This window comes from Bacillus sp. FSL L8-0193 (assembly GCF_037976065.1).
Classification (GTDB): domain Bacteria; phylum Bacillota; class Bacilli; order Bacillales; family Bacillaceae; genus Bacillus; species Bacillus paralicheniformis.
Genome location: NZ_CP150261.1, coordinates 3,925,738 through 4,156,423 on the forward strand (window position 1 = coordinate 3,925,738; position 230,686 = coordinate 4,156,423).

The window sequence follows — 230,686 nt, forward strand, 5'->3', positions numbered from 1 at the left end:
TCTTTTCCTTCTTCAATCATCTCTTCAGCCTTCAGAGAAATAACCTCGGCGCTGACTGACCCAGAAACCACTTCGGTAATTTCACGCAGACGGTCATGAAACGAAATGTTTTCTTTTGCTACTAAACTAGGATTTGTCGTAACTCCTGCAAGCACGCCGAGAGCGTGTGCCTCTTTGATTTCGTCTAAATTTGCAGTATCAATAAAAAACAGCATATTGATAAAACCTCCTGTCATGAAAATGTCTGAACTGTGGAACATGTTTGCGCTTTCCGGATGATATGGATAAAACCGCCTGTCGCTATCAGGCGGCTTTTTTGACTGAACGGGAAGCAAAAGAGCCTCATGCCGTCAAAGGCATGTGTTAACAGCACTTCCCTAAAACATCAGAAAAACATCCTGTTCCCCCGGCTTTGCGGGAAAACAGATGCTTTTCCAATCGTCATTATGCTTTGTTTGAAGAACCAAATTCACGCATTTTGCCGATCACTGTTTCTTTGATAGCTTCGCGTGCAGGTCCGAGGTATTTGCGCGGATCATACTCTTCAGGCTTCGCAGCAAGCGTTTCGCGAACAGCTTTCGCAGAAGCGATTTGGTTTTCAGTGTTGACGTTGATTTTTGCCGTACCTAAAGAAATAGCTTTCTTGATGTCGGCAGTCGGAATGCCTGTACCGCCGTGAAGTACGAGCGGAAGACCAGTTGTGTTTCCGATTTCTTCCATTTCTTTGAATCCAAGGTTTGGTTCGCCTTTGTAAGGGCCGTGAACAGAACCTAATGCAGGTGCAAGGCAGTCGATTCCTGTGCGCTCAACAAGTTCTTGACACTCTTTAGGGTCCGCGTAGATGACGCCTTCAGCAATTACGTCGTCTTCCTGTCCGCCTACAGTTCCAAGCTCAGCTTCAACTGATACACCGTGGAAATGAGCAAGCTCAACAACTTTTGAAGTCGTCGCAACGTTCTCCTCGAAAGGATGGTGGGAAGCGTCGATCATAACGGAAGTGAATCCCGCATGAATCGCTTTTGCACAAGATTCAAAGCTTGAGCCGTGGTCTAAATGAATCGCAACAGGTACTGTTACGTTGTATTCTTCCATCAGCGCTTTAACCATTGCCACAACGGTTTTAAATCCGCCCATATAGCGTCCTGCACCTTCTGATACACCGAGGATAACAGGAGATTTCTCTTCTTCAGCGGCTTGTAAAATCGCTTGAGTGAACTCAAGGTTATTTAAGTTAAATTGTCCGACAGCATATCCGTTTTCTTTTGCTTTATTCAACATTTCCGTCATTGATACTAAAGGCATGTCGAAAGTCCTCCTTATGTAGCCTGATTTGCTTTTGCGAAAAAAGCCTCCACACCTACCTAGCATGACCAGAAAAAACCGCCATATGTAAAATGTTTTGGTTTTTTAAAAACGTTAGATAGCTTTTCTCTACTTATATAGAATAACAATTAATCAACAAATCGGCAACATTGTGACTGTGACAACATCAAAAACTTTTCAGCTATCCGTTGGACTTTATAGGCAGATAGGTTTTAACGGCATCGCGAATTTCGTCGATGTCAAAAGGCTTCGCAAAGTGCGTCAGGGCTCCGAGCTCCTTCGATTCCTGGATCATGTCGAGCTCTCCGTAGGCCGTCATAATGATGACCCGGATCCCCTCGTCAATGACCTTCATCCTTTTCAAAATTTCAATTCCGTCCATGCCGGGGATTTTCATATCGAGCAAAACGAGGTCGGGGCGCTGGTTTTTCACAATGTCAAGCGCTTGAATCCCGTTCGCAGCCTGGAAGGTTTTGTATCCTTCTTTATTGAAAACTTCATTCAGCAGAACCCGAATCCCGTACTGGTCGTCTACGATTAAAATCTTCTCATTCATGATTTACACCTCTATATTTATAATTTTCGCCAAAATTAAGCAGTAGTTTATCTATTCTGTTTTGTTTTTCTCTTTTCCTTTAATTAAAATATTTAAGTTTGCGACATATTTAGAGGATTTTTCCCATTATTCTCTTTTGTTATATAATGATAGTCAGTAAAAAAGGAGGAGTCAGCTTGCTTAAAATTTTCACCACTCAATTGACGGGAATCTTCAACCGGATTCAAGAGGGCGAGGCCCAATCGATAGAGGACGGCGCCCGCTTGTTGGCTCAGGCGGTCATCAGTGATCATTCGGTTTATGTATACGGAAAAAATGAATTGGAAGGCATTTTGAAAGAAGCGATGTACAGTTCTGAACCGTTCCCCTCAGTCAAAGTGCTGCCGAAGAACGAAGAAAACTGGCCCGATTTTGAAATGACGGACAAAGTGCTGATGTTCTGCGCCGGTTCAGCGGATGACGAAGAGCTGAAAATGGCGGAAAAACTGTATGAAAGAGGAATCGGACTTGTTGTCGTCTCCCCTTCGGGAAAAGACGGCGCCCCGATCGCATCATTCGCCGATGTCCATATCGATTCAAAGCTGAGAATGCCGCTTCTTCCCGATGAAGACGGAACAAGGTTCGGATTTCCGTCCCTGATGGTCAGCCTCTACATTTATCATGCCCTATCCTTTACATTAAAGGAAATTCTTCAGGAATACCAATAAAACAGGGTTGCCTAAAGGAAATTAATGACGGTGGGGCCGGCCTTAATGAATATAGTACCAGTTCGGGCCGCCATTATCACCAGAAAAATCCAAAAAAGGCCTGCCGGCGTGATGTGCCGGCAGGCCTTTTTCTTTTTTACAGCTTTTCCGAAGTCTTCAGCGAAGCATGTACGAAGTCTCTGAACAGAGCCTGAGGTCTTGTCGGTCTTGACGTGAATTCAGGGTGGAACTGAGACGCGACAAACCATGGATGATCTTTAAGCTCGATAATCTCCACGAGACGGCCGTCAGGGCTTGTCCCGGAAAATACAAATCCGGCTTCTTCCATCTGCTGTCTGAATTCGTTGTTGAATTCATAGCGGTGGCGGTGGCGTTCATAGACCACTTCATTTTCATATGCCTGATACGCTTTCGACCCTTCTTGAAGCTTGCACGGATAAAGTCCGAGACGCAGTGTTCCGCCGAGGTCTTCAATGTCCTTTTGTTCAGGGAGAAGGTCGATAATCGGATACGGTGTGGAAGGATCGATTTCGGCTGAGTGCGCTCCTTCAAGACCGAGCACATTTCTTGCGTATTCAATCGATGCCACCTGCATTCCGAGGCAAATGCCGAAGAACGGAATCTTTTGTTCGCGGGCATATTTGACTGTCGTGATTTTCCCTTCAACACCGCGGTCTCCAAATCCGCCCGGCACAAGAATACCATCCGCATTCTGAACAAGATCGGCAACGTTGTCTTCCGTCACTTCTTCCGCATTGATCCATTTAACCTGAATGTCTGCGTCAAACGCATAACCCGCATGGCGAAGCGATTCCACAACTGAAATGTAGGCATCCGGGAGCTCGACGTATTTACCAACCAAAGCGATTGTCACCGTTTTGGACAGACTTTTTACCTTTTTGACAAGTTCTTTCCATTCTTCCATATCGGCTTCTCTGCAATCCAGCTTCAAGTGGCTGCAGACTAAGCTGTCCAGCCCTTGTTTTTGCAGGTCGAGAGGAATGGAGTAGAGCGTATCCGCATCGCCGGCCTCGATGACGGCTTTAGGATCGATGTCGCAGAACAGCGCGATTTTATCTTTCATGTCCTGAGAAATCGGCATTTCTGTTCTCACGACGATGACATTTGGCTGAATGCCGAGGCTGCGCAGTTCTTTTACGCTGTGCTGAGTCGGCTTTGTTTTCATTTCTCCCGCCGCTTTAAGATATGGAACTAGCGTACAGTGAATGTACATCACATTGTCGCGGCCGACATCGCTCTTGATCTGGCGGATCGCTTCAAGAAACGGCAGCGATTCGATATCACCGACGGTTCCGCCGATTTCGGTGATCACGACATCAGCGCCCGTTTCTTTTCCGGCGCGGAATACGCGGTCTTTAATTTCATTTGTGATATGAGGTATAACCTGTACGGTACCGCCTAAATAATCGCCTCTGCGCTCTTTTTTCAGCACCGTGGAATAGATTTTTCCTGTTGTCACGTTGCTGTATTTATTTAAATTGATGTCGATGAAGCGCTCATAGTGGCCGAGGTCAAGATCCGTTTCCGCACCGTCGTCGGTTACGAACACTTCACCGTGCTGATACGGGCTCATTGTCCCCGGGTCTACGTTGATATACGGGTCAAATTTTTGAATGGTGACATTCAAACCTCTGTTCTTCAGCAGGCGGCCGAGCGAAGACGCCGTAATTCCTTTTCCAAGCGAGGATACAACTCCTCCGGTTACAAAGATATATTTTGTCATTTCTGTACCCCTCTCTTCGATTAACGCTTATTCCTTAAAATGCTCTTTTTATGAAAAATCATTTAGATCTTTTCTAAATGATTTAAATGATAAGGAGGCGGAAAAACAAGAAAGCTCCCTTTCAATTTCTTGAAAGGGAGCTGATAGTCCGTATCACTCGAATCTCTTCGTTTTGAAGAGCCCAAAATACATACTACATAGTTCGCCTGTGAAAGTCAAGATCGATTTAAACATGAATTCCGTTCAGGCGGCAAAATTACTCCTCGTCTTCCTCTTCTTCAAAATCTTCATCATCATCGTCCAGGATCTCGTCTTCAAGATCATCCAGTTCATCATCGTCGGCTTCATCGATTTCTTCGAATTCATCGGCGGCAATGTCCAAGTCGTCTTCGACATCGTCAAGAAGAATATCATCCTCGTCGATTTCTTCGAATTCGTCAAGATCAAGATCTTCTTCAACCACTTTTTTCGCTTTTTTCTTTTTCGCTTTTACAGTCGGTTGTGTTTCTTCATCAAGCTGATCATACGGATACCAGCTGCGCAGGCCCCACGTTTGGTCTGACAGCGCCAAAAAGCGTCCGTCGATATTTAAATCTGTGTAGAACTGGGCGATGCGGTCTTCCAGCTCTTCTTTCCCCATTCCAAGCAAGGAAGCCACTTGATCTGTTAGCTCCTGGAATGTAATCGGTTTTTTGTGTTCCGAAAAAATTTCGTATGCGATTTCAACTAAAGCCATTTCCTTTAGCTGTTCCTCTGAGTATTGTTTCAAACTCATCGCCAGACACTCCCTTTCTATCTTCATGTATGTATCTACTATCTCTGTCATAGAAAATAAGCATGTAATCCCTGTCTTTACGACAAACCATACCTCTCATTATAAACAAAAGAAATCACTTTATGCCACCTTTATTCCCGTTAATTCAATAATTTTTACCTGTTGCATTGGAAATCGGCGGCAAGCGGGATTGAAACATAGAACAGCCGGGAGCGTCCGGCCCCTTGAAAACGAAAAAACTGCGTCGGCGGCCTGTCCGCCGGCAGCAGTCCAAACCGTGCCAGACGGCTGTTTTCCGCCATTATTTCATCAGCATTCTCGAAATGACGAGCTTCTGTATTTCCTGCGTTCCTTCATAGATTTGAGTGATTTTTGCATCGCGCATAAAGCGCTCGACCGGATAATCCTTTGTATAGCCGTATCCGCCGAATATTTGCACGGCCTCCGTCGTCACTTTCATAGCCGTATCCCCTGCATATAGCTTCGACATCGCGGAAGCTTTTCCATAAGGCAGCCCCTCTGATTCCAGCCATGCCGCCTGGTAGGTTAAAAGCCTTGAAGCTTCAATCTCCGTCGCCATATCAGCCAGTTTAAAAGCGATGCCCTGCTGCTCGGCGATCGGCCTGCCGAATTGCTTCCGCTCTTTCGCATACGCCTTCGCCGCCTCAAATGCACCCTGGGCAATCCCGACGGCTTGAGCGGCAATTCCGTTTCTTCCTCCATCAAGCGTCTGCATTGCGATTTTAAAGCCTTCACCTTCCCCGCCAAGGCGGTTTTTTAAAGGCACGCGGCAGTCCTGAAAGATAATTTCGGTTGTCGGCGATGAACGGATGCCCAGCTTCCTTTCTTTTTTTCCGACAGAAAAACCGGGAAAATCCTTTTCAACGATAAAAGCGGTTGTGCCTTTGTGCTTCTGTTCCGGCGCAAGGTTGGCAAACACGATGTAGATGTCTGCAATTCCGCCGTTTGTGATAAAGATCTTCGTTCCATTTAAAATATAATCATCACCATTTCTGACCGCGGTCGTTTTCATGCCGCCGGCATCAGAGCCTGAACCGGGCTCCGTCAATCCGTAGGCGCCTATCTTTTCACCGCGGGCCATCGGCTTTAAGTATTCCTGCTTCTGTTCTTCCGTTCCAAATGCATAAATCGGCCAGCCTGCAAGCGAAGTATGGGCTGACAAGGTGACGCCCGTTGAGGCGCAGACTTTCGAAAGCTCTTCTACTGCGATGACATAGGCGAGGTAGTCACTGCCGATCCCCCCGTATTCCTCAGGCCACGGTATTCCCGTCAACCCCAATTCCGCCATTTTGGAAAACAGTTCCATGTCAAACAGCTCTTCCTCATCCCGCTCCTTTGCAGTCGGCTCCACCTCTTGACGGGCAAAGTCGCGCACCATCTTTTGTATCATTTGGTGCTCTTCACTCAGCTTAAAGATCATTCTTTTCCCCCCTTATAAATGCTTACCGATGACGATCCGCTGGATCTCGCTTGTGCCCTCATAAATTTCACACACTTTCGCATCCCTGAAATATCGTTCAGCGCTGAAATCCTTTGTATATCCAAAATCTCCGAGCAGCTGCACGGCCTCTCCGGCGACATACATTGCCGTTTCCGAAGCGAACAGTTTGGCCATTGAAGCAGCCTTTCCCGTCTGGACGCCTTGTTGTTTCAGCGAAGCGGCCTGATAAACGAGAAGCCTGGCAGCCTCTGTCCTCGCCGCCATGTCGGCCAGCATAAAAGCAAGCCCTTGTCCGTTCTTATACAGCTCTCCGTCCGGATACCGTATTTTTAGAAATTCGATGGCTTCAGAAAGCGCTCCTTCGGCGATGCCCAGAGCCTGCGCCGCAATTCCGATCCGCCCGGTATCCAGATTGGAAAGGGCCATTTTGAATCCTTTACCTTCCTTCCCCAGCAGCTGCCGGGCGGGAATGACAGCGTTATCAAAATTTAAAGTGACCGTCAGCGAACCGTGAAGCCCCATTTTCTCTTCATTTTTCCCAATAAAAAAGCCCGGCGTGCCCTTCTCCACGATAAAAGCCGAAATGCCCTCCGTTCCCGCTTTCGGATCGGTTGAAGCAAAAACAAGATAAATGTCGGCGGCTCCGCCGTTTGTGATAAAAACTTTCGTACCGTTGAGCACATAGGTATCGCCGCGCTTTTCGGCCCTGGTTTTTAGACTGCCCGCATCGGAACCGGCACTCGGTTCGGTTAAACAAAAGGCTCCCAAGTACTGCCCTGCTGCCAGCTTTTTAACATAATGTTCTTTTTGCCGCTCATTTCCGTATAAAAGAATGGGAATGGTGACAATTGACGTGTGTACAGATAGAACCGCGCCAAGAACGGCGCTTTTCTTTGACAGCTCATGGATGATCATTATATAGGTGATAAAGTCATGACCGGCCCCGCTGTACTTAGCCGGAATCGGAAGCCCCATCCAGCCGCGCTCCGCCATTTTCTTCAAAAGAGAGGTTGGAAAACGCCCTTTCTCCATTTCAGGTACAAAAGGAGCGACCTCCTGTTTAACAAATTGCCTGACAATCTTCTGCATGCGGGTCTGCTCTTCTGTAAACTGAAAATTCAAGGTCACCCCTCCTTATGTCGGCTGCTTTTCGTACGTATAAAACCCTCTGCCCGTTTTCTTTCCGAGACGTCCTGCGCTGACATATTGTTTAAGGAGCGGACAAGGCCGGTATTTATCATCGCCAAAACCTTCATGCAACGTCTCCATAATATACAGACACGTATCCAGACCAATCAGGTCAGCGAGAGCCAGCGGGCCCATCGGATGGTTCATGCCAAGCTTCATGATTCCGTCTATGCTTTCTTTCTCGGCGACGCCTTCATAAAGCGCAAAAACCGCCTCGTTAATCATCGGCATTAAAATGCGGTTGGAGATAAATCCCGGAAAATCCCGCACCTCGATCGGAACCTTGTTCATCCGCTCCGCCGCAGCCACGACGGTTTCATATGTTTCGCCGCTCGTCTCAAGCCCCCTGATGACCTCGACAAGCTGCATGACCGGAACCGGGTTCATAAAATGCATGCCGATGACATTTTGAGGTTTTTTCGTGACGGAAGCGAGTTCCGTAATCGACAATGACGATGTATTTGATGCCAATAGGGCTGAGTCTTCGGTCACTTCATCAAGCCGTTTGAAAATCTCTTTTTTTACATCCATTTGCTCAACAGCCGCTTCAATGATGAGAAAAGCTTCCCGCGCATCGTCGAGCGAAGCCGAAGGAGAAAGACGCTGGTAGATTTGCTGTACGTCTCCATGCGGAAGCTTGCCTTTTTCCGCCTGTCTGACTAGCTGGCCGGAAATGCGCTTCATTCCCTTTTCAATTTGGTCAGGTGATACGTCGTACATGTAAACATTGTATCCGGCCTGGGCAGAGACCTGGGCGATCCCGGCCCCCATCTGGCCGGCTCCGATGACCATGATCGTGTCTTTTTTCATTTAAACTCCCCCTTTTTTATACCTCGATCATCACGGCGTCTCCCTGACCGCCGCCGCTGCAAATGGCAGCAATACCTGTACCGCCGCCGCGCCGTTTTAATTCGTACATAAGCGTCAAAATGATTCTTGCCCCGCTCGCGCCGATCGGATGACCTAGCGCGATGGCGCCGCCGTTGACATTGACCTTCTCCATGTCAAGGCCCACGATCTTTCCGCTTGCCAAAGCTACCGCGGCGAACGCTTCATTGATTTCAAACAGTTTGATATCAGAAAGCTCAGCTCCGGTTTTGTTAAGCAGTTCTCTGATGACAAGCCCTGGGGTTTTCGGGAAGTCTTTGGCTTCGACTGCAATGGATGTGTGCGCTTTAATGACGGCGGACACATTCACATTGAGTTCCTTTGCCCTGTCTTCATTCATCACGATAAGCGAGCATGCTCCGTCATTTACCCCCGGCGCGTTTCCCGCAGTAATTGTCCCGTCGTGGTCAAAAACCGGAGCAAGCTGTGACAGCCTTTCCAATGACGTATCGCGCCGCGGAGCTTCATCTTGATCAACCGTTAATTCGCCGCCCCGCTTCTGCGGTATACAAACAGGGACGATCTCTTCTCCGAGCGCACCTGAAGCTGCAGCCTGTACGGCCCGCATGTGGCTCCTGAGCGCCCATCGATCCTGTTCTTCTCTTGCAATCTCCAACTCTTTCGCAGCGGCATTTCCGTAGGAGCCCATATGAACACCCGTAAATGAGCATGTCAGCCCGTCTGTGATCATCAAATCTTTAACCGCTCCGTCTCCCATTCTCAGCCCCCATCTCGCTTTTTGAAGCAAATAAGGGGCATTTGACATCGATTCCATACCTCCTGCTGCAATGACCTCCGCATCACCGGCCCGGATGATCTGATCCGCCATTGTGACGCTTCTTAAACCTGAAGCGCACACTTTATTAATCGTTTCCGTTTTGACATCCCACGGCAGTCCCGCAAAACGCGCAGCCTGTCTCGACGGCAGCTGCCCCTGTCCGCCTTGAAGAACGGAACCCATAATGACTTCATCGACATCCTCAGGATGTACACCGGAACGTTTTAATGCTTCTTTTACGGCGATTCCGCCGAGCTCCGCTGCCGTCTTTGACTGAAGCGCGCCCCCGAGTTTTCCAAAAGGCGTGCGCGCGCCGCCTGCAATAACCGATCTCGCCACCTGACATCCTCTCCCCTTATCATGATTTGTGCATACCGAAGATAAAAGAAGGCGGAGATCCGGCTCACACCTTCTTTATTCAAAACCTGAAATCCGTCTATGAAGCATGTTCTTTTTGTTCTGAGCCGAATACGGCGCGTTCAAGCAGCTCCGCCACATCGTAGGTGCCGACCTGATCCTCCATTTCCTTGGCTTTTGTTCCGTCGCCTAGCATCGTCAAACAATACGGACAGCCCGAACTGATGACAGAAGGTGAAGCGCTGAGCGCCTGCTCCGTTCTGGCAACGTTGATCCTTGTGCCCGTCTCTTCCTCCATCCACATGAGACCGCCCCCCGCTCCGCAGCACATTCCGTTTTCACGGCTGCGTTCCATTTCCACTAAATGGATGCCCGGAATGGAGCGCAGAATATCGCGCGGCGGTTCGTAAACCTCATTGTAGCGGCCCAAATAGCATGAATCATGAAAGGTGACGGTTTCGCGAACCGGAAACTCAGGTTTCAGCCTTCCTTCTTCAATAAGGGCAGCGAGAATTTCTGTATGATGATACACCTCCGCTTTCAGACCAAAATCAGGATATTCATTTTTAAAAATATTGTATGCATGCGGATCGATGGTTACAATTTTTCGAACATCATTTTTTTCAAATTCTTCAATATTTTTTGCGGCAAGCTCCTGGAATAAAAACTCGTTGCCAAGCCGCCTCGGCGTATCGCCTGAATTTTTTTCTTTATTGCCTAAAATCGCGAACGTGACCCCGGCTTGATTGAGAAGGCGCGCGAAAGCCATGGCGATCTTCTGGCTTCTCCGGTCATACGATCCCATCGACCCGACCCAGAACAGGTATTCAAAGGCCTCGCCTTTTTTCTTCATTTCTTTCACTGTCGGCACCTTAACGTCGTCTCTCATGTCACGCCAGTTTTCGCGTTCTTTTCTGTTTAATCCCCAAGGGTTACCCTGTCTTTCAATGCTCGTCATGGCGCGCTGGGCATCTGCATCCATTTTTCCTTCTGTGAGCACGAGATAGCGGCGGAGATCGATGACCTTGTCGACGTGCTCATTCATGACCGGGCACTGATCTTCACAATTCCGGCACGTTGTGCATGCCCAAATTTCCTCTTCGGTGATGATGTCGCCGATTAAGCTCGGATTGTATAGCTCTGAAGCAGCCGCTTCTCTTGATCCTTCTCCTCCCGCCGCCATGGCCAGCTGGTTGCCTTTCGTATGCTGAAAGAGAGGCGCGGGAACCCAAGGCGTTTTCGATGTTACTGCTGCTCCCTTTTCTGTCAAATGGTCTCTGAGCCGCAAAATCAGATCCATCGGCGAAAGCATCTTGCCTGTTCCGGTAGCCGGGCACATATTGGTACAGCGCCCGCATTCAACGCACGCGTAAAGATCGATCAGCTGGGATTGCCTGAATTCCTCGATCCGTCCGACGCCGAACGTTTCTTTTGTTTCATCTTCAAAATCGATTTTTTGAAGCTTTCCCGGGTTTGTCAGCCGGCTGAAAAATACGTTTGCCGGTCCGGCAATTAAGTGGGCGTGCTTTGACTGCGGCACATAGACTAAAAATGTCAGTAAGATAAGAAGATGCGCCCACCATGCCGCATAGAACACTGCCGCTGAGGCGGTTTCTCCCATGAAGCCGAGGGCAAAAGCGATGCCTGATGCCATCGGTTCGTGCCATGATAATGAATGTTCATGCCAGATCATGTTCATACCGTTTCCGAGTAAAACGGTAAACATCAAGCCGCCGATCAGCATGAGCACGATCCCCGACTTCAAATTGCGCTTCAGTCTGACGAGTTTTTCAATATAGCGCCTGTGAAAGGCCCAGACCACCGCAATTAAAATCATCAACGTGACGATTTCCTGAAAAAACGTAAACGCCGGGTAGACGCTGCCAAGCGGAAGTCCTTGATCGGGAACGAGCCCTTTCAAAATAAAATCGATCGCTCCGAACTGAACGAGAATAAAGCCGTAAAAAAACATGACGTGGATAATGCCGCTTTTTTTATCTTTAAGCAGTTTCTTTTGGCCGAACACGTTCTCCCATATCTTTTGAAGGCGCTCCTTCGTCCGCTTATCAAAATCCTCTTTTTGTCCGAGCCTGATGTAACTGATTCTCGTTCGGATCAAGTAGACAAACAGATAAACGGCGTAAGCGGTTACACCTAAAAACGCAATGAAATTCAACCACAATAAGACATTCATCAGCTGCTCCCCCTTTCATTTCCCCAACCTTAAATCCCCTTGAACTACCTTTATCTTAAATAATGAATGAGTGTTCAGTCAATATGTTTTCATAAATGCAGGAAATTAGGGGGACACTATTCTTTACACGAAAAAAGGGAGTGTCTTCATTGGTGCCGCTTATGATTATGGTATGTTTTCTCATCCTGCTTCTTGCGCTCGATTTCCGTTTCGGCCGCAAAGCCTTTGAAAGGAAAGCCTACGAACCCGTTTTTTCAGAGAAGAAAAGCGATATTGAACTGATTCATAACGGAGAAGACTTGTGTGAGCGGCTGCTGGATGACATCCGCCAGGCCGAATCGTCGGTGCATGTCATGTTTTATATTGTGAAGAACGATGATATCAGCCTTGAATTTTTAAAAATGCTGAAGGATAAAGCGAAAGCCGGCGTATGCGTACGCTTGCTGATTGACCGGATCGGCGCGATGAAGGTAAAGAAAAAAACGCTGTCAGACTTGAAACAAAGCGGAGCGCACGTTTTTTTTGTCAACAATCCGGGCTTCCCTTATTTCTTTTATCGACTGAATGCAAGAAATCACCGGAAAATCGCCGTCATAGACGGAAAGATCGGCTATGTGGGCGGATTTAACATTGCGAAAGAATACCTTGGTAAAAAAGCGGAATTCGGCCCGTGGAAGGATTACCATTTGCGAATGACGGGGGAAGGTGTTGCCGACTTGCAGCACATTTTTTTATCAGACTTCAATAGAGAAGCGCCGCTATCACAGCCGGACAGCGGTATGTTCCCGCCGCTCCATCAAGGAGCTGTCACCCATTCGATACATGCGACAAAAGGGTTTTCTCTGGAAGGAAAATACATTTCATTTATTGATCAGGCAAAAGAAAGAATCATGATTTGCACGCCGTACTATATTCCGAGTCCGGCTTTGCAGCAAGCAGTTCTTTCAGCCAGGGAAAGAGGCGTGATCGTCTCGGTTCTCGTGCCGATGAAAGCCGACCATCCGCTTGTCAAAGAGGCCGCCTACACGAACTTTCCCGCACTTTTGGAGGCGGGTTGCTATATTTACCGGTACTACAGAGGCTTTTATCATGCAAAAGCATTGATCGTCGACGACCGGCATGTGATGATCGGAACATCAAATTTTGACAATCGAAGCCTGTTTCTCAATGATGAAGTGAATGTCGTCATCCATGATAAAGACTGGACAAAACAATTCTTTGACGTCGTCAAGGAAAGTATTGAACACGCCGAGCTTCTGACAAAGGAGCGGTATGCGAAGCGGCCGGTGATGCAGCGGCCCATCGAATGGCTGGCGAAATCGATTTCATATTTTTTATGAATCGTACGTTTATCCTGCATAACATGCGGGTAACATTTCACCAAAGTGATGATTACATACGGAGGGATATATGATGAACCAAGCAGAGTCGATTAAGCTCCGCGCACAATCGATGACATTAAAAAACTTGATTGAGCTGTACAGACTTTGCCGCTCAGCCAGACATCAGCTATATATATGCTCAAGAAAAACAATGTGCAAAATTAAAGATTTAATTGAACTGGAAATGTTCAGAATGGCCAATCGCGAAAATGAGTGCCTGATTGTCATCGAAGGGAAGATGGCGCAGGAGTTAGTAAGAAAAGCACAATCGATTCTTTCTGACGCTCAAGTTCAATAAGGGAAGGCGACGGACCTTCCTTGTGTGAGACGCCTCCTCACCAAATCAAGAAAAAATCCCCCGTTCAAAGGACGGGGGATTCGTTTTACATTTTTTCAGGAGCTGATACGCCGATCAGCTTGAGTGCATTATTTAATGTGATTTGTGTTGCCTTCATCAATGATAAACGCGCTCGGCTTTTTTCTTCATCTGCCGGATCGAGAACTTTCTCAGCATTGTAAAAACTGTGGAGCACAGATGCCAATTCAAAAATATAGTTTGTAATGCGGTGCGGAATCCGCTTCTCTGCGGCATCGGCGACAGCCTCAGGGAACGAGCCGATCACTTTAAGCAGATCATACTCTTTTTCAGAAGCGATTTTCGTCAGGTCAAGGTTCCCTTCAAATGAAATACCTTTTTCTTCGCCTTGTCGCAGCATGCTGCAAATTCTCGCATGAGCGTACTGCGCGTAGTAAACCGGGTTTTCATTCGATGTGGAGACAGCCAGGTCAAGATCAAAGTCCATGTGCGTATCGGCGCTGCGCATCGCAAAGAAGTAACGCACCGCGTCAAGGCCGACCTCATCAATGAGATCGCGCATTGTCACAGCTTTTCCGGTTCTTTTGCTCATCTTCATTTTTTCGCCGTTCTTGTAGAGATGGACGAGCTGGATGATCTCGACCTCAAGCGTTTCTTTGTCATAACCGAGCGCTTCAATGGCCGCTTTCATGCGCGGGATATAGCCGTGATGGTCCGCTCCCCATACGTTGATCAGCTTTTGGAAGCCGCGGTCAAGCTTGTCTTTGTGATAAGCGATGTCAGGCAGAAGATACGTGTAGGACCCGTCTTTTTTGATCAGGACGCGGTCTTTGTCATCGCCGAACGCCGTCGAGCGGAACCATGTCGCCCCGTCTTCTTCATAGATGTGCCCTTTTTCGCGAAGGGCTTCGAGCGCCTGATCGATCTTTCCGTTTTGGTAAAGCGATGTCTCTGAGTACCAGACATCAAATGGGACACGGAAATTCTCGAGGTCTTCACGAAGTTTGCCTAATTCGTACTTTAAGCCGTATTCACGGAAAAACGCGAGGCGTTCGCTCTCTTCTTCATGAACAAAACGGTCGCCGAATTCATCGGCGAGCTTTCGGCCGATTTCCTTAATGTCTTCGCCGTGATATCCGTCTTCAGGCATCGGCTTGTCTTTTCCAAGCGCCTGAAAGTAACGGGCCTCGACGGATAATGCGAGGTTGTTGATTTGATTGCCGGCATCGTTGATGTAATATTCGCGGCTCACTTCATACCCCGCTTTTTCAAGTACATTGCAGAGAGAATCTCCGACAGCGGCTCCGCGGGCATGTCCAAGATGCAGGTTGCCCGTCGGGTTTGCTGAGACGAATTCCACCTGAACGCGTTCTCCGCCTCCGATATTTGTTTCACCGTAGGCCTCTCCTGCTTCAAGCACAGCCGGAATGAGCTTCGTTAAATATTGATTGTTCATGTAGAAATTGATAAAACCCGGTCCTGCGATATCAAGTTTGTCGATCGACGCTTTTCCTTTATCAAAGGATGCGACGATTTCCTCGGCAATATTCCGCGGCGCTTTTTTGGCGATTCTCGCCAGCTGCATCGCCATGTTAGTGGAATAGTCTCCATGCGACTTGTCTTTCGGGACTTCCAATACGACTTCGGGAATCTCGCTTTCTGCGGCGAGGCCGGCTTTCATGACAGCTTCTTTAATTTCCTGCTTCAGCACATCTTTCATTTGTTCGACTATGTTCATGACTCGTGTCCTCCTCTATACGAAATCGACATCATATGTAAATGCTTTTGTTCATCGCTTACAATCATATCGTACTCAACGCTGATCTTTCCGTCTGGCGGCTGCCGGGTGACTGATACGGATTTTGTATCCACGCCAAGCTCGAGCCTGCCGAAAGGCATTTTATAATGAGTGACGGTGCGGCTGCCCGGCCTGAAACGCTGTTTCATTTCAATGGCGCCGGAACGCATCACCAGAACTTCGTTTTCGCTTGCTTTTACGATCGTCTTCACCTTTCCCGCATCATGCTCTTCATGATAAGAAAGATATATTTTATCTTTTTTCATATAATAAAACCCAGTTGTCCGGAACTCGATCGTTTCCGTGTCCGATCCTTCCCGGATAACAGATTTCACATGGATATTAACGGGTGTCTCCTGGTTCATTCCGACACTTCCTTTTTTGATCCGATTTGACTTGATTAGTATAATCATTCGGGAAAAAAAGTTCAACCGCTGCTCCTTTATACCATCTTAACAGAACGGACGGGAAGATAAACCATTTTCTAAGAAAAAAGCCGTCCCGAAAAAGGACAGCCTGTTTATTTCACCCAGCCGAGCAGCATTTCGCGAATCAGCTTGCTTGCCGTATTTGCGGTTTGTTCCGAATGGTCGTAGACCGGAGCGACCTCAACCAGGTCTCCTCCAACGACGTTGACGTCTGAGCGGGCGATTTCGTGAATCGAAGCGAGCAGCTCTTTTGATGTGATGCCTCCGGCGTCAACCGTACCGGTTCCCGGCGCATGAGCGGGATCTAAGACATCGATGTCAATCGTTACATAAACCGGACGCCCTGCGAGTTTCGGCAGGACGGATTTAAGCGGCTCAAGCACTTCAAATTTGGAAATGTGCATACCGTTTTCGTTTGCCCATTCAAACTCCTCTTTCATACCGGAGCGGATGCCGAATGAATAGACATTGCCGGGACCGATCAGTTCCGCTGCTTTGCGGATCGGCGTCGAATGCGAGAGTGGCTCTCCTTCATAGTCGACGCGGAGATCTGTGTGCGCATCCATATGGATGATGGCAAGATCGGGATATTTTTTATACATCGCTTTAATGACCGGCCATGAAACGAGGTGCTCTCCTCCCATTCCGAGCGGGAATTTTCCTTTTTCTAAAATGCTGTCAACATATTCTTCAATCATGTCGAGGCTCTTCTGCGGGTTCCCGAAAGGCAGCGGGATGTCGCCGGCATCAAAGAAATGAACCTCGTCAAGCTCCCTGTCCAAATAAGGGCTGTATTCTTCAAGCCCGATGGACACCTCGCGGATTCTCGCCGGACCGAAGCGCGATCCGGGACGGTAGCTGACCGTCCAATCCATCGGCATGCCGTAAAGGATGGCGTCCGCCTCTTCCCAATCGGGGCGGCTTGCGATAAACACCTTGCCGGAATATGCTTCATCAAATCTCATCTTCAAAAACCTCCCTGAAAAAAAGCGCAGAATACCATCCTGCGCCAAACTGTTTTATTTGATTAAATCGCTGACGAATTTCGGAAGGACGAATGCCGCTTTATGAATTTCTTTTGTATAGTATTTCGTCTCAATATCGAAGAAGCGACTGTCCTCCACTTCAAGAGGATCGTATTTTTTCGAACCGATCGTAAACGTCCACAATCCGCTTGGATATGTCGGAATGTTGGCCAAATACAGCTTTGTAATCGGAAAGATCTCTTTTACATCGCGCTGAACGTTAGTGATCAGTTCAGGTGTAAACCAAGGGTTGTCCGTCTGAGCAACAAAAATGCCGTCTTCCTTTAGCGCATTTGCTATGCCGGCGTAAAAGCCTTTTGTAAACAAGTTGACAGCCGGCCCTACAGGCTCGGTTGAATCGACCATGATGACATCGTACTCATTTTCAGATTCTGCAATGTGCATAAAGCCGTCATCGACCTTTACTTCGACGCGCGGATCGTCAAGTTTGCCTGCAATGGAAGGCAAAAATTTCTTAGAGTATTCGATCACCTTGCCGTCGATATCGACAAGCGTCGCTTTTTTGACGCTCGGATGCTTCAAAATTTCACGGATGACGCCGCCGTCTCCGCCGCCAACCACAAGTACATGCTCAGGGTTCGGATGCGTAAACAGGGGCACATGCGCCACCATTTCGTGGTAGACAAATTCATCTTTTTCAGATGTCATGACCATGCCGTCAAGAAACAGCATGTTGCCGAATTCTTCCGTCTCGGCCATTTCGAGCTTTTGAAAGTCCGTCTGCTCTGTATGTAAAGTCTTGTTGATTTTCATCGTAATGCCGAAGTTTTTCGTTTGCTTCTCTGTGTACCAAAGTCCGCTCAAAGCGTCATCTTCCTTTCGTGATAAGCTGTATTTCCATCTATTTTTCTCGCCTGCGGCGACGATTATTCTGCACTGAAGCATCGGCTTTTGCCTAAGGAAAAAGTATAGAGGAATTGCAGGTGATTGTAAAGACGGATCGATTCATTTTCAGGAGTCATTCCATTCCCGACGGCCGTTTTGGGCTGAGCTTGCCACAGATGTACATAAGCTTATTCTGCAGCGGCGACTGCCAAAACTGAGGATTCCTCCGGTTGCTCTGTTAATCGCCTCCTAGAGGGTCTGCGGTTTTTTCCTTCCCGCTTGTTTAAACCCTCCTCTTTTTCCTCATAATGATAAGAACATTTATTTATCCGGGAGGAGATTTGAACATGGACATGATGACGGACAAGCGGGTCCGTTTAACTATCAAGACGATACGCGCATTTTTGTTCATGGGAGCATTGATGCTGATCTTCCTTTCAATCGTTGTCATGACGGTGGTCCTGGCAGCCAAATGGCAAGGCGCTCCTTCGATTCAGGTGCCGAGGTCTACCGTGCTGTATGACGGAAGCGGAAAGCAGATGGGAGAGACGCATTACGGGCAAAAGCGGTACTGGGTTTCGCTGAAAAGCATCAATCCCGCCGTCATCGATGCCACACTTGCCGTTGAAGACCGGAACTTCTTCCGGCACCACGGCTTCGACTATATGAGGATGGGCGGCGCCCTCATCGCCGATCTAAAGGCGATGTCCAAAGTTCAGGGAGCCAGCACCATTACACAGCAATATGCGAGAAACCTCTACCTCGGCCACGATAAAACATGGAAAAGAAAGTGGAATGAAGCTTTTTATACGATACGGCTCGAACAAAACTACACAAAGAAAGATATTTTGGAAGGCTATTTAAATACGATTTATTACGGGCATGGAGCCTACGGAATCGAAGCTGCTTCCCGGATGTATTTTGGCAAACGGGCCAAGGATATCAATGCGGCGGAAGCTGCGATGCTTGCCGGCATTCCAAAGGGTCCTTCCGTTTATTCGCCTTTTGTTAATGAAAAAAAGGCGAAAGAACGCCAGGAAATGATCCTGACAATGATGGAGAAAGAAAACAAGCTGACGAAAAAGCAGGCGGCAGAACTGAAAAAACTGCCGCTCCGCTTTGAAAAACAGGATAAGCAAACAACCGCTAAAACCGCTCCGTACTTTTATGACGAAGCGGTTAAAGAAATCGCGCGCTTGCTGCATTTGACACCGGAGCAAGCAGAAACCGGCGGCTACAACGTATTCACCACGCTCAACCCGCGTCTCCAAAAAATTGCCGAGGACACGATCGAACGCACGATTGATTCGTCATCTGACATTCAGGCAGGGTTTACAGCGATCAATCCGTCCGACGGCAGCGTTCTTGCGCTTGTCGGAGGACGCGACTACGAAAAAAGCCCGTTTAACCGCGTAACCCAGGCTATGCGGCAGCCCGGCTCCACCATGAAGCCTTTCCTTTATTATTCGGCTGTTCAAAACGGTTTTACGCCGGCCACCCGGATGAGGAGCGCGGAAACGACATTTGAGCTCGGGCAAGGCAGCGCTTATTCGCCGAGCAACTATCACGGCTATTACGCAGACGGCCCGATCACTCTTCTTCAGGCCCTGGCTTTGTCCGATAACATTTACGCCGTGAAAACGCACCTTTTCCTCGGCATGGACAAACTGATTGATGCTGCAAAACAATTCGGCATCACGAGCCCGCTGCAAAAAGTGCCGTCGCTTGCGCTCGGAACATCCCCCGTGAAGCCGCTTGAAATGGTGAATGGATACGCCATGTTTGCCAATGGCGGAAAAAAAATCGAACCTTCCTTTATTACGAAAATTACCGATTCGAACGGGGAGATTCTTTACGAAAAGCCGAAGCGAAGCAAACAAATCCTTGACCCAAGAGCGGCTTTTATCACGGCCAACATGATGAGCGGAATGTTCGACAAATCACTCAACGGCTATACATCTGTTACCGGGCGGACGATCGCAGATCAGCTGACGCGCCCATACGCCGGAAAATCGGGAACGACCAGCACCGACAGCTGGATGATCGGCTTTTATCCCGGCCTTGCTTCAGGCGTGTGGACGGGATATGACAAAGAGCGGACAATCGATGCCGTCGCAGAGAAAAACTATGCCAAACAAATTTGGGCCAAATTTATGGAAAAAGCGCTTGAAAACGCGCCCGCCGCAACTTTAAAGCCGCCGGAAGGCGTGAAAGGGATGTATATTGACCCTGCTACAGGCTATGCGGCGGCGCCCAGCTGTCCGTCCAAATATTTCGCTTATTTTATCGAAGGTACTGAACCCGAGCAGGTTTGCTACGGAAAAGAAATCTATAAGGATCAAAAAGCCGGGCGCGAAAAACCCGCCGCTCCCCACAAGCGGAAAAAGTGGTGGGAAAAATGGTTTAAAAAAGAAGAATAAACTTTTTTGGGCGGGATAGACGAACCCCCCGGACTTCACGGCGGTCCGGGGGGTTTTTTTCCTATTGCTGAAGCAATCCCTTTTTCAGCTCGTCTGATGAACGGTCCCAAAGCCCTTGATCATGATTTTTCAGAAAATTGGCCAGAACGCGCTTGGAACTTTCATCCATGTGCTCGACGATAATCTTCCGCTTCATCGACTTATCCATTAAATTCACGTGCTCCGGAAGCGATTTGTAGCCGCGGCGGATGCTTCTGTCCACCGTCATTTCGCAAGCCGTCACCCCCGCATAATAAGGGCCTTCTTCCCTGCGGTCGATCGTAACCCACACCAGCCAGTAAGGTTTTCCGTTCGGCACCTCTTCCTTGTTCGGCAAAAATTTGATTCCTTTTTCAACCGTGCTGCGGGCGTGCATGGCGCCGATATCAACAAACGCTTCTTTCTCTTCGACATCGACAAAGACAGGCGAGATGTTGTCAAGGCTTAAAGCCCCTGCACCAAATCCCCCGTGTCCGTCCGTCGGATCGCTTTTAATAATATTGAATCCGATTGTTTTTTTCTTTTTTCCTTGTTCCATCAAAAATACCTCCTACATCAGCGGCCGGAAAACGCTGTTAAATATCGAGATGATATATTCCCGCCCTTCATTCAAAAACGGCCAGAATACATATTGGCCAAGCGGCGTAATGACGATGATCAGAAACACGATCGAGCCGTACGCTTCATATTTCGACAGCTTCGCCCGCACATCGGGGGCGACCACATCCTGTATAACCCGAAAACCGTCAAGGGGCGGGAACGGCATTAAATTAAACAGAAATAAAAGCAGATTGAGATTCACCCAAATCGTAAAAAATTGAAGCAAGCCGCTGTAAAAACTGGAAGGCAGCGTCCCGGACAGCTTCACGGACAAAAGCAGCAATATAAAACCGATGAAAGCAAGGATCAGGTTGCTGATCGGTCCTGCGATTGACACGAGAAATCCGGCCAGCCTCGGATTTTTAAAATAAAAGCGGTTAACGGGCACCGGCTTTGCCCATCCGAATCCCAAAATAAAGATCAAAATCGTTCCAAACGGATCAAGATGCTTGAGCGGGTTGAGCGTCAGCCTGCCCTGCCGTTTGGCCGTCTCATCACCGAATTTGTATGCCACATATGCATGGGCGACCTCATGCACAGTGAATGCGGCAGCAAGTGTCAAAACAACATACGGAATCATTTCCAGCGGATAAATAAGAAAACGGTCTAAAATGTGGCTTTCCCTCTTTCTCATATACAAAGATTTACTATCTCCAGTATACTATAAGAGCAGCTGATGCTAAAGTAAGCAGCCATTTTTTAAAAGGAGGAGGAGAACATATGCCGTACGTAACGGTTCAAATGCTGGAAGGCCGCACAGATGATCAAAAAAGAAATCTGGTGAAAAAAGTGACCGAAGCCGTCTCCGAAACAACAGGCGCACCTGCAGAAAAAATCGCGGTCATCATTGAGGAAATGAAAAAGGAAAACTACGGTGTCGCCGGCAAACGAATGAGCGATATGTAATAAAAACGGCGTCTGCCGCTTACATGCGGGACGCCGTTTTTATTATTTATACCAAGCTTTATTTCTTGTGATCTGGCTATTGTGAGCCGAATCCCAGACATCGACCGTGTAGGCGTAGTCGTAGTTCATAATGCAGCGGATTCCGCTTCCTTGCGCATCGTGGTTCAAGCCGAAGTTATGGGAAAATTCGTGGGTCGCCGCTTTTGCCGTGTTGGCCGTTCCCTGGTCGAGGTTTACGCTGAAGGCGCTGCCGTTCGGCTTGCTGTTGTATACGTATGCGATGCCGCCGGCGTCAAAATTGCTGTTCGCCGTAAATCCGACGACAAATTTATAGCTGCGCCCGCTGAAATTGCTCTGAAGGTTTGATAGAATTTGAGAGCTGTTGCTGCCTGAAGAAGTCCAAGGCGCCACGGCTTCGACAACAAAATCAATATCGTGGTCCCTGTTGAACATGACATCCGCCTGCTCAATAATTTGGACGATTCTCGTCTGCCAATCGCTGTATTTCGCGCGATACTGAGCGTCAGCCACGGCCAGGACGCTCACTTTCTGACTGCCCGTGCCTGCCTGGGTTGAAAATGTCCCTTTGCTCGTATTCTTTTTAAACGTTTTTGTTCCCGTCACATTTCCTTTCTCATCCAATATTTTCGTATTGACCGTTCTTTCTATTTGAACTTTTCCTTTCAAGTCTTTAAAGTCTTTCGCCTTAGGCAAAGAATCGATATGAGTTCCTTTTACTTCATGGCCGTGTTCATGATCGTGCCCGTCAACCTTGGCGGCGCCTGCCGTCAAACCGGGGATGAGACTGACGGAAAGTAATAGAGATAAGAATATAGAACGCTTTTTCACTGCTAATTCCCTCCTTTTTTTGAACGAAAGAAAGATTCTGCTAGTTATCTAAAAATTCCTTCAATTCATCCAAAAAGAGGAAATATTACACGCGTTCTGTTTACTGCTCCTTTCTATTTCCCCACAAAAATTCCAAAATGTTTACAATAAAACAAAACAAAAAACCTACCGTTTTCCGGCAGGCTTATGAACAAAGGTCTCTGAGTTTTTTTATGTAAGCGACGGCTTCATCGAATTCTTCGTCCGTATACCGCTGCTTGCTTTTTACGGTAAACACTTTTTCTCTGATCTCTTCCTGCTCCAGTCCTTCAAAATACAGAATCGTCGACACCAGTTCCAAAAAGCGCGATGACTGGCCGTTCACGTCGTCTATATAGGCTTTAATATCCCGCATATCCAGCTCACACTGGCTCAAAAACTGCGTTCCCGCTTCAGTGGGCGAATAGCGGTATTGATAATAGCCGCCTTTTTTTTCTTTGACTTCATGAAGAAATCCGAGATTGCAAAGTTCTTCGACTTGAAGCGTCAGCTCCTCTGAATAGGGCCCGTAAAAATGAAAATCATACTTTTCATAAAAGGGAAGCTCCAATTTCTTTGCGATATAAATGATTTTCTGCAGCTTTTTCCGCCCGACAATCTCCCCCGAATCCGAGAAGACCTTCATCAGCTTTGCATGTTCTTTTAACAAATCTCCGCCATCTCCTTCATCCTTTTCTTTCTATATCAGTCCGAGCAATTCTTTCATTCTTTTCGCATGACGGCCGTCAGGCAATCCTTCGATTAAATCGAGCGGGAAATACAGCTTATGGTCCGTTCTCCGCTTGCCTGATATCGCATCGACAATATCGGATTGCCGCGACAGCTCCTTAATCTGGCCGTTGTGCGTCAGCAATTGAATCGGGAGGCGCTCCTCTTCTTCCCCCGGTCTGTAGAAATCATAAGGAAGGTCTGAGGACGAATCCACCACAAGGTAATAATCGGGATCAATCCCTGATTCTTTAAACAAGGCGGTCAGTTCAAAGTAAGTCGCCATTTCCTCATTCGGATTGAATTCCGCATACTGGAACAGCCTGCGGTTGATAAACCGGCGGCATAAATCAGACAAAACCTCATCCTCTTCTTTTTCCCAGGCCTGAAAATAATAAAGAATGATTGCTTCATCAAGACTCAAATAATCTTCCAATGTGACATTGCCTTCAAAAATAGAATAAAAATGCACGGGCGCATACGTGAAAACATAGCCTTCCTCATGAAGCTGCTTTGCACGGTGAAGAATCTTCGTCAAAATCACTTCCGCGCTTCTTGTCACAGGATGGAAATAGACCTGCCAGTACATCTGGTACCGGCTCATAATATAATCCTCAACGGCATGCATTCCGCTTTGCTTAATCACGATTTGGTCTTCGCGCGGCCGCATCACGCGGAGGATCCGCTCCATATCGAAATGGCCGTAGCTGACGCCGGTATAATAGGCGTCTCTCTGAAGATAGTCCATGCGGTCAGCGTCAATCTGGCTTGAGATCAGGCTGACGACCTGCTTGTTTTGATAGGTTTTCGCGATGACCTCAGCGACATCCTTTGCAAACGTCGGGCTCACCTTGTTTAACACCTGGTTAACTTCTGTATCGCCTAAAATGATCGCTCTCGTAAAATCTTCATGATCAAGCCGGAAGACCTTTTCAAACGAATGGGAAAACGGGCCGTGCCCCAAATCGTGCAGCAATGCGGCGCAAAGGCACAGATCACGCTCGCTGTCATCCCATTCCTCCCTGCCTTTAAAAACGTCATCAACCATTCTTCTGACAATTTCATAGACGCCGAGAGAATGGTTGAAACGGCTGTGTTCGGCTCCGTGAAACGTCAAATAGGTCGTTCCAAGCTGTTTGATTCTGCGCAGTCTCTGAAATTCACGGGTTCCGATCAAGTCCCATATCAGCTTGTCCCGTACATGGACATAGCGGTGAACAGGGTCTTTAAACACTTTTTCTTCTGATAATTTTCCGTTTGGATACGCCATTTTTGTCCCTCTTTTTTTCAAACGTGAGGCAAACTGATCGCTGCCCATCCGTCTCTTTTTCTTCGGAGAACTAAATGTATATTGTAAGTATTGCCCGATCTGCTTGTTTTCTTTTAGGTCTGTTTCTATTATATCGAGTCTGCTTTTTTGAAAACATCCTTGAATTTACCCGGCTATTTGTTCCAGACTGCAAAAAAGCCGGCAAACAAGCAAAAACGCCTGACCCGTTAGGGAGGCGGTTATTTTTTGAGTTTCTTTTTCACTTTTTCGATCAGCTCGTCTTCATCAGGAGCTGACAGCGGACGATTATTGACAAACGCGAACGATTTTTTTCGTCCCGGCCCGCAGTAAGACTGGCAGCCGATTTCCACTTTTGCATCCGGATCGATTTCTTTCAGACGGGGCAAAAGCGTCTTTAAATTAGTGGCCTGACAATCGTCGCATACTCGAAATTCATTAGCCATTTCATACGCTTCCTTTCGTTTTGTTCATCTGTCTTTATGAAAGGCATTCAACCGTGCCGAACTTTGATAAAAAATGACACCATCCTTCATTTTACAAGGATTCTTTCATTCCTGCAAGGATCGCGCTAAAAAAATCAGTTCCTATTCTTTTAGCAAACTTGTATAAATATTTTCCAAAATGGACAATCTAATACCAATACTGACAATGGGAGTTGAGAAGTGATGAAACAAAGACAAGACGCTTGGTCTGAAGAGAATGATTTACTGCTTGCTGAAACGGTATTGCGGCATGTCAGAGAAGGCAGCACACAGCTGAACGCCTTCGAGGAAGTCGGAGACAGACTGAACAGGACATCAGCCGCCTGCGGTTTTAGATGGAACGCGGTTGTCCGCCACCAATACGAAAAAGCATTGCAACTGGCTAAAAAACAAAGGAAGCAAAGAATGCGCGCCCTTGGAAACGGCCAGCCGGCGAAAAAACGCTTATTATACAAGCCGCCTGTCGAAACAGAGGCTGAACCGCCTGCAGAAAGCGTCATTGAGCAGCAGAAAGCAACCGCCGATTCGAGCGAACAGCAGCCGATCGCCAGCGAGCATCTGCCTTATGTTGATGAGAGCTTTAAAGAAGAGTTAGCTAGTTTATCGCACCTTCTATCGCCAAACCAGCCGCAGGCAGGCCATTCAGCCGATTCATCGAAAGACATGACGATCGATGATGTGATCCGCTTCCTGCAAAACTACACAGGAAACGAAGCACAGACTGCCGCTTTAAAAATGGAAAATGACCGCTTAAAACAGGAAAATGAAGAGCTGACGAAAAAAGTTGAAAAGCTTGAAGCTGAAGTCAAAAAGCTGGAAAAAGACCAGTCGACCATCCAGGAAGACTACGAAACGCTCGTAAAAATTATGAACCGTGCAAGAAAACTAGTTTTATTCGAAGAAGACGAACACGCTGCGCCCGCCTTCAAAATGGACCGGAACGGCAATTTAGAAAAAATGGCTGAATAGCGCTTTCAGAGGGTGCGGCAAAGAGACAGAACTGAAAACGCATAAAAAATGCCGATACGCTGATACCCCTTTCTTGAAAAAAGGGGGTATTTTTTACCTCTGCGGCTTGCTTTCATATGACAAAAATTTCATAATAGGGATAGCAATTTATAAGGCGGGGTATTCGATGAAGTTTGTTTTATATGCGGTTCAGTTAGGCACGGCAGCCCTTTTGTTTTTGTTTTCTGCATTGGCAAGCTGGTATCAAGGCAGCGAGCTTTTAAAGGTGCCGTGGGAGTGGAAATATACAGCCAAGTTTACAAAACTGCTCTATGGAGAGGACTCCATAAAATACGCACACGATATTTCCCAGCTTGATTTTTTCGTCTACGCGGCCAAGCATACGCCGGCAACCGTAATTTTAATGGCTGTCAGTTTGGCGTATATCATCGCTTTGGCGGCTTATCTTCTCATCAAAACATATGTAAAACGAAAAAGCGCTTTGAGCGCAGCATAAAAAAACCGCTTCGGAAGCGGTGAAGTGTGACAAAATCCTGAAACGTTCAACCGTTTTAGGATTTTGCCGTCTATGAAGCATTTTCTCAATCCGCTAGAGGCAGCCGCGGTTTTTCGCCGCTTTAAGCATGCCTGGCAACGAATATAACGGGAGCGCAGAGGCTCTTCTTCTATCCAAAAACTTTTTCATTCCGCTCAATCATACGGACGAGGTTTTTTTCATAGGCTTCTTCTTCTGCGGGCGTGAGGGGGCCTTGATAAATCTCCCCGCCCAGCTCTTTCAGCTGTGTCAGAAGCAAGAGCATCAAGTCCTGCACCGAGATGTCTTCATTGAGAAGCTCAGAGAGCGAAGCCATCGTTTCCGGGCGAATATCGGGATAAATGGCTTTTGTTTTCCCGCGCATGTCTTTCAATGCGGTGTCGTAGAAACGTTTGATCAGCTCAGCGCGACCGCTTCCGCTTTGATCAGCGCATAAATAAATTTGAACAGCCACTCCGCCTCTCAGCCGCCTCTGGGAAATTCCCGCAAACTTCCTTCCCCCGATGCTCAAATCAAAGCTCCCCGGACAGTAAGAGCCTTTGATTTCATAGGCTTCGATTGCTGCGTCATAGGATGACAGCATTCGCTTAACGAGCTCAAACATCGCTTCATAGCCCCGGTCGATATCAATTCCGTTTTTCTTATCCTGAAAAATCAGCGAAACGTTTAAAACCCCGCTGTCCAAAACGACGGCCAGTCCGCCGGAATTGCGAACGATGACTTGATAGCCCGCTTCTTCAAGCAATGAAATCCCGTCTTGTAAATAAGGAAGCCTTGTATCCTGAATTCCGAGCACGATCGTGTCATGGTGCACCCAGGAACGCGCCGTCGCCGGAGACAACCCCTTTCCGACAGAAGCGCACAGCGTATCATCTATCGCAAATGATTGTTTTGCATCAAAATATGGGCCGAGGCTGGATTGGTCAATAATTCTCCATTTCGGCTGGATGAGTAGATCAATCGGTTGCTTTGCCATATATATTGTAAACCCTTTCGTTATGCATTTCAGCCAACATCCATTATACCATTTACGAAAACATGATGTGGGATTTTTTCTTATCTCCGGCGCATCTCCTTCATTCATGTGACGCTTAAAGACGGTTCTCCGAATTCGAGCGGCAGCCCGACGTAATTTTCGGCAAGACTTTGAGCGGCCGCTGTTGAGGTTGTGACATGGTCAAGCTCAGCCAATTGAATTTGGTAGTCAAATGGCGTGTAGCCGTGATGACGGTGCAGCAGGGATGTCATATACCAGGAAAAGCGCTCCGCTTTCCAGACGCGGCGGAGGCAAGCCTCAGAATAGCGGTCCAGCCGTTCGGTTTTGCCAGCTTCGTAATAGTCTTCGAGCGCCCACGCAAGCCGTTGGACATCCGCCATCGCAAGATTCAGGCCTTTCGCACCGGTCGGCGGTACAATATGCGCGGCATCCCCCGCTAAATACAGTCTGCCGTATTGCATCGGATCGCATATAAAGCTTCTCATCGAGACAATGTTCTTTTGAATCACAGGGCCTTCAGTCAGCTTCCATCCGTCATCGGCCGACAGCCTTAAATGAAGCTTCTCCCATATCCTTTCGTCCGGCCAGTTCCCGATTGAATCTGAAGGGCTGACTTGCAGGTAAAGCCGCTGGATTTCCGGAGTCCTCGTGCTGACGAGGGCAAACCCGTCCTCATGATGGGCATACACAAGTTCAGACGAGGACGGAGGGGCTTCAGCCAATATGCCGAGCCATCCGTATGGGTATACCTTTTCGTACTCTTTGCGGATCTCCCTCGGAATGCTTTGTCTGCTCGGCCCATGAAATCCGTCGCACCCCGCAATGAAATCGCAGGTCAGTTCTTCTGTATCGCCGTTTTCAGTCTGATAAGTGATGACGGGCGCTTCTGTATCAATATTTGACAGGCGGACGCCAGACACATTGAAAATGATGCGCCCTCCCGATTGCAGACGGACGTCGATTAAATCTTTGATCACTTCATGCTGGGGATAGATGGCAATGTACTTTCCTCCCGTCAGCTTGTGCATATCAATTCTGTGCCGCTTGCCGCCAAAGCGGATCTCAATCCCTTGATGAAACATGGCTGTTTTCATCATCCGTTCACCGGCGCCTGTTTCATTTAGCAAATCTACCGTCATCTGTTCAAGAACGCCTGCACGGATGGTTTCTTCAATCTCCTTTCGCGAGCGGGATTCGATCACGACCGCTTCGATTCCCCGGCGTTGGAGCAGGTTTGCGAGCATAAGCCCGGCAGGCCCCGCTCCGATAATTCCCACTTGTGTCCGCAAAATGGTTTCCTCCCTTTATCCATGTTTTGATGTGGCTTCTAACGTAAACTCGGCGCTTTCCGATTTAGAGACAAAATCAAATGAAGCATGCTTCTCTTGGACGAGCATGATGCCAAGCGCAGCAAAAACACTCGGGATCGCGAACACCATGAAAGCCTGCTTCGGCTCCATCCCGGCAGCAAGAATCAATGCAAACAGCGAAGGGGCAATGATCGCTCCGAGTCTGCCGACCCCGAGCGCCCAGCCGATTCCGGTCGCTCTGATTTCTTTCGGATAATATTCTGAAATATAAGGATTGGCGATATTTTGCGCTCCGACAGTGCATGCTCCGCCTAAAGCAATCAGCAAGTACAGAAGAACGGCGTTCATCGTCATTCCAAACGCTGCAAAACAAAAGGCCCCGATGACATACATCGCCGCAAGCACTTTTTTATGGCCGGCCTTATCTGCCAAATATCCGCCGAGTACCGCTCCTGCGGCTTGTCCGCTGCACAGCGCCAGATTAAATGACAAGCTTGACGACAGCCCGTAACCTGACTCCTGCATCATTTTCGGAAGCCATGTATTTAAGCCGTAGACCATGAGAAGGCAGCTGAAAACGGAAAGCCAGAATGCGAATGTGCTCGCTGCACGTTTTTGTTCGAACAGTTTTTTAACTGGAAAGCCCTTCTTTTCTTTCGCAATCACCGAAATTTGATAATTGTCGTCTTCCCTGTACCGTCCCGCCGGATGCACCTGATTGAGAATCTCAGCCAACGCTTTCGTCTTCTTCTTCAAAACGTAAAATGACAGAGATTCGGGGAACCGGCTGAAAAAAAACGGGAGCACAAAGAGCGGCACGGCTCCGATCAGATACAGCACTCTCCAGCTTGTCCCGGGCACGGCGAACATGCCGACGAGAGACGCCAGCACACCGCCTGCGGAATAGCCGCAATACATGGCGGCTACGATCACCGCTCTGTTTTTTTTCGGCGAATATTCGGTCATCAGCGAAATCGCATTTGGCATCAACCCGCCCATTCCAAGAGCAGCAAGAAACCGCATGATCGTAAACAAAAGCGGAGAATCGATCAGCCCGGCCAATGCCGTAAACAGGCTGAACAGAAAAATACAGAAGCCTAACACCTTTTTGCGGCCGTATTGATCTGCGAGCGGTGAAAAAATAAGTGCGCCGAGCATCATACCGATCAATGTATAGCTGCCGATCGCTCCGGCTTGAATGGCGGTCAGGCTCCATTCCTCCATCAGCCACGGCAAGCTGACGCCGTACATCGCAATATCATAACCGTCAAAGGCGATGGCGAAAAAACACCATAGGAAAACAGTCAGATGCACTTTGTTGAATTTGCTGGCCGCCATGATTTCTGCTGGATGAACTGAACGATTTTTCATGTTTCCCTCCACGATTCTAATCGTATTATGAAAACAGCTTAACGTACGGTGTCTTTTTCATTGAAAGCGTGCGTGCGAGCTTTTTGCCCCGCAGGTTCGAATGCCATGACGACATTGGAGCTCCCGGAAGACTGGCCGTATCCGTAAAACGTGCTTTTACATCCGTCTTCAAGCACGCCCAAAAGCATTGCAATGTGACGGCCGCCAGCTTCAAGTCCGGCATTTTTAGCATATTGAGGCAGCATCTGCTGAGCAGATATAAGATCGTTGTCTGTTAAATAGGTTAAAAATTGAGCATCGAGGGCCTGTTCGGCCAAAGTCGGCATGCATTCGGGCCCTCTCACCAAATGGTGGCTGAGTGCCCCGCTGCTGATGAACACGATTTTCTTTCTGCTTTCCTTCAGTACTCTTCCGGCAATCCGGCCCCACAAATACGTTTCTTCCAGGTTCGCCGCCAATGTAACCGATAAATCGATGACCGGAATATCCCCTTTTGGAACGAGATAGCGCAGCGGAACAACTGTCCCGTAGTCCCAGCAGTAGGCGGGATCGTTGATAGGAATGACGGAAAGCCCCTCTTTTGCGCCGGCTTCGGCCAACTGCAGCGCCAATTCCGTGTCCCCGGGGTAAGAATACGGAACATCGGAAATTAAATTCGGGCACTCCAAAGCTGTTAAAACGCCTTGATGATCGGGAGCCGCATCGATCAGATGATCGAAGCTTGACGTCCAGTGACAGGAAATCAAGACAACGGCATCAGGCTGAATTCTTTCGATGATCCCGGAGAGCCGCTTCATCCCTTTGACCAGCTCTTTTTGAAAGTCAGGGGTTTTATCTTCAAAGCACATCCTCGGTGTATGCGGAACAAGCGCCGCCAATTCGATTGACATGTAGATTCCTCCCGTCGCCTTCTTTAAGGTCTTAATTTTGAAACCGGTGTTCCGCCTATGCCCCAGTGGCTTTTAGGAATTTCGGTGACAAGAACACGGACGTTTTCCCTCGGAGCATCAAGGGTGGCGCTCAACGTTTCCGTCACTTTTTGAATGACTTCCTCGACCTTTTCAGGCGGCCGGCCTTCTAATAATTGAATATGAACGATCGGCATATGATCACCTCAGGTTATGATTGGACTGAAAATGATACATCTCCTAGTCCTTCTACTTGTGCTGAAACGCGGTCGCCCGGCTGCAGCATGACAGCTCCCGTTACACCGCCCGTTAAAATGATGCTTCCGGCCGCAAGCTTTTGTTTCTTCCTGGAGAGCATATTGGCGAGCATGGCCGCCGAATTTGCGGGATGTCCGACAACTGCTGCACCAGTGCCCTGCTCTTTGACCTCGCCGTTTATCACTAAAGAGACTTTTGCTTCATCAAGCTTGAAATGGTCCGGCATCTTCACTTTTTCACCTAACACCACCCTTGAAGATGACGCATTGTCCGCAATGACATCAGGCAGGGTAAATGAGAAGTTTTCATAACGGCTGTCAATCACTTCAAGAACGGGAATCAATTCAGCAACGGCTTCAAGGACCTTCTCCTTTGTAACACCCGGCCCTTCAATATCCTTTCCAAGCACAAAAGCAATCTCGGCTTCAACCTTCGGGTGAATCAGCTCGTTCATCCGGATGCTTCCGCCGTTTGGTACGATCATATCTTCAAAAATATAACCGTAGATCGGCTCCTCGACGTTCATCTGCTCCATTTTCGCCCGGCTTGTCAGGCCCATTTTCGGACCGATAATGCCGTTGCCATCCCATAATTTCAGTTGAATCAGTTCTTCTTGAATCGCATACGCCTCTTCGACGGTCAGCTCCGGGTAGTCCTTTGTGATTCTTTCAACCTCGCGCTTCTCTGTTTCAGCAAGATACAAGAGGCGCGCCGTATCCTTCAATGCTGTGGCATTCATCCGTTTTCCTCCTTTTACAGCTTGATGCAAATATTGGTTAATTCGCTGAAGAATTCGAGGCTGTGAATGCCTCCTTCTCGTCCGAGCCCGCTCTGTTTCATGCCGCCAAACGGTGTCCGAAGATCGCGGAGAAACCAGCTGTTGACCCATACCATGCCCGATTCGATTTGCCCGGCTACGCGGTGCGCCCGGCGGAGGTCGTTCGTCCATACGGTCGCGCTTAATCCGTAATGTGTATCATTAGCCTGTGCAATAACTTCCTCCTCTTCGTCGAACGGAATCACCGTCACGACCGGCCCGAAGATTTCTTCTTTGATGAGCCTGGAATTGCGGGAAAGTCCGGTGATAATCGTCGGTTCAAGAAAGCAGCCGGATTCCTGTCCTTCAGGGCGTTTTCCTCCGGTTAAAATAACGCCGCCTTCCCGTTTGGCCAATTCGATGTAGTTCATCACACGCTCGGTGTGTTCAGAAGAAATTAAGGCGCCGATATTCGTATCCGGATCAAAAGGATCGCCGACTTTGAGCTCTTTCGTTTTCTCAACGAACTTGTTCAGAAATTCGTCATACGCTTCCCGCTCGACATAGATGCGGGAGCCGCTCATACATACTTCGCCCTGGTTGACGAAACTCGATTTCAATGAGATGCTGACGGCTTCCTCCATGTCGGCATCGGCAAAAATAATATTCGGGTTCTTTCCTCCCAATTCAAAGGAAAGTTTCTTTAATGTTTTCGAAGCAGCTTCCATAATGATTTTGCCGGTTGTCGTTTCTCCCGTGAAAGATATCGCATCAACATCGAGATGCTCAGAAAGCGCAGCGCCGGCGGAATCAGGCCCAAACCCGTGGACGATGTTGACGACTCCGTCAGGCATTCCTGCATCATGGCAGATTTCCCCGAGGAGCGTGGCTGTCAGCGGCGTCAGTTCAGCCGGTTTGATGACGGCTGTATTTCCCGCCGCCAGACAAGGCGCCAATTTCCACGTCAGCAAAAGCAGCGGCAAGTTCCACGGATTGATCAGCCCGACGACGCCGACCGGACGGCGGATCGCATAATTGATTGCAAGATCGTCAGTTTGATAAGCTTCTGTTCCGGCTCCTCTCATAAAATCCGCAAAAAAATGAAAGTTGAAAGCAGCCCGCGGAATATCTAAATTACTTGAGAGCGAAAGCGGCTTCCCCGTATCCAATGTCTCGAGCCTTGCCAGTTCGTCTTTACGCTCAAGTATGATGTCGCCGACCTTTCTGATGATCCGAATCCTTTCGTCAGCGGTCATGTTTTTCCAGCGTCCGTTTAAAGCACGCCTTGCGGCCGCGACTGCAAGATCGACCTCTTTTTTGCCTCCTTCCGCAACGCTCCCGATGATTTCCTGTGTAGCCGGATTGATATTGTCAAACGTACTGCCGTTCTCTGAAGGAAAGTACCTGCCGTTTATGTAGTGCTGACAGTCAAAAGGTTTTACGAGTTTTGCCGATGGGGTCTGAACATTCATATTCTACAAACATCCTCCTTTTCAAATCCTTTCCATTAAGTTAAATGATTTTAAACGACAAGAAAACAGCAATGTTCCTCTATGCGGAACAACTCAGACATTTTTTCCGAAAATTTGATATTTTCCGCTTTTTTATTTTTAAAATCATGTTATATTATGGAATAAAAGGCAACGAAAACAAGGGAGAGAGTTGAGGAACCTATGACTGTTGAGACAAAGGACCACCAGCTGCTCGGTTCAGTAAAAAATGCACTTCGTCTGCTTCAATCGTTTACATTAGAGACACCGGAAAAGAAACTAACCGAACTCGCCTCATCGCTCGGCCTCGGAAAAAGCACAGTATCGCGCCTTTTGACTACATTGGAAAGCGAAGGGTTTGTCATGAAGGACCCGGAATCCAGAAGATACAAGCTCGGCTTATCGGTTCTGAAGTTAAACACCATTGTCAACTCCACTCTTGAAATCAACCGCGAATCCCAGCCGGTCCTCAAACGGCTGACAGAAGAGACCGGCGAAACGTCGCATATTGCGATGCGACGCGATCTAAGCGTCGTTTATCTCAATCGGACGGAATGCCCCCGCCCTGTCGAACTTCTCTCATATATCGGGCGGCAAAACCCGATGCATTGCACAAGCTCGGGCAAGGTGCTTCTCGCCTTTGACGAAGACGGCATATTGGATGAGTATGTGAAGGAAGGCTTGAAAAGCTGTACAAAACAAACGATTACAGACGAGGACAAATTGAGGGAGGCGTTGAAAACCGTTAAAGAAAACGGGTTTGACGTCAGTTGCGGGGAATTCATTGATGGTGTCACATCCATCTCAGCTCCCATCAGAAACCACGCGGGCCGAGTGTTGTACGCCGTCAGTGTCGTAGGTCCGGCAGAACGCATAAAGGCCCGGCAGGCGAAAATCGCATACCAAGTGAAAAAAGCGGCCCGGGATATTTCCGAAAGAATCGGGTACTGGAAACGAATATAAAAATTGGGGGAATCGGCTTTGTATGATCTTCACACGCACTTTATACCGCACGATGTGCTGCTTTGGCTGGACGACAATGAAAAGAAGGTCCACGCCGTCCGCAAAAAAAAGGATGGCCGCCAAGCGGAGTTTTTGACGGTCAATCACAAATGGGGCTTTGAATTAAAAGAGCTGTTCTACCAGGAAGCTTTATATTTGGAAGCCCAGCAGGAAGCCGGCGTCTCACACTCATTGGTATCGCCGGTTCCCCAGCTTTTCCTTTACGATCTCGCCGAAGAAATCACAGACGAATTGTCCTTTGTATACAACAAAGCGCTTGCCGGATGGGTTAAAAAACACGACGGCCGCCTTTCAGGCCTCGGCACCGTCCCGCTGAACAGCCCTTTAAAGGCGAGCGAGCGCCTGAATGAAGCGATGAACAACGGCCTTAAAGGAGCAATTATCGGCCCCGGCGCTTCGCAAATGCTTCTCTCAGACGAAGCATTTACACCGTTTTGGGAAACGGCTGACAGAAGAAAAGCGATTATCTTTATCCATCCGCTCCTTTCTGAAGATCCGCGGCTTCGCCGCAGGATGCTGCCAAATTTGATCGGCGTTCCGTGGGAAACGACAATTTGCGCCGCTGATCTTTTGTTAAGCGGGTTTACAGACCGTTTTCGCAATGTGAAAATTCTGCTGGCGCACGGCGGCGGCTTTTTGCCCTATCAGATCGGAAGACTGGACAAAGGATATGACAAATGGGCCGGCGTTTCTTCATCGCTTTCGGCGCCGCCGCGCGAATATTTGCGGAAGTTTTGGTTTGACAGCGTGCTGTGGGAGAAAGAAAGCGCGGCATATTTAAAGAAGCTCATCGGAGAAGACCGCCTTGTTCCGGGTTCCGATTTTCCTTTTGACCTTTGTCAGTGGCCGCCTCTCGATCCCGGTCGGAAAGGGGCGGAATCTCTGCTGAATGTAGCGATTGAAGCATAAAAAAAGGCGAACCTCTTCAGGTTCACCTTTTTCAAAAACAAATTACAGCGCTTGAACTGCCGTAATCAGCGCAAGATTATAAACGTCTTCAGCGTTGCATCCTCTGGAGAGGTCGTTTACAGGCATGTTCAGCCCTTGCAGAATCGGACCGACCGCTTCGAAGTTGCCGAGGCGCTGAGCGATTTTATAGCCGATGTTCCCCGCTTCAAGGCTTGGGAAAACAAATACGTTTGCATCACCTTTAATGACGGAGTCCGGCGCTTTTTTCTCGGCGACAGATGGAACGAATGCCGCATCAAATTGGAATTCGCCGTCCAGTGTAAGCTCAGGCGCTTTTTCTTTGGCGATCGCAACCGCATTGGCTACCTTTTCAGTTTCGTCTGATTTTGCAGAGCCTTTTGTTGAAAAGCTGAGCATGGCGACACGAGGGTCAATGTTGAACATTTTCGCTGTGTTCGCACTTTCGATTGCAATTTCCGCAAGGTCCTGACTGTCAGGCGCAATATTGATCGCACAGTCTGCAAATACATACTGCTCATCGCCGCGCGCCATGATAAACACGCCGGAAGTTTTCTTCACGCCTTCTTTTGTTTTAATAATTTGCAGCGCAGGGCGAACCGTATCCGCTGTTGAATGAGCCGCACCGCTGACAAGACCGTCGGCAAGCCCTTTATAAACAAGCATCGTTCCAAAATAGTTCTCATCTAAAAGGATTTGGCGGGCCTGTTCTTCCGTCGCTTTTCCTTTGCGGCGTTCAACGAAAGCCTGAACAAGGTCTTCCATTCCTTCGTATGTATGAGGATCGTATATGTCAACGCCATCCAGCGTCAAATTCAACCCGTTCGCTTTATCTTTGATTTCCTGCTCGTTTCCCACAAGGATCGGCTTTAATACGTTGTTTCCGGCCAAATCGTTGACAGCTTTGAGAATGCGCTCGTCCATACCTTCCGGAAATACGATTTTAACTCCTTTTCCTGCTACTTTTTCCTGCACTGTTGTAAATAGATCTGCCACTATATACCCTCCTTGAAAGTGTCACAAATACTTCATTTCTCTATTAAGCATACTCTTTTGTGATATAAATTCAATCCTTCTGTATTTTATTATAATGCTTTCACTTTTTAAACGCTTTTTTTAAATTAATTTAAGTGCGGCAGGGTTTAAACACTTCTATTAGTATATAACAGCCTTTCCCAGTTATACGACAGATCGTCACCTTTTGTTCAAATCTTCTAAACGGATAAAACGCGGCAAACTATGATATGATGAAGGCAAGTACATACAAATTGGGAGTGATTGCAAAATGAGCGAACAGCAAAAAACGAACGAAGCCGCCCAAACGCTTGACGGCTGGTATGCCCTTCACGATTTCCGGACAATGGACTGGTCCGCATGGAAAATGCTTTCAAGCGATGAGCGCCAGATCATTATCAGCGAATTTACAGGTCTTCTCGAAAAATGGGGAGCTGCTCAAAAAGAAGGAAACGGAAGCCACACGCTATACAGCATCGTCGGCCAAAAAGCGGACTTCATGCTGATGATTTTGCGTCCTACGATGGAGGAATTAAATCAAATTGAACTTGAGTTCAATAAATCCAAACTCGCTGAATACACGATACCTGCTTATTCATACGTATCCGTTGTCGAGCTGAGCAACTATATGGGAAGCGGCGAGGGAGACCCTTACGAAAATCCGCAAGTGCGTGCGCGCCTGTACCCTGAGCTCCCGAACGCCAAATATGTCTGCTTCTATCCGATGGATAAAAGAAGATCGGGCGATGACAACTGGTACATGCTGTCTATGGAAGAGAGAAGAAGCTTGATGCGCAGCCACGGGATGATCGGCCGCGGCTATGCGGGCAAAGTGAAACAGATTATTACCGGCTCAATCGGATTTGACGATTATGAGTGGGGTGTCACGCTCTTTTCAGATGATGTGCTCCAGTTCAAAAAGCTCGTCTATGAAATGCGCTTCGATGAAGTAAGCGCCCGGTACGGTGAATTCGGTTCATTCTTTGTCGGCAACCGCCTCGCAAATGAACAGCTGCCTGCATTTTTGCATGTGTAATGATAAAAAGCTCCAAAGACCTCGGTCTTTGGAGCTTTTTTGCCTATTACTTGCAGTTACACGGCTGTGTAGGCGGAGTCGCCCTTTTTTGCACCTCGATTGAAGATTCGGCATAGAAAGTCGATCCGAGCCCCAGCACTCTGTTCTCCGCCCGGAATGTATACTTTCCTGCGGCAGGCAGCGTTTTGTTTGCCAGCACAAGCTTAAACTCCGCAATACCCAACAGATCAATTGTAAGCGGCAGCCTTACCGTTTTTCCGTTATTCAAAATTTGCCCTGTAGTCAACGCTCTTCCGTTCACGGTATCTTTCGTTGTTGCGGAAAATCCCGACGGCAATGTAAATTCAACCGTTCCCAGCGCCAGGATTGAATTCGGACGATACGTCAGCTCAATATCCGAGAACGACCACTCCTGTTTGCTGGCACCTGTTATAGTCGCATACAAGGAAGCGTTCGCAGCCGGGCGGTAGACAGATTCAGTTTTGGTTGTTTGAGCGCTAGCCTGGAACGAAGGCAGAAAAATCGAAACCATCATCACGAGACTAACCGCCAAGATTGACAATTTAGAACGATACATTCTTTTCAACACAGCAATTCCCCCTAGTCATCATTTTTTTCATCATTCGTCATGACGAAAGCGTACAAGAAAGGCAACATCAAGCAACGCCTTCTTCCCAAAGCGCCGGCACTTTGGTGATTTCTATTAAAAACTACCATTTTTTCAACAGGTAGTAAATGTTTTCCATGTCATATTTTTAAAAGAAATGCAAAATAATAGAATTTAACCAGGCGTTGCTCCTCTTGATTTTCTTCGCTGTTCTTTAGTAAAGGACAAAAGACCCGTCCGCATTCCTTCTCTTCATTCTCCTGATTTTTGTTGACAAACGGTGTATCTGGCTGTACATTATTGACATTATTGAAACATGACCATCTGCGTTTAAATTTGAAATCACCTTGCTTTTTCTCCATTCATGTTTTGACTGAATGGATGAAGAAAGGAACGAAAAAATGCCTAAATTGGTTTCTTCAAATCTTGTAAAAGGTAAGATCATCAATATTAGTCCGCCGCAGACGCTGGCGCTCAGTTTCTTGATTATCATTGCCATCGGCGCCTGTTTATTGAAGCTGCCCGGCGCATCCACTACTTACATCTCATGGGTGGATGCTTTATTCACGGCCACCTCTGCAACTACGGTAACTGGGCTTGTTGTTGTCGATACAGGGGCAGATTTTACGGTTTTCGGACAAACAGTTATTATGTGCCTGATTCAAATCGGCGGACTCGGCTTAATGACGTTTGCCGTTCTCGTCATCATGATGATCGGCAAAAAAATCGGCCTGCAGCAGCGGATTCTCGTTCAAGAAGCATTTAACCAGACTTCTTTAGGCGGACTTGTCCGCCTGGTCAAGCATTTGTTTATTTTCACCATTGTCATAGAATTTGTCGCATTTTTGATCCTTTCGATCAGATGGGTTCCTGAATACGGTTTGCAAAAAGGCTTGTTTCATAGTTTGTTTAACACGATTTCAGCCTTTAACAATGCGGGGTTCTCCCTGTGGCCGGACAACTTGTCTCAATATGTGGGCGACCCGATTGTCAACATTGTCATCACAGGCCTTTTCATTACAGGGGGTATCGGCTTTACCGTTCTGCTGGATTTATGGACAAAGCGAAACTTCCGGACATTATCGCTGCATTCCAAGCTCATGATCGTTGGAACATTGATCATCAATACGACAGCCGCCTTGCTGATTTTTATTTTGGAATACTCGAATCCAGGTACGCTCGGCGGACTGCCTTTAGCCGACAAAATGTGGGGCGCTTACTTCCAGGGTGTGACACCGAGAACTGCCGGATTCAATACGCTTGATATCGCCCAGATGACAACGCCGTCCCTCCTGTTAACCATCGTTTTGATGTTTATCGGAGCCGGAAGCGCGTCAACAGGAAGTGGAATTAAACTGACAACGTTTATCGTGATGATCTTGGCGACGATCACCTTTTTAAGGGGAAAAAGCGAGACGGTTGTGTTCAAAAGGGCGATTAAAATGAAAACCATTTTAAGAGCTTTGGCCATCATTGTGATCAGTTTTTTATTCGTGCTTTTCGCATTATTTATATTGACGATCACAGAGAATGCTCCATTTTTGGAAATCGTCTTTGAAGTATTTTCCGCTTTTGGAACGGTCGGCCTGTCGATGGGACTGACACCTGATTTAACGACCGCAGGCAAAGCGGTTATCATGATGATGATGTTTATCGGCCGCGTCGGGCCTCTCACTATGGCGTTTACGCTGGCCAAGCCGAAGAAGGCGCCGATCCGCCATCCTGAAGATGAAGTGATCACAGGTTAATATGCAGAAAGACCGCTCTTTTCACGAGCGGTCTTTTTGTTTTTCTCTTTCCAACATGATGTGTCGTCATATTCCATCCCGCCCGTTCATACTGTAAAAGGGATGGGAAATATTGATCTATCATCTTGAGTCTTTTACAGCCGGATCGTCTTCATAGCAGCACTTTATCATTCCTCATGTATGGACGGTAGGCATGACTTTGACACAATGAAATGAGGAGGAACGAGATGAAATTTAAAAAAAATCAGATTCAGCCGCTTCAGGAGCTTGAAATGCCGGATTTCCGGCAGCAAATGGGGCCCAACCCTTATCCGCAGATGGGGCAGATGGGGCAAATGTACCAGCAGCATGGACAGCAGCCTTTCACCCAAACGGGGGGGCAGCAATCGTATCAGCAGCCCGGCCCACAGCTGTTCCAGCCGCAGCCGGCAGGAGTCCAGGTCCCTCCGATGCCTTCAGCACAGCAGACTTCACCGAGTATCCCCGGCATGCTGCCGCTTGAGCAATCCTACATTGAAAATATTTTGCGGCTCAATCGCGGAAAAGTGGCAACCGTATATATGACATTTGAAAACAATCCGGAATGGAATGCGAAAGTCTTTCGGGGAGAAATTGAAGCAGCCGGCCGCGACCACATTATTTTAAGCGACAGAAAAACAGGCACACGCTATTTGCTGCTGATGGTGTATCTTGACTATATTACGTTTGATGAGCCGATCACTTATGATTATCCGTATTCAATGGCCTCATATACCCCAAGATAAAGGTTCGGTTTCATTAAAACCGAACCCTTTTTTTATAGATATTAAGCAAAGTTTCTCACATCATTATTACGTTTGAATTTGTAAATAACGATGAGGAAAAAGACAGCAGCGAAAGCAAACAGGATCATGATATTCAAATACAGACCTTGAAGCTGCTGTCCCTCCTGCAATTTTGCCAGCGTATCCAGCACCCACCGCTGCGGAAGAAAGTCCGCGATACGCTGTGCGAAAGACGGCATGATTTCAATCGGCCAAAAACATCCGGACAGCATGATCGTCGGCATAAATATTAAATTTCGCAATACCCCGGATGACTTAGAGCTATTTGCAAAGACGACGGTGATCAGCGCCAGGCCGACCGCGCTTAGCGCAAAAATCAACAGCACCGCTGCCATCTCCCAAAATGAGATGCCAGTCTCCATCCGGAACACATATTTCACCATTATCAATGTTAAAAAGATTTGGCATGCGATGACAGACATACTGACGGCCACATTGGACATAACGTACTGTCTTGCCGTTATCGGTGTGGTCAAAAGCCTGAAATACGTTCTGTTCTCTTTTTCCTTCACTAACAGTTCGGTCAAGCTTCCCGCTGAAAAAAGCATCGCCATCAGAAGAAAACCGACCGTCCGCTCCGTCATGTTTCTATTTTTCGCCGTGTCTTCAACCGTATATGTTTTGACACCCGTTTCAGAACTCCGGTAATTTTTATACATTTCCTCAAAACGCTTTTCATTCCCCTGCGCCGATTTGCCGATTGCGGCGATATTATCAATGTAATGATAAACATACGATTTCACAAACCCGGTGATTTCAGCGCCTTTGACAGATGCAATGGCGATATGAGCCGGTTCTCCGCTCTGCACGCTTTGAGAAAAGCCTTGTTCAAACGTAATGACGCAATCAAGCTCCCCTGACGCAATTTGACTTTTCCCTTCTGCTTCACTGACCGCGCTGATGTTGACATTCTCGATCCCCTTCAAAAAATCCTTAGTATCTTCGGCGATTCGTCCGCCGTCATGATTGATAATTCCGACGCGCAAATCTGTCTTGTCCATGCTTCCCTCTGTTAAAAGCGATACGAATATGCCTAGCAAGGGCAGACATACGAACAGAAAGATATTGATTTTCTTTTTGAAGGTGACATTCAGTGTGTTTTTGACAAGCCATAGCATTTCTTTCATCTTACAGCCCCTCCCTTCTCTGCAATGAGACAACGGCAATCAGCAGAAATAACAGGGATAAACCGATGTTCAGCAAGATTACGGGCAGCCCCGCCGCTAGATCGTCCGCAAATATAATGTTCATAATAGCTTCGTTCGTCCATGTGAGCGGAGACAGGTCTTTGATCAAAGCTAAAACACCTTCCGCACCCTCGACAGGAAAATAAGCGCCTCCGAAAAATGCAACCAGCGGAATCAACACGTTAATGATCGCCACTGCCGCTTCCCCCGTTCTCGTCAAATAACTGACGCCAAGGCCGAGGCATACGGCAAACAATACGATGCTGAACAGCACGGCCGCCACAAGGGCGAGATGATCTCCCCAGTACGCTTTAAATACGTATTTGCTGAATATGACGACGGCAAAAATACATAATCCGTTTGTCACAAGATTGCCAATCAGCTTGCCGGCAAAAATCTCGCCTTTATGAACCGGCGCCGCGATCAGCCGGTCGGCTGTTTTTCCAAGCCGCTCTCCCCTTATTAAATAACTGGCGCTTAGTGCACTGTAAAGCGCGATCAGAGTGGTCATGGTAACCGCGTAATAATCCATGGAGTTGGGCTTTCTGTCTGAGCTGAGAGACGTCTCCTTGATATAATGGTCGCCAGGTGTGTCCCCGAGCACGGCACCCGCTTGCTCAGGAGCGGCTTTGATGATCTCTTGTGCGGCATTGTACCGGTTTGCAAACGCGGTCAGCATTCCTTGAATAATGCTGTTTTTCATACTGTTTTTATCCATTTGGTAAAGCTTGATGCCGCTGTTTTCGATCTCAAGGTAAGCATCGTAGTTCCCTTGTTTGATTTCTTGTTTTCCATCCGTATCAGACAATATTTTTTTAAAATGAACGCCGGATGTTTTCGCTTCTTTTGCGAATGTTTTAAAACCTTCCGAAAACGCTCCGTCAGCCTTGTCTTTATACAGAACATGAACCTCGCCGACCGCTGCTGTTTGCTGATCGAAAGCGTTCGTCAGCGCGGTGCCTAAAATCATAATCAGTACAATCGGAAATGCCAGCATAAAAAGGAATGTCCGCTTGTCCCGAAAAGCCGATACAATTTCTTTTTTCGCAATGATGAGTGTATTCAAACCATGGCCCCCTTTCTAATCGCGCAACTGTCTTCCGGTCAAGGTCAGGAACACGGTTTCCAAATTAGGCGCTTTTTCTTCCAATGAACGAATCTCGGCCCCGTTTTTCATCAGCTTCTCAATAATCTGGTTTAAATTATTGACACCTGCATCCGAGTTGATTTTGATCGTATTGTCTTCAAGAGCAGCCGCCTCCACGCCGCTGATCGTTTTCAGTTCGCCGATATCGACATTTTCCGCCGATTTAAGAACGACCTGAATATCTTTCGTGTTGGTAATGATCGATTTCAGCTGCTCCTTCGTTCCTTCGGCGATAATTTTTCCATGATCCACGATGGCGATCCGCGTACAGATCTCTTCAACTTCTTCCATATAATGGCTGGTGTAAATAATCGTGCAGCCCATCGCATTTAACTTTTTGACGGATTCCAAAATATAATTTCTCGAATGCGGATCAATCCCCACCGTTGGTTCATCCATGATGATCAACTTTGGCCTGTGGGCGATCGCGCAGGCGATATTGAGCCTTCTTTTCATTCCGCCTGAAAAATTTTTCGGGAAGCTTTTATGCTTATCGCTTAAACCGACGAACTGCAATGCTTCTTCCACCCGATTGCGCAATTGGGCCCCGCGGAGACCATAGAGTCCGGCGAAAAACTTCACATTTTCATATGCTGTTAAATCCTCGTAAATGGCCAGATCCTGCGGGACAATGCCGATATTCATCTTGGCGAATTTGCGGTGTTTCGCAATGTTTTTTCCGAGAATCAAAATCTCGCCTTCATTGCATCTCAGCAAACTCGATATCATGTGAATGGTCGTGCTCTTTCCGGCCCCGTTTGCGCCGAGCAATCCAAATATTTCGCCCTCTTCGATCGAGAGTGATATATTGTCGACGGCAACGAAGTCGCCAAATTTTTTTGTTAGATGATGGATTTCCAATACATTCATGTTCTCACCTCATTTTGATTTCATTATAAAAAAAAGATGAATGGTGCGGCAGTGCAGCATTTCATCTTTTTCACATGAGAAAATTCATATTCAATTCATGAAATCATTCATGCTTGGGCAGCAAGGTGGTGACAGAGAAGCCGTTCGAACCGTCAACAATCACCTTTCCGTTAACAGAAGCGGCCCGTTCCTCCATCCCGATGATCCCCATCCCTTTCTTGATTTTCTGCCGCCCTTTTCCATTGTCTTTCACTTCGGCTTTAATGAGTGTATTCAGCACATGAATATAGATGGATACATGTGTCGCTTCTGCATATTTCACCGAGTTTGTCAGTGCTTCGGTGATATTTTCAAACATAATCTTCCACTGAATTTGAGAAATAACATCCAAATCGCCTTTATGCAAAAATGAAATATTCATATGATACCGCGCCGAACATTCATCGATAAACAGCTTCAATCTATGGATACCCATCTGTTCTGAGGGCGGCTTGACGCTTTTTAACGTCAATCTGATATTTTCGATCCCGTCCTTGGAGATGTTAATCGCGTTTTGCAGGAGCTCGGAAGCTTTTTCCTTGTCTATGTCAAGGACGCGCTTCGCCGCTTCGAGCTGAATCAGCGCTCCTGTCATGGAATGGCCGATTTTATCGTGTATTTCCTGGGAAAGCCGGTTCCGCTCCTCAAGCTTATACGTATATTCGGATTGTCTGATGAACTCTTTGTTTTCCCGCAGCATGTTTGTTACCTTCTCCAGGTCTCTTCTCGTTTGATCGATATGATGTTCAAGCTTTTCAATCCGCGCTGCATCTTGGCTTGCCGCCCAGTACAGCAAAAATTGAAAAGCGGCTGTCAACGCGTAGACCGCTGAGATGCTTTCATTGATAAACAAAACCGGAACGATTGAAGCGGCAAGTACCATCCACTTCGGCAGCCCGAAATCAGCTGCTCCTTCATACAGGCTAAAAGGAAGAAATAAAATAAATAGGGGGTGCACCTCTGCATAAGAAAAAATTGAAATGATGACAGACATAACAATAAAAAGCTTTTTTATTTTTCCTTCAGGTAAAATTGCAATCCCGAGGTTGATACAGGCGTAAACAAGAATGCTGAACACAAGCCACGGCAGATTGTCAATTTCCGAAGAAACGCATTGATAGATGATAAATCCCAGCAAAATCAGTTTGCCGGTCATAATCCGCAATTCCATGGTGATCCCCCAGATTAAAAGTTAACTTTTCCAGTTAAATAATAAATTGCGATTTGCGTCCGGTGTTCAAGCCCTGTTTTCCCCAAAATCGAGGAAATATAATTGGCAATCGTACCTTCAGAAATAAACAGTTCTTTCGATATTTCTTTATTGGACAGCCCTCTGGCAATCAGGGCCATAATTCCGAGCTCGCGTTCGGTAAACAGGCTTTCGTCTATTTTGGATTCCGCTTCTTTATGCTCCGCCAAATTGGATTTAATCTTGTCGAGGATGATATCCTGCATGACAGTATGGCCGTTGTACACGCTTTTAATTGCGTCTCTAATTCGCTCAGGATCGGCATTTTTCAGCAAATATCCTTTTGCTCCGTTCCGTATGGCAGCGACGATGTATTCGTCATCATCAAACGTTGTTAAAATAAAAGGCTTGGCGCCCGTTTCTGAAATGAGCCGCGCAGCTTCCACTCCATCCATGTTGGGCATGCGGACATCAAGCAGTGCAATATCCACAGCTTGGCCGCGGCAAAATTCGACCGCTTGCAAGCCATCCTCCACCGTCGCCAGCACTTCAAATTCATCATAAGTGCTCAGTATGATTTTCATACCCTCTCTTATGAATGAATTGTCATCCGCAATGATCACTTTAATTTTCATCTTTGAACGGAGACCGGTCCTCCGCCATGCACATCCCTTCTGTCAAAATGCAAAAGCCGGGTCTTTCGCCCTGTTCATAACATTAAATTACCATGAATCAGCCCCTGTTAAAATAAAAAAAAGCCAATCCTTTCAGGAGATTGGCTTTTTAGTAAGCTACAAGTATTTAACAGCTGATACAACAACCATGATCCATGCGGCAATAAACGCCACGCCGCCCAGCGGAGTAATCGCACCGAGGACGCTGATTTGCGTAAGGCTGAGGACATATAAACTTCCTGAAAATAAAACGATTCCGGCAAACATCAGCCAACCTGCCGCAGTTACGCTTCCCGCATCTGTAAGCTTTGACGCGATGAGCGCGACGGCAATTAAACCGAGCGCATGATACATATGATACTGGACGCCGGTCTGCCAGATTTGCAAATATTTCTCGGGAATTTTCCCCTCAAGACCATGAGCTCCGAACGCCCCTAAAGCAACCGCAAGCATCGCATTGACAGCACCTAAAATTAAAAATAATTTCACGATCAAATCGCCCGCCTTTCTTTTATCATCATAGCGCACACGCCTTTAATTTCAACGTTTACACATCTCATGACACGATATTGTCAAATTTCTTTTTCCGTAGCTGCATCTGTTCCGCAGCAATCGCTACAATTGTTCCAAGGACAAGCCCATTGCTTAAAATGGAAACAAAAACAGGATGCATTCCTTCCAAAGCACTTTCAGGTACAAACATGACCCCCACGCCGGCAAGGAGCGCAATCCCGGTAACAAAACGGATGCGGCCTGCCTCGTCCTTTTCATAAGAATCGAATTCGGCAAATGCCAGGCCGACCATCGTTGAAAACACGACGAAGTTCACCGCAAAGCCGACCGGAGACGGCAGGCTGGCAAAAGTATTCATGACCAGCGGGAAAAAGCTGATGACGATCACGATCAAACTCCCGAGCAAAAACGGTTTTTTCGAAGACATTCTCGTCGTTTGAATAAACCCGGCCGCCCCGGATATCGGCACCGTGCCTACAGCTCCGAGCAATCCGCTCAGCAAATGGCTGACGGAGGCGATAAATCCGGCAGGACGTGCCCGCCTCCTCTCCTCCAGCTTCTCAAACTGTCTGACCGCTCCTTCAACCACCCGTATGCTGGCGAGCATATTGACGATTAACAATACTGTAATAAATAGCGAAGTAACGACTAATCCGCTGTCAAACAGCGGCATTCCGAACGGAAAAATATCCGGAAGGCGGAACAGCTGGTTCGCATGCTCAGGCGCCTTCGCCACGCCGAATACGGCAAATAAGACCCAGCCGCCGAAAAGCGCAATTAAAATTGAATATTGCTTGAGAACCGGAATGTTTGACCGGCTCATCAGAAACGTAGCCAGCATGACCACAACCGCCAGCAAAAACACGGGTATATCGACCTCGTTTTTCCGGTAGCCGATCCCCATGACACCTTTAACGATCGGATCGCTAAGCTGGATGACCAGCAGCAGTAAATAAATGCCCGTCACAACAGGAGTAAACATCACAGCCAGCTTATCAATAACTTTAAATAAACTAAAAATAAAGAAGAAAACCGCGCTTAGCAGCATCGCTCCCTGCAGCCCCTGAAGCGTTTCAATATGAGTCGCAAATACGGTCCCTGTAAGACCGGAATAAATCGTGTACACGCCCCACCAGAGGCCGGCCGGACTCTCATTAATCGGCAGGCGGTGTCCCAATAAACATTGGATAAAAGCCGTTGTGCCGAGCACGAAAAAAGTGCTTTGAACCAGCCCAGCGGTCTCTGCCTGGTTCAGCCCGAATGACTGCCCGATTGCAATGGGCACCACGATTGCGGCCGCAATAATAAATGCCGTCCATTGTAAAGCCCCAAAAAGCAGTTTCAAGTTGATCAACCTCTCTTTTTTAAAACAGCCGACGGCGCCTAGAAATCAAAAATAGAATCTCCGTTGCCGTCATCTTCGTGCTTTTGTTTCTCTTGTTTTTTGTACTGTTCAGCACCGGCGCTCCCCATCATTTTTTCTAGCATCAGCTGGTCGCTCGATGGTTTATTGGCCGTTTGAACATAGGGTGAAGACTGGACGGACGGCCGCTGCTGCGGTTCAACAATGACGTCGCAAAGGGAGCGGATAACCGCGATGTGCATTTTCAATTCATTTTCCTGGCTGCATTCCTTTGCTTTTTTCAATTCGTCCTCCATCTTCTGCAGCAAACTTGATATATGTATGTTCATCAAATCGATCCTCCAAACCGTTTTCAGTTTCCATTTCATTTTACCAAATTAACTTCTCCCGTGCCGAATGCACTTTGCAAATATCCATTGCGAAAAATTACCTCTCCTGCTGTGAAATATCACCTTTTGCACTTTTAAAAAAGATATCTGCAGGCAAACGCAGGTGGAAAACGCCGATTTTATTACGGCTAAAAGTTGACAGCTGAAAAGGCTGTCACACATAATGAAAAAAAACTTCACTCGAATTTCTAAAAGCGAAAGGAATCAGGGAATGGCAGAACGTACACCCTCCATCGAAACGACCGTTACCGAGCAAAAGCGATATTTTTTAAGCGGGGCAACACTCGCTGTTGAAAATCGTCTGGAACAGCTCAACATTCTTAAGAATGCTGTAAAAAAATATGAACGGGACATACTTGAAGCCCTTCAGAAAGACCTTAATAAATCAGAGCACGAAGCCTATATGACGGAAATCGGCATTGTACTGGAAGAAATCCGCTTCATCAGCAGACGATTAAAAAAATGGGCCAAGCCGAAAAAGGCCAAAACGGCCGTCTCGCACATCGGTTCAAAAAGCATCGTCATTGCGGAGCCTTATGGCACGGTCCTGATCATCGCGCCATGGAACTATCCGTTTCAGCTTGCCGTTTCGCCTCTGATCGGCGCACTTGCTGCGGGGAATACGGGCGTCATCAAACCGTCAGAGCTTGCTCCCGCCGTATCCAGCGTCATATCCAAGATGATTAAGGAAATCTTTCCGCCCGAATATGTGTCCGTTATTGAGGGCGGGGTGGAGACGAATCAAGAGCTTTTGCGGCAAAAATTTGACTATATCTTTTTTACAGGCAGTGTTCCCGTGGGCAAAGTCGTCATGGAAGCCGCAGCAAAACAGCTCATTCCAGTCACACTTGAGCTTGGCGGAAAAAGCCCCTGCATCGTGCACAAGGATGCTGATCTTAAGCTTGCAGCTCAAAGGATTGTTTTCGGAAAGCTGACAAACGCAGGACAGACGTGCATTGCGCCTGATTATCTGCTCGTACACAAAGATGTGAAAAGCGGGCTGTTGCACGCTCTGAAGCAATCGATCCAAACATTTTACGGAAAAGCGCCGGAAAGCCATCCGGCGTACGGAAAAATCATAAGCGAACGTCATTTCGAACGGTTACTCCGCTTTTTACACAACGAGAATATCGTAACAGGCGGAACGTATCAAAAAGACGCACTTAAAATTGCTCCGGCCATTATCGATGAACCCGACTGGGAATCGCCGATCATGCAGGAAGAGATTTTCGGGCCGCTCCTTCCTGTCATCGGCTATGAAACAATCGAAGACGTTATCCAAATGGTTCAAAGCCGCCCTAAACCGCTCGCGCTCTATTTGTTTACGAATGAAAAACCGGTACAGAAGCACATCCTCAGCCGGATTTCATTTGGCGGGGGATGCATCAATGACACGCTGATGCACACAGCCACACCTTACCTCCCCTTCGGCGGCGTAGGCGAAAGCGGAATCGGAAGTTACCATGGGTATCACAGCTTTAAGACGTTTTCCCACGAGAAAAGCGTTTTAAAACAGACAAACCTGTTTGACATTTCATTCCGTTACCCTTCATCAAAAAACGGGCTGCGAATCATCAAAAAACTTCTCAGGTAGATAGGAGCCAGACAAACGAAGAACCGCTTATTTTAGCGGTTCTCGCGATTTTAAAGATTCGGAAGGGACCAATCAATCGGCTCATCACCGATTTGTTCCAAATACTGATTGGCTCTTGAAAACGGTCTGCTCCCGAAAAACCCGTTTCTAGCCGAGAATGGGCTCGGATGCGGCGACTGGATAATGAAATGCTTGGATGTATCGATTCGCTCTTTTTTCATTTGGGCATGCCGGCCCCAGAGAATAAAAACGACCGGCTTATCTCTTTTGTTTAAAACATCTATGATACTGTCTGTCAGCTGTTCCCACCCTTTTCCTTTATGCGAATTTGCCTGGCCCCGTCTCACAGTCAAAACGGTGTTCAGCAGCAGAACGCCTTGCTTGGCCCAACTGACGAGAGAACCGTGATTAGGGATGTCGGCGCCAATGTCATTCTGCAATTCTATAAAGATATTTTTCAAAGAAGGCGGCGGATTGACACCGGGTTGTACGGAAAAGCTTAAGCCATGGGCCTGCCCCGGGCCATGATACGGATCCTGGCCGAGAATCACGACTTTAACATTTTCATAGGAAGTATAATGCAAAGCATTGTATATATCGTTCGGTTCAGGATATACGGTGTGCTCTGCATACTCCCTTTTCAGCATTTCCCTCAGTTCTTGATAGTAAGGCTTATTAAACTCGTCCTTCAGCTGCTGCCACCAGCTGTCATTCAAAATCTGTTTCAATGTTCAGGCCTCCTTAACTCAATTGTCTTGCAGCGGAAAGCCTGGATGCGACCGGTTTTCCGTCCCAGACGATTTCGCTTTCCGCTTCCCTTTTTTTCATAGCAGGTTCTTCGAGAAGTACGAAAAAGTTCTTTGTCGGCAGCTTGCCAAGCTGATGCTTTTCACTCAAGACATCCAAATAATACTGTCTCATTCCGCCAAGATCTCCGGATTGGTTGTCACCCTGATCTGAAAACGCATAGATGACGCTTGCAAAAGGAACCCTTTTCACGCGAAAGCGCTCAGCTGCTCTCAGGAAAAAGTCCCAATCCCAATAATTGTGGACAGCAGGATCAAAATAGCCGATCTCGTCATGAAGAGACCGTTTGTACATACTCCCTGAAGGAACATATGTAGAAAACTTCCTCATTTCATCCAAGTTAAAGGAATACGCAAAAAGATAACGGCTTGTCGGAATTCTTTTATCCTCTTTTTCTTCGAAAGACACAATCTCAGCATCCGAATAAACAAAATCGGCGGTCTCCAGCGCATTCAACATTCTTTCCATATGGCACGGAGTGAAAAAATCATCATCATCACACAGCATAATAACATCTCCGGAAGCTTCTTTCACCCCTATATTTCTCGCTTTTACATGCTTCACGTTTTCTTTCAGATGGATAACTCTGATCGGAAGGTCTGAATAAAGGCGCTCAACAAAGTCGACGCTCTCCCCGGCATCATTAACAATAATGACTTCAAACGGTGCAACAGACTGTTTTGTAATGGATTCAAGCAATTCGCACAAAGCGGTGACCCGGTTGTGCGTGACAACTACGATAGATATGTTCATATTTGTGATATACGCTCCTTCTTATTTCATTCTAAACATATTAAATCATAATGCGAATAATTTCACATGGATCAAAAGATGGTTTGGTTTTTTATGCCAATCCATTCACGAAATTTGGCAGAGGACCGCTGCACTATAAAGCGGCAGCCATTTCATTGTGATCTTGCGAAAAGCTGTCTATAATAAGTAATAAACCAACTTTGGATGGAATCTCTTATCGTGGAGGATTGACTGAACATGACAATGCACAAAGCACTGACAATCGCCGGCTCTGACTCAAGCGGAGGCGCCGGCATTCAGGCGGACTTAAAAACGTTCCAAGAAAAGAACGTCTATGGAATGACGGCCCTTACGGTTGTTGTCGCCATGGATCCTGAGAACAACTGGAATCACCAGGTATTCCCAGTTGATACAGAAGTCATCCGCGCCCAGCTGTCGACGATTGTGGACGGCATCGGGGTAGATGCGATGAAAACGGGCATGCTTCCGACCGTTGATATCATTGAATTGGCGGCAGACACAATCAAGAAGCACAGCATGAAAAATGTCGTCATTGATCCCGTTATGGTATGTAAAGGAGCAAATGAAGTGCTGTATCCCGAACACGCAAAGGCTTTAAGAGAGCTTTTGGCTCCGCTTGCCACGGTCATTACGCCAAACCTTTTTGAAGCCGGCCAGCTCAGCGGACTTGGAGAAATTAAAACGGTTGAGCAAATGAAGGAAGCGGCAAAAGTCATTCACGGCCTCGGCGCTGAACACGTCCTCATTACAGGAGGAGGCAAACTGAATCACGAAAAAGCGGTAGATGTATTATTTGACGGCCGGGATGCAGAAGTCATCGAAGGAGAAAGAATTGAAACTCCATACACGCATGGGGCGGGCTGCACCTATTCCGCAGCGATTACGGCTGAACTCGCCAAAGGTTCAAATGTAAAAGAAGCCATTTATTCTGCAAAAACATTTATTACGGAAGCCATCCGCGAATCATTCCGTTTGAATCAATACGTCGGGCCGACGAAGCACTCCGCTTTACGGCTCAGCGGCAAATAAAAGCCAGCCCCATTAAAAGGGGCTGGCTTTTATTTAGCTTTCGCGTTTGATCGTTCTTGCAGATGATCTTAAGAAAGTCTCGATCGATTCCACAAAAAGAGCATATTCTTTCATTTGTTCATAAGTGTCTTGAAGTTTCTTTTGTATTTCTTCATCATCCGGAATTGTTTTATCTTCAATACCGCCGATCAGCTTCTTCATCTGAAGGAGCAAACCATTGTATTCCTCTCTCGTATCCTCAATATGATCCGCTATTTTTTTCAAACGCACAGCTGTCAACTTCTGCTGGTTTTGATCCAAAAAAACAACCCCTTTTTCACTGCACTCTCTCTAAAAAAAGCATATCATAAAGGGATTGTACAGAAAATAGCAAACCGCACCCGCTCCCTTTATGCGACCGTCCAGGATGTTACATTCACTATGATTTCTTTTCTGGCACCGATCCAAACATCATTATTTCCCGGGTAAGGAAAATATCTTGCCGTAAAGACTTCCTCTCCCCCATTGACGAAGATTTCAATCGCAGACGCGTCTAAAAAGATGTTTAAATCGCGGAGCTCATGCAAACGACAATGTCTGGCTTCCGTTCTTTCATCAACATAGCTGTTTCTTTCCAAAGTTATGATGCCGTCAGCTTTATTGTAAATGAGTCGCGCGGCACCCCTGAAGGAAATCTCAAAGCTGTCTTCAATAAGTTGCGGGCTGATGAAAAGCTCGGTTTTGTCCGGTTGAACAATGTCCAGTTTTTCGGTGCCTTGATTAAGTGATATTGCTGCGCGTTTTTCGTTTTGGCGGAGCGTTCTAAGCTCCGCGACCGGTTTTTGAACGATTTTATCGTTTTGCAAATGCAGTTCCCTCGGCAATGTCATACAGTGCACCCATTGATGCTGAATCGTCGGCTGGCTCTGTTCATCCTGGTCTGGAACACCCATCCAGGCAACCAGTATCCTCCGGCCTGATTCGTCTTTTGTCGTCTGCGGCGCATAAAAATCAAAGCCGCGGTCAAGCTCTTCAAAGTCTCCGTGTGTAAAACCCGGTTTCTGCTCGTTCAATTCACCGACAAAATAACCTGACTGATAGACGTTTTGGTAGCGCATCTCTTTTGCTTCAAGGCCTTGCGGACAGACAATTAAGACGTCTTTGCCGTTTAGTTCGAACATGTCAGGGCATTCCCACATATAGCCGAATTCCCCGAGCTGATCTGTATTTGAACCTGTGATGTCGCCAAGGAACTGCCAGTCTTTCAAATTATCCGATTGAAACAGAACGGCTCTGCCCTCAAGTTTTTCAGTCTGGGCGCCGAGCACCATGTACCAGCTGCCACTCTTTTTCCATACTTTCGGATCGCGGAAATGAGCCGTGTATCCTTTCGGAAGCCTTGCAACAACCCCCTGTTTTTCAAACGAGATGCCGTCTTTCGAGACGGCGAGACATTGATAGGTCTCCCTATTTCCCTCGTCGTCTCTGACATTCCCCGTATAAAACAGGTGGAGCACATTATTTTCAGCGATCGCGCTTCCTGAATAACAGCCGTTTTTATCAAACCAGTCGCTCGGCGTGAGGGCGATCTCTTCATGCCGCCAGTTCACGAGATCTGTTGAAGAGTAGTGCCCCCACAGCTTTGCACCGTGCCCCGTTTTAAAAGGCATCCACTGATAAAAAAGATGGTAAACTCCCTTCCACTGAATGAACCCGTTCGGATCATTCAGCAGTCCGACAGGAGGCAAGATGTGATAATGCAGCCGATAGGGATCAAGGTTTACAATATCCCGGTATTCTTCAACCCGGTTTATTGCCTTTTGACGAAGCTCCTGATCTTGATTCATCGTTTTCCCCTCCTTCCGTCACTTTTTCTCGTCTTCATTAATTCCTAAGATAAAGGCTGTGATAAACGCGACAGACACAGAGATCGCCATTCCGATTAAATAATGGATCAGGTTGCCCATTCCAAGCGGGGCAACAATCGCAATCATCGGTATTCCCGTCAAACCGTAGGCGTTTGCCGCAACATTCATAAAGACAACGTATGCAGCACCGAGCGCTCCACCGGCCATTGCCGCGATAAACGGCTTGCGGTAACGGAGGTTAACACCGAAAATAACAGGTTCGGTAATGCCGAGAAAAGAAGAGAAAGCAGCAGGTAAAGCGATTTCTTTTGTTTTTGCGCGCTTTGCCAAAAAGAATACGGCAAGTCCGGCCCCGCCTTGGGCGACATTGGACATAGACCAGATCGGAAGCAGGTAGTTCCTGCCGATATCAGCGATAAGGCCGGCCTCAATCGCGTGGAAACTGTGGTGAACACCAGTTAAAACGATCAGCGAGTATGTTCCTCCGAAAATCAGTCCGGCAACAGGTCCGGCAAGATCATACACATAAGTTAAAACGTTCGTGATCCCTGTACCAAGCATTCTTCCTAAAGGACCGATTGCGATAAAGGCAATAAATCCCGTTGAAATAATCGTGACAAACGGTGTCACTAAAAGATCGATCGCGTTTGGAACAATTTTTCTTACGCCTTTTTCGATTTTACTCATCACATACACGGCAAGCAAAATTGGAACAACGGTTCCTTGATAGCCCAGCATCTCAATTTTGAGCCCGTAAAAGTTCATCACATCCGGAGATGCAGTTGCCAGTCCCCAAGGATTGAACAAGCTCGGGTGAATTAAAATACCTCCAAGTACAGCCCCCAGGTAAGGATTGCTGCCAAATTCTTTCGCAGCACTGACACCGATCAAGATCGGAAGGATAATAAATGCCGCGCTTGAGAACATATCAAGCATTTTATACAGCGCTGCATCAGGATCGACCCACTGAAATGCCTTCATCATCCCCAACAGCCCCATTAATAAACCGCTTGCAACAATGGCCGGGATGATGGGCACGAAAATATTTGACAGCGTTTTCGCGAATCGCGCTAAAGGATTCATTTTTCCCTTTGCGGCATCGCTGTGCTGAACCGTTTCCTTTTGGTCAAGATTCAGCTCTTTGGCAAACTGTTCATACACTTTATTAACAAGTCCTGTTCCAAAAATAATCTGGTATTGGCCAGAGCTCGAAAAGGCTCCTTTTACACCTTCCAGCTCTTCGACCTTTTCCTGGTCGATTTTCGCTTCGTCCTTGATCACCAAACGAAGCCTTGTCGCACAATGAGCTGCACTGATGACATTATCTTCTCCGCCAAGAAGCTGTATAAGACGTACGGCGATTTCTTTGTGATTCATGATGACTCCTCCTTTTTTTTAAAAAAAAGCAGAAAAGACCTAAAATTCACCAACGAATGACGGATAGATTCTCCCCATTCATCTAGCAAATTTTAGGTCTTGCCTGCTTTACCAGTCACAATCCCCGGTATTTATTTTTTAATACGCTTTCATTTTATTATGTGATAACGCTTTCGTCAACTACTTTTTTATTTTCTGTGAAAATCGACCTAAAAAAAGCCTGATCGCGCGTTATCAGGCGGTATTACCTATAGGAATCATTTAAACGCTGGACATGCAGCGTAATATATCCGACTTCCGATTCCGGAAGATGAAGATCATATTCAGTTTTCACGTAATCCGCCAGCCCTGCCGCACACTGGTAGCTTTCAGGATACTTTTTCCGGATGAAATAAAGCATGTCATCGTCCATGACATGAAACGCTTCATTTGATTCCAGCCTGTTGATGGCATACCTGAGATGCGTGACAAGACGCTGATATGAGATGCTGTTTTCGTCAATCTTCTGATTGAAACAGCATTCGATTTTTTCTATCAATTCTTTGATGATGTTCGTGTATTTAAGCGTCTTCTGCATGTTTTCCGCATCCATTTTTGCGGTATGAATATGCAGCGCAATATAACCCGCTTCATCATCAGGCAATTCGACTTTCAATTTTTCTTTGACCAAATCGATTGCCCAGAGTCCGATCTCATATTCTTTTTTATAAAGCGCTTTGATTTCATTTAATAATTTATTTTGAATGACGAATCCTTTGCGGACTCGCTCGATCGCAAATGACAAATGATCCACAAGGGCGATGTGGATATGATCGCTCAACGGTGCGGACAGCCGCCCTTCCGCATAGCTGATGATCTCTTCGGCAGCTTCAATATGTTCTTCCGGAAGTGTTTCGAGGATTTGTTTAAACTTTTCATTTTCTTCATGAATGGTAAAAATTTTTTCTACCTTGTTTCTTGGAATGGTATCGTTTTTGCCTTTTTGAAAAGCGATACCAGGCCCCATGACAATTTTTTCTTGACCATCCTCCTTTATGATTGCTGCATTGTTGTTCAATACTTTATAGATTTTCAAAGCCGTCACCCACTTCCCGTTATGAGTGGGATTTTACCTTGTTTAAGTTCCCGTGTAAAGAGTTGGTCCGGCTCTTACCCTCTTCACCGCTTTTTGGCAAACAGCCCGGTTGGGTTCTGTCGTAAAACTGCCGGGCATCGCTCTCTTACAGCCCGACATCCGCTCTGTTGATTCTTCTCTTTTTTCCGAAAAGCCGCCTGCCTGATAAGCATCGGCAGCCTGATATGTACCGCCGGCGAACGCCATCACCTTCATCTGAGTCTCTCTGACAGGCACCACCGCATTCAGCAGCACGGCCGTCCATAATTTTAAAAATGATATCAAACCTTTCATACCGATCCCCTCCAGTTTCGTTGTGATAAAACTAGCAACTCTATTAAACTTTCTTGCTCTATCTTATCCCAGCAAAATGAAAATGTTTGTCACAATGTGTGTGCAAAATGATTCTAGTTTTTAGAAGTTTTGTTGAAAACTGATGGAAACGCATGATTCAACGGAAACAAACCATGAATGTAACTTACTCACAGCTTATCCTAAGGATAAACACATATTACCCACAGGGTATATCCACATATCCACATATTTATTCAACATTTAGTATAAGAACGTATATTCCCTACAATATCTATACACAAGTTTATTCACTTATACACAGTAAATTGTGCATAAATCTAAAGACATCCACTCCAATACATTGAATCTTTGAAAATTATTTCTATATATAGAAGGATTTTTTTGAAACTGAGAGAATATTTTAAAAGTTCGAAACTCTAAGGATTACAAAGAAACCATTTATCCGTAAGGGGGAAAACAGATTGAGAAAAAGTATCATGCGCTATTTCGTCATGGCTTTTATTCTATTATTTTCGTTATCCACATTCCTCACCGGAGTGCAGGCAACATCCGTTCCCGATCAAAAGTCGCCTGAACTTGAGAAAGCTGAAATCTACGGTGATATTGATGTGACGTCTGATAAACAGACAACAGTTATTGTGGAGCTGAAAGAAAAGTCGCTTGCCGAAGCAAAAGCGGATGGGGAAAAGCAAACGAAAGCTTCTTTAAAAACCGCTCGCAGCAAAGCGAAAAACAGTGCGCTGAAAACACTCAAAAAAGCGAAAATAAACCGCGAATACGACCGTGTATTTTCGGGTTTTTCAATGAAACTGCCGGCCAGTGAAATTCCGAAGCTGCTCGCCGTCAAGGAAGTAAAAGCGGTTTATCCGAACGCAGCTTACAAACCTGACAGCATAAAAGGAAAAGACGTGACACTTGCAGCGGATGCCATTTATCCACAGATGGATAAAAGTGCACCGTACATCGGAGCAGATCAGGCATGGAAATCAGGCTATACCGGTAAAGGCATTAAGGTAGCTGTCATTGACACGGGTGTGGATTACACACATCCTGACTTAAAGAAAAATTTCGGCCCATATAAGGGGTATGACTTTGTGGATAATGACTATGATCCACAAGAAACACCGGCAGGCGACCCGCGCGGAGAAGCGACTGATCACGGCACCCATGTTGCGGGGACCATCGCCGCGAACGGTCAGATTAAAGGGGTGGCGCCTGAAGCAACGCTTCTTGCTTACCGTGTGCTCGGCCCCGGCGGCTCAGGAACAACCGAGAACGTGATTGCAGGCATTGAAAAAGCCGTCGCGGACGGAGCAAAAGTGATGAACCTCTCATTGGGCAATTCACTGAACAGCCCTGATTATGCAACAAGCATCGCACTGGACTGGGCGATGGCCGAAGGAGTTGTCGCCGTTACGTCAAACGGAAACAGCGGACCGGAAAACTGGACGGTCGGCTCGCCGGGAACTTCAAGGGATGCGATTTCCGTCGGCGCCTCGCAGCTTCCATATAATGAATATTCTGTGAGGCTTCCTTCGTATTCGTCAGCAAAAGTGATGGGATACCAGGAGGAAAAAGATCTTGAAGCTTTGAACGGTCAAGACGTGGAACTTGTTGAAGCTGGGATCGGACAAGCTGACGATTTCAAAGGCAAAGATGTGAAAGGAAAAGTAGCGGTTATCCAGAGAGGCGTCATTCCATTTGTGGATAAGGCCGAAAACGCCAAAAACGCCGGCGCTGTCGGAGCCGTGATTTACAATAATGTAACAGGGGAAATCGAGGCCAACGTTATGGGGATGGCCGTACCGACTGTCAAATTGTCGAAAGAAGAGGGCGAAAAGCTTGTTCAGCAGATCAAAGAAGGGGAACGCTCTGCTGTCTTTTCTTTCAAATTGGACAAAAAGCTCGGGGAAACGATTGCCTCCTTCTCGTCGCGCGGACCTGTCATGGATACATGGATGATTAAACCTGACGTTTCAGCGCCAGGCGTCAATATCGTCAGCACCATTCCGACCCACGATCCGAAAAACCCTCACGGTTACGGTTCAAAGCAGGGTACAAGCATGGCTTCCCCACATGTCGCGGGAACGGCAGCCCTATTAAAGCAGGCCAAACCGGATTGGACGCCAGAGCAAATCAAAGGCGTGCTGATGAATACGGCGGAAAAATTGACGGATGAAAACGGAAAGCCTCTCCCTCACAATACGCAAGGAGCGGGCAGCATCCGCATCATCGAGGCCCTTCATGCTTCATCAATTGTAACGCCGGGCAGCCACTCATACGGAACGTTCCTGAAAGACAAAGGAAAACAAACGAAAAAACAAGCGTTCACAATTGAAAACCTTTCTTCATTCAGAAAAGCCTATCAGCTCGAATACTCCTTTAAAGGAGCGGGCATCACGGTATCAGGAACGGAACGAGTCGTGGTACCGGCCCATCAAACAGGTAAAGCAACGGCAAAAGTAACCGTCAATTCCGCCAAAACGAAAGCAGGCACATATGAAGGCACGGTTTACGTCCGTGAAGGAGGCAGAAAAGTCGCCGAAATTCCGCTCCTGTTGATCGTCAAAGAGCCTGACTACCCGCGCGTCACATCCGTAACAGTTGAACCGGGGGCAAAGCAGGGTGCTTACACGATCGAAGCCTACCTGCCGGGCGGGGCTGAAGAGCTCGCATTTCTCGTCTATGATGAAAATCTGAACCTTCTCGGGCAGGCCGGCGTTTATAAAAACCAAGGCAAAGGCTATCAATCTTATCAATGGAACGGCAAAATCAATGACGCCGCAACCCTTAAGTCCGGAAAATACTATATGCTAGCCTATGCGTCCGCCAAAGGAAAATCAAGCTACATTCTGACGGAAGACCCTTTTATCGTCGAATAATGACAAGCCTTGTTGAGAACCACTCAACAAGGCTTTTATATGTTAAAATACGGATAATGCGTTCAGGAGAAGCTCTCCCTTCTCTTCAAAACGTGAAAAAAGCAATCGGAGGACATCGTATATATGCTTTCTTTTATCGTATTATTCGGCTTATCCTTCCTTATTGTCTGCTTTATATTTTTCACGATTTTGTACTTCGCCGTCAACCTGCAGAAGCGCGAGCCCAAGCCTTTTCAAAAAGCAACGGAGCAAACCGTCGATACCGTCATCCTCGTTCCGCTCAGCTGGCTGTTTACCGCTTTATACATATGCATTCTGTTTATTCTTTTCCCGATCCGCCATTTTCTCGATTTTTTTCAGCAAAAACGTTAAATTGACTGATGAAACGCTTCGGCCAGCAGCCGGTAAGATTCCAGCCTGTCTTGAAAATCGTGGGTGATCGTCACCGCCATGATTTCATCCGTTCCGTAAGCGCCGGCCAGTTCAAGCAGCTGTTCCTTCACCTGCCGCGGCGTCCCGATGACCATCCGTTTTCGATTGTCTTCCACTCTCTTTCTTTCATAAGGAGAATATTGATATGACAGCGCCGTTTCCAATGATGGAAAGCCTTCGGTCACTATCCCCTGTTCATTGGCTAATAAAGAGAAATCCAAGCTTTTTGCAAGGTTCTCCGCTTTCTCTTCTGTCTCAGCGCAAATCACAAATACAGCAATGATCACGTTTGGCTGTTCACCCAATACAGAAGGTTCGAACCTCTCTTTGTAAAGTCTGGCCGCCTCTTCTCCGCCTTCGCCGTTAATAAATTGGGCAAATGTATACGATGCCCCTGTTTGGGCGGCAAGCCTCGCGCTTTCCCCTGAGGAGCCGAGCAGCCAGACAGCGGGCGCTGCGGCCACGTTCGGCGATGCGATCAAGTTGGGAAAGCGGTGGTGTTCATCGGCTTGATCGTGTAAATATGTGACGAGATCCTGAATTTGTTCGGGATATTGGTCAGTCATCCGTCTACCTCCATTTTGAAGAGCCATGGAAGCGATCGGCATCCCTCCCGGAGCACGTCCGACACCGAGATCAATCCTTCCGGGCGCAAGTCCTTCCAAGACGCGGAAGTTTTCTGCCACCTTGTAGGCGCTGTAATGGGGAAGCATGACGCCGCCGGATCCTATACGGATCTTCTCTGTTTTAGCCGCAAGATAACCGATCAGAACCTCCGGACTTGATCCTGCCAAGTTTCTTGAAAAATGGTGCTCGGAAACCCAAAATCTCTTGTATCCGAGGCGCTCCGCCGCTTGCGCGAGCTCCACCGTATGCTGTAAAGCCTGTTCAGGTGTGCTTCCTTCAGAAACGGGAGTCTGATCAAGTATGCTTAATGACAACATCTTTTTCACCCCAAGTCTTCGTTTACTTTTCCTGCGCAAAAAGAAATAATAGTATCATGGATAAACCTAAAGGAGCTCCTAATACTGATGAATGAGACGAAGCAAAAAACGCACCCGCCAGTCGTAGAAGAACGCTTTGCAAAAGGCTGTTTATTCGGAATCCTTTTCAGTCTTCCCTTTTGGCTGATGTTTTATCTTTTTCTTCAATACATGCTGACAAGATAAGTCCCCTCCGAGTCGGAGGGGACGTTCCTTACCTTTTGTTCAAACCTTTTCCTTTAACGAATTCATTCATATACGCACGCGGTGGCTTTTTGAGGCTTCCGGTGATCTGGTCTGTCCATTTGTCAGACCGTTTGCCGTCTGTCCGCTTTTGATAATAGTTTGAAATCGTTTCGTCATATGCGGACATATGTTTTTTAAACTCGGCTTCGTCCGCTTGATAGGCATTTTCATGATAAATGTGATCAAGCGGCAGACGCGGCTTTTTATCCGACAGGTTGGCCGGATGGCCGACGACAAGCCCGAACAGCGGCAGAACGTATTCAGGTGTTTCCAGAAGCCCGGAGACTTCGTTCAAGTTATTGCGAATCCCACCGATATAGCAGATGCCGAGGCCCATTGATTCGGCCGCTATTGACATATTTTGAGCGGCAAGAGCTGCATCGATGACGCTGACCATAAAGGTCTCCGTCCCTTCAAGAGAAGCTGTGATATCTACACCCTTTTCCCGGGCCATTTTGTCATGCCGGTAAAGGTCTGCGCAAAATACAAACAGATGGCCGTTTTTTTCAACATATGGCTGATTTCCGGCCAATTCCGCAAGCTTGCGCTTCTTGTCCGGGTCGGTGACACCGATGATTGAATAAGCTTGAATATAGCTGGACGTCGATGCGCTTTGAGCGCTCTCCACAAGCAGGCGAATCTCTTCTTCGGTCAGGAGCTGATCTGTAAAAGACCTGATCGAACGGTGATTTAAAATTGTTTCAATCGTTTTATTCATCCTTTTACCTCCTCAACCTTTATCATATCCAATATCTGCTTTTCCCTAAAGCAAAACGGTTTGGCGGACTGCAGATGGATTCAATTTCATATGGTAAAATGATAGAATCGTCTTACAATTTTTGAAGCGGAAAGGGAGATGACGGTGAAGTCTGTAATTGAAGAATTAGATGCATTATATCCGGAAATGATCGAACTCAGGAGACATTTTCACCAATATCCGGAGCTTTCCCACCGCGAGGTCAATACACCGCGCACCATTGCAAATTACTTGGAAAACCTCGAGATTGACGTGAGAACAAATGTCGGCGGCCAAGGGGTCATCGGTCATATTAAAGGCGGCCGCCCCGGCAAGACGGTCGCCTTGAGAGCCGATTTCGACGCTCTGCCATTACAGGATCAAAAAAATGTTCCGTACCGGTCAACTGTCCCCGGCGTCATGCACGCTTGCGGACACGATGCTCACACGTCGGCTCTCCTCACAGCCGCAAAAGCCCTGGCAAAGCATCAAAAAGACTTGAAAGGAAATGTCGTGCTGATCCATCAATTCGGTGAAGAGGTCACACCAGGCGGCGCCAAACCGATGATTGAAGCCGGCTGTCTCGAAGGCGTGGATGCCATTTTCGGCACCCACATCTGGGCTCCGATGCCCGTCGGTCAAGTCGGTGTTACATCAGGCCCGATGATGGCAGCCGCTGATAAATTTAAAGTCACGATATCCGGGCGGGGCGGACACGGAGGCGCGCCTCACTTAACGACAGATGCTTTAATAACAGGAGCCTCAGTCGTCAACCATCTCCAGCAAATCGTCAGCCGCAGAATCGATCCGACGGAAGCAGCCGTCTTGTCGATCGGAACGTTTCATTCAGGCCAGGCGTTTAACGTCATCGCCGAAGAAGCGGTCATTGAAGGAACGGTCCGCACCTTTTCAAAGCATGTCCAAGAGACGATCATCGCCGAGATGGAACGCGTCATCAAGGGCGTCTGCGACAGCAACGGCGCTTCATTTTCACTCGATTATGAAAAAGGCTACCCGCCTGTCGTCAACCATGAAAAAGAAACGGACATCGTCCGCCAATGTGCCAATCGAATCGTCGGCCCTGAAGCCGTCATCGAACTCGAACCGAATATGATCGGCGAAGATTTCTCTTATTATCTAGAACATGTCCCTGGATCATTCTTTTTTACCGGCGCGGGCAATCCGCAGACTGGAGCCGTTTACCCGCACCATCACCCGCTGTTTGATATCGATGAAAAAGGCATGCTGAACGCTGCGAAAATTCTTGTGTCGGCAGCTCTCGCATTTTTAAACCAAGATTAAAGACAGCCTGATTCGGCTGTCTTTTTTACTTAAACATATACCCTTTATATTTTGTCAGCTGGCAGCTGGCATTATAAACGATCGCATAGCCGATCAAAGCAGACAACACAGAGCTCCCTCCGTAGCTGATGAACAGAAGGGGAACGCCCGTAACCGGCATCAGTCCGACGTTCATTCCGATATTTTGGAATGTATGGATGACGATCAGCGCCGTATACCCAACACAGAAAAATGATGCAAACTTATTATAAGGATGTATCTTATCGATCAGCACGACAAGCCGGTAAATGAAAAGGAAAAACAGGATGACGACAAAAGTACAGCCAATAAAACCGAAACTTTCCCCGATGACGGCAAAGATGAAATCGGTTTGGCCTTCAGGAACGTAGACTTTCAAATTGTTCATACCCGTTCCGAAGATTTCTCCAGAGCCGATCGCCGTAACGGCCTTTTCGGTCTGATACGTATCGTTCGCGTCCTGCTGGCTCGAATCGACCCATGTCATCACCCGGTTGATCTGATATTGCTGGATGTGCAGCGTATCCTTCGAAAACTCCGGAAAATTGATCACCAAAAACAGAACGAGCAGTACGAGGGTGATTCCTGACCCCGCCACAATCGAAATCAGCTTCCAGTTCACACCTGATAAAAACACCATAACGGCGACAAAGAACATGCAGATACCGGCCGTACCGGCGTCCTGCATTAAAATCAAACCGACCGGAACCGCAGATACCCCTGCGATTTTCAGCAAAAGGTGAACATCCTCCTGCATCGAGCGCGAGCCTTTCGGACTTGCTTTGGAAATCACCGAAGCCAGCATCATAATCAGGCCGATTTTCATAAATTCCGACGGCTGCAGCGTGACCGAACCAAATTGAAACCAGCTTTTCGCTCCTTTGATAATCGGTGCGATCGACGTTGGACTGAACTTTAACACGATCAATGACAAGATGCCGAATAGATATATGTATATGCTGAATTTTTCAAGCTGCTCCAGATCAAAATAGAGAAAGCCGACGATCACCGAAATGCCGAGCAGATAAAAGAACAATTGCTTTGCCGGATAGCCCTTCAGTGAAAAAGACGGCTCTGCAGCGTAAACAGCGATCACACTGATTAAAAAGAACATGGCTAATATAAAAATCAAATCTCCCTGATAATAGGGACTTGTCGTATTTTTCTTCTGACCCATTGTACCCCGCCTTATTTCTTCATCAAAAGCACTAACTTTCATTATAACATGAACAACCGTTCACATTGCGAAAAAGGGTGAATAAAATAACAGCCTGCATGCATCAGGCTGTTATTTGAACATATAGCTTTGATACTTTGTTAACTGGCAGCTTGAATTGTAGACAACCGCGAAGCCGATCAAGGTTGCTACGACTGAGCTTCCTCCATAGCTGACCAAAAGCAGCGGGACGCCGGTCACGGGCATAATGCCGATATTCATTCCGATATTTTGAAAGGTATGAATGACAATTAAAGCGGTAAAGCCCGCACAGAAAAATGAAGCAAACCTGCTGAACGGATGTATTCGGTCTATGAGCACGACAAGCCGGTAAATTAGGAAGAAAAACATAATGACAACAAACGTGCATCCGACAAACCCGAAGCTCTCGCCGATGACGGCAAAAATAAAGTCTGTTTGCGCCTCAGGTACATAGACTTGAAGATCGCTTACACCATTTCCAAATACTTTCCCCGAACCGATCGCCAGCTGCGCCCTTTCGACCTGCATTTTATCGTCGGCATTCTGTTCGCTCGGATTGACCCAGGTCATGACGCGGTTGATTTGGTATTGTTCAACCCCGAGTGCTCCCGCGACATCGGGAAATTTGATAATGACAAACAAAATCAAAACAATGACTGTAAGACCCGTTCCGAAGATGAGAGAAATCAATTTCCAGTTCACGCCCGACAGGAATACCATCACAAGAATGACAAACGCGACGATTCCGGCTGTACCCGTATCCTGTTCTAAAATCAAGCCGAACGGAACAATGATAATACCGGCGATTTTCAGCAGAAAGATGCAGTCTTCTTTCAACGTACGCTTGCCGACAGGCCCGTTTTTCGACATGAAGGAAGCCAAATACATGATCAGCCCGATTTTCATGAATTCCGACGGCTGCAGCGTAAACCCGGGAAGCATAAACCAGCTTTTGGCACCGTTGATAACCGGCGCAAACCTGTATGATCCGATATATGCCGGACTGAACTTTAACACGATCAGCATCAAAATCCCGAGCAGATAAAAATAAAAGCTGAGCTTTTCAAGCTGCTCCAAATCAAAATAAAGAAACACGATGATGATAAAGGCCCCCAGCAAATAGTAAAGGGACTGTTTCATCGCAAAGGGTTCATTATATTGATTAAACTGCTGAGCGGCGTACACAGCCACAACGCTTATGATAAAAAAGACAATATAGACAAAAATCAAATCCCCCTGATAAAAGGGATTTGTAATATTCTTTTTCTGACTCATTCGAAATCCCGCCCTTATAATATGACACGATGAAATAATCCAGGAAGACGGCATCCGCTTCCTCACAAATGATATGACGTACAAAAGAATAAAATGTTTCGATTTTATTGCGAACAAATTCCTATTCTATTTTAAAGGATTTTTCCAACTATTGTCGAATGTGATAAATTCATTGATTTTTGATTGATTTGTATTAAAATGAGTAATGTTGCATAAAATTAAACTTTTGCCTCCGGCAGAAGCGATACAGAATCACCAATTCATAAGGAGTTTTTCATTTGGATAAAGCACTTCAAAAGCGTAAACGGCTTGATCTCATAAAATTTTTGGTCCCTTCGCTTATCGGAATTATTCTGTTTATGATTCCCGTTAAAATCGAAGGAAATTTAACGATTCCAATTGCTGTCTTTTCAAATGCATTGCAGAAGCTGCTTCAGCAGCAATTGCCGTTAATCATGACGGTCATCGTAACCGCAACATTTATCTTAACCTTTATCACCAAAACCTTTCATCCGGCTTTCATTAAAAAAAGCGAGTTTTTCTATAACTTGCTGAATGTATCTTTATTTTGGTATATCGTCCGCCTGTTCGGCATGATTTTCGCAGTGATGGCATACTTTAAGATCGGCCCTGAAGCGGTATATGCCAAGAGTACAGGCGGAACATTATTATTCAGCTTGCTGCCCGTTCTCTTCTCCGTCTTTTTATTTGCAGGCCTGTTTCTGCCGTTTCTGTTGAACTTCGGCTTGCTTGAGCTGTGCGGCGCTTTGATGAAAAAGCTGATGAGACCTGTCTTTAAGCTGCCGGGACGGTCATCGATCGATTGTATGGCCTCATGGCTCGGCGACGGCACGATCGGCGTGCTCCTGACAAGCAAACAGTATGAAGAAGGGTTCTACACGAAGCGTGAGGCCGCCGTCATCGGCACGACTTTCTCAGTCGTCTCCATCACGTTTTGCCTCGTGATTATTTCACAGGTTGACCTTGCCCATATGTTCGTTCCGTTTTATTTGACGATATTGCTGGCGGGTGCCGCAGCCGCGGTGATCAGCCCGCGGATTCCGCCTTTATCAAGAAAGGCTGATACTTATATTACAGACCAAGCGGATCAGGATCAAGAGGAGATTCCCGAAGGATACACTCCATTCCAATGGGGACTCAGCCGGGCTGTCGCAAAAGCAAAACAAAATACAAGCGTCAAAGATTTCTTGCAGGACGGAGCCAAAAACGTGCTCGATATGTGGATGGGCGTCGCTCCCGTCGTCATGGCGCTCGGCACAGCCGCACTGATTGTCGCTGAATATACACCTGTTTTCAAATGGCTCGGGCTGCCGTTCATTCCCCTGCTCGAACTGCTCCAGGTTCCTGAAGCCGCCGAGGCCTCACAAACGCTTGTCGTCGGGTTCGCCGACATGTTCCTTCCGTCTGTGCTCGGAAGCGGGATTGAAAGTGAAATGACCAGGTTCATCATCGCCTGTTTATCGGTTACACAATTAATCTACATGTCGGAAGTCGGCGGTCTTTTGCTCGGTTCCAAAATTCCGGTGACATTCCTTGACCTCGTCTTGATTTTTCTCGTTCGGACGCTGATTACGCTGCCTGTCATCGTACTGTGCGCCCACTTTATTTTTTAGACAAATAAGAGGCTCTCGGCGCCAAATGCCGAGAGCCTTTTTTGTTTAGAAAAAGTCGTTGATCCAAGGGGGCTGCGGCCTTATCGTGCGGTCCAGCCTGTCACTTTCTCTTCGTTTCCGGAATCCTGCCGGTTTCGTATAGGGAACGCGCGGTCTTGGCTAACTTTTGCAGGATCAATTTCCTCCACGCATTTTCTCTCCTTCATCCTTTATGTCCTATTGAATCGCCGCGAAAATTGAGCCGATAGTTGGAGCGGAAAATGCTTTCCAGTATGTATCATTTTTCGAAGAACGTGGTATAATAAATGTAACAGAATGTTCACAAAATATTCTCCAATTAGACACAATTGTCGTTTCATTCCGCTTTTTTGGCAGCGCTATCATTATTGAAAGGGGCTGAAAACGCATGGATATGTTTTTCGCTTACTTGCTGATCGCAAGCGCCACTCCTTTATTTTTATGGCTGGACAACAAAAAGGTCGCAATTTCTTCTATTCCGCCAATCATTTTAATGTGGGTCTTCTTCTTTTTCTACATGACCAGCAGCCTTTCTCCTACAGGACACTCTCTCATGATCGTACTCTTTATTCTCAACGTTGTCATCGCCCATGTCGCCGCTTTCATCATTTACGGACTTCCATTGATTCGAAAGCACATGAGCCGATAAAAAAGTGCCGGTTGTTCCGCCGGCGCTTTTTTTGCTGTAAGAGACACCATTATAGATCAAAGTTAAATGCTGAATGGGAGTAATCTTTGATGAATGTTTGATACCGGCCGCTGAAATCAAGCAGGTTGTATATTTTTGATTTTTCCGCAAACCGCTTTTGGTTGTCTCTGGCCGGATAATAAACGGACATGCCGCTTCCTCTCGGGTGCTCAGGAGACTTGATGTTCATGATGACAGCCTTTTTGACGGATTTTACGACCTCTTTCGCTTCTTTCTCAGCTCCGATCTGCTGGCCGATCAAGCTTGACAGATCGGCCAAATCAACCATATCCGATTCATCTGCATAATCTTCGGCAGCGAGACGTGCGTAGTGAAGCAGGCGCTTTCCATCCGGCTCTTTCAATGCCCGGTTCATGCTTAAGCTCAACCTGTCGAGGGCATCGACAGCGTCTTTGACGCGGTTTAATTGAATTAAAGACTGCTGCAGGTCTTCTGTTTCACCGTTTTCTTTTGACTGCTGTATGTAGCCTGCCGCGATTTCCCTGCCAAGCTCTTTCGGATTGATTGAAGGGTCGTCTTGAACAGACTGCAGCGCATATTTGTAATCCCAGCCGTTTTGATTCGTATAGTCGACTGAAGCCAGCATGTACTTTCCATAATCCCTCAAGGCATATGCCGTTTCAATCCCGGCCATTTTACAGTTGTCAAAACCGATTAAATCAAACTTTTGCTTCGTATGTTCATAGGCCTTTTTGATTCCCGACTGGAGCTCGCTTATTTTCATTTTTTTATTGCCGAAGTTTTCGTCTCCCCCGTAGCCGTCAACGGAGCCAAGCCCATGCCCCCAGAAGATCAATACATATTTTTTAGCCGGGTATGTTTTGACTCCCCATGTGATAAAATCTGTGACGGAGCCGGGACTGTCCATATTTGTCTTCCCGATATTTTCGAGGGGCGCCAGCTTCTGATGTTCAACTTTCCACCTCTGATTCACCTTGTGACTGATCGACGGGTTCGCCCATTTTTTTGCTCCTCCTGTCTGAAGAACGACATTGACGTTTGAAGATGAACCCGCATCCATCATTTCCTGAATGTCATCGCTTGCCATATGAAAATCGCTTTCCATGTCAGAACCAATCATATATACAAGAATAGTGTAGTCGTCTTTTTCTTTTAATAGAGCGGCTGATGCCGGCTGAAAAAAGGCGACTGAAATAACGGAAACCACAATCCATTTGATCAAGTTCATCTTCTTATGCTCCTTATTTAAGATTCCGGGAAATAAATAAGAGAGTAGTAGCCGTCCTCGTCCGGCTGTTCATGTTCTAATGAATATCCAACGGATCGGAAGCACGCTAAGCACCTCTCGTTATCCTCTTCAATTCCGGCAAACCATTTGTTGATCCGGCTCATTTCCGGCAATGCCATCGTCCTTTTGATGAGCGCTTTTCCATATCCCTCTCCGCGCAAAAACGGATCGACTACAAGGGCAATGTTCCCGGTCAAGTCCTCCTCAACTTCAACCATGACAACGCCGACAGGCTTGCCGTCCTCTAAAGCCGCCCATACCCGGTAGTTTTCATTCCCGTCTGCAAAATTGAACCACTCGTCAAGCGGCATCATCCCTTCCAGCCGCCTTTTCACTTCTGCATCCTCAAACCAAGTCTGCAGCCATTCAATATTTTCTTTTCGAAACAGACGTAGTTCTTCTATATTGCTCATTGTTTTCTCCTTTACTGCGCGTATTTTTCAGCCTGCAGGCGATACAGCTCTGCATACTGGGCCTGATTTTTCATCAATTCTTGATGGGTGCCGGCCTCCGCTACCCTTCCTTTTTCTAAAAATACGATGTGATCGGCAAAACGGGCCGTGCTTAACCGGTGCGAGACAATAATGACTGTTTTGCCTTGCGTCAGCTTTTGCAGCTTATCAAATATCTCTTCCTCAATAAACACATCCAGCGCAGAGGAGGGTTCATCGAATATCAAAATGTCGGCAGACTCATCACGCATAAATGCGCGGGATATGGCGATCCGCTGCCATTCTCCCCCCGACAAATTCCTGCCGCCGAACAGTCTGCCAAGCTCTGTTTCATAACCGTCTTCAAGCTTATGTAAAAACTGATCCACTCCGCCGAAGGCCGAAGCACTTTTTATTTTAGCCAAGTCGGTGCAAGAAGAAATGTCGCCCAAGCCGATATTGTATTTCAATGTCATTTCGTACCGTAAAAAATCCTGAAACACAGCCGCGGCATTTGACCGGTAATGTTCAATATCATACTTATAAAGTGGTAAACCATTATAAGAGATCGTGCCTTGATTAGGATCAAAATAACGCAGGAGCAATTTAACGAGTGTGCTTTTGCCTGATCCATTTTCTCCCACGAGAACGGTCGTCTTATTCAATGGAATATCGAGCTTATGAATATCAAGAACCGTTTTGGTTCCATCATAAGAAAATTCCACTTGATCACATGTAAATCCTTTTTCCTTTTGAGCAGCTGGCGCGGTTTCCCCATTTTCCATGCCATTTTTGCTGTTTAAAAAAGAATGAACATTTCCGAGGTGCCTCGTTTCTCTTGCACCGATCGCAAACGCAGCGAACATTTCATTGATTCCTTCGTTGAACTGAACCGCGGCTCCGATAAACAGCATCACATCCCCGATGGACAACCGACCATAAAAAGCCTGGTGAACGATGTAAATCAGAACGGCACCTGCGGCCAAAGATTGTAATACCGACCAGAACAGCTGATACAGCGCCAGTTTTTTTTGATCGTTGGACAGCGTATGGAGGAGCTCCATCGAGGTGTTTTTATAAAAAGACTTAAAAAAAGGAACAAGATTGTATATCTTGACCTCTCCGGCTGTTTCAGACATGAGAGGGACACCTGCATAATATTCCGCGCGCCGTCTCAGTTCCTGAACCTCTTTCCGTCCTTCAAAGGTCGCGTTGTTTAATTTCGCCTCCCAGTACAGTTTAGGAACGGCCAATATGAGAAACAGCAGCGGCACCCACGGTGCAGACATGCCGATCAGTAAACTGCTGGCTGCAATCATCACCATTCCGCCGAAGGTTTGAGACACGATGGAAACCCACATCGTGACAAAATATTCATTATAGCGGATGATTTGTGTATTGGTATGAAAAGATGCGTCTTCAAAAGCCGCGATATCAGGAATGGAAATTGCCTTTTTCATGAGCATTTCATCAAGATAAGCTTCGAGCTTGGCGGTAAGGAGCCTTTTCTGCATTTCAGCCACAGGCTGAAGGGCATCTACGATCAGCGTAAAAGCAATGTATGCAAAGGCCGCCCAAACAAGCGCATTCCAAGAAGACAGCTCAAACGGCGCCCGTGCAATCTCATCGATCACCTCTGCGCTCAGCCAGACGAGGAGCGGCCCGAGCATAGCACCCAGCAAAGTGATCATAAACAGAACCGCCGACTTAAAAGGGTCGCAGCGCCAAAACAACATTAATCCGTAAAATATGATGGAAGCGGTTTGAGGCAGCTTTTTGAAAAAAGAATAAAACTTCAGCAATATACCTCGTCCCTCCCTTGAAACGATTTGGCCTGCATGCGGAACATTCTGCTGTATTCCCCGTTCTTGTCCATAAGTTCCTGATGGCTTCCCTCTTCCGCGATTCTTCCGTTTTTCAAAACCAGTATGCGGTCAGCCATTTTTACCGTACTGAACCGGTGGGAAATCATGATCACCGTTTTCCCCTCTGTGAAGCTGTGAAACTGCCGGAAAATATCATACTCAGCCCGAATATCCAAGGCTGCGGCAGGCTCGTCCAATATGACAAGTCCGGCATCTTTCATAAACGATCTGGCTAAAGCAATCCGCTGCCATTGGCCTCCAGAAAAATCGGTACCGCCCCATTCAGGGCCGATCATCGTTTCCAGCCCTTCAGGCAAATCCTCGATCATCGGTTCCAGCTTGGCAGCCCGGGCTGAGGCGCGAATTTTTTCCTCATCACCTAAAGCTTCCGTGCGGCCTATCGCGATATTGTGCCGGAATGACAATTCGTACTTGCCAAACTCCTGAAACACGACCGCCATCCTGTTTCTCAGCTCTTGAAGATCGACCTGGCGGATGTCTTTGCCGTTCACTTTAATCTCACCCTCATCATATTCATAAAAACGGCAGAGCAGTTTGATGAGCGTTGTTTTCCCCGATCCATTCGCCCCTACAATGGCAATTCTTTCGCCCGGTGATACTGAAAAGCTGATTCGATTCAGAACATCGCCTGTACGCATGTCATCTGATTCAGGCTGCTCGTCGTGTTCCCCCAGCTCTTCATCCCCAAGCTCATCGAACATATCCAAATCTTCCTCATCTGCATCCGCATCAGCTTCATTTACCTGGGTGCACGCAGCCGCTTCTCTGAAAGGATAGCGGAAGGTTACATTTTTGAATTCGACTGCCAGCGGTCCTTCTTCTTCGAGAGATTCGCCATTGGAAGGAAGCCTGATATCCTTTTCAGCGTTCATAAAAAGAAAAAAGTCTCTTCCCATTCTCCATATATCCAACGTGTCTGCACCTTCCTTGGCGATATCCCGGAGAGCCGTTGATAATTGAAACACAGCTCCCAAGTACAGCGATATATCCCCCACAGAAAAACTGCTTGAATGGGATTGGGACAGAATCCAAAAGTACCCCAAACCCGTTCCCGCCCCAGATAAGAAACCCGTTAAAACCGACCAGCGCGAGCTTCTGACTTGAATATTCCGCAGCACAGAATATAAGCCTTTAAAAGCAGATTGATATAAATTAAGAAAGAAAGACCCCAGGCCAAACAGGCGTACTTCTTTAGCGGATCGTCTTCCGAGCAGAATGTGGCGCGCATATGCGGCTCTCCTTCTGACAGGGGCGTAATCCTTGTGATATTCCCACTCCAATTCATTATAATGATTATGGACAAAAGCGAATGGAGCGGTAGACAAAATAAGGATGAGAGCAAGGACGGGCGACAGATAGGCGATGATCAAAACGACGCCCGCCAAAGACATAATGGCAGTCACCAAGTTGGAACTGATATTAATGAATTGGGAAGGAAGCCATGTCGAACGATCCCGCAGCGTTTCCAGCCGGTCCCTGTACTTTGGATCCTCAAAAAAACGCATCCCCGGAATGCGGTCAAAAGCGTCGATTAACAAACTGTTGACTGTGATCATCGATTTCTCAGAAAGCATGGCCTTTACCCATTTTTCCAATGATTTAACGACACTGATCATGACTAAGCTTCCCGCATAAATGACAGCCCATATTTCAGCATGGATGACGGCTTCCTGCTCGACAATGCCGTCGATCATTTGCTTTGAAGCGTACAATTGGATTAAAGGGGCTCCGGCTTCGATCAGCATGAAGGAAACCATGCAAATCATCAGCCATGGGCCGGATTTCCAGACCATTTTTCCAAGCAGGCCCGCCGTTTCCAGCGGCTCTTGGATATGCTTCATCTTCCACACATGCTTCACCTTCATTTTCTTTACCTATTGTGGTCATTGATACGAGTATATTTTGGCTTTCTCCGGCGTATTGACGGTTTCGATATCAGCCATGACCCTTGGTTTTCCCGGACGGCTCCGATCGAGAAGGTGCTCCTTTCCCTTGGATGCTTCCCTGAGCCATATTTCCAAGTCAATGACAGATCTCATGTACTGATAGCCCATGCCCAGATCATTATTTGGATCTTCAGAGCGGATAGCCATAGCCAGCAAGTGTTTCCACCATATATCGCGCTTAATGATACCGAGTTCTTCAACGAAGACGCGCTCCCCCGGTTCAAAAAGCTGAAGGACGTGTCTGCGGTCATTCATAAAGCTTTTCCTTGCCATATGGGCATATGTTGTTTTCGTTGATCTGTTATATACATAGGACGGCAGGATATCGGTGAAAGATTTGCGAAGAAGCATTTTAGAGCCAGCATAATGTTCTTCAAGCCCTTTTAAAACATCAAAATGCTGTTCAGGCGGTACGGAAAATGAAAATTCGATCAGCCGCCGATCCAAAAACGGATGGTACGTAGGCAATGTCACACCCACAGCATCCATGTACCTCGCTCTCGGCCACAAAAAGTCATAATGAAACCTCTTGCCCCACACTGAGAGCTCCCGGCTTTTTCGATAGCGAAGATGATCCTCCTTATTGATCTGGTGTTCTCTCTTTCGGTGTTCTTCAGTAAAATATTCAGGCAGCTCATATTCCGTATCTGACCACAGCAGGTCGTAATAGAGCTTTTCTCCGATATAAGGCATGAAAGGGGCGGTTCCGTATTGAAATCCGAGTTTCAGCATCTCTTTCACGCTGCCGCCTGACCATTCGCGAAGCAATTTGTAGATTTCAGAAAACCGTCTCTGCCGAAGCAAGGAATCGATCACTGACACTTCTCCGCTAAAAATGAAATCCCCGCCCTCACCTGTAAGAACAGACGAAGCACCATACTCCTCAGCGATCACTGTAAAAGTCTCATTAACCAGTGAATTGGCTCTCGGATCAGGACCGTCTACAAACCAAAGCGGATCACGCCCGATTTCCGCGTTAGGAATTTTGGCTGTAGCGTCTCCAAGAATGATCAGGCCGGGGATGTCCATATCTCGCATCATATTTTTCACAAGGTCCCTGTCATGGCTTAAAATCATGTCGGGATCGGCGAATGATATGTTGACGGCCAGCAGCTGTTCCTTGCATCCGCCTGCGATTGCGGCGGCGGTTACGGCAGCTGAATCCAGTCCGCCGCTTAATTCGACAATATGCTTTTGATCTTTTAAACGATCTGCTGTCACTTCCTGAAGAAGCTCCCGGAACCGCGGAACAGCATCTCCTGCAAGATCTTTTTCGTTTAACAGCTGCGGAAGTCCCCAATAGCTATGCACGTGAACCGCATGATCCCTGCCGAGAAAAGCGTAGGAGGCCGCAGGCACTTTGCGTATTCCTTTGAAAAACGTCCGATCTTCAAAGCCGTTTTCTCCCACAGCGAAGCCTGAAGTGGGAAACATTCTGCACACATCTTGATCGATGATAAAAGGAATATCATGAACAAGCAAAAGGATGCGCATGTCATTCGCTGCAAACCATTCTCCTTTCGGACTGACCCAGTAGTAAACTGGACGGGTTGCGTATGTATCTGTCGCTAAAACAAGGCTATGCAGACTGTCATCCCACCACATCATTGTAAACTCGCCATGCGAGTGAGACAGCATGGCAGCTTGATCCTGCTTTAAAGACGCGTACAGCTTGTCATATTGTTCAATCTTTCGGGTGCCATCCGATTTTGCGTTAAGACCGCCGCTGATCCAGCCGTCTAAGATGACGGGATGCAAAAGATTTATTTGAGTTGTAGGTCTAAAAGCTTCATCGTATCGGATATGCGCTTCAGCCATGTTGGCGATCCCGCGGCTGTAGCTGTGAATCCGTTCCGCACGTCCCCATTTCTTGACGGCGGAAACCCACTCATGCCATGCAACGGTGTTGTCTCCCTGCATTCCAAACCATACTTTCATACTAGAGATAACACCCACCTTTCAGCGTAAGCGCTCATCTTATACGTCTGTAAAACTTTTAAATCCTTATTTTTATGATTCGGATCGATCGATTTGCCGTTTTCCATTTGAACCCACGCATGAGAAAACAGCTTGTCATCAATTTTCTTGACCCCGATCATGAGATCAGCATCAAACCCATTGCTGAATAATATAGATTGAATCGTTAATGCAATAGAAACGCATGAAGTAACCAAATGGTCGTCTTCATCAAGCGAATATAAATATTCGCCGTTCTGGTGCAGTTCGTCTATATCAAGCAGCCCTGCACCTCTTTGCTGTGCGCTTGCATACAGCGGAAACAGATGGATCGCAATTTTTTCATAAGCTTCTTCAAAATCATGATTTAACAGCATCATACGTACAAAAGCATGAACGGTTGTAAAATATTCGTGATTTTTGACAAGCGCTCTTTTTTTCATCAGCTTTTATCCTCTATTTCAATCAGCTTATGATGTGTCAGTTCCTGTATCGCCTCATTTAATATCGCTGACAGTTCTTCCTCTGTCTGATCGAACGCCGATTGCCACTTGATCAGAATATCTTTTTTATCCTTTCGCTCATTTTCAATTTCGATCCACAGCTCTTTTAAAGCCCCTTCCAATCCGAAATACTGCCCATTGTCCAGGTTTAGGACGATGCATTCATTTTCCAACACGGTTGTCGCTGTCTCTTGATTTCGAATAATTTTCAAAGATTAGACCTCCCCGGTATGCATGATTTCAGAAAAATAAAGGAGAAGAGAGCCGGCAAGCTCTCTTTCAGCACTTTATGCATGATGTTCTTTCCACGCCCTTGGCGAATGCCGTTATCATTTCAGCTTTGGAGCGTTTTAAAAAGAGCCTGCAATGCGACGATACCCCTGAATTTACCAACTGACCACATGAATCAGATTATCACAGGACAATATCAAAAAAACCGCAAAAAACTACCGAAAACCGACATGAATAGCCAATGGCATCAATGGGCCATTATTACGGGATTTATTCGGAGGAAAAAGAAAAAGAGAGCCTATCGACTCTCTTTTGCAGGGAAAAGCAAATATATACTTTGTCTAAACTTTCTGCTTGATCAAATTAAGCATCGTTCCTTTTTTTACTGCGCAGTACCGTGACGTTACTTTGAGCTTTTTATAGATTTTGCTCAAGTGATACTCTACGTTGCGTGTCGACATTTGTAGGTCTGCTGCGATCTCTTTATTTGTTTTACCGCTGGCCACCTTCTGCAAAATATCCAGTTCTGTGTCTGTTAAATGCTCGTCCACCGCGAGATCGGAGTCGAGCCTCAGTTTTTGCAGCAAGCCGTCGGGAAATAACACAGCCCCTTTTAAACACAATAAAATACTCGAAGCAATCATGCTGTCTGTATACGATTTATCGATAAACCCTTTAACTCCGGCCTCAATCAGCTTATTAAAATATGAGTGAATTTCATCTCCCGAAAACATAATGATAATTTTGGATTGAGGTGCGGTTTCCAGCGTTTTAAGAGACAGTTCCAACCCGTTCATCCCCGGCATTTTTAAATCATAAAGAAAAACGTCTATATGTACCTCTTGATTTTTTAAGAGGTCGAGAGCTTCATTTCCTTCGTGGCAAACGATGACATCCATATTATATTTTTTTAAGATTTCCTTCATTCCGGATGTCAGAACCCTGTAGTCGTCTACTAACAACACGCGTATCATCAGTAACACTCTCCTTAAATCAGTTTCCTCCGAACAAATACCGCAATAAAAACCCTATGAATAGAATTGAAGGATGATGTCGGGTTTTAGTGCCTTTTTGTGGTTTTTACCACTTTATTCTATGATAGCATGAATATGTAATCAACTGAAAGTAATAAGGAGGTGACACAGATGCGCAAATTGGAAACTGCCCAAGTTAAAAACTATGGTACATTCCTGACTGTTACTCTTTCTAAAAAGAGCAAGCCGGGCGACGGCAAATTCGGCCGCGGCGTAAAACGCGGTTAAGAGTGTATGAGAAAGAGAGAGCCTGTGGCTCTCTCTTTTTCCGTTCAGCAACCAAAAAAGAGTGCGGATCGTTGAAATCCGCACTCTTTTGCCAATCAATTAATGTCCGCTGTGCTCAGAATGTTTTGCACCTGGAGTACCGCCCTCAGGGTTGTCTCCGTGATAGTTGTGAGCAGCGAAGATCCAGACAGAACCGGCAATAATCGCAACCGCAATAAATGCGGCAAACAGCGTATTCCCGACTTGGATTTTGCCGCTGTCACTTTCAGTCATATGCATAAACATTAAGAGCTGAAGTCCAGCTTGGATGATCGCAAAACCGAAAATAATCCACAGCTTTGCAGCCATGCTTAAGTCCGTATAGATCACCCACAAGGCCAATAAGGTCAGCACAATGGACAACACGAACCCGACAATATGCTTCCAAGGAAAGTGGCTGTGTTCAGCCGATTGTTTTGCTGCCATTATACATTCACCAACCCTATCAAATAGACGCCGGTAAAGATGAAAATCCATACCACGTCTAAGAAGTGCCAATACAAACTTGAGATAAACAGCTTAGCAGACGTTTGCGGGGTTAGGCCGCGCTTTTTCGTCTGAAGCAAAATGCCGATAATCCAGAAGATACCGATCGATACGTGCAGTCCGTGTGTTCCCAATAGAACAAAGAAAGATGACCAGTAAGCACTTGTCGATAAAGTGGCACCTTCGTGTACATAATGATTGAACTCATAAAGCTCATAGCTGACAAACCCAGCACCGAGCAACAGGGTAATGATCATCCAGATCATCACGCCTTTCAAACTGCCGCGGCGCATCTCATGCACTGCGATGCCGCATGTGAAACTGCTCGTTAACAGCAGGAACGTCATGATTAAAACGAGCTTTGCGTCGAACAGTTCTGCCGGCAGTACGCCCCCCGCTGTTCTGTTATGAAGAACAGCATAGGTCGCAAATAACGTAGAGAATAAAGCAATCTCCGCTCCAAGAAAAATCCAAAAGCCAAGGATATTCAACCTTCCGATTTCAGAACGGTATTCCATAGGAGCGTTAGAATTGCTGTGTTCTGCATGTTCCATCAATCCCGCCTCCTTTACTTGGCATTCTTTCGTTCAGTCTCTTTTATTTCCTCAACACTTACATAGTAGCCGTCGTCATATTCAAATGAACGAAGAATCATACAGAGGAATACACCGATCAGACCGACGATTCCCATCCAGAACCATTCAAAGACAAGCCCGAATCCAGCAAATCCGAAGCATAATGACATAAGAAACGGACGGCCTGAATTGCTCGGCATATGAATCTTTTTAAACTTGCTTTCAGGATGAATCTCGACATTGTCTTCCTTCATTTGCGCAAATGCGTCAGGTGATGTAACCTCAGGCAGAACCGCAAAGTTATAGTGCGGCGGGATCGCAGAAGATGTAGCCCACTCAAGCGTACGACCCATTCCCCAAGCATCTCCTGATTCTTCGCGTTTTGAATGACGGAAGCTGTAGAAAATGTTGTAGCAGAGAACGATGAATCCTGCGGCCATCAGCAATGCGCCGAATGTCGCAATCATGTTCAATGCAGTCCAGCCGTCTTCTGCTCCGTATGTGTAAATACGGCGAGGCATTCCTTGCAATCCAAGGAAATACATCGGGAAGAAACAGATGTTAAAGCCCGTCATGAACAGCCAGAAGAACCATTTTCCGATGCGTTCGTTCAGTTTGTGACCGAACATTTTCGGATACCAGAAGATCAATCCGGCGAAACATGCAAACACAGTACCCGCGATCAGCACATAGTGGAAGTGCGATACGAGGAAGTATGTGTTGTGATATTGATAATCCGCAGCTGCCATCGCAAGCATAACGCCCGTAACACCGCCGATGACGAAGTTCGGAATAAATGCAAGCGACCACAGCATCGGCGTTGTGATTTTGATTCTGCCTCGATGCAGCGTCAACAGCCAGTTAAAGATTTTAACTCCGGTCGGCACCGATATCGCCATCGTCGTAATCGAGAAGAACGAGTTGACCGCCGCACTGTTGCCCATTGTGAAAAAGTGGTGCAGCCAAACGACGAAGCTGAGAACCGAAATGGCAACAATTGAATAAACCATTGCTTTGTAGCCGAACAGCTGCTTTCTTGCGAATGTCGCAATGATTTCTGAAAAAATACCGAAAGCAGGCAAAATAACGATGTAAACCTCAGGATGTCCCCAAATCCAGAACAAGTTCGCCCACAGCATCGGCATACCGCCGTTCGCCAAGGTGAAAAAGGCTGTTCCGAACAAGCGGTCAAATGTCATCAGCGCCAAAGCCACTGTCAAGACAGGGAAGGCGAAAATGATAATCACACAAGTAATCAACGTTGTCCAAGTGAACATCGGCATCCGCCATAGGGTCATGCCTTTTGTACGCATTTTCAGGATGGTCACCATAAAGTTAATCCCGGTAAGAAGCGTACCGATACCCGCGATCTGAAGTCCGAGCAAGTAATAGTTTTGCCCAGGCCCAGGACTCAGCTCATTGCCTGCAAGCGGCATGTAAGCCGTCCATCCTGCATTCGGCGATCCGCCGATGACGAATGAAATATTAAACAGCATCGCTCCGACCATGAAGGTCCAGAAGCTCAAGTTGTTCAAATACGGGAATGCAACATCGCGCGCACCGATTTGGAGCGGTACGACGACGTTCATTAATCCAATAAGAAACGGCATCGCCATGAAAATGATCATGATCGTACCGTGTGTCGTAAACACTTCATTATAGTGGTTTGAATCTAAAAAGCTGTTATTAGGAAGCGTGAGCTGGGCACGCATCATTAACCCGTCGACGCCGCCGCGGAAGAACATAATGACTGCGGCAATGAGGTACATGATTCCTAAACGTTTATGATCGACGGTGGTAATCCATTCTCTCCAAAGCCATTTCCATTTTTTGAAGTATGTCAGCACAAATACGATTGCAATGGATGTAAGCAAAATGGAAATCTGTGCTCCAAGAATTAATGGGTCACCTGTAATTATGAATTCGTCCCATTTCAAATTCATGCAAGCTTCCTCCTTTCCTAGTGAGAATCTTGGTCTTCAGATTGTTTTTGATCTTTGTTTGTCTTCACGTTTTCAAACGGATCTGATTTTGAGTGCGGAGACAATGGTTTATAGCCCAATCTTTCGCGCGCTTTAATGGCGTATTCCGCATCATTTCCGTGGTTAACATACTTCAGGTGTGTCGATGAGAACGTCATTTCGTCCGCATGCTGAGGAAGCATCAGTTCATCGTACTGGTTTTTCGTCAGCTTAGGAGCTTCTTTCTGCGTTTTCTTCACCCAGTCGTTAAACTTGCTTTCAGATACCGCTTTGACATTAAACTGTTGTTCTGCAAAACCTTCACCTGTGAAGTTTGCATTTCGGCCTTTATAAGTACCCTCATGGTCTGCCTGCAAATATTGCTCCATTTCCATTCCGGACATGGCATATTTTTGCCCGCCAAGCTGCGGAATCCACAGTGACGCCATAGAATCGGCAGATGAGATTTTAAACAAGATCGGTCTGTCTGTCGGGATATTCAAATAGTTGACCGTTTCGATATCCTGTTCCGGGTAGCTGAATACCCATTTCCAATCGACAGATGTCGCATATACGACCAAAGGTTCCTTGTCCTTTGATGCTTTTGGAGCCTCTTCTAGAGAATAAATTGTTTGAACTGTCGGCACTGACAGCGCAATAACAATTAAAATCGGAACCACTGTCCAGACGATTTCTAAAAATGTATTGCCTTCTACTTCCGGGCTGTAAGGAGACTTTCTGTCTTTACGCTCACGGTATTTCACAATCATCACAGTAAAAAGGACAAATACGACCGCTACGATAAACAGCATAAATCCAATCGATAATAGAATAAGATCTCTTTGCTGCGAAGCAACCGGTCCTTTAGGATCCAATACCGCGATTTGACTGCAGCCGCCCAATAAAAAAATGGAGGAAAGTAGAGTCAGCATAATCAGTGGTTTAAATGCTCTGAACAAGAGGATCACCATCCTTCCTTAAATGATGTCTAAAATTTGGTCAGAATATCTAAGATAAAAGGATTCTGAAAAACTTTTTTCTTCTACCTTGCTATGCTATCAAAATCTTCACCAATTAGCCTTATTTTTTTCGATTGTTCACCTTTTTTTCACCCAAATGTCACAAAATCGTCAAAATTTGTTCATGATATTATGAATAATGAAGGAAATAGACTGGTAATTTTTTAGTTCTTTTTACACACATAGCAAGAGCTGACAAATCCCTCCGAAACAAAAAATCTGTCAAATTTAGGTTTACCACAATAAAAAACTTTGGTCAATCATTAATTTAACATTGTTAAATTTTTTCATAGTGAATCATTATCTTCCTCCATTCCTTTTCCCTGTTGACAGCACGCTTTAAACTTCAAAACATCAAAAAAGAGCTTCCTTCTGTAACTGAAAGCTCTTTTTCATCCTATTTAATAGGCGTCACCGCATTCTAGCTTTGATAGCCGTTCGGATGTGCTTTAAACCACTTCCACGCGCTGTCAATGATCGTTTCCAGCTCGGCGTATTTCGGCTGCCATCCCAGTTCTTTCACTGCTTTTTCAGAAGAGGCGATCAGCTGTGCCGGGTCTCCAGCACGCCGCTCTGCAACCTCCGCCGGTATCGGGCAGCCTGTCACTTTCCGGGCTGTTTCAACGACTTCTTTGACCGAAAAGCCCGTGCCGTTTCCGAGATTGTATACAGTGCTTTCTCCGCCCTTTCGAAGCCTTTCGACAGCGAGAATATGCGCGTCGACCAGATCCATTACATGGATGTAGTCTCTGATGCACGTACCATCTGCAGTCGGATAGTCGTCGCCGAAAATCATAATCTTGTCGCGTTTGCCAAGCGCGACTTGAAGAATGATCGGGATCAGGTGCGTCTCAGGCTGATGATCTTCGCCGACCAATCCGTCTACATGCGCACCGGCAACATTAAAGTAGCGAAGGACGACATGACGGATTCCATATGCTTTTTCAGACCACTTCAGCATTTTTTCAATCGCAAGCTTCGTTTCCCCGTACGGGTTTGTCGGATCTGTCGGATCTGTTTCCATTATCGGCACACGATCCGGTTCTCCGTATGTTGCAGCCGTTGATGAGAAGACAATTTGCTTTACATCGAACTCTTTCATGACCTTTAACAGGCAAACGGCTCCGTAAACATTGTTGTCATAATATTTGAGAGGATCTGTTACGCTTTCTCCAACCAAAGAATCGGCCGCGAAATGCATGACAGCCTCAATCTCGTTTTCCTGAAACACTTTTCTTAGGAATGCTTCATCGCGCAGATCTCCATTATAGAAAGAAGCTCCCTTTAAAGCCGCCTCTTGATGTCCAGTTTGCAGGTTATCAATAATCACGACTTCTTCATTGCGGCTTAACAGTTCCGCTACAGCATGGCTTCCAATATAGCCCGCCCCTCCGCATACTAATATTGCCAATTCATTTCTCTCCTTTCAGCGGCGTTATTCTTCCATTTTAAATCTATAAAACGCCTGTGAATCTCTTTTTTAATCCTAAGATGATATATTCCTTTTTCATTTTACCACCTTCAGCATTTCCCGGCTCGTATTTTCATCATTTCTTCAAATAAAAACTAGGGGCAAAACAAGTGGAAAGGTTTCTGTTCCATTAAATGCCTTACAAGGAATAGTTCGGTTTTTTATCCATTACAATGGTTTCATCCTGGTGAATTAAAGCGATTTTGAGGCAAAAGCTATACTTTTTTCTCTGCATTTGAAACCAATGTTCTTTTTTTCCACTTAATACTGGTCGATAATAGTATTTTCGTATTACCCTTCTTTAACCCATACAGCAACTAAGACGAAAGGACCCTCCCTACCCACCATGTCTTTATTCTAAATCATTCCTTGAAACCATTGATTTTCCAATACTTTGCATAATAATCTGCCAAAAATCTCTTTCTTATTTTTAGAATATTCAAAGGATATTCGGCTGCAATTGAGAAATTCTTAATAGGGAAAAATGATCATTTTTAATTGAATACTATCCAGTCAGTAATTGATTGTTTATTATTATAAGTAAGAATCTAAGATTTTTTGGTTTTTTTAGTCAGTTATTTAGGGAATAGGTAGGTTTATCAAAGATGACTTTGTGAATTTTTTATGAAATTTGTCATTGTTTTCACATGGCTGTTGTTTTATAACTTTTATTGCATCTCAAGGAAAAACCGTTTTTTTCTTTGAGGTGAACAACGTCTTATCATATTGGAGGAAGCTATGAATACTCAAACGAAACACAAGTTGGACAAAGATTGGGTGATTTTGATGAAGGAGGCGAAAAAACTTGGGCTGCAAATTGAAGATGTGAAAGAATTTCTTCACAGTCAGCCCGTCCAAAGCGATGCTGAAAAACCGATAAAGCAGTAAGCGTTTAGAAGCATCAGTTATCCAAAAAAACAGGCGGTTCTGTTGAATCTTGATCTATCAAGATGATCCAACCGGCTGTTTTAACGAGTGTTTTAATTGATAATGACGTATTTGAGCAGCAGGCCTGCTGCCTGTGTATAGATTCTGTCTGCTCCATAGAAACGCGCGTTTTAAGGAGCAGCCTTACCTTTGCCCTGTACATAGGTCGTTTCATTTTTCCAGCTTCACTCTCTTAAGGGGTACCAGACCGGATTGAATAAGGCGTTTTAGAGCCATTGCTAACCAACGCTGACGCCAGCAGTCCCATTCACTTTCTTCTGCATCGGTTTCGATTGCCTTTCTCCCGAAGGGGGGCGGAGCTTTTCGTCTTGATCCTTCTGATAATATCCTCATGCTTCCTTTCCATTCTCTCTTTTCTGTTAAGTTTGCCTATATAATCGATTTTTCCGATGGTAAATATCTAAAATATCAATTTTACTGATGATTGTTGTTATCTTAAACTGAATTCATGACCGATTCCAAAGGAGGATGAAACAATATGGGGATAGCAGCAATCTGCGGAAGCTCCCGTGAAAATGGAAATACGGAAGAACTGATGAATCGATTAGTAGACGGACTTGATGCCGATAAGATATTTCTGCGAAACTATCACATTCAGCCCGTATCGGACTACAGGCACAGCAATACAGCCCCTTTTTACCCTGATGATGACTACAGAGACCTGATCAGCCGGGTGCTGGAGAAGGATATCCTAGTTTTTGCCACTCCGATCTATTGGTACGGCATGTCGGGTCTGATGAAAAATTTTATTGACCGCTGGTCACAGACATTGATAGAGCATGGAAGATCTGCATTTAAACAGCAAATGGCGAAAAAAACGGTCTACGTGGTAGCTGTCGGAGACGATGATCCCCGCTTGAAAGGGCTGCCGCTCATTCAACAGTTTCACTACATATTTGATTTTATGAACATGACATTCGACGGCTATTTGCTCGGCAAAGGAAACAAGCCCGGAGGCGTGATAACAGACCGGGAAGCGATTGCGTCTGCAAATGAACTGAGAAGGAAGCTGACAGAGGCGGAAACGAGGCGGAAGGTATGACAAATGAGAAGAAAAAGGTGAACAAACGGTTTCTTTTATGGAAAAAACATTTATTCGAGATGATCAGGTCTTTCATCTTATATAAATAAAACGCTGTGTGAAAATTGAAGAATAAATCCGGAGCGTGTTACATACCTTTGTTGTATCTTTTCAGACAAACACAAGGAGGGGCAAAGAACAAATGAGAGAAGGCAAAATAGATTACAGCAAAGCTGCGGCATCTCCGGAGTTCCAGCGGTTGTTATCACGGAAACGGGCTTTTATTGTACCGATGACGATTTTCTTTCTGCTCTTTTATTTCCTGCTGCCGGTTATGACATCATACTTCACATTTTTGAATCAGCCGGCAGTCGGAGCCATCACATGGGCATGGGTTTTTGCGATAGCTCAGTTTGTTATGACATGGACGCTGTGCATTATGTATACAAAAAAAGCCGGTCAATTCGATCAAATTGCAAGCGATTTCAAAAAGAAGATTGGAGGCGTTGATTCATGAGTGCCACAGCCTTTATTCTGTTTCTTGCCATTGTTGCTCTCACGCTTGTCATTACGTATTTCGCGGCCAAACAGACAAAAACGGCCAATGAGTTTTACACGGCGGGAGGAGGGCTTACCGGCATTCAAAACGGACTGGCTATTGCGGGAGATTACATGTCAGCGGCTTCTTTCCTCGGCATTGCCGGGATGATCGCTTTGAACGGGTTTGACGGTTTTTTCTACAGCATCGGCTTCCTCGTCGCTTATTTAGTCGTGCTTTACATTGTGGCAGAGCCGCTCCGAAACCTCGGCAAATTTACAATGGCGGACATGATTGCCTCTCGTTTTAAACAAAAGAAAATTCGCGGTGTCGCCGCATTAAACACGATCACGATCTCCACCTTTTATATGATTGCACAGTTAGTCGGCGCCGGTGCGCTGATCAAGCTTCTGCTCGGCATCGATTATACGCTGGCCGTGTGCATTGTCGGGGTTTTGATGACCATCTACGTCGTATTCGGAGGAATGATCGCAACCAGCTGGGTCCAGATCATCAAGGCCGTTCTCTTGATGGCAGGGACGCTCATTATTTCAATCATCGTTTTTTCAAAATTCGGCTTCAGCCTGACGAACATGTTTGAACAAATGAAAACAGCTACTCCGCTTGGGGCTGATTTTTTGAACCCCGGCAATAAGTATAATGTTCCTCTTGAAACACTCTCACTCAATTTGGCACTCGTCCTCGGGACAGCCGGCCTGCCTCACATTCTCATCCGGTTTTATACAGTAAAAGATGCCAAAACGGCAAGGAAATCGGTAATCTCGGCTACATGGATTATCGGTATATTTTATATTATGACGGTCTTTCTCGGTTTTGGTGCTGCCGCGTTTGTCGGTTTTGAAAACATTTTAGCTGCCGATAAAGCGGGGAACATGGCTGCACCGCTGCTTGCTCAGGCGCTCGGCGGAGATTTTCTGTTCGCCTTCGTCTCAGCCATCGCGTTCGCAACGATTTTGGCGGTGGTCACAGGCCTTGTGCTGTCGGCGGCATCCGCTTTTGCGCATGATATATACAGCCAGATTATCAGAAAAGGCGCGGCTACGGAAAAAGAGCAAATGATCGCTGCAAGATGGGCTTCCATCGGCGTATCCGTCCTTTCGATTCTGCTTGCTGTCTTCGCCCAATCGCTGAATGTCGCGTTTCTTGTCTCGCTTGCATTTGCCGTGGCGGCAAGCGCCAATCTGCCGCTCATTATCTTCACCGTCTTCTGGAAAAGATTTAATGCGGCCGGCGCTTTGGCCGGCAGTCTGACCGGTCTTTTAAGCGCGCTGATTCTCGTCTCCATCAGCCCGAGTGTCTGGGACCCGGCCGGAAACGCTATCTTTGTTGGAGAACCGCTGATCCCGCTTTCCAACCCGGGTATCATCTCCATTCCGCTCGGCTTTCTAGGCGCTTATCTCGGGACGATTCTGTCTTCAAAAACCCCTGATCAAGAAGCATTTGCAGAAATTCAGGTCAAAGCACATACAGGCATTCACATGGATCAATCTTAAACTGGATGCACACCCGAAAAAAACTTATGAGCCGGCCGGCTCATAAGTTTTTTTATTCCCGAAAGCTCGCCAGCCGCTCGTTCAGCGCTTTCGTGTGCCGGTAGACATCTCTGTAAATTTGAAACAGAGCTTTGTATTGTCTGCTGTATTCACGGCGGGGTGAAAAGGTTTCTTTGATGAGAACGAATCGGTCTGCACAAGCTTCAAGCGACGGAAACCAGCCGCACCCGACGGCCGCGATCATGGCTGCTCCATATGCCGGCCCCTGTTCGCTTGTGAGTCTGATGATGTCGGCGTTGAAGATATCCGCCTGGATTTGCAGCCATTGATCGCTTTTGGCGCCTCCGCCGATTGAAATCACGCGGCTGATATCCTTTCCCGCGGCACGGAATTGTTCAATGCTCTCGTGTAGGGAGAATGTGATGCCTTCAATGACGGCTCTGACGAAGTCCGCCCGTGTATGTGCGCTGTCCATCCCGATGAAGCTGGCGCGAATATCTGCGTCGGCATGAGGGGTTCTCTCCCCTGACAAGTAAGGGGTAAACAGCAGCCCCCGGGCACCGGGACGGGAATGGTCAATATCGCTAATTAATTCGTCAAATGACGTTTGCCCGGCAAATACATCTTTAAACCAGCTGAAGCTGCGTCCTGCGGAAAGCGTCACTCCCATTGAATAAAACGCATTGGGGGCGGCGTGGTTCAGAAAATGAATATTGCCATCAAACGCTTGATCTCGGTTTGATTCATATGTGAGAACAACCCCTGAGGTGCCTATGCTGCAAAGGGCCGTTCCTTCTCTTAAAATACCGGCGCCGACCGCGCCGCATGCATTATCAGCGCCGCCGGCAAACACCTTGACTTCAGGAGCCAGACCGGTTTCGGCCGCGAATTCCGGACTGACGCCGCCGACACAGGCGCACGGCTCAATCAGATCCGGACATAAGGACTCCGGGATGCCGAGCTTGCTGCAGATTTCCCCGCTCCATGTCTGATGTTTCACATCGAGCAGGAGCGTTCCGGCCGCATCTGAATATTCGCTGTGCAGACGCCCCGTCATCGTGTACCTGACGTAGTCTTTCGGCAGCAAAAAAACGGCCGCCTTTTCAAAAAATTTTTTTTCATGTTCTTTCACCCATAAAAGCTTCGGAAGGGTAAAGCCTTCGAGCGCCGGGTTTTTCGCGATCTCGAGCAGGCGCTCCTTTCCGACTTTCTCGTTAATCAGACGGCATTGTTCGGTTGTCCGTGTATCGTTCCACAGGATCGCGTTTCGCAAAACCTCTCCTTTGCCGTTTAAAAGTACCAATCCATGCATCTGTCCGGAAAAGCTGATCCCTTTAATCTGAGATGCTTTTCCCGGGAAATGCATAACTAATTCCTTAATGGCTTCCTTCGTTTTTACCGCCCATTCTGCGGGATCCTGTTCAGAATAACCGGAATGGGGCTGAATGATGGAAAATGGTTTGGAGACCTCGCCGCACAGCTCTCCCCGCTGATTGACAAGGATGATTTTAACCGCGCTGGTGCCGAGGTCGACCCCGATCACGTATTCCACTAGCGTGTCTCCTTTTCTGCCGGCGCTTCGCGCAAAGCGTTCAATAAGTAACGGTTAACGGTCGCTTTCAGTCGTTCCTGGCGGCCTGACTGATTTTCAATTTGGTCGTGTTCAAGAGCGTATGCGGCAAGCTTATTCAGATCGGTGCGGCCTTCTTTGATCTCAAGCCCGATCCCTTTCGTATAGCTTTCATAACGCTCTTCAATGATCTGGTCGAGGGCTTTGTCTTCAAGCAGACGGGAAGCGACTTTCAAGCCGACTGCATACGTATCCATTCCTGCGATATGAGCGTGAAATAAGTCTTCATCCGCAAAAGACGGGCGCCTTACTTTAGCATCGAAGTTAATACCACCGGTTTTAAACCCGCCTGCTTTCAAAATTTCATACATCGCAAGTACTGCAGAATACAGATCGGTCGGGAACTCATCAGTATCCCAGCCCAGGAGCAAATCGCCCTGATTGGCGTCAATGGAACCCAGCACGTCGTGCAAGGCGGCCACCCGTAGTTCATGCTCAAATGTATGCCCGGCCAAGGTCGCATGGTTCGCCTCAAGATTGAGTTTAAAATGGTCTTTTAAACCGTAAGTTTCTAAAAAAGCGATCGTTGTGGCCGCATCAAAATCGTATTGGTGCTTCGTCGGCTCCTTCGGCTTCGGCTCGATCAAAAATTGGCCGTCAAAACCGATTTCGCGCGCATACTCAACCGCCATTCTATAAAATGAAGCCAAGTTTTCGAGTTCAAGCTTCATATTTGTATTCAGCAATGTTTCATAACCTTCTCTTCCGCCCCAGAACACATAGTTTTCCGCTCGAAGCTCCTTGGCGATATCCAGTCCTTTTTTCACTTTTGCGGCCGCATAGGCATAGACATCCGCATTGCAGGAAGTTGCGGCCCCGTGGACATACCTCGGATGGGTAAACATATTGGCTGTATTCCAAAGCAGCTGAACACGGCTAGTCTCCATCATTTCTTTAAGAAAAGACGACATTTGATCCAAATACGTAAATGTCTCACGCAACGTTGCTCCTTCATCAACGATATCAACGTCATGAAAGCAGAAATAGGGCACGCCGAGCTTTTCAAAGAATTCAAAAGCCGCTTCCGCCCGGGCTTTTGCTTTATCCAAAGGATGTGTCATCCGGTTCCACGGCCGGAACATCGTCCCGTCACCGAAAGGGTCTTTCCCGTCCGCATCAAAGGTATGCCAATACGCAACAGCGAAGCGAAGATGTTCCTTCATCGTTTTGCCGCCGACGTATTCATCAGGGTTGTAATATTTAAATGCGTAAGGATTTTCCGAATCGGCTCCTTCATACTCAATCACTCCGACATTTCTAAAAAACATTCCGATCTCCCCCTTCACTTTTCCTTGCAAAGCAAACGTTAAAAAATAAGTTTGTTTAACCATTAAACTAACTTCCTTGTATTTATTTTACAAGATGAATCAACCGCTTTCAATGGAAATGAAGGAAAAAATTGAGTTTTCTAAATTTGTTATACTATAATAAATTCACAGCTTCAAAACAATGGAGTGATTGACATTGAATACAGCGGATCAAGCCCTTGTAAAAAAAATGAACAAAGCTCTGATTCTTGATCAGATTATTGAGAACGCACCCATTTCAAGAGCAAAACTTTCGGAAATAACGGGATTAAATAAAGCGACCGTTTCCTCCCAAGTATCTTCCTTGCTTCAAAAGGACATCATTTATGAAACCGGCCCCGGCGAGTCAAGCGGCGGCAGGAGGCCCGTGATGCTGAAATTCAATCGAAAAGCCGGCTATGCGGTCGGTATAGATATCGGAACCAATTATCTGATTGTTGTGTTAACCGATCTTGAAGGGCATTTGATTGAACAATTCGAACGGACGCTGGATGAAGAAGACATTCAGGCGACAGAAGAGGCATTAATCGAATTGACAGGGCTAGCCGTTGACAAAATACCGCCTTCCCCATACGGATTGACCGGAATCGGCGTTTGCGTACCCGGCTTGGTAGACAACGAACGGCAGGTGGTGTTTACGCCAAATAAGCCAATCCATTTGATTCCGTTAAAGGAAAAACTGGAAGAAAGGTTCGGCGTTCCCATTTTAATTGAAAACGAAGCAAACGCCGGCGCCGTTGGCGAGAAGAAATACGGAGAAGCCGGACAGCTGGAGCATGCCGTGTTTGTCAGCATTAATACCGGGATTGGTTTAGGGATTTTAATGAATGGAAAACTGTTTAGAGGTGTGCAAGGTTTTTCCGGAGAAGCCGGGCACATGTCCATTCACTTTGACGGCCCATTGTGCCGGTGCGGGAATAGAGGCTGCTGGGAGCTTTACGCTTCGGAAAAAGCCGTCTTCTCTCACTATGGAGCGAATTCCGAAGCCCCGCTTTACGAAACCGTTAAAGAACTTGCAGACCGCAGTGATCCGGGGATGATGGAGACGTTTGAAAGATTCGGTTTTCATATCGGCATCGGACTTCTCAACATCTTGAAGACGTTGAATCCCGATACGATTATCTTGCGGAATACCATTGTAGAATCCTATCCGATCATCGTCGATGCGATTAAAAAAACGATTGCCTCAAGAAGTGCTGCAGAAGCCTTGTCTAATTATCATTTGAAAATCTCCTCGCTTGGCCGCACTGCCTCATCGCTCGGCATGTCCTCCCTTGTGATCGGGCATTTTCTGGAACGGTTTATGAACGAGAGATTTTAATTTTTATATCAAAAAGCGCATATTCCATTTAGGAATGCGCGCTTTGTTTAGCAGCTTGCACTTTCTTGCTGAACGCCTCGGCGGCCGCCTTTGGATCGGCAGCTTTGCTGATGGCGCTGATGACACTGATGCCGTCAGCGCCGGCCTCGATGACGGGGGCGCAGTTTTCGGCCGTGATCCCGCCGATTCCGACCACAGGTATGCCAATCCCCTGCCTGCGGAGCTCTTGAATGAGCGAGACACCCTGCACAGCTTTTGTATCCCGCTTTGTTGCAGTCGGGTAAACCGGCCCTGCACCGATATAATCCGCTCCATCCTTTTCCGCCTTTACGACTTCTTCAAGTGTATGCGCGGAAACGCCGAGGATTTTGTCCCCGATTCTCGCTCTGACGTCGGCGGCCTTATCATCATCCTGCCCGATATGCACACCATCGGCGTCAAGCGCAAGCGCGAGTTCTACATCATCGTTGATGATAAACGGAACATTGAACTGTTTGCAAAGAGCCTGCACCTGTCGAGCAAACGCCTTTTGATCTCCTGCTTTTAACGCGCCCTCGCCTTTTTCGCGGAATTGAAAAAGTGTCGCACCGCCTTTTAAGGCTTGTTCAATGACAGTTAAAGGATCGCCTGCAGTATTGTTTGAACCCATAATAAAATAGACTGACAACAGATCTTTTATCGTTTCTTTTGAGACTCGCGTCATCTTATTCCACCTCTCTGATCCTGCCGCGTTCTTTTATATCCATCGCTTCAACAGCGGCAAGCTGATTCAAAAACTCGATTTGAAAGCTTCCGGGCCCCAGGTTTTCCGCTTTCTCCGCGGCCAACTCGGCCGCCGTTCCATAAAAAGCGGCTGCAGATACAGCGGCATGGCAAACGTCTTTTTCAACGGCGCAAAACGCACCGATGACAGAGGTAAACAGACAGCCTGTCCCCGTCACTTTCGTTAACAGTTGATGTCCGTTGCCTACGGTATACGTTTTTGTTCCATCCGTTATGACATCTTCAGCTCCGGTTATGATGACGGCTGTATCCCATAATTTCGAGGCTTTTTTGGCGAGCTCTGTTCTGTCGCCGCTCCCTTCGCCTGCATCCACGCCTTTGATCAGCCAGTCCTCTCCAAGCGTGTTGGCAATTTCCGCGGCATTGCCTCTGACGGCGGAAACCTTCACTTCGCGCATAATCGCTTGAGCCGATTCTGTTCGAAACGGCGTTGCCCCAGCACCGACTGGGTCAAAAATAACCGGCACACCGTGTTCATTGGCGGACTTTCCTGCAATGATCATCGATTCAACAGATTCCCGGCTGAGCGTGCCGATGTTCAGCACAAGGGCTCCGGCGATCTTTGCCATGTCGGCGGCTTCTTCCCTCGCATACGCCATCACCGGCGATGCGCCGAGAGCCAGTAAACCGTTCGCCGTAAAATTGGTGACGACATTGTTTGTCATATTGTGTACGAGCGGTTTTTGCTTTCTGACTTTCTCAATTCCTCTTGCGGCATCTTCCAGATTCATTCGGCTGCATTCCCTTCTGTTTTTGAATTTTCGCTCCATATATACGATTTTGTATGATCAATCCACGCCCTCGCCGCGAACGACAGATAGCGGTCTTTTCTCCAAATGACGGCGACATGCCAAGGAATGGCCGGCCTCACCAGCGGAATGATTCTCACTCTTTCCGGGTCAAGATCCCGGCAGATTCTTTCGGGCAAAAGCCCGATTCCAAGGTTAGCGGAAACCATTTCGCTGATGAAATCCCATTGCGAGGTTTCATAAATGACATTCGGCTGAAATCCCGCCTTCAAGCAAGCCGTAATGATCCGTTCGTGAAGAACAAAGTCTTCCCTGAAAAAGATAAACGGTTCTTCGCTTAACTGCCGAAGCTCGATCTCGTCCGCATCAGCAAAACGATGAGACGGATGGACGATCAGCATCAAGTCTTCTTTTACGATTGTAAAGGAGTGAAAAATCTCCTCTTTTGCAGGCAGGACGACAACGCCGATATCAAGCGATCCGTCTTCCACTCCTTCCTGCACTTTCACAGAGCCGTGCTCAACAAGCTGAAAGGTGACGTTCGGATATTTGTCTCTGAAATCCCCTATCACTTTCGGAAAAAAGCCGGAGCCGATCATCGGCGGCAAACCGATCCGCACGTGCCCTTTTTTGACGTCCATCAAGTCATTCAGCTCTGAAGTTAAATTTTGAAACGACTTGGTGATTTCCTGGGCCTGCACATACATGCTTTGCCCCGCATCAGTCAGCTCGATCTGACGCCCCCGCCGGTAAAACAGCTCGATCCCGAGCTCTTCTTCAAGATTTTTAATCATTTTGGAAATTGTCGGCTGAGATATGTATAATGACTGAGCGGCTTTTGTGAAGCTTTTCAGACGGGCTACCTCCAAGAAATAGGTTAAGTGGCGTATGTCCATTTGTTTGACACCCTTTCAGAGTTCCTGCTTGTATTCATATTCTAAACCAATTTCATTGTTTTCTGCACCCCCGTGGAGCACCCTTCTACATCAACATAAAAAAACGCCGCCGGCATACAGCCGGCAGCGCCTATCTTCGGGCAATCGCTTCATCCTGTTCCTTCAGCGTGTCCACATTAGAGCGGGTGTCCTCAATGTTTTTACGAACAGCCTCTTTATACTGTTCGACCATATTGCAAATTTCGGCTTCGCGTTCAAGCCACTTTTTCGTAAAATCAAGGTTGTTCCGCCCGAGCGCTCCGGCTGACGGGCTTTTTAAAGACACGGCTTGAAGCGTGCTGCTTACTTGCTCCAGCTGCTTCATAACCGCTGCATGGTTAAGTTTAATCGTTTTGCTCATTTCAACCACCCTTTTAAACCGTTGATTGTGCTGTGCAGAGCGTCGACGGCCTCCTCTCCTTTTTCCATCAGAAAGTCCGCCCGGTCGGCCGACCAGCTTGCAGCTTGAACAGCCCCTTTTTCAGAATCTAAAGCAAATATCTTTAAATCAATTTTATGAATATACCGATCATATTCATCGGTGAAAATTCTGTACATTGCCGTGTGCGCTTCATCACGTGCTTCGTCAAAATCGGCTGCCCTGCTTCCGGTCCACGACTCATCAAGGTTCGGACGCAAAATCTGCCTGATTTCTTCGATTCCGAGGTTTTGTTCCCGCTCTACATCGCGCTTTGCCCGCTCCAGCCTTGCAATTTGTTCTTCCAGCTCTGCCGCCTTATGAGAGAGGACACCGTGTATTTTTTGCAGCGTGTCTGAGTAGTCCATTATTGTCACCTCTGAAATTGCAGTATGATTCGCATGGATTGTTTCCTTGTCAAATTATGATTCGGTTGGTTTTTCATAGATTCACATCTTTGACTGGACTTGCTCTCATTTCCAATATTTATAGTTTAAGTCGAAAATCACGGATGTTGAATAGGCTGTAAATACTGTTTTTAGGGATATATACACAGTTCATCATCTTCCTCACAGCGCATTTTAAGGACATATAACCCGTCTTTTTGAATCATCTGTACACCGCTTTCATCGCGGACAAGTCTAAAGGCACGGGAATACGGCAGTTTAATGGTCACAAAAAATCGCCAAATGATTCCGGACGACAATTTCTAATTTTAGTCAGGAAACTGTTTCTTTTGACCTGATTTGCGCTTTTAACTATAGACAAAATGAATAATATCTATTCTGTATATGTATTTTACCTATACTTAAAACTCATGTACACTCATGTTTAGAAAGGGGGATAATGACATGAAAACATTCATTAAAGGATTAGGTCAGGTCGCTCTTTTGTTTTTATTCGCGCGTTTCATGAATCTGATTGCCGAGGTTCTTCATATAAACATTCCCGGCAGCATTCTCGGGATTATCGTCATTTTTGCGCTTCTTCATTTCAAAATCATTAAGCTGGAATGGATTGAAATCGGCGCCTTGTGGCTGCTCGCGGAGCTGCTTTTGTTCTTTGTCCCTTCAGCCGTCGGGATTATGAACTACGGAGATATTCTGGCTGAATTCGGCACAAGCATTATACTCGTTGTCCTCATCAGTACATTCGTCGTCATGGTGTCGACCGGAATGCTGACTCAATTGATTGCCAAAAGAAAGGAAAGGAAAAAAACATGCTCATCGGATGCTTAAGCCTGATCGCAACAGTGTTAATTTATCTGGGCGCAAAAGCGGTGTATTCACGCCATCCAAAGGTATATGCGTCACCTTTATTGGTCACGCCGGTGATACTTGTCGGCCTGCTGCTTTTCATCAACGTGCCCTTTGAAGCGTACAATGCGGGCGGTCGCTTGTTGACAGACATGCTCCAGCCGGCAACCGTGGCTTTTGCGATTCCGCTGTACAAATACTTTCCAGTCTTGAAAAAATACGCGGTTGAGATCATTATCAACGTGACTGTAGGCTGCTGTATCGCGATCCTGTCAACAGCGTTTATCGCAAAACTTTTCAAGCTGAATGAAGACCTGATTGAGAGCCTCGTTCCCAGATCGGTCACAACGCCAATTGCAATGAGCGTTTCTGAAATGATCGGCGGAATGCCCGCGGTGACCGCTGTTTTTGTTATATTGACCGCCCTGTCCGGGTCAGTGATCGGACCGATGGTCATTCGCTACTTCCGGATTGATAATGAAATCGCAAGGGGCGTGCTGCTTGGCACAAGCGCCCACGGCGCAGGTACGTCAAAAGCATTTGAGCTCAGCTCCGTGTCCGGAACGATTTCAAGCGTATCGATGATCCTGGCTGCGATCATCACGCTTTGCGCAGCGCCGTTTCTCATTTCCCTTATTGCAGTGTCATAGTTGAAAAATAAAAAACCAAATTGGGGAAGTTTTTTCCGCCAATTTGGTTTTTTTCATTTAGACATCGAGCAGCACATCAGCAATACTATAAAAGAAATACACCAAAATCCCAACCGAAAAGTGTGAAATTTCCCCGATCCATCCGCCGCCATTTCCGAAAATATTCATCGCTTTTTTCTTTGGAAAATGTCCACAGAAATCCCGTGAAAGCCCCTGTGAGAAAAGCGGCCGTCAACAATACGTTGACAAAGACCATCACCCTATTCTCAACCTTTCAGCTGTTCAACCGCCGTCTCAAATTCCTTTTCAATCTCTGCGGACGGCTTCTTTGTCATCAGGCTGACGACGATGATCACGACTGTACAAACAATAAATCCGGGAATGATTTCATAAACCGGGTCAAAAGCTTTTACTTGCTCCCACACAATAACAGTCAACGCCCCGGACAGCATCCCTGAAAGCGCGCCCCACTTCGTCATTCGTTTCCAATACAGACTCAGCAGAACGACAGGACCAAAGGCCGCTCCGAAACCTGCCCACGCATAGCCGACAAGATTCAATATCGTTTCATTCGGATGAAGCGCCATCATGAGGGCGATCAGTGAAATCGCGAGGACAGACAGCCTTCCGACAAGAACAAGTTCTTTGTCAGAAGCTCCTTTCCGGACAAACGCTTTATAAAAATCCTCTGTCAGCGCGCTTGAGGTTACAAGAAGCTGTGAAGAAATCGTGCTCATGACAGCTGCTAAAATGGAAGCCAGCAAAAACCCCGTAATCATCGATGGGAACAAAAGGTCTGCCAACTTAATGAATATCGTCTCGGCATTCTTTAACGAAAGATGATTTGCGCTGAAATAGGCGATGCCGACGAGTCCTGTCAGCATCGCTCCGCAAATCGAAAAGATCATCCAGCCCATGCCGATTCTTCTGGCACTCTTCAACTCTTTCACGCTTGAAATCGCCATAAACCTGACAATAATATGAGGCTGTCCAAAGTAGCCGAGCCCCCACGCCAGTAAAGAAACAATACCGATTGCGGTTGTTCCTTGAAACGGACGGAGGAGGTCCGGGTTGACCGCGTTCACTTCCGAAAACGCCGGCGCAATTCCCCCCAATTGGACAAATACGACGATCGGCATTAAGATGAGCGCAATAAACATGATCGTCCCTTGAACAAAATCGGTCCAGCTGACAGCCAGAAAGCCCCCGAAGAGCGTATAAAGAATGACAACCCCGGCCGTCAGCCAGATGCCGATCCGATAATCAAGGTGGAATGCTGTTCTGAACAGCTCTCCGCCCGCCACCATTCCGGATGATGTATAAAAAGTGAAAAATACTAAAATAACGAAAGCCGACGTCACCCGTAACAGCCTTGAACCGTCTTTAAAACGGTTTTCGAAATAATCGGGTATGGTAATGCTGTTGCCGGCCGTTTCCGTATACGTTCTCAGCCTCGGCGCAACATACACCCAGTTCAAATACGCGCCGATTGTCAGACCGACAACGATCCAGCCGCTGCTCAATCCGTTCAGAAACATCGCACCAGGCAGCCCCATTAATAGCCAGCCGCTCATATCGGAAGCACCTGCGCTTAACGCGGTGACGGCGGGGCCCAGATTTCTTCCGCCAAGCATGTAGTCGGTCAAATTTGAAGTTCTTCGATATGCAAAATATCCGATAAAAAGCATTCCTGCCATATAAATACCTATCGATATTAAAATTCCGTAATCCATAACTTCCCCCTGCCTGAGTTTTTCGCGTAATATCAATATACATGAATAATTGATCGACAGGTATTGTTTTTATCGCAAAATTTTCCCCCGCCCTTAACATTAACGGCGGCGGATCCGCAAAAAGACAACTTTTAAATAATCGCCTTCAGGATAGCTTTTCACCGTTTTGAAATCTTCGGGAAGCGAATGCTCCTCAAGCACTGTAAAGCGCGTCCCCGTTTCTTTGCATGCCGCTTCGATAAAGCCTTTGAATTTTTTCATCCCAAAAGCGCTGCTGTTCGTCGAAGCGACGATCACACCTTGATCTTTAGTGATTCGAATCGCGTCTTTCAACAGATTTTTATAATCCTTTGCCGCGCTGAATGTATGCTTTTTTGTTCTCGCAAATGAAGGCGGATCAAGGATGACGAGGTCAAAGGCGAGTTCTTTTTTGGCCGCGTATTGAAAATATTTAAAAACGTCCATGACTTTAATATCATGAGCTTCATAATCCAGCCCGTTCACGCTGAATTGTTCGATCGTCCTGCTTAAACTGCGGTTTGCAACATCAACGCTCGTCGTTTTTTCAGCGCCTCCAAGCGCCGCCGCCACAGAAAATGCACCTGTATATGAGAAGGTGTTGAGCACGGTTTTTCCTTCCGCATACCGGTCCCTAACCGCCTTGCGGACATGGCGCTGATCGAGAAAAACGCCTGTCATCGCACCGTCATTGAGGTAAACGGCAAAATGTATGCCGTTCTCTTTCACAATGATCGGAAATTCCCCTCTCTCTCCTCTGACAAAGTCGTCATCTTCTACATACTGCCCGGCCGTATTAAACCGTTTTTTCTCATATACGGCTTTATAGTCTGTCAATTCATCGAGGGCTTCCATAATCGCTTCCTTAAACGTATAAATCCCTTTGCTGTACCATTGGAACAAATAGTAGCCGTCATAATAATCAATCGTAAAGCCGCCGATTCCGTCGCCTTCCCCGTTAAACAAACGAAAAGCGGTCGTATCCGGGTCTTGAAAAAGCGATTTTCTGGCCTGAAAGGCGTTCGCCAGCCTGCTTAAAAAGAATGATTGATCAATTGATTCCTCTTCGTTTCGGGTCAGAATCCAGCCGATCCCTTTGTTTTGCTCGCCATAGTAGCCCTTTCCCAAAAACGTGCCGTTTTCATCGGCAACCCTGATCAGCGAACCTTCTTTTATGCCGTTTTCTTGCGAAGAAACAGCTTCTTTTTCAATTAAGGGATAGCCCTTTTTCATTTTTGCAGCGAATGGATGTTTTATTTTTAATGTATGCATTTGATTTCAGTCCTTATTTTAAAGTCTTCTCTATCCTACCATAACGCCTGATCAATATTCTTATTCATCATGTAATCGAGATAATTGACAGATGATTCCGACCTTTCTAAAATGATGGAGAAACAAAAGGAGGAATGGCGTAATGGCGCGAATTGACTACGTAGGACTGATGGTGAAAAACATTGATGCTTCGATCGCATTCTACCAAAATGTGATCGGAATGACGCTGAAAGGCAGAATGACCCATACAAACGGCATCATGAAGCTGGCTTTTTTAGGCTTTGAGAACAGAGACGAGACAGAGCTTGAATTGATCGAGGGATATAACGACAGTCTTCCTCAGGAAGGAAAAGTACATCATTTTGCCGTCTCAACCGATGATATCGAGGCTGAATTCGCCCGCGTAAAAAGCGCCGGCATCAAGCTGATGGAAGACGAGATCACCGTATTGCCAAACGGCTTCCGCTATTTTTTCTTTTTGGGCCCGAAGGAGAAATAATTGAGTTTTTTCAAAGAACATAACCGGATGCGGCTTTTCGCCGTTTCCGGTCTTTATGAAACGCGGAAAGCCGGCGGCTGTTTTTCGATAAACCTTTTGATGTTTTGATATGTCACCTCTTCGATGCGCCTGATGCTCTCATACGTAGCGCCGCCGATATGCGCCGTGCATATGACATTGCCGAGACTAGTGATCCGGGCGGCCGGCGGTTCGGTTTCAAAGACGTCCAATGCTGCACCTCTGATCTGTTTTTGTTCAAGCGCTTGAATGAGCGCGCTTTCGTCTACCACTTCTCCGCGGGCAATGTTGACCAGGTACGCGGTTTTCTTCATTTTTGCCAGCTTTTCTTGATTGATCAAATGATAGGTGGCAGGTCTTAATGACGTGCTGATACATACAAAGTCAGATTTTTCCAGGATATCGTCAAGCTCTGCAAACCGTACATTCAGCCGTTTGGCTGCATTGTAGTCTTTGTATGTGCCGTACGCCAAAACGTTCATATGAAACCCGGAAGCCCGTCTTGCAACCTTTTTGCCAATTTCCCCAAAACCGATAAGCCCCAGCGTTTTTCCATCGAGCTCATAGCCCATCTCGGATTGCCACAAACCGGCTTTGACTGCGGCGTTTGACTGCGGGATCGAACGGGCGCCAGACAGCAGAAGGCCGAATGCCAAATCGGCGACTGCCGAGGCGTTTTGGCCGGGTGCATTCGTGACGAGGATTCCTTTTTCGCTTGCATATTCTACATCAATATTGTCGATTCCCGCACCGAATTTCATGATATATCTTAGTTCCGGGGCAGCGTCGATCAGCTCCCGGTCCACTTTTTCAACGCCGGCGATATAAATATGAACATCCTTGATATGAGTCAGTAAATCCTGTCTCGTCAACCGATTGGAATCCAAAAATGCAAATTCGGCGCCGAGCCGTTCGACCCTTTCCTTCAACAGCGGCGCTGCGCGGTAAAACAGTCCGTTAAGTGTCAACAGCACTTTAACCAAAAGCGCTCCTCCATTCGTAAAAAATTTTTGCAGCCAAGAAAAATGCTTGTTTCCGAAAGGAAACAAGCGAATATGGGGATACGTCAGGGTTTGTTGTCATTATATCGATTCATCCTGCGATTTAAAATGAGATTGGCATGTTAGCTGACATGGTTTTTAGACAATTTGGCCGGCTGGTTAAAGGCTGTGGACTGCAAATACTTAAAATATTGACGGGCGTACGGGTGTGAGGTGTTTGAATTCCAAGGCTTGTTTCCGCCGCAGAAATGAACGATTGCCGGGTTTGCCCTTGTTTCCATATAGCGCTTTTGATCGATGAGGGAAGCCGGTGTTTTTTCTTTTAAAATAATGTGTGTTTGGGCGTTCCATCTCGGATGAAGTTCGAGCCACTGATCATAAAGAATCGCATTCAGCGCGTCTTGGTCATGAAACACAAACATGTCTTCATCGTTGTTATTGATGAAGTCGATGACTTTTTTCGAAATGTTGTTTTTTCTCCAGGCTTCCATATCGATGATCATGATACCTGAGTTAAAATATTTTGCTTCGTCGCTGATGTTCATCTTTTTCAGCCGTTCATGCTGGCCTGCATCTTCTACTGCCGCTGCGAAATAAGGTGAAATGTCCTTGTCCCACAACTTCGATATATCCTCTAACACTAAGGCGTCGCAATCGACATAGATCATTCGTTTGACGGAATCGTCATCAATCAGATCGGGGATGGAAATCCGATAGTATGCCGCTTTTGTAATATGGCTGCTTTCGACCGCACGGTCATACTGGCTTTTTTCTACATTCAGAAATGTAATGGGGGCTCCGAATTGAAGGGTCGTCTCTTCCAGACGCTTTTTATTTTCCGGTTCAATCCCTCCGTCGATGACATACAGTTTCACATCGCGCGTCTGATCCATATTCGTCAGCAATGATGCGAACATCACGCTTAAATGCTGTGCGTAGTTATTGTCTGTACATGAAATAATATGCATGGTTCGGTCGCTTTTCATATGTCTTCCATCTCCTTTTCTTTTTTTGTTCTATTCCCTTTTTTTAAAAAATAAACACCGTCGATAGGCTGAAAAAAAAGGATCATGCAAGATCCTCTGATTGTATGGCGTCTATTTCACTATCTTTTGGCAAAAAGCTTCTTTGAATAAAAGTAAGGGTAGCCAATAATGATGATTGGAGCTGCTAATGTAAGGAGCATCCATGAGCCTGAGTGAATGTCTCTAATGACTCCAATAAATATACAAGTACCGATGAGAAAATATAATAAAGCACCTAAAAACCAATACATATTCATTCCCCTTTTTCTTTACACATGTTCTTGGATTGACTATTTTTGTTTCTATGTTTGTCTGTTTTTTCGTTCGTATTGCTTAATCGATCAGGGCACTGATTTTTTGACACTTTCTCAGTTCTGATTCCTTTTCTTTTTAATGATAAAATTGTGAGATCAATCGATTTCAATGTTGATCATTCCTTTAATAAATAGTGAGTTCCTCATGATTTTAAATGTAAATTTGAAAAGATAAAACGTACATAAAGGCAGAACGCTTATGTACGTTTGGGCAATGATCATATGTTTGGGAACATCTAATGGTTCACTGCACCTCGGTATTGTTGTGTTCTTTCTCTTCCTATAAAATGATTGGATAAATGTATGTTCACTTTCAATAAATTTCATGAATCTCTGTTCGGTTAAACTGTTAAAGGAAGTGGATGAGGTTTGAATCCTTTTAAAGAAAAGCATTACTCACATGATAGACGGGCATTAAATATGCTTGCGCTCAGAGTGCCGGGCCTGGCTTTTATTCTCATGATCTATGTAGCCTCTGTCGTGCTGCAATTTATTATTGGGAGCTGGTCCATTTTATTGCTTAACGTGTTTACAGTATTGACCGCCATTTTTGCTTTGCTGCATTGGCATTCATATCGCTGGGTTAAGAAAAGGGTCATTCTATATTTTGTGCTGCAAGGTTTGATCACTTTTACACTGGCTAATATCATGACTGGCTTCTTAGTGCTGGTCATCATCGGCCTTTATGCATTTTTGATGGGACAGATTGCAGGAATAGCAGACAGAAGAAGGACTTTCCTCATACTGTATTTACTGCTTCTGCTGTCAATCAATGCAACACATCAGATTCACAAAGGTGATTATTTGCATTTTCTTGTCATTGCCGTACCTATTATGATCGTGATTATTACTTATGCCGCTACATTATTTGCCCAAGTCGATGAAAAGATAAAAGCTCAGCTGACTCTTGAACGGCTGGAGCTGGCTCATCAGCAGGTCGAACAGCTGACGCTGCAAAACGAAAGGCAGCGTATGGCCCGGGACTTACACGATACGCTTGCTCAAGGGCTGGTCAGTTTAAATATGCAGCTCGATGCTATTCATGTTCATCTCGCCAAAGGCAACACAGAGAGAGCAATAGAAATCATTCAACAATCAATGAAAAGAGTGAGAGGTACATTGGCCGACGCGCGTTCAGCGATTGACGATCTGCGCAGCAAATCAGAGGAAATCGGTTTTCTAAAAGAAAGAATTACCTCACTAATGGATCATTTTCAAGAGTCGACAGGCATGGGTGGTTTTTTAGACTATCGATTACATCAGATATTAGACGTTCGTACAGCTGAAAACTGTTATTACATCATTGGAGAATGCATAACGAATGCAGCAAAGCACGCTGAAGCAGAAACGATATCGGTATCCATTTGGGATGATGATAAGGGGAGGCTCCATTTAACTGTCAAGGACAATGGCAAAGGATTTGATGTTGAAAAGAGCAAGAAAAAGAGAGGACATTACGGGCTTCTCGGCATAGAAGAACGCGTCAGAGCCATGAAAGGCCAATTTAATATAAAGAGTACAAAATCAAAAGGAACACAAATTGAGATCACAGTACCAATTCAGGGAGAGATGCAAGATGAATAAGGTTTTAATCGTTGATGACCATCTTGTCGTGAGGGAAGGTCTGAAGCTTTTAATTGAAACGAATGATCATTACACCATCATAGGAGAGGCCGAAAATGGCAAAGCGGCAGTCCGTCTTGCAGATGAATTAAAACCGGATATCATTCTCATGGATTTGTATATGCCGGAGATGAGCGGGTTAGAAGCCATTAAACAAATAAAAGAAAAACATGACATCCCTATCATTATTTTGACTACTTATAATGAAGATCACTTAATGATCGAAGGAATTGAATTAGGGGCGAAAGGATATCTATTGAAGGATACGAGTTCAGAAACCCTTTTTCATACAATGGATGCAGCAATAAGAGGAAACGTGCTGTTGCAGCCTGAAATCTTAAAACGTCTGCAAGAAATCCAATTGGAGCGGATGAAAAAACAGAGCAGTGATACGCAGCTGACAGAAAAGGAAGTCATTGTTCTAAAAGCAATTGCTAAAGGTCTTAAAAGCAAAGCGATCGCCTTTGATTTGGGCGTCTCTGAGAGAACAGTAAAGTCCAGGTTAACGTCCATTTACAATAAATTAGGCGCGAATTCAAGAACTGAAGCCGTAACGATTGCCATGCAAAGAGGCATTCTGACATTAGACAAATAACATCAAATTTGAAATTTGCCCAAACGTACATACCCGAATGTACGTTTTTTTTATTTCATTGTCCACTACAATGAGGAGGAATATGATCAAGCAATGTGTTGAAAGGAGATTATCATGTCAAAAATGTTATATAAATTAGGAGGATGGGTTGCTCGCCATCGCATAAAAGTTATATGCGCGTGGATCGTTGTGTTAGTTGCTTCGATAAGCCTTGCAACCACATTAAAACCAAATTTTTCTGAGGATATGTCCATACCTGACACACCTTCGGAAAAAGCGATGGATGTCATTCAAAAAGAATTTCCTCACGGCCCTGATAAAGGGAGCATACGGGTGATTTTCGGTGCTGAAGATGGAGAGAAACTTACTGCAGAGTCAGCCAAAAAAGCAATAGAAAATACGTTAAAGGAAATCGATAAAGATGGTTCTGTTGACTCGATTGCAAGTCCTTTTGTGACAGGAACAATCGCGAAAGACGGCACAGTTGCCTATGCTGATATCAAGTATAAATCATCAGCAGATGATATAAAGGATTACTCTATCAAACACTTAAAAGACAGTTTGAAAATCGCTGATGATGAGGGATTGCAAACTGAGCTAAGCGGAGATGTACCGGGAGCCGAGATGGAGATAGGCGGTGTCTCTGAAATTGTCGGCATTGTCTTGGCCTTTGTCGTTTTGGCCATTACATTCGGCTCTTTATTAATAGCAGGCTTACCGATTTTAACTGCACTGATTGGATTAGGTGTTAGTATTGGACTTGTTTTGATTGGAACACAAGTTTTCGATATTGCTTCCGTCAGTCTTTCATTAGCCGGAATGATTGGCCTTGCTGTTGGGATTGATTATGCTTTATTTATTTTTACGAAGCACCGCCAGTTTCTAGGCGAAGGCATACAAAAGAATGAATCAATTGCCAGAGCTACCGGAACAGCTGGGAGTGCAGTCGTTTTTGCCGGACTTACTGTTATTGTCGCACTTTGCGGATTGACGGTTGTTAACATTCCTTTTATGTCTGCAATGGGGCTGACAGCAGGGCTTAGTGTATTGTTAGCTGTTCTCGCCTCAATCACGCTTGTTCCTGCCGTCTTATCGATAGCGGGGAAACGGATGGTTCCGAAATCAAACAAGAAAAAAGATAAACAAAGCGCTGAAACAAATGTCTGGGGACGCTTTGTCACAAAAAACCCTATCATGCTAAGTGTATGCAGCATTCTCATTTTGCTCGTCATTAGTATTCCATCTATGCATTTGGAACTGTGCTTGCCTGATGCAGGGATGAAAGCGAAGGATAATCCGGAACGCCGGGCATATGACTTGCTTGCCGACGGTTTTGGAGAAGGATTTAATGGTCAATTAACAATCGTAGCGGATGCTACAAGTGTGACAGAAAATAAGGCGGAAGCCTTCACAGATGCAGTGAAAGAAATAAAGGAACTAGACCATGTAGCGAGTGTCACTCCTGCAATGCCTAATAAAGAAGGGAACTTTGCTATCATTACGGTCGTTCCTGAAACAGGTCCAAATGATGTGGCAACGAAGGATTTGGTAAAGGAAGTACGCAGCTTATCAGATAAAAACGGGGTAGATTTGCTCGTTACTGGATCGACTGCCGTGAATATTGACATTTCAGATCGCCTGAATGATGCGATACCGGTGTTTGCTGTGCTCATTGTAGGTTTTGCGTTTGTATTGCTGACAATCGTATTCCGTTCGCTGCTTGTGCCTCTTGTTGCTGTTGCTGGTTTCGTATTGACAATGACTGCCACTCTTGGGATCTGTGTATTTGTTTTACAAGACGGGAATCTCGTCGACTTTTTCAAAATACCAGAAAAAGGGCCGATACTCGCGTTCTTGCCGATTTTATCTATTGGAATTCTGTTTGGATTAGCCATGGATTATCAAGTATTCCTTGTCAGCAGAATGCGTGAAGAATATGTGAAAACAAAGAATCCAGTACAAGCGATTCAAGCCGGATTAAAACACAGCGGTCCTGTTGTCACCGCAGCCGGCCTGATCATGATCTTCGTTTTTGCAGGATTTATCTTTGCTGGAGAAGCTTCTATTAAAGCCAACGGGTTGGCTCTTTCCTTTGGTGTGCTCTTTGATGCCTTTATTGTACGAATGACACTGATTCCAAGTGTCATGAAACTGATGGGGAATGCAGCCTGGTACTTGCCAAAATGGCTGGACAAGATTATTCCGAATGTGGACATAGAAGGGCATCAACTCACGAAGGAAATACAGCCAGAAATAGATTATGAACAAAAGAAACAAATCAGTATGTAATAGAAAGCAGATCTTTTACGAGATCTGCTTTTTTCTTCATATTCCTGATCACGGTGTGAATGATTAGTTAAAAAGGAGACACTCATGGCGCATCACTCATTTTGATTTTTTAAAGTCTCTTGGCCAATGGAATACGGCCGAACCTATTCAGAAATACAGGAATCATGCAAGATCCTTTTTTTCTTTCACCTTCCTGGCGATCCAAAACGGCAGATAGAGAAGATAGAAGAAGACGATCGTGACCGCTTCCGCTGATAAAAGATACCATGGCCACGGCCCGAGCACGTCTAACAGCGAAGCTCCGCCGCCCGGCTTTTTCATCATGTACATATAGTTCGACTTCAGCAAACGGTTGATTAAAAAGATGAATGCCCCATAAATATTGACGAGAAGAAACGTGACCCAGAGAGAGCGCACGGTCGGCTTATACTTCTCGGCTGCAATCATCAGAAGGCAGGCCAGTACGACGATTCCGTGGGAAATGAAAAATTCAAAAAAGCGGAAATGAGGAAAGCCGTACCTTCCCAAGTCAGGCGTCAGAATCGCTTGCAAAGCGCTCCCCAAACCGGCAAAATAAAGAAATTTAAACAAGGTGAGATTTTTCGTCAATAACAGAATGATGACAAGATAAACCGAAAGGTCGCTGAGGTGAAGCGGCAAACAATAACGCGGCGTCCAGGAATTTACATAGATAAACCAGGAGTGGTAGCTGATTTCAGAAATCAATAAAACCGCCACAAACGCATAGCGAAGCATCCGGTTCCACCGCGGTTTTTGCAGCGTCTTGCGAAAGACGAACAAACAAACACCGAGCGCTGCAAGCACCAGCAAAGTCAGTATATGAGATGTTGAAAAAAATTGAAACGAGCCGAGCTGATAATCTTTTTGAAAATATGTTTTCATCTTAAGCACCTGTCATCAAAATATTTTAACGTTATTTTGTGACAAACCATGATCTATTATTCAAAAAGGCCGCCGAATGTCCGGCAGCCGGGTGTCACATAGAAATAGAATCGTTTTCTTTTACATTATCATTGACCTGAATCCGTTCAACCTTTCCGACAAGAAAGATGTAGGAAAGGGCTCCCAGAAGGGCAAGGGTGCCGATAAAGACGAGGGCGGGCGCAAAGCTTCCCCCGTTTGCGAGAAAGCCGATGACAATCGGAACGATAACGGAGGCGAGGCTGCCGACAAAATTAAATACTCCGCCGGTCAGTCCGATCAAATGCTTAGGCGCTAAAGACGATACAAGCACCCATGTAATGGAGGCCAGACCGTTTCCAAAAAAGGCAAGCGTCATAAATAAAATGATCAGTGATGTCTGATCGACATAATTGGCACCGATAATGGAAATAGACAGGATCAATCCGGTAATAATCGGTGTTTTGCGGGCAACCCCGGCCGATACGCCCCTTTTGATCAGAAAGTCGGACAGGAAGCCGGACAACAGAACACCGATGAACGCCGCAAGAAACGGAAGCGAGGCGAGAAAACCGGATTGGAGAAAATCAAGGCCTCTATATTTTACAAGGTATGTCGGAAACCATGTCAGAAAAAACCATAAAGTCGAATTAACGGCGAACTGTCCAATATATATACCCCACAGCTTGCGATGAGCGGTCACTTGTTTAAAATGCTTCCAATTAAATGCCGATTTTTCCTTTTCGGAAGTCCGGCCGCGGCGGACGATCCCCCCGCCTTTTTCTATATGATCAAGTTCAGCCTTGTTTACCTTTGGATGACGGTCGGGATCTCGGTAAAAAGTATACCAGATAAGGCCCCAGATGATGCCGATCACCCCAGTTACGATGAACAGGCCGCGCCAGCCGACGACATGCTGGATGGCGCTGAGCGCCGGCGTTAAAAACGCAAGGCCGGCAAATTGCCCCGACGTATAAAACGCAATGGCTGAAGCCCTTTCCTGTTCAGGGAACCATGAAGTCACCACCCGGTTATTGGTCGGAAAAGCCGGCGCTTCAAACGCCCCCGTCGCAAGACGCAACCCGAATAGAGAACCGAAGCCGCGGACAAACCCCTGAAGCAATGTTGCGAGCGACCAAGTAACCAAGGTAAAACCGTAGACAAGCCTCGGGCCAAACCGATCGACAAGCCCGCCTCCCGGTATTTGCAGGGCGCAGTATGCCCAGCCGAAAGCGGAAAAAATCAAACCCAGTTGAACGGCAGACAAGTTTAAATCGTCTCCAATTGCAGAAGCTGCGACTGAGATATTGCTTCGATCCATATAATTGATCACGACACATACAAAAATAAACAGCAGTACCCGCACTCTAACCTTTGTCGGCTTCTCTTTTACAGCAGCTTGTTTCATGACAGGCCCTCTCCTTTTATTTGTTTGTAATGACGGACATCTTTTGAAAACGGTATCATTTTTACCATTCAGCTATGCTTCCGTCCTTGTGCCGCCATACCGGATTGCGCCAGTTATGCCCGATATCAGCCATTTTCCGGACATGATCTTCATTGATGTCCACCCCAAGGCCCGGGCCATCCGGAATCCGGACATAGCCGTCTTCATAGAAAAACACCTTTTGATCCACGATATAATCAAGCAAATCCGTGCCTTTGTTGTAATGGATTCCTAAGCTTTGTTCCTGTATAAATGCATTGTGGCACGTTGCATCAACCTGAAGGCAGGCCGCCAGAGCGATCGGGCCCAGCGGACAGTGAGGAGCGGCGGCGACATCAAATGCTTCCGCCATCGACAGGATCTTTTTGCATTCGGTAATTCCGCCGGCGTGTGACAAGTCAGGCTGAATAATATCGACATAGCCGTCAGTCAGCAGATCTTTAAACTGCCACTTTGAAAACATTCGTTCTCCGGTCGCAATCGGAATTGAGACGAGGCTGGCGATATCGCGTAGCGCCTCGTTGTTTTCCGGCAGAACAGGCTCTTCTATAAACATCGGGCGAAACGGTTCAAGCTCTTTTGCCAAAATCTTCGCCATCGGCTTGTGCACCCTGCCGTGAAAGTCGATGCCGATTCCAATGTACGGGCCGACAGCTTCTCTGACGGCTGATATTCTTTCAATCACCTGATCGATTTTTTCATGTGAATCAATGTATTGCAGCTCTTCCGTGCCGTTCATTTTGACGGCTGTAAAGCCTTGGTCAACCACCTCCTTGGCAGCGAGGCCGACGTCTTGAGGCCTGTCTCCGCCAATCCAGGAATAGACCTTGATCGATTCCCTGCTCTTCCCTCCGAGCAGCTGATGCACGGGCGCATTGTAAAACTTGCCCTTAATGTCCCAAAGCGCTTGATCGATTCCTGCAATCGCGCTCATCAGAATGGGTCCGCCCCGATAAAATCCGCCTCTGTACATGACATTCCAGTGGTCTTCAATGTTCATCGGGTCTTTGCCGATTAAATATTCCATTAACTCGCCGACAGCCGCCTTAACTGTCGCCGCCTTTCCCTCGATTACCGGCTCTCCCCACCCTGTAATGCCTTCATCCGTTTCGATTTTTAAGAAAAGCCAGCGCGGTGGAATTTGGAAACACTCGAATCCCGTTATTTTCATCTCTGATCTCCCCTTTTACTGTTTTGCTGCTTCAACAAATTGCTTTGCTTTTTTGGACAGCTCTTCTAAAAACGCGTCATTCACATCTTGATGAGCCCTCACAAGTGAACCGCCGATTCCAGCACCGACCGCACCGGCCTGTAAAAACTCGTGAAGGTTTTCCAACCCTACCCCTCCCGTCGGAAGCAGCGGAATATGCGGAAGCGGTCCGTGGATATCTTTGATATAGCCAGGCCCCATCGTTCCGGGAAATACTTTGATGATGTCTCCACCGCTTTCATACGCCGTCAATATTTCCGTCGGGGTAAAGGCGCCCGGAATGCTGATCGCTCCATATCGCTTTGTCAGCTTGATCGTCTCTTCATGAACAGTTGGCGACAGGATAAACCGCGCGCCGGCTAAAAGCGCCGCTCTCGCAGATTCGGGATCAAGAACGGTTCCCGCTCCGATAAGCATTTCGTCTCCAACATCTTCTGAAACCGCTTCAATCGCTTTGATCGCTTGAGGGGAATTAAGCGTAATTTCCACAAGCCTGATGCCGCCCGCTTTTAAGGCGCCGGCAATGCTCACTGCCTCCTCCGGATTGTATCCGCGGATGATCGCAATCACTTTTTGTTCTTTGATTTGTGACAATACATGCATTTCTGCCACCCTTTCTTTACGGTTTTTTATCGGCTGACATCTTCTTCATCAGATTGTTCCATAAACGCAAACAGTGAATCGCTGTCAGGCAGCCCTTCAATATCACCGTTTACCGCAGCTACCATGGCGCCGACGGCACAGCCGCGTTTGACAGCTTCAGAAAGCGGAATATGATCAATCAAACCCGATAATACACCGGCTGCAAAGCCGTCTCCGGCACCCACAGGGTCCGCTGCAGTCTGAATCTGATAGCCTTCCGCATAGCCGTTTTCATTCCCGCTGGCATAATAGGCGCCTTTTGCACCAAGCTTGACGATGGCGGTTTCAGCCCCGAGCCCGCGGATGGCTTCCGCTATTTTTTTCTCATCAGTGGTGCCGAACAAAAAACGCCCTTCGCTCAAGCCCGGAAGCACGATATCAGACTGTTTGATCAAATCAAACATCGTCTGCCGCGCCCGCTCTCCGTCCCAGAGCTTTTTTCGAAAATTCGGATCAAATACAACGCATTTATTGTGCTTTTTGGCGAGCTCCACAGCATAAAACACTGCATCTGAAGCGCTTTCACTTAAAGCCGGGGTAATTCCCGTAATGTATAAAAACCCCGCTTTCTCAATGTATGGCTCATCAATATCGCTTTTTTTCAAAAAACTCGCCGCTGAAAGCTTCCTGTAATAGAAGACATTGACTTTAGCCGCGCTTTTCCTTTCTTTAAAAAACAAACCGGTCGGCGCCGCGTCATCGAGCTTCACCTGGCTGACATCGACTCCTTCTCCTCTGACAGCAGAAAGAATCATCGCCCCGAACTCGTCTTTTCCAAGCCGGGTAATCCAGCCGGCTTTTTTCCCGAGCTTCGAAAGCCCGATCAGCATGTTGGTTTCTGCGCCCGCTATTCTCACCTGATAGTTTCTTGCGTATCTGAGAGGGCCGTCTTCATTCGGAGTGAACAGCGCCATTGTCTCTCCTATGCTAATAACATCCATCAGAACTTTCCCCCTTTGCTAAAGCGGCTTTTTAAATCCGCCAATGCTTTCTGTAATTTTTCCGGCTGTGTGAAGCAGCTGCTCAACGATAAGCGCCTTTCTTGCGAGCATGCGCTCCTTTGGCCCGGCGGTGCTGATCGCCGCATTCATTACGCCATCCGGACCATAGACAGGAGCCGCCAGACAAAACAAACCTTCTTCATTTTCTTCATTGTCAACGGCATATCCCTGTTCCAAAAATGTCTGCAGCTGCTTTTCCAGCTCATCTCTGGCGGTGATGGTATGCCCGGTAAACCGGATAAATTCCATGCGGTCGAGCAGCCCTTCCCTTTTGTCCTCCGGCATGAATGCCAAAAATACCTTGCCAAGCCCGGTGCAATATAGCGGCTTGCGCGAACCGGGCTGTGCGGTTGTTCTGATTGACCTGTTGTTATCGATTTTTGCGATGTAGACGAGCTGATCATCGGATAGAACGGCCATAAACACCGTCTCCTGAACGCCGTCCATCAGCTGTTTTAAAAACGGAACACCTTGCGACGAAATGTCGATCGACTCCATGGCAGCGGTTCCAACTTGGATCAGTTTTGCCCCCAGCCTGTAACGCTTGATAGCATCCTGCTGAAGGTATCCTTCATCCAAAAGTGTAGCGGCCAAATTGAATGTACTGCTCTGCGGCAGCGACAATTCTTTGCTGATCTCCTTTACGGTTAATCCATCCGGATGATTTGACAGCAATTCAAATATACGTACAACACGTACCGCGGATTTTACTGACATGACACCCTCCAACATTCACATATGTGATTCAAAATCAGGATCCTGATAATTCGGACGTATTCTAAACAGAAAGAATGCTCACGTCAACTATCCTATTAAACAAAAAAACTTTTTTATCAAACTTCAAATTACTGGTCTATCGAATCATTTATCAGATGCATGCAGGATTCACCCGCTCAGCTGCGAATATCTCTTCTCAGGAAAACAAGACCATCAAGGAGGTTTATGTATGAAGAGAAAAATGATGATGATCGGATTGGCGCTATCCGTAATAGCAGGCGGCGTGTTCGCCGATGGAACGGGAAATGCTGTTCAAGCGGCGCCTCAGGAAACAGCCATCGCAAAAGATGTCGAAAAATTCAGCAAAAAATTCAACGAAAATCGCGCCTATCAAACGATTTACCATTTAAGCGAAACAATCGGACCGCGTGTGACAGGCACGGCGGAAGAAAAAAAGAGCGCCGCTTTCATCGCCTCACAGATGAAAAAATCAAATCTGAAAGTGACCACACAAACCTTCAGCATACCTGATCGGCTGGAAGGAACGCTTACCGTTCAGGGAAATAACGTGCCTTCGCGGCCTGCCGCCGGTTCCGCCCCGACAGCAGCAGAAGGCCTGGCAGCTCCTCTCTATGATGCCGGCCTCGGCCTGCCCGGCGACTTCACCGAGGAAGCGAGAGGCAAAATCGCCGTCATTTTAAGAGGCGAGCTGACATTCTATGAAAAAGCAAAAAACGCTGCTGACGCAGGCGCAAGCGGAGTGATCATTTATAATAACGTCGACGGTCTCGTCCCTCTGACTCCGAATCTCAGCGGTAATAAAGTCGATGTTCCGGTAGTCGGCGTCAAAAAGGAAGACGGAGAAAAGCTGCTTTCTGAACAAGAAGCGATCTTGAAGCTGAAGGCTCATAAAAATCAAACATCGCAAAACGTGATCGGCGTCCGCAAAGCAAAAGGTGTCAAAAATCCGGACATCGTGTATGTGACTTCGCATTATGACAGCGTCCCTTATGCTCCCGGAGCCAATGACAATGCCTCCGGCACTTCAGTCGTCCTTGAACTGGCCCGGATCATGAAGACGGTTCCAGCCGACAAAGAAATTCGCTTTATTACATTCGGTGCCGAAGAAATCGGTCTCCTCGGATCGCGCCATTATGTCAGCACCTTGTCAGAGCGGGAAGTCAAACAGAGCGTTGCCAACTTTAACTTAGATATGGTGGCGACAAGCTGGGAAAATGCTTCACAGCTGTACATCAATACACCCGACGGTTCGGCAAACCTCGTCTGGGAGCTAAGTAAAGCCGCTTCTTTAAGCCTTGGGAAAGACGTATTATTTTTACATCAAGGCGGTTCATCCGACCATGTCCCATTCCATGAAGCCGGCATCGACTCGGCCAACTTCATTTGGAGAGAGCCGGGAACAGGTGCATTGGAGCCTTGGTACCACACCCCTTACGACACGATTGAACACATCAGCAAAGACAGGCTGAAAACAGCCGGTCAAATCGCGGGAACAGCCGTGTATAACCTGAGCAAAAAAGAAAACAGAAAACCGTCTTACAGCTCAGTCGCCCAATAATATTAAAAAGGAGCAGATCGAATTGATCTGCTCTTTTTTTTATACCGCTTCTTTTCAATCCTTCATCAGCTTAATAAACCGGAAGCTCATCAAAACGCTGCCGATGGCAACCACAATCATGACCACCCCCAGATCCTGAAAATGACCCGCGGTTATTTCTTCTCCAAACAACAGACCCAGAATGACGGACGAAAAGATCGAGCCAAGATAGCGGCATGTTTGGAAGAGCCCCGAAGTGGTCCCGACGATGTCCGGCGGACTTGCCGTAAACATGGCAGCCTGCAGGGCGACATTGCCGAGTCCGTAGCTGACCCCCAGCAAAGAGAGGATAATGCCTTTCCACAACATCGGTGCATCGACAAAAAACAATGTAAGCAGGATGGCGCCGGCCGCCATTATGCAAGAACCAATGAAAACAGGCTGCGTTTCACCTGAACGGTCAATCCATCTCCCGACGAAAGGTGAAATCAATACGCTCGTCCCGGACATGAACAGCATCAAAAGACCGCTCGCTTGAACGGAAAGGTGCATTTCATCCTGAAAATAACTCGGAAGTCCAAAAAACAAACAGTAGTTAAAGATGTTCAGCATAATAAATTGAGCATAGACCGAAGTTAGCGTCCTGCGCGCGATCAACAGTCTGATATCAATAAACGGGCTGCTCACTCTCAGCTCCCACCAAACAAACATCAAAAGCAAGACAAGCCCGAACATCCCCTCGGCAAAACGGGGCTCGCCCGTGCTCAATGAGAGCAGGAATGCCAGCAGGAGAACGATTCCGCCCGCAAACAGAAGAATCCCGGTCAGATCAAGCCGCTTGATGACGGCGCGGACATTTAAGCCGGCTTTTTTCTCATCTTTCGGAAACATGTACATCCCCAGCAAAAAGCTGAACAAAATAAATGGAAAGTTCACAAGGAAAATGGCGGGCCATCCCCCGAGAACGATTAAAAATCCCCCCACAGTCGGTCCAAAAGCGGTCATAGCCGAAGAAAAAATGGACAGCACACTTAGTGCTGACGCCCGCTTTTCATGAATGTGGCTTCTGATCAGGCCCACTCCCGAAGGATAAATGGCGCCGCTCCCAATCGATTGAAACAAACGCATGATCAGCAAGACGGAAAAAGCCGGTGCGAGAGGAGCGCCGATTGCCGATACGGCAACGAGAACAAGCCCTGACAAAAACATCTTTTTCCGACCGATTAAATCGCCGATTTTTCCCGTGACAGGCTGCGCGACCGCACTGGCTAAATAAAAAGATGAAATCAGCCACGATACGGTTGCAAATGAAAGATGAAACTCATGCTGGATGCTGTGCAGCGCCAAAGAAATCATTGAAGAATTGAGCGGATTCAGCATCGTCCCTGATGCAACGGCTGTTAAAAACAGGGCGCGGTTCTTTTTCAATCCGGCCATTTACTTAGGGTAAAGCAGCCTTTCGCCAGCTCCGTCCGCTTTACCTTCCGCACCCGCATCACGGTCGAAAGCATTGCCGACGGTCCCGTATAAAGCAGCATCAAGCCGTTGCGACTCCCGGTTCATCATCGCTGCCGCTCCGTTTTGCAAACCGCATTCCGCAAGTTTTTCAATATCCGATTTCATTTTTAGACCTCCTCGTGCTCTTATCATTTTCTTGTTTTCTTTTTTCGATTCATGACAGTCATAACCTTTGATACAAAGGAGCGTTCTTCCTCTTTTCTTTTAGTTGAAAAACATATTTGACGAAGCTGGCATAGTGAAAAGTTCACAAAAGAAGAGCGCGAAGGCATCGCCGGGCCATGATTTCCAAAACAAAAAGCGGAAAGAAGTCGAGCGTCTTGCCGGAGATCAGGTGAAAGTGTGGATGAAGAGCGCGCTCGGCAAACTGCAGGGTGAATACCGGACGGACGTCTTGAAATTCTGGAATCGAAAAGCGGAAGGGAAATGGGATGAGATTTTCACCGAATCCGATATTACATATGAGGTTGATATTCAAGGATTGACAACTTCGGGTCAAGCGGCAGAAAAAAATAGCAGCCGGGCTAAAAAATGCCCGGCTGCTTTTTATTGATCCGCTTTTGTTCGAATATGAAGCATCTTTTCATCCAGATAGTTCGCGATGTCAGCCGCTTCTTTCAGCTCATCCGTGAGCTGGTTCGGCACTTCATTGTTCAATTTGTAGTAGATTTTATGTTCGAGGCTCGCCCAGAAATCCATCGCGATCGTCCTGATTTGAATCTCCACCTTGGCGTGCTCGACGCGGTTGGTCAAGTAAACAGGCACTTCTACAATCAGATGGAGGCTCCTGTATCCGTTCGGCTTCGGATTTTTAATGTAGTCTTTCATGTTTAAAATCTTGATGTCTTCGTGTTCCTTCAGCACTTCAACCATATTGTAAATATCGGATAAAAACGAGCAGACGATTCTGAGACCTGCGATATCATTGATGTGCTCCTTAGCGGCCTTTGTGGTAATATCGCAGCCCTTCCGCACAAGCTTGTTGATCAGGCTTTCAAAGCTTTTTACCCTTGATTTCGTATGCTCAATCGGGTTATGGCCATGGATTAAATTATATTCCTGGCTGATAATCGAAAATTTCGTATCCATTTGATCCAAGGCAAATTTATAGACAAGGAGTTCGTTCTTCCAGTCCTCCATCAGGTTTCTTAAATCTTCTATCTGGGCTTCAGGCAGTCCTATCATCTTATCTATCGCCATATCCATTATATTTTTCTCCTTATGACATCATATCGTTTTTTCAGTTAGTAGACGGGCACATCCACGGTAAAGTTTCGACTTAAATCGCAAGATCAAAAAGTGGTCTGGTTGATCATTTTCCACTTTTATAAATTTATTTCCCTTTCAAAAGTCATAAAACATTCATATTCTGTATTACCACTTTTCGGAGGTGAGAATATGTCATACTCTAATAGCTTCGCTTTGATCGTTGTATTATTTATTTTGCTGATCATTGTGGGTTCCGCTTTTGTAAAGTATTAATTCCTTCACGCACTTCCGACAAACTGCAGGTTCATATCGAAAAGCGCTCCGCTTTTCATATGAGCCTGTTTTTTTGTGATTTAAAAAGAAGTTATTTCCACAATAACAAAAAATGTTTATAATAGGATAGGCTCTGAGCTGACAACGCTCAGAAATAAAACTCTCCCACAAATGAAACTTTTATACAACATTTTCGTCTTATACTGTTGTTAAGGCAATTCAATAACGGAAAGGAAAAGATCAATGTTAAATAAGCTAAAAATGTTGTATGAAAAAACAACAATGAAGTGGCTGCTCAACACTTCCTATTACTTTCTTATTCTCGTACTGCTGTTTTTAATTTACGGATTCCACACAGCAAATACAGGTTCATATATTTATAATGACTTTTAATGGAGAAAAAAACAATGAAACTGATAGAAACTATTAAAAAATACGCGCAAACACAACCCGATACCCTTGCTTTTGTGAATGAAGAAGAAAAGCTGACATACGGAGAGCTTTGGTCACAATCTGAGCGCCTTGCCGCGCGGATTCAAAGCGAAGCATTAACAGAGGCTTCTCCGATCATTGTCTACGGACATATGAAACCGGTCATGGCGGTTTCTTTCCTGGCTTGCGTGAAAGCCGGCCATCCGTACATTCCAGTTGACGTATCGATTCCGGCAGACCGGATTCTGAAAATCATCAACAGCTCAAAAGCCGAGCTTATACTCAATAACTCAGGCACTTCGGTTGACACGGGAGATGCCCTCATTTCCGTTGTGGAACCGGGCGTTCTTGAAGGAGACGGGGTGCCGGAGACAGATCCCGGACGCTGGGTTCACGGTGAAGATACCTTTTACATTATCTACACATCCGGAAGCACGGGAAATCCAAAAGGCGTGCAAATCTCAGCCGCCAATCTTCAGAGCTTCACAGATTGGATCACGAATGACTTTCCGGTGGAAAGCGGCCAAGTGTTCTTAAATCAAGCCCCGTTTTCCTTTGATTTATCGGTGATGGACCTTTATCCGTGCCTGCAGTCCGGAGGCACATTATGGACGGTTACGAAAGATATGATTAACCGGCCGAAACTGTTGTTTGAAGCGCTGAAACAATCCAACGTCAACGTCTGGACATCAACGCCTTCATTCGCACAAATGTGCTTGATGGATCCGTCTTATTCTGAAGAGCTGCTTCCTGAACTGAGCTTGTTTATGTTCTGCGGAGAAACGCTTCCCGCGTCAGTCGCCAGACAACTTAAAGAGAGATTTCCGAAGGCTCGTGTTTTTAACACATACGGCCCGACCGAAGCGACTGTTGCCGTCACTTCCATCGAAGTAACAGACGACGTATTAAACAAGTATTCTTCTCTTCCCGTCGGTTCTGAAAAGCCGGAAACCGAGATCGTGATCATCGATGAAGACGGAAAAGCCGTCCAAGAAGGGGAAAAAGGCGAGATCATTATTACCGGAGCCAGCGTCAGCAAAGGCTATTTAGGCGAAAAAGCGCTGACGGAAAAAGCGTTTTTCTCTTACAACGGCGCCCCTGCTTATCGCACCGGTGACGCAGGGTACAAAGAAAACGGCCAGCTGTTCTTCCTCGGAAGACTCGATTTCCAAATCAAATTGCATGGCTACCGGATTGAGCTTGAAGAGATCGAATACCAAATCAATCAGTCCCGATACGTGCAGTCGGCGGTCGTTATTCCATACTACCGCGAGGAGAAAATCGAGTATCTGATCGCCATGATCGTGCCTGCCGAACACGATTTCGAAAAGGAATACCAGTTAACCAGCGCGATTAAGAAAGATTTGGGCAGCAAGCTGCCTGCATATATGATTCCGAGAAAATTCATGTATCAAAAAGAGATTCCGATGACAGCAAACGGTAAAATTGACCGCAAGAGATTAAAAGAAGAGGTAACCGTATGACACCCTATGGTTCATTTCTTTTCTTCATCATATTAGGAATTTTACTGGCGCCGACCATCATTCTCGGACTGAACGGAAAAAGCTTCCGCTTATATAACATGGCGGTTTCCGTTCTGGTTCTGGCGCTTATTTTTTCAAACAGCCTGCACGGGCTGATCATGCTGTGCCTGTTTACGCTTTGGCAGATGGTTCTGATCAAAGGCTATATCGCTTACCGTCTCAAAGCGAACAGCGGCATCGTATTTTGTCTCGCTGCAGCAGCTTCTATCCTGCCTCTGGCACTGTCAAAGCTGCTGCCGTTTTTCGCCGTTGACAACTGGGCAACATTTCTCGGTATCTCGTATTTAACTTTTAAAGGGGTTCAGCTCATCATTGAAACCCGCGACGGTCTCATTAAAAAGCAGCTCCCAATCAGCAGACTGCTTTACTTTATTCTCTTTTTCCCGACCATCTCGTCAGGTCCGATCGACAGGTACCGCCGTTTTGAAAAAGACGATCAGACGGTATGGACGAAGGAGCAATACGAAGAACTGCTTTACAAAGGAATCAATAAAATCTTTCTCGGCTTTTTATATAAATTCATTATCGGCTATTGTATTAATACGTATGTCATTATGAAACTGCCGTTTTTGACTTCCGGCAGCATCTCGCATGGCTTGGCATACATGTATGCGTACAGCCTTTATCTGTTTTTTGATTTTGCCGGCTACACTGCTTTTGCGGTCGGCGTCAGCTATATCATGGGAATCAAATCCCCTGAAAACTTTAATAAGCCGTTCATCAGCCGCAATATTAAAGATTTCTGGAACCGCTGGCATATGTCGCTTTCATTCTGGTTCAGAGACTACGTGTTCATGCGCTTTGTCCTTTGGATGACGAAGAAAAAATGGATCACAAACCGGATGGCTGTTTCCAATATCGGATATGTGCTGCTGTTCCTTCTGATGGGTGTCTGGCACGGCCTTGCCCCTCAGTACATCGTCTACGGGCTGTATCACGCGCTGCTCATGGTCGGCTTTAACTTCTTTGAAAAATGGAATAAGAAATACAAGTGGTGGCCGAACAATAAGTGGACGACAGCCGTCTCAGTCGTGGTGACCTTCCACTTCGTATGTTTTGGATTTTTAATTTTCTCAGGGAAACTAATACACTAAAAGGAGATTTTCATAATGGATTTTAATCAAGAAGTACTTTCAGTTTTAGCAGAGGTATGTCAGGACGATATCGTAAAGGAAAATCCGGATATTGATATTTTCGAAGAGGGAATCCTCGATTCCTTCGGCACGGTGGAATTGCTGCTTGCATTCGAAAGCCACTTTAACATCACAGTGCCGATTACAGAGTTTGACCGGGATGCATGGAACACGCCAAATCAAATCATAAAGCAGCTGAATGAGTTGAGATAATGAAAAAGCGTTTTTTATTCGGGCCAATCATCTTGGCATTTTTACTTTTTTTCACCGCGATCTTGATTCCAAATGCATGGCTGGCAAAACTGGTTCCTAAAGATCGTGTCGAAACTTCAGCTACAGAAATAAACCCGATGATGTTCCAGGGTATGTATCTTCAAGGCAAAGCGCTTGAAGATCCGAAATATCTGCCGATTTACGGATCATCGGAATTGTCCCGGTTAGATGCCTTTCATCCGTCTAACTATTTTAAAGTAAACAACCAAGGGTTCACGCCTTACCTGGTCGGGAAAGGCGGTTCACAGTCCTTGATTCATGCAATCAACTTTGCGGCGCAGTCTGGTCAATTAAAGGGCAAGAAAATCGTTTTCATTATTTCTCCGCAGTGGTTTCAAAAAGACGGCTCGGACGAATCCCACTTTGCGCCGAACTTCTCGGCTTTGCAGGCATACGATCTTGTGTTCAATCAAAATGTCGATCCCGAGCTGAAGAAAAAAATCATCAAACGCATGCTTAAATTTCATGCAGTTACAAACGACGCTCTGCTTTCAGCCCTTTTTAAAGCCGAGCTCGATCAGGACAAAGTGGCGCTGTCCCTTCTGACGCCGCCGGCAAAAGCTTACCGGAGCATTCTGGAGAAAAAGGACATCTACTATTCCATGGTTGAAGGAAACGGACCGAAGCGGACCATTTCCCAGGATGTAAAAAACAAATCGTGGGATGAATTAAAGCAGATGGCCGAAAAGGTCGGCGCCAAAGAATCCCGCAACAATGAGTTTAAAATTTCAAACGGCGTTTATAAGAAATTGAAGCCGAAGCTGAAAAAGCTTAAAGGCCACAATAAAAAGATGAACTATGCCGAGTCAGTCGAGTTCCACGATTTCCATCTCATGATGGATGTTCTGAAAGAATCCGGCGCAGAACCGCTGTTCATCTCGGTTCCGGTCCACGGCAAGTTTTACGACTATACCGGCTTCCCTAAAAAAGGCCGGACAGATTTCTATAAAAAGATTAAAAAAGAAATCGAACAAGAAGGCTTTCAAGTTGCTGATTTAACGAATCATGAATATGATCCATACTTCTTGAAAGATACGCTCCACCTTGGCTGGAAAGGCTGGGTTTACGTCGATCAGGAGATCGAATCCTTTTATAAAAAGTCATCATAAAAAAGGATTCCCCCATGGGGAGTCCTTTTTTTGTCCGATTTAAATTTTTAAAGTTTCCAAAAATTCTATTTTACAAATTTCTCTGAAATCTATTGCGATTATCAAGAGAAGGTTTAAAATAGAAGATAAATATTTTTTGGAAAAAGACTAGAAACGGCAGGGAGAATGAATATGACAAAACAAACGATCAGCGTACAACTCAGTACAGCAAAAAAGCAAAAGCCAGAGGCTGACCGGCTCGAATTCGGCCGGACCTTTACCGACCACATGTTTATCATGGACTATACGGCTGAAAACGGCTGGCACGATCCGAGAATCGTTCCTTATCAGCCGATTGAAATGGACCCGGCTGCAATGGTTTACCACTACGGGCAGTCCGTTTTTGAAGGGTTAAAAGCTTACTTATCAAGCGAAGGCAGCGTTCTTCTGTTCAGACCTGAAAAAAACGTCGAGAGGCTCAATAAATCCAACGACCGCCTCTGCATTCCGCGGGTTGACCCTGACACCGTTCTGGAAGGGCTGAAGCAGCTGGTTCAGATCGACAAAGAGTGGATTCCTCAAGCTGAGGGGACATCCCTTTATATCCGTCCGTTCATTATTTCAACGGAACCGTACCTCGGCGTCGCTCCGTCCAATATGTATAAAATGCTGATCATTTTATCGCCGGTTGGATCTTATTACAAAGAAGGCATCCGCCCTGTGAAAATTGCCGTTGAAAGCGAATTTGTCCGTGCTGTGGCAGGCGGTACAGGCAATGCGAAAACGGCCGGCAACTACGCGGCGAGCCTGAAGGCTCAGGAAGTGGCGGAAAGCAAAGGCTTCTCGCAAGTACTTTGGCTTGACGGAGTAGAAAAGAAATACATTGAAGAAGTAGGCAGCATGAACATCTTCTTCAAAATCAGCGGTGAAATTGTCACTCCGGCTCTAAACGGAAGTATTTTGGAAGGCATTACGAGAAATTCCGTCATTCATCTATTAAAACAATGGGGACTTTCCGTAACCGAAAGGAAAATTTCAGTTGATGAACTGGTTCAGGCTCACAAAGACGGTCTGCTTGAAGAAGCGTTCGGCACCGGAACCGCCGCTGTCATTTCCCCGGTCGGCGAGCTGATCTGGAAAAACGAAAGCCTTGTGATCAACAGCGGACAAACAGGCGAAATCGCCAAAAGGCTCTACCAAACGATCACCGGTATTCAAAAAGGCGCTTTGCCTGACACATTCGGCTGGACAGTTGAAGTTGATAAAGTCAGCCAATCCTGCTAAGCGGTTTAAGCTCTCTTTTGCAAAAAAGAGGGCTTGCACCCTTATCGCGAAATGTACCGGCGGCAGGCTCTGTTTCCACACCGCTCGCCCCTCTTTTTCATTCCGCCTAGTCAATCCCCCGCACAAAACGATTCCATTTTATATATTTTATGTTAAAATTATCAATAACTACACCGGAAAGGAGAGATTATCCGTTCTCATGTAACATGCAAATCAAGAAAGGACGCTGAACAATGGATCAAACAAAATTGAGCGTCTGGGAAAAGAATTACACGTTCCTTTTCATCTCCAGGCTAATCAAAATCTCGGCTGACTGTTTTGCCTTCAACTCTATTTTATGGTTCTTAATTTTTGACGGAAAAGGTGCAATCGGCACCTCCCTGCTTCTTGCCGTCACTTTCCTCCCCGAAGCCTTTTTGGCGCCAGTTACAGGGCCTTTAGTCAAAAGAAGCGCCCTGAAATTCTGGATGTATTTTTCGGATTTAACAAGAGCAGCCGTCGTCATTACAATACCGATTTGCTACTTAAACGGCTTTTCACCGATGTGGTTTGTTTTAGGGCTCATGATCATCCATTCGGCAACTGGTGCGACTTATAACCCGGCGTCGATTACGCTGATTCCGCAGATCGTGAACGAAAATCTCATCCAAAAAGCCAACGCGATTCTCCAGTCTTCTTCAGAAATCATCAGGCTGGGAGCCGTTACATTGTGCGGTGTGCTGCTGACTTTTATCGGTCCTGCAACGACTTTGGTCTTTTCATTTATCTTTTATATCATATCGGGCCTATTCGTGCTTTGCATCAAATACACCATCATCCGGAATCAATCACAATCTAAGTCTCTTGCTCAAAGAGGTACATATTTTGCGAGATTAAAAAGAGGATTTACATTGGTGAAAAACCACAAAATATTATATCCGCTGGCGATTTACTGCATCTTCATGAACCTGGCGGCTTCACCCTGGGAAGCCCTTTCTGCGGTATATGTTGCAGAGGATTTAAACGGAACGCCGTTCATCCACTCGCTGCTGAAGGCTACGACGGCAGGAGGAGCATTTTTACTTGGTTTTATCCTTGCAAAAGTAAAAATCAACAGGTACGGACTCCTTTTCATCACGGCAGGCATACTTGAAGGTGCGGCTTATTTTATCGCTGGACTGAATACTTTCCTGCCGCTCGTATTTCTCGCAGCCTTTGCATTCGGAGCAGCCATCAGTTCGATCAATGTCCCCGAATTCACGATTATCCAGACATCTGTCGAAGGGGATGACCAGCCTCAAGTGTTCGCAGTCATCCATATGATCACAAATCTATCGCTTCCTTTAGGAGCAATTGCCTGCGGATATGCCGCAAAAACGCTTGGCGCGGGAAGCGTGATCGCAATCGGCGGCTTCATCGAAATCATTGCGGGCATCGGCATCCTCATATTCACTCAGCTTGCCAAAGCCCGGCAGTCAGATCTGGTCAAAGAAAAAGAAGCAAGCGCAAATATGTAGGCATGAATGGGACGGCCGCTGTTTCGCCGGGCCATTCGGACACGGCGGCGCCTATATCTATTAAAAGGTTCCGGCTGACACACCGGAACCTCAATTTTATTCCTATGCTTCTACAGATCTAAAAAACTGCGGAAGATGCTCTTTATGCGCTTCAAGCATTTCGTCCAGTATTTGTTTCGCAATCTTGTCGGACGGAACGAGCGGGTTGATTGTCATGGCGACAAGCGCGGTGTTGTAATCACCTGTAACAGCCGCTTCAGCCGCAACCCGTTCGAATGATTTGATTTGCTGGACAAGGCCCCTCACGGTGACAGGCAAATCTCCGACCGCGATCGGTTTCGGCCCGTTTTTCGTCATGACACAGTTGACTTCCACTGCGGAGTCATCCGGAATGCTTGCGATCGCTCCGTTATTCATCGTGTTGACAGGCTGAATATCGTGCTTATCATTATAAATCGAGCTGATCAAGTTGCAGGCGGCATCACTATAATATGCGCCGCCGCGCTTTTCAAGCTGGGGCGGTTTGATCGCCAGCTCCGGATCTTTATACAGCTCAAACAATTCCTTTTCAACTTGCTGAACGACCTCTGCACGCGTCCCTTCCGTTTTTGAAGCCTCCAGTTCATGTTCAAGCATCTCCTGCGTTTTGTAGTAGTAGCGGTGGTAGCCGCACGGAATCAGGCCGAGACCCCGGATAAAGTCAGGTTCCCACGATTCTCCGGAGATGTTTTTCATCGTCATCGCATTTTCGGGATCTGCCATCGCTTCGATCACTTTGTCTTTGACGCTGACGCCGTCCAGAAAAACGTCGAGTCCGAACACCATATGATTTAATCCGGCAAATTGAATGTTTATGCGGCTTTCATCAACATCAAGCGCTTTTGCAACCCCCATCTTCATGCCGATCGGCACATTGCAGAGCCCGACGACTTTTTTCAAATTAGAGTAGCGGAGCAGTGCTTCAGTCACCATGCCTGCCGGGTTGGTAAAGTTGACAAGCCACGCGTCAGGGCACAGTTCTTCGATGTCTTTTGCAATCTCAAGGATGACCGGAATGGTGCGGAGCCCCTTGAAAAGACCGCCCGGTCCATTTGTTTCCTGTCCGATCACCCCGTATTTTAATGGAATTCGTTCATCTTTTGCCCTCGCTTCGAGCAAACCGACACGGAATTGCGTCGTGACAAAATCAGCGTCTTTTAAAGCCTCCCTGCGGTCGAGCGTCAGATGGACTTCGATCGGGACGCCCGCTTTTTCGACCATTCGCTTCGCCAGCGTGCCGACGATATTGAGTTTTTCTTCCCCTTCCGGTATATCGACGAGCCAGAGCTCGCTGACCGGAAGTTGGTCATGCCGTTTGATTAATCCCTCGACAAGCTCGGGCGTATAACTAGAACCTCCGCCAATTGTTACGATTTTCAATCCTTTTTTCATCAATTGACACCTCCGTGGACATTCATTTTTTCATACAGCTCGACAATCTCCGCGGCCAAATCTTTCATGGTCATCGCATTCATTAAATGATCTTGGGCATGAATCATGAGAAGTGAGGGTTCGGTTTTCGCCCCCTTCGCTTCATTTTGAATCAAAGCTGTCTGAAAATGATGCGCCTTGATCAGTTCTTCGTCAGCCGCCCGGATCTTTTCTTTTGCAGCGGCGAAATCTCCCTTTTTGGCTTCGGCTATCGCTTCCATGCAAAAGCTCCTGCCGTTTCCTCCGTGAAGGATAATTTGAAATATCGTTCGTTCCAATTCCTCGGACATCTTGGCACCCCTTTTCTATACACTGGCCTGTTGACCATCGCTTACGGCCGTTCCGGCCTCCAGTTCGCTCTCTTCTCTCAGCTTTTGTAGATCCCACATTCTAAAGAACGGATAGTATACGACAAACGAGATCAACAAATTAATCAACTGCATGACCGCTCCGGAAATTTTCCCTCCTGTTGCTAAATATCCGGAAAAGCCGGGCGGCATTGTCCACGGCACCGCAATCCCAGCCGGCTTTGCGACAAGACCTGTACTCATTCCAATATAGGTTGCCGTTAACATTAACAGCGGCGACACGATGAACGGAATCAGCAGCATCGGATTCATGACGATCGGCATGCCGAAAATAATCGGTTCGTTGATGTTAAAAATAGCGGGACCGATGGCTAATCTGCCGAGCTGTTTCATCTGTTTGCTTCGCGCTCTAACAAACATCGTAATGACCAAAGCCAAAGTGGCGCCGCTTCCGCCGATGTTAACCCAAATCTCAAAAAACTGTGTCGTAAATATGTTTGGGAGCGCTTCACCGGCTTGGAAAGCGAGGCGGTTTTCGTCCATCGCACCGTACCAGATCGGCGACATCACTCCGCCGACAATGTTTGCTCCGTGAAGGCCGCAGGACCACAGCAGCATTTTCACAGTTTCGGCTATAAGGCTTCCGCCGAGACTGCCTCCAAGGATGGATAGAGGTGTGCCTAAAAGTACGTTGACGACATTATGGAGGCTTCCAAACGGCGTCATCTCAATTAAAAGGCGCGCCCCCCAAATCGAGCCGATAACGGCGAATCCCGGAATCAGAGCGATAAATGATTTGCTGACAGCCGGCGGTACGCCGTCCGGCATTTTGACGACAATATCCTTTTGAACGACCCAGCGGTAAACCTCAGTCGAGAACATCGCGATCAGCATGCCGACAAACAGACCTTTGCTTCCCATTAATGAAATCGGGATGCCGCCCGACACTAAAATTTCCTCTGTTGCGCCTTCCGGTGTGAACGGAATCTGGTAGGGGGTCGCAAGCAGAAAAGCTGCTACGGCAATGGCACCTGATGACAGAGCATCAATGTCGTATTTTTCGGCCAGCCGGTAGGCGATGCCGAACGTTGCGATCAGCGCCATAATGTCAAAGCTGACATTAACCGGGTAGCTTAATTTATCAGCCCATTGCTCGCCGAAAATCCCCGCCATGAATTCCGGATATCCCGGAATCGGCAAATTGGCTAAGATGAGAAACAGCGATCCGATAATGATTAATGGCATGGTCAGAATAATACCGTCTCTGAGTGCCTGCAAATGGCGCTGGGCGGCAATTCTGCCGGCAACCGGCATGACCTTCTCCTCTAAAAACGCATTAAACTTATTCACTTGTGCCGCCTCCTTTAAGAGCCGGCAAGCTGTTCGGCGGATTTTAACACTTCTGCCCCATTACAAGTTCCGTAATGGACCGTATTGATGACATCGACGGGTACACCTTTCGATTCTCCTAATTTTTTTAATTGCGGGAGCATGTAACGGACTTGCGGGCCAAGAAGCAATACGTCGGCTTTATCGATATGATTCTGAACCTCTCCTCCGGAAACGGCCCAGATTTTATAGTCTTTGCCTTGTTCCTCTGCACTTTTTTCCATTTTCGTCACAAGCAGACTCGTTGACATTCCTGCAGCGCAAGCTAGTAAGATATTCATGTTCATATGTCCCCCTTTTACGTATCGTGTATGATCTCTTTTACAGTTCCATCATACAATGAAACCGTTTTCATATACACTTAATGATTTTCCTCAGTGAAGAGGAAAAAAGACAAGGGGACATCTTCATTTTGCATATCGATGAGCCGGCCTGCTTTTTTTGAAGACGGACATAAACTCCCCGTACGTTTTGCATTTCAGAAGCTCCCGAACAATGACCCTGTCATCTAAAACACGGCCCAAAAATTTGTACATCTCTTGCAAATTTGCTGTATTGTCCTTTTCCACGCAAAGAAGGCAAACGAATTGAACCCTCTTATTCTCCCAGACTATCGGTTTTTGCAGCGTACAAACCGCCCAAAAAGTCGAATCGGTTTTTGGTGCCATCGGATGCGGAATTGCAACCAGATTACCGAAGCAAGTGGGCGCAACGGCCTCCCGTTCAAAGACGGAGGCTTCAAGCCCAGCGTCTGCAAGCCCTGATTGCTTTACTTTTCCGCACAGAAAGCGGAGGACCTCCTCTCGGGAAGACAGACTTTCCTGCAAAAAGACGAGCTGTTTTTTCGTATAGGTCGAAGCGATTCCGTCATCTTCAGCAAGCACCTGTTCTATTTTCGTTAAATCTCCCCCTCCCAATATGGCGTTAACTTGAATCACCGGAATAGGAAGATCAGCGGACAGCGGTATGGTGCTGATGACAAAATCGAGTGCATGGAGAGACATTTGATTCAGCTTGTAGTAATCAACTGTTCCAAGGATTTCAAGCTTTGAACCGAATGTAGCCCGCAGTCTGTCTTGAAGCAGCATGGCGCTTCCGGCTCCTGACGCGCAGACAATCATGCAGCGTTTTGAGGGCCTGTTCATGTTTCGTCTTTCCATGGCTGCGCCGATATGCAGAGCGAGATAGCCGACCTCGCTTTCCTGAATGTCAAATCCCGTCTCTTTTTTGATGACTTCACCAGCTTGAATCCCGGCTTCAAATGCGAGGGGATAATTGGCTTTAATTGCGTCCAGCATCGGATTTCTGATATTCATGCCGTATCTGCAGCGATTCAGAGCCGGTTTTAGGTGAAGACCGAGACCGATTTTTAATTCTTTGTCATTCCCAATGCCAAGGGTAAATTTTTGATCGATGGCTTTCATGATCAATTTCGTCAGCCGGTCTGTCTCTTCATCCATCATATTTTCGATTGCATCGCTGCGAATGGAGGCCATAACCGTCCTTTTCGCGCCAAGCAGATGGATGGCGATGTAGGCCGTTTCTTTATCCGGAAATGCCACTTGCAGCTTTTGTTCAAGAGTGCGGACAATCTCCTTCGCCACTTCATATTCTTTATGATTCATAATCTCCTTTACATCTTTGGAATAAAGAGAAACATGTTTGCCGCTTCGAATACGTTTGCATGCAATGGCGACGTGGATGAGAAGGTTGTTTAGTCCGATATCTGAAAGAGAAATGTGATCTTCGCTTATTTTTTCTAAAATCGTCTGACGGATCATAGCCAGCTCTTCTTTTGGGAGGATAGATATCCGGGTGTTCATAATATCAATATCCGTTTCCCGCTTTGGAAAAAGGTGCTCTGCGATGCAGGATCGCAGCTTCATCTCATCTCCCTTCAGCTTAAAGCCGTAATTCGGTTTGATCTCCAGTTCGATGTCGTAAGGTTTAAGCCTTTTCTTCACATCTCTCATATCGTTTTGGACCGTCGATTTGCTGATAAACATCTCACCGGCTAAATCTTCAAGTTTGACATACTCCTCAGTTAAGAGAAGCCTTTTTAATAAATAGAGAATACGCTCATTCGGAAAAACGGGAGTAGAAAGCTCTTCATGAAATGTGTGCTGCAGAAGCTGGCGAAAGAGGCGGTCATTCTTGATGGAGAGCCGATAGCCTGCACCTCTGATCGATTGGACGGCAGCGCCGTTTTTGGAGAGAAGCCGGTCTAATTCTTTCACATCTGACCTGATCGTCCGAGAGGTCACATTTAGCTCATTGGCCAAATATGTGCTGGTTAACGGTGATTCTGCTCCTATCAATTCGCCGAGGATAAGCTTAAGCCGAGCATTGAGCATAGAAAAAGACCCTCCCACTAAGATACTTGAACCGAGACCAAACCCATACACTCAGGTATATTCATTCTTTTTGTGAAATTTGTCTCATAGTTAAGTAAATTCTATTATGGCTGCGCTTTCAAGTCAATTTGGCCTTTCTCCAAGAAAAAAAGCCGGTTTACCCGGCTTTCAGATTCTTTTTCTCTCTTCGGCTTTTGATGATTTTCCATGCGATCGGATAGATGACAGGCGCCCATTTGACGGCGCTTTTAAACACTTTTTTCATAGCTTGACTCCCTCCTGTTTTTTTATTGTTTTCCCTGTTGAACGGGAGCCAAACCTTTTAACTATCTTGAGACATAGCGGTTTTCTTTTATCCAGAAACGCCAAGGGTATTCCCTCGCTTCTCCAGAGTTGTCAATTCCAATTCGCGGGCCGCACAAAATGTTCTGAGGTTCATATCCTTTTGCGATATAAAGCGGCGGCGATGTCAGCGGTCTGCCGTAATCGTTCATCGTGATGGAAAGCGCTTTTGTCAGCTTTCCCGGTCCGTTCGTCCAATCGCGCGGTTTCTTTCCGCTCCTTCGCTTCTCCATCAGCGCGAGGCCTTCATGGGGTTCAAGCGCTCTGATCAGCACGGCCTCAGGTTCATCGGCTCCTCCGCTTACAACATTGATGAGTGTGTGGGTGTGCATGGTGTACGTATAGACCAAGCCGGCTTCATGAAACATGATTTCCGTACGTTTCGTCCGGCGGTTGCCGTAGCTGTGCGCCGCTCTGTCCCCGGGCCCTCTATAAGCCTCTGTCTCCACAATATATCCTGAAGCAGTCCCTTCTTCTGTTTCCTTGACAAGAAGACAGCCTAACAGGGATTGAGCGAGTTCAATTGTTGGTTTGCTATAAAATTCGAGCGGGAGAGGTTCGTGAGCTGGATTCATTTTTGGATGGCCTCCTTTTTGCTCAAAGGCGAAATGCCTCTTTGTCGATTGTGATATATTTTACCATTTTCGACAGACGGGATGCCAGAAAATGAAGGTGCCTTGATTAAGATGAGGATCTCCCATTGATTTTATTTTTCAGTCTTTCATGGATGACATTGACATACCTGTATTATTGTATACAATAATAATTATATTCTGAAAAAAGGAGGCGAAAGCTTTTTTCATGCACTCTTCAAATCCAGTCAAAAGACAGTCTGCAAGTGATTACGCTTACAATGAATTAAGAACGAAGATCATCGAACTTGAATACCCTCCCTCTGAACAGCTTGCTGAAGACAGTCTTGCAAAGGGTTTAAACATCAGCAGAACTCCTCTTCGCCAGGCTCTTTACCGGCTGGAGCTTGAAGGATTGGTCAGTAAACAGCCGAACGGCCGGCTTCGCGTATGCCCGATTTCGCTCGCTGAAGCGAAAGAGGTTTTTAAAGTTCGGGAAGCGCTTGAAGGACTGCTCACTGCCGAAGCCGCACAGCTGGTGACACCGGAGAGCCTTCATCAGCTTGAAGACCGCATCGAACTGATGAAACTGGCTGCCGTAAAGGGCCGCAAAACAGATACGGTCAAATACGGATCAGAATTTCATTCCATCTTGCACGCCATCAGCACAAACGCAACCGCAAAACGTTTTCTGGATCAGCTTGAAAGCAGGATTGAACGGTATCGCAGAATCAGCGGATACAAAAATCCTGACTACAAACCGTCTGTATCTTTCAATGAACACTTGGACATTTTTAATGCCGTCAAAGAAAAAAACAGCGTTTTGGCAGAAGCCGCCATGCGTTCCCACATTAAACGAAGCTTGCGTTCCATTGAAGAAACGCTGGAACGTTCATACTAATCCGCCGAACAGCCAATGCCATTCTCACAGCACGTTTTTGACACAAAAGTTAAAAAACGAATAAGAGGTGGAAAAATGGGCAAACAAGGTGTATTTAAACCGGGATTAGAAGGCGTTATTGCTGGGGAAACGAACATTTCCTTCTTAGATACGGAAGCGGAACAAATCGTCATTAAAGGCTATGATTTAATCGAACTTGCAGAACAAAAAACATATCTTGACCTCGTCTATCTCCTCCTTCAAAATAAACTGCCTGATCCAATGGAATTGCAAGGAATTGAAAGCGCTATAAAAAATTCGTATGAACTGCCCGGCGGAATCTATACCATTCTGAAGGCGCTTCCGAATAACACCCATCCGATGGATGCGCTCCGAACCGGGATTTCCGCTTTGGCTGGATATGATCCTGAATTGAATGACAGGTCTCCATCAGCAAACAGAAGCAAAGCGCTGCGCTTGATCGCACAGGTTCCGAATATTACCGCCAACAGCTACCGCATCCTTCACCAGAAAAATGTCATCACGCCTGATAAACAGCTTTCATTCAGCCAGAACTTTTTATACATGCTGACGGAAAAAGAACCGACTCCGGAAGAAACAGCCGTCTTTGATCAGACATTAATGCTGTACAGCGAGCACGAAATGCCGAACTCCACATTTGCCGCAAGAGTCATCGCATCGACAAACACAGACATATACGGTGCTTTCACAGGCGCCGCTGCATCGCTTAAAGGACATTTGCACGGCGGCGCGAATGAAGCAGTGATGTACATGCTGCTCGAAGGAGAAACAAAATCGGGCTTCTGCAAGCTGATTGAGCATAAGTTAAGCAGAAAAGAAAAAATCATGGGCTTCGGCCACCGCGTCTATATGAAAAAAATGGACCCGCGCGCAGCCCTGCTGAAAAAGGCGCTCTATTCGCTATCTCATAAAACCGGCCGACAGGATTTATATGAGATGTGCGATGCCGGCGAAAAGCTGATGCGCGAAGAAAAAGGCCTGTATCCGAACCTCGACTACTATGCGGCTCCGGTCTATTACCTGCTCGGCATACCGATCGATCTCTATACTCCGATATTTTTCTCGGCACGTTCTGTCGGTCTAAGCGCGCATGTCATTGAACAGCACGAAGACAACAGGCTGTTCCGCCCGAGAGTTCACTATACCGGACCGCGTCATCTTCATCCATAGTTCGCCTTTGATTCAGAAAGAAGGGAGATAAATGTTATGAAAACAGAAAGTCAAACGCTCCAAAATTGCGATCAATTGCTGGAAGAGATCGCAGACTATACGGTAAATGCCAAGATTTCAAGCGAAGAAGCGATTGAAACCGCCCGCTACGTCTTAATGGATACACTGGGCTGCGGCATTTTGGCGCTCAAATACCCGGAATGCGCCAAACATCTCGGCCCGATTGCCCCGGGTACCGTCGTCCCGAACGGCACCCGCGTCCCGGGAACGCAATTTGTACTCGATCCTGTTCACGGAGCCTTCAATATCGGCTGCATGATTCGCTGGCTCGATTATAATGACACATGGCTGGCAGCCGAATGGGGCCACCCGTCAGATAACCTTGGAGCGATTTTAGCCTGCGCTGACTATGTCAGCAGGCAGCGGCTCGCGGCGGGCAAGGAACCGCTCACCATTCACGATGTATTAACGGCAATTGTGAAGGCTCATGAAATCCAAGGCGTCCTTGCTCTCGAGAACAGCTTAAACAGAAACGGGCTTGACCATGTGCTGTTTGTAAAAGTCGCCTCCACTGCTGTGGCATGCTCACTATTGGGGGGGACAAAACAGGATGTTGTCAATGCCGTCTCCCAAGCCTGGGTCGATAATTCAAGCCTGCGGACGTACCGTCACGCTCCGAATACCGGTTCGCGAAAGTCCTGGGCTGCCGGTGATGCGACAAGCCGCGGCGTGAGGCTCGCAATGATGACCTTGAAGGGCGAAATGGGATATAAAACCGCTTTGTCCGCTCCAATGTGGGGTTTTCAGGATGTCTTATTCGGCGGAAAAGAATTGACGCTCGCCAGACCGCTCGACTCTTATGTCATCGAAAATGTCCTTTTTAAAATTTCGTATCCGGCGGAATTCCACGCACAAACGGCTGCTGAAGCCGCGATCAAGCTTCACCCTGAAGTGAAGAACAGACTTGATAACATTGATCAAATCGTGATCACGACGCACGAATCGGCCATCCGGATTATCGACAAAACGGGAGAATTACACAATCCGGCTGACCGTGATCACTGCCTTCAGTATATAACAGCGATCGGGCTGATCTACGGCGATATTACCGCTGACCATTACGAAGACGAAACCGCGCAAAATCCGGAAATCGACAGACTGCGCGAAAAAATGACCACAGTCGAAAACAAACAGTATTCTACCGATTATCTCGACCCGGAAAAACGCTCGATCGCCAACGCTGTTCAAGTGTTTTACAAAGACGGCACACAATCGCAAAAAATCGCGATCGAATACCCGATTGGTCATCGGCGCCGCCGCAACGAAGGCATCCCGCTGTTAAAAGAAAAGTTCACCAATAACTTAAAAACGCGCTTTCCGGCGGGGCAAGCGGAGCGAATCAACGCCCTGCTGAATGACCCTCGCCAATTAAGCGGTACACCTGTGCCGGACTTTATGGAATTGTTTGTGATTTAGGAGGTTTTGAATATGTGGATTGTCTCGAAACAATCAACTCAGGAAGAACTGGCCAATACATTCAGAAAGCTGATGAAAGCGCCTGATATTTTGAAAATACCAGGCGTTCATGACGGGATGGCAGCCATTACCGCAAAAAACATCGGCTTCAAAGCGCTCTACCTCTCCGGGGCAGCCTACACGGCAAGCCGCGGACTCCCTGACCTCGGAATGATTCATTCCCAGGAAATCGCTGAAAAAGCCAGCGAACTTGTGAGAGCCGCAAATCTTCCGCTTTTGGTCGATATCGACACCGGCTACGGCGGTGTCCTAAATGCGGCGCGCACGGCGGCCGAAATGGCTGAAAGCCGGGTCGCAGCCGTTCAAATCGAAGATCAGCAGCTGCCTAAAAAATGCGGACATTTAAATGGAAAGACGCTTGTCCCGGCAGAAGACATGATCGCAAAAATTAGAGCGATAAAAGAAACCGCCCCTTCACTCGTCATTGTGGCACGCACGGATGCAAAAGCAGCGGAAGGAATGGAGGCCGCCGTCAGACGCGCCAATTTATATGCCGACGCGGGAGCCGATGCCATCTTTCCGGAAGCATTAACGAACGCAGCTGAGTTCAAGGAAATGGCCTCATCCATTAAAGTGCCGCTCCTCGCCAATATGACCGAATTCGGAAAAACGCCTTATTACACGGCTGACGAATTCCAAATGCTCGGCTGCAGCATGGTTATTTACCCGGTAACCTCCCTGCGCGCTGCCGCAAAAGCTTATGAACGGGTCTTCGCAGAAATTTTCGAAAAAGGCACGCAAAAGGGTGTGCTCGATGACATGCAGACGCGCGAAGAATTATATGATGCGATTCAATACTACGACTATGAAAAATTGGACGAAAATATCGCCAAAACGGTGCTTCCCGAAATCGGAAAAGAACATCGTTAATACGAGAAAAAAGGCTGCCGAATTGTCGGCAGCCTTCTCCATTTACAGCAGTTGCATCAATGCACCGCCGGCAGCACCGGCTGCAACGATGATCCATGGCGGAAGCTTCCAGTAGACAAGCAGGCTGAATAAAACCGCGGCGAATGCAAAATCAACCGGCGCCAATATCGAGCTGGTCCAGATCGGATGATAAAATGCGGAAATCAATATTCCCACAACGGCTGCATTCACTCCCATTAAAGCGCCTTTCACTTTAGGATTGCGGCGCAGCGTATCCCAGAAGGGCAGCGTCCCCAAAATCAGCAGGAACGCCGGCAGAAAAATCGCCGCTGTGGCGAGCATTCCGCCTTGCCAGCCGCTGATCACCGCACCAAGATATGCAGCGAATGTGAACAAAGGCCCCGGGACAGCTTGAGCGGCTCCATACCCGGCTAGAAAAGCCTCTTCGCTTAACCAGCCCGTCGGTACAAATTCCCGTTCTAATAACGGCAGGACCACATGCCCTCCGCCGAAGACTAAAGAACCCGACCTGTAAAAACTGTCAAACATGGCAATCCAGCTGGAAGATGTCAGTTCTCTGAGCATCGGCAGCAGTATGAGAAGCCCGAAAAACAAGCTGAGACAAACCGCCGCAAAACGGCGCGACACTGGAAATCGCATGACAGAATCATCTGTCTCAACTTGCTCTTTATAGATGAGATAACCGGCGAAAGCGGCGAGCAGGATGACTCCGACCTGTGTAAAAGCCGTCTGCCAGAGAAGGGTGGCGACTAGAGCAAACAGCGCGATCGCCTTGCGCCTTTTATCAGGTGTCAGCTTTTGCGCCATCCCCAAAACAGCATGGGCGACTACGGCTACGGCTACGATTTTCAACCCATGAATCCAGCCGGCTGTCCCGATATCGAAGCCTTGCAGAATCATAGCAAATAATACGAGTGCTATGACAGATGGGAGAGTAAACCCGATGAACGCTAAGATGCCTCCAATGATGCCGGCTCGCATGACGCCGATTCCGATCCCCACCTGGCTGCTGGCAGGGCCGGGCAGGAACTGGCATAAAGCGACCAGATCGGCATAGTTTTTTTCGTCCATCCATTTTCTTTTGCGGACATATTCAGCATGAAAATATCCCAAATGGGCGATCGGCCCTCCGAACGATGTCAATCCAAGCCTGGTTGAAACGAATAGAATTTCAAGCAGCGACCTCAAGCTTCGGTCCGCTTTATGCTTTGTCATGATTTCACTCCTCTATTCTTTAATTTCTTTAAACAGTTCATATGCTTTCAACCTTGCTTCCTTCAGTACGCTTGCTCCTTTTTCCGTAGTTGAGTAGTATTTTCTGATTTTCCCGTCCACATTCTGTTCTTCTTTTCGAAGAAGTCCGTCAGATTCCATTGAATGAAGGATCGGATACAGCGTTCCCGCACTGATGTTATATCCGTGCTCTTTCAATTCCTCAAGCATCCACAAGCCGAAAATCGGATGTTCGCTGGCGTGGTGCAAAATATGAATTTGAATAAATCCCAGAAATAGCTTTCGCAATACTTTATCTTCCAATACCGCACCCCCTTTAACGAAACTCAATATCGAAATCCGATATCGACAGTTTATAACGAAAGTGTAGCATCGGTTCTCTCTCTTTTCAAGGTCTTTTGCCCTTAAAAAAACAAGCCCAAACATGGGCTTGCCTGTTTCAAACATTTACGACTGATACTGTACACGATGAAGATTCGCAAAAATACCGCCGCGCTCAACCAGTTCATCATGTGTTCCTTCTTCTGCGATTCCGTTTTCTGTCACGACCACAATCCGGTCGGCATTGCGGATCGTAGCAAGTCTGTGAGCAATGACAAGCGTCGTCCTGTCTTTTGCGAGCTCTGTCAAAGCGTTTTGAATCACCTGCTCCGTCTCTGTGTCAAGTGCTGATGTGGCTTCGTCCAATATGAGAATCGGCGGATTTTTAAGAAACATCCTGGCGATTGCGATCCTTTGCTTTTGGCCCCCTGACAGCTTCAGCCCTCTTTCGCCGACTTGGGTCTCATAACCGTCCGGGAGCGACTCGATCAGCTGTTCTAAATGCGCCATTTTGGCGGCCCGCTGAATCTCTTCATCTGTCGCATCCAGTTTTCCGTAGGCGATGTTTTCGCGGAGCGTCCCCGTAAAAAGAAACACATCCTGCTGGACGATGCCGATTTGCGAACGGAGAGAACGTTTTGTCATGTCGCGAATATCGATGCCGTCAATTGTGATGGCTCCGCCGTCTATATCGTAAAAACGCGGAATCAGCGAGCTGATCGTCGTTTTGCCCGCTCCCGAAGGACCGACAAAAGCGACCGTTTCTCCGGCTGTAATTGACAGATCGACGCCTTGCAGGACAGGTTTATGTTTTTCATAGCCGAACGTCACATTCTTGAAGACGATGTTTCCTTCCAACAGCTGAACATCAATCGCATCTTTGCGGTCGACAATCTGCGGCTTTGTACCGATCAACTCCGTAAACCGCTTAAATCCTGCCATTCCTTTCGGATAAAGCTCCAAAATGGCGCTGATTTTATCAATCGGCTTAAACAACACGTTGACATAAAGAACAAACCCGACGAATTCCCCGTAGGACATATTCCCGGAAAAACTGAGCCAAGCTCCGTACACAAGCACTGCCAGAATCATCAGCCGCGTCATCAAAAAGGTCCCCGCAGTCGTGAGAGCCATCGTTTTGTAGCCTTTCAGCTTCGCCTTGCGGAACTTTTGATTGTTCTTTAAAAACCGGGAAATCTCAAAGCGTTCATTCGTAAAAGATTGAACGACGCGAACGCCTGAGACGCTGTCCTCAACCCTGGCGTTAACATCGGCGATTTCGCTGTACATCTGGCGCCAAGCGCGGTTCATCCTGATATTTGAATAAGTGATTAAAATAATCAATAACGGCACAAACAGAACAGCAACCAAGGCAAGCTTCACATTAATCGTCAGCATGATCCAAAATGCACCGAAAAAGGTCATCACGGCGATGAACAAATCCTCCGGTCCGTGATGGGCCAGCTCTCCGATATCAAACAGATCATTTGTGATGCGGCTGATGATATGTCCAGTTTTTGTATTGTCAAAGTATCGGAAAGATTGGCGCTGTACATGTTGGAAAAGCTCCTGGCGCATATCCGTTTCAATATTGATGCCGAGCTTATGCCCGAGATAATTGACAATGTATTGCAGGCCCGTGCTGAGCAAATAAATCAGTAAGAGGCCGATGCTTACCCAGACAATTTCAAGCCAGTCTCCCCCGGGAATCAGCGTATCGATGAACCACTGAACGACTAGGGGAAAAGCCAGCTCAAGCACTGCGACGATGATCGCACTGCTGAAATCGATGAAGAACAGACGTTTATGAGGTTTATAGTATGAAAAAAAGCGGCGTATCATAAGATGATGTGCACTCCTTTTGAGAATCTTTACGAGATTGATCGTATCACAGTTTGGCATCGGAAGTGCAAAAATTTTGAAAAATAATTGAAAATTATTCTCAAGTAGACTGTTTTATAAAGGAATTCCCGTTTCTTTTTGCTCCCTGTGCAACAAGCTTAGCCATTTCATTTGCACCGAAATCGCAAAAATGGGTGTCGTCCCTGGCTCCGTCCGGATAGTTGGGGTGTTCCCCCGGTTCAAGCCATAAAAACAGCTTTTTGGAAGCTTCCGGGCCCAGCGATTCAAGCAATTGACGGCTTTTGGAGGCGAGATCGATGAGCGGCACCCGAAGCTCTTCAGCAAGCTGTATCATCGCATCAGGATAGTCGCCGTGGGTATTTTTGAACCGGCCGTCGCTTTCAAATGATCTTCTCTGGACCGGTGTAATGAGGACCGGATTGGCTTTTTTTAACCGGGCGTCATCTATATACCGGCGCAAATGCTGCTTGTAAGTTGTAAATGGCTCTGTATAGCGATCATCCGGCTTTTGGTCGTTATGACCAAACTGGACAAACAAATAATCGCCGCTTCGGATCTGTGTCATGATTCGCTCCAGCCTGCCTTCTTCAATAAAGCTTTTTGAACTTCTCCCTGATGCCGCTTCATTGCGGATCAAAACACCGTCGCTTAAAAACGCGCCAATTTTCTGTCCCCAGCCTGCACGCGGCGCCCTGTCGCTATCATAATCGCAAACCGTTGAATCCCCGGCCAAAAACCACTGAACGTCTCTCATTATCCATCCCCCTCATTCCTTTTTGTTTTATATTAAAAGGCCCCTCAAAGAACCGCAACCCAACATACATATTTGCCCATTTTGTTCTTTATACGACTCCTTTTTATAAAAAAGGCTATAAATTGATAGAAAACTATCAATTTATACTAATTTTTTTTAGAAATTTATCTAAAAATATTTACTTGGATGGTAAATGGTGATAGATTAAGTAAACAAGAAAAGGAATATAGTTGATCGCGATCTCGTTTCTACCTTTTCTTGAAAATAATAGGACGTCCTCTACTTTTTAACTTTAACATTGCATTTAGGAGGAACTTATCGATGCTTAAACGAAAATTCATTCGCAAAATCAGTGTTGGTCTATTAGCTTCTGCAGCATTGTTTTCATTTATCATTCCTACCCAAGGGGCAAATGCCCAAGAGGTGAAAACAAATCATTTTAGAGGACCGATCTTTTGTCCGCCGCCATTCAAGCCGTGGCCTAAGCCGCAGCCGCCTCAAAAACCGCAGCCGGATTATCCGCAACCGGATAACCCGACTCAGAAGCCTGTGCTTGAGGCAAAAACCATTAACAGCAATAAAGAGTGGTCAACTTCTGACATCGAAATTACTTATAAACCAAACACTTTTGTCGGTTCAAGCTATGTTGAATTTCATTTTCCATACCGTTTTCATGCAAGCACAAGAGATACACTAAATGGAAAAACACTTGACTATACACAAATTTTAAATGATGGACAAACGGTCCGAGTTCCCGTCTATGCTTTAAGCTCTTCTGAGTTCAAATTAGTGATGGTTCGGAAAACGCTCCCAAATGCAGGGACTCACAGAATTACTGCTGAACTGCAACAAAATGGAAAAAACATCAACCATGCTGAAACAACTTTGGAGATTGTTCCTCGTTAAATCAATGTTCGGCCTGCCGGCATCAATTTGCCGGCAGCCGTTCTGCTGTATTTCCCTTTACATATCATGCATTTTTTAAAAGTTTTTAGAATTTTTCTCAAAAAATATTTACTTGAATGGTAAACGGTGATAGATTGATGGAGCAGGAAAAGGAATATAGTAGATGATGAACTTATTTTTTCCTTTTTCATCTTTTTTAACAACATTCATTAGGAGGGGGAAGTACATGTTAAAACGTAAATTTATCGGTAAAATGGGAGTCGGGCTATTAACTTCAGCAGCATTGTTTTCTTTCATTCTTCCGACGGAGGAAGCGAGCGCCACTTTTTTCAGAAACGCTCCGACGCTTCATGTCGAAACGGTTGACAGCAACAAAGAGTGGACAACCTCAGACATTGAAGTCACTTACAAACCGAACTCTTTTGTCGGTGCAAGCTATGTTGAATTTAACTTTCCATACCGCTTCCATGCGAACACAAGAGATTCGCTGAACGGCAGAACACTGAACTATACACAAATTTTAAATGACGGGCAAACCGTCAGAGTGCCGGTTTATGCTTTCAGCTCTTCTGCGTTCAAACTGGTCATGGTTCGGAAAACGCTTCCAAACGCAGGAACCCACAGAGTCACTGCGGAGCTGCAAAAGTTCGGACGAAACTACAACCACGCTGAAGCTACAGTTGATATCCTGCCACGCTAAAACATTTCAGCCTGCCGGCAAAAGAACCGGCAGGCTTTTTTCATTTAAGCGCTGCCCGCCGAACCAGCATGTTAAAACAAGCGAGCGCGCTTATATTGCAAAACAGAATGACGACTGCCATCGGTAAAGCTGTATGGCTTCCGCCAATACCGACGAGCGGCGCCGCGGCAGCTCCTAAAATAAACGGAAGCAGTCCTAAAAGCGCAGATGCGCTTCCGGCCGATTTTCCCTGGCTCTGCATCGCTAAGGATCCGCTGGTCGTCGTCACGATTCCGATGCAGGAAACCACGACAAACAGCGGAATTAAAATCAGAATCAGCGGTGCTTTGAAAAAGACAGAAACAAATAAAACAACGCTTGCGGTAAAAGACAGCAGCAAACCGCTCCGCAAAAGGGAAGCTTCGCCGAACCGGCCGGCAAGCCTGCCCGTAATCTGGGCTGCGATAATGATGCCCAAGCCGTTTAATGCGAAACAAAAACTAAAGGCTTGCGCCGACAATTTGTAAATGTCCTGCAAAACAAACGGAGAGGCAGATATATAGCCGAACATCCCCGCTACGATCAGCCCTTGCGCCAAAGCGTATCCCATAAATGTGCGCTGGCCGAAGAGCCTTCCAAATGATACAAACGTCTCTTTGAACCCGCCTGCCGTGCGGTTTTCCGGAGACAGCGACTCTTTCACCCCGAATATCACGGACAAAATCATCAGCAAGCCAAAAAGGCCGATAATGAAAAATACGCCGTTCCAAGTCGTCCATTTCATCAGCTGGCCGCCCGCTACCGGGGATATGATAGGCGCAATCCCGTTAACCAGCATCAAGAGCGAAAAGAACTTTGTCAATTCTGTACCAGAATATAGATCACGGGCAATCGCGCGTGATATGACAATGCCGCCTGCACCCGCTGCACCTTGAATAAAGCGCATCGCAATCAAGACCCATACAGAGGATGTCATAGCACATAAAAATGAGGCCGCGGCAAAAACGGACAGCGAAACGATCAGCGGGAGCCTTCTTCCAAGGACATCGCTGAAAGGACCGATGACAATTTGGCCGATTGCCAGCCCCAGTAAACACGATGTTAAACTGAGCTGAACGACGGAAGCATTCGTATGTAAATCAGATGCCATCTGTGGAAGGCCGGGCAAATATAAATCGATCACAACCGGACCGATTCCCGATAAAATACCCAATATGACAGCGATCCATACCCTGTTCGGCTTAGCTTTTGACTGAGCCGCAAGATCTGCCTGGCTGTTAAGCGTACCCATTGGATCACTCCTTTTTTATATTTTGAAATACGCCCTCGAAACCTTTCAATGTATTGTACACCTTAAGCTATGAAGATAACAATTAGAAAAACCGGGCAAGCCCGGCTGATTAGTAAGATTCATATCTTTTAAAAACAAAAACGGTGCACATGAACAAAAGAAGCACAATTCCCAAAGACGAAAACACCATCCAGCCGAAAGCATTATCCCATGAACCATGCATGATAAAATAGTCAGCCTGGCTTTTCGCCTTATCAGGCATCCATTCGGTAAAACGGGGAAATAAGGAACCCGCCAGTGAAACGAAGGCGATTGAACTGATGCTCATGCCGGCAATCCCCCCGATATGACGAAACAGGGCACCGAAAAACATCGTGACCGACATGACAAATACAATCCATATACTGTACACGAATAAGCTAAATAAGAACCGGTCAAATTCAACCTTTCCGAATAGAAGGTTTGTATAATAAAAAGCTAACCCGTAGCTCACAGCAAACGAAACCAATACGAGCAGCACCTGCTGAAGCCACTTGCTGCCGATATACTGCAGCGGGCTGACAGGTCTCGCCATCACCAATGAAAGGGATCCTTGGTTTCGTTCGTGGACAATGCTGCCCATCACACTGAAAACGAAAATTGCAGTACCAATCGTGCCGAACTGGGACAAGGTGCTCGCCATCACCTCTTCACTTCCCGGCTTTGGTATGTCGATCACAGCTCCCTCAGGCAAATTCCCGGCCATATCGATAATCTGAGGCATATAATACAGGGTGAGCGGCTGAATCAAGCCCAGAAGGATCAAAATGACTGGCAGCCAAAGCAGCTTTCCGTCCCTCCAGCTTTCCGTCCATTCTTTTTGAAATAACATAAAAAATGAATTCATAGCCCCATCACCTTCAAATACATATCTTCCAAGGACATCGTTTTTTGTTCAAAACGAACAATCGATACTTGCCTGCTCAAGCATTCAGCTAACAGCCGGCGGCTGTCAGACCGATCTGTTAAATAAAATTCAGCTTGTGAAGGCTTATGATACACGACTTTGCTGACATAAGGCAGGTGTTCCAGCCATCCTTCAAGGCTCTCTTCAGCTGTCAGGATATAAGATGGCTTTAAATGCCGATTCTTCAATCTGTGAAGCGGACCTGACCATTTGACAGCCCCTTCTTTCAGCATGATCACTTGATCGCACACCTCTTCGGCATCATGCAGCACATGAGTCGAAAATAGAATTGTCATCTTCTTTTTTAATTCTTTCATCATATCAAGGACTTCGCGCCGCCCCGCCGGATCGAGCGCAGAAACAGGTTCATCCAAAATCAACAGGCTCGGCTCATGAACCAAAGCCTGCGCAAGCCCGAGCCTTTGCTTCATTCCTCCTGAAAAACCGCTGATTTTCCGGTCTTCTTCCTTTTCCAGACCGACATAGCGCAAAGCGGTTCGACTCTTTTCCAGGGCTTCACGACGTTTCATTTTAGAAAGTCTTGCAGCAAACACCATATATTCCAAAGCTGTCATCCATGAAAAAAACGCAGGATGCTGAGGCAAATATCCGATTTCCAGCCTGTTTATCGATTCCCTCCCCAAAAAGCGGATGCCTCCTGATGTAGGCGCCAATAAACCGGAAAGCATTTGCAATGTCGTCGTTTTTCCCGCTCCGTTCGGCCCGAGAAGGGCAACGCATTGCTGATATTCAAGGTCGAAGCTGACATTTCGGACAGCTTGGTGCTGCTGATACATTTTTGTTAAACCATTGACGGACAGCATCACACCCGCCTCCTCTCATATGTTTTTTTACCGATGATAAAGTAAGAGACGGGACCGACAAAACTGATCCCGAAAATGATCAAAATCCACATCCACTTTGGGCCATTCGTTTTCTCCTGTTTGATGCAATTGACCAATGCGGACACTGCTAAAATGAAATACAGAACAATGAAAGGAGCGAGCAGCGCCCAAGGTATATCTGTTTCAGTCATGATGACGGCCTCCTTTTCTTATGAAACGGCCTTACAACAAATAAATAATAGAATAATAAAGGCATCGGTGTTTGGATCAAGCCCCATATGCCCCAAAACCACGCATTGGCTCCTTTTTTCTTCGCATTAAGAAATAGAAAGATACTCTGCGCAAATAAAAGCGGTGAAATGTAAAGCAGCAGCATCAATTTTTCCTGAGTCATATCAAGATTCATTTAATCAGCCTCCCCGTCAGCCGCACGCCGCCTTTTTTCTAATAAGGCGAGCGCCGGCAGAAATATAAGCGCCGCACCCTGCACCATGATAAAAACAGCCGGCACTTGAACGGAAATCGTCAAGTAAGCCGATAAAATCACCAGCGCCATGACGATAAAACAAAGCAATTCCTTTTTGAGCGCCCGCTTGCGTTCTTGCTTAAACCGCGCTAAACGCTGATTCAGTTCAAATACTTGAGGAACCGGCGGCACAAAAGTATCATCCATTCTTTCGAGTTCGCGTTTCAACTGTGTAATCGTTTCTTTTTCGTCTCGGTCGTTCACTGTCCCCACTCCTTTCGAATCTTCTTTAATCCATGATGCACGCGCGATTTGACGGTACCTTCTTTTATTTTCAGCATGTTTGCCACTTCAGGATAAGTAAACCCGTAATAGTGCCTTAACAAGATTGGCATTCTGAACTCTGGCTCAAGAGCAGCAAAAAGCTCCAAGTATTCGCTCCATTCGTGGCCGTGAAGGGCAGACTTCCATTTCATTTTTCGCAAGGCTTCCTCTCCTGCTGCTTGCGTTTTGCGGTTTTCGCGTTTTTTCCGGCGCTGATGGTCGATAAACAGCCGGGAAGCAATTGAAATCAGCCATGTTGAAAATTTCGCGTTGCCTTGAAACTGATGAAGGCTGACATACGCTTTCAGCATCGTTTCCTGGACCAAGTCCTCTGTGAGATCTGGGTTCAGCGTTAATTTCAGAACATATTGATATACAAAAGGATAGTGAAGCTGAAACAGTATCGTAAAAGCCTCATCTTCCCCGTCTTTTGCCCGTATGATCAGTTCTTTTTCATCTGCTTGATCCACTAAAACGCCTACCCCCTTTCTTTTTGTCTCTGTATCTAGGACGACGGCTGCAAGCAAACCGTTCAATTGTATTTCAATAAGATAAAAAATCATCTTGTTTTCCGAGCGGGGTTTATGATGTACTGGAATTTAAAGGGGTGTGAGTAAAAAGGGATGGAACTGCAAAAACAAATCGTCTATGAAGAAAAACAAATTTTAAGGAAAGATCATATCATCTTTTGGGGTGCCGTCTTTTGTTTCTGGTTTGCTACATACATCTATGTCCCTGTTTTCGGATTATATTTAGACAACATCGGATTTTCATATTCAGCGATAGGAATAATACTCGGAAGCTACGGCGTCACCCAGATATTACTGCGGTTTCCGTTCGGCATCCTGTCAGATGTTCTTTCGCCGCTTAGAAAACAGCTGTTGATCAGCGGCTTTGCAATGTCTCTGTTGAGCTGCTGCATATTTCTGTTGTCCGATTCGTTCATCATGGTGATCACGGCCAGGCTGCTCGCCGGTATGACTGCGGCGATGTGGGTGATGGCAACCGTTTTATACTCGCAGTATTTCACAAAAGATCAATCGTCAAAAGCGATGGGCATCCTGCAGTTTTTAACGGTTCTCCCCCAATTTGTCAGCATGGCTGTCAGCGGATACCTCGTCCATTTGTTCGGCTGGATGTTTCCGTTTTGGATCGGTGTTGCCGTTTCGTGCATCGGGCTGATTCTGTCATTTTACATTAAAGATAACTGCCCCCGCCATACGGCCAAAGGGATGGCTTTGTCAGACTATGTTAAACAGACGTTGCGTCTTCCTAATTTAAAAGCGATTACAACATTATCGTTTTTAGCCCATGCCGTGCTATTTATGACCGTGTTCGGGTTCACGCCGATTTACGCGGAATCGGTCGGCATTGATGAGAAGCAGCTGATTTGGATTATGTGCGCTTTTTTTGTTCCGCAAACGCTGGCTTCCGTGTGGTGTATCTTTTACAAAGTAAAGGCCGCCGATGCACTGATATGGATATCTTATGTGATAACGGCTGTTTTCTTTTCCTTGCTGCCGTTTGCCGAGAACCTTTTCGCAGTGTGTGTGATCCACGCCGTGACAGGACTGACATTGGGGTTTATTTTTCCGCTTTTGGTCAGCAAAGTCGTCCAGCTTGGTACGCCTCAGCTCAAAATGTCTGTGATGGGTTTCTATCAATCTTTTTATGCGCTCGGTTTTTTTCTCGGACCGGTTGTGGCGGGAAAAACGGCTGAACTGTTCGGGCTGCGGGAGGTTTTTTGGTTTGCCGGGGCTTTGTCATTAGCAGGGGCAGGAGTGATGCTCGTTTCAAAGCAGTTTTCGATACGTACAAAAAGCAGGCGGGGATGATGCCTGCTTTTTGCCTTGCTCAATAAGATATTTTAGCAGAGCCGGCAGGATACCAATTGCCATTCTGCGCTTTTGCCCATCCGTAAACCATATCACCTGAATTGACCTTTTCTCTGATCAGCTCAAGCCTTTCGCTTGAGTTTGCCTCATACCTGCTTCCCGTTTTTGCCGGTATTTTCACAGATAAAATGTTGTCCTTTAATGTATCAGGCTCCTCATCAGTGCTTGTCCATGCGACTCTTTCATAATAAGTCTGATTAAACGGACTCTCCAATCCTTTAATATAAAAGCGGACTGTTTTGCCAACCACCTTGACATCTGTATAGGCCGTGCTGTAGGGATGAATCGATTCCTGAGAAATTGACTTTCCGTATGCCAAAATAGACGTTCCGCCAGCACCGCAAAGCATGATTCCCAACATGAAAACGACCGCTGCCAACTTTTTCAACATGAAAACTCCTCCTTTTTTTCAACTCTTTATACATGTTTAATTTTACCATATTTTCCGTTTGCTTCTTTGTTGTGGATTTGTACATTTGTTGAATATAGGGAAATATTGGTTAAAGGGAGTAAGCGGGGATAAGCTTCTTTTGCTCGTTATTTTCTCGACAAATTGGAGCGAACACCCTAAACCTCTTTCTGTATTCTTCTTTTTCCTCCACTGCTGAACCGATTGTCTCCATTATTCCAAAATAAAAAGGATACGCTGAAGCGCATCCATATCTTAATATCAGTTTGAATAGATAATGAAGATCCTTTAATAAGGATCTTCACTATGGCCTTTTTCTTCCGCCTGTCTCGGCGCATCTTCGGCGCCTTCTGCCCCGATCGGCTCCCGGCTGGATGTATTTTGGCTGGAAGCGTTTTTTAATCCTTCTTCGACCCTGCTGCCATATTCCTTGTCGCATTGCTTGAGCATCTCGATCATTTTCGTTTGAATTCTTTGATCGCAGGGGGCAAGTGTATTGACCAGATTCGTAATCAGCTCGTCCTTTTCCCAGTCTTCGAAATGCCTGTACGTGTCCCCGGCCTGCTTGAAATTATTCTGCCTTTCGATACTTTCGCGCACCAGATTTCCTTCGACATGCGGTGTATATTCTTTGCCGTCCTGCTTCGCTTCTTTCAGCCCGTTGATAGTTGAAGGTTCATAGTTGATGTGCGGGCTTTGATTTTTGCCTAAGTCGACCTTGTACTGCATCTGGCCGCCCCGCTGATTGGTTGCCACCCTTTTTTTCGGCGCATTGATCGGCAGCTGCAGATAGTTGGCCCCTACCCTGTATCGCTGTGTATCAGAGTAGGAAAACGTACGTCCCTGAAGCATTTTGTCATCGGAAAAATCAAGTCCGTCGACAAGAACCCCTGTTCCAAATGCCGCTTGCTCGACTTCTGTAAAGTAGTCTTCGGGATTTTTGTTTAATACCATTTTGCCGACAGGAAGCCAAGGAAATTGCTCCTCAGGCCATAGCTTCGTATCGTCAAGCGGATCAAAATCGAGTTCAGGATGCTCATCATCGCTCATGATTTGAACGAACAACTCCCACTCGGGATAGTCTCCCCGCTCAATCGCTTCGTATAAATCCTGTGTAGCGTGATTGAAGTTCTTCGCCTGAATTTCTTCCGCCTCTTTTTGCGTCAAGTTTTTTATGCCCTGCTTCGGTTCCCAGTGATACTTCACAAGGACGGCTTCTCCTTCTTGGTTTACCCATTTGTACGTGTTGACACCGGACCCCTGCATCTGCCGGTAGTTTGCCGGAATGCCCCAAGGAGAAAACAAAAATGTGATCATGTGCATGGCTTCAGGCGTGTTGGAAATGAAGTCAAAGATTCTTTCGCCATCCTGCAAATTCGTAACCGGGTCCGGCTTAAATGCATGGATTAAATCAGGAAACTTCACCGCATCGCGGATAAAGAAGATCTTCAAGTTGTTTCCGACTAGATCCCAGTTCCCGTCCTCCGTGTAAAACTTAACGGCAAATCCGCGGGGATCGCGAAGCGTTTCCGGTGAAGATATCCCGTGGGTCACCGTCGAAAAACGGACAAACACCGGGGTCCTCTTCCCTTTTTCCTGAAACAGTTTTGCTCTCGTATATTTTGAGACCGGCTCATCGCCTGCTGTTCCATAAGCTTCAAAATAGCCGTGCGCTCCGGCTCCCCTGGCATGGACGACCCGTTCGGGAACCCTCTCCCTGTCAAAGTGGCTGATCTTCTCCAAGAAATCATAGTTCTCCAATGTGGAAGGCCCCCGGTTGCCCACGGTCCTGATATGCTGATTGTTTGTGATCGGGTGGCCCTGCCGGTTCGTTAACGTCTCATCCGTCTCCATGTCAGATTTCTGCTCGTTTGAATGCTGATCCATCTCCGTACCTCCTTTATTTGGAATTAATAATAACTTATCCCAAATGAAGGGAGTTATTCAGTTTTAATATATTTAATCAACGATAATGAATTTTTCTTTATAATTATTATAAATAAATATTGTTTTTTTCTTGAGAAATGTTATCATTGTTTTGTAATTAAAATTTACGCGAGGTGATCCTTTGATGACGACAAATAAAAACAACCTAACAACCAGCTGGGGCGCTCCCGTTGGAGACAACCAAAACTCAATGACAGCTGGTTCACGCGGACCGACGCTGATTCAGGACGTCCACTTGCTCGAAAAGCTCGCCCACTTCAACAGAGAGCGTGTGCCTGAACGAGTTGTGCATGCAAAAGGCGCCGGTGCGCACGGTTACTTTGAAGTCACAAATGACGTTTCCAAATATACAAAAGCCAAATTTTTATCAGAAGTCGGAAAACGCACACCATTATTCGTCCGTTTTTCCACTGTTGCAGGCGAAAACGGTTCAGCCGATTCCGTCCGCGACCCGCGCGGATTTGCTGTTAAATTTTATACAGAGGAAGGGAACTATGATCTCGTCGGAAACAACACACCTGTTTTCTTTATTCGCGATGCGATTAAATTCCCTGATTTCATTCATACACAAAAGCGCCATCCGGTCACACATTTGAAAAACCCGGATGCCGTATGGGATTTTTGGTCATTGTCTCCAGAGTCCCTTCACCAGGTGACCATCCTGATGTCTGACAGAGGCATCCCCGCCACTTACCGGCACATGCACGGTTTCGGTTCCCACACATTCAAATGGGTGAATGCCGAAGGAGAAGGCGTCTGGATCAAATACCACTTCAAAACAGAACAAGGCATTAAAAACCTGACCGAAGAAGTGGGGACAAAGATTGCAGGTGAAAACCCCGATTATCATACACAGGACTTGTATGAGGCGATTGAAAAAGGAGACTTCCCGGCATGGAAGCTGTACGTTCAAATCATGCCGCTGGAGGATGCGGATACGTACCGTTTTGATCCGTTCGATGTTACAAAAGTATGGTCGCAAAAAGATTATCCGCTGATTGAAGTCGGCCGCATGGTTCTAAACCGCAATCCGGAAAACTATTTCGCAGAGGTTGAACAAGCTACATTCTCCCCTGGAACATTGGTGCCCGGCATTGAACCGTCTCCCGACAAAATGCTCCAGGGACGCCTGTTCGCATATGCGGATGCGCACCGCTACCGCGTCGGCGCAAACCATAACAGCCTGCCGATCAACCGTCCGAAAGCGGACGTCCATAATTATCAAAGAGACGGACAAATGCGCTTTGATTCAAACGGCGGGGGCTCTGTCTACTATGAACCGAACAGCTTCGGAGGCCCTCAGGAATCTCCTGAAAACAAAACAACGGCTTATCCGGTGTCAGGTTCGGCGGACAGCACTTCTTACGACCATAACGACCACTACACACAGGCTGGCGATCTTTACCGCCTCTTGAGCGAAGAAGAGCGGACTCGTCTTGTCAGCAATATCGTAGGTTCGATGAAGCAGGTGACAAAAGACGAAATCAAGCTTCGGCAAATTCAGCATTTCTATAAAGCAGATCCGGAGTACGGCACACGAGTTGCCGAAGGATTGGGCTTGTCCGTTCCGCAGGAAGTTTAAGGCTAAATCATTTCAATCATTCTCAATGAATATTCTCATTTTCTCAGGTACAGGCACCCGTCTTCTTAAGCATGCGGGTGCCTGACCTTAATCAAAGAACGACAGGGGATGTTACGTGTGGAAGACGAACAGCTCGTCCCTTTCTTAAAGAAGCGGGGTTTACGAATAACGGCTCAGCGCGTCCTGATTTTAAAAACGATCGCTTCTCTGGGCGGCCACCCATCGGCGGAAGACATTCACCGGGAATTGCCGTACATGAGTCTCCCGACAATCTACAGCAACTTGAAATTATTTGTGAAGCTCGGCATTTTAAAAGAGCTGTCCCATGGAGACGCAAAAAGCAAATATGAATTATTTACATCAGAGCACTATCATGTTGTCTGTAAATCATGCGGAAAAATCGCTGATCTGGACTATCCTCACCTCAAAGAGGTTGAGCATGCAGCAGCACAATTGACGAACTTTAAAGTGAACTCGCATTATTTAGGGATTTACGGAATCTGTACAACATGCCAAGAACAGCAGCAGAGGTGAAGACATATGAACCGAAAAAAAGTCGGCCTGTTAGTCATGGCATACGGAACCCCTTATCAGGAAGAAGATATCATTCCGTATTACACGCATATCCGTCATGGAAAACGGCCGTCCGATGATATGATTGAAGACTTGAAAAAACGCTACAAGCATATCGGCGGAATCTCTCCGCTCGCGGAAATTACGCTCGCTCAGGCAAAAGAGCTGGAAAAAGCGTTGAACGAGCGCCAAGATGAGGTCGAATACGTGATGTATCCCGGCTTAAAACACATCTCTCCGTTTATCGAGGATGCGGTTGAACAAATGAAAAAAGACCAAATTGAAGCGGCCGTTTCCGTCGTCTTAGCTCCCCACTATTCCACCTTCAGTACCGAAGTATACAATCGGCGCGCCAAACAGGCCGCAGCAGCAATCGGCGGCCCCCGGATCGCATCGATTGACGAATGGTATCAGGAAGAAGGCTTTATTCGCTATTGGTCTGAAGAAATCGGCAGCATTTTAAACGGCATGTCTGAAAAAGAACGAAAAAAAGCGGTTCTTGTATGCTCAGCACACAGCCTGCCGGAAAAAATCAAGGAGCATGGAGATCCATACCCGGATCAACTCGAGAAAACGGCCCAACTAATCGGAGAACAACTGTCGTTTGACCAGATCGCCGTAGGCTGGCAAAGTGAGGGCAACACACCCGATCCGTGGCTTGGTCCGGATGTCCAAGACTTAACAAAAGAACTGTATCAGGAAGGCTTCCGGTCATTTATTTACGCACCGGTCGGATTTGTCTCTGACCACTTGGAAGTGCTGTATGACAACGACTATGAGTGTAAAGCGGTTACGGACGAGCTTGGCGCAAGCTATCACCGTCCGCCTATGCCGAACACCGATCCGCGCTTCATTGATACGCTTGCCGCAGTCGTTGAGCGAACATACAACAGCACAGAACAGGAGAAAGCGGGACTGTAAATCGCTCCGAAAAATGAAAAACTGAAGAAAACATGATTTAGAAGCAGAATCTATGGCTATTCATTTCCATAGATTCTTTTTTTTGCACCATTATGATGAAAGACCTTCAACTAAATGCGCTTATTCTCAGATTCGTGTCATTTGGCATAATCACCAGCTTATGCGCAAATCCAACTCACATCATGATTATTCAGATTATTCAGAAACGTATGCTATGCTCTCTCTGATTCCAATAAAAGGGAGGGATCATCAGTGTCCATCACTTGGCATCCGCCGTAATTGTAAGCGCTTCCTATATAGCGGCGGCATGAAAAAAGAATAGGAGGAATGAATGTGAAGAAATTAATCAGCATCATCTTTATCTTTGTATTAGGGGTTATCGGGTCTTTGACAGCGGCGGTTTCGGCAGAAGCAGCTTCTTCGTTAAGCTCGGGCAAAGTAAATCCGCTTGCCGATTTCAGCTTAAAAGGCTTCGCGACACTAAACGGCGGAACAACAGGCGGAGAAGGCGGTCAGACGGTAACCGTAACAACGGGAGATCAGCTCATTGCGGCATTAAAAAATAAGAATGCAAATACGCCATTAAAAATTTATGTCAACGGCACTATTACAACCTCAAATACATCCGCATCAAAGATTGACGTCAAAGACGTGTCAAACGTATCGATTGTCGGGTCAGGGACCAAAGGCGAACTCAAAGGCATCGGCATTAAAGTATGGCGCGCCAACAACATCATCATCCGCAACTTAAAAATTCACGAAGTAGCTTCCGGCGATAAAGACGCGATCGGCATTGAAGGCCCTTCTAAAAACATTTGGGTTGATCATAACGAGCTTTACCACAGCCTGAACGTTGACAAAGATTACTATGACGGATTATTTGACGTCAAAAGAGACGCCGAATATATTACATTCTCTTGGAACTATGTGCACGATGGCTGGAAATCCATGCTGATGGGCTCATCGGACAGCGACAATTACAACCGGACGATTACATTCCACCATAACTGGTTCGAAAATCTGAATTCGCGGGTGCCGTCATTCCGTTTCGGAGAGGGCCACATTTACAACAACTATTTCAATAAGATCATCGACAGCGGAATTAATTCGAGAATGGGCGCACGTATCAAAATTGAGAACAACCTTTTTGAAAACGCCAAAGATCCAATTGTCTCTTGGTACAGCAGTTCACCAGGCTATTGGCATGTATCCAACAACAAATTTATAAACTCCAGGGGCAGCATGCCGACTACCTCTACTACAACCTATAATCCGCCATACAGCTACTCACTCGACAATGTCGACAATGTAAAATCAATCATCAAACAAAATGCCGGAGTCGGCAAAGTCAATCCATAAACTTTGAGGTGAAACGTTCGGAGGCATTCCGAGCGTTTCACTCATTTCCATCCTCATACGCTTTCCAAACCGTAGGCAGCAGATCGGAAAGTTCATGTGCGAGAAGCGTATGGGCCGATCTGGTCTTTGTCCATGCATCAGCACATGCGCCATGCAGGTGGACAGCATTCAACACCGCTTCTCTCGGATTCTCATGACAGCACAGCATTCCGAGAAGCATCCCGGTTAACGTATCTCCGGTTCCTCCCTTTGCCAGCGCCCCGTTTCCCGTTACATTCCTCCAGCACTTGCCATCCGGGAAAGCAATGATCGTTTCATTGCCTTTCAATACAAGAGTAACACCGTGTTCCTCTGCATAATCTCGAGCATAACCGGCCCGGTTCGTCTCAATTTCTTGAATGGACAAGCCTGTCATTTTCGAAAATTCCCCCGGATGCGGCGTTAATATCACCGGTGCTTCCCTTTCTTGATACGTTCGTTTTGAAAGAGCACCCGCATCAAGGACAACCGGGCAGTCTTTCGTCAATACATTCCGGACCGCTTGCTCAGTCATTTGCGAAGGCGGCAGCCCCGGCCCGATCGCAATCGCCCGGTAAGGTTCGGCAATCTCGCCGGACGCCGCCTTTTCTAAGCCGTCCCGCCAATACGTCGCTTCAGGGAGAACGGGGACGATCAACGGAATGGCACTTCCGCACGTTCCGATGACAAGCTTTCCAAGACCGCTCCGCATCGCCCCAATTCCTGCAAGGAGAGCCGCTCCCGGCATATCATCGCTTCCCGCGAGCAAAAGGCCGGTTCCATAAGTTCCTTTATGACTTCCATTCCCCCTTTTCGGCAATGAGCCCTTCACACAGTCTTTCGTCCATATCGGCAATTGTTCTGCAGACATCCCGGATCACACCTTTCAATACAAAGTTTAAACAAACGTTTAATTAAATACTAACTGAATCATACCCTTCACCGCTCTTTAACATGCAAAATAAAAGCAGTTGATGAGCGGGCCATATAAAAAAAGACAGCTTCTCGACTTGAAGCTGTCTTTTGCGGTTTTCTACTAAGAAAGCCGGCCGACAGGCGCATCCAGACGATAAAGTCTTGAATAGCGCGGATTGTTTTCCAAAAGCTGCTGATGGCTCCCTGCCATTGCAAGCTTCCCTTTGTCTAAAAACAGAATCCGGTCGGCCGCTTCGGCTCCTGCCAAATGGTGTGTAATCCATAGAACCGTCTTTCCATCAAGCACTTGAAACATCGTTGATAGAAGCTCTTTCTCTGTTTTAGGATCAAGACCTATAGTCGGTTCATCCAATACAACGATTGGCGCATTCTGCAGCAGAATCCGCGCCAATGCAATCCGCTGACGTTCTCCGCCTGAAAAACGAATGCCCGTTTCCTGAACAGATGTATGATATCCTTCGGGTAGAGACTGAATATAATCGTGAAGCTTCACCTGGCGCGCCGCCCAATACACGTCCTCATCGCTCGCGTCAGGGTTTCCGAGCCTGATATTATTCAAAACCGTCGTATCAAACAGATGCGGCTGCTGATTAAAAACGGAGACTGCGCGTGAGATTTCTCCCTGAAGAGACTGCACAGAAATGCCGTTCAATGTAATGTTTCCTTTAGAAGGAGCGAGCGCCCCTTGTATTAACGACAAGATCGTCGATTTACCAGCGCCGCTCGGCCCGAGCAAAGCGGTCTTTTCCCCCTGCTTTAATATAAATGAAACACCGTCCAACACCGGATGGCCTTCTTCATAAGAAAAACAAACATCTTCAAAGCGAAGCGTGACATCGTCCAAACCTACAGCCTCCGCCCGTTCCTGCTGAACAGCGCCTCCAATTTCTTCCCTTTTCGGCGGCTCAAGCCCGTCCATTCTTTCTAAAGAATCCTGATACTCAGGGATTGACGCCGCTGCGTCTGAAAGCGGAAAGAAAGCTTCTGTCAAAGGAAACACAACAAGGACAAACGCTGCAATAAACACAGGAGCCAGGGCGCCTTCCGCGCTTTGTCCGCCCGCCCATATTAACATCAGAAGAACAAGTCCTGCCGCCAGGCATTGCATGGCAAAGTCCCTCCAACGACTGAAGCGCATCCGTTTCTTTTCGATCGCCAGCCATTCCTGCTCTGCCGCTTCATACGCATGGACGAAGTCGTTTTGCCGGCCGCTGAACACCCAGTCGCTCACGCCCATGACCGCGTCTGTCAGCTGACGGTACAAGAGGCTTCGTCCTCTTTTCAGCGCAACATTTTTCGCCCTTGTCACAAGCAGGGAAACAAGCGGAACAAGAAACACGAAAACCGCTGCATAGATCGCGATCAGCCCTGCAAAAGGCCATGAAAAAAAGCCAATAGCAGTGATGAATACGCCATATAAAAGAAGCGCCGACAGCCCGGGAAATACCGTTCTCAAATACATGTCCTGCAAATGCTCAACATCGTCGGCCAAAATGCCGAGCATATCCCCCGTCCGAAAGCGTTCACGCCATTTTAAAGCTTGAGGTTCCAGCATCCTGTAAAGCCTGACGCGCATATCGGATAAAATTTTCAAGATGATATGGTGTCCGGTCAATCGCTCAACATAGCGCGACACCGAGCGCAGAATCCCGAAGGTGCGGACCGCTACGATCGGGACATAAATCATCAAAACATTTTCCGGACGCGTAGCCGCTTTGGATATTAAATAACCGGAGGTAAACATGAGAGCTGCAGCCGAGCATGCCGTCAATCCGCCAAGCAACACGACAATGATCAAAAGCCTTATATTTTTCTTGATATAGGGCAGAATCCACCCGTCTTCATTGTTCATGATGCACCTCCAAACGACTGCGCCTGCACAAGCTCGTAATAAACGCCCCGCTTTTCAATCAATTCTTGATGTGTACCGGTTTCAGCCACCTGTCCATTCTTCAGCACGATAATTTCATCCATATCAAGCATCCAGTGAAGACGATGAGTTGCCATAAAAACCAGCTTGTCTTCAAACAATTTCAGCATCGTTTTTTTCAATTCGTATTCTGTTTCGATATCCAAGTGAGCGGTCGGCTCATCTAAAAGGAGAATCGGACGGTTGCCTAGGAAAGCCCGGGCAACGGCTGTGCGCTGCGCCTGTCCGCCGCTTAATGCCCTCCCGCCTTCACCGATCCGCTCCTCTAAGCCGGACGGAAGCTGATCAATCAGCTCCGTCAGCCCGGCGGCTCTTGCTGCCTGTTCAACTTCTTCGTCAGAAGCGCCGGGATGATAAAAACGGATATTGGCTCCGAGCGTATCCGGAAAGATATAGGGATGCTGCGGAATATACAGGAGCTGATTTTGCCAGCTGTCTGTCTGCAAATGCGTCCTCTCTTTTCCCCCGACTTTGATCACGCCGCTTTTCGTTTCCAAGAAACCGCCGAGCACATCGATAAGCGTAGATTTTCCGGCACCGCTTTCTCCGATGATTCCGATTTTTTTCTTTCCTTTAAACGATAGAGAAATGCCGGATAATGAGGAGTTTTCCTCCTCATCATGCCGCACCTCTACATCCTTGAACTCGATTTGATCGTTGTCTGACCATCGCTCAAGATCCAAAGGCGCCTCATCCTTGAAACCGGGCGACTCCAATATCGCCTTGATCGCTTTACCGGCTTCCCGTCCGTTCAACGTAGCATGATAGTCATTGCCGACTTCCCGGACAGGGAGAAAAAACTCAGGCGCAAGAATCAGAATGGCTAGCGCCGGCTCCAGTATGATAGTGCCGTCAACAAGACCGAGACCGAGAAAAACGGCTACGGTTGCCACGGACAGCATGGTGAAAAAATCCAGTGCAAACGAAGACAGAAAGGCAATTTTAAGCGTGCCCATCGTCGCTTTCCTGTACCGTTCGCTCACATGAAAAATATTCTTCGTATGTGAACGGCTCATGCCCAGCACTTTCAATGTTTCCAGGCCGCGCAAGGAATCAGTAAAATGATTTGAAAGCATCTCATACGTCTTCCACTGGCTGTCCGCTTTTCTCTTTGCCGCATAGCCGAGAAGGATCATAAATGCGATTAAAATCGGCAGCGTAATCATTAAGACTGCAGCGGAGGATGTGTCTTTAAAAAAGACATAACAGACAACCGCCGGCGGTATAACAGCCATGCTGATCATTTTTGGCAAAAACAGCTCCAAATAGCGGCGAAACTGCGCAATTCCTTCCATCGCGAGTGTGACGACGTGACCTGTTCCTTCTTTTCTCGCCAGTCCGGGGCCGGATTGGAAAAGCTTCTCCAAAAACTTTTTCCGCAGGTCGGCCCCCGTCTTGGCGGCATAATCAAAAATCAGCCTTTGCCTGACAAGGGTCACGGCATGGCGGAATAAAAAAGCGGCGGTAAATAAGATGATCAGCGGAACAAGCGAACCGACCCGCTCGCCGTTAAAAAGGCGGGTCACCGCTTCAGCAAGCCATTCGGCCTGCATGATAATAGCTGCGCCCTGCATGCATGTCAGTACGGTGAGTGCTGCAAGAATTCGCTTCATTCCTTTATATTGCAAAAGATCTTTTCCCATTAATAAATCATTGGCTCCTTACTGCTGACCCGTTTTCGAAAAACATAGTAGCTCCAGATCTGATAGCCCAGCACGAACGGAAGCAGTGACAGCGCGACGATCGTCATCACTTTTAAAGAATAGTCTCCTGATGAAGCATTATAAACCGTTAAATCATATGCGCTTTTGACCGAGCTGATCATGACGCGCGGGAACAGCGCAGTGAAAATCGTCGCCACTGTGAGGGCGATCCCAGCCCCTGTCATAGCAAATGTCCAGCCGTCGCGTTTTTGTTTCATAAATACGATCGACAGCACATAACAAACGACAATCAGAGCCGCAAGAGGTATCGTCACATGTCCCCTGCCCGTGAACAAGTCCGTTTCAAAAATGGATAAAGCAACAAAGGCAACAAGCGCCGCCAAAACGGCGAATACGACTTTTTTAGCCAGCTGTCTTGCCCGGTCGCGCAAATCGGCTTCCGTTCTCAACGTAATAAAGATCAGGCCGTGCAGCAGGCAGAGAAGTGTAACGGTGACTCCCCCTGTTACGGAATAGACGTTCACATAGTCAGTAAAACCGGCGTGCAGATTCATATCGGCATCAATCGGCATACCGCGCAAAATACTGGTAAATAAAACACCGAACAAAAACGGGGGCAGAATGCTGCCGAAGAATACGACCCAATCCCATGTTTTCTTCCATTTTGCGGTTTCGACTTTCCCTCTAAATTCAAACGCGACTCCGCGTCCGATCAATGCAAGAAGAACAAAGACAAACGGAATGTAATATCCGCTGAACATCGTGGCATACCAGTTTGGAAAAGCCGCGAAAATCGCGCCTCCCCCAGTCAGCAGCCAGACTTCATTGGCATCCCAGAAAGGGCCGATCGTATTGATCATCACCCTCCGTTCAAGCTCGTTGCGCCCGAGAAACCGGGTCGCCATTCCGACGCCGAAATCAAAACCTTCAAGAAAGAAAAAACCGATGAACAGCACAGCGACTAATATAAACCAAAGTTCATTAAGAGATACCATGGTAAACCTCCTGATCAAACGGGTCTGTCGATACGGAATCGTCATGATGGTGGTCATGGTGTGCAGCCCCTTTTTTAATCTCCCGCACAAACAAGTAGACAAGAACGAGCGCCAGTACAAGATAAATCGCTGTAAACGCGATGACGGAAAACAGCAGCATTCCCGCTGATACGTTCGGCGACACGGACTGCGCCGTTGTCAAAATACCGAACACCGTCCACGGCTGGCGTCCGATTTCAGTCATGATCCACCCCGCCGTATTTGCAATGAATGGAAAGGCGATTAAAGCCACCATCGTCCGCAAAAACCATTTGCTTGTTTCAAGTCTTTTACGGAAGCTGAGATAGAGGCCAGTCAAAGCGGCAACGATCATTAAAAGTCCTGAACCGGCCATGATTCTGAAGCTCCAGAACGTCGTTTTCACCGGCGGAATATAATTTCCTTCTCCGTATTTTTCTTCATATTGCTTTTGCAGCGTCTTCATTCCGGGCACATCGCCGCTGAATTGTTTATAAGCCAAATAGCTGAGCGCATACGGGATGCTGAGCTCTGATTTGTTTTCCTGCTTGTCCGCGTCAATGTTCGCAAGCACCGTCCAAGCTGCAGGATCGCCGCTGTCATCCCAAAGCGCTTCGCTGGCAGCCATTTTCATCGGCTGGCTCTTCATCAGATGCTGGGCCTGCTCATGACCGCTGAACGCTACGCCGATGCCGGAAACAAGCGCCACAATCATCGCGATTTGAAAGGATTTTTTAAAAAAGAGCAATTCCTGTTTTTTCAGCATTTTATACGCGCTGACACCGGCAATGAAAAACGCTCCGGTGGCAAGCGCACCGAAAATGACGTGCGGAAATTCAACCCATAGCTGCGGATTTTTAATAATCGCAAAGAAATCGGTCATTTCCGCGCGGCCGTTTTTGATCGCGAATCCGACAGGCTCCTGCATAAACGAGTTGGCCGCTAAAATCCAAAACGCCGACATGATCGTTCCAAGCGAAACAAGCCAGATGGACAGCAAATGAATCTTCTTCGGAAGCCGGTCCCAGCCAAATATCCACAAACCGATAAACGTCGATTCCATAAAGAAAGCAAGCAGCGCCTCCACCGCGAGCGGAGCGCCGAATACATCACCGACAAAGCGGGAGTACTCCGACCAGTTCATTCCGAACTGAAATTCCTGTAGAATCCCGGTGACCACACCGACTGCAAAATTAATTAAAAATAAGTGCCCCCAAAATTTAGCCATCGTTCTGTAAATGTCTTTTTTCTTTACGACGTATAGAGTTTCCATTAAAGCAACCATAAAGACAAGCCCGATTGACATCGGCACAAAAATAAAGTGAAAGATCGTTGTTGAAGCAAATTGAAATCTTGCCAAAATGAGTTCGTCCACTGTTCCAGTCTCCTCCTCTTTGTTCTAGCCGGACCGTTGCCGAATGGCATCACCCTTGCTCAAAGTTTCACATGAATCTTATGAATATGATCACAGACAAAAGGGTGACCTTGGCCCACATTGATGTTCCGTTATTATCCGGATGGTTATTTATACCTGTACTTTACCGCGAATCCCTTCTTAAATAAAGTACATATTCCCTAATTTATGGATGTCATTGTGACAATTATCCGAAGAAATTATAGCTATTTTGTGACACTGTGGTTAACAAGAACTAAATCAGCATGAGAAAAATGCCCCTCATTCCCGCGGAGCATTTCGTCATTCAACGATTGCGATTCTCTGCGCAAAGCCTTGCGGATCAAAAGAATACCGTTATATGCAATCAAACAAATTCGGCGCTTTCCTTCAGCTTGAAAACGCCTGACGGAAAGTCCTGCTATTTTGTCCAATCTGTGAAATCTTCCCTCAGCCTTTTGCGCACGTCCTTCATCTATGCCTTCATGCAGCACTTGCTGATTACACTGCGCATTTACCTGCTTGCTGCCGTATCCCTCCCTGTCGAGCTATTTTTGAAACATCGCTCCCTCAGGCTTTTACGAATGGATGGAATATTTATTACTTGAAAATAAACAATAACGATACCCTGTTTATTCTATGAAAATCGAACCATACATTTGTTCAAACAAAATACACAAAATTTGTGAAATGTTTCACAATATCCTGCTATACTTAGTTTGTATTTATGATAGATACTTCTTAAGTAAACACTTGATGGTGGTGGAAAACATGGAATCAAAATCACTTGTTCTAGTCGAAGAGCTTGCCTTAAAAAAGCAAAGCATCTTTATGCAAAGCCCGCTTCGTTATCTTTTACGAGCTATGCTGGCCAGTATGTTTATCGGGTTCGGAGTCATTGTAGCGTTTAAAACGGGGAATCTATTTTATGTTGAACATTCTCCGTTCACATATCCAATTGCAGCAATCACATTCGGGGGCGCCATCATTCTGATCGTCTATGGCGGAGGAGATTTATTTACGGGAAATACATTTTATTATACATTGGCTGCGCTTCGTAAAAAAATGCGTTGGCCCGCTGTTATCAAGCTGTGGATGTTCAGCTATGCAGGAAATTTAATGGGCGCCGTGTTTTTCGCAGGCCTCATCTTTGCGACCGGTTTATTTAAGGATCCTTCTTCCACCGGCTTTATACTTAGCGTGGCGGAACATAAAATGAATACGCCGGTGACCGAATTGTTTTTCAAAGCGATTTTGTGTAACTGGCTAGTCTGCCTTGCGTTCTTTGTTCCGATGGCGCAAAAAGGAGACGGAGCGAAAATGTTCTCTATGATGCTGTTTGTTTTTACTTTCTTTATTTCCGGTTATGAACACAGCATCGCGAACATGGCCACTTTTGCCGTCTCTCTGGTCACCGAGCATCCGGATACGATTTCGATTGCAGGCGCAATCCATAACTTGATTCCGGTAACCCTCGGGAACCTGATCGGAGGCGCGTTTATGATGGGCTTCATGTACCACTATGCAAACAAGCCGGGCGGTGAAGAAATCATCAAATAAAAAGATTGTCCATTTTTAAAGGATTCTAAATATGCAGGTTCCCTTCATAAAATCGTGGTAACTTTAAAAATGGAGGTTCAGCAGATGCAAAGTTTTCATTCGCTTTGCCAGCAGTTTGGACATATTTTAAATTGGGAGCCGCACATTGAACACGGTGTCTGTTCTGTCAGCATCAAACGGAATTTGCGCGTCACGATTCAAGGAAGGCCAAGCCGTGGAGTCGGCATGGAAGAAGTCATGTTCGAGTCGCTCGATCAAAACGGAATCGCCTTGAATATGGCCGAAGTTGCCATTTTGCCTGAAGAAATTCCGTTGTTTACAAAAAAGCTTGTCGATCAAGGCATCATCATCAGCGCTCTCCACAATCATTGGATTTTTACAAAACCGAATATTTTATATATTCATTTTCAATCTGTAGAACCGCCGTTAACATTCGCAAGAAAAACAGCTGCCGCTTTATCCGTATTGCGATAAAGCAGCAGCTGTTTTCTTTATCCGTTCATTTTTCCCATTTCTGAAAGTGCGACCCTTTCGACTGCTTTGGCCACAATCTCGTGAACATCAGGATTCAGCGGATCAGGCACAAGATCGCCTTGTTTTGTGCAGGATGCGATCGCTTCGGCGGCCGCGACCAGCATTGGGTGGCTGATCGATTCCGCTCCGGCATTTAACACGCCCCTGAAAATACCGGGGAACCCCAGCACATTGTTGACAGACCGTCCATCCGCAGCGTAGGCTGCCCCGGCCTCAAGCGCATCCTCAGGCTCAATCTCCGGCTTCGGATTGGACAGAGCCAAAATCACCTGGCCTTCCCGAACCCATTTCTTATTGATCAATCCCGGAACGCCGGTTGTCGCGACGATGATATCGCAGCTTTCCATCAATTCTTCGATGCTTTCAGCCGCATGGCCGCCATAGTTCTCTAAACGCGCCATCGCCTCAAGCGATTTATCCGTTCCGATGACACGTTTTACCCCATATGCCATAAACATTCTGCAGATCGCGACCCCTGCCGCACCCAGGCCGATTTGGCCGACATGGGCCTGCTTCAGATCGACCCCTGCACTCTTGGCGGCTGAAATGGCGGCCGCCAGTGTCACCACCGCAGTACCGTGCTGGTCGTCATGCATGACCGGAATATTCAGGTCGTTTTTCAGGCGCTCTTCGATTTCAAAACAATGCGGTGAACCGATGTCTTCAAGCAAAATACCGCTAAATCCGGGCGCAATGTTTTTAACCGTCCGCACGATTTCGTCAGGATCATTCGTATCAAGCAGAATCGGAACTCCGCTGATGTCTGCAAGCTGGTCGAAAAGCGCGGCCTTCCCTTCCATAACAGGCATTCCCGCCACAGGCCCAATGTCTCCCAAGCCTAGGATGGCCGTACCGTCCGTTACAATTGCAACCGAATTGCCGATGCCTGTATAGATATTCGCTTTTTGCGGCTCTTCTTTAATAAGCTCGCACACATTCGCGACACCCGGCGTATACACCCGCCGCAGATCAGCGAGCGAGCGGATCGGCATCTTGCTTTTCACGCGGATCTTGCCGCCTTCATGGGCAGCCAGTACGTCGTCTGAAACGGTATGAAGATGGATGCCTTCTTTTAAGTTGCGGATCACTTCAAGGATCTCGGTAAGCTGTTCTTCATGCTCAACTTGAACCGTAATGTTCCGCATCGTATAATTCGGCCCCACCTTGATCGTTTCAACCTCTCCGATATCACCGCCGGCAAGGCCGATCGCCGTTGTCACCTTTCCAAGGTTTCCTGGTGCTGAAGGGATTTCCAGCATCAAATTCCGAATAATATTGTTGCCATTCATAACAGAATACCTCCATCAATTGTTTTAAAATCGGCTACTGAACCGGCGAGTCTTTTTTATCGGTGTACCAAATAAATTTACCTGTGTATCCGTACAAAATCGCAAGGCCGATTGAAACAAAGCTCAGCCACATGAACGGCAGATAAGAGAAGGTTGACACGCCGAGAATCCCCGCCATATATATACCGTTGTCTGACCACGGCACCATGCCTGACGTCATCGTACCGCCGACTTCCGCGTTTCTGGAGAGCACCCTCCGGTCAATTCCGAGCTTGTCATAGCTTTTCTCCATAATTTTCGGTGTTAAAATGAGCGAGACGTACATCGCGCAGCCGAACACATTCGCCAGGAAAGCGACGATAATCGTCGAGAATGTGACGTTGCCGGCAGAAGTCAGCTTTTGCTGGAATTTGGACACGATCACTTTTAGAACGCCTAAGTGCTCCAAAAGGCCGCCAAAGCCCAGACCGAGAATGATAACGACGACCGAACCGAGCATGCCTTGAATTCCTCCGCGGTTTAAGAGCTCGTCCATAAATTTGATCCCGGTGTCGATGGAAAAGCCGTTGTATGCCGTACCAAGTGCATCCGCAAAATTCATGCCTTGGAAGACCGCAGCCCAGATCGCCCCCAAAAGTGCGCCGATCGCGATCGTCGGCACAGACGGCTTTCTCATGGCCAAAAGAACGATAACGATAACAGCCGGAACAAGCATCCAAATATGAATATCAAACGTGTTTTGCAAAGAAGTTTTCAAAAATTCGACTTTCTGCAAATCGACATTTTTACTACCGTAAATAAATCCGGTAATGGTGAACAACACCGCCGTGATCAAATAGGCGGGAACCGACAAATACAACATCGCTCTGACATGGGTAATCACTTCGACCTTTGAAAGGGATGACGCAAGCACTGTACTATCGGAAAGCGGTGATAATTTATCTCCGAAATAGGCGCCGGACAGCACGGCTCCGGCTACAAGCGGAAGCGGTAGCCCCAGCCCTTCACCGATTGCCATCATGGCGATCCCGGCCGTTCCTACAGTACCCCAAGACGTACCTGTGGCCACAGAGGTGATCGAACAAATAATGAGCGTGGCAAGCAGGAATATGCTCGGATGGATAAACTCAAGCCCGTAATAAATCAAAGTCGGCACAACACCGCCGGCTATCCATGTACCGATCAGAGCGCCGACGGCAATCAGGATCAATATCGCTTCGAGTCCGTTTGAAATTCCGTTTGTAATCGATTTTTGCAAATCTTCATACCGGTGCCCCAGGCGCAGACCGAGCAAAATCACTAAAAACCATGAAATAAACAATGCCAGCTGAATCGGCAGATCAAATTTGACTGTAAATGAACAAACTATCGCTAAAAATGCACCTAATACACAAATGATTTCCAACATTGATGGCAACCGTGCTGTTTTCAACCTAAATCCCCCTTATTATTGAAACGCTTTCAAAATAAGCTACATAAAAATAGCAATCTGCTTCAATTTTTTCTTAAAAATTTAACTAACAACGAACAGTATACCACGAAAAAGGCTGACGCGGTACCACTTCACCGCTGTTGTCCTTTCTCTTCATAAAGTTATTGAAGGAAAGCGAAAACACTCTGTGTTTCTATCCCGGTAAAATGCTTCAGAGTGTTTTCGCGTACTGTTTTTTCAGCTTAATCCCGATTTAAAAGTTCAGCCCCGGCAATCCCCGGTTTTGTCATTTCATAAGGATTCAAAATCAGATCAAGCTCTTCTTCTGTCAACACATCGTTTTGAAGACAGAGATCGCGGACGGATTGCCCTGTTAAAATCGCTTCTCTTGCAATTCTTGCAGCTGCTTCGTAGCCAAGATGCGGGTTGACCGCAGTAATGACGCCTGCGCTTTTTTCTACATATGCCTTTAAGCGTTTTTCATTCGCTTCGATTCCTGCTACACAGTGATCGGTAAACGAACGGAATCCGTTGTTCATGATGCTGATGGACTGCAGGAGATTAAAGACGAGCACTGGCTCCATCACATTCAGTTCGAGCTGTCCGGCTTCAGAAGCGAGACAAATCGTATTGTCGTTTCCGATGACTTGGAATGCGATTTGGTTGATCAGCTCGGCCATAACCGGATTGACTTTCCCCGGCATGATGGATGAACCCGGCTGTCTTGCCGGAAGAGAAATCTCAGCAAGTCCTGCACGCGGACCTGATGCCATCAACCGAAGGTCGTTGGCGATTTTCGACATGTTCATCATGCATACTTTTAATGCAGCCGAAACTTCAGTGTACGCGTCCGTATTTTGCGTCGCATCCACCAGATGGTCAGCGCCGACTAGCGGAAGACCGCTGATCTCAGCCAAGTGCTTGACAACATTTTCAATATAGCGCGGATCCGCGTTCAATCCCGTTCCAACCGCGGTAGCGCCCATATTGACTTCATACAGATGCTGACGCGATTGTTTAATCCGTTTGATGTCGCGTTCAATCACGCGGCTGTAAGCTTCAAATTCCTGCCCAAGGCGGATCGGCACTGCGTCTTGAAGATGTGTGCGGCCCATTTTAATGACGTGGTCAAAGTCGCGCGCTTTTTTCTTAAACGCGTCAAGCATGTATTCCATTGTGTCCAGCAGCTTTTCCAGCTGCTTGAGCGTTGAAATGTGAATCGCCGTCGGGAATACGTCGTTTGTCGATTGAGACATGTTGACGTGCGTATTCGGACTCAGGTGAATATACTCGCCTTTGTTGTGGCCGAGCAGTTCAAGTGCACGGTTTCCGATGACTTCGTTCGCGTTCATATTCATTGAAGTTCCTGCGCCGCCTTGAATCGGATCAACGATGAATTGATCGTGCAGCTTTCCTTCAAGGATCTCATCAGCGGCTTGGACAATGGCATCTCCAAGGCCTTTATAAAGACGTTTTGTCTCCATGTTGGCAAGCGCGGCCGCTTTTTTCACCACTGCCAGCGCTTTGATCATTTCTTCGTGGATTTTATATCCTGTAATTGGAAAGTTCTCCGCTGCCCGCAATGTCTGAATACCGTAGTAGACATCGGCCGGAATCTTTTTTTCTCCGAGAAAATCCTTTTCCGTCCGGTATGTCATTTCAGTTTTCATTTTTTAACCCTGCTTTCTTTTTTTAGATGATGATATCGTCTGCAATTGGCGTTTCCATAATCTTTTTGACTTCAGCTTGTTGTCCGGTTTTTCCTAGTGCCCACATCAGCTTCGGAACGATCGCTTCGGTGTTCATATTCCTCGAGCGGATGATGGCATCTTGGTTTACCTTGCGGCCGACCTCGTAAATGCTCATATCCTCTCCTTCTTCAAGGCATTGTGTCGTAATAGCTACGACTACTCCGGAATCGATCAGCTCGTTCACTTTTTCTAAAATGTTTCTTTTCTCAAAAGGAATGCCGCCGCTTCCGTAGCTCTCAATCACAATACCTTTATATGAACCTTTCAGACAATCAAAAAACTCAGGCTTTAATCCGGGATGAAGCTTCACCAGACAAACATCGGTATTTAAGGAGGTATCGAGTTTCAAAGCGCCTGGCTTCACTTCGGGAACCCGTTTGTTATACTCGATCTCCTTGTCATGAATGAAAGCAACGTAAGGATAATTGATGCTTTCAAATGCATCGTAGCTTTTTGTTCTTAATTTGATCGCTCTCGTGCCTAAAATGACGCGGCCGTCAAAGACGACGTAAACTCCGCCGATACCGTCGCACGCGAAGCGGACCGCATCTTTAATATTTTTTTTCGCATCCGTTTTCTTAAATGTAATCGGAACTTGGGAACCTGTAATCGCAACAGGCTTATCAATATTCTGCAGCATGTATGAAAGCGCCGCCGAGGTGTAGGCCATCGTATCGGTTCCGTGCGTGATCACAAATCCGTCGTAGCTGCTGTAATTCTCATATACAGCCTCAGCCATCATCACCCAATGTTCAGGCTGCATGTTGGTGCTGTCTATATCCATTAAAGATTGGCAATCTATCGTATAATTAGAATGGTCATCAGATAAATAGTTGAGAAGCTCTTCCGCTTTAACCCCCGGAGCCAGTCCGTTTTCGCCTTCTACTGAAGCGATGGTCCCGCCGGTGGTCAACAGCAGTAACTTTTTCATGTGCTACACCTCTTTAAGAAGTAGTTGTTTTATACAGTATAAAGCATGTTTTGTTTTTACGAAGAAGGCTTGATACATCAGGAATGTATACGCTTTATGCGTACCTTCAATGCAATTATAGTCCTCAAATGTGAAATAATCAAGAAACTTTATTCATTTCGCGTACACTTTTGCTGATAATGTGCTATAATCACTGTGTATTAAAAGGAGCGTAAGATATGAATTTAGATCGATTAACAACACTGAGAAAAAATAAAAAATGGTCATTGCAATATACTGCCGACCGCCTCGGTATTGCGAAAAGCACTTACGCGGGCTATGAATCGGGCTACCGCCGCCCTTCTTTAGAGGCGCTTATCGAAATCGCTGATTTATTCAATACTTCCACTGATTTTTTGCTTGGCAGAGTTGACGATCCCCGGGATGAAAAGGCTAAAAACGAAGCCATTGAACTGACGGAATGGGATAAGCTCAAGCTGGCAGTCGACGGGACGCTTCTTTCCGAAGAAGAAATCAAGCAGATGGTTGCGTTTATCAAGGTCAAAAAAGAGCTGGATGCGGGGTAAAATGACAGCGGTTAACCGCATGCTGCAAGTGTTATAAAAAGAAAAAAACTTGACTGGCCTTTTTAGCCAGTCAAGTTTTTTTGCTTTTATTGATGTAAAAATTTCACACAAACCGCTTCAGGAGCAGGAACTCCGGACTGCAAATGCGTCAGCCGGCCCGTTGTCCGGTCTCTTTCAAACAATGTCAATGTCCCTGTTTCCTGGTTGGAAGCGATTAAAAATTGTTCTGAAGGATCAATCTCAAAGTCGCGCGGCCATTCCCCTTCAGTTGATACGTGTTCAACCAGGGAAAGTTCGCCCGAATACTCGTTGATGCTGAAGACGGCGATGCTGTCGTGTCCGCGGTTTGAAGCGTATACAAATTTGCCGTCTTTAGTGACATGGATGGCGCCGCCCTGGCTTGCACCGTCAAACCCTTCCGGCAATGCCGAAATGACTTGAATCTCCCTGAATTCACCCAAATCAGGATTGTATTCCAACACGATGACTTCATTGCTCAGCTCCGTTAATACATACGCATACTTTTCCTGCGGATGGAACTCAATATGCCTCGGCCCTGACCCCGGTGCAGTTGCGTGTTTTTTCACCGCTTCAAGCCGGTCCTCTTTCAATTGATACGTAATGATATGATCCGTACCGAGATCGACGGCTACTGCATACTTCTCATCAGGTGTGAATCCGGAATAATGAGTATGCGCTTTTTCCTGCCTCTCATGCGGTCCTGTTCCCTCATGCTGCACTTTTGCTGAAGGCTCAAGCAAGCCGCGGCTTTCATTTAAAGGGTATGCCATGATCGTCCCGTTGTGGTAATTGGCGGACAGAACATAGCGGTTATTCTGATCGACGCTGACGTGGCAAGGCGATGGTCCTTCCCCGGCCTGCTGGTTGACGAAAGTCAGCTCTCCTGTGGAGCCGTCAACACGGTATGCGGCAACCCCGCCATTATCGCCGTCTTTGACCACTGCATAGAGCATTTCATTGTCTTTGGCGATATTCAAATATGTCGGACTGCCCAGCTTTGCTGCCGGCTTTGGCGTGCTTAACGCCTTTTTTTCCGTATCAAGCTCAAATGTATAAATCCCTTCGCTGTCTGCTTTTGTATATGTTCCGATATAGCCTCTGTATTTTGCCATTTGATCCTCTCCTTTTTTGACAGTCGTCCATTCCTATTTTAACTCACAGAAACTGAATTATCATGATCTGGTATGCAAAAACCTTAAGCGCTCACATGAAAAAAAATTTTTTATGATATTCTTAACTTAAGAGACCTTCACTGCCGCTTTTATAATGGAATCGCTCATTTTCGGCAGCGGAGACTTGTTCATAGGAGTGTTCAAAATGACGAAAATCATGATTGTCGAGGACAGCGAAGACATTCGGAAGCTTTTATGCGATCATTTAGAAAAATACGGATACGAAACTGTTGCAGCTACTGATTTCACCTCTATCCTTGAAATGTTTCTCCAAGAGAAGCCCGATCTGATATTGCTTGACATCAATCTGCCGGCATACGACGGGTACTACTGGTGCCGGCAAATCCGCCAGCATTCGACTTGTCCGATCATTTTCATTTCAGCGAGAAGCGGAGAAATGGATCAGGTCATGGCGATTGAAAACGGCGGCGATGATTATATAGAAAAGCCTTTTTCCTATGAAGTGGTGCTCGCTAAAATTAAAGGCCAAATTCGCAGGGCATTTGGAGAATACGCCGTTAAGCAAGGAGAAAAAGTGATTGAATTTGAAGGCGTTCAGCTGTTTGTCGAACGATTTGAGCTGCGCTGCCGGGATGAGAAGCTCGAGCTTTCAAAAAAGGAAAGCAAACTCTTGGAAGTGCTGCTTGAAAGAGGAGAAAAAGTGACAAGCAGAGACCGGTTGATGGAGAAGACATGGGAAACCGATACATTTATAGATGAAAACACGTTAAATGTCTATATTACAAGGATTCGCAAAAAATTGCGAAGCATGGACGTGCCCTTCTCAGTTGAATCAGTGCGGGGCGAAGGGTATCAGCTGAGGGCGAAATCATGAAGCTGTTCCTAAAAAACCATGCCGTTCTCATTCTTCTGTTTCTTTTTCAGGGCGGATTCGTGTTTTTTTACTATTGGTTTGCCGGCATGCAGACTTTCACCCACCTTTTTTACATTCTCGGCGTTCAGCTTCTGGCGCTGGCGCTTTATCTTTCGTACAAATGGTATGAAGAACACAGAGTCTACCAGTGGCTCGGCTCAGAACAAAAAGATACAGAAATTCCTTTTTTGGGGACGGCTGAATTTTGCTCAGAGCTCTATGAAAAACATATGGAGCTGAGCCGGCTCCACCACCGCAAAATACATGAGATGGAGTCCAAGCTGGAAGACAGGGTAACCTACATGAATCAATGGGTGCATCAGGTGAAAACACCGCTTTCCGTCATCAATCTGATCATCCAGGAAGAGGACGAACCCGTTTTTAAACAAATCAAAAAAGAAGTCCAGCAGATTGAATACGGACTGGAAACACTCCTCTATTCATCAAGGCTTGACCTGTTTGAAAAGGATTTTAAAATTGAAGCCGTGTCACTTGGCGAGCTGCTTCATTCTCAGATTCAGCGCTATAAACGCTATTTTATACAGCATCGGGTCTATCCAAATAAACAGGTTCCCGCTGAAGACGCCGTTATTTACTCCGATCGCAAATGGCTCAAGTTTGCCGTTGGCCAGGTTATCACCAACGCTGTGAAGTATTCGTCAGGAAAAAGCGAACGCATCGATATGACGCTATTCCGTAATGGCGAACGCATCATCCTGGAAATCAAAGATTACGGAGTCGGAATTCCTTCACAAGATTTGAAAAGGGTATTTGAGCCTTATTACACCGGGGAAAACGGACGACGCTTTCAGGAATCAACGGGCATCGGCCTCTACCTTGTAAAAGAGATTGCGGAAAAGCTCAATCATGATGTGAGCATCGCTTCAGAAGAAGGGAAAGGAACGACTGTGCAATTTTCGTTCCTTACAAAAATGTAAGTCTTCTTTAATAAAACCGCATAGCTCATCCATATCCTCCTTGATATGATTTGTTTACACAAACAAACGTGGCAAGGAGGATTTTTTATTTGCAATCCAAGTTTATGAAAAGAATCGACACAATCGATGATACGCTTTATGCGGAATCATTTTTATGATCGACTTCAGGGCAGGCGGACCCTCAGCCATCTGATCGCCCAAATAAACGTCACTTGTTCAGCGCTTCTACATGATCTTTTCCTTTTTGTTCGTCATTATCGACGCGCTGAACAAAAAACGAGGCCCGCCATACTTTGCTTCTGCACACCGGCCATTCAGCATTCCGAATGGGCACTGGAGTGGATGTGAAGAATCGCAACATATTGGAAGCGGGCACCCCTAAAAAGCACCGCAAAAGGAGGATATCATGACAGACATGCTGATCGTTAAAAACATCAATAAAACATATAAAGGACAAGTCTCTCATCAGGCTTTAAAAGATATTTCATTCAATGTCGAGGGCAGTGAGTTCACGGCGATCATGGGGCCGTCCGGCTCCGGAAAAACGACGCTTCTCAATATCATTTCGACGATTGACCGCCCCGATTCCGGCGACATTTTGATTCGCGGAGAAAATCCGCATCATCTGAAGAGGGCCAAGCTTGCCCACTTTCGCCGCAGACAGCTCGGATTCGTATTCCAGGATTTTAATTTGCTGGATACGCTGACGATCGGTGAAAATATCATGCTGCCCTTAACGCTTGAAAATAAACCGCTTTCCGTCATGGAAGATAAACTTCAGGCGATTGCTGAAAAACTCGGCATCGAACAACTTCTGAATAAACGGACGTTTGAAGTATCCGGCGGACAAAAGCAGCGGGCGGCCATCGCAAGAGCCGTCATTCATCAGCCCGCTCTCATCCTCGCCGACGAACCGACAGGAAACCTCGATTCGAAGGCGTCAAAAGACGTAATGGAAACGATGCAGCATCTTAATGAAAACGACAATGCCACGATATTGATGGTCACGCATGACCCTGTTGCCGCAAGTTATTGCCGGCGCGTCATTTTTATTAAAGACGGAACATTATTCAACGAAATCCACCGCGGCGCCAACCGCCAAATATTTTATGAAGAGATACTGAATGTGCTGTCCATGCTGGGAGGAAACGCCAATGACCTTTCTTCAGTTCGCTTATAAAAACGTCGTCCGGAATAAAAGAGCCTACCTTGCCTTCTTTTTAAGCAGCGCGTTTTCAGTGATGGTTTTTTTCACATTTGCGATGCTTTTGTTCCACCCCGCTTTAGAGAAAGGCTACTTAAACACCATTGCAAAGCGGGGATTATCGGTGGCTGAATGGATGATTTTCGCCTTTTCCATTCTGTTTGTGCTTTATTCCGTCAACGCCTTTCTCAAGTCGAGAAGCAGGGAATTCGGGATCCTCACCATCCAGGGAATCGCTCCGGGTCAATTGAGGAAGCTGATTACCGCAGAAAACATCATCATCGGCGTGCTCTCGATCGTTACAGGGATCATCGGCGGTCTGGTTTTTGCAAAAACATTTTTTACGATCGGCGCTTATATTTTGGAAATGGACGCTTTGCCATTGTATCTGCCTTGGAAAGCGCTGGCTCTCACAGCCGCCTGCTTTCTCATGCTGTTTATTTTGCTGTCGCAATTTACGGTTTTGTTTATTAAATCAAAAACCGTTACCAAGCTGATCAAAGGCACAGGGAAAATAAAACCTGAGCCAAAACCGTCTGTTATCTTTTCGGTCATCGGCATCGGCTGCCTCGGCTCAGGCTACTGGCTCGTATTGTTCGCCGACATCCATTTTCCCCAAGCCGTCACGATCTTAATTCTGACGATCATCGGGACTTATTTCTTCTTTCGCCAAAGCAGCATTTGGCTGCTGCGGCTCTTAAAAAAACGGAAGTCATTTTATTTGCGCGGAAAAAACGTGCTTTGGGTATCCGATCTTGTCTATCGGCTGAACGATAATGCCCGTCTGTTCTTTCTCGTTTGCATCATTTCAGCCGTCGCCTTTACCGCCACTGGCACATTGGTGATTTCCAAGACTTCCATCGGAAAATTGGATTCTCAATATGAGATAGAGTACTTATTATACAGCGGGAACCAAAAGGAACAGACACACGTTAAGCTGATGGAACAAAAGTTGAAGGACGGACATTTTTCATATGAAAAGGAAGTGACAAAAGGAATTTATATGAGCTATAGCCAGGGACCCTGGGTGCTCCTGACCTCTGAAGGCGAATTCCAAAAGCACTTTAAGTCAGATTCCGGCGAACTGAAAGACGGCGAGGCGATGTATTATCCGAACGCCATCGAGGCGAAAGAAAAGCCGGAAATTCCCAAGACCTTGAACATGTTAAACAAAGATTCGAAGCCGGCAAATGAACGCCTAAAAGTGAAAGGTATTAAAAAACCGCTCATTTTGTTAAACAGCGTCGTTGTCGTAAACGGCAAAACCTTCGAAAAGCTGAAAAAACAAGGCGAATTCGTCACATTGTATGGCTATAACTACAACCGCTGGAAAGAGAGCCTTGATATGATCCAATCACTGGAAAAAGATCTTAGAGAAAAAGCTCCCAATATCCGATTTCAATTTGACGCAAAGGCCAGTACTTATTTTGAAACTGTTCAGCTTCCAAGCCTGAGTCTGTTTATCGGCCTTTTTATTGCGGTTCTCTTTTTTACGGCATCCGGAAGTTTTCTCTACTTCCGCCTGTTTACCGATCTTGAAGAAGATCAGCAGCGCTATCGGTCGCTTGCAAAAATCGGCCTGAGCGAAAAGGAAATGTCGCAGAGTGTGACGATTCAATTGGCCATCCTGTTCTTCTTTCCGTTCGCTCTTGCAGCAGTTCATACGTATTTTGCGATGAAGACGCTCGAGGCGCAGAGTCTTGGTCATTTTGCAGCTCCGGTGTTGATGACGATAGGCGGATTTCTGACCTTCCAACTATTATTCTTTATGATCATTCGAAAAAGCTATTTGAAAAAATTAAAAGGATTTTTAAGGTGATAAAACATGAAAAAAACAATTTCTCTGATTACAGCCGGTTTGGCTGTTGTATGCATTGGTGCATTTCTATTAATTCATCATGAGGTGACAGACAGGTTCAATCCACTTGTGAAGAAAGAAAGCGTGTATGTCCAAATCAACAAAGACGGAAAGCACTTGAGTCCGGGCCGCTATGAGTACACGCTGGAAGGATATAATGACACTGGGAAGGAAAAAGAAATTACATTCTCCTCCAGCGCCTCCCTTCGAAAAAACGCCTACCTAAAGGTACACGCGAAGGGAAAATACGTTGAGACATGGGAAGAAGTACAGCCCGGCGATATGCCGAGTGCAGTTCGGACCAAATTGATCAGGCAGTAAAAAAACGGCGTCTAGCCGTTTTTTGTGTTACTATAATTTTACAGATTTCCGAAACTTTTTGGCCCGTTGTTCGTAGTAAAACAGAAGTCATATTGGTTAGGAGGTTTTCATATGATTGTTGGAATGATCGGTTTTATCCTGGTGGGATTCTTCCTCTACGCCGCCATGGCGCCGTCCGACGGAAACAACAGCGGCAGCAGCTCTTCAACTTTCTTTGTCGGGGGTCCTGATTCATCCGGCGACAGCGGAAGTGATTTCGGTGGCGGCGGAGATTGTGGCGGCGGCGGTGATGGCGGCGGCTGTTAAGACCCGCGGGCTGCCTTTCCCTATCTTCTGCTCGGACCCTTAGGCTGTATGCAGTTCTTGCTGCAGTCAGCCGGGTATGTTCCAGCCATCTCACTTCATCATTCATTCACCATCTAACTCCAAATACGCCATCATCAATCCAGTTGTTTAACCAGACTTCCGATTGGGAATGATGTAAAGACAGCAGATTCCCGCTCTTCAAACGATTTAAAAGTCACAATTAATCGATTCTGTTACAAAATATATAAAACTTTGCACCTACTTGTTCGATATTAAAAGAAGACATTCACAATAAGGAGGGTTTTTTCCAGATGATTTTTTTACTGGTTTTATTGGCTCTGTTTATTTTGTATTCATTCTTTTTTGACAAGAGCAACAAAAGATCTTATACAAAAGCGGCACCGAAAAGCAGAATATTGATCCGCCAGGCAGCTGCGCCGACCGGATTTTTGAGGGTCATCGAAACCGCACCCGGGCAGCCGGTAAACCGCCGAACCTCTGAAGGTATGCGTCCAAATCTGCGGCTTGTCATGAGCCCGACGGACCAAAATGAAAAAAAATAAAGAAAGCGGCATCATGATAAATGCCGTCTTTCCTATTGTATGCTGTGTTCCACCATTCTTCCAAAGGCGTCCGGCGACATTCCCGGCGAGATGCGGACCCTGTGCAGCGCATACATCCCCTGATCCCTAGCAGCCGCCCCCGGCTCTGTCGTCACCGCCATTTGATACCCCGCCTTCTCAGCCTGTTTGAGCGTTTCGGCATTATAGCGTCCAACTGGATAACTCAGCATGGTTGTGTTCTGCTGAAGCATGCCGTCAAACAATGTTTTGGAACGAGTCATTTCACTCAGCTGCTGCTCTGGAGCAAGTCCGTTCAATTCGACATGATTGATCGTATGGCTTTCGATAGCAATACCGTGTTCGGCCATTTCTTTCATTTGGCTTTCGGTTAAATGATTTTTTCTGCCGACCGATTTACCGATCATGAAAATTGTCGCCTTCATCTCATAATCTTTCAAAATCGGGTACGCTTTTTCAAAGTTATCTGTATAACCATCATCAAACGTAATCAGCACGCATTTTTCACTCGGCATTTTGTCTTGTGTTAAGACAATATAGGCTTCTTCAGGTGTCAGTGTGTAATAGCCGTTATCCTTCAGCCATTTCATATGTCCGCGGAACTCCGCCTCCGGTACGCGCAGGCTGTTTCCTGTGGAAATGCTGTGATACATGAGAATCGGAATGCGGGCGGGGCCCTTCACTTTGATCCACTTGGAGGATGGATCATGCTCCGCCTGCTGTTTTGATTGTTTTGCCGCTTTTTGAGCCGTATTTGGTTCTGTTTTTTCCTCTCCTTTTGCTTCATGACTGGAACACCCGTACAGCATTCCCATCAACATAAGCAGCAAAATGAGCAGTTTCGTTTTTTTCACAAGTATTCCCGCTTTCTATCTATTGAATCCTTTTTAATATCGGTTTCGGAACGAGCATTTTTCACCGTTCCTGCTTTGATGATGAAAGCCAAGCTTTACGCAGTATGCTGATCCCTTCTTCAATTTCCGCTTCAGAAAGCCCCCCAAATCCCGCCATGACGATGGAAGAGCTGCTTTTATGTGGCTCAAACCAGAAATCTGATACCGGATAAACTTTCACACCGAGTTTTTCCGCTTTATGTATGAGGTCTTGTGCATGTCGGTCTGTCTTCATCAAAATATGGAGCCCCGCTTTTTCGCCGATGATTTCCATGTCATTTCCGAAATGCGTTTTAATGGCCGATATTAATGTTTTGTGCTTTTCTTGATATACTTTTTTCATTTTACGGATGTGTCTTTCGAAAAAACCTTCTTTCATAAATAAAAACATCGCTTTTTGAATGATGGGTGAAGCGGACTGGCTGTAGCGGCCAAGCGTTTCTTTAAATTCATCTGCCAGCTTTGAAGGGAGAACAATATAACTCAATCTCGCTGCCGGAAGAAATGACTTTGAAAAAGTCCCTAAATAAATGACTTTTTCTTTTTTATCAAGCGCTTTTAAAGATGGAATAGGCCTGCCCTGATAGCGGAATTCACTGTCATAGTCGTCTTCGATAATGTAGGCATTCTCACGGCTTGCCCATTCAAGCAATTTCAGCCTCTTCTGTACCGGCAGGACCATTCCATACGGAAACTGATGAGATGGCGTAATATAAACGAGTTTGGCTCGGCTTGCAGCAAGCTGAGACAAATTGATCCCGTCTGTCTCGAGACCAATCGGCTGAAGTTCACATCCATGGTTGAGGAAAACGGAACGCACACCATCATATCCCGGATTTTCCGCCGCAACCAATCGGCCGTGCATTGAGAGCAGCTGGCAAAGAAGTCCGACTGCATACTGCGTACCGGAACAGATCACAATTTGCTCCGGTACACAGCGCACACCCCTTGCCTGAAATAAATACTTCGCCAATTCCGTGCGAAGGCCGAAATCGCCTTTATGATCGCCATACAAAAATAAGTCATGATCTCCACTGTCCATTGCATTCTGCAGACAACGTCTCCATGTTTTGAATGGAAAATGGCTTAAATCGATATCACCATATTTAAAATCATATGTTGCCGCTGAAGCTTGTCCTGTGTCTTTTTGTTCCCGATTGGTATGAATCTTCAATTGACTAGGCGGCATCAGTGTTTTCTCCAAGGGAAGCACTTTGATGCCGATCCTTGGCCTGCTTTCTGTATAGCCTTCTGCAGTGAGCTGCTGATAGGCGCTTTCAACTGTATTTTTGCTTAGATGCAAATGTTCGCATAAATAGCGGATCGGCGGCAAAAGAGCTCCCGCTGGGATGCCGCCGGCCTCTATTTCTTTTTTGATATATTCGTAAAGCTGTATATACAGAGGTGTTTTAAGCTGTTTATTGAGTAAAGGCGTTAACTCTATCATCATCTGACCTCATCAAGTTTTCTATTATTGTCTCTTTTTAAAGGGACAATAACAACTTAAAATCAGTTTAATAATAAAAAGGAGCGTGAATGTGATGGCTCATTCCATTCGGCAAAAACAGCTTGTCTGCACAGATGAAAAAAAGATTGATCAATTTTTAACAGAAGCGCAAACCGGTTATCTCGGCATGTCCACAGATGAATATCCATATGTCATCCCTTTGAATTTCGTCTGGAAAAACGGTTACATTTACTTTCACGGTGCATCAGAGGGACGGAAAATGGACATGCTGCAAGAAAATCCTAACGTATGTTTCACAGTCAGCGAACAATATGGAACAATGGTTCATCCCATTCCCGCTAAAACCGATACCGCTTATATGAGTGTCATTCTTTTCGGCACAGCGTCAATCATCACAGACTTAGATGAAGCAACATCCGCGATGCAGGCTCTTCTCGACAAATACGTACCAGGATACTACAGTACTCCGCTTCACAAAACACATGTTGAAAAGTACAGATCGAGTTTAGGCAGCAAAACCGTTGTCCTTAAAATTCATCCCATAAAGATAACAGCTAAAGAAAACATGCTGAATCAAAGTATGAAATTCGAAAACGGGCGGACCGTACAGGAAGACCGTTGATAAAAAAAGACCCGCAGCTTATGCTACCGGGTCTCCTATGGATTGTGCCGCATTTCCATCTATAAATTTCAATCCCGCTGTGTACCGCTTTTTCCGCTTCTTTATCCAGCAGACGAGCGCCAACCGCTGATCCGGATCCTTCTCATTGATAGAAACCAACACATGTTCATTCATCTCAAGCGGGACGCCGGATTCAATCTGACAGCCTGACAAGCTGATGTCCTTAATCATGATCTCGTGGGCGCCTTTCTCTGCATCATCGGGAAACAGCAGTGTTCCCAGACCTTGAAAGGCCTCGCGGACGTGTTTTCTCTTGTATGCATCCGGGCTTTTTTCTGTTTTCATGAAAAAGCGCAGCACTGTTGACAGCGTATCAGCCCGCTTTTCCCGGTCGGCCTTTTTTGCATTTTCTTCATCAAACATAAAACCGATCAGTTTCACATATAGTTCCTTGTCCATCTCTTTGAAGTGCAGCCCGATTTCAATGTCTGCCTCGTCTTTTGTCGTCCACATCACCCGAGCCGGCACTTTTCCGACCGCATCTATGATCAGACCGTCCACATGATAGTACATGTGCAAATCAGCCTGATAAGGCAACCTGATACGCGCGCCCGTGTCGCTCACATCGATCAGTTCGCATTCGTGCTCATCGCCAGAAACGGTGGAAAAAGCCGCCGGCTTGTTGACTGTGAACCGTTCAGAGCTTCGAAATCTCGGCCTGTCAAAGGCAACGAGCAGCGCAAGTATGAGTCCCGTCATATTATAGAGAACCCAAAATAAATGATACGATGTGACGTTCATATCAAAAGTATGCAGAAACCAAAGTTCATAAAGAATTTTCCCGAGAGCAAACAGCGTCATTGCAAGCAGAATCGCACACGGCAGCGCCGTCGTATATTTGAATTTTCGCCGATCTGTGTTGACGCCCTTCGGTGTGACTTTAAAATCAAACCGCTTTTTAAAAATGAATTCCGACAAAGCCGATATCGCCATGTGCGGCGCCATCGATGTATCGTAAATATGACTCCAGCTCATGCTGCGCTGCCGGTCCGAAACGGCTTTAAATGAAAGGTAAGAACCTAAAAACGCAGGCAGCCAAAACGAGGTGATCGACCACAAATCGGTCTTTAAGCTATGTATGCCAAACAGCAAAAACAAGAGCGGCGCCAGGATGTAAACCATCTTAAAAACGCCGAAAAACCAAAAGAGAATACCGTCAAAATAAAGAATGCGCTGCATTGGTGTAAGACCTTTTAAGAAAAGCGGATTCCACTTCTTTCCGCACTGAATGTTTCCCCTGCACCAGCGGTCGCGCTGTTTCAAAAGATCCGTCCACGTTTCCGGCGAGAGACCGACGGCAAGCACTTCCTTGACGAAAACAGATTTAAATTTCGTTTGCAAAAGCATTCCGGTTGCCATATCCTCCGTAATCACGCCTGTCGCAAAACCGCCGATTTCATCCAAAGCGGTTCTTCTGAAAACCGTATTGCTGCCGACGTACATGACGGCATTAAAACGGTCTTTCCCGGCCTGGAGCCTGCGCATAAAAAAGTCCTGCTCATTCGGAATGTTCGCACCGGAAAATAAGTTGTACTGATAAGGATCTTCATTATAGAAGGCCTGCGGCGTTTGAACAAAAGCCACTTTTTCCTTCTTAAAATAGCCGACAGTTTTCTGCAAAAATGAAGGGAGCGGAACCATATCGGCATCCATCGTCACAATCAGTTCCCCGTTCGAGCAGCTCATCGCATGGTTTAAATTCCCCGCTTTTGCATGCTCATTGTTTGGCCTTGTAACGTAATGAACGCCAAGTTCCTCAGCCAGTTTTTGAATATCCGTCCGCCTTCCGTCATCACACAAATAAATATTGACAAGCTCTTTTGGATAGTCGAGGCTCAGACAGCCTGCCACTGACTTTTTCAGCACATGGCGCTCCTCGTTATAAGTTGCAATGAGAATATCAACGCTCGGCCAATGGTCTTGATCGCCCAGCGTTTCCGGCTCCCGCTTCCTTTCCTTCCATACTAGCGTATAAAAGACCAAGAGCTGTAAAAAGCCGATACATTCAGTTGCAATCAGGATCACGCCCATCACGATGTCGGCGGGGCGAGAGACAGGCAGTGTATAGCCGAACCGCCAAACAATATACACGCCGTTCGTCATAAGACACAATATGATTAAAAATTTCTTGAAACGCGGATTCATCCAAGATCCCAAAAAACCGATGAGAATAAGGGCAATCATTGCGACGGGATAGCAGTGTAAGATAAATTCCATTTTCTTCTCCTTATGTGCTGATAAAAAACCCTTCGGGAAGGGTTTCTCTAAAATTTCCCTCCATTTCATTCTTTTGCACTCGAATATATTACCACCTTTAGACCTAAATTTCCTTAAAAATAATAAAAAAACATATCTAATTGTCTTTTAAACGCGAAAAATATAAGACTATAGACTCTATTCCGAAAAATTCATAAGGCTCACGTTGATAACCCTTCACATATATGCCACCTCAAGATTGAATCTTTTGTCGCAGACGTCCTCTGTCTCTTCGGAGACGGGAGCTGAATGTATCAACGGTTCACACAGGAAAAAAGGTCTCTGTTCCTAAATGTTTGATTTATTTTTGACGGATTGACAGCTTTTTTGTGTCGATTTTAATTCCAGTAAAAGGAGATTCGGGAATTACCGCATCAAAAAAAGCCTGCACAAGGCCATTAAACAGTGTCCAGACACGTCTTTAACCAAATGGACCCGCTCTAGATCATCATGTGAAAACAGCTAGGTCTTCCTGCACGGTTGTCTGAATTTTGATTTTTTTAGTATACTTAATTTAGTTAAATAACTCAGAGCAAAGGGATAACAAAAAGGATGGGGGAAAGAAAATGGAAGCAAAACCAAAGGTACAACATATACCGATTCAAACAACGAAAGAATCGGATGAAAATTTTTTTGCAAGAGCAATGAATGTTAAAATCGGCATCATTCCGCTGCCCGTATACTTGCTGCTCTTCGCTTTGATTGTGACGTTTGTCTATATGCACGATCTGAAAAGCGACATTTTAACTGCTATTGCGGTTACGGGCTTTTTCGGATTCACCTTCGCCCAAATCGGAAAGTCGCTGCCGCTTCTTCGTTCTGTCGGCGGTGCCGCTATACTTGCGACATTTATTCCTTCAGCTATCGTCTATTACCATCTCATTCCCGATGACATTATCAAATCAACAACTGAATTTACAGAAAACTCAAACTTTCTTTATTTGTTTATCTCAGCCATTGTAGTGGGAAGCATTTTAGGGATGAAAAGAGAAACGCTGGTCAGGGCGTTCATTAAAATTTTCATTCCGCTGATCGCAGGGACAATTGCCGCAGCGGCAGTCGGTCTGACAGTTGGTACAATGCTCGGCCTCGGATTTCAGCATACGCTGCTGTACATTGTGATTCCGATCATGGCCGGAGGGGTTGGCGAGGGAGCCATTCCGCTGTCCATCGGCTATTCGGAAATCATGCACATGTCACAAGGGGAAGCTTTTGCACTTGTCATTCCTTCCATTATGTTCGGAAGCTTAAGCGCTGTCATTTTGTCTGGGGTTTTAAATGTAATGGGGAAGAAAAAGCCTGAATGGACAGGCAACGGAAAAGTCGACCGTTTCGAAAGTGGGGACGCACTGCCGCTTGAAAGCCGCGACAAAGACAAAGAAAGCGTTTTTAACCTTTCCCACTTTGCATCGGGAGGCATTCTTGCCGTCTCATTATATTTGGTCGGTATGCTTTCACATGACTTGTTCGGATTTCCAGCACCCGTCATGATGCTTCTCTTGGCTGTTGCCGTGAAACTGTTTCGTTTGGCTCCGGCGAATTTGGAAAACGGCGCCTACGGCGTGTCACGCTTCTTTTCAACTGCTGTGACATATCCGCTGCTTTTTGCCATTGGCGTCTCCATGACACCGTGGGACAAGCTGATCGCTGCTTTTAATATTGCCAATATTATTACGATCGTATCTGTCGTGATCACGATGATAGCCGTCGGCTTTTTTACAGGAAAGTGGCTGAACATGTACCCGATCGAAACCGCGATTATCAATGCCTGCCATTCAGGTCAGGGCGGAACGGGGGACATCGCCATTCTCAGCGCCGCCGAGCGCCTCGAGCTCATGCCGTTTGCTCAGGTATCCACAAGAATCGGCGGAGCGATAACCGTTACACTGACATTGCTGCTGTTAGCCCAGTTTTATTGATGAATGAAAAAGCCTGCAGAGCAAACTGCAGGCCTTCTGTTTAGTATCTAGCGTACTTTTTTCGGAACATAGTCGGGAAAGTCTGTCACAATCCCGTCCACGCCAGCCTTTAAAAGCGGAGGCACTTCATCGCGGGAGCGGACGGTCCATGGCGTAATTTTCATGCCGAACGCATGGATTCTCGGCACAAGTGTAGGATCAGCGGCCACATTTTTTAAGTTGGCGTTCACATATTTGGCATAGCCGGAAAATGCCTTGAGCTTTGCATCTGTTAAGTCCGCTGTTTTTGACGTTAAGACACCTGTCGGCATTGATGGGAGCAGCTGATGAATTTTGTATACAGAGTTGAAATCAAACGATTGTACAATGATTTTTCCGTTTTTAGGCTTATCCATTCTCCGCTCTTTCAATGCCGCTGATACTTTTTCTTCGATTCCCGGATAGCGTGCAGGTTCTTTCAATTCGATCAGCATTCCGATCTTTCCTTTATACCGGTCAAGCACTTCTTCAAATGTCGGAATGCGTTCCCCGGCGAACTGCGGCCCGAAGTAGCTGCCAGCATCAAGCTTGCGCAGCTCGGCAAGCGTCAAGTCCTTTACGGCGACCGGCAGCACTGAGCCGATGTCTGTCGTACGGTTTACAGTTGTATCATGAATGACGACAAGCTCCCCGTCCTTGGACATTTGAACATCCAGCTCGATATAATCCGCTTTCATCTGATGCGCCTTTTCAAAGGCAGCCATCGTGTTTTCCGGCGCGTATCCCGAAGCACCTCTGTGCGCAATGACAGCCACTTTTTTAGGCTTCGCCGCCGGCTCTTGCGCTCCCGCGTCCGGTGCAAACAGTGCTGACCCGATAGAAACCCCGATCAATGAAGATAACATCAATTTCTTTAATAAAGCTGACACATCATCCACTCCCCTTTTGCTCTTCTCTTGCCAAAGTATAGGTTCGCACTGTTAAGATTATGTTTCAGCAGTCTTTAATTTTCATAAATTTCCTGATAAACAAAAAAAGACCCCCTCAGCAAGAGATCTTTTTTTGGATATATCAGCGCTCACAGGCAATTTTGTCTTTATCGCGGTCCAGCTTTTTATTGGCGTCATAAAGCGCTTTTGAAACATACGGCTTGTACTTCGTTTTTCCGCCTTTGTTTTTGACCGACTTCGAACGTGCGACGCCGCCTTTATAGTCTTTATTTAAAGCTTTGCAGTTTTTGTACGTTTTTACCTTCGTTTTTGCTTCTGCCACATCGCCGGCACCCCAGGAAAAACCGATGATAAGACCGGCAGACAAAAGACCCGCTGCTATTTTTTTCATCCCGTTTGACCCCTTTCGTCTAATTCTTATGTATCTTTTACCATGATAAAATATTTTTCTTATTCACTCAAGAAAAATATGACATTTTATTGAATAAAAAGTATCTATTGGACAAAGGACTTTCCACACAAAAAACCGGCCGCGTTATGCGCCGGCTTCATCAACATATTGATGTTCACAAGTCTTTTTCAAAACAGCGTGAATCTCATAGGCCAATTCCTTCGGATGGATGCACAGCATGTCTTCCAAAGGACTGTTCCAGTTCCCGTTCTTAATCAATTTCAGCGCATAATGGCCGGCCGGACTGCACTCGGGATACCACTCTATATCGAGGAGGAGGCATTCTTCCTCATGCCGCAGCTTCAAAAGATCCCGTTTGAAATCTGACCGCCAGGCCTTGCTGTCAGGCGCCAATTCATCGGGGTTTGTATCGGTTAATGAGTGATGCACAACCGTCCAACCGGCCGGGATTCTAAGCCTCAGCAAATTGCGGGCGCCGCCAGAGGCGCGAATCCTATCTTCCAACCGTTCGACCAGCTGTTCATACGGCGTATCCGAATCTTCACTGACCAGCGTTTGATCAGCATTTAGCATCCTGATAACGTACTTCAGTTCTCCAGCATATTCAACTTGTACCATTTTACCGGAGGTTTCATTCTCCAAGGTGAAGAGCGTACGGCGGGGATCGCGAATCGGCTTTTGATACAAATGATTTTCTTTCACTGTCCAGCCGGCCGGCACCATTAAAGGATGCAATTTAAAAAAATACTGAGATTTGGTCAACGTTCTCACATCCTCTATCCTTGTTCTGTCCTCTTTCCTATCAATCTATGTGCCGGGCCGGCTTCTTAGAACAACGGCGGACCAGCCTCACAAAAAAACCGCCCGACGCTTCATAAAGCAGTCAGGCGGCTTTTCGTTTTTACTCGCCGGTTTTTTCTTTTCCGTAATGATACGTTGATGGATCAACAGGTTTGAAGTCTGAAATTTCGTGGAACCTTAACAGATCTTTATAGAGTACTTGGTCGGACAGATCCAGCTGTTCGGACACCTGTGATTTGAGGTTTTCCGTTTCCTGGTTGCCTTTGATCTCTTTTCCTGTCTTTGTATCGTATACGGTCGTATCAATCATCGTGTACTTCGGCGTTACATAGTTTCCATTTCTGAAAGCCACGGTTTCGTCGTGGTCTTTAGAAAAGAGGTCTGTACCAAAGTTGATGTATTTTTTGCTGTCAATACCTTGCAGGTGAAGAAGTGTCGGCATGACATCCATTTCGCCGCCATACGTATGATTGACTCCGCCTTTTTTGCCCGGAACGCGGATCATAAGCGGTACGCGCTGATTCATCGCGTTTTGATACGGTGTAATCTCTTTTCCTAATACTTCTTTCATCGCACGGTTGTGGTTCTCTGAGATTCCGTTGTGGTCGCCATAGATGACGATGACGGAATCATCATATAATCCCGATTTTTTCAGCTCTTTAAAGAAATCTTCAAGCGCTTCGTCAAGATAACGCGCCGTCTGGAAATACCCGTCTACCGTTTTGTCTCCCGTCGTTCCCTTTTCAAGGGTGGCATCCTTTTCATCCAAAATGAACGGATAGTGGTTTGTCAGCGAGATTAAATGCGCATAGAACGGCTGTTTCAGCGATTTCAGCTTCGGAATTGATTCTTCAAAGAACGGCTTGTCTTTCAAGCCAAGGTTGACGAGATTCTCCTCTGACATGTCATATGTGCTGGCATCGAAGAATTTGTCATAGCCAATTTGTTTATACACCTGGTCGCGGTTCCAGAATGACTTGTAATCCCCGTGGAGCACGGCGCTTGTGTAGCCTTCTTTTTGGTTCAGAATCGCCGGCAGGGACTGGTACGTATTTTGCCCTTTTGTTACAAACGCGCTGCCTTCAGGCAGTCCGTAAAGGCTGTTGTCCATCATCAATTCGGCATCCGCGGTTTTACCTTGACCGGTCTGATGGAAAAAGTTATCGAAATACATCATGTCATTCTGGCCGTGCGCCAGCTTGTTCAAGAACGGCGTGACTTCTTTTCCGTTCAGCTTATAATCGATCAAAAACGTCTGGAAGCTTTCCAAATGAATCTTGATGATGTTCTTACCTTTTGCTGCGCCGAAATACTCGTCATTCGGTTTTGCATAATGCGAATTTGTATAGTTAATGACGCTCGTCAGGTCGTCGCTGCTCGCATATGCCTTTTGGCTCGCGTTTTGGGCAGCCTGAACACCATCATAGATCATGTAATTGTAAGGCCCCAAATACTTGACGATATAATTTCGGTCAAATGTTCTTGTCAAAAGCTCCGGACGGTCTGTCTCAGCAACTGCAAGGTTGATGAAAAACAGCGCCACTCCGCCGATAACGACAGTTGCAGCCCATCTTTTTTTCAGTTGTGCCGCCTTCAGTTCAGGCAGCTTCACACATAATGCAATCAGAATGATCAAATCGACGAAATAGATAACGTCATGAAATGCCATGATGTCAAAAACGCCATCCGACATGTTGCCGAGGTTTCCGGCTTGTTTTAAGTTTGCAAACGTCAAAAAGTCATCAAAGAAACGGTAAAACAGGATATTTGCATATAAAGCAAACGTCATCACAGCATCAATGATGATGATCCATATCGCCGACCGACGGCCTTTAGCAAACAAAGCCAAACCGAGTGCAGCAATCGTGAAGCTGAATGGGTTGATAAACAGCAGCATGTGCTGCGTAGACCCTTTCACACCCAAATTAAACTCTAAAAAGTAGGAAGCATAGGTTTTAGCCCATACAAAAACAACAGCTAACACAAAAAAGCTTAGCTTATGAGAGAATATTTTTTTCATGATAACCTCTACCTTTTTAAACTTTTTTCAGACCGCTTTCTGTTTCAGTCAATGAAGCGTGAGGAAACGATAATATATCATTCTACTAAAAGTCTCGGCGGTTATTCAAGCACGTCCACGATGAAAATCCCCCAGCTTCCCTCACTCAAACAGTCCACGTCTGCGTAAAAAAATTCCGCATTTAAGACTACGGCCTCTAATTAAGACGAATGAATTTCCCCAAAGGTTTCAGTTATTTTCATTCATCTCGAAAATTGCTCTTTCCCGGACGATTAAATATCTTTATGAAATTCATTTAAATAAGCTTTTCTTTGCGCTTCTGTGAACCGGCCGATCCAGTCCGCACGCGCTTCATCCGTCATATAGGGCAGAATGTATAGCTCGACCGCTTTATAAAATGCCGGTTCAGGAAGAATGTTGTACGTCGGAATCCGCACCATGCCGTTCCCGCGCGTCTCTATCAGTATATCCATAAAGAAAATGCCTTTCGGGCTGAAGCGGTGCTGCGCCATTTTAATGCTTTTAATGTCCTTGAACAATACAGATTTCTTCCCTGAGAACAGCCGCCCGCCTTCTCCCTCGATCATGCTGAAGATGATGTTTCCTTTTTTCGTGAAGGCCGGAAATATCATTAGAAAAGTAATCAAACCATAGATGATCCCGAAAAGTCCGACTCCCAGGTAAAGCAATGAATATTTCGATTCGAGTTTTATTGCTTCATAAAAGAGCCACAATCCGACCAATCCGAAACCTGCCGTCCCCGCAAAAGCCCATACTCTAAAGAACATTCGGCTTTTCACATCAATTGGTTTTTTTTCTTCCTGTTCCAAAAATAATAGACCTCCTTTACTTCAGCAAGCGGATTTCTATATTAATGAAATTCATGCCACAATCTACCTTACCACAGAAACCGGTTTCTGCATAAAACTTGCAGTGTGAATGATCACGTATTCGTCCAACCAGCAGACGATCTGTCCCTAATCACGACCCGATGAATACAAAAAGGCTCCCGGCCATCTGCCGGCAGCCTTCCCCTATTTTGAAATATCAACAAATCCCTCGCCGAATACATCCCTGACATCGTGGATGATGACAAATGCTTTTTTATCTGTGCTTCTTATAATTTTCTTGAGCATGGACAGCTCTTGTTTATTAATGACAATGTATAGAATTTCTTTGGAATCGCCCGTATAGTGTCCGCGTCCCGTTAATATCGTGACGCCGCGGTCCATCAAGGTATTGACCTGCGCAGCGATCTCGTTTTTATGCTCAGAAATGATCGTGATCGCTTTTTTCGTGTTGAGCCCTTCGATAATGAAATCCATGACCTTTGTGGCGATGTACAGCATGACAATCGTAAACATCAGCTTTTCAGCACCAATGATAAAGTAGGAACTGAACACGACAACTAAATCGATCATCAGCAAGGCATAGCTGATGTTCCAGTCGAAATATTTATTGGCGATTCTCGCGAGAATCGCAGACCCGGCAGTGGTTCCGCCGACACGGATGATCATGCCGATGCCGACGCCGGCAAATACCCCGGCAAAGATCGTGCTGATGATCACTTCATCAGCCGGCACCGTCCAATCTTCAGTAACATGCAGAAAAAATGAATTGGCCGCCACCGCAATGATGGTATAAATCGTCGTTTTTTTATCCAAAAAGCGATAGCCGATAATCAGAAGAATGCCGTTCAGCACAAAGTTTGTGATGCCCGGAGACCATTCAAAAACGTAGTATAAAATCAGCGTGATCCCCGTGACGCCGCCTTCTCCCAAGTCATTCGGGATGGCGAACAGATTCACGGCTAACGCAAAGAAAAATGCGCCTATAACAATCAGGATCATATCCATTGCTTTCTTTTTCATAAAACTGCATCCCCTTCCTTATTCGTAGTCGATTTCCTGTAAAAAGTAAAAAAGCCCCGGAGAGAAGCTCTTTGATTAAGAGCAAAAACTCCTGGGCTTTTATCCCACCGTGTCATAACGATATCTTCGCTATGTGTTTTCTCTCGGACCAGACCAGCGCGGAACCCACTGCGGAACCCTAGAAAACCACCTTTTCTCTGTTATCAATTTGTCATCTTCAAGCATTATAAGTGAAATTTTGGGGTCTATCAACCCCTTTAACAGCCTGAAAGATTTGTTTTTTTGTAAAATAGCTTCCGTCTGCCGACGATAAAACCGTCCTATAATAATAGATATACGTGTTTTGCCTGGGAGGCGCTTTTATGAACAAACAAAAACGGCAATGGCTCATCAAGCAAACCATTCTCGAACATCCGGTAGAAAATCAGGAACAGCTGGCATCCCTGCTGGAAAAACGGGGCATCGCCGTTTCGCAGTCTACCATTTCCCGCGATATTAAAGAAATGTATCTTGTGAAACAGCCCGGTGAAAACGGAAAGCTTGTCTACACGACAAATGCTTCCTTATCCATCAACCCTTCCAAAATATTAAAAGATAAAATCTCCGACGTTGTCCTGCATGTGCATCGGACGGACAACTTGATCATTATTAAAACAATGCCCGGCAACGCCCATGCCATCGGCGTCCTTCTTGATAAGCTGGGAAGCCCGGAAATGCTGGGCTGTATATGCGGGAACGATACATGCCTTGTGATTTCCCAATCGCCTGAGGCAGCCCAATCATTTTGTGATCACTTATGCTGATCCGGCCATCCGGATCAGCTTTTTTTCCCTCAAAAAAAATTTTTTCAAAAAATCCCCTTTAAAAATATACACGTTTTATACGTTCTATTCTCTGCTCCTGCAAGGACTCATTTTCAATTTATCATAATTATTCATTTTTGTTTTTGCTTCATCAAAAAACATGTGAAATATATCACGTTTTTGTTGTTATCGCTTTCACATCGCGCTTTTCCTTCCTGTTTTAAGCTGTACATGTAACAAAAAGAGCTTAGGAGGCGGGATGATCATGACAACACCGATACACGTTTACTCTGAAATCGGCCCTTTGAAAACCGTCATGCTGAAGCGGCCCGGTCGGGAACTGGAAAACCTCACACCCGAATATCTGGAAAGGCTTCTCTTTGACGATATTCCCTTTTTGCCAGCGGTGCAAAAAGAGCATGACCAATTTGCAGAAACGTTAAAGAAACAGGGAGTTGAAGTTCTTTATTTAGAAAAGCTGACGGCTGAAGCCCTGGATGACGCTTTCATCCGCGAGCGGTTTATCGATGAGCTGTTAACGGAAAGCAAAGCAGATATCAACGGCGCTTACGACAGACTGAAAGAGTTCTTGCTCACCTTTGACGCCGATTCGATGGTCGAACATGTGATGAGCGGCATTCGAAAAAATGAGCTGGAACGCGAAAAGAAATCGCATCTTCATGAGCTGATGGAAGACCATTATCCATTTTATCTCGATCCGATGCCAAACCTTTACTTCACAAGAGATCCGGCGGCCGCCATCGGAAGCGGACTGACCATCAACAAAATGAAAGAGCCTGCTCGCAGGAGAGAGTCGCTGTTTATGCGCTACATTATCAATCACCACCCGCGTTTTAAAGGACATGAGATTCCGGTTTGGCTTGACCGTGATTTCAAATTCAATATCGAAGGCGGAGATGAGCTTGTCTTAAATGAAGATACCGTAGCGATCGGGGTATCAGAACGGACAACGGCTCAGGCGATCGAGCGTCTTGTCCGGAACTTATTTCAGCGGCAGAGCCGGATTCGCCGCGTACTGGCCGTCGAAATACCGAAGAGCAGAGCCTTTATGCATTTAGATACCGTCTTCACGATGGTTGACCGAGATCAATTCACGATCCATCCCGCCATCCAGGGGCCTGAAGGAGACATGCGGATCTTCGTTCTTGAGAGAGGGGAAACGGCAGACGACATTCGTACGACTGAAGAACACAATCTGCCGGAAGTGCTAAAAAGAACGCTCGGCCTTTCAGATGTCAACTTGATCTTCTGCGGCGGCGGAGACGAAATCGCTTCAGCCAGGGAGCAGTGGAATGACGGTTCCAATACACTCGCGATCGCTCCTGGTGTCGTCGTCACCTATGACCGGAATTACATTTCTAACGAATGTTTGAGAGAACAGGGCATTAAAGTTATCGAAATCCCGAGCGGGGAGCTTTCAAGAGGACGCGGCGGCCCGCGCTGCATGAGCATGCCGCTCTATCGCGAAGATGTGAAATAGCCAAACCTAAAGAAAAAGGAGAGAGATCCATGAACCAAACGATTGATTTAAAAGGCAGAAGCTACTTAGCTGAAAAAGATTTTTCCGAAGAAGAAATCCTCTATTTGCTCGATCTCGCCCAAAAATTAAAAGAAAAAAAAGCGCAAGGCATCAAGCATCGCTATTTGGAAGGTAAAAACATCGCTTTGCTGTTTGAAAAGCCTTCTACAAGAACGCGCTGCGCTTTCACGACAGCCTGTATCGACCTCGGTGCGCATCCCGAATATTTGGGAAAAGACGACATTCAGCTCGGCAAAAAAGAATCGATCGAAGACACAGCCAAAGTTCTCGGCCGCATGTTCGACGGAATTGAATTCCGCGGATTTGAACATGAAAAAGTGATTTCCCTGGCAGAGCATTCCGGTGTGCCGGTATGGAACGGGCTGACCGATTTATGGCATCCGACGCAGATGCTTGCGGACTTTATGACAGTGAAAGAACATACGGGACGCGTAAAAGGGATCAAACTCACCTATATCGGCGACGGCCGTAACAACGTCGCAAACAGCCTGCTCATCGGCGGCGCCAAAGTCGGCATGGACGTGAGAATCTGCTCGCCTCAAGAGCTGTTCCCTGATCAAGACATCGTTAAAATGGCGGAAGCGTTCGCCGAAGAATCCGGCGGAAAAATCACCGTCACAAGCGATACAGATGAAGCCGTGTCCGGAGCCGACGTTCTGTATACGGACGTCTGGGTATCCATGGGAGAAGAAGACAAGTTCGCTGAAAGGATCAAACTGCTCAAGCCTTATCAAGTGAATATGGATCTCGTCAAGAAAACAGGAAACGATAACGTCATCTTCCTGCACTGTCTGCCTGCCTTCCACGACCTTCATACAACTTACGGACAAAACGTTTACGATCAGCACGGCCTTAAAGAAATGGAAGTGACGGACGAAGTGTTCCGCAGCAAACACTCTAAAGTGTTCGATGAAGCTGAAAACCGCATGCACACAATTAAAGCTGTCATGGCAGCGACACTCGGCGATCTTGACTGACAGGAAAAGGGGCTCATTCCCTTTTCCATTCTAAACCGAATGAGGTGACAAAAATGGCGGAAGAAAAGAAACTTGGGCTGTTTGCACTTATCGCGCTTGTCATCGGATCGATGATCGGCGGGGGCGCCTTCAACCTTGCAAGCGACATGGCTTCAGGAGCGGGGGCGGGAGCCATTTTAATCGGCTGGATCATCACCGGAGTCGGCATGATTGCCCTGGCCTTCTCTTTCCAAAACTTGACCACGAAAAGGCCTGATTTAGACGGCGGTATTTTCACTTATGCGCGGGAAGGATTCGGCCATTTTATGGGGTTTAACAGCGGCTGGGGGTACTGGTTCGCAGCCCTTCTCGGCAATGTCGCATACGGAACGCTGCTGTTCAGCGCAGTCGGATATTTCATCCCTGCGTTTGGAGACGGACAAAACGTCGCATCGATTATCGGTGCAAGCGTAATCCTCTGGTGCGTGCACTTTTTGATCCTGCGCGGGGTACAGTCCGCTGCCATGATCAACTTAATTACGACCATTTCAAAACTGGTACCGATTTTTGCTTTCATTATCGCCATTATCTTTGTGTTTCATCTTGATTTATTTACGAACGATTTCTGGGGAAAAGGGCTGTCGCTCGGTTCCATCGGGACACAGGTCAAGAGCACGATGCTGGTGACCGTCTGGGTGTTTACCGGAATTGAAGGGGCCGTCTTATTCTCAAGCCGTGCCAAAAAATCAAGCGATGTCGGCAAAGCGACTGTCATCGGCTTGATCAGTGTACTTGTGATTTACGTCATGATTACGATGCTGTCGCTCGGCGTCATGAATCAGCAAAACTTGGCCGGGCTTCCGAATCCTTCAATGGCCGCGATCATGGAGCATATCGTCGGCAAATGGGGAGCTGTGCTCATCAACTTGGGATTAATCATTTCCGTATTGGGCGCCTGGCTGGCCTGGACATTATTCGCGGGCGAACTCCCGCTGATCGCGGCGCGCGAAGGGGTCTTCCCGAAATGGTTCGGCAAAGAAAATAAAAACGGCGCGCCGACAAATGCGCTGACTTTGACAAACGCCATTATCCAGCTGTTTTTGCTGACGTTTCTCATTTCGGATGCGGCCTATCAGTTTGCATTCTCCTTGGCTTCCTCGGCCATCTTGATCCCGTATCTGTTTTCCGGGCTTTATCAGCTTAAATACAGCTGGCTGCACAAAGAACCTAACCGGGGAAAGAACCTCATCATCGGGATCATCGCAAGCATTTACGGCGTCTGGCTCGTATATGCCGCAGGACTTGATTACCTGCTTTTGACCATGATTTTATACGCTCCCGGCATTCTCGTATTCCGGGCTGTCCGCAAAGGAAAAGAAGGCCCCGTCTTCAATAAGGCCGAGCTTTTGATTGCCGCCGCGATTCTTGTATTGGCTGTCATCGCCGTGATCAGGCTGGCTGCGGGAAGCATTTCAATTTAACAAAACAGAGGTGATGATCAAATGAAAAAAAGAAAAATTGTCGTCGCACTTGGCGGTAATGCCATCCAAACCGGAGATGCCAGTGCAGAAGCGCAAAAGCGCGCGCTTGAAGAAACCGCCATGTATTTGGCGGATATGATCGACAGCGGCGCCGAATTAATCGTCACGCACGGAAACGGCCCGCAGGTCGGAAACCTGATGATTCAGCAAAAAGAGGCGGATTCCCCGAAAACACCGGCCATGCCGCTTGAAACTTGTGTTTCCATGACCCAGGGAATGATCGGCTATTGGCTGCAAAATGCTCTTGACCGGGCGCTGCATGCGAAAGGGAAAGGCGGACATGCGGCAACCGTCATCACCCGGGTCGCCGTCCGAGGCGATGATGAAGCATTCCGCAACCCGACAAAACCGATCGGTCCGTTTTACAGCGAAGAAGAAGCGAAAGAACTGATGAACAGCCGCAACGGCGGCCTCGTTTTTAAAGAAGACGCCGGAAGAGGCTGGCGCCGGGTCGTACCGTCTCCGGCTCCGGTATCGATCCTTGAACACGATGTTATCAATGATCTTGTCGAACACGGACATATCGTCATTGCGGCCGGCGGCGGAGGCGTTCCCGTCATTGAAAACGGCGATGCCGTCTCCGGTATTGACGCCGTCATCGACAAAGACTTTGCCGCCTGCAAACTGGCGGAACTTGTGCAGGCTGACGAACTGGTCATTCTAACAGGTGTCGACCATGTTGCCGTCGATTATTTAAAGCCGACAGAACGCGCGCTGAAACGCGTCACCACCGAAGAACTGAAAGGTTATATAAAAGAAAAGCAATTTGCAGAAGGAAGCATGCTGCCAAAAGTCAAAGCAGCCATCCAATTTGCCGAAGCCAAAAAAGGCAATAAAACGGTCATCACATCCCTGAAATTAGCCAAAGACGCTCTCCAAGGAAATGCCGGCACGATTGTCGAACAAGCCTAAAAGCAAAAGGAAGGGCTCGGGGAGGGTTCTTCCTTTTGCCAATCGTCAAAAACAAGTAAAATTTAAACTATATAGCCGCAACATAAGAAAATCGATAAGGGTGGTCCATATGAAGAACAAAGACATCGTACATCAACTGAAAAAGTTTCCTCTTCTCGCTTCCCTGAATAAAAGAGATCTGGAAGATATGAAACAGTTTATCTATTGGCGCACTTACCATAAAGGCCAGATATTATTTATGGAAGACGACCCCCGGGAACGAATGTACCTTCTTCTCGACGGCTTTATCAAACTCGAAAAATCAAACGAAGCTGGATCCATGTTTTATACCGACTATGTACGTCCTCATACCCTCTTTCCATTTGGAGGCTTGTTTCGGGATGAGCATTATCACTATGCCGCCGAAGCCTTAACAGATATTGAACTCTACTATATACCCATGAACATCTTCGAAGATCTCGTCCGGGACAACAAAAACCTGCTTTACGATATTCTCAATCATTTATCAGACATTCTTGCCCTCCACGAGGAAAGGCTGAAGCGCATTACACTCTCCCATGCACACGACAGGGTCACACAAGCCATTTACTATTTAACCGAAAGCCTCGGTCAAAAAGAAAGCAATTCAACCGTCATCAACTGTCCGATCACCGCTGCTGAAATTGCCAAAATCTCAGGGACATCCCGCGAAACCGTCAGCGCCGTCCTGAAAAAGCTCCGCTGCGAAGGCGTGATCAGTCAAATGAACAAGCAGATTATGATCAACCGGCCGGAGTATTTTATGTAGATCATATATGAGAAATCATCCCGACGACAAGCGGGATGATTCCCCCCGCCGCCTTTATTTATACCGGAATTCCTCTGTTTCAAACTGTCTGTTTTTGATGATATCCCGATAAAAGCAAGCCGATTTTTTCAGCGCCCTGCTGCGGTTGTCCTCCAATCGGATCTCAACAAGGCCGTAGCGGTTTTTAAAGGCGTTCATCGGAGAGACGTTGTCCGTGAACGCCCAAAGCATATAGCCTTTGCAGTTTGCGCCGTCTGCGATCCCTTTCATTGCCTCTCGCAAATGGGCCGAAATAAAATCGATTCTGTAGTCATCCTGAATGACACCTTCTTCATTTTTAAAACGCTCCTCATGTTCGACGCCCATCCCGTTTTCCGCAATCAGCCATTCGATATTTCCGTACTCATGTTTGAGTCTCATCGCCATATCATAGACAATTTGGGGATAGATCTCCCATCCTCTGAATGGGTTCATTTTTCTGCCGGGCAGCTCAAAGTATTCATAGTAATAAGCGGGATGAAATGGCGTTGAGTCATTCCACTGTCTTGACGGAGCTTTTACACGGCGGGGGTAATAAAGGTTAATGCCGGCAAAATCTACTGTATGCTGTTTGATGATGTCAAGCTCCGCCTCATCATGGTCAAACAGAATATCGTGTTTAACCAAGAGCTCTATCAATTCATCGGGGTAGGCGCCTTTGATGCTCGGATCCAAAAAAACCCTGTTAAAAAACAAATCATAGATGCGGGCCGCTTTTTGGTCATGAGGCGCGCTTGATCTCGCATAAGTAACCTCCGGATTCAAAATAACGCCGATTTTGGCGCCTTCCAGGCAATCGGACTTGCGGGCGTGAAAAAGCCTGACGCATTTCGCCGTCGCCAATGCCTTATTAAAATTCCATTGCATCCATTTTTTTGTGTTCTGCTCATATGGATATCGAATTGCATCAAGGAAAATCCGGGTTTGCGGGACAATCGGTTCATTAAAAGTAAACCAATATTTCACCCTGTCTCCATATCGTTCAAATACTTTTTTCGCATATGCCGCAAATAAATCTATGACATGTTTAGACCCCCACCCTCCGTATTTCTCCATTAAAACTGCGGGAATCTCATAATGCTCAAGGCAAATCATCGGTTCCACACCTGATGCAATCAGCTCATTGATGACATCGTCGATATAGCCTGCGTACACTTCGTCAACTTCTGCTGTTTCATAATCAATCAGAAAGCGGGACCAGTTAATCGATGTCCGGTAATGTGTCAAGCCGATCTCTTTCATATGATGAATATCCTCTTTATAGCGGTTATAAAAATCGGTTGCCACAGCCGGTCCGTATCCGTTATGCCATACATGCGGGTCATTCTTGTACCACATATCCAAATAAGAATCCTGTGTCGGCCGCTTCCCGGCCCACCCCTCTGTCTGCCACGCCGACGCTGCTGCGCCGAGAATAAAATCGGCGGGAATCTTCCACGTTTGTCTCGCCATTTTGTTCGCTCCTTTCAACGCCTTTACATGGAAACATTGTTTTCAGAATTTACCGTAAGGCTTCGATTCATCAACATCACAAACGGAAGATAAATAAGGGCAGAGACGATGATGCATACGATTTGTGTGACGACGGCGCCGAGGCTTCCTCCTGTCGACAGCCACGCATTGATAATCGGCGGTGTCGTCCACGGCACCATGACAACGGCTTTTCCGGCAAAGCCCGCCGCTGTCGCGATGTAACCGATCGCCCCCGTCACAAGCGGCGTCACAATAAAAGGAATCGCCATTAACGGATTCAGCATGACGGGAACCCCGAAGATCACCGGTTCATTGATATTGAAGATGCCGGGACCAAACGAAATTTTTGTAATGCTGCGCAAATCCTCCCGTTTCCCCGCGATAAAAATCGCGATCAACAGGCCGATCGTGACGCCGGATCCGCCGATGCTCATGTACACATCCCAAAACGGCATCGTAATGATATTCGGAATCGATTCGCCGGCAGCGTATGCATTCATATTGACGGTAATCGAAGCGAGCAGCAAAGGCTCCCTGATCGGCTTCACCATCTGGTTTCCGTGTATGCCGATGACCCAGAAAAACTGTGCGACAAACACTAGCAGCAAAATCCCGGGAAGGCCTTGAATCGCACCCTCAAGCGGTTTTTGCACGACATTGTACACAGCTTCATGAAGGTATACGCCCGTCAGCCGATGAAAAGCAAATCCGAAGCTGGCGATGATCGTGACCGTAATAATCGAAGGAAATAAAGTGCCGAACGAGACAGAGACATTGGCCGGCACGCTGTCCGGCATTTTAATTTTGAGCCGGTCCATGCTCGAAAGCTTGCTGAAGATTTCAACAGACACAATCGAAATAAACATCCCCAAAAACAGCGACTTCGGATCAGTAAATTCCTTGGCCAGCACATTAACCACTTCCTGCATCGAACCGTTCACTTCCAACAGCACCGTCGATGGAATGACAGAGATATAGGACATCAGCGCCATCAAGCCGGGAAAAAATGATTCATGCCCATTCAGCTTCCCGAGCTCAATCCCGATCAAAAACACTGCGCCGATCGTAATAAAGTTCAGCGTCGCATAATTGATCGAGGCCATAATCGGCTCAAGCGCAGACAAGAACCGAAAAGGCTCGAAAACCGCAAGTCCCGTCTCGGGGCTCATCACCATATTCTGCATCAGAACCGCAAACGCCCCGGCAATGATGACCGGCATCAGCGTAACAAACGCCGACTTAATGACCATGATATATTTGAAGCTTGTAATTTTAAAAGCGACCCGCTCAAACATCTCGGTCACCTTCGCCATCCTGCTCATTTACTCTCCCCCTTTTTTTGGTGGTTTGCTTTTACTTTACAATGAAAACGCTTTCTTTTCGGTGCATATTTTTTCCTTTGGGAGAGGAAATTTTTAGATTAGGAATATAATATGGGGAAGAGTGATTTTTGTTTCATAAGATACAGGGAACATACCTCCAAACATATAGAAATCAGTTAGGGCATGACGATTACCCTACATCATTGCAACCATTGGGGAGACTTGATTAATCATGGAACGAAGGTAATTGACAAAATATCTGCCACCAGCGAAGCCTTTAATATAACGAAACTCTTCGCTGGGACTTCAAAGTTCTATCACTTAAATTACACTTAATTAAAAATCAAATTCCAATTGGAAATCATAAGGTGGCAAGACATCGTCAATCTTTTCTTTATTAAAATGTTTTAAAATATAATAAAATAATGAATCTGAAACATACAATCTTTTATCATAGTAAGTAAAAACTTTTGGAAATATATCTTTTTTTGATTGTAATTCGTCAAAATGATTTAGAACAGATGTTAAAGCACCATGATTTATTGATTTAATTGGATGGATGTTTTTCAGATTATCAAATAAGTATTGAAATGAAAATCCTTTTTTGGCAATTTCAACATCAGATGTTAAAACTACTTTTATTATATAATAATATAGTTTTAATTTTGCTTTCCTTTCCCCATCAGCAATATCCTGAATTCTTTTAAGATAATGCTCACTTAACGTTAAATAATAGTTTTCATTACATTTTATTGCCTTGTCTAAGTCGTTGAGAACTATATATTCTTCATTTGTCTTTCTAATATTATTAGCAATACAAAAATGAGAAAGGAGCTGCTGGTAAACAGCCACAATTCCACTGGATGCATCAATAAAGTAGTTAATTATTTCGTCACTTATATCTATGTTGAGTACTTCACAACCCCTCTCTTTTATTTTCTTTAAATCCTCTTCTGACCATCTAGTAGCATCTATGTAATCAATTCTTTGAGATAGTTCTCCATTAAACTTTTCAAAATAGCCTTTATTGATTTTCGTTCCAATAATAATAAATCTTATTCCGCTTTGATAAAACATTTTTAAATCGTAGGCGAGTAAGTATTGATCAACGAGCTTTAAATAATGAAAGTCGTCGAGTACTATAAATTTTATATTTTTTTCTTTTAATGCTTCTACTAGTCTTACACTAGTGGTCTTAGGAATAGTTTTTCTGGCAACTTCACTTATTACTTGTGTCTCTGTTAATTCTCCAGAAAGTTTTGCTTTTAAAAATTGAAATAAACTCGCTTCCGCATCTTTATTTAACCTTGTGCCTCTTTCAATACTGCTAGTTAAAGTTTCAGAAGTTTCAATTCCACATTTATATAAAATTTGATTATAAATCTCATATAAATCAACTCCTTTGGTGCAATCAATCTCAACGGTCTCTTTATTTGGGGTAATATATTTCTTCCTTAAATGACTCTTGCCTACTTTAGTTTCACCAAAAACAACGATATGGTGATCAGTTAATTCAATCTTATCTTTGAAATCATCATCTACATGATGTCTTAAAACATAACTTTTCAGCAAATTGCTTGATATCCCAAAAACTTCTTTTAATGAAGTAGACAACCCTCTCACTCCTGATTTTTATAATAAATAACATCTACCTTACCACTTAGATTATAAACACAAATAATGAAATAATTGCAAACAATTCATAATTATAGATTAAAATAACAAACCATAAACCTTATTTTTTAATCAGTAAAGTTTATTCTGATGTTATGGTACTCTCTTCATCCATGATAAGATAAACATAAAACCAACAATTGGAGATGAAGGAAACATGAAGAACAAACTGATTGAACGTCTCATTTCTTATGCGAAAGTGGATACGCAGTCAAATGAAAACAGTCAGACGACGCCTTCCACTCCCGGGCAGCTGACGCTTGCCAATATGCTTGTTGAAGAGCTGAAAGAGATCGGCATGAAGGACGTCACAATCGATGAAAACGGCTATGTGATGGCGACGCTTCCTTCGAATACGGAAAAAGAGGTGCCGACGATCGGCTTCCTGGCTCATGTGGATACAGCAACAGATTTTACCGGAAAGAACGTCAATCCGCAGGTTATCGAACAATACGACGGAAAGGACATTGTGCTGAATGAATCTCTCAATGTCGTCTTATCGCCCAAGGAATTTCCCGAGCTTGCAGATTATGCGGGACATACATTGATCACTACCGACGGAACGACTTTGCTCGGCGCCGATAATAAAGCGGGAATCTCTGAAATCATGACGGCAATCGAATATTTAATTGCGCACCCCGAAATCAAACACGGGAAGATCAGAGTCGCTTTTACGCCTGATGAAGAGATCGGCAGAGGGCCCCACAAGTTTGACGTAGAGGCGTTCAACGCCACATTCGCGTATACGGTTGACGGCGGACCGCTCGGCGAACTGCAGTACGAAAGCTTCAATGCTGCAGCCGCGAAAATCACTTGTAAAGGAACGAACGTCCACCCCGGCACAGCAAAAGGAAAAATGGTCAATGCCGCCAAAATCGCGATGCAGTTTCACGCCGGACTTCCGGCAAACGAAGCCCCTGAATTTACTGAAGGTTATGAAGGCTTCTACCATCTGCTTTCGATCAAGGGCGATGTCTCTGAAACCACTCTCTCCTATATCATCAGGGATTTTGACAGAGACCGATTTAACGAGAGAAAAGCCAACGTCCAACAAATCGCAAACGACCTTAAAGCCAAATACGGCGAAAACAGCATCACAGTAGACATGAATGATCAATATTACAACATGAGGGAAAAAATCGAACCGGTCAAAGAGATTGTCGACATTGCCTATGAAGCAATGAAAAATCTGGACATCGAGCCGGTTGTGAAACCGATCCGCGGCGGTACAGACGGCTCCCAGCTCTCATACATGGGGCTTCCTTGTCCGAACATTTTTACAGGCGGGGAAAACTTTCACGGAAAATACGAGTATATTTCCGCCGACAATATGGTAAAAGCCGCCAATGTCATCGTGGAAATTGTGAAGCTGTTTGAAGAAAGAGCGTAATACGAAAAAAGCGAAAAGCGGCTGCAAGACACGACAGCCGCTTTTTTGTCAGATCAATCTTTATCTGCGCTTTGCCGAAATCAGAACATGTTTCGGCATAAAGCCGATTAACGTCTCACCGATGCAAAATATTCTGCTCATTTAGCTTCATCGCCTTTCCAAATATCTTTCAGCGTCCAGTAAGTGAACTCTTCGACCCGTACATTGCCTTTCTCAGAAAACAGCTCAATCCCGGCTCTTCCTTCTTTGGGATATATGCGGCTGGTCATTGTCGCTTCACCATGGTTTGCAAATACTTCAATAGACGATCTGTCAAGAAACAGATGCAAGGTGAGCTTCTCCTCCGCTTCAAGCCGTACGTTTCTCACACCGTCCCGCGCTTTGCCGGACTTTGAACAGTCGAGCGTCAGCTTTTGATCAGCCAAGCTGTACTGGATGATTGTCTCTTCCTGACCAATCCCCCGAATCTTTAAGCCAACCGTTTCGGCACTGCAAATTGTCAAATCAAAAACGGCCACCACTTCAAGAAGCTTTTCGGCTGTCTTTATCAAATAGCTGCCGGAAATCGATTGATTGGCACATTCATGATGTTCCGATTCACGAAGTAATTGAGTCTCCTCAACCGGATTCATTAAAATTTTGTGATCATCCTTCAACGTCAATTCACGCGGCAAAGTTAAAGCCCCGCACCATCCGTCCGCTTTCGTCGGCATCTCTGACTCCCACATATCCATCCAGCCAATCGCAATTCTGCGCCCTTTGTCATCCAACAAAGTTTGCACGGCATAAAAGTCATGGCCATGGTCCAATTCCTTAAAGGAGCCATGTACAAACTCATTCGTGTCTTCATCATAATCTCCAATCAAATAGCCTGTTTGATACAGATTCTGATATGAATCACCATCCGCCTCTATACCCTGAGGAGAAATCAGCAAAATGTGTTTGCCGTCTAATTCAAAGAAATCCGGACATTCCCACATAAAGCCGAGATTCCCGTCGCTTTGGGCGAGGACGCCTGCATATTCCCAATCTACAAAGTTAGGCGAGCGATATAAAATGACCCGACCGACATTTTCTTTTGAGGCGTTTCCGATCACCATATACCAGGTCTCACCATGCCTCCATACTTTCGGATCGCGAAAGTGGCGGGAGCTGTCTTCCGGCGGCTCTGCGATGACAGGGTTTTCTTTCAGTTTTTCAAAGGTGATACCATCTTTGCTGACTGCTATATTCTGATTTTGATAGAAATCGTCTTTCTCTTCATCTATCATATTATGCCCTGTATAGATTAAAGCAAGGTCGCCGTTATATTCGACTGCGCTTCCTGAGAAGCAGCCGCTCTCATCAAATGCATCGCCAGGGGCTAAAGCGATCGGCAAGTGTTCCCAGTGAATAAGATCCCTGCTCTTCAAATGGCCCCAATGCATCGGCCCCCAATTCTCATCATACGGATGATGTTGATAAAAGACATGATACTCCCCTTTATATTGAATCAGTCCGTTTGGATCATTTATCCAGTTTGCCCGGGGCATCATGTGATAGCCCATTCGGTATCGGTGATTCACTTTTTTTCCGGCTTTCTTCAATGCTTCTTCTGCCTGGTGAATTCTATTCATCTGTGACACCCTTTCTATATATGCTTTCTTTGTAGACTTTGAGCAAATTCAACGTCTTTCTTTGAGTCTAGCAAGGTAAAAATCGAAATAATGGTGAAACAAAGGACCATTGCTCCCATGATAAGATAAGTGTGGCGAAATCCGATGCTGTCGTATAAGCCTCCCGCAAGCGGCGAAAAAATCGACGTGCCTACCTGGGATGCGAATTGAAAGCCGACAAGATAAAGTACGGATGAAAGACGATTATCAAAATTGGTCGCCAAATATTTAAACACCGCAATCAGCATAATCGGCAATTCTAAAGCATGAATGAGTTTCATTGATGAAATTCCGACCGGTCCGCTGACAAGTCCGGAGCCGATAATGCGGAAAGCCATTAACAGCCCCGCTAAAATCAAACTTTTTTTAGGACCAAGCTTATTGACGATGAAAGGCGCAAGAAACATCATGCCCGCTTCAATGAATACTTGGAATGAGTTAAGGTATCCAAATATTTGGTTCCCCAGAGCCGGAGTCGGAAATAAGGAAGCGTAGTAAAGCGGGAACTGCTGGTCATAGACGCCGTATACGCAAGTTACGCCGATCACGTACAACATCAAAAACCAGAAATCTTTTAAGAGAAAAAGCCCTCCCACGTCTTTTAATCCGACCGAGTCTGCCCTTTCCTTTTCATCATCTGTCATCTCAATTTTTACGGAAACAATAATGGCTACCAATATGACTGCTGAAACGGAAGCAACCCAGAAGTTGATATTCGGGTCGATATTGAACAGCTGACCTGCAAAAAATGTCGCCGCAGCCCAGCCGAGGGATCCCCACATCCTTGTTCTTCCATATTCAAAGTGATATTTGCGGCTGACCTTTTCAATAAAGGTTTCAATCGCGCCGATTCCGGCGAGAAAAGCAGTTCCCAAATAAATTCCGCCGACGATAGCCCCGAGAAAGACATTGTATTGTAAAAGCGGTCCGTAGACGAAAATATAAAAGGGACCCGTAAATACGAGAAGCAAGCTGATCATAAATAATATGTTTTTCTTCAGACCGAGCTTATCAGAGATAAAACCGTACAAAGGCTGCATGCACAAAGTAAAGATAGCGTTTACAGAAAAGATAATGCCTGTCGCGGACCCGTTCAAATTGATTTCTTGCCCTAACCAAATCGCAAATAAAGAATAGCTGGAAGACCAAGTAAAAAAGAAAAAGAAAAAATAAGCGCTTAGTTTCCAATACAGACTGTTTGAGCTTTTCATTTTCATTTGCTCCTTTAACCCGATTTGGATGTATCTATTTGATGCCTGTCCCTGAACCGCCGAGGCCATCTAAAATGTAGCGTTGGGCTACAATGTAGATGAGAATCAGCGGAATCGTGGAAATCGTCAAGACAGCCATTACCTGGTTCGTATAAACCGGCTCGGTGCTGTTGATGGCTGTAATCGCCACCTGGATCGGAAATTTCGACTTATCCGTCAAAACCATCAGCGGCCAAATATAGTCATTCCAGCTGCCGATAAAAGCCAATGTCCCCACAGTAGCAACAGCCGGTTTCGACATCGGCAGCATCACCCGCCAGAAAATCTGCCATGTGTTGGCTCCGTCCAGCTTGGCCGACTCAATCATCTCCCCCGGGATCGCCATGAAAAAGTTTCGGAACAAATAAATATTGAAAGCCCCGGCAAGCGCCGGCAAAATCACGGCAAGGCGCGTATCAACAAGTCCGAGCTTATGAACAATTGTAAACTGCGAGATTAAAATCGTTTCCATCGGCACGATTAAAAGTGCCAGCAATATGGTAAACAGCACTTTTTTACCTGTGAATTGCAGCTTGGCGAATGCGAAGCCCGCCATTCCGTTGATGATGACAGCTCCCGCTGCCACACACAAACCGTAAAACAGACTGTTACCGATATACATTAGTAAATCAAACCGTGACAGCACTTCCCTGTAGGATTGAAACCATTCCGACGGATGAAAAGACGGGAGAAACGCTTGAATGCTGCTGATATTGTTGTAAATATCGGCTTCCGGTTTCATCGATGAAGCAACCATCCAAATCAGCGGAAATATAAACAGAACCGCCAGCAAAACAAGGCATATATATTCCAGTATCGTCACAGGCCCGAATTTCCTTCTCATCCGCCTTCATCCTCCTTCACCAACTTGCGCTGCGCAAGCGTCACCAATCCAATCATCGTGCCAAACAAAAGCGCAATTGAACTTGCATAGCCGACCATCCGATCGGTAAATCCCGTTTGATAAATATAATAGACAACTGTCATCGTTGAATTGACTGGTCCCCCCTGGGTCATGACCATTGGCTGCACGAGGAGCTTAAACGCACTGATCAGCGTTGTAATAAAGATAAAAATCGACGTCGGCTTCAACAAAGGCAATGTAATATAAATAAACCGCTGCCATTTATTCATACCATCCAATTGCGCCGCCTCGTAGACATCTCCGGGAATGTTTTGCAGGCCTGCTAAAAAAATCAGCATCTGAAATCCGGCTCCCTGCCAGACTGAAACGAAAACAATTGTAAAGATCGCCTGATCAGGACTTGTCAAAAACGGCTGCGGCGATAAACCGATATGCGTCAGCACGTTATTGATCATGCCTTCATTCGGATTCAGCAAGTACAGCCACAAAACGGAGATGACAACAAGCGACATGACGACGGGGCTAAAGTATGCGACTTTGAAAAACGTATTGGCCTTGCGCTTTTTATTCAACAGAAGGGCCAGCCCGAGAGCGGCCCCGATCTGCAACGGAATCACAAGGACAACAAATTTCAATGTGTTGCTCAAACTTTTCAAGAAAATAGGGTCTTTGAACAATTTGATAAAGTTGTCAAAACCGACAAACTTGCGCATGTCAGGTGTTAACAAATAATAATCTGTAAATGCGTAGTAAACCGCCATAATCGATGGAATCACGAGAAACACTGACAAAATCAGCAAGGACGGACCTAAAAATGTATAGGCCAGCACATTGTCCCGCCACCCTATTTTATTGGCCGGGATTTTTTTCAGCGGAAAGGCCGTCCTTGCTTCTTTCAACGGAATTTTATTCATGGTTCCACCTTCTAGTTAGCCTTATCGATGGCTGATTGCATTTCTTTTGCACGCGTATCCAGCACCGATTGAATATCCTGATGCTGATCAAAGAAGCTGATGTCATCGATCGCTTGCTGAAATGCGCGTGTCACCTGCGGATATGCCGGTGTCACCGGTCGGGCGTGCCCCGTTTCTTTCAGCTGCTGCAAGAAGACATTCATTTCATCTGAGAATTCTTTTGCCAGCACTTTCTCTGATGAATAGCGCACAGGCAGCACAGCGATCGAACGGCTCAATTCCAGGTTGGATTCCTTGTTTGTCATCCAATCGACCAATTTTGCCGCCCATTCCTTGTTTTCAGACGTCTGTGTCATGGCGAACTGCCAGCTTCCTGAAGGGGACACAAGCTTTTTTGTTTTTGGCGAAACAGGGTACGGCATTACACCATAATCGACATTAGGAAAATTTGTTTCCATGTCGGTTACCGTCCAGACACCGCTCATTTTCATCGGATATTTTTCCGTTTCAAACGCCTGCTTAACCGGAGTCCGGGTCGTATAACCCTCCTTCAGCATTGTTTGAATAAATGTCATCGCTTCAGCGGTCAGTTTGTCGTTAAAAACACCCTCCGCTTTCTTGCCATCTTTTGAAAGGATATCACCGCCAGCCGACCAAACAAATGGCAATAGCGCATAGGTCAGCATTTCGTCTTTTGACTGCAACTGCATATCGATGGCCGGTTTGTCATATTTATTTTTCAGCTTTTTGCAAAGCTCAAGGAATTCGTCCCACGTCCATGGATTCTCAACCGTTGGCAGCGTTTTCAAATCAACGCCGGCGTCCTTCAGCATTTTTTTGTTATAGTAAATACCGACCGACGATTCGCTGACGCCGATCGCATACAGTTTCCCCCCGTAGGTTCCCTGTTGCTTAATGCTCGGCAATAAATCATCCTGGTCTTTGATATACTCATCCAATGGCGCAATTACGCCTGATTTCGCATAAGCCGCCGTATTCGGTCCGTCCAAAGTGATCACATCCGGCAGGGTGTTCGTTGTCAGCGCCGCGTTCACTTTGTCTTCATATCCGCCACCGTTTCCGCTTCTGGGAATGAAATCAACTTTGGCCTTGACATTTTCAGAGGCATACTTTTTATTAAAAGCGTCCACCCGCTTTTGATAGACCTTTCCTTCTTCACTATCATCAGATACGTGCACCCACATCGTAAGCGTTTTCCCATCTTGGCTATTTGCACTTTTGCTATTGCTGCAGCCCCACATCGCAAACATCAGTAACAATGAAAAAATTCCGAAGAGCCACCTTTTCATCTTTGTCACTTCCCCCCATTTTTCATAAATCAACAGATAAAAGCGCTTTCAAATGAATTGTATGTCAACCGGTTTCACATGTCAACCGGTTGACATATTTTTTCCCCAATTATTCATCCCGGTACATTTCTCAGAATCATGGCATTTTCTTGCACATATCAGTCCGATTCTCTAAAATAAGTGCGTGACGAGAATTGTAAGCCATTTCAGTAAACTAGCAGGGGGAAAAGGGAATGAAGCCTAGCATTCACGACGTTGCAAAAAAAGCGGGAGTTTCACCAACAACCGTATCGCGGGTATTAAATAACCGCGGCTATATTAGTGAAAAAACAAAAGAAAAAGTCTATAAAGCGATGGAAGAAATCAATTACTTTCCAAACGATTTGGCCCGCTCTTTATTTCGTAAACGAACTCATTTAATAGGGCTCATCATCCCTAACTCCAGCAACCCGTTTTTCGGCGAACTGGCCTTTCATATTGAGAGCATCTGCGCTGCCATGGGCTACAAACTGCTGCTTTGCAACAGCTTGAACCGCAAAGACAAAGAAGAAAAATACTTGGAAATGCTGATGCGAAATCAAGTGGACGGCGTCATCGCCGTGACCTACAACAGGGGAATCTTAAACTATCATCGGCAAAACCTGCCGATTGTCGCCATCGATCATTACTTATCGGAAACGATTCCCGTCATCGGCTCCAATAACTATGACGGAGGAAGAAAAGCGACAGAACTGTTAATTGCAAAAGGCTGCCGGCACATCATCCATCTCAACGGACCAATTGAGCTGAAAACACCGGCAAATCTTAGACGAAAAGCATATGAAGATGTGATGCGACAACACGGAAGACAGCCGATTACATATGAGGTTCCCTTTCATCAAAATTACCGGGAAATCATCTCAAAACTGTTTGATGAACAGCCTGCGGCTGACGGCATTTTTGCCAGCGATGACCTCATGGCCGCTACAGTCATCACCGAAGCAAAAAAACGCGGAAAAGACATTCCCGGGCTATTAAAGGTGATCGGCTACGACGGAACGGAAGCCGTTCAGTCCATCCTCCCGGAATTGACAACCATCCAGCAGCCGATTGAACTCATTTCCAAGACGGCCATCGAGATTTTGTCCAAAGCCATTGAAGGCGAATTCGATGATTTACCGCTGGAAACCTATTTGCCCGTACAGCTTTTAGAAGGAGAGACGACTTAAATGAATCGCACAAAAAAAGGAGACATTGACGTCTCCTTTTTCCATACATATCCTGATCTATCCAATTGTTAAAAATATAAAATTTACATTACTAACCTAAAATTTAACTTATTTTTCTAGACAAACGCATCTCCACATGATAAATTTAAAGACAAGTTTTCAAAAAATTCTAATTTTGGTACGGGGGTGCCTTTCATTGAGCGTAAGCCACTTTTTTCCTGAAACTCTAGTTGCTATTGTAAAAGACATGTTAACCAAAACCGATGGTTCAACAACCAAAGCGATTGAAACGCTGATCGGTGGCAAAGCCGAAATCGAAGTTTTTCAGCAAAATAATATTGATTATGACAAGCTGTCACCTGAAGAAGCGAGGCTGTTTCAACGCGATGATGACATCTTGTTTAGAACTTCCTCTTTGAAAACAGGCGATGATTATTTATCTTATAATTATGTCTATGTTAAAACAAACTTACTGCCGCCCGCCATCAAACAAGATTTGCAGGCAGAAAGGCTTCCCATCGGGAAAATCATTGCAGAACTGGAGTCAAGGCGTGAAATTTTCAGTACGGGCGACTGCCTGGGAAAACATTTCACACAACTTGTACCTGTTTCAGCAGACCGGACATATGCTTTTAAAAAATATCAGATTATCAGCGGCCGGCAGTGCATGTTCTATGTCTGCGAGCTATTCGATTTAGAAAAAATCTGCGAACGGACTGCGGGCTGAATCATGCCCGTCAGCTGCCACTTCATGAAAAGGCTTCCATAACCTCCCCATTCCTTCTTCCCTCAAAACAAAAACCCCTGCGAAACAGGGGCTGTTATTTATTGATACACCGTTTTCGGCACGGCAACGACCGGATTTCCGGCAGCATAAGGAGCGACATCGTATTGCTGGAAGACGATCGCAATGCCGTCTTTTGTGTAATAAAAAGCCGTGTTTTTACCAAGGACGATGTCTTTCTTCTTCACATCCGGGAAGAAAATGTCGCTGTGTTTTTGAATATAGTCGTAAATGTATGTTTTTGTCTTATCCATTTTCGATTTTGTATTTAAGATATCTGATAAATACACCCGCTTTTTAGAGGCAAGGTCATAGTTGAAAGAGCGGACTGCCGTATTTCCGTGCGCTCCGCCGGAGTAGACGTAATTACTTGTCAGAATGCTTAGCTTTTGGCCGGTCCGGTATTTCACTTCAAAGGACGTTTGATAATCTGTTTGGTATCCGTGCTGTTGGCCGTCTTTCTTGTTTTTTACATAATCTTTGTAGGACTGCTCAATATAACGTTTAAAATCTTTGTTGATCCTATTTTGGAGAGATTTGCTGCTTACATTTGCAACCTGCGGGTATTTCAAAGCCTTAATGTTTTTGTAAGTATGGCTCGTGACCGTCGGCTTTTTTTCATTTGCCGCGTGTGCAGAAGGAAGTGCGGCCGCACCGTACAGCGCAAAAAACAATACCCCTGTCATCAGCATACCTAACGCTTTAAACACTGTTTTTTTGTTCATAAGAACCCTCCTTAATCTGTCATTGTTTATCATACCCATTTTGAAATCGGGTACACATGATAGACCGGTGAACTCGCGAGAAAGTTTCTATTTTCGGAGATAAAAATTGAAAAATATTCTAATTCACCCTGTTCGTTCAGCACCTTGTTGACCATTTGAACGACTGTCTTGACAAAAAATTCACACGCTGATTCGATACGCCCTCCGGTTTAACCGCAGAAGAAGAAAATGAAAAACCAAATAGTTTTTTTAAACCCATTGACATTTTTATAAAAAGTATTAATATTAAAACTATTAAAAAATTGCATAAAAAGGTTTTCCTTATCAAGAGTGGTGGAGGGACTGGCCCTGTGAAACCCGGCAACCGCTGTCTATGACAGAATGGTGCTAAATCCTTAAGAGCATGTACGTGCTCTTGAAGATAAGGAGGAGATTGAATATATCAAGCTCTTCCTTATCGGGAAGAGCTTTTTTATGTCTATAAAGAAAGAGGGATGAAGCATGACACAATCAACCGATGTACTGAAGCAAACGCCTGGGAAAAAAATCGGACCGTACAGAGCTGATCAGGTGGGGAGTCTTTTAAGGTCTGCGCCCGTAAAAAAAGCGCGTATTCAAAAAGCGAACGGTGAAATTAGCGCTGAACAACTGCGCGAAGTCGAAAACGAAGAGATCAAGCGCATTGTCGAAAAGCAAAAAGAAATTGGCCTTAAAGCCGTTACTGACGGGGAATTCCGCAGGTCATGGTGGCATTTCGATTTTCTTGAAGGGCTTGACGGCGTAGAAGGATATACAGCGGATAAGGGCATTCAATTTCATAATGTTGAAACGAAGCCGCGCGGAATCAAAGTAACAAGCAAAGTCGATTTTACAAACCATCCGATGCTGGAAGATTATAAATTTCTTCATGATATTGCGGGCACACATACGCCGAAAATGACGATTCCGAGCCCGAATATGCTGTTTTTCAGAGGAAAACTTGGAGAAAGCCCGTACGAGGATCTGGATGAGTTCCATCACGATGTCGCGCAGGCTTACAAAAAAGCGATCCGCGCATTTTACGATGCCGGCTGCCGCTATTTGCAACTGGATGACACGGCCTGGTCGGTATTTTTCTCAGACAAAGGACATGAGCAGATCAAAGCCTTCGGCCGCCAGCCTGATGAACTGCGCCAGTCCTTCGCCAACACGATTAATGAAGCAGTTGAAGGACGCCCGGACGATTTGACGGTCACCATGCACATCTGCCGCGGCAACTTCCAGTCAACATGGGTGGCGGAAGGCGGCTACGATGCGGCTGCAGAAACGATTTTCGACGGACTCAATTTAGACGGACTTTTCCTTGAATTTGATGACGAGCGCTCCGGCGGCTTCGAACCGCTTCGCTATGTCAAACGGAAAGACTTGCAGATCGTCCTCGGTCTGATCACGTCCAAATTCGGAGAGCTTGAAAACCCGGATGATATTAAGCGGCGCATCGACGAAGCAGCTCGCTTCGTCGACCTGAACCAATTGTGCCTAAGCCCGCAGTGCGGCTTTGCCTCCACAGAAGAAGGCAACCTCCTGACGGAAGAGCAGCAATGGGAAAAACTGCGCCATGTCGTCGAGATCGCAGAAGACGTATGGAAATAACACCTCATATTTGAGACATGCCTCCTGACGGCATGTCTCTTTTTTTTGCCCCTCTATACAATTTAAAATTCCTTCTTGATTTGTTCATAGTTTGATCATATTTGGCTTCTATAATGCTCTTTAGTGAGGTGATCGAACAATGATTAAGAAAAGGAAAATCGATATATTCCTGGTCTTCATTCTTGTATTATCTGCAGCTTTAAACTTGTACGGCATCTGGAATAGTGACACAGACAACGCCTACTATACGGCGGCCGTTGAAAGTATGACCCAAAGTTTTCATAACTTTTTTTACGCATCATTTGATCCAGCAGGCTTTGTAACAGTTGATAAACCGCCGGTTGCACTCTGGATTCAGACACTTTTTGCACTTGTGTTCGGCGTGCACGGCTGGAGCGTCGTTCTTCCTGAAGCGATTGCCGAAGTGATTTCCGTAGCACTGTTGTACTTTATTGTAAAACCTACTTTTGGCAAAACGGCGGCCAGAATTTCAGCTCTTATTATGGCGTGTACGCCGATTGCCGTTGCGGTCAGCCATACAAACAACGTCGACAGCATTCTCACCCTTTGTTTGATGATTGCAACCTGGATGTTGTTTAAAGCAGTCCGGAAAGGAAAAATCGGCTGGCTGCTCGGCGCATTCTGTATGGTCGGCGTCGGCTTTAACGTCAAAATGCTGCAAGCATACATGGTATTACCGGCATTCCTGCTGTTTTACATGATTGCAGCAAAAACGACGATTCGCAAAAAAATTGTGTCTCTTATCACAGCCTTGATCGTTCTGGCAGGCGTTTCCGTTTCCTGGGCGGTAGTCGTCGATAGTCAGCCGGAGAGTTCGCGCCCTTATATTGGAAGCAGCCAGACCAACTCTGTCCTTGAGCTGGCGTTTGGCTACAACGGCATCCAGCGTCTCACAGGCCAAAACGGTGCTGGCGGGGGCGGAACCCCCTCATCTGATCAAAATCAAAAGAACCAGCAGCAGGAAATGCCGCAGCAGCAAAGCGGCGATACCGAAAACAACTCAGACTCGACAAATGGACAAATGGCTCCGCCGAGCGGGGGCGAGATGCCTTCAGGCGGACCGGACGGCCAGCAGGGTGATGTTCAAAGCGGCGGCGGAGGTCCCGGCGGCGGCACGAGCGGCATGTTTGGCACAGGAAACCCTGGCCCTCTCAGACTATTCCAATCCGAGCTTTCCGGACAGGCAAGCTGGCTCATCCCGTTTGTACTCTTCGGCATCATCGGTTTGCTGATCACGGGCCTTCGCGGTCAACGCAAATTCAATGAAATAACGACTGAAACGATTTTCTGGATGATGTGGCTTCTGCCAGTCGCTGCATTCTTCAGCGTCGCAGGATTCTTCCACCATTACTATCTGATCATGCTGGCAGCACCGATTGCCGCTTTATCAGGTGCAGGCTGGACAGCGCTCGTTCGCCTCTATCAGGAGGAAAGCGGCTGGAAAAAACAGCTTCTGCCGATCGGAATTTTGCTGACAACCGCATTTGAATTGTATATTTTGAGTCCTTATCTCAGCGAAATCGGCATCGTCTGGAGCATATTGATCGGCGCTTTTGGCATTGTCACAAGCTGCCTTCTCATCTTTTTCAAAAAAGGAAAGTCATTCAGCTACTATGTATCACTTGCAGCGCTGCTCGGCATGCTGATCGGACCTTTCTATTGGACAACAGCAACGCTCGCTGACGGTGTAAACGGCATGATTCCGCAGGCCGGACCTAAATCCGCACAATCATTTGGCGGCGGTGGCGGAGGGAAGATGCAGAATAACAACGGCAGCGGACCTCCCGGATTCGGCAGCCAAGACGGTCAAACAGACAGTGATCAAAACAACAATAACGGACCTGGCTTCGGTCCTGGTTCAAACAGCAATGATTCTTCAACTGATACCGGTTCCGGCCAAAACAGCCAAAATCAGAACGGCGAAGGCGCAAGCGGCCGTCAACAAGGCGGACCAAGCGGCGGCAGCCCTGGAAGCGGCGAATCAGTCGATGAAGAACTGTTGAGCTACCTTGAAAAGAACAACACGGGTGAAAAATATTTATTTGCGGTCTCCAGCGCAACGTCTGCTCAATCTTACATCATCAAAACAGGTAAAGCTGTCATGGCGATGGGCGGATTCTCTGGAAGCGACCCGATTTTGACGGTTGAAAAACTTGAGAAGCTCGTCAAAAACGGCGAAGTCAAGTACTTCATGATCAGCGACGGTCGAGGCCAAGACAACTCAGAATTCACTAACTGGATTAAAGAAAACGGAAAAGAAATTTCAAAAAACGAATACAGCAGCTCTTCTTCAGATAACGATTCCCAGTCAGGCGGACCTGGCGGAAATCAGACGCTTTATAAAGTGGAGCTTGATTGATGAAAGGAAAGGTGATGAATATGCAGAGACAAGTCACATTTTCAATCGTAGTCCCTGTCTACAACGAAGCGGAAGTGCTTCAAAGCACCTATGACCGATTAAAAACCGTCATGGACTCGACAGGCGACCCTTATGAACTGATTTTTGTAAACGACGGTTCAAGCGATGACAGCATTCACATGCTGAAGTCGCTTGCTCAGTCAGACCCGGCAGTAAAATGCATCAATTTCTCAAGAAATTTCGGTCATCAGATCGCCATTACGGCCGGTACCGACTATGCTGCCGGCGAAGCGATCGTGGTGATCGATGCCGATTTGCAGGATCCTCCCGAATTGATTTTGGAAATGGCGGAAAAGTGGCGCCAAGGCTTTGACGTTGTATACGCCGTCCGCACAAAGCGGGAAGGAGAAACATTTTTCAAAAAGCAAACGGCCGCCATGTTCTACCGTATTTTAAGAAAACTCACAGACGTTGATATCCCGGTGGATACGGGAGACTTCCGGCTCATGGACCGGAAGGTGGTCAATGAAATGAACAAGCTGAAAGAAAAAAATCCGTTCGTCCGCGGCCTTGTCAGCTGGCTCGGGTTCAAGCAGACCGCCGTCTATTACGAGCGCCACGAACGGCTTGCAGGGGAAACGAAGTACCCGCTCAAAAAAATGCTGAAGCTCTCGCTCGACGGCATCACTTCATTTTCCTTTCAGCCGCTGAAACTGGCAAGCTACTCAGGAATCGCGCTGTCAGCGGTCGGTTTTATATATGCCTTCATCGTCGTCTGCATGAAGCTGTTTACGACAAGCACCATTACCGGGTGGTCTTCGATGATCATTCTGCAATGCTTGTTCAGCGGCTTTATCCTGATCATCCTCGGAGCGATCGGCGAATACATCGGCCGCATTTATGACGAAGTGAAAGACAGGCCGCTATATATCATTGACGGCAAATACGGATTTGAAGAACAGCGGCGGGCGGCAGCTCCGCAGCGCCATATCATGTAGAAGATAAGAGATCCAAAAGGAGGGATTCCGATGAGCATACTTGTTGTCGGGGGAGCCGGTTATATCGGTTCCCACGCCGTTTACACGTTAATTGAGAAAAAAGAAAAAGTCGTCGTTGTGGATTCCCTGGCAACGGGACACGCAGAAGCCGTTCACCCCGAAGCTGCGTTTTATGAAGGGAATATTCGCGACCGGCATTTTCTCAAGCAAGTATTTGAAAATGAGGACATTGAAGCCGTCATGCATTTCGCAGCATCACCTATTCCATTACAGTCGAATCGCGTTTTTTCTTCTTTCAACGAAAACATGACAGGCATGGAAACACTGCTTGACGTGATGAAAGAATACGATGTCGGCCGGATCGTTTTTGCATCAAGCGTTGCGGTCTACGGCTGTCCGCAGAACCTCCCTGTCACAGAAGAAACCGAACCAGAACCCGTTCACCCGCACGGGAAGGTCAAATGGATGATGGAGAAAATGCTGATGGAAGCGGAAAAAGCGTACGGTCTGAAATATGTGATCCTCCGCTCCTTCAATGCGTGCGGCGCCCACCCATCTGTCATCATCGGCGAAGACCGGGGAAGTGAAACACATCTCATTTCCAATGTTCTGCGAACCGCTCTCGGACACCTTCCTTTTGTTCACATAGATCAACCTGAAGAAGCAACTGGCTTCCGCGATTATGTTCACGTGCAGGATTTGGCAGAAGCACACGTGCTCGCCATCAGCCATTTGCGGAAAGGCAGGGATAGCCGAATCTACAATCTCAGCTATGGCGAAAGCTACTCCGCTGAACAAATCATTCTTGCCGCCCAATATGTCACAGGCATTCCTCTTATCGCCGCAAAGCTGACAGAAACGGACATCGACTCACAAGCAACATTTGCCGCTTCTTCCTCCAGAGCCAAAAAAGAATTAGGCTGGACTCCAAAGCACAACAGCCTGATCGCAATCATCCGCGACGCCTGGAACTGGCACTCTGCGAATCCGAATGGATATGCGGCGGAGAAGGTGAAGCAAGGGTGAAAAATGAACTGCACCTCCTATCGTTAGATAGTGTCTAACTATGGAGGTGCGGTTTTTTCTAATGATAAATGGATACTGTAAATCTAATCGACTACCCAATCATCCTAATAATCTATCAAGTAAGCAGTCGGGTGTTTTTTGTCCTGCAGATCAATCAGCATATCAATATATCCCGAGCCATACCAGATGAAATCATATGAAAATTGGATGGCCACATAATTTTTATTAAAAAATTGTGAATGCGTCATCGTCTTTTTCGCAGTGGGTGATCACCAGCAAGCATATTATGAAAATGCCTAAGTATATAAACCATCTTTTTTTCATTGAGTGTTTCTATCGTTTATGTTCCTTTTTATTTGAGTTCCAAAAAAGACAGAAGGCTTATCCCACTTTTGTGGCCTACCTTTGTCAAATAAGAAAAGGACTGAATAAAAACTCTTCAGTCCCTCTATGATTCGATTCCTAAATCAACTAAATAAGCCGTTGGCTGTTGTTTGTTTTTTTGTAAATCAATTAGTACATTAACAGAACCTGCTGTCCCAATTGGCTTCCCATGATAGGAAATATACAAAACTACATAATCTTTATTAAAATAATGAATATTAGCTATCCTTGCATCGCCCGCGTTAAAATCCATCTCTTTCGCAATTTGTTTGAAGTCAATCTTAAACTGAGCTTCATATTTTTCATTTCCTTTTAGATAATTATCCACTGTTTGTATCTGTTGAATACCATCAGCCATTACATTTGTTTCTTTTTCTTTTGCTCCGTTAATATAAACATATTTACCGTCTTTGCTTAGAATATCAGTGTCTTTGATTTTCCTAACTTTGTTCGTCTTTTTTTCGAATATATATTTGTCGAATAACTTAAGATATGATCCATCTTCTGTAACTTTTGGAAATACTGATAGATAATTATTTAACTTTCCAGACTCAAGTGTTGCATGTAATTTATCTTCTTTCACAATCAGATGTTGCGAAAGATCTTGTTTTAAAAATAAGTAATATGTTCTTGGAGTCTCTTCACCTGTATGATCGGATACTCCTATAAGCATATTTTCTTTATCAACCGCGTAAAGGCTGAGATAAACTTCTTTAGCACTTGATGGTATCGGTAATTTTATTTTCTTCTCACCAAATGTTGTTTTTACTTTTATAACATTTTTATTGACTATCTTCATCTCAGGAAGACCTTGCCCTATTTTATCATGGACTGTTTCTCCCTCATCTATTAATGAATCTTTCTGCTTTAAGTCAGACAACTTGGCTGAGACATTTTCTTTGGTAGAAAAAATAGGTTTATAACTATTCTTAAGCTGTTTATCCGTATATGTATAATAACGAATTCCATTTTTTTGACTACTCATCATAGTATAAATTGAATCTTGAACTCTCAAAGTAATATCATCAGGAAATCCAAATTCATTTCTCATAAATTCTTTAAATGCCGGGCTGTCTTCTTTCGGCAAGCCTTTTTCATAGTTGACTGCCTGAATATCATCTTTGCCGCAGCCGGTGATCATCAGCAAGAGTATTATTACGCTAAAGCTTATAAACCTTTTTTTTGTCATTGAACTGCTCCTATTCTGCTTCTTTTTTGTTAACTTCTCGAATCAAGTCAACAAATTCAGAGTCTTCAACTTCATAAATATGTCCAGGTTTGGTGACACCGGAACCTTTTACTTCAATTTCTGGTTTTTCATCAATGAGATCGCCTAATATGTCCCCATGTTGACTTTCAACTGAAACGATATCATCACTGTTTATTTTATGTTTTCCACTTGCAGTATAGTAAGGGGAAAAACTCACAGTATCCTCTGTTCTGTATCCCGCCGCAGCGGTAATGTCCATTTTTTGAAGCTTTTGATACACCTCAGGATTGGCAGATTTCAAATGATTAATGTCTTCAGTCATAGCTTCACTGTCCATATCAGTATAGGCATTACTGTAGTCTTTTCCATTATCATTGTTTTTGTTTTCTTTATTAAAATCTAAATAATCACTCGTATTCATAGTATCTCTTCCAGCAGCATTGTCTGCGAGCCAGCGTGCTCTATTAGCCCCGGTAGCTAAGAGATTTTTATCATATGGCGTTCCGATTGTTGTGATGCTTCGCACATGGTCAGGGTAATCCATCGCAAATTGCAGTGATCTTCTTCCACCATAGCTGTGGCCGAACATATCGATCTTTATCTCCTCATTCATCAACCCCATCTCATTTAACTTTTCTGCTAAATCGTCACTTGTTGCTTGCCGATGCTCATTTGGTTCATTTGTGTCATAAACAATATGGAGACGACCGTCTGTGTTGAATCCATCAATCCTAAACAACTTTTTATATTCATCTACTGTTTTTCTATTACCACGCTTGTCAATATAAGTATATTCATAATCATATTTATCACCCTTTTTTTTGATACGAACGATCACATCACCTTTCTGCGCTCCTTTTTCTACACTATTGTTAAATCCATTCCCACTATCCTCAATCCCATGCACATAAACCGAAACATTCTTATAATCCGAAAAATCGCCTTTCACATGGTTAACTGAATTATACAAGATTGAGATATCTGTCAAAGCTTCGCGCATTGGGGCGCGGTGGGTGCGGGCGACATTGCTGAAATCTTGTTCCACCTGATCAAGGCCATTTTTTAGATTCTCGTATTGGCTAATTAAAAGAACGACGTCACTCGTAATATTGTTGCGTTTCTGTATGTCTTCCGGTGAGGGGTCTTCCATAGACTCAAACTTGCGTCTGGCATTCTCCTGACAATCTTTTAAATCCTTTATCCAATCGTTGATTTCCGATTTGATATCCGCCACATTAAAATTCATGACGTTTTTTGATACAAAGTTCGGAAGTTCTTTATTTTCTATCGAAACCCATATTTTATTAAAAGCTTCAAGCAAACGGCTGGATTGAGCATGCTGCAGCATTCGATTTGCTCTTCTTTCATGGCTTTTGATCATGTTTGTGATTTCTGGCTCTCTATTATAATATGCCATAACTCTAGTTCCCTTCCATCATTTCACTCTTTGCAGTTGTTGTGAGATTACGTTATCGACGCGCTTTAATTCCTTAATGATGTTTTTGGCATTTGCTGAAAGTTCTTTGACTCTTTTTTTAAGCTCCGTCATGATCGATTTGATGTGCGACTTTGCATCAGACCAGACGTCATCGAATTTTTCCCACGGAAACTCTGTTTCATACATCATTTCTCTGAGCATTGTGTCAAAATGGTGCAAAACTTCGTCTAATGTAGATAGATTTGATTCAAACTTTCCGGTTGCCTGGTGTAACGATTCGCCGTTTACTTTTATTTCACTTTGGACTCTTTCAGCCGAAAATGTATGGTTTCTTTCCGATCTTGACTGCGGCTGAACATTGGCCGGTTTGTCGGATTCGTCCGTTAGTTCGACCGCTTTTGCAAAACACCGCACACTGTCTGCAAAATATAATAAACAGCTGCTCGCTTTACTGAAAAAGTTGATGTTGTCACTCATTTTTTTCTGCAGCGCTGCGGCGGCTTTTCCGCTGTGCCGGTCTAATTCTTCACGAAAAAACACCATGTTCTCAAATACATGGCTAAAGGCGTTTTCCAGCTGACTAATGGTCCCCGCTGCCTTATGTGAAAGTTCTTTGTTGAAGCGAAAATGTCCCATCGTCATTGCTCCTTATTTTCGTTTTTTCCTGCTTCAGCTTCTGTTAGCAACTCATCAAGCTGCAATTCTTTTTGATCTACATATCCGTAATGGTACACAACTTCTATATCTTGTTTATTAAATAAAACTAGCTGCTCTTTCGGATCGGTAAAACCGTTTGGATAGTCGACAGCTGCATAATCTCTGATGACATGGTTTGTCTCAGAAAACATTTGCCGCCCGATGATAAGCAGACGTCTTGAATCATTATGTAAGCCGACAACACTGCCGACAGGAAGATAGTTCTTTTTTAATAGCATAATTGATTATCCCTCTTTTTCTCTGAAATTGGACATATATACAAGTTGTAAAAACATAGGAAAATCATAGCAAAAAGGTATCATTTCATTCAACGAACTAAAGTACCGTGAAATTTTACCTATTCAAATCAAAGACTTTTGATTTAAGGTTCGCTCTTTATGTAAGGTTTGTCGGTGTCATTAGTATGTTACAGTGAGCACTTAGCACTGAAACGATTCATCATACTTACGGAACCTTTCAGATAAAGTTTCACAAAAAAACCGCCATAGTAGGCGGCGGCATCATGAAATATAAAGCGCAATCGCTTACGCTTCTCCTCTAATAAAAAGAATCTTATCACCTTCCATTTTTCGTCTGTTGTTCTGTGCATGGTGACTTCCCGCTTGAAAAGCCGGCTTTCTCTCAGATGATTTGCTGTGCATCTCTCAATATGCAACCTTCTTTAGACGTGACTTTATTTAAAAAATTATTGTGAAAATATATTTTTTAGCTTGAATTTTACACAATCTCGAGATAAAATACAGTCAAAATAATAGAAGCTCACTTCTTGTATATAATCAGTAATAGGGTCTGATTGTTTCTACCTGGCAACCGTAAATCGCCAGACTACAAGGAAGTTTGAATAGATTTGATCATGTAAAAAGTGTATTGCGCAAACAATATATCTATTTTTTATTTGCTCTTATTTTTCATGCTTTCTTTATCGGAACCCATGAAAAGTAAGAGCTTTTTTATTTTCAAAAAACATTCGGGAGTTGGCATCATGTATTTTCTCATTAACATTTTAGGCATTTTCATTGTCATGTCCGTGATTTATTTTTGTTCCCCGCGAAAGAAAAGCGTAAAATGGAGGCCGATTCTCTCCCTTTTCATCGTTGAGCTTTTGGTGACTTGGTTTATGCTTGGGACAAAAATCGGCGGATGGGCCATCAACCTGATCGCCTCTTTCTTTTCGTGGCTGATCGCTTGTGCAAGCGACGGTATTGCGTTTGCCTTTCCGTCAGTGATGGGCAATGAAACCGTTGACTTTTTCTTCAGCGCCTTGCTGCCGATTATCTTTGTGGTGACATTTTTTGATATACTGGCTTATTTCGGAATTTTAACATGGATGATTGATAAGATCGGCTGGGTGATTTCGAAAGTCTCGCGCCTTCCTAAATTAGAAAGTTTCTTTTCGATTCAAATGATGTTTCTGGGGAATACTGAAGCGCTCGCCGTGATTCGCGGGCAATTGGCCGTATTAAAGGACAACCGCCTGCTGACGTTCGGCATTATGAGCATGAGCAGTATCAGCGGATCGATTCTCGGTTCTTATTTAACGATGGTTCCTGCAACATACGTATTTACAGCGATTCCATTGAATTGCTTAAATGCGTTGATCTTGGCCAGCATTTTAAACCCGGTAGAAGTCACTAAGGATGAAGACATCATTTACGTACCGCCAAAAGAAGAGAAAAAGGACTTTTTCTCAACGATTTCAAACAGCATGATGGTCGGAATGAACATGGTCATCGTCATTCTCGCCATGGTCATCGGATATGTCGCTTTAACCTCATGTTTGAACGGAATGTTGGGGTTGATCATGGACGGTTTGACGATTCAAAAAATCTTTTCTTACATCTTCAGTCCGTTCGCATTCCTGCTTGGACTGGCGCCGGGTGACGCGATGTATGTCGCACAGCTGATGGGGATGAAACTCGCAACAAACGAATTCGTCGCGATGATGGATTTAAAAACGCAGCTAGATACGATTTCGCCCCATACAGCCGCCGTGGCCACAACATTTTTGACGTCGTTTGCCAACTTCAGTACGATCGGAATGATCTATGGAACATACAATTCCTTATTTAACGGAGAAAAATCAGCGATTATCGGAAGAAATGTGTGGAAGCTCCTTGTCAGTGGAATAGCGGTGTCGCTGTTGAGCGCGGGGATTGTCGGGCTGTTTGTTTGGTAACCTGATTATTAATCCATCATGTATTAGCTTGCCATTCACGTGGCAAGTTTTTTTGTTCTTTTTGTAAAGCTGACTTTACGTAAAGCTCACTTTACTATATAATTAGGTAAATGGTAAAATCACACACTGGTCATTTAAAAAGAAAGTTTCTAATACTTTAGTAAGGAGGAGATATCATGGCTTTGCGAAAAACCTATTACATCATTGGAGGATTGTTTGTCTTTATATTTCTTGCAAAACTGGCCTTCGGTATAGCTGCTGGTTCAATATCTTTAATCGAACTTTTAATGTTTGGCACATTAGCTTTTTTAAGTTTTGCCGGAGGATACCTTTATCCGCAATTCAAACAAAAGGATGAAAGATCTCAACACATCAGACAAAAAGGAATGCAGTTTTCCATGATCGCTTTATCTGTGTACCTTTTGGTGCTCATCATCGGAATGCAAATGGGCTTTATCACATTAGCGGGAATTGATGTGATTCGGATACTGGTTTCATTACAGATTATCACGGTATTTTCATCATGGATTATTTTATCCAGGAAGTTTTAAACTGTTTTTATTCATTATTTGAAAAAGCACCCTTGAAACAGGGTGCTTAGAAATCTCTTCACTATGAAACTTGTCTATCCCAATGGCGGTGCCCGCCGATCGCTTCGACCAGCTTTTTGCCGAAGTCGTCTTTGCTCTTATCATCGCGAGAGGTGATAATGCCCGGCTGTGCTGCCGCGTGGGACCCGGCGGCGGACAGCAGGAGATCGATCCCTTTGCCTGCGGCTCCGATCGCTTTATAATGTCCGAATGCTTCATTGATAAAATCCGATGCGGCTTTATGCAATTGCAGGCGTTCAATGCTTTCTTGGCCGCCCGGAATATAAACGGCATCGTACAGCACGGAATCGACCGTCTGCAAAGTGTTACCGACTTCTATTTCTGTACCGCCGGTCCCTTTGATCACGCCGAGTGCCGAGCTGACAATGTCCGGAATGATGTCGGCTTTTTTGAACTCTTTCAACACCCGGCTGAGGTCCTCATCATCAAAACCTTGCTCTGCTAAAATGGCGACGGTCCTCGTCTGCGGCAGTTTGACCGTGTTTTCCTGGCTGAGCGCAGGGGATTTGAACGTCACATTGGAGCCTTCGTCTTTTTCAGGGGGCTCTACACCTACACCCGCAGCGATTTGCTTGGCAAGCTCCCTGTCAACCCTGTTAAACATATGAACGACTTGGCGGCGGACGTCCTTGCTTTTGACCTTTCCGACTTCAAAGCGGAACGCCGAAATGATATGTTCTTTTTCAACGGGAGACATGCTGTTCCAAAACAGCTTCGCTTGCGAATAGTGATCGTTAAAGCTTTCGCTGCGCCGGCGGATTTTTTTGCCCTCGACTTTTTCCTCGTAATGCACATATCCGCCTTCTTCTTCTGAAGCAGGCGCCGGATCGTTGTTTTGCAGCGAATTTTTATGATAAGCGACAGGCCCTTTGTTAATCGTCATTCTGTGATAGCCGTCATACTGGTTGTTATGGAACGGACAGACCGGCCGGTTGATCGGAATTTCATGAAAGTTCGGACCTCCCAATCGGATCAGCTGTGTGTCCGTATAGGAAAAGAGCCGGCCCTGCAAAAGCGGATCGTTTGTAAAATCGATTCCCGGAACAACGTGGCCCGGATGGAAAGCGGCCTGTTCCGTTTCGGCAAAAACGTTATCCTGGTTTCGATTCAGCGTCATTTTACCGATGATCTTAACAGGAACCATTTCTTCCGGCCAAAGCTTTGTCGGATCAAGGATATCAAAGTCAAACTTGAACTCGTCTTCTTCGTCAATCATTTGCACGCCGAGCTCATACTCCACTTCATCGCCTCTTTCGATCGCTTCCCAAAGATCGCGGCGGTGATAGTCGGGATCTTTCCCGGCGATTGTCTGCGCTTCGTCCCAGACGAGCGAATGGACGCCAAGGACGGGCTTCCAGTGAAATTTAACAAAGCGCGCCTTGCCTTCTTCATTTACAAACCTGAACGTATGAACGCCGAAGCCTTCCATCATCCTGTAGCTTCGCGGAATCGCCCTGTCAGACATCGCCCACATGATCATGTGAGCCGTTTCTTCATTGTTGGCGACAAAGTCCCAAAACGTATCGTGCGCTGTAGAAGCCTGCGGCATTTCGTTATTCGGTTCCGGCTTAAAGGAATGCACCAGGTCAGGGAACTTGATGGCATCCTGAATGAAGAAAACGGGGATGTTATTGCCGACGAGATCATAGTTCCCTTCTTCTGTATAAAACTTTGTCGCGAATCCTCTGACATCACGGACGGTATCACCCGAGCCCCTGGAACCGGCTACAGTCGAGAACCTGACAAACACCGGTGTTTTCACTGACGGATCTTGAAGAAACTTTGCTTTCGTATATTTCGTCATCGGCTCGTAAACCTGGAAATAGCCATGCGCGCCAAAACCCCTCGCATGGACGACCCGCTCCGGAATCCGTTCATGGTCAAAATGGGTCATTTTTTCACGGAAATGAAAGTCCTCCATCAGCGTCGGACCGCGCACGCCTGCTTTTAAAGAGTGCTCGTCTTCAGATACGCGTAAACCTTGGTTCGTCGTCATTTTTTTGCCCCGGTTGTCAGACCGGTACTGTTCAAGTTGTTGATCCTTGCTGTGCTCATTGACGTTGCGGCGGCCATCATTGTTATTCACTTGTCATCCCTCCCCATTCTTATTCCCTATGTAGTTGATCTGGATTGCTATTTTATGATTTACCCTGTCTATCAGCGAGTTAAACGCAGCGCTCGTTAAAGGGAAATGTAATTTTAATAAATTCAAAGTTTGCACAAGAAAATGAATTAAACCGATTTTAAAGGTACACATATTTCACAATACGGGTTGCTCAACATATCCCCCGTGTATTTTTCCATTATTGGTCTATTGTCCAGTTGAAATTCATTGTTTTGCAGAGATGAAAAAATATCAGAATATGCTTTTTGAATATCTTCTGCTGTATGTTTAACATCGTAAATCAGGTATTTTCCGCCGGAAATTTCCCCTTCAAAAACTGAATCATCGACTTGATAATCATGTGGTATCACAATACAAGCATCAAATCTACACTGATCAGGAGATGTTGTTTCCGGGTTATCCTGTGGAATCGCAAACAGAATGGCAGACTCAAGAAGACCTTTTTCCTTAGCCCATTTTTTTAATGCCTCCATTACCTCAATATTGGCAGGACCGTACGGACCAACTCGTCGCATATAAGCAATACGATAGTTTGGAAGTGTTTCAACTTTGAATGTCATAGATTTTTTCTTCCTTTCCTGATTGTTGTTCGTTACGTTTCGAATGTAACATGCTTTAAAACTAATTACATTTACATTTTTAAAATTTTCTGTAAATTTTAAAATGATCATTTCCACAACAAAAAAGAGGATATTCAGAGATCATCTGAACATCCTCTTTCTTTGTTTAATCTAGTGTTTCGCCGTTTGAAGCAATCAAGTCTTTATACCAGTAAAAGCTTTTTTTGCGAATGCGGCGCAAGTCTTTCAAATCAAATTCGTCGCGGTTCACATAAATAAATCCGTAGCGTTTTGAACAGCCTTGATGGGTTGAAATCAAGTCGATGGCAGACCATGGGGAGTAGCCGAAAACATCGACTCCATCCGTGATCGCCAGCTGAATTTGCTTGATATGTTCCTTTAAATAATCGATGCGGTAGTCGTCATTTACGACATCTCCGTCTTCAAGCTGATCAAACGCGCCGAGGCCGTTCTCAGTGATGATCAGCGGCAGCTGATAGCGGTCATAGATCTCGCGCAGCGTCGAACGGAAACCGACAGGGTCGATCTCCCAGCCAAATGCGTTTTTCTTTAAGTGCGGATTGCTGCTTCCCCTGTATACGCCTTCTTCTCCCGTCTGCAAATGCTGGTCGCCGCCTCGGGCAGCCGTGTCGCTGCCGTCATCCCTGCTCGCTTCAGCCGTTTGCGACGTATAGTAGTTAAACGCGATAAAGTCCGGCTTGGCTGACCGCAGAATATCCATATCTCCTTCGGCGATGACCGGTGTGCAGTCTTTTTCTTTCATATATGCCCATGCCGTTGTATTGTACCGTCCGAATACGGCCATATCCAAGTAAAGCCAGTTGCGGATCGCATTATAGTTAAAAGCCGCCAGCACGTCCTCCGGTTTCGAAGAAGCAGGATAGATGAGCGCGATATTCGGCGCAGGGCCGATTTTCGCTTCCGGCAGCATCTCATGGCAAAGCTTGATCGCTTTTGCCTGTGCGACAAGCATGTGATGGTTTTGCTGATATAGCTCTTTTTTCGGGTTTTCCAAGTTTGGATCAAGTGTGCCGAGTGCAGATCCGTGGAGAATCATCATATTTTGCTCGTTGATGGTCAGCCAGTATTTGACGCGGTCTCCGTAGCTTTCAAAAAGGATTCTCGCATACTTTTCAAAGGCGTCAATCGTGGCCCTGTCCGACCAGCCGCCTTTTTTCTGCAAAGCATTCGGCAGATCAAAGTGGTACATCGTAACAATCGGTTCGATTCCATATTTCAGGAGTTCATCGATCAAACGGCTGTAAAATTCGATGCCCTTCGGATTAATATCGCCGTCCCCGTCCGGAATGATGCGCGTCCAGGCAATCGAAAAACGGTACGCTTTGAAGCCCATTTCCGCAAACAAGGCGATATCTTCTTTATAGCGGTGGTAATGGTCGCTTGCGACTTTAAAATCGGTTGTCCCTTCCGGGTAGCTTTCGCGCGCATCGATGACAGAAGGCCCTTTTCCATCTTCATCCCAAGCGCCCTCCACTTGATAAGCGGAAGTAGACGCACCCCACAAAAATTCTTCCGGAAATTGAGCTAATGTTTTATATTTCATGATTATTTTCCTCCCATGGTGATGAAATTAAAGTGATGATCGGTTCTTCAGTTTTCACCTGTTTTTGATCCGTTGGAATGATATCCGTGTATTGACCGGAATTTGTAACGATGATTGGTGTTTTCACGTCAAACCCTTCTTCTTTCAAAGCGTCCAGATTGAATTCTGCGAGTATATCACCCCGTTTCACTTTTTGCCCCTGCTCGACCTTGGAATTGAAGTGCCTTCCATCGAGTCTGACCGTGTCCATCCCGATATGAATCAAAATCTCGGCTCCGCTTTCTGACGTTATGCCGTATGCGTGACCCGTCGGAAATGCCGTTGTCACGATGCCGTCCGCAGGGGCGGTGACAACGCCTTTTGACGGAAGCACCGCGATTCCTTTTCCAAGCGCCCCCGATGCGAACACTTTATCTGATACTTCTGTTAACGGCAGGACTTCTCCTTGCAAAGGGCTGTAAATTGGTTCACCGGCGCTTTTTTCAACGGGCTGCTCTTTCGTCTCCTCCACAGGGTCGTCAAAGCCGACAATGTAAGTGAGCAAAATTGATAAAACAAACGAAACTGTAATTCCGATGATAAAGCCGAGAAAGCCCGGTCCGTAAAAAATCGGAATCGTCAACAAGCCCGGAGCGCCGGAAGCGAGGGCGACACTGCCGGAGTATCCGATAATGGCTCCGCCTGCCGCTGCACTGATGACACCGCATACAAACGGCTTTTTCAGCCTGAGTGTCACCCCGTAGACGGCCGGCTCTGTAATCCCGAATATCCCGGTAACGGCAGCAGATCCTGCCAATGCTTTCAACTTCTTGTTTTTCGTCTTCAGCATGACACCAAACGCAGCTCCTGTTTGGGCAAAGACGGCGGCTGCCGTCGCCGGTTTGATGTAGTCCTTGCCGTGGACGGCAATGTTGTTCAAAATGACAGGGACGATCCCCCAGTGAATGCCGAAGATGACAAGGATTTGCCATAAGGCCGCGATAATCGCTCCTGCCAGAATCGGGCTGACATCAAAAACGGACAGAATCGCCGCCGCAATCCCGTTTCCTGTGTAAACACCGAGCGGTCCGAATACGATCAAAGTTAACGGCACCATCACCGTCAGGCATAATAAAGGGGTGATAAAGTTCTTCACGCTTTCATGAATAAAGCGCATACATAATCTTTCAAGATAGCTCATTACAAATACGGCAAGGATAATCGGGATAACGGTCGACGTATAATTCATCAAGACGACCGGAATGCCGAAAAACTCCGTCTGGGCGCCGCTGTTTTTCAGTTCGAGTATCGTTGGATAGATCAGCGCCCCGGCAATCGTCAGCGCTATGAACGGGTTCGCTCCAAATTTTTTGGCGGCCGTAACGGCGAGCAGCAAAGGCAGGAAATAAAACAGGCTGTCGGCTGCCGCGTATAGAATCGTATATGTCGTCTCTTCCGGCGAGAGCCAGCCGGCGTTTGTGCAAATCAAAAGCATGCCTTTTAAAATCCCCGCTCCTGCCATGACGCCGAGCAGCGGAGTGAAAATGCTAGATACGATATCTACTAATCTACCGGCGAGGCTTCCTTTCTCTTTTTGGCTGTGATCGGCCGCAGAACCTTCCAACAGTTGAGAGATCCGGCCGATTTCTTTATAGACTTCAGGAACGTTATTGCCGATAACGACTTGAAATTGTCCGCCGCTCTCCACTACGGTTACCACGCCATCCGTATTTTCAAGCGCTTCCCTGTCTGCTTTGGAACGGTCTTTCAGTTTGAAGCGAAGCCTTGTCGCGCAATGGACTAGCGATACAACGTTCTTCTCCCCGCCGACGCGCTCCAGAATTTCTTTTGCCATTGATTGAACATCCATCGTTGATCATCTCCTGTCTCTCCTAAAGCCCTATTAAGCTGTTAAAAAATAAAAAACCTAAACTAAAGCCAGTACAAAGAAGGCTTAGTTTAGGTTTTGCCTGCCGAACAGTAACAATCCCGTTTTAAGACATGATGAAAATAAAAAAACCTAAATCACTGTGAAAAACAAGGGCATAAGAATCCCGCTCACAGTCATTTAGGTTTTGCCTGCATGATCAGTAACAATCCTAACAACCTGTATAAGTTGATGTAAGTAAAAAGTAGCATACATTTATCCAATTGTCAACGCTTTCATTTTAGCATCATCCTCTATTTTTGATGAACGACCCGCTCGATATGAATCGTCAAATACAGAAGCTCTTCGTTTGTGAGCTGATGACCGTATTCTTTTTCGATGTACTGCCTGATTTTATTTGTACACACATAAGCGTCGCGGTACTTATTTTTGACGGTTTCAAATAAAAAGTCGTCCCGGCTTTCCATATAGGCTCCGCTGAACAGCCGCTGCGCGAAAAATTTCAAATGGGTAATGAAGCGGTAATAGTGAAGCGATTCTTCATCAAAATCGATATGAAAGTGATATTTGACGATGCTTAAAATCTCCTGCATGACTTTCGTAATATTGACGATGTTCGGCATTTCTTCATTCAGCTCGGCGTTTACGATATGGAGTGCGATAAAAGCGGCTTCATCCTCCGGAAGAGCTGTCCCCGTCTTCTTTTCAATGATGGCCAGCGCCTCTTTGCCGATGGCGAACTCATCTTTATACAGCCGTTTTGTCTCCCAAAGCAGGGCGTTTTTAATATCCAGACCTTTTTTATGCCGTTCGACGGCGAAATGAATATGGTCGGTCAGCGAGACATAAATGCTGTCATTCAGCTTCTTGCCGAGCTTTAATTTCGCATAGGAGATAATTTCTTCAGACATTTCCATAAATTCGATCGGAATTTCGTCCAACAGCGTCTTAAATCTTTCTGATACATCTTTATTATCAAGCCTGAAAATCTTCTCGATTCTCGATTCATCCACCGCTTCCCCAGGCTTTTTTTGAAAAGCGATTCCCCTGCCCATGACCACTAATTCCTGACCCTGTTCATTTAAAACACTGATCACATTGTTGTTGATCACTTTGGCAATTTTCACATCGCGCCACTCCCATCTTGTAAGGGGATTTTTTATATTTCTTTTTTCATATGGTACACATTGATTGTACAATCTTTTTGGCCTAGGTCAATATGTTTCAGTCAACGTCCGAAATA

At 46.1% G+C, this 230,686-nt stretch carries 221 protein-coding genes and 3 riboswitches (1 of these 224 cut by a window edge); of the genes, 80 read left to right on the top strand and 141 right to left on the bottom strand.

Features of this window, described 5'->3' with window-relative positions:
* The 3 genes from fsa to MHH76_RS19755 form a co-directional block, all read right to left on the bottom strand.
* Positions 1 to 215 carry the start of a fructose-6-phosphate aldolase gene (gene fsa / locus MHH76_RS19745; RefSeq protein WP_020453287.1) on the bottom strand. It extends 421 nt beyond the left edge of the window, so the window shows 215 of its 636 coding nt (coding positions 1-215); it begins with the start codon at positions 213 to 215; the stop codon falls past the left edge of the window.
* 229 nt (positions 216 to 444) lie between these two features.
* Positions 445 to 1,302, bottom strand: a complete 858-nt coding sequence (locus MHH76_RS19750) for a class II fructose-bisphosphate aldolase (protein WP_020453288.1) — start codon at positions 1,300 to 1,302, stop codon at positions 445 to 447.
* A 202-nt stretch (positions 1,303 to 1,504) separates the two neighbouring features.
* On the bottom strand, positions 1,505 to 1,882 hold the full coding sequence (locus tag MHH76_RS19755) for a response regulator (protein ID WP_094777382.1): 378 nt from the start codon (positions 1,880 to 1,882) through the stop codon (positions 1,505 to 1,507).
* 173 nt (positions 1,883 to 2,055) lie between these two features.
* Here MHH76_RS19755 and MHH76_RS19760 point away from each other — a divergent pair, with 173 nt between their 5' ends.
* Positions 2,056 to 2,586, top strand: a complete 531-nt coding sequence (locus tag MHH76_RS19760) for a DUF2529 domain-containing protein (protein ID WP_023857063.1) — start codon at positions 2,056 to 2,058, stop codon at positions 2,584 to 2,586.
* 136 nt (positions 2,587 to 2,722) lie between these two features.
* On the opposite strand, the gene MHH76_RS19765 is transcribed toward MHH76_RS19760, so the two are convergent.
* The 8 genes from MHH76_RS19765 to MHH76_RS19800 form a co-directional block, all read right to left on the bottom strand.
* Positions 2,723 to 4,330, bottom strand: a complete 1,608-nt coding sequence (locus tag MHH76_RS19765; RefSeq protein ID WP_020453291.1) for a CTP synthase — start codon at positions 4,328 to 4,330, stop codon at positions 2,723 to 2,725.
* 256 nt (positions 4,331 to 4,586) lie between these two features.
* On the bottom strand, positions 4,587 to 5,105 hold the full coding sequence (rpoE, locus tag MHH76_RS19770; RefSeq protein ID WP_023857062.1) for a DNA-directed RNA polymerase subunit delta: 519 nt from the start codon (positions 5,103 to 5,105) through the stop codon (positions 4,587 to 4,589).
* Positions 5,106 to 5,260: 155 nt separating this feature from the next.
* Positions 5,261 to 5,407 (bottom strand): hypothetical protein, encoded by a 147-nt coding sequence (locus MHH76_RS19775; RefSeq protein WP_164468295.1) that lies wholly within the window; start codon positions 5,405 to 5,407, stop codon positions 5,261 to 5,263.
* Positions 5,407 to 6,546, bottom strand: a complete 1,140-nt coding sequence (locus MHH76_RS19780) for an acyl-CoA dehydrogenase (protein ID WP_023857060.1) — start codon at positions 6,544 to 6,546, stop codon at positions 5,407 to 5,409. The genes MHH76_RS19775 and MHH76_RS19780 overlap by 1 nt, the downstream gene beginning before the upstream one ends.
* A 12-nt stretch (positions 6,547 to 6,558) precedes the next feature.
* A complete protein-coding gene (locus tag MHH76_RS19785; RefSeq protein WP_023857059.1) occupies positions 6,559 to 7,689 on the bottom strand; it encodes an acyl-CoA dehydrogenase family protein in 1,131 nt (376 codons plus the stop codon).
* Positions 7,690 to 7,701: 12 nt separating this feature from the next.
* Positions 7,702 to 8,565: a 3-hydroxybutyryl-CoA dehydrogenase gene (locus MHH76_RS19790; protein ID WP_023857058.1), complete on the bottom strand. Its 864-nt coding sequence runs from the start codon at positions 8,563 to 8,565 to the stop codon at positions 7,702 to 7,704.
* A 16-nt stretch (positions 8,566 to 8,581) separates the two neighbouring features.
* Positions 8,582 to 9,760 carry an acetyl-CoA C-acetyltransferase gene (locus tag MHH76_RS19795; RefSeq protein ID WP_023857057.1) on the bottom strand — a complete coding sequence of 393 codons (1,179 nt, stop codon included), beginning with the start codon at positions 9,758 to 9,760 and terminating at the stop codon, positions 8,582 to 8,584.
* Positions 9,761 to 9,857: 97 nt separating this feature from the next.
* Positions 9,858 to 11,972: a heterodisulfide reductase-related iron-sulfur binding cluster gene (locus MHH76_RS19800; RefSeq protein ID WP_023857056.1), complete on the bottom strand. Its 2,115-nt coding sequence runs from the start codon at positions 11,970 to 11,972 to the stop codon at positions 9,858 to 9,860.
* A gap of 149 nt (positions 11,973 to 12,121) precedes the next feature.
* Between MHH76_RS19800 and cls the strand changes: the two genes are divergently transcribed.
* Positions 12,122 to 13,312 (top strand): cardiolipin synthase, encoded by a 1,191-nt coding sequence (gene cls / locus MHH76_RS19805; RefSeq protein ID WP_026580253.1) that lies wholly within the window; start codon positions 12,122 to 12,124, stop codon positions 13,310 to 13,312.
* 73 nt (positions 13,313 to 13,385) lie between these two features.
* A complete protein-coding gene (locus MHH76_RS19810; protein WP_023857054.1) occupies positions 13,386 to 13,652 on the top strand; it encodes a hypothetical protein in 267 nt (88 codons plus the stop codon).
* An 85-nt stretch (positions 13,653 to 13,737) separates the two neighbouring features.
* Here MHH76_RS19810 and argS read toward each other — a convergent pair whose 3' ends face one another.
* The 4 genes from argS to speE all read right to left on the bottom strand — a co-directional run bounded on the left by argS (position 13,738) and on the right by speE (position 17,746).
* On the bottom strand, positions 13,738 to 15,408 hold the full coding sequence (gene argS / locus MHH76_RS19815; protein WP_023857053.1) for an arginine--tRNA ligase: 1,671 nt from the start codon (positions 15,406 to 15,408) through the stop codon (positions 13,738 to 13,740).
* A complete protein-coding gene (locus MHH76_RS19820) occupies positions 15,405 to 15,833 on the bottom strand; it encodes a DUF1934 family protein (protein ID WP_023857052.1) in 429 nt (142 codons plus the stop codon). The genes argS and MHH76_RS19820 overlap by 4 nt, the downstream gene beginning before the upstream one ends.
* A 155-nt stretch (positions 15,834 to 15,988) precedes the next feature.
* Entirely contained in the window at positions 15,989 to 16,861 is an 873-nt protein-coding gene (speB, locus tag MHH76_RS19825) for an agmatinase (protein WP_023857051.1), read from the bottom strand.
* 54 nt (positions 16,862 to 16,915) lie between these two features.
* Positions 16,916 to 17,746 carry a spermidine synthase gene (gene speE / locus MHH76_RS19830; protein WP_023857050.1) on the bottom strand — a complete coding sequence of 277 codons (831 nt, stop codon included), beginning with the start codon at positions 17,744 to 17,746 and terminating at the stop codon, positions 16,916 to 16,918.
* Between the two features lie 368 nt (positions 17,747 to 18,114).
* On the opposite strand from speE, the gene MHH76_RS19835 reads away from it, so the two are divergent.
* A complete protein-coding gene (locus MHH76_RS19835; RefSeq protein WP_023857049.1) occupies positions 18,115 to 20,187 on the top strand; it encodes a PBP1A family penicillin-binding protein in 2,073 nt (690 codons plus the stop codon).
* 61 nt (positions 20,188 to 20,248) lie between these two features.
* Here the strand turns inward: MHH76_RS19835 and MHH76_RS19840 are convergent, their stop codons facing one another.
* Complete coding sequence (locus tag MHH76_RS19840; protein WP_023857048.1) at positions 20,249 to 20,764, bottom strand: YwhD family protein; 516 nt, start codon at positions 20,762 to 20,764, stop codon at positions 20,249 to 20,251.
* A gap of 12 nt (positions 20,765 to 20,776) precedes the next feature.
* On the bottom strand, positions 20,777 to 21,460 hold the full coding sequence (locus MHH76_RS19845) for a site-2 protease family protein (RefSeq protein ID WP_031305130.1): 684 nt from the start codon (positions 21,458 to 21,460) through the stop codon (positions 20,777 to 20,779).
* An 86-nt stretch (positions 21,461 to 21,546) separates the two neighbouring features.
* On the opposite strand from MHH76_RS19845, the gene MHH76_RS19850 reads away from it, so the two are divergent.
* Positions 21,547 to 21,732 (top strand): 2-hydroxymuconate tautomerase, encoded by a 186-nt coding sequence (locus tag MHH76_RS19850; RefSeq protein ID WP_020453307.1) that lies wholly within the window; start codon positions 21,547 to 21,549, stop codon positions 21,730 to 21,732.
* 42 nt (positions 21,733 to 21,774) lie between these two features.
* Here the strand turns inward: MHH76_RS19850 and MHH76_RS19855 are convergent, their stop codons facing one another.
* The 4 genes from MHH76_RS19855 to MHH76_RS19870 form a co-directional block, all read right to left on the bottom strand.
* A complete protein-coding gene (locus tag MHH76_RS19855) occupies positions 21,775 to 22,581 on the bottom strand; it encodes a zinc-dependent metalloprotease (protein WP_025810626.1) in 807 nt (268 codons plus the stop codon).
* Positions 22,582 to 22,765: 184 nt separating this feature from the next.
* Positions 22,766 to 23,269, bottom strand: coding sequence for a YwgA family protein (locus MHH76_RS19860; RefSeq protein WP_023857045.1), 504 nt, complete (start codon positions 23,267 to 23,269; stop codon positions 22,766 to 22,768).
* A 30-nt stretch (positions 23,270 to 23,299) separates the two neighbouring features.
* Positions 23,300 to 24,598: an HD domain-containing protein gene (locus tag MHH76_RS19865; protein ID WP_023857044.1), complete on the bottom strand. Its 1,299-nt coding sequence runs from the start codon at positions 24,596 to 24,598 to the stop codon at positions 23,300 to 23,302.
* A 239-nt stretch (positions 24,599 to 24,837) separates the two neighbouring features.
* Entirely contained in the window at positions 24,838 to 25,062 is a 225-nt protein-coding gene (locus MHH76_RS19870; protein ID WP_003186096.1) for a DUF1450 domain-containing protein, read from the bottom strand.
* A 219-nt stretch (positions 25,063 to 25,281) separates the two neighbouring features.
* Between MHH76_RS19870 and MHH76_RS19875 the strand changes: the two genes are divergently transcribed.
* Both MHH76_RS19875 and MHH76_RS19880 read left to right on the top strand, forming a co-directional pair.
* Positions 25,282 to 26,070 carry an RsfA family transcriptional regulator gene (locus MHH76_RS19875; protein WP_023857043.1) on the top strand — a complete coding sequence of 263 codons (789 nt, stop codon included), beginning with the start codon at positions 25,282 to 25,284 and terminating at the stop codon, positions 26,068 to 26,070.
* A 166-nt stretch (positions 26,071 to 26,236) separates the two neighbouring features.
* Positions 26,237 to 26,566 carry a YjdJ family protein gene (locus MHH76_RS19880; protein ID WP_023857042.1) on the top strand — a complete coding sequence of 110 codons (330 nt, stop codon included), beginning with the start codon at positions 26,237 to 26,239 and terminating at the stop codon, positions 26,564 to 26,566.
* Between the two features lie 169 nt (positions 26,567 to 26,735).
* On the opposite strand, the gene MHH76_RS19885 is transcribed toward MHH76_RS19880, so the two are convergent.
* The 7 genes from MHH76_RS19885 to MHH76_RS19915 all read right to left on the bottom strand — a co-directional run bounded on the left by MHH76_RS19885 (position 26,736) and on the right by MHH76_RS19915 (position 33,678).
* On the bottom strand, positions 26,736 to 27,581 hold the full coding sequence (locus MHH76_RS19885) for a biotin/lipoate A/B protein ligase family protein (RefSeq protein ID WP_023857041.1): 846 nt from the start codon (positions 27,579 to 27,581) through the stop codon (positions 26,736 to 26,738).
* A gap of 104 nt (positions 27,582 to 27,685) precedes the next feature.
* Positions 27,686 to 28,891, bottom strand: coding sequence for a 4-hydroxybenzoate 3-monooxygenase (pobA, locus tag MHH76_RS19890; protein ID WP_023857040.1), 1,206 nt, complete (start codon positions 28,889 to 28,891; stop codon positions 27,686 to 27,688).
* A gap of 15 nt (positions 28,892 to 28,906) precedes the next feature.
* Positions 28,907 to 30,283: an aromatic acid/H+ symport family MFS transporter gene (locus MHH76_RS19895; RefSeq protein ID WP_023857039.1), complete on the bottom strand. Its 1,377-nt coding sequence runs from the start codon at positions 30,281 to 30,283 to the stop codon at positions 28,907 to 28,909.
* Positions 30,284 to 30,321: 38 nt separating this feature from the next.
* A complete protein-coding gene (locus tag MHH76_RS19900) occupies positions 30,322 to 31,173 on the bottom strand; it encodes an extradiol ring-cleavage dioxygenase (RefSeq protein ID WP_023857038.1) in 852 nt (283 codons plus the stop codon).
* A 23-nt stretch (positions 31,174 to 31,196) separates the two neighbouring features.
* Positions 31,197 to 31,388, bottom strand: a complete 192-nt coding sequence (locus MHH76_RS19905) for a 4-oxalocrotonate tautomerase (RefSeq protein WP_020453317.1) — start codon at positions 31,386 to 31,388, stop codon at positions 31,197 to 31,199.
* A 14-nt stretch (positions 31,389 to 31,402) separates the two neighbouring features.
* On the bottom strand, positions 31,403 to 32,188 hold the full coding sequence (locus tag MHH76_RS19910) for a fumarylacetoacetate hydrolase family protein (RefSeq protein WP_023857037.1): 786 nt from the start codon (positions 32,186 to 32,188) through the stop codon (positions 31,403 to 31,405).
* A 14-nt stretch (positions 32,189 to 32,202) separates the two neighbouring features.
* Positions 32,203 to 33,678, bottom strand: coding sequence for an aldehyde dehydrogenase (locus MHH76_RS19915; protein ID WP_023857036.1), 1,476 nt, complete (start codon positions 33,676 to 33,678; stop codon positions 32,203 to 32,205).
* A gap of 201 nt (positions 33,679 to 33,879) precedes the next feature.
* Between MHH76_RS19915 and MHH76_RS19920 the strand changes: the two genes are divergently transcribed.
* The gene (locus tag MHH76_RS19920; protein WP_020453320.1) at positions 33,880 to 34,659 is read left to right on the top strand and encodes an IclR family transcriptional regulator; all 780 of its coding nucleotides are present in this window, start codon (positions 33,880 to 33,882) and stop codon (positions 34,657 to 34,659) included.
* Positions 34,660 to 34,677: 18 nt separating this feature from the next.
* Positions 34,678 to 35,628 carry an amidohydrolase family protein gene (locus MHH76_RS19925; RefSeq protein WP_020453321.1) on the top strand — a complete coding sequence of 317 codons (951 nt, stop codon included), beginning with the start codon at positions 34,678 to 34,680 and terminating at the stop codon, positions 35,626 to 35,628.
* A gap of 42 nt (positions 35,629 to 35,670) precedes the next feature.
* On the opposite strand, the gene pta is transcribed toward MHH76_RS19925, so the two are convergent.
* Complete coding sequence (pta, locus tag MHH76_RS19930; RefSeq protein ID WP_020453322.1) at positions 35,671 to 36,642, bottom strand: phosphate acetyltransferase; 972 nt, start codon at positions 36,640 to 36,642, stop codon at positions 35,671 to 35,673.
* Positions 36,643 to 36,931: 289 nt separating this feature from the next.
* On the opposite strand from pta, the gene hemQ reads away from it, so the two are divergent.
* Entirely contained in the window at positions 36,932 to 37,696 is a 765-nt protein-coding gene (gene hemQ, locus MHH76_RS19935) for a hydrogen peroxide-dependent heme synthase (protein WP_020453323.1), read from the top strand.
* Between the two features lie 46 nt (positions 37,697 to 37,742).
* Here the strand turns inward: hemQ and bslA are convergent, their stop codons facing one another.
* Positions 37,743 to 38,282 (bottom strand): biofilm surface layer hydrophobin BslA, encoded by a 540-nt coding sequence (gene bslA, locus MHH76_RS19940; protein ID WP_023857033.1) that lies wholly within the window; start codon positions 38,280 to 38,282, stop codon positions 37,743 to 37,745.
* A gap of 422 nt (positions 38,283 to 38,704) precedes the next feature.
* Between bslA and MHH76_RS19945 the strand changes: the two genes are divergently transcribed.
* Together MHH76_RS19945 and gerQ are read left to right on the top strand one after the other, a co-directional pair.
* On the top strand, positions 38,705 to 40,051 hold the full coding sequence (locus tag MHH76_RS19945; RefSeq protein WP_020453326.1) for a TrkH family potassium uptake protein: 1,347 nt from the start codon (positions 38,705 to 38,707) through the stop codon (positions 40,049 to 40,051).
* A 227-nt stretch (positions 40,052 to 40,278) separates the two neighbouring features.
* On the top strand, positions 40,279 to 40,815 hold the full coding sequence (gene gerQ, locus MHH76_RS19950; RefSeq protein ID WP_020453327.1) for a spore coat protein GerQ: 537 nt from the start codon (positions 40,279 to 40,281) through the stop codon (positions 40,813 to 40,815).
* A gap of 41 nt (positions 40,816 to 40,856) precedes the next feature.
* Here the strand turns inward: gerQ and MHH76_RS19955 are convergent, their stop codons facing one another.
* From MHH76_RS19955 to MHH76_RS19990, 8 genes are all read right to left on the bottom strand, one after another.
* Positions 40,857 to 42,002, bottom strand: coding sequence for an ABC transporter permease (locus MHH76_RS19955; protein WP_020453328.1), 1,146 nt, complete (start codon positions 42,000 to 42,002; stop codon positions 40,857 to 40,859).
* Between the two features lies 1 nt (position 42,003).
* The gene (locus tag MHH76_RS19960) at positions 42,004 to 43,128 is read right to left on the bottom strand and encodes an ABC transporter permease (RefSeq protein WP_023857032.1); all 1,125 of its coding nucleotides are present in this window, start codon (positions 43,126 to 43,128) and stop codon (positions 42,004 to 42,006) included.
* Positions 43,129 to 43,143: 15 nt separating this feature from the next.
* The gene (locus MHH76_RS19965; RefSeq protein WP_023857031.1) at positions 43,144 to 44,079 is read right to left on the bottom strand and encodes an ABC transporter ATP-binding protein; all 936 of its coding nucleotides are present in this window, start codon (positions 44,077 to 44,079) and stop codon (positions 43,144 to 43,146) included.
* Between the two features lie 103 nt (positions 44,080 to 44,182).
* Positions 44,183 to 45,289, bottom strand: a complete 1,107-nt coding sequence (locus MHH76_RS19970; protein WP_035337917.1) for a histidine kinase — start codon at positions 45,287 to 45,289, stop codon at positions 44,183 to 44,185.
* Between the two features lie 14 nt (positions 45,290 to 45,303).
* Complete coding sequence (locus MHH76_RS19975) at positions 45,304 to 45,942, bottom strand: response regulator transcription factor (protein ID WP_023857029.1); 639 nt, start codon at positions 45,940 to 45,942, stop codon at positions 45,304 to 45,306.
* Positions 45,943 to 46,098: 156 nt separating this feature from the next.
* Positions 46,099 to 46,470 carry a DUF423 domain-containing protein gene (locus MHH76_RS19980; protein WP_025810614.1) on the bottom strand — a complete coding sequence of 124 codons (372 nt, stop codon included), beginning with the start codon at positions 46,468 to 46,470 and terminating at the stop codon, positions 46,099 to 46,101.
* 67 nt (positions 46,471 to 46,537) lie between these two features.
* Complete coding sequence (locus tag MHH76_RS19985; protein ID WP_023857027.1) at positions 46,538 to 47,839, bottom strand: purine/pyrimidine permease; 1,302 nt, start codon at positions 47,837 to 47,839, stop codon at positions 46,538 to 46,540.
* 38 nt (positions 47,840 to 47,877) lie between these two features.
* Positions 47,878 to 48,186: a YwdI family protein gene (locus MHH76_RS19990; RefSeq protein WP_023857026.1), complete on the bottom strand. Its 309-nt coding sequence runs from the start codon at positions 48,184 to 48,186 to the stop codon at positions 47,878 to 47,880.
* Positions 48,187 to 48,457: 271 nt separating this feature from the next.
* Here MHH76_RS19990 and MHH76_RS19995 point away from each other — a divergent pair, with 271 nt between their 5' ends.
* Positions 48,458 to 49,840 carry an aldehyde dehydrogenase gene (locus MHH76_RS19995; protein WP_039073062.1) on the top strand — a complete coding sequence of 461 codons (1,383 nt, stop codon included), beginning with the start codon at positions 48,458 to 48,460 and terminating at the stop codon, positions 49,838 to 49,840.
* A gap of 50 nt (positions 49,841 to 49,890) precedes the next feature.
* On the opposite strand, the gene MHH76_RS20000 is transcribed toward MHH76_RS19995, so the two are convergent.
* A complete protein-coding gene (locus MHH76_RS20000) occupies positions 49,891 to 50,568 on the bottom strand; it encodes a uracil-DNA glycosylase (protein WP_020453337.1) in 678 nt (225 codons plus the stop codon).
* A gap of 13 nt (positions 50,569 to 50,581) precedes the next feature.
* The gene (locus MHH76_RS20005; protein WP_020453338.1) at positions 50,582 to 51,400 is read right to left on the bottom strand and encodes a glycosyltransferase family 2 protein; all 819 of its coding nucleotides are present in this window, start codon (positions 51,398 to 51,400) and stop codon (positions 50,582 to 50,584) included.
* Between the two features lie 237 nt (positions 51,401 to 51,637).
* On the opposite strand from MHH76_RS20005, the gene MHH76_RS20010 reads away from it, so the two are divergent.
* The gene (locus MHH76_RS20010) at positions 51,638 to 52,450 is read left to right on the top strand and encodes a bifunctional hydroxymethylpyrimidine kinase/phosphomethylpyrimidine kinase (protein ID WP_020453339.1); all 813 of its coding nucleotides are present in this window, start codon (positions 51,638 to 51,640) and stop codon (positions 52,448 to 52,450) included.
* A 33-nt stretch (positions 52,451 to 52,483) separates the two neighbouring features.
* On the opposite strand, the gene MHH76_RS20015 is transcribed toward MHH76_RS20010, so the two are convergent.
* The 5 genes from MHH76_RS20015 to MHH76_RS20035 form a co-directional block, all read right to left on the bottom strand.
* On the bottom strand, positions 52,484 to 52,750 hold the full coding sequence (locus tag MHH76_RS20015) for a hypothetical protein (RefSeq protein WP_023857023.1): 267 nt from the start codon (positions 52,748 to 52,750) through the stop codon (positions 52,484 to 52,486).
* Between the two features lie 89 nt (positions 52,751 to 52,839).
* Positions 52,840 to 54,276: a sucrose-6-phosphate hydrolase gene (locus MHH76_RS20020; protein WP_039073063.1), complete on the bottom strand. Its 1,437-nt coding sequence runs from the start codon at positions 54,274 to 54,276 to the stop codon at positions 52,840 to 52,842.
* An 18-nt stretch (positions 54,277 to 54,294) separates the two neighbouring features.
* Positions 54,295 to 55,674 (bottom strand): sucrose-specific PTS transporter subunit IIBC, encoded by a 1,380-nt coding sequence (locus tag MHH76_RS20025; protein ID WP_023857021.1) that lies wholly within the window; start codon positions 55,672 to 55,674, stop codon positions 54,295 to 54,297.
* 244 nt (positions 55,675 to 55,918) lie between these two features.
* Entirely contained in the window at positions 55,919 to 56,749 is an 831-nt protein-coding gene (locus MHH76_RS20030) for a PRD domain-containing protein (RefSeq protein ID WP_023857020.1), read from the bottom strand.
* 42 nt (positions 56,750 to 56,791) lie between these two features.
* Positions 56,792 to 57,082: a hypothetical protein gene (locus MHH76_RS20035; RefSeq protein WP_023857019.1), complete on the bottom strand. Its 291-nt coding sequence runs from the start codon at positions 57,080 to 57,082 to the stop codon at positions 56,792 to 56,794.
* Positions 57,083 to 57,564: 482 nt separating this feature from the next.
* On the opposite strand from MHH76_RS20035, the gene MHH76_RS20040 reads away from it, so the two are divergent.
* Together MHH76_RS20040 and MHH76_RS20045 are read left to right on the top strand one after the other, a co-directional pair.
* A complete protein-coding gene (locus MHH76_RS20040; RefSeq protein ID WP_023857018.1) occupies positions 57,565 to 59,985 on the top strand; it encodes a S8 family serine peptidase in 2,421 nt (806 codons plus the stop codon).
* 123 nt (positions 59,986 to 60,108) lie between these two features.
* Entirely contained in the window at positions 60,109 to 60,357 is a 249-nt protein-coding gene (locus tag MHH76_RS20045; protein ID WP_023857017.1) for a hypothetical protein, read from the top strand.
* Here the strand turns inward: MHH76_RS20045 and MHH76_RS20050 are convergent.
* Entirely contained in the window at positions 60,354 to 61,361 is a 1,008-nt protein-coding gene (locus MHH76_RS20050) for an LLM class flavin-dependent oxidoreductase (RefSeq protein WP_025810610.1), read from the bottom strand. The two genes, MHH76_RS20045 and MHH76_RS20050, sit on opposite strands and share 4 nt — an antisense overlap.
* An 87-nt stretch (positions 61,362 to 61,448) precedes the next feature.
* Between MHH76_RS20050 and MHH76_RS20055 the strand changes: the two genes are divergently transcribed.
* The gene (locus tag MHH76_RS20055; RefSeq protein ID WP_023857015.1) at positions 61,449 to 61,586 is read left to right on the top strand and encodes a hypothetical protein; all 138 of its coding nucleotides are present in this window, start codon (positions 61,449 to 61,451) and stop codon (positions 61,584 to 61,586) included.
* Positions 61,587 to 61,614: 28 nt separating this feature from the next.
* On the opposite strand, the gene nfsA is transcribed toward MHH76_RS20055, so the two are convergent.
* Positions 61,615 to 62,364, bottom strand: coding sequence for an oxygen-insensitive NADPH nitroreductase (gene nfsA / locus MHH76_RS20060; RefSeq protein ID WP_025810609.1), 750 nt, complete (start codon positions 62,362 to 62,364; stop codon positions 61,615 to 61,617).
* Between the two features lie 144 nt (positions 62,365 to 62,508).
* Here nfsA and MHH76_RS20065 point away from each other — a divergent pair, with 144 nt between their 5' ends.
* Positions 62,509 to 63,684, top strand: a complete 1,176-nt coding sequence (locus MHH76_RS20065) for an amidohydrolase (RefSeq protein ID WP_025810608.1) — start codon at positions 62,509 to 62,511, stop codon at positions 63,682 to 63,684.
* Positions 63,685 to 63,709: 25 nt separating this feature from the next.
* Here MHH76_RS20065 and MHH76_RS20070 read toward each other — a convergent pair whose 3' ends face one another.
* Positions 63,710 to 64,879 carry an FtsW/RodA/SpoVE family cell cycle protein gene (locus MHH76_RS20070; RefSeq protein ID WP_023857012.1) on the bottom strand — a complete coding sequence of 390 codons (1,170 nt, stop codon included), beginning with the start codon at positions 64,877 to 64,879 and terminating at the stop codon, positions 63,710 to 63,712.
* A 111-nt stretch (positions 64,880 to 64,990) separates the two neighbouring features.
* Positions 64,991 to 66,175, bottom strand: a complete 1,185-nt coding sequence (locus tag MHH76_RS20075) for an FtsW/RodA/SpoVE family cell cycle protein (protein ID WP_023857011.1) — start codon at positions 66,173 to 66,175, stop codon at positions 64,991 to 64,993.
* Positions 66,176 to 66,453: 278 nt separating this feature from the next.
* Here MHH76_RS20075 and MHH76_RS20080 point away from each other — a divergent pair, with 278 nt between their 5' ends.
* Both MHH76_RS20080 and ywcE read left to right on the top strand, forming a co-directional pair.
* A complete protein-coding gene (locus tag MHH76_RS20080; RefSeq protein ID WP_023857010.1) occupies positions 66,454 to 67,809 on the top strand; it encodes a YjiH family protein in 1,356 nt (451 codons plus the stop codon).
* A gap of 406 nt (positions 67,810 to 68,215) precedes the next feature.
* On the top strand, positions 68,216 to 68,476 hold the full coding sequence (gene ywcE / locus MHH76_RS20085) for a spore morphogenesis/germination protein YwcE (protein ID WP_020453353.1): 261 nt from the start codon (positions 68,216 to 68,218) through the stop codon (positions 68,474 to 68,476).
* 49 nt (positions 68,477 to 68,525) lie between these two features.
* On the opposite strand, the gene MHH76_RS20090 is transcribed toward ywcE, so the two are convergent.
* The 13 genes from MHH76_RS20090 to galE (MHH76_RS20150) form a co-directional block, all read right to left on the bottom strand.
* Positions 68,526 to 69,725: a clostripain-related cysteine peptidase gene (locus MHH76_RS20090; protein ID WP_043054498.1), complete on the bottom strand. Its 1,200-nt coding sequence runs from the start codon at positions 69,723 to 69,725 to the stop codon at positions 68,526 to 68,528.
* Positions 69,726 to 69,742: 17 nt separating this feature from the next.
* On the bottom strand, positions 69,743 to 70,198 hold the full coding sequence (locus MHH76_RS20095; RefSeq protein WP_043054499.1) for a GNAT family N-acetyltransferase: 456 nt from the start codon (positions 70,196 to 70,198) through the stop codon (positions 69,743 to 69,745).
* Positions 70,199 to 70,209: 11 nt separating this feature from the next.
* On the bottom strand, positions 70,210 to 72,018 hold the full coding sequence (locus tag MHH76_RS20100) for an ABC transporter ATP-binding protein (protein ID WP_043054500.1): 1,809 nt from the start codon (positions 72,016 to 72,018) through the stop codon (positions 70,210 to 70,212).
* On the bottom strand, positions 72,012 to 73,943 hold the full coding sequence (locus MHH76_RS20105; RefSeq protein ID WP_020453357.1) for an ABC transporter ATP-binding protein: 1,932 nt from the start codon (positions 73,941 to 73,943) through the stop codon (positions 72,012 to 72,014). The genes MHH76_RS20100 and MHH76_RS20105 overlap by 7 nt, the downstream gene beginning before the upstream one ends.
* A 42-nt stretch (positions 73,944 to 73,985) precedes the next feature.
* Positions 73,986 to 75,986, bottom strand: a complete 2,001-nt coding sequence (locus MHH76_RS20110; RefSeq protein WP_043054501.1) for an asparagine synthetase B family protein — start codon at positions 75,984 to 75,986, stop codon at positions 73,986 to 73,988.
* Positions 75,983 to 76,447 (bottom strand): lasso peptide biosynthesis B2 protein, encoded by a 465-nt coding sequence (locus tag MHH76_RS20115; RefSeq protein ID WP_023857003.1) that lies wholly within the window; start codon positions 76,445 to 76,447, stop codon positions 75,983 to 75,985. The genes MHH76_RS20110 and MHH76_RS20115 overlap by 4 nt, the downstream gene beginning before the upstream one ends.
* Positions 76,447 to 76,719: a hypothetical protein gene (locus MHH76_RS20120; RefSeq protein ID WP_026580277.1), complete on the bottom strand. Its 273-nt coding sequence runs from the start codon at positions 76,717 to 76,719 to the stop codon at positions 76,447 to 76,449. The genes MHH76_RS20115 and MHH76_RS20120 overlap by 1 nt, the downstream gene beginning before the upstream one ends.
* 360 nt (positions 76,720 to 77,079) lie before the next feature.
* Positions 77,080 to 77,712 (bottom strand): response regulator transcription factor, encoded by a 633-nt coding sequence (locus MHH76_RS20125; protein ID WP_026580278.1) that lies wholly within the window; start codon positions 77,710 to 77,712, stop codon positions 77,080 to 77,082.
* Between the two features lie 387 nt (positions 77,713 to 78,099).
* Positions 78,100 to 78,465: a cytochrome aa3 quinol oxidase subunit IV gene (gene qoxD, locus MHH76_RS20130; protein ID WP_023857000.1), complete on the bottom strand. Its 366-nt coding sequence runs from the start codon at positions 78,463 to 78,465 to the stop codon at positions 78,100 to 78,102.
* Entirely contained in the window at positions 78,465 to 79,079 is a 615-nt protein-coding gene (qoxC, locus tag MHH76_RS20135; protein ID WP_023856999.1) for a cytochrome aa3 quinol oxidase subunit III, read from the bottom strand. The genes qoxD and qoxC overlap by 1 nt, the downstream gene beginning before the upstream one ends.
* A gap of 14 nt (positions 79,080 to 79,093) precedes the next feature.
* A complete protein-coding gene (gene qoxB / locus MHH76_RS20140; protein ID WP_025810604.1) occupies positions 79,094 to 81,043 on the bottom strand; it encodes a cytochrome aa3 quinol oxidase subunit I in 1,950 nt (649 codons plus the stop codon).
* A gap of 17 nt (positions 81,044 to 81,060) precedes the next feature.
* A complete protein-coding gene (gene qoxA, locus MHH76_RS20145) occupies positions 81,061 to 82,029 on the bottom strand; it encodes a cytochrome aa3 quinol oxidase subunit II (protein ID WP_095291511.1) in 969 nt (322 codons plus the stop codon).
* Between the two features lie 472 nt (positions 82,030 to 82,501).
* Entirely contained in the window at positions 82,502 to 83,491 is a 990-nt protein-coding gene (gene galE / locus MHH76_RS20150; protein WP_023856996.1) for a UDP-glucose 4-epimerase GalE, read from the bottom strand.
* A 798-nt stretch (positions 83,492 to 84,289) separates the two neighbouring features.
* Between galE (MHH76_RS20150) and MHH76_RS20155 the strand changes: the two genes are divergently transcribed.
* The 4 genes from MHH76_RS20155 to MHH76_RS20170 all read left to right on the top strand — a co-directional run bounded on the left by MHH76_RS20155 (position 84,290) and on the right by MHH76_RS20170 (position 87,572).
* A complete protein-coding gene (locus tag MHH76_RS20155; RefSeq protein WP_023856995.1) occupies positions 84,290 to 84,439 on the top strand; it encodes an anti-repressor SinI family protein in 150 nt (49 codons plus the stop codon).
* Between the two features lie 538 nt (positions 84,440 to 84,977).
* Entirely contained in the window at positions 84,978 to 85,541 is a 564-nt protein-coding gene (locus MHH76_RS20160) for a flavodoxin family protein (protein WP_023856993.1), read from the top strand.
* A gap of 181 nt (positions 85,542 to 85,722) precedes the next feature.
* Positions 85,723 to 86,037, top strand: coding sequence for a DUF485 domain-containing protein (locus MHH76_RS20165; protein WP_023856991.1), 315 nt, complete (start codon positions 85,723 to 85,725; stop codon positions 86,035 to 86,037).
* Entirely contained in the window at positions 86,034 to 87,572 is a 1,539-nt protein-coding gene (locus MHH76_RS20170; protein ID WP_023856990.1) for a cation acetate symporter, read from the top strand. The genes MHH76_RS20165 and MHH76_RS20170 overlap by 4 nt, the downstream gene beginning before the upstream one ends.
* A gap of 52 nt (positions 87,573 to 87,624) precedes the next feature.
* On the opposite strand, the gene xylB is transcribed toward MHH76_RS20170, so the two are convergent.
* Together xylB and xylA are read right to left on the bottom strand one after the other, a co-directional pair.
* The gene (gene xylB / locus MHH76_RS20175; RefSeq protein WP_023856989.1) at positions 87,625 to 89,124 is read right to left on the bottom strand and encodes a xylulokinase; all 1,500 of its coding nucleotides are present in this window, start codon (positions 89,122 to 89,124) and stop codon (positions 87,625 to 87,627) included.
* A complete protein-coding gene (xylA, locus tag MHH76_RS20180) occupies positions 89,124 to 90,470 on the bottom strand; it encodes a xylose isomerase (protein WP_039073102.1) in 1,347 nt (448 codons plus the stop codon). Before xylA ends, xylB begins: the two co-directional genes overlap by 1 nt.
* Before the next feature lie 196 nt (positions 90,471 to 90,666).
* Here xylA and MHH76_RS20185 point away from each other — a divergent pair, with 196 nt between their 5' ends.
* On the top strand, positions 90,667 to 91,830 hold the full coding sequence (locus MHH76_RS20185; RefSeq protein WP_023856987.1) for an ROK family transcriptional regulator: 1,164 nt from the start codon (positions 90,667 to 90,669) through the stop codon (positions 91,828 to 91,830).
* A 28-nt stretch (positions 91,831 to 91,858) separates the two neighbouring features.
* On the opposite strand, the gene thiE is transcribed toward MHH76_RS20185, so the two are convergent.
* From thiE to MHH76_RS20210, 5 genes are all read right to left on the bottom strand, one after another.
* Positions 91,859 to 92,533, bottom strand: a complete 675-nt coding sequence (gene thiE / locus MHH76_RS20190) for a thiamine phosphate synthase (RefSeq protein ID WP_023856986.1) — start codon at positions 92,531 to 92,533, stop codon at positions 91,859 to 91,861.
* Position 92,534: 1 nt separating this feature from the next.
* The gene (thiM, locus tag MHH76_RS20195; RefSeq protein ID WP_023856985.1) at positions 92,535 to 93,344 is read right to left on the bottom strand and encodes a hydroxyethylthiazole kinase; all 810 of its coding nucleotides are present in this window, start codon (positions 93,342 to 93,344) and stop codon (positions 92,535 to 92,537) included.
* A complete protein-coding gene (locus MHH76_RS20200) occupies positions 93,341 to 94,258 on the bottom strand; it encodes a LysR family transcriptional regulator (protein WP_023856984.1) in 918 nt (305 codons plus the stop codon). The genes thiM and MHH76_RS20200 overlap by 4 nt, the downstream gene beginning before the upstream one ends.
* A 130-nt stretch (positions 94,259 to 94,388) precedes the next feature.
* Positions 94,389 to 94,658 (bottom strand): YwqI/YxiC family protein, encoded by a 270-nt coding sequence (locus tag MHH76_RS20205; protein WP_020453374.1) that lies wholly within the window; start codon positions 94,656 to 94,658, stop codon positions 94,389 to 94,391.
* Positions 94,655 to 95,083, bottom strand: coding sequence for a DUF5082 family protein (locus tag MHH76_RS20210; RefSeq protein WP_020453375.1), 429 nt, complete (start codon positions 95,081 to 95,083; stop codon positions 94,655 to 94,657). Before MHH76_RS20210 ends, MHH76_RS20205 begins: the two co-directional genes overlap by 4 nt.
* 483 nt (positions 95,084 to 95,566) lie before the next feature.
* Between MHH76_RS20210 and MHH76_RS20215 the strand changes: the two genes are divergently transcribed.
* Together MHH76_RS20215 and MHH76_RS20220 are read left to right on the top strand one after the other, a co-directional pair.
* Positions 95,567 to 95,953: a CidA/LrgA family holin-like protein gene (locus tag MHH76_RS20215; protein ID WP_020453376.1), complete on the top strand. Its 387-nt coding sequence runs from the start codon at positions 95,567 to 95,569 to the stop codon at positions 95,951 to 95,953.
* A complete protein-coding gene (locus MHH76_RS20220; RefSeq protein ID WP_023856983.1) occupies positions 95,935 to 96,621 on the top strand; it encodes a CidB/LrgB family autolysis modulator in 687 nt (228 codons plus the stop codon). Before MHH76_RS20215 ends, MHH76_RS20220 begins: the two co-directional genes overlap by 19 nt.
* 266 nt (positions 96,622 to 96,887) lie before the next feature.
* Here MHH76_RS20220 and putP read toward each other — a convergent pair whose 3' ends face one another.
* Positions 96,888 to 98,354, bottom strand: coding sequence for a sodium/proline symporter PutP (putP, locus tag MHH76_RS20225; RefSeq protein ID WP_023856981.1), 1,467 nt, complete (start codon positions 98,352 to 98,354; stop codon positions 96,888 to 96,890).
* Between the two features lie 99 nt (positions 98,355 to 98,453).
* A complete protein-coding gene (locus MHH76_RS20230; RefSeq protein ID WP_023856980.1) occupies positions 98,454 to 99,644 on the bottom strand; it encodes a class I SAM-dependent rRNA methyltransferase in 1,191 nt (396 codons plus the stop codon).
* 142 nt (positions 99,645 to 99,786) lie between these two features.
* Between MHH76_RS20230 and MHH76_RS20235 the strand changes: the two genes are divergently transcribed.
* The gene (locus MHH76_RS20235; RefSeq protein WP_039073065.1) at positions 99,787 to 100,143 is read left to right on the top strand and encodes a VOC family protein; all 357 of its coding nucleotides are present in this window, start codon (positions 99,787 to 99,789) and stop codon (positions 100,141 to 100,143) included.
* Between the two features lie 53 nt (positions 100,144 to 100,196).
* Here the strand turns inward: MHH76_RS20235 and MHH76_RS20240 are convergent, their stop codons facing one another.
* The 4 genes from MHH76_RS20240 to MHH76_RS20255 form a co-directional block, all read right to left on the bottom strand.
* The gene (locus MHH76_RS20240; RefSeq protein ID WP_023856979.1) at positions 100,197 to 101,135 is read right to left on the bottom strand and encodes a phosphoglycerate dehydrogenase; all 939 of its coding nucleotides are present in this window, start codon (positions 101,133 to 101,135) and stop codon (positions 100,197 to 100,199) included.
* 149 nt (positions 101,136 to 101,284) lie between these two features.
* Positions 101,285 to 102,148 carry a glycosyltransferase family 8 protein gene (locus MHH76_RS20245; protein WP_026580289.1) on the bottom strand — a complete coding sequence of 288 codons (864 nt, stop codon included), beginning with the start codon at positions 102,146 to 102,148 and terminating at the stop codon, positions 101,285 to 101,287.
* Positions 102,149 to 102,267: 119 nt separating this feature from the next.
* Positions 102,268 to 102,444, bottom strand: coding sequence for a hypothetical protein (locus MHH76_RS20250; RefSeq protein ID WP_095291354.1), 177 nt, complete (start codon positions 102,442 to 102,444; stop codon positions 102,268 to 102,270).
* Positions 102,441 to 102,611: a hypothetical protein gene (locus tag MHH76_RS20255; protein ID WP_023856975.1), complete on the bottom strand. Its 171-nt coding sequence runs from the start codon at positions 102,609 to 102,611 to the stop codon at positions 102,441 to 102,443. The genes MHH76_RS20250 and MHH76_RS20255 overlap by 4 nt, the downstream gene beginning before the upstream one ends.
* 310 nt (positions 102,612 to 102,921) lie before the next feature.
* Between MHH76_RS20255 and MHH76_RS20260 the strand changes: the two genes are divergently transcribed.
* The 3 genes from MHH76_RS20260 to MHH76_RS20270 all read left to right on the top strand — a co-directional run bounded on the left by MHH76_RS20260 (position 102,922) and on the right by MHH76_RS20270 (position 107,008).
* A complete protein-coding gene (locus tag MHH76_RS20260; protein ID WP_035339288.1) occupies positions 102,922 to 104,085 on the top strand; it encodes a sensor histidine kinase in 1,164 nt (387 codons plus the stop codon).
* Positions 104,078 to 104,719: a two-component system response regulator YdfI gene (ydfI, locus tag MHH76_RS20265; RefSeq protein ID WP_035337953.1), complete on the top strand. Its 642-nt coding sequence runs from the start codon at positions 104,078 to 104,080 to the stop codon at positions 104,717 to 104,719. The genes MHH76_RS20260 and ydfI overlap by 8 nt, the downstream gene beginning before the upstream one ends.
* A 114-nt stretch (positions 104,720 to 104,833) precedes the next feature.
* Positions 104,834 to 107,008 (top strand): MMPL family transporter, encoded by a 2,175-nt coding sequence (locus tag MHH76_RS20270; protein WP_035337956.1) that lies wholly within the window; start codon positions 104,834 to 104,836, stop codon positions 107,006 to 107,008.
* Between the two features lie 162 nt (positions 107,009 to 107,170).
* Here the strand turns inward: MHH76_RS20270 and MHH76_RS20275 are convergent, their stop codons facing one another.
* The 6 genes from MHH76_RS20275 to MHH76_RS20300 form a co-directional block, all read right to left on the bottom strand.
* A complete protein-coding gene (locus MHH76_RS20275; protein WP_023856971.1) occupies positions 107,171 to 107,911 on the bottom strand; it encodes a TIGR02206 family membrane protein in 741 nt (246 codons plus the stop codon).
* Between the two features lie 94 nt (positions 107,912 to 108,005).
* On the bottom strand, positions 108,006 to 109,337 hold the full coding sequence (locus MHH76_RS20280) for an MFS transporter (RefSeq protein WP_023856970.1): 1,332 nt from the start codon (positions 109,335 to 109,337) through the stop codon (positions 108,006 to 108,008).
* A 61-nt stretch (positions 109,338 to 109,398) separates the two neighbouring features.
* Complete coding sequence (gene dgoD, locus MHH76_RS20285; protein WP_023856969.1) at positions 109,399 to 110,547, bottom strand: galactonate dehydratase; 1,149 nt, start codon at positions 110,545 to 110,547, stop codon at positions 109,399 to 109,401.
* A 15-nt stretch (positions 110,548 to 110,562) separates the two neighbouring features.
* Positions 110,563 to 111,189, bottom strand: coding sequence for a bifunctional 4-hydroxy-2-oxoglutarate aldolase/2-dehydro-3-deoxy-phosphogluconate aldolase (locus MHH76_RS20290; RefSeq protein ID WP_023856968.1), 627 nt, complete (start codon positions 111,187 to 111,189; stop codon positions 110,563 to 110,565).
* Positions 111,190 to 111,215: 26 nt separating this feature from the next.
* The gene (locus tag MHH76_RS20295; RefSeq protein WP_043054502.1) at positions 111,216 to 112,169 is read right to left on the bottom strand and encodes a sugar kinase; all 954 of its coding nucleotides are present in this window, start codon (positions 112,167 to 112,169) and stop codon (positions 111,216 to 111,218) included.
* Between the two features lie 18 nt (positions 112,170 to 112,187).
* A complete protein-coding gene (locus MHH76_RS20300) occupies positions 112,188 to 112,946 on the bottom strand; it encodes an IclR family transcriptional regulator (protein WP_035337962.1) in 759 nt (252 codons plus the stop codon).
* Between the two features lie 229 nt (positions 112,947 to 113,175).
* Between MHH76_RS20300 and MHH76_RS20305 the strand changes: the two genes are divergently transcribed.
* Positions 113,176 to 114,525 (top strand): M28 family peptidase, encoded by a 1,350-nt coding sequence (locus MHH76_RS20305; protein WP_035337966.1) that lies wholly within the window; start codon positions 113,176 to 113,178, stop codon positions 114,523 to 114,525.
* Between the two features lie 54 nt (positions 114,526 to 114,579).
* On the opposite strand, the gene MHH76_RS20310 is transcribed toward MHH76_RS20305, so the two are convergent.
* Together MHH76_RS20310 and MHH76_RS20315 are read right to left on the bottom strand one after the other, a co-directional pair.
* Positions 114,580 to 115,941 carry an MFS transporter gene (locus MHH76_RS20310; protein ID WP_023856964.1) on the bottom strand — a complete coding sequence of 454 codons (1,362 nt, stop codon included), beginning with the start codon at positions 115,939 to 115,941 and terminating at the stop codon, positions 114,580 to 114,582.
* Entirely contained in the window at positions 115,942 to 116,127 is a 186-nt protein-coding gene (locus tag MHH76_RS20315) for a hypothetical protein (protein WP_023856963.1), read from the bottom strand.
* Between the two features lie 133 nt (positions 116,128 to 116,260).
* Here MHH76_RS20315 and MHH76_RS20320 point away from each other — a divergent pair, with 133 nt between their 5' ends.
* Positions 116,261 to 116,575, top strand: coding sequence for a Ger(x)C family spore germination C-terminal domain-containing protein (locus tag MHH76_RS20320; protein ID WP_161513289.1), 315 nt, complete (start codon positions 116,261 to 116,263; stop codon positions 116,573 to 116,575).
* On the opposite strand, the gene MHH76_RS20325 is transcribed toward MHH76_RS20320, so the two are convergent.
* Entirely contained in the window at positions 116,569 to 117,207 is a 639-nt protein-coding gene (locus tag MHH76_RS20325; RefSeq protein ID WP_031305127.1) for a GTP pyrophosphokinase family protein, read from the bottom strand. The genes MHH76_RS20320 and MHH76_RS20325 overlap by 7 nt on opposite strands.
* 213 nt (positions 117,208 to 117,420) lie before the next feature.
* On the opposite strand from MHH76_RS20325, the gene MHH76_RS20330 reads away from it, so the two are divergent.
* From MHH76_RS20330 to MHH76_RS20365, 8 genes are all read left to right on the top strand, one after another.
* On the top strand, positions 117,421 to 117,504 hold the full coding sequence (locus MHH76_RS20330; RefSeq protein ID WP_016885663.1) for a YjcZ family sporulation protein: 84 nt from the start codon (positions 117,421 to 117,423) through the stop codon (positions 117,502 to 117,504).
* 243 nt (positions 117,505 to 117,747) lie between these two features.
* Positions 117,748 to 117,897, top strand: coding sequence for a teichoic acid D-Ala incorporation-associated protein DltX (locus tag MHH76_RS20335; RefSeq protein ID WP_023856959.1), 150 nt, complete (start codon positions 117,748 to 117,750; stop codon positions 117,895 to 117,897).
* A gap of 14 nt (positions 117,898 to 117,911) precedes the next feature.
* Complete coding sequence (gene dltA / locus MHH76_RS20340; protein WP_023856958.1) at positions 117,912 to 119,420, top strand: D-alanine--poly(phosphoribitol) ligase subunit DltA; 1,509 nt, start codon at positions 117,912 to 117,914, stop codon at positions 119,418 to 119,420.
* Positions 119,417 to 120,574 carry a D-alanyl-lipoteichoic acid biosynthesis protein DltB gene (gene dltB, locus MHH76_RS20345; RefSeq protein WP_023856957.1) on the top strand — a complete coding sequence of 386 codons (1,158 nt, stop codon included), beginning with the start codon at positions 119,417 to 119,419 and terminating at the stop codon, positions 120,572 to 120,574. The genes dltA and dltB overlap by 4 nt, the downstream gene beginning before the upstream one ends.
* Before the next feature lie 15 nt (positions 120,575 to 120,589).
* The gene (gene dltC, locus MHH76_RS20350) at positions 120,590 to 120,826 is read left to right on the top strand and encodes a D-alanine--poly(phosphoribitol) ligase subunit 2 (protein ID WP_003186284.1); all 237 of its coding nucleotides are present in this window, start codon (positions 120,590 to 120,592) and stop codon (positions 120,824 to 120,826) included.
* Positions 120,826 to 121,995, top strand: a complete 1,170-nt coding sequence (gene dltD, locus MHH76_RS20355; protein ID WP_025810589.1) for a D-alanyl-lipoteichoic acid biosynthesis protein DltD — start codon at positions 120,826 to 120,828, stop codon at positions 121,993 to 121,995. The genes dltC and dltD overlap by 1 nt, the downstream gene beginning before the upstream one ends.
* Before the next feature lie 171 nt (positions 121,996 to 122,166).
* Positions 122,167 to 123,258: a branched-chain amino acid aminotransferase gene (locus MHH76_RS20360; protein WP_035337973.1), complete on the top strand. Its 1,092-nt coding sequence runs from the start codon at positions 122,167 to 122,169 to the stop codon at positions 123,256 to 123,258.
* A gap of 233 nt (positions 123,259 to 123,491) precedes the next feature.
* Positions 123,492 to 124,754, top strand: coding sequence for an MFS transporter (locus MHH76_RS20365; protein ID WP_020453400.1), 1,263 nt, complete (start codon positions 123,492 to 123,494; stop codon positions 124,752 to 124,754).
* 102 nt (positions 124,755 to 124,856) lie between these two features.
* Here MHH76_RS20365 and licH read toward each other — a convergent pair whose 3' ends face one another.
* The 7 genes from licH to MHH76_RS20400 form a co-directional block, all read right to left on the bottom strand.
* Positions 124,857 to 126,185, bottom strand: coding sequence for a 6-phospho-beta-glucosidase LicH (licH, locus tag MHH76_RS20370; protein ID WP_020453401.1), 1,329 nt, complete (start codon positions 126,183 to 126,185; stop codon positions 124,857 to 124,859).
* On the bottom strand, positions 126,185 to 126,514 hold the full coding sequence (locus MHH76_RS20375) for a PTS lactose/cellobiose transporter subunit IIA (protein ID WP_020453402.1): 330 nt from the start codon (positions 126,512 to 126,514) through the stop codon (positions 126,185 to 126,187). The genes licH and MHH76_RS20375 overlap by 1 nt, the downstream gene beginning before the upstream one ends.
* Before the next feature lie 15 nt (positions 126,515 to 126,529).
* A complete protein-coding gene (gene celB / locus MHH76_RS20380) occupies positions 126,530 to 127,882 on the bottom strand; it encodes a PTS cellobiose transporter subunit IIC (protein WP_020453403.1) in 1,353 nt (450 codons plus the stop codon).
* A gap of 14 nt (positions 127,883 to 127,896) precedes the next feature.
* A complete protein-coding gene (gene licB / locus MHH76_RS20385; protein WP_003186297.1) occupies positions 127,897 to 128,202 on the bottom strand; it encodes a PTS lichenan transporter subunit IIB in 306 nt (101 codons plus the stop codon).
* Positions 128,203 to 128,328: 126 nt separating this feature from the next.
* Positions 128,329 to 130,275 (bottom strand): BglG family transcription antiterminator, encoded by a 1,947-nt coding sequence (locus MHH76_RS20390; RefSeq protein WP_043054504.1) that lies wholly within the window; start codon positions 130,273 to 130,275, stop codon positions 128,329 to 128,331.
* A gap of 157 nt (positions 130,276 to 130,432) precedes the next feature.
* Entirely contained in the window at positions 130,433 to 130,540 is a 108-nt protein-coding gene (locus MHH76_RS20395; protein WP_020453406.1) for a hypothetical protein, read from the bottom strand.
* Positions 130,541 to 130,601: 61 nt separating this feature from the next.
* Positions 130,602 to 131,192, bottom strand: coding sequence for a DNA-3-methyladenine glycosylase (locus MHH76_RS20400; RefSeq protein ID WP_020453407.1), 591 nt, complete (start codon positions 131,190 to 131,192; stop codon positions 130,602 to 130,604).
* A gap of 226 nt (positions 131,193 to 131,418) precedes the next feature.
* Here MHH76_RS20400 and MHH76_RS20405 point away from each other — a divergent pair, with 226 nt between their 5' ends.
* The 4 genes from MHH76_RS20405 to prpB all read left to right on the top strand — a co-directional run bounded on the left by MHH76_RS20405 (position 131,419) and on the right by prpB (position 135,687).
* Positions 131,419 to 132,090, top strand: a complete 672-nt coding sequence (locus MHH76_RS20405; protein ID WP_003186304.1) for a GntR family transcriptional regulator — start codon at positions 131,419 to 131,421, stop codon at positions 132,088 to 132,090.
* A gap of 75 nt (positions 132,091 to 132,165) precedes the next feature.
* A complete protein-coding gene (mmgD, locus tag MHH76_RS20410; RefSeq protein WP_043054505.1) occupies positions 132,166 to 133,281 on the top strand; it encodes a citrate synthase in 1,116 nt (371 codons plus the stop codon).
* Between the two features lie 36 nt (positions 133,282 to 133,317).
* On the top strand, positions 133,318 to 134,757 hold the full coding sequence (locus MHH76_RS20415) for a bifunctional 2-methylcitrate dehydratase/aconitate hydratase (RefSeq protein WP_043054506.1): 1,440 nt from the start codon (positions 133,318 to 133,320) through the stop codon (positions 134,755 to 134,757).
* 12 nt (positions 134,758 to 134,769) lie between these two features.
* On the top strand, positions 134,770 to 135,687 hold the full coding sequence (gene prpB, locus MHH76_RS20420; protein WP_020453410.1) for a methylisocitrate lyase: 918 nt from the start codon (positions 134,770 to 134,772) through the stop codon (positions 135,685 to 135,687).
* A gap of 42 nt (positions 135,688 to 135,729) precedes the next feature.
* Here prpB and MHH76_RS20425 read toward each other — a convergent pair whose 3' ends face one another.
* From MHH76_RS20425 to MHH76_RS20440, 4 genes are all read right to left on the bottom strand, one after another.
* On the bottom strand, positions 135,730 to 136,923 hold the full coding sequence (locus MHH76_RS20425) for a chromate transporter (RefSeq protein ID WP_020453411.1): 1,194 nt from the start codon (positions 136,921 to 136,923) through the stop codon (positions 135,730 to 135,732).
* 12 nt (positions 136,924 to 136,935) lie between these two features.
* A complete protein-coding gene (locus MHH76_RS20430; protein ID WP_020453412.1) occupies positions 136,936 to 137,244 on the bottom strand; it encodes a PadR family transcriptional regulator in 309 nt (102 codons plus the stop codon).
* Between the two features lie 144 nt (positions 137,245 to 137,388).
* Positions 137,389 to 139,104, bottom strand: a complete 1,716-nt coding sequence (locus tag MHH76_RS20435; protein WP_020453413.1) for an ABC transporter ATP-binding protein — start codon at positions 139,102 to 139,104, stop codon at positions 137,389 to 137,391.
* Positions 139,105 to 139,204: 100 nt separating this feature from the next.
* Positions 139,205 to 139,882 carry a rhamnogalacturonan acetylesterase gene (locus MHH76_RS20440; RefSeq protein WP_025810588.1) on the bottom strand — a complete coding sequence of 226 codons (678 nt, stop codon included), beginning with the start codon at positions 139,880 to 139,882 and terminating at the stop codon, positions 139,205 to 139,207.
* Positions 139,883 to 140,200: 318 nt separating this feature from the next.
* Between MHH76_RS20440 and bslB (MHH76_RS20445) the strand changes: the two genes are divergently transcribed.
* Together bslB (MHH76_RS20445) and bslB (MHH76_RS20450) are read left to right on the top strand one after the other, a co-directional pair.
* On the top strand, positions 140,201 to 140,785 hold the full coding sequence (gene bslB, locus MHH76_RS20445; protein WP_023856952.1) for a biofilm surface layer hydrophobin BslB: 585 nt from the start codon (positions 140,201 to 140,203) through the stop codon (positions 140,783 to 140,785).
* A gap of 226 nt (positions 140,786 to 141,011) precedes the next feature.
* Entirely contained in the window at positions 141,012 to 141,485 is a 474-nt protein-coding gene (gene bslB, locus MHH76_RS20450; RefSeq protein WP_023856950.1) for a biofilm surface layer hydrophobin BslB, read from the top strand.
* Positions 141,486 to 141,525: 40 nt separating this feature from the next.
* Here the strand turns inward: bslB (MHH76_RS20450) and MHH76_RS20455 are convergent, their stop codons facing one another.
* The 7 genes from MHH76_RS20455 to sigY form a co-directional block, all read right to left on the bottom strand.
* A complete protein-coding gene (locus MHH76_RS20455; protein ID WP_020453417.1) occupies positions 141,526 to 142,755 on the bottom strand; it encodes a multidrug effflux MFS transporter in 1,230 nt (409 codons plus the stop codon).
* 109 nt (positions 142,756 to 142,864) lie between these two features.
* Positions 142,865 to 143,641, bottom strand: coding sequence for an ABC transporter permease subunit (locus MHH76_RS20460; RefSeq protein ID WP_020453418.1), 777 nt, complete (start codon positions 143,639 to 143,641; stop codon positions 142,865 to 142,867).
* Positions 143,638 to 144,525 (bottom strand): ABC transporter ATP-binding protein, encoded by an 888-nt coding sequence (locus tag MHH76_RS20465; protein ID WP_020453419.1) that lies wholly within the window; start codon positions 144,523 to 144,525, stop codon positions 143,638 to 143,640. The genes MHH76_RS20460 and MHH76_RS20465 overlap by 4 nt, the downstream gene beginning before the upstream one ends.
* A complete protein-coding gene (locus tag MHH76_RS20470) occupies positions 144,525 to 144,737 on the bottom strand; it encodes a PLD nuclease N-terminal domain-containing protein (RefSeq protein ID WP_020453420.1) in 213 nt (70 codons plus the stop codon). Before MHH76_RS20470 ends, MHH76_RS20465 begins: the two co-directional genes overlap by 1 nt.
* On the bottom strand, positions 144,734 to 144,952 hold the full coding sequence (locus tag MHH76_RS20475; protein ID WP_020453421.1) for a hypothetical protein: 219 nt from the start codon (positions 144,950 to 144,952) through the stop codon (positions 144,734 to 144,736). The genes MHH76_RS20470 and MHH76_RS20475 overlap by 4 nt, the downstream gene beginning before the upstream one ends.
* Positions 144,953 to 145,276 (bottom strand): YxlC family protein, encoded by a 324-nt coding sequence (locus MHH76_RS20480; RefSeq protein WP_020453422.1) that lies wholly within the window; start codon positions 145,274 to 145,276, stop codon positions 144,953 to 144,955.
* Positions 145,273 to 145,806 carry an RNA polymerase sigma factor SigY gene (gene sigY, locus MHH76_RS20485; RefSeq protein ID WP_023856948.1) on the bottom strand — a complete coding sequence of 178 codons (534 nt, stop codon included), beginning with the start codon at positions 145,804 to 145,806 and terminating at the stop codon, positions 145,273 to 145,275. Before sigY ends, MHH76_RS20480 begins: the two co-directional genes overlap by 4 nt.
* 153 nt (positions 145,807 to 145,959) lie before the next feature.
* Between sigY and MHH76_RS20490 the strand changes: the two genes are divergently transcribed.
* Positions 145,960 to 147,171, top strand: coding sequence for an MFS transporter (locus tag MHH76_RS20490; protein ID WP_020453424.1), 1,212 nt, complete (start codon positions 145,960 to 145,962; stop codon positions 147,169 to 147,171).
* A gap of 19 nt (positions 147,172 to 147,190) precedes the next feature.
* On the opposite strand, the gene MHH76_RS20495 is transcribed toward MHH76_RS20490, so the two are convergent.
* Complete coding sequence (locus MHH76_RS20495; protein WP_020453425.1) at positions 147,191 to 147,622, bottom strand: hypothetical protein; 432 nt, start codon at positions 147,620 to 147,622, stop codon at positions 147,191 to 147,193.
* 306 nt (positions 147,623 to 147,928) lie between these two features.
* Entirely contained in the window at positions 147,929 to 149,527 is a 1,599-nt protein-coding gene (locus MHH76_RS20500; protein ID WP_020453426.1) for a catalase, read from the bottom strand.
* 184 nt (positions 149,528 to 149,711) lie between these two features.
* On the opposite strand from MHH76_RS20500, the gene katA reads away from it, so the two are divergent.
* The 4 genes from katA (at position 149,712) to MHH76_RS20520 (ending at position 154,022) form a co-directional block, all read left to right on the top strand.
* Positions 149,712 to 151,169: a catalase KatA gene (katA, locus tag MHH76_RS20505; RefSeq protein WP_023856947.1), complete on the top strand. Its 1,458-nt coding sequence runs from the start codon at positions 149,712 to 149,714 to the stop codon at positions 151,167 to 151,169.
* 117 nt (positions 151,170 to 151,286) lie between these two features.
* Entirely contained in the window at positions 151,287 to 151,703 is a 417-nt protein-coding gene (locus MHH76_RS20510; protein WP_020453429.1) for a Fur family transcriptional regulator, read from the top strand.
* Positions 151,704 to 151,709: 6 nt separating this feature from the next.
* Positions 151,710 to 152,663 (top strand): ferrochelatase, encoded by a 954-nt coding sequence (gene hemH, locus MHH76_RS20515; protein WP_023856945.1) that lies wholly within the window; start codon positions 151,710 to 151,712, stop codon positions 152,661 to 152,663.
* A 333-nt stretch (positions 152,664 to 152,996) separates the two neighbouring features.
* Positions 152,997 to 154,022, top strand: a complete 1,026-nt coding sequence (locus MHH76_RS20520; RefSeq protein WP_023856944.1) for a pectate lyase — start codon at positions 152,997 to 152,999, stop codon at positions 154,020 to 154,022.
* Positions 154,023 to 154,059: 37 nt separating this feature from the next.
* Here MHH76_RS20520 and MHH76_RS20525 read toward each other — a convergent pair whose 3' ends face one another.
* From MHH76_RS20525 to MHH76_RS20545, 5 genes are all read right to left on the bottom strand, one after another.
* Positions 154,060 to 154,911, bottom strand: a complete 852-nt coding sequence (locus tag MHH76_RS20525) for an NAD(P)H-hydrate dehydratase (protein WP_020453432.1) — start codon at positions 154,909 to 154,911, stop codon at positions 154,060 to 154,062.
* A 165-nt stretch (positions 154,912 to 155,076) separates the two neighbouring features.
* Complete coding sequence (gene cydC / locus MHH76_RS20530; protein WP_023856943.1) at positions 155,077 to 156,828, bottom strand: thiol reductant ABC exporter subunit CydC; 1,752 nt, start codon at positions 156,826 to 156,828, stop codon at positions 155,077 to 155,079.
* Positions 156,825 to 158,549: a thiol reductant ABC exporter subunit CydD gene (cydD, locus tag MHH76_RS20535; protein ID WP_023856942.1), complete on the bottom strand. Its 1,725-nt coding sequence runs from the start codon at positions 158,547 to 158,549 to the stop codon at positions 156,825 to 156,827. Before cydD ends, cydC begins: the two co-directional genes overlap by 4 nt.
* Positions 158,549 to 159,565 carry a cytochrome d ubiquinol oxidase subunit II gene (gene cydB, locus MHH76_RS20540; protein WP_020453435.1) on the bottom strand — a complete coding sequence of 339 codons (1,017 nt, stop codon included), beginning with the start codon at positions 159,563 to 159,565 and terminating at the stop codon, positions 158,549 to 158,551. Before cydB ends, cydD begins: the two co-directional genes overlap by 1 nt.
* Complete coding sequence (locus tag MHH76_RS20545) at positions 159,552 to 160,958, bottom strand: cytochrome ubiquinol oxidase subunit I (protein ID WP_020453436.1); 1,407 nt, start codon at positions 160,956 to 160,958, stop codon at positions 159,552 to 159,554. Before MHH76_RS20545 ends, cydB begins: the two co-directional genes overlap by 14 nt.
* A gap of 284 nt (positions 160,959 to 161,242) precedes the next feature.
* On the opposite strand from MHH76_RS20545, the gene MHH76_RS20550 reads away from it, so the two are divergent.
* The 3 genes from MHH76_RS20550 (at position 161,243) to MHH76_RS20560 (ending at position 163,010) form a co-directional block, all read left to right on the top strand.
* Positions 161,243 to 161,584 (top strand): hypothetical protein, encoded by a 342-nt coding sequence (locus tag MHH76_RS20550; protein WP_155121659.1) that lies wholly within the window; start codon positions 161,243 to 161,245, stop codon positions 161,582 to 161,584.
* A 163-nt stretch (positions 161,585 to 161,747) separates the two neighbouring features.
* A complete protein-coding gene (locus MHH76_RS20555; RefSeq protein ID WP_020453437.1) occupies positions 161,748 to 162,536 on the top strand; it encodes a formate/nitrite transporter family protein in 789 nt (262 codons plus the stop codon).
* Between the two features lie 84 nt (positions 162,537 to 162,620).
* Positions 162,621 to 163,010 (top strand): DUF1259 domain-containing protein, encoded by a 390-nt coding sequence (locus MHH76_RS20560; protein WP_023856940.1) that lies wholly within the window; start codon positions 162,621 to 162,623, stop codon positions 163,008 to 163,010.
* 17 nt (positions 163,011 to 163,027) lie between these two features.
* On the opposite strand, the gene MHH76_RS20565 is transcribed toward MHH76_RS20560, so the two are convergent.
* The 4 genes from MHH76_RS20565 to MHH76_RS20580 form a co-directional block, all read right to left on the bottom strand.
* Positions 163,028 to 164,359 (bottom strand): malic enzyme-like NAD(P)-binding protein, encoded by a 1,332-nt coding sequence (locus MHH76_RS20565; protein ID WP_020453439.1) that lies wholly within the window; start codon positions 164,357 to 164,359, stop codon positions 163,028 to 163,030.
* A 34-nt stretch (positions 164,360 to 164,393) separates the two neighbouring features.
* Positions 164,394 to 165,791 carry a Na+/H+ antiporter NhaC gene (gene nhaC, locus MHH76_RS20570; RefSeq protein WP_020453440.1) on the bottom strand — a complete coding sequence of 466 codons (1,398 nt, stop codon included), beginning with the start codon at positions 165,789 to 165,791 and terminating at the stop codon, positions 164,394 to 164,396.
* Between the two features lie 242 nt (positions 165,792 to 166,033).
* Positions 166,034 to 167,461, bottom strand: coding sequence for an aspartate ammonia-lyase (gene aspA / locus MHH76_RS20575; RefSeq protein WP_020453441.1), 1,428 nt, complete (start codon positions 167,459 to 167,461; stop codon positions 166,034 to 166,036).
* 22 nt (positions 167,462 to 167,483) lie between these two features.
* Entirely contained in the window at positions 167,484 to 168,473 is a 990-nt protein-coding gene (locus MHH76_RS20580) for an asparaginase (RefSeq protein ID WP_020453442.1), read from the bottom strand.
* Positions 168,474 to 168,691: 218 nt separating this feature from the next.
* Here MHH76_RS20580 and MHH76_RS20585 point away from each other — a divergent pair, with 218 nt between their 5' ends.
* Positions 168,692 to 169,039, top strand: coding sequence for a helix-turn-helix transcriptional regulator (locus MHH76_RS20585; RefSeq protein ID WP_020453443.1), 348 nt, complete (start codon positions 168,692 to 168,694; stop codon positions 169,037 to 169,039).
* Between the two features lie 86 nt (positions 169,040 to 169,125).
* Here the strand turns inward: MHH76_RS20585 and MHH76_RS20590 are convergent, their stop codons facing one another.
* Positions 169,126 to 170,172, bottom strand: a complete 1,047-nt coding sequence (locus tag MHH76_RS20590) for a lactonase family protein (RefSeq protein ID WP_020453444.1) — start codon at positions 170,170 to 170,172, stop codon at positions 169,126 to 169,128.
* Between the two features lie 205 nt (positions 170,173 to 170,377).
* Between MHH76_RS20590 and MHH76_RS20595 the strand changes: the two genes are divergently transcribed.
* From MHH76_RS20595 to MHH76_RS20625, 7 genes are all read left to right on the top strand, one after another.
* Positions 170,378 to 171,067 carry a response regulator transcription factor gene (locus MHH76_RS20595; RefSeq protein WP_020453445.1) on the top strand — a complete coding sequence of 230 codons (690 nt, stop codon included), beginning with the start codon at positions 170,378 to 170,380 and terminating at the stop codon, positions 171,065 to 171,067.
* Positions 171,064 to 172,044: an ATP-binding protein gene (locus MHH76_RS20600; RefSeq protein ID WP_023856939.1), complete on the top strand. Its 981-nt coding sequence runs from the start codon at positions 171,064 to 171,066 to the stop codon at positions 172,042 to 172,044. The genes MHH76_RS20595 and MHH76_RS20600 overlap by 4 nt, the downstream gene beginning before the upstream one ends.
* Positions 172,045 to 172,450: 406 nt before the next feature.
* Complete coding sequence (locus MHH76_RS20605; RefSeq protein WP_020453447.1) at positions 172,451 to 173,224, top strand: ABC transporter ATP-binding protein; 774 nt, start codon at positions 172,451 to 172,453, stop codon at positions 173,222 to 173,224.
* Positions 173,199 to 175,067, top strand: a complete 1,869-nt coding sequence (locus MHH76_RS20610; RefSeq protein WP_020453448.1) for an ABC transporter permease — start codon at positions 173,199 to 173,201, stop codon at positions 175,065 to 175,067. Before MHH76_RS20605 ends, MHH76_RS20610 begins: the two co-directional genes overlap by 26 nt.
* Before the next feature lie 6 nt (positions 175,068 to 175,073).
* Entirely contained in the window at positions 175,074 to 175,427 is a 354-nt protein-coding gene (locus MHH76_RS20615) for a YxeA family protein (protein ID WP_023856937.1), read from the top strand.
* Positions 175,428 to 175,538: 111 nt separating this feature from the next.
* Positions 175,539 to 175,733 (top strand): hypothetical protein, encoded by a 195-nt coding sequence (locus MHH76_RS20620; RefSeq protein WP_020453450.1) that lies wholly within the window; start codon positions 175,539 to 175,541, stop codon positions 175,731 to 175,733.
* A gap of 311 nt (positions 175,734 to 176,044) precedes the next feature.
* Positions 176,045 to 176,296, top strand: a complete 252-nt coding sequence (locus MHH76_RS20625; protein WP_020453451.1) for a hypothetical protein — start codon at positions 176,045 to 176,047, stop codon at positions 176,294 to 176,296.
* 32 nt (positions 176,297 to 176,328) lie between these two features.
* Here MHH76_RS20625 and MHH76_RS20630 read toward each other — a convergent pair whose 3' ends face one another.
* Entirely contained in the window at positions 176,329 to 177,168 is an 840-nt protein-coding gene (locus MHH76_RS20630; protein ID WP_020453452.1) for a polysaccharide deacetylase family protein, read from the bottom strand.
* Between the two features lie 61 nt (positions 177,169 to 177,229).
* On the bottom strand, positions 177,230 to 178,654 hold the full coding sequence (locus tag MHH76_RS20635) for a PLP-dependent aminotransferase family protein (RefSeq protein ID WP_020453453.1): 1,425 nt from the start codon (positions 178,652 to 178,654) through the stop codon (positions 177,230 to 177,232).
* 94 nt (positions 178,655 to 178,748) lie between these two features.
* Here MHH76_RS20635 and MHH76_RS20640 point away from each other — a divergent pair, with 94 nt between their 5' ends.
* Positions 178,749 to 179,297, top strand: a complete 549-nt coding sequence (locus MHH76_RS20640) for a pyridoxamine 5'-phosphate oxidase family protein (RefSeq protein WP_025810577.1) — start codon at positions 178,749 to 178,751, stop codon at positions 179,295 to 179,297.
* Between the two features lie 18 nt (positions 179,298 to 179,315).
* Here the strand turns inward: MHH76_RS20640 and MHH76_RS20645 are convergent, their stop codons facing one another.
* Complete coding sequence (locus tag MHH76_RS20645) at positions 179,316 to 181,574, bottom strand: glycosyltransferase (protein WP_043054507.1); 2,259 nt, start codon at positions 181,572 to 181,574, stop codon at positions 179,316 to 179,318.
* Between the two features lie 605 nt (positions 181,575 to 182,179).
* Here MHH76_RS20645 and MHH76_RS20650 point away from each other — a divergent pair.
* Positions 182,180 to 183,532, top strand: a complete 1,353-nt coding sequence (locus MHH76_RS20650; protein ID WP_025810575.1) for a 2-hydroxycarboxylate transporter family protein — start codon at positions 182,180 to 182,182, stop codon at positions 183,530 to 183,532.
* Between the two features lie 47 nt (positions 183,533 to 183,579).
* Here MHH76_RS20650 and MHH76_RS20655 read toward each other — a convergent pair whose 3' ends face one another.
* From MHH76_RS20655 to MHH76_RS20680, 6 genes are all read right to left on the bottom strand, one after another.
* On the bottom strand, positions 183,580 to 184,440 hold the full coding sequence (locus tag MHH76_RS20655; RefSeq protein WP_023856934.1) for a glycerophosphodiester phosphodiesterase family protein: 861 nt from the start codon (positions 184,438 to 184,440) through the stop codon (positions 183,580 to 183,582).
* A gap of 142 nt (positions 184,441 to 184,582) precedes the next feature.
* Positions 184,583 to 184,852, bottom strand: coding sequence for an excalibur calcium-binding domain-containing protein (locus MHH76_RS20660; RefSeq protein WP_020453458.1), 270 nt, complete (start codon positions 184,850 to 184,852; stop codon positions 184,583 to 184,585).
* Between the two features lie 144 nt (positions 184,853 to 184,996).
* Positions 184,997 to 185,644, bottom strand: a complete 648-nt coding sequence (locus tag MHH76_RS20665; protein ID WP_020453459.1) for a hypothetical protein — start codon at positions 185,642 to 185,644, stop codon at positions 184,997 to 184,999.
* Positions 185,645 to 185,774: 130 nt separating this feature from the next.
* Complete coding sequence (locus MHH76_RS20670) at positions 185,775 to 187,694, bottom strand: LTA synthase family protein (RefSeq protein WP_023856932.1); 1,920 nt, start codon at positions 187,692 to 187,694, stop codon at positions 185,775 to 185,777.
* 272 nt (positions 187,695 to 187,966) lie between these two features.
* Complete coding sequence (locus MHH76_RS20675; RefSeq protein WP_043054508.1) at positions 187,967 to 188,524, bottom strand: YfjD family protein; 558 nt, start codon at positions 188,522 to 188,524, stop codon at positions 187,967 to 187,969.
* A 204-nt stretch (positions 188,525 to 188,728) separates the two neighbouring features.
* The gene (locus MHH76_RS20680) at positions 188,729 to 189,565 is read right to left on the bottom strand and encodes a YitT family protein (RefSeq protein ID WP_020453462.1); all 837 of its coding nucleotides are present in this window, start codon (positions 189,563 to 189,565) and stop codon (positions 188,729 to 188,731) included.
* A gap of 86 nt (positions 189,566 to 189,651) precedes the next feature.
* Positions 189,652 to 189,758: riboswitch (guanidine-I (ykkC/yxkD leader) on the bottom strand.
* A 169-nt stretch (positions 189,759 to 189,927) separates the two neighbouring features.
* Here MHH76_RS20680 and argR point away from each other — a divergent pair.
* The 6 genes from argR (at position 189,928) to MHH76_RS20710 (ending at position 196,125) form a co-directional block, all read left to right on the top strand.
* Positions 189,928 to 190,368, top strand: coding sequence for an arginine repressor (argR, locus tag MHH76_RS20685; protein WP_020453463.1), 441 nt, complete (start codon positions 189,928 to 189,930; stop codon positions 190,366 to 190,368).
* A 265-nt stretch (positions 190,369 to 190,633) separates the two neighbouring features.
* The gene (gene arcA, locus MHH76_RS20690) at positions 190,634 to 191,869 is read left to right on the top strand and encodes an arginine deiminase (RefSeq protein ID WP_023856930.1); all 1,236 of its coding nucleotides are present in this window, start codon (positions 190,634 to 190,636) and stop codon (positions 191,867 to 191,869) included.
* 29 nt (positions 191,870 to 191,898) lie between these two features.
* Positions 191,899 to 192,906, top strand: a complete 1,008-nt coding sequence (argF, locus tag MHH76_RS20695; protein WP_020453465.1) for an ornithine carbamoyltransferase — start codon at positions 191,899 to 191,901, stop codon at positions 192,904 to 192,906.
* 53 nt (positions 192,907 to 192,959) lie between these two features.
* Positions 192,960 to 194,366 carry an arginine-ornithine antiporter gene (gene arcD / locus MHH76_RS20700; protein ID WP_020453466.1) on the top strand — a complete coding sequence of 469 codons (1,407 nt, stop codon included), beginning with the start codon at positions 192,960 to 192,962 and terminating at the stop codon, positions 194,364 to 194,366.
* A gap of 21 nt (positions 194,367 to 194,387) precedes the next feature.
* Positions 194,388 to 195,338, top strand: a complete 951-nt coding sequence (gene arcC / locus MHH76_RS20705) for a carbamate kinase (RefSeq protein ID WP_035338012.1) — start codon at positions 194,388 to 194,390, stop codon at positions 195,336 to 195,338.
* 109 nt (positions 195,339 to 195,447) lie between these two features.
* On the top strand, positions 195,448 to 196,125 hold the full coding sequence (locus tag MHH76_RS20710; RefSeq protein ID WP_020453468.1) for a Crp/Fnr family transcriptional regulator: 678 nt from the start codon (positions 195,448 to 195,450) through the stop codon (positions 196,123 to 196,125).
* Between the two features lie 54 nt (positions 196,126 to 196,179).
* Here the strand turns inward: MHH76_RS20710 and MHH76_RS20715 are convergent, their stop codons facing one another.
* The 3 genes from MHH76_RS20715 to MHH76_RS20725 all read right to left on the bottom strand — a co-directional run bounded on the left by MHH76_RS20715 (position 196,180) and on the right by MHH76_RS20725 (position 200,573).
* Entirely contained in the window at positions 196,180 to 197,616 is a 1,437-nt protein-coding gene (locus MHH76_RS20715) for a glycoside hydrolase family 1 protein (protein WP_023856929.1), read from the bottom strand.
* A gap of 23 nt (positions 197,617 to 197,639) precedes the next feature.
* Positions 197,640 to 198,959, bottom strand: coding sequence for a PTS transporter subunit EIIC (locus MHH76_RS20720; protein ID WP_025810572.1), 1,320 nt, complete (start codon positions 198,957 to 198,959; stop codon positions 197,640 to 197,642).
* A 336-nt stretch (positions 198,960 to 199,295) separates the two neighbouring features.
* Complete coding sequence (locus MHH76_RS20725) at positions 199,296 to 200,573, bottom strand: ATP-binding protein (RefSeq protein ID WP_023856927.1); 1,278 nt, start codon at positions 200,571 to 200,573, stop codon at positions 199,296 to 199,298.
* Between the two features lie 217 nt (positions 200,574 to 200,790).
* Between MHH76_RS20725 and pepT the strand changes: the two genes are divergently transcribed.
* The gene (gene pepT / locus MHH76_RS20730; RefSeq protein ID WP_020453474.1) at positions 200,791 to 202,023 is read left to right on the top strand and encodes a peptidase T; all 1,233 of its coding nucleotides are present in this window, start codon (positions 200,791 to 200,793) and stop codon (positions 202,021 to 202,023) included.
* 137 nt (positions 202,024 to 202,160) lie between these two features.
* Here the strand turns inward: pepT and MHH76_RS20735 are convergent, their stop codons facing one another.
* The 5 genes from MHH76_RS20735 to MHH76_RS20755 are packed head-to-tail and all read right to left on the bottom strand — an operon-like array spanning position 202,161 to position 208,017.
* Entirely contained in the window at positions 202,161 to 203,639 is a 1,479-nt protein-coding gene (locus MHH76_RS20735; protein ID WP_039073071.1) for a glycoside hydrolase family 32 protein, read from the bottom strand.
* Between the two features lie 14 nt (positions 203,640 to 203,653).
* Entirely contained in the window at positions 203,654 to 204,889 is a 1,236-nt protein-coding gene (locus tag MHH76_RS20740; protein WP_039073072.1) for an MFS transporter, read from the bottom strand.
* A 34-nt stretch (positions 204,890 to 204,923) separates the two neighbouring features.
* A complete protein-coding gene (locus tag MHH76_RS20745; protein WP_039073073.1) occupies positions 204,924 to 205,772 on the bottom strand; it encodes a carbohydrate ABC transporter permease in 849 nt (282 codons plus the stop codon).
* Complete coding sequence (locus MHH76_RS20750; RefSeq protein ID WP_020453478.1) at positions 205,769 to 206,707, bottom strand: sugar ABC transporter permease; 939 nt, start codon at positions 206,705 to 206,707, stop codon at positions 205,769 to 205,771. The genes MHH76_RS20745 and MHH76_RS20750 overlap by 4 nt, the downstream gene beginning before the upstream one ends.
* 11 nt (positions 206,708 to 206,718) lie before the next feature.
* Positions 206,719 to 208,017: a sugar ABC transporter substrate-binding protein gene (locus MHH76_RS20755; protein WP_020453479.1), complete on the bottom strand. Its 1,299-nt coding sequence runs from the start codon at positions 208,015 to 208,017 to the stop codon at positions 206,719 to 206,721.
* Positions 208,018 to 208,250: 233 nt separating this feature from the next.
* On the opposite strand from MHH76_RS20755, the gene MHH76_RS20760 reads away from it, so the two are divergent.
* Both MHH76_RS20760 and MHH76_RS20765 read left to right on the top strand, forming a co-directional pair.
* Positions 208,251 to 209,225, top strand: coding sequence for a LacI family DNA-binding transcriptional regulator (locus tag MHH76_RS20760; RefSeq protein ID WP_023856920.1), 975 nt, complete (start codon positions 208,251 to 208,253; stop codon positions 209,223 to 209,225).
* A gap of 196 nt (positions 209,226 to 209,421) precedes the next feature.
* Positions 209,422 to 209,952 (top strand): chorismate pyruvate-lyase family protein, encoded by a 531-nt coding sequence (locus MHH76_RS20765; RefSeq protein WP_023856919.1) that lies wholly within the window; start codon positions 209,422 to 209,424, stop codon positions 209,950 to 209,952.
* Positions 209,953 to 210,050: 98 nt separating this feature from the next.
* Here MHH76_RS20765 and MHH76_RS20770 read toward each other — a convergent pair whose 3' ends face one another.
* Entirely contained in the window at positions 210,051 to 210,734 is a 684-nt protein-coding gene (locus MHH76_RS20770; RefSeq protein ID WP_023856918.1) for a DUF3298 and DUF4163 domain-containing protein, read from the bottom strand.
* Between the two features lie 318 nt (positions 210,735 to 211,052).
* A riboswitch (SAM riboswitch) is annotated at positions 211,053 to 211,162 on the top strand.
* 73 nt (positions 211,163 to 211,235) lie between these two features.
* On the opposite strand from MHH76_RS20770, the gene MHH76_RS20775 reads away from it, so the two are divergent.
* The 4 genes from MHH76_RS20775 (at position 211,236) to galE (MHH76_RS20790) (ending at position 216,770) form a co-directional block, all read left to right on the top strand.
* The gene (locus tag MHH76_RS20775; RefSeq protein ID WP_023856917.1) at positions 211,236 to 212,366 is read left to right on the top strand and encodes a 5-methyltetrahydropteroyltriglutamate--homocysteine S-methyltransferase; all 1,131 of its coding nucleotides are present in this window, start codon (positions 211,236 to 211,238) and stop codon (positions 212,364 to 212,366) included.
* 139 nt (positions 212,367 to 212,505) lie between these two features.
* Positions 212,506 to 214,746 carry a glycosyltransferase family 39 protein gene (locus tag MHH76_RS20780; RefSeq protein ID WP_020453485.1) on the top strand — a complete coding sequence of 747 codons (2,241 nt, stop codon included), beginning with the start codon at positions 212,506 to 212,508 and terminating at the stop codon, positions 214,744 to 214,746.
* A gap of 20 nt (positions 214,747 to 214,766) precedes the next feature.
* The gene (locus MHH76_RS20785) at positions 214,767 to 215,744 is read left to right on the top strand and encodes a glycosyltransferase family 2 protein (RefSeq protein ID WP_023856914.1); all 978 of its coding nucleotides are present in this window, start codon (positions 214,767 to 214,769) and stop codon (positions 215,742 to 215,744) included.
* 30 nt (positions 215,745 to 215,774) lie between these two features.
* Positions 215,775 to 216,770 carry a UDP-glucose 4-epimerase GalE gene (gene galE / locus MHH76_RS20790; protein ID WP_020453487.1) on the top strand — a complete coding sequence of 332 codons (996 nt, stop codon included), beginning with the start codon at positions 215,775 to 215,777 and terminating at the stop codon, positions 216,768 to 216,770.
* 448 nt (positions 216,771 to 217,218) lie between these two features.
* On the opposite strand, the gene MHH76_RS20795 is transcribed toward galE (MHH76_RS20790), so the two are convergent.
* From MHH76_RS20795 to MHH76_RS20810, 4 genes are read right to left on the bottom strand one after another with little or no spacing between them, the layout of a single operon-like run.
* Entirely contained in the window at positions 217,219 to 218,343 is a 1,125-nt protein-coding gene (locus tag MHH76_RS20795; RefSeq protein ID WP_020453488.1) for a hypothetical protein, read from the bottom strand.
* 10 nt (positions 218,344 to 218,353) lie between these two features.
* A complete protein-coding gene (locus MHH76_RS20800; protein ID WP_020453489.1) occupies positions 218,354 to 219,781 on the bottom strand; it encodes an alpha/beta hydrolase in 1,428 nt (475 codons plus the stop codon).
* Positions 219,782 to 219,799: 18 nt separating this feature from the next.
* Positions 219,800 to 220,438, bottom strand: a complete 639-nt coding sequence (locus tag MHH76_RS20805) for a hypothetical protein (protein ID WP_020453490.1) — start codon at positions 220,436 to 220,438, stop codon at positions 219,800 to 219,802.
* Positions 220,439 to 220,440: 2 nt separating this feature from the next.
* On the bottom strand, positions 220,441 to 220,737 hold the full coding sequence (locus MHH76_RS20810) for a DUF4176 domain-containing protein (protein WP_020453491.1): 297 nt from the start codon (positions 220,735 to 220,737) through the stop codon (positions 220,441 to 220,443).
* 528 nt (positions 220,738 to 221,265) lie between these two features.
* Positions 221,266 to 221,367: riboswitch (purine riboswitch) on the top strand.
* Positions 221,368 to 221,501: 134 nt separating this feature from the next.
* Here MHH76_RS20810 and MHH76_RS20815 point away from each other — a divergent pair.
* Together MHH76_RS20815 and MHH76_RS20820 are read left to right on the top strand one after the other, a co-directional pair.
* On the top strand, positions 221,502 to 222,695 hold the full coding sequence (locus MHH76_RS20815) for a nucleoside transporter C-terminal domain-containing protein (protein ID WP_020453492.1): 1,194 nt from the start codon (positions 221,502 to 221,504) through the stop codon (positions 222,693 to 222,695).
* A gap of 176 nt (positions 222,696 to 222,871) precedes the next feature.
* Positions 222,872 to 223,246: a hypothetical protein gene (locus MHH76_RS20820; protein ID WP_020453493.1), complete on the top strand. Its 375-nt coding sequence runs from the start codon at positions 222,872 to 222,874 to the stop codon at positions 223,244 to 223,246.
* Positions 223,247 to 223,307: 61 nt separating this feature from the next.
* Here MHH76_RS20820 and MHH76_RS20825 read toward each other — a convergent pair whose 3' ends face one another.
* The 5 genes from MHH76_RS20825 to MHH76_RS20845 form a co-directional block, all read right to left on the bottom strand.
* Positions 223,308 to 225,392 carry a catalase gene (locus tag MHH76_RS20825; protein WP_020453494.1) on the bottom strand — a complete coding sequence of 695 codons (2,085 nt, stop codon included), beginning with the start codon at positions 225,390 to 225,392 and terminating at the stop codon, positions 223,308 to 223,310.
* Positions 225,393 to 225,538: 146 nt separating this feature from the next.
* A complete protein-coding gene (locus tag MHH76_RS20830) occupies positions 225,539 to 225,991 on the bottom strand; it encodes a GyrI-like domain-containing protein (protein ID WP_020453495.1) in 453 nt (150 codons plus the stop codon).
* A gap of 166 nt (positions 225,992 to 226,157) precedes the next feature.
* Positions 226,158 to 227,576 (bottom strand): glycoside hydrolase family 1 protein, encoded by a 1,419-nt coding sequence (locus tag MHH76_RS20835; RefSeq protein WP_020453496.1) that lies wholly within the window; start codon positions 227,574 to 227,576, stop codon positions 226,158 to 226,160.
* Positions 227,566 to 229,425 carry a PTS beta-glucoside transporter subunit IIBCA gene (locus MHH76_RS20840; RefSeq protein ID WP_020453497.1) on the bottom strand — a complete coding sequence of 620 codons (1,860 nt, stop codon included), beginning with the start codon at positions 229,423 to 229,425 and terminating at the stop codon, positions 227,566 to 227,568. The genes MHH76_RS20835 and MHH76_RS20840 overlap by 11 nt, the downstream gene beginning before the upstream one ends.
* Positions 229,426 to 229,736: 311 nt before the next feature.
* Entirely contained in the window at positions 229,737 to 230,570 is an 834-nt protein-coding gene (locus MHH76_RS20845; RefSeq protein WP_020453498.1) for a PRD domain-containing protein, read from the bottom strand.
* Positions 230,571 to 230,686 lie beyond the last annotated feature (116 nt).

What these genes read in the sequence shown, in the direction of transcription:
- MHH76_RS20835 (WP_020453496.1), bottom strand. Translation starts at nt 227,576, where the DNA reads ATGAAATATAAAACATTAGCTCAATTTCCGGAAGAATTTTTGTGGGGT.
- dltA (WP_023856958.1), top strand. Translation starts at nt 117,912, where the DNA reads ATGAAACTGATAGAAACTATTAAAAAATACGCGCAAACACAACCCGAT.
- arcA (WP_023856930.1), top strand. Translation starts at nt 190,634, where the DNA reads ATGACAACACCGATACACGTTTACTCTGAAATCGGCCCTTTGAAAACC.
- MHH76_RS19790 (WP_023857058.1), bottom strand. Translation starts at nt 8,565, where the DNA reads ATGAAAAAAGACACGATCATGGTCATCGGAGCCGGCCAGATGGGGGCC.
- MHH76_RS20830 (WP_020453495.1), bottom strand. Translation starts at nt 225,991, where the DNA reads ATGACATTCAAAGTTGAAACACTTCCAAACTATCGTATTGCTTATATG.
- MHH76_RS20200 (WP_023856984.1), bottom strand. Translation starts at nt 94,258, where the DNA reads ATGGACATACGCCACTTAACCTATTTCTTGGAGGTAGCCCGTCTGAAA.
- MHH76_RS19810 (WP_023857054.1), top strand. Translation starts at nt 13,386, where the DNA reads ATGAACCAAGCAGAGTCGATTAAGCTCCGCGCACAATCGATGACATTA.
- MHH76_RS19915 (WP_023857036.1), bottom strand. Translation starts at nt 33,678, where the DNA reads ATGAATGTTCAGACCCCATCGGCAAAACTCGTAAAACCTTTTGACTGT.
- MHH76_RS20720 (WP_025810572.1), bottom strand. Translation starts at nt 198,959, where the DNA reads ATGAGCAGGATGGCGAAGGTGACCGAGATGTTTGAGCGGGTCGCTTTT.
- MHH76_RS20170 (WP_023856990.1), top strand. Translation starts at nt 86,034, where the DNA reads ATGAGTGCCACAGCCTTTATTCTGTTTCTTGCCATTGTTGCTCTCACG.
- MHH76_RS20115 (WP_023857003.1), bottom strand. Translation starts at nt 76,447, where the DNA reads ATGAAAAAAAGAGCGCTTGTCAAAAATCACGAATATTTTACAACCGTT.
- MHH76_RS19920 (WP_020453320.1), top strand. Translation starts at nt 33,880, where the DNA reads ATGACTGTTGAGACAAAGGACCACCAGCTGCTCGGTTCAGTAAAAAAT.
- MHH76_RS19870 (WP_003186096.1), bottom strand. Translation starts at nt 25,062, where the DNA reads ATGGCTAATGAATTTCGAGTATGCGACGATTGTCAGGCCACTAATTTA.
- MHH76_RS19850 (WP_020453307.1), top strand. Translation starts at nt 21,547, where the DNA reads ATGCCGTACGTAACGGTTCAAATGCTGGAAGGCCGCACAGATGATCAA.
- gerQ (WP_020453327.1), top strand. Translation starts at nt 40,279, where the DNA reads ATGAAATTTAAAAAAAATCAGATTCAGCCGCTTCAGGAGCTTGAAATG.
- MHH76_RS20595 (WP_020453445.1), top strand. Translation starts at nt 170,378, where the DNA reads ATGACGAAAATCATGATTGTCGAGGACAGCGAAGACATTCGGAAGCTT.
- hemQ (WP_020453323.1), top strand. Translation starts at nt 36,932, where the DNA reads ATGAGCGAACAGCAAAAAACGAACGAAGCCGCCCAAACGCTTGACGGC.
- MHH76_RS20105 (WP_020453357.1), bottom strand. Translation starts at nt 73,943, where the DNA reads ATGAAGCATATCCAAGAGCCGCTGGAAACGGCGGGCCTGCTTGGAAAA.
- MHH76_RS19765 (WP_020453291.1), bottom strand. Translation starts at nt 4,330, where the DNA reads ATGACAAAATATATCTTTGTAACCGGAGGAGTTGTATCCTCGCTTGGA.
- MHH76_RS20745 (WP_039073073.1), bottom strand. Translation starts at nt 205,772, where the DNA reads ATGAGAAGGAAATTCGGGCCTGTGACGATACTGGAATATATATGCCTT.
- MHH76_RS20205 (WP_020453374.1), bottom strand. Translation starts at nt 94,658, where the DNA reads ATGAGCAAAACGATTAAACTTAACCATGCAGCGGTTATGAAGCAGCTG.
- MHH76_RS19900 (WP_023857038.1), bottom strand. Translation starts at nt 31,173, where the DNA reads ATGTCAATCGAATTGGCGGCGCTTGTTCCGCATACACCGAGGATGTGC.
- pepT (WP_020453474.1), top strand. Translation starts at nt 200,791, where the DNA reads ATGAAGAACAAACTGATTGAACGTCTCATTTCTTATGCGAAAGTGGAT.
- dgoD (WP_023856969.1), bottom strand. Translation starts at nt 110,547, where the DNA reads ATGAAAATAACGGGATTCGAGTGTTTCCAAATTCCACCGCGCTGGCTT.
- MHH76_RS19955 (WP_020453328.1), bottom strand. Translation starts at nt 42,002, where the DNA reads ATGAAAGAAATGCTATGGCTTGTCAAAAACACACTGAATGTCACCTTC.
- MHH76_RS19835 (WP_023857049.1), top strand. Translation starts at nt 18,115, where the DNA reads ATGGACATGATGACGGACAAGCGGGTCCGTTTAACTATCAAGACGATA.
- argS (WP_023857053.1), bottom strand. Translation starts at nt 15,408, where the DNA reads ATGAACATAGTCGAACAAATGAAAGATGTGCTGAAGCAGGAAATTAAA.
- MHH76_RS20395 (WP_020453406.1), bottom strand. Translation starts at nt 130,540, where the DNA reads ATGAAAAAAGTGTTTAAAAGCGCCGTCAAATGGGCGCCTGTCATCTAT.
- licH (WP_020453401.1), bottom strand. Translation starts at nt 126,185, where the DNA reads ATGAAAAAAGGATTGAAAATCGTAACAATTGGCGGAGGTTCTAGTTAT.
- MHH76_RS20680 (WP_020453462.1), bottom strand. Translation starts at nt 189,565, where the DNA reads ATGAAAAAGAAAGCAATGGATATGATCCTGATTGTTATAGGCGCATTT.
- MHH76_RS19895 (WP_023857039.1), bottom strand. Translation starts at nt 30,283, where the DNA reads ATGAAAAATCGTTCAGTTCATCCAGCAGAAATCATGGCGGCCAGCAAA.
- MHH76_RS20605 (WP_020453447.1), top strand. Translation starts at nt 172,451, where the DNA reads ATGACAGACATGCTGATCGTTAAAAACATCAATAAAACATATAAAGGA.
- qoxC (WP_023856999.1), bottom strand. Translation starts at nt 79,079, where the DNA reads ATGGAACATGCAGAACACAGCAATTCTAACGCTCCTATGGAATACCGT.
- MHH76_RS19775 (WP_164468295.1), bottom strand. Translation starts at nt 5,407, where the DNA reads ATGGCGGAAAACAGCCGTCTGGCACGGTTTGGACTGCTGCCGGCGGAC.
- rpoE (WP_023857062.1), bottom strand. Translation starts at nt 5,105, where the DNA reads ATGAGTTTGAAACAATACTCAGAGGAACAGCTAAAGGAAATGGCTTTA.
- arcC (WP_035338012.1), top strand. Translation starts at nt 194,388, where the DNA reads ATGAAAAAAAGAAAAATTGTCGTCGCACTTGGCGGTAATGCCATCCAA.
- MHH76_RS20025 (WP_023857021.1), bottom strand. Translation starts at nt 55,674, where the DNA reads ATGAATCACAAAGAAATCGCCGTACGTCTTATACAGCTTCTTGGCGGA.
- MHH76_RS20260 (WP_035339288.1), top strand. Translation starts at nt 102,922, where the DNA reads ATGCTTGCGCTCAGAGTGCCGGGCCTGGCTTTTATTCTCATGATCTAT.
- MHH76_RS20295 (WP_043054502.1), bottom strand. Translation starts at nt 112,169, where the DNA reads ATGGATGTTATTAGCATAGGAGAGACAATGGCGCTGTTCACTCCGAAT.
- MHH76_RS20330 (WP_016885663.1), top strand. Translation starts at nt 117,421, where the DNA reads ATGTCATACTCTAATAGCTTCGCTTTGATCGTTGTATTATTTATTTTG.
- MHH76_RS20020 (WP_039073063.1), bottom strand. Translation starts at nt 54,276, where the DNA reads ATGAATCAAGATCAGGAGCTTCGTCAAAAGGCAATAAACCGGGTTGAA.
- MHH76_RS20165 (WP_023856991.1), top strand. Translation starts at nt 85,723, where the DNA reads ATGAGAGAAGGCAAAATAGATTACAGCAAAGCTGCGGCATCTCCGGAG.
- mmgD (WP_043054505.1), top strand. Translation starts at nt 132,166, where the DNA reads ATGGGCAAACAAGGTGTATTTAAACCGGGATTAGAAGGCGTTATTGCT.
- MHH76_RS19975 (WP_023857029.1), bottom strand. Translation starts at nt 45,942, where the DNA reads ATGAAAATTAAAGTGATCATTGCGGATGACAATTCATTCATAAGAGAG.
- MHH76_RS20775 (WP_023856917.1), top strand. Translation starts at nt 211,236, where the DNA reads ATGACACAATCAACCGATGTACTGAAGCAAACGCCTGGGAAAAAAATC.
- qoxD (WP_023857000.1), bottom strand. Translation starts at nt 78,465, where the DNA reads ATGGCAGCAAAACAATCGGCTGAACACAGCCACTTTCCTTGGAAGCAT.
- MHH76_RS20405 (WP_003186304.1), top strand. Translation starts at nt 131,419, where the DNA reads ATGCACTCTTCAAATCCAGTCAAAAGACAGTCTGCAAGTGATTACGCT.
- prpB (WP_020453410.1), top strand. Translation starts at nt 134,770, where the DNA reads ATGTGGATTGTCTCGAAACAATCAACTCAGGAAGAACTGGCCAATACA.
- MHH76_RS19750 (WP_020453288.1), bottom strand. Translation starts at nt 1,302, where the DNA reads ATGCCTTTAGTATCAATGACGGAAATGTTGAATAAAGCAAAAGAAAAC.
- MHH76_RS20565 (WP_020453439.1), bottom strand. Translation starts at nt 164,359, where the DNA reads ATGAATGGCAACAATATTATTCGGAATTTGATGCTGGAAATCCCTTCA.
- dltC (WP_003186284.1), top strand. Translation starts at nt 120,590, where the DNA reads ATGGATTTTAATCAAGAAGTACTTTCAGTTTTAGCAGAGGTATGTCAG.
- MHH76_RS20710 (WP_020453468.1), top strand. Translation starts at nt 195,448, where the DNA reads ATGAAGAACAAAGACATCGTACATCAACTGAAAAAGTTTCCTCTTCTC.
- MHH76_RS20315 (WP_023856963.1), bottom strand. Translation starts at nt 116,127, where the DNA reads ATGAAATCGGATATTGAAAAACTTGCGGAATGCGGTTTGCAAAACGGA.
- MHH76_RS20400 (WP_020453407.1), bottom strand. Translation starts at nt 131,192, where the DNA reads ATGAATCCAGCTCACGAACCTCTCCCGCTCGAATTTTATAGCAAACCA.
- MHH76_RS20210 (WP_020453375.1), bottom strand. Translation starts at nt 95,083, where the DNA reads ATGGACTACTCAGACACGCTGCAAAAAATACACGGTGTCCTCTCTCAT.
- cydD (WP_023856942.1), bottom strand. Translation starts at nt 158,549, where the DNA reads ATGGGAAAAGATCTTTTGCAATATAAAGGAATGAAGCGAATTCTTGCA.
- ywcE (WP_020453353.1), top strand. Translation starts at nt 68,216, where the DNA reads ATGGATATGTTTTTCGCTTACTTGCTGATCGCAAGCGCCACTCCTTTA.
- dltB (WP_023856957.1), top strand. Translation starts at nt 119,417, where the DNA reads ATGACACCCTATGGTTCATTTCTTTTCTTCATCATATTAGGAATTTTA.
- MHH76_RS20635 (WP_020453453.1), bottom strand. Translation starts at nt 178,654, where the DNA reads ATGATAGAGTTAACGCCTTTACTCAATAAACAGCTTAAAACACCTCTG.
- MHH76_RS20785 (WP_023856914.1), top strand. Translation starts at nt 214,767, where the DNA reads ATGCAGAGACAAGTCACATTTTCAATCGTAGTCCCTGTCTACAACGAA.
- MHH76_RS20360 (WP_035337973.1), top strand. Translation starts at nt 122,167, where the DNA reads ATGACAAAACAAACGATCAGCGTACAACTCAGTACAGCAAAAAAGCAA.
- MHH76_RS19840 (WP_023857048.1), bottom strand. Translation starts at nt 20,764, where the DNA reads ATGGAACAAGGAAAAAAGAAAAAAACAATCGGATTCAATATTATTAAA.
- licB (WP_003186297.1), bottom strand. Translation starts at nt 128,202, where the DNA reads ATGAATATCTTACTAGCTTGCGCTGCAGGAATGTCAACGAGTCTGCTT.
- MHH76_RS20740 (WP_039073072.1), bottom strand. Translation starts at nt 204,889, where the DNA reads ATGAAAAGCTCAAACAGTCTGTATTGGAAACTAAGCGCTTATTTTTTC.
- cydC (WP_023856943.1), bottom strand. Translation starts at nt 156,828, where the DNA reads ATGAACAATGAAGACGGGTGGATTCTGCCCTATATCAAGAAAAATATA.
- thiE (WP_023856986.1), bottom strand. Translation starts at nt 92,533, where the DNA reads ATGACGCGAGTCTCAAAAGAAACGATAAAAGATCTGTTGTCAGTCTAT.
- MHH76_RS20415 (WP_043054506.1), top strand. Translation starts at nt 133,318, where the DNA reads ATGAAAACAGAAAGTCAAACGCTCCAAAATTGCGATCAATTGCTGGAA.
- MHH76_RS20035 (WP_023857019.1), bottom strand. Translation starts at nt 57,082, where the DNA reads ATGAAAGGTTTGATATCATTTTTAAAATTATGGACGGCCGTGCTGCTG.
- MHH76_RS19970 (WP_035337917.1), bottom strand. Translation starts at nt 45,289, where the DNA reads ATGGAATTGCGGATTATGACCGGCAAACTGATTTTGCTGGGATTTATC.
- MHH76_RS20550 (WP_155121659.1), top strand. Translation starts at nt 161,243, where the DNA reads ATGAGAAAAATGCCCCTCATTCCCGCGGAGCATTTCGTCATTCAACGA.
- MHH76_RS19800 (WP_023857056.1), bottom strand. Translation starts at nt 11,972, where the DNA reads ATGAATGTCTTATTGTGGTTGAATTTCATTGCGTTTTTAGGTGTAACC.
- MHH76_RS20075 (WP_023857011.1), bottom strand. Translation starts at nt 66,175, where the DNA reads ATGAGTCAGAAAAAGAATATTACAAATCCCTTTTATCAGGGGGATTTG.
- MHH76_RS20390 (WP_043054504.1), bottom strand. Translation starts at nt 130,275, where the DNA reads ATGCTCAATGCTCGGCTTAAGCTTATCCTCGGCGAATTGATAGGAGCA.
- MHH76_RS20490 (WP_020453424.1), top strand. Translation starts at nt 145,960, where the DNA reads ATGGAACTGCAAAAACAAATCGTCTATGAAGAAAAACAAATTTTAAGG.
- MHH76_RS20580 (WP_020453442.1), bottom strand. Translation starts at nt 168,473, where the DNA reads ATGAAAAAGTTACTGCTGTTGACCACCGGCGGGACCATCGCTTCAGTA.
- MHH76_RS20275 (WP_023856971.1), bottom strand. Translation starts at nt 107,911, where the DNA reads ATGAAAACATATTTTCAAAAAGATTATCAGCTCGGCTCGTTTCAATTT.
- MHH76_RS20090 (WP_043054498.1), bottom strand. Translation starts at nt 69,725, where the DNA reads ATGAACTTGATCAAATGGATTGTGGTTTCCGTTATTTCAGTCGCCTTT.
- bslB (WP_023856952.1), top strand. Translation starts at nt 140,201, where the DNA reads ATGCTTAAACGAAAATTCATTCGCAAAATCAGTGTTGGTCTATTAGCT.
- MHH76_RS19910 (WP_023857037.1), bottom strand. Translation starts at nt 32,188, where the DNA reads ATGAATGCCACAGCATTGAAGGATACGGCGCGCCTCTTGTATCTTGCT.
- MHH76_RS20270 (WP_035337956.1), top strand. Translation starts at nt 104,834, where the DNA reads ATGTCAAAAATGTTATATAAATTAGGAGGATGGGTTGCTCGCCATCGC.
- cydB (WP_020453435.1), bottom strand. Translation starts at nt 159,565, where the DNA reads ATGGTATCTCTTAATGAACTTTGGTTTATATTAGTCGCTGTGCTGTTC.
- argF (WP_020453465.1), top strand. Translation starts at nt 191,899, where the DNA reads ATGAACCAAACGATTGATTTAAAAGGCAGAAGCTACTTAGCTGAAAAA.
- arcD (WP_020453466.1), top strand. Translation starts at nt 192,960, where the DNA reads ATGGCGGAAGAAAAGAAACTTGGGCTGTTTGCACTTATCGCGCTTGTC.
- argR (WP_020453463.1), top strand. Translation starts at nt 189,928, where the DNA reads ATGAACAAACAAAAACGGCAATGGCTCATCAAGCAAACCATTCTCGAA.
- MHH76_RS19780 (WP_023857060.1), bottom strand. Translation starts at nt 6,546, where the DNA reads ATGATCTTTAAGCTGAGTGAAGAGCACCAAATGATACAAAAGATGGTG.
- MHH76_RS19845 (WP_031305130.1), bottom strand. Translation starts at nt 21,460, where the DNA reads ATGAGAAAGAGGGAAAGCCACATTTTAGACCGTTTTCTTATTTATCCG.
- MHH76_RS20425 (WP_020453411.1), bottom strand. Translation starts at nt 136,923, where the DNA reads ATGACAAAGCATAAAGCGGACCGAAGCTTGAGGTCGCTGCTTGAAATT.
- MHH76_RS20095 (WP_043054499.1), bottom strand. Translation starts at nt 70,198, where the DNA reads ATGAGCAATATAGAAGAACTACGTCTGTTTCGAAAAGAAAATATTGAA.
- MHH76_RS20155 (WP_023856995.1), top strand. Translation starts at nt 84,290, where the DNA reads ATGAATACTCAAACGAAACACAAGTTGGACAAAGATTGGGTGATTTTG.
- xylA (WP_039073102.1), bottom strand. Translation starts at nt 90,470, where the DNA reads ATGTTTTTTAGAAATGTCGGAGTGATTGAGTATGAAGGAGCCGATTCG.
- MHH76_RS20310 (WP_023856964.1), bottom strand. Translation starts at nt 115,941, where the DNA reads ATGGCCGGATTGAAAAAGAACCGCGCCCTGTTTTTAACAGCCGTTGCA.
- MHH76_RS20500 (WP_020453426.1), bottom strand. Translation starts at nt 149,527, where the DNA reads ATGGATCAGCATTCAAACGAGCAGAAATCTGACATGGAGACGGATGAG.
- MHH76_RS20525 (WP_020453432.1), bottom strand. Translation starts at nt 154,911, where the DNA reads ATGTCTGCAGAACAATTGCCGATATGGACGAAAGACTGTGTGAAGGGC.
- MHH76_RS20820 (WP_020453493.1), top strand. Translation starts at nt 222,872, where the DNA reads ATGGCTTTGCGAAAAACCTATTACATCATTGGAGGATTGTTTGTCTTT.
- ydfI (WP_035337953.1), top strand. Translation starts at nt 104,078, where the DNA reads ATGAATAAGGTTTTAATCGTTGATGACCATCTTGTCGTGAGGGAAGGT.
- MHH76_RS20475 (WP_020453421.1), bottom strand. Translation starts at nt 144,952, where the DNA reads ATGAATCTTGATATGACTCAGGAAAAATTGATGCTGCTGCTTTACATT.
- MHH76_RS19990 (WP_023857026.1), bottom strand. Translation starts at nt 48,186, where the DNA reads ATGAACATACATATATCAAGTTTGCTGCAGAAGATGGAGGACGAATTG.
- qoxB (WP_025810604.1), bottom strand. Translation starts at nt 81,043, where the DNA reads ATGAATTTGAAATGGGACGAATTCATAATTACAGGTGACCCATTAATT.
- MHH76_RS19905 (WP_020453317.1), bottom strand. Translation starts at nt 31,388, where the DNA reads ATGCCGATCGTTCATATTCAATTATTAGAAGGCCGGCCGCCTGAAAAG.
- MHH76_RS20235 (WP_039073065.1), top strand. Translation starts at nt 99,787, where the DNA reads ATGGCGCGAATTGACTACGTAGGACTGATGGTGAAAAACATTGATGCT.
- MHH76_RS20715 (WP_023856929.1), bottom strand. Translation starts at nt 197,616, where the DNA reads ATGGCGAGACAAACGTGGAAGATTCCCGCCGATTTTATTCTCGGCGCA.
- MHH76_RS20050 (WP_025810610.1), bottom strand. Translation starts at nt 61,361, where the DNA reads ATGTTGTCATTAAGCATACTTGATCAGACTCCCGTTTCTGAAGGAAGC.
- MHH76_RS19885 (WP_023857041.1), bottom strand. Translation starts at nt 27,581, where the DNA reads ATGGCAAAGCAACCGATTGATCTACTCATCCAGCCGAAATGGAGAATT.
- MHH76_RS19865 (WP_023857044.1), bottom strand. Translation starts at nt 24,598, where the DNA reads ATGGCGTATCCAAACGGAAAATTATCAGAAGAAAAAGTGTTTAAAGAC.
- MHH76_RS20375 (WP_020453402.1), bottom strand. Translation starts at nt 126,514, where the DNA reads ATGTCCGAGGAATTGGAACGAACGATATTTCAAATTATCCTTCACGGA.
- MHH76_RS20735 (WP_039073071.1), bottom strand. Translation starts at nt 203,639, where the DNA reads ATGAATAGAATTCACCAGGCAGAAGAAGCATTGAAGAAAGCCGGAAAA.
- MHH76_RS19880 (WP_023857042.1), top strand. Translation starts at nt 26,237, where the DNA reads ATGAAGTTTGTTTTATATGCGGTTCAGTTAGGCACGGCAGCCCTTTTG.
- MHH76_RS20625 (WP_020453451.1), top strand. Translation starts at nt 176,045, where the DNA reads ATGATTTTTTTACTGGTTTTATTGGCTCTGTTTATTTTGTATTCATTC.
- MHH76_RS20495 (WP_020453425.1), bottom strand. Translation starts at nt 147,622, where the DNA reads ATGTTGAAAAAGTTGGCAGCGGTCGTTTTCATGTTGGGAATCATGCTT.
- MHH76_RS20585 (WP_020453443.1), top strand. Translation starts at nt 168,692, where the DNA reads ATGAATTTAGATCGATTAACAACACTGAGAAAAAATAAAAAATGGTCA.
- MHH76_RS20615 (WP_023856937.1), top strand. Translation starts at nt 175,074, where the DNA reads ATGAAAAAAACAATTTCTCTGATTACAGCCGGTTTGGCTGTTGTATGC.
- MHH76_RS20590 (WP_020453444.1), bottom strand. Translation starts at nt 170,172, where the DNA reads ATGGCAAAATACAGAGGCTATATCGGAACATATACAAAAGCAGACAGC.
- MHH76_RS20770 (WP_023856918.1), bottom strand. Translation starts at nt 210,734, where the DNA reads ATGAACAAAAAAACAGTGTTTAAAGCGTTAGGTATGCTGATGACAGGG.
- speB (WP_023857051.1), bottom strand. Translation starts at nt 16,861, where the DNA reads ATGAGATTTGATGAAGCATATTCCGGCAAGGTGTTTATCGCAAGCCGC.
- bslB (WP_023856950.1), top strand. Translation starts at nt 141,012, where the DNA reads ATGTTAAAACGTAAATTTATCGGTAAAATGGGAGTCGGGCTATTAACT.
- MHH76_RS20220 (WP_023856983.1), top strand. Translation starts at nt 95,935, where the DNA reads ATGCTCATCGGATGCTTAAGCCTGATCGCAACAGTGTTAATTTATCTG.
- MHH76_RS20815 (WP_020453492.1), top strand. Translation starts at nt 221,502, where the DNA reads ATGTATTTTCTCATTAACATTTTAGGCATTTTCATTGTCATGTCCGTG.
- MHH76_RS20650 (WP_025810575.1), top strand. Translation starts at nt 182,180, where the DNA reads ATGGAAGCAAAACCAAAGGTACAACATATACCGATTCAAACAACGAAA.
- MHH76_RS20795 (WP_020453488.1), bottom strand. Translation starts at nt 218,343, where the DNA reads ATGACAAAAAAAAGGTTTATAAGCTTTAGCGTAATAATACTCTTGCTG.
- MHH76_RS20660 (WP_020453458.1), bottom strand. Translation starts at nt 184,852, where the DNA reads ATGAAAAAAATAGCAGCGGGTCTTTTGTCTGCCGGTCTTATCATCGGT.
- MHH76_RS20045 (WP_023857017.1), top strand. Translation starts at nt 60,109, where the DNA reads ATGCTTTCTTTTATCGTATTATTCGGCTTATCCTTCCTTATTGTCTGC.
- MHH76_RS20365 (WP_020453400.1), top strand. Translation starts at nt 123,492, where the DNA reads ATGGATCAAACAAAATTGAGCGTCTGGGAAAAGAATTACACGTTCCTT.
- MHH76_RS19965 (WP_023857031.1), bottom strand. Translation starts at nt 44,079, where the DNA reads ATGAATGTATTGGAAATCCATCATCTAACAAAAAAATTTGGCGACTTC.
- MHH76_RS20005 (WP_020453338.1), bottom strand. Translation starts at nt 51,400, where the DNA reads ATGAACATATCTATCGTAGTTGTCACGCACAACCGGGTCACCGCTTTG.
- MHH76_RS20620 (WP_020453450.1), top strand. Translation starts at nt 175,539, where the DNA reads ATGATTGTTGGAATGATCGGTTTTATCCTGGTGGGATTCTTCCTCTAC.
- MHH76_RS20010 (WP_020453339.1), top strand. Translation starts at nt 51,638, where the DNA reads ATGACAATGCACAAAGCACTGACAATCGCCGGCTCTGACTCAAGCGGA.
- MHH76_RS20055 (WP_023857015.1), top strand. Translation starts at nt 61,449, where the DNA reads ATGAATGAGACGAAGCAAAAAACGCACCCGCCAGTCGTAGAAGAACGC.
- MHH76_RS20335 (WP_023856959.1), top strand. Translation starts at nt 117,748, where the DNA reads ATGTTAAATAAGCTAAAAATGTTGTATGAAAAAACAACAATGAAGTGG.
- putP (WP_023856981.1), bottom strand. Translation starts at nt 98,354, where the DNA reads ATGGATTACGGAATTTTAATATCGATAGGTATTTATATGGCAGGAATG.
- dltD (WP_025810589.1), top strand. Translation starts at nt 120,826, where the DNA reads ATGAAAAAGCGTTTTTTATTCGGGCCAATCATCTTGGCATTTTTACTT.
- MHH76_RS20840 (WP_020453497.1), bottom strand. Translation starts at nt 229,425, where the DNA reads ATGGATGTTCAATCAATGGCAAAAGAAATTCTGGAGCGCGTCGGCGGG.
- MHH76_RS20600 (WP_023856939.1), top strand. Translation starts at nt 171,064, where the DNA reads ATGAAGCTGTTCCTAAAAAACCATGCCGTTCTCATTCTTCTGTTTCTT.
- MHH76_RS20300 (WP_035337962.1), bottom strand. Translation starts at nt 112,946, where the DNA reads ATGTCAGTAAAATCCGCGGTACGTGTTGTACGTATATTTGAATTGCTG.
- MHH76_RS20645 (WP_043054507.1), bottom strand. Translation starts at nt 181,574, where the DNA reads ATGGAATTTATCTTACACTGCTATCCCGTCGCAATGATTGCCCTTATT.
- MHH76_RS20070 (WP_023857012.1), bottom strand. Translation starts at nt 64,879, where the DNA reads ATGGGTCAGAAGAAAAATACGACAAGTCCCTATTATCAGGGAGATTTG.
- MHH76_RS20290 (WP_023856968.1), bottom strand. Translation starts at nt 111,189, where the DNA reads ATGCATGTATTGTCACAAATCAAAGAACAAAAAGTGATTGCGATCATC.
- MHH76_RS20810 (WP_020453491.1), bottom strand. Translation starts at nt 220,737, where the DNA reads ATGCTATTAAAAAAGAACTATCTTCCTGTCGGCAGTGTTGTCGGCTTA.
- hemH (WP_023856945.1), top strand. Translation starts at nt 151,710, where the DNA reads ATGAACCGAAAAAAAGTCGGCCTGTTAGTCATGGCATACGGAACCCCT.
- MHH76_RS20780 (WP_020453485.1), top strand. Translation starts at nt 212,506, where the DNA reads ATGATTAAGAAAAGGAAAATCGATATATTCCTGGTCTTCATTCTTGTA.
- MHH76_RS20640 (WP_025810577.1), top strand. Translation starts at nt 178,749, where the DNA reads ATGGCTCATTCCATTCGGCAAAAACAGCTTGTCTGCACAGATGAAAAA.
- MHH76_RS20305 (WP_035337966.1), top strand. Translation starts at nt 113,176, where the DNA reads ATGAAGAGAAAAATGATGATGATCGGATTGGCGCTATCCGTAATAGCA.
- MHH76_RS20760 (WP_023856920.1), top strand. Translation starts at nt 208,251, where the DNA reads ATGAAGCCTAGCATTCACGACGTTGCAAAAAAAGCGGGAGTTTCACCA.
- MHH76_RS20670 (WP_023856932.1), bottom strand. Translation starts at nt 187,694, where the DNA reads ATGAAAAAAATATTCTCTCATAAGCTAAGCTTTTTTGTGTTAGCTGTT.
- katA (WP_023856947.1), top strand. Translation starts at nt 149,712, where the DNA reads ATGACGACAAATAAAAACAACCTAACAACCAGCTGGGGCGCTCCCGTT.
- galE (WP_020453487.1), top strand. Translation starts at nt 215,775, where the DNA reads ATGAGCATACTTGTTGTCGGGGGAGCCGGTTATATCGGTTCCCACGCC.
- MHH76_RS20215 (WP_020453376.1), top strand. Translation starts at nt 95,567, where the DNA reads ATGAAAACATTCATTAAAGGATTAGGTCAGGTCGCTCTTTTGTTTTTA.
- MHH76_RS20110 (WP_043054501.1), bottom strand. Translation starts at nt 75,986, where the DNA reads ATGAAAGTATGGTTTGGAATGCAGGGAGACAACACCGTTGCATGGCAT.
- MHH76_RS20610 (WP_020453448.1), top strand. Translation starts at nt 173,199, where the DNA reads ATGACCTTTCTTCAGTTCGCTTATAAAAACGTCGTCCGGAATAAAAGA.
- MHH76_RS20805 (WP_020453490.1), bottom strand. Translation starts at nt 220,438, where the DNA reads ATGGGACATTTTCGCTTCAACAAAGAACTTTCACATAAGGCAGCGGGG.
- MHH76_RS20160 (WP_023856993.1), top strand. Translation starts at nt 84,978, where the DNA reads ATGGGGATAGCAGCAATCTGCGGAAGCTCCCGTGAAAATGGAAATACG.
- MHH76_RS20800 (WP_020453489.1), bottom strand. Translation starts at nt 219,781, where the DNA reads ATGGCATATTATAATAGAGAGCCAGAAATCACAAACATGATCAAAAGC.
- MHH76_RS20465 (WP_020453419.1), bottom strand. Translation starts at nt 144,525, where the DNA reads ATGCTGTCCGTCAATGGTTTAACAAAAATGTATCAGCAGCACCAAGCT.
- MHH76_RS20435 (WP_020453413.1), bottom strand. Translation starts at nt 139,104, where the DNA reads ATGATACGCCGCTTTTTTTCATACTATAAACCTCATAAACGTCTGTTC.
- thiM (WP_023856985.1), bottom strand. Translation starts at nt 93,344, where the DNA reads ATGAATCTGGAAGATGCCGCAAGAGGAATTGAGAAAGTCAGAAAGCAA.
- MHH76_RS20325 (WP_031305127.1), bottom strand. Translation starts at nt 117,207, where the DNA reads ATGATAGGACTGCCTGAAGCCCAGATAGAAGATTTAAGAAACCTGATG.
- MHH76_RS20555 (WP_020453437.1), top strand. Translation starts at nt 161,748, where the DNA reads ATGGAATCAAAATCACTTGTTCTAGTCGAAGAGCTTGCCTTAAAAAAG.
- MHH76_RS20245 (WP_026580289.1), bottom strand. Translation starts at nt 102,148, where the DNA reads ATGAAAAGCGACCGAACCATGCATATTATTTCATGTACAGACAATAAC.
- MHH76_RS20455 (WP_020453417.1), bottom strand. Translation starts at nt 142,755, where the DNA reads ATGGGTACGCTTAACAGCCAGGCAGATCTTGCGGCTCAGTCAAAAGCT.
- MHH76_RS19995 (WP_039073062.1), top strand. Translation starts at nt 48,458, where the DNA reads ATGGCAGAACGTACACCCTCCATCGAAACGACCGTTACCGAGCAAAAG.
- MHH76_RS19820 (WP_023857052.1), bottom strand. Translation starts at nt 15,833, where the DNA reads ATGAACCAGGAGACACCCGTTAATATCCATGTGAAATCTGTTATCCGG.
- MHH76_RS20280 (WP_023856970.1), bottom strand. Translation starts at nt 109,337, where the DNA reads ATGAAACAAGCTGCTGTAAAAGAGAAGCCGACAAAGGTTAGAGTGCGG.
- MHH76_RS20125 (WP_026580278.1), bottom strand. Translation starts at nt 77,712, where the DNA reads ATGATACGCGTGTTGTTAGTAGACGACTACAGGGTTCTGACATCCGGA.
- MHH76_RS20460 (WP_020453418.1), bottom strand. Translation starts at nt 143,641, where the DNA reads ATGAATTCATTTTTTATGTTATTTCAAAAAGAATGGACGGAAAGCTGG.
- MHH76_RS20560 (WP_023856940.1), top strand. Translation starts at nt 162,621, where the DNA reads ATGCAAAGTTTTCATTCGCTTTGCCAGCAGTTTGGACATATTTTAAAT.
- MHH76_RS20250 (WP_095291354.1), bottom strand. Translation starts at nt 102,444, where the DNA reads ATGAATATGTATTGGTTTTTAGGTGCTTTATTATATTTTCTCATCGGT.
- MHH76_RS19945 (WP_020453326.1), top strand. Translation starts at nt 38,705, where the DNA reads ATGCCTAAATTGGTTTCTTCAAATCTTGTAAAAGGTAAGATCATCAAT.
- nfsA (WP_025810609.1), bottom strand. Translation starts at nt 62,364, where the DNA reads ATGAATAAAACGATTGAAACAATTTTAAATCACCGTTCGATCAGGTCT.
- MHH76_RS20750 (WP_020453478.1), bottom strand. Translation starts at nt 206,707, where the DNA reads ATGAATAAAATTCCGTTGAAAGAAGCAAGGACGGCCTTTCCGCTGAAA.
- aspA (WP_020453441.1), bottom strand. Translation starts at nt 167,461, where the DNA reads ATGAAAACTGAAATGACATACCGGACGGAAAAGGATTTTCTCGGAGAA.
- MHH76_RS20755 (WP_020453479.1), bottom strand. Translation starts at nt 208,017, where the DNA reads ATGAAAAGGTGGCTCTTCGGAATTTTTTCATTGTTACTGATGTTTGCG.
- MHH76_RS20230 (WP_023856980.1), bottom strand. Translation starts at nt 99,644, where the DNA reads ATGCATACATTAAAAATAAAACATCCATTCGCTGCAAAAATGAAAAAG.
- MHH76_RS20470 (WP_020453420.1), bottom strand. Translation starts at nt 144,737, where the DNA reads ATGACTGAAACAGATATACCTTGGGCGCTGCTCGCTCCTTTCATTGTT.